General features: G+C 62.6%; 216 protein-coding genes and 4 tRNA genes (1 of these 220 cut by a window edge). 109 read left to right on the top strand and 111 right to left on the bottom strand.

The annotated features are described in order from the left end of the window. Both ACGYK9_RS01100 and ACGYK9_RS01095 read left to right on the top strand, forming a co-directional pair. Window positions 1-873 carry the 3' portion of an MBL fold metallo-hydrolase gene (locus ACGYK9_RS01100; protein ID WP_394407688.1) on the top strand. 45 nt of this gene lie to the left of the window's left edge, so 873 of the gene's 918 nt are visible here — the last part of the coding sequence; its start codon lies beyond the left edge, outside the window; its stop codon occupies window positions 871-873. Beyond that, the gene (locus ACGYK9_RS01095; RefSeq protein ID WP_394407686.1) at window positions 870-1817 is read left to right on the top strand and encodes an MBL fold metallo-hydrolase; all 948 of its coding nucleotides are present in this window, start codon (window positions 870-872) and stop codon (window positions 1815-1817) included. Before ACGYK9_RS01100 ends, ACGYK9_RS01095 begins: the two co-directional genes overlap by 4 nt. Window positions 1818-1826: 9 nt before the next feature. Here ACGYK9_RS01095 and ACGYK9_RS01090 read toward each other — a convergent pair whose 3' ends face one another. Next, the gene (locus ACGYK9_RS01090; RefSeq protein WP_394407684.1) at window positions 1827-3086 is read right to left on the bottom strand and encodes a urate hydroxylase PuuD; all 1260 of its coding nucleotides are present in this window, start codon (window positions 3084-3086) and stop codon (window positions 1827-1829) included. Window positions 3087-3182: 96 nt separating this feature from the next. Here ACGYK9_RS01090 and ACGYK9_RS01085 point away from each other — a divergent pair, with 96 nt between their 5' ends. After that, window positions 3183-4088 (top strand): LysR family transcriptional regulator, encoded by a 906-nt coding sequence (locus ACGYK9_RS01085; RefSeq protein WP_394407682.1) that lies wholly within the window; start codon window positions 3183-3185, stop codon window positions 4086-4088. On the opposite strand, the gene uraH is transcribed toward ACGYK9_RS01085, so the two are convergent. Further along, entirely contained in the window at window positions 4085-4438 is a 354-nt protein-coding gene (uraH, locus tag ACGYK9_RS01080) for a hydroxyisourate hydrolase (RefSeq protein ID WP_394407680.1), read from the bottom strand. The genes ACGYK9_RS01085 and uraH overlap by 4 nt on opposite strands. 139 nt (window positions 4439-4577) lie before the next feature. Between uraH and puuE the strand changes: the two genes are divergently transcribed. Genes puuE through ACGYK9_RS01065 form a run of 3 tightly spaced genes read left to right on the top strand, consistent with a single transcriptional unit; the run spans window position 4578 to window position 7969 of the window. Continuing rightward, a complete protein-coding gene (gene puuE / locus ACGYK9_RS01075; protein ID WP_394407678.1) occupies window positions 4578-5987 on the top strand; it encodes an allantoinase PuuE in 1410 nt (469 codons plus the stop codon). Beyond that, entirely contained in the window at window positions 5984-6478 is a 495-nt protein-coding gene (locus ACGYK9_RS01070; protein ID WP_271687321.1) for an ureidoglycolate lyase, read from the top strand. Before puuE ends, ACGYK9_RS01070 begins: the two co-directional genes overlap by 4 nt. A gap of 54 nt (window positions 6479-6532) precedes the next feature. After that, window positions 6533-7969, top strand: coding sequence for a nucleobase:cation symporter-2 family protein (locus tag ACGYK9_RS01065; protein ID WP_394407676.1), 1437 nt, complete (start codon window positions 6533-6535; stop codon window positions 7967-7969). Window positions 7970-8266: 297 nt separating this feature from the next. Here ACGYK9_RS01065 and ACGYK9_RS01060 read toward each other — a convergent pair whose 3' ends face one another. The 4 genes from ACGYK9_RS01060 to ACGYK9_RS01045 form a co-directional block, all read right to left on the bottom strand. After that, on the bottom strand, window positions 8267-9088 hold the full coding sequence (locus ACGYK9_RS01060) for a bifunctional allantoicase/(S)-ureidoglycine aminohydrolase (RefSeq protein ID WP_394407674.1): 822 nt from the start codon (window positions 9086-9088) through the stop codon (window positions 8267-8269). Window positions 9089-9254: 166 nt separating this feature from the next. Further along, the gene (locus ACGYK9_RS01055) at window positions 9255-9812 is read right to left on the bottom strand and encodes a hypothetical protein (RefSeq protein ID WP_394407672.1); all 558 of its coding nucleotides are present in this window, start codon (window positions 9810-9812) and stop codon (window positions 9255-9257) included. A gap of 66 nt (window positions 9813-9878) precedes the next feature. Then, on the bottom strand, window positions 9879-10631 hold the full coding sequence (locus tag ACGYK9_RS01050) for an RlmE family RNA methyltransferase (protein WP_394407670.1): 753 nt from the start codon (window positions 10629-10631) through the stop codon (window positions 9879-9881). Then, the gene (locus ACGYK9_RS01045; RefSeq protein WP_067266266.1) at window positions 10631-11749 is read right to left on the bottom strand and encodes a Ppx/GppA phosphatase family protein; all 1119 of its coding nucleotides are present in this window, start codon (window positions 11747-11749) and stop codon (window positions 10631-10633) included. Before ACGYK9_RS01045 ends, ACGYK9_RS01050 begins: the two co-directional genes overlap by 1 nt. A gap of 292 nt (window positions 11750-12041) precedes the next feature. On the opposite strand from ACGYK9_RS01045, the gene ACGYK9_RS01040 reads away from it, so the two are divergent. Genes ACGYK9_RS01040 through ACGYK9_RS01030 form a run of 3 tightly spaced genes read left to right on the top strand, consistent with a single transcriptional unit; the run spans window position 12042 to window position 14388 of the window. Further along, window positions 12042-12338 (top strand): virulence factor, encoded by a 297-nt coding sequence (locus tag ACGYK9_RS01040; protein WP_168613014.1) that lies wholly within the window; start codon window positions 12042-12044, stop codon window positions 12336-12338. A gap of 30 nt (window positions 12339-12368) precedes the next feature. Continuing rightward, complete coding sequence (locus ACGYK9_RS01035) at window positions 12369-13298, top strand: methylenetetrahydrofolate reductase (RefSeq protein WP_394422358.1); 930 nt, start codon at window positions 12369-12371, stop codon at window positions 13296-13298. 10 nt (window positions 13299-13308) lie between these two features. Further along, window positions 13309-14388 carry a methyltetrahydrofolate cobalamin methyltransferase gene (locus tag ACGYK9_RS01030; protein WP_394407666.1) on the top strand — a complete coding sequence of 360 codons (1080 nt, stop codon included), beginning with the start codon at window positions 13309-13311 and terminating at the stop codon, window positions 14386-14388. A 94-nt stretch (window positions 14389-14482) separates the two neighbouring features. On the opposite strand, the gene ACGYK9_RS01025 is transcribed toward ACGYK9_RS01030, so the two are convergent. The 12 genes from ACGYK9_RS01025 to ACGYK9_RS00970 all read right to left on the bottom strand — a co-directional run bounded on the left by ACGYK9_RS01025 (window position 14483) and on the right by ACGYK9_RS00970 (window position 25115). After that, window positions 14483-15277, bottom strand: a complete 795-nt coding sequence (locus ACGYK9_RS01025) for an SDR family NAD(P)-dependent oxidoreductase (RefSeq protein ID WP_394407664.1) — start codon at window positions 15275-15277, stop codon at window positions 14483-14485. Between the two features lie 52 nt (window positions 15278-15329). After that, window positions 15330-16325 carry a zinc-binding alcohol dehydrogenase family protein gene (locus ACGYK9_RS01020; protein WP_394407662.1) on the bottom strand — a complete coding sequence of 332 codons (996 nt, stop codon included), beginning with the start codon at window positions 16323-16325 and terminating at the stop codon, window positions 15330-15332. A 195-nt stretch (window positions 16326-16520) separates the two neighbouring features. Then, window positions 16521-16597 (bottom strand) — tRNA-Arg (locus ACGYK9_RS01015). Between the two features lie 74 nt (window positions 16598-16671). Further along, on the bottom strand, window positions 16672-17892 hold the full coding sequence (locus ACGYK9_RS01010) for a cysteine desulfurase (protein WP_394407660.1): 1221 nt from the start codon (window positions 17890-17892) through the stop codon (window positions 16672-16674). Between the two features lie 3 nt (window positions 17893-17895). Then, window positions 17896-18471 (bottom strand): YIP1 family protein, encoded by a 576-nt coding sequence (locus tag ACGYK9_RS01005; protein ID WP_394407658.1) that lies wholly within the window; start codon window positions 18469-18471, stop codon window positions 17896-17898. 1 nt (window position 18472) lies between these two features. Next, entirely contained in the window at window positions 18473-18955 is a 483-nt protein-coding gene (locus tag ACGYK9_RS01000) for a YIP1 family protein (RefSeq protein ID WP_394407656.1), read from the bottom strand. Further along, complete coding sequence (gene sufD / locus ACGYK9_RS00995) at window positions 18955-20235, bottom strand: Fe-S cluster assembly protein SufD (RefSeq protein WP_394407654.1); 1281 nt, start codon at window positions 20233-20235, stop codon at window positions 18955-18957. Before sufD ends, ACGYK9_RS01000 begins: the two co-directional genes overlap by 1 nt. Next, window positions 20235-20990 carry a Fe-S cluster assembly ATPase SufC gene (gene sufC, locus ACGYK9_RS00990; RefSeq protein WP_394407652.1) on the bottom strand — a complete coding sequence of 252 codons (756 nt, stop codon included), beginning with the start codon at window positions 20988-20990 and terminating at the stop codon, window positions 20235-20237. The genes sufD and sufC overlap by 1 nt, the downstream gene beginning before the upstream one ends. A gap of 83 nt (window positions 20991-21073) precedes the next feature. Continuing rightward, window positions 21074-21880 carry a polysaccharide pyruvyl transferase family protein gene (locus ACGYK9_RS00985; protein WP_394407650.1) on the bottom strand — a complete coding sequence of 269 codons (807 nt, stop codon included), beginning with the start codon at window positions 21878-21880 and terminating at the stop codon, window positions 21074-21076. Continuing rightward, entirely contained in the window at window positions 21880-23403 is a 1524-nt protein-coding gene (gene sufB, locus ACGYK9_RS00980) for a Fe-S cluster assembly protein SufB (protein WP_394408940.1), read from the bottom strand. The genes ACGYK9_RS00985 and sufB overlap by 1 nt, the downstream gene beginning before the upstream one ends. 36 nt (window positions 23404-23439) lie before the next feature. Then, a complete protein-coding gene (locus ACGYK9_RS00975; protein WP_394407648.1) occupies window positions 23440-24540 on the bottom strand; it encodes a cysteine desulfurase family protein in 1101 nt (366 codons plus the stop codon). Window positions 24541-24653: 113 nt separating this feature from the next. Continuing rightward, on the bottom strand, window positions 24654-25115 hold the full coding sequence (locus ACGYK9_RS00970; RefSeq protein WP_067262959.1) for an Rrf2 family transcriptional regulator: 462 nt from the start codon (window positions 25113-25115) through the stop codon (window positions 24654-24656). Window positions 25116-25287: 172 nt separating this feature from the next. Here ACGYK9_RS00970 and ACGYK9_RS00965 point away from each other — a divergent pair, with 172 nt between their 5' ends. The 4 genes from ACGYK9_RS00965 to ACGYK9_RS00950 all read left to right on the top strand — a co-directional run bounded on the left by ACGYK9_RS00965 (window position 25288) and on the right by ACGYK9_RS00950 (window position 28069). Next, on the top strand, window positions 25288-25941 hold the full coding sequence (locus ACGYK9_RS00965; RefSeq protein ID WP_067262961.1) for an alpha/beta hydrolase: 654 nt from the start codon (window positions 25288-25290) through the stop codon (window positions 25939-25941). Then, the gene (locus ACGYK9_RS00960) at window positions 25941-26177 is read left to right on the top strand and encodes a hypothetical protein (protein WP_394407646.1); all 237 of its coding nucleotides are present in this window, start codon (window positions 25941-25943) and stop codon (window positions 26175-26177) included. Before ACGYK9_RS00965 ends, ACGYK9_RS00960 begins: the two co-directional genes overlap by 1 nt. Next, entirely contained in the window at window positions 26174-26758 is a 585-nt protein-coding gene (locus ACGYK9_RS00955; protein ID WP_394407644.1) for an HD family hydrolase, read from the top strand. Before ACGYK9_RS00960 ends, ACGYK9_RS00955 begins: the two co-directional genes overlap by 4 nt. A 96-nt stretch (window positions 26759-26854) precedes the next feature. Continuing rightward, entirely contained in the window at window positions 26855-28069 is a 1215-nt protein-coding gene (locus tag ACGYK9_RS00950; RefSeq protein ID WP_271693722.1) for an NADP-dependent isocitrate dehydrogenase, read from the top strand. Between the two features lie 169 nt (window positions 28070-28238). Here ACGYK9_RS00950 and ACGYK9_RS00945 read toward each other — a convergent pair whose 3' ends face one another. After that, entirely contained in the window at window positions 28239-28445 is a 207-nt protein-coding gene (locus ACGYK9_RS00945) for a DUF6356 family protein (protein ID WP_394407642.1), read from the bottom strand. A 115-nt stretch (window positions 28446-28560) separates the two neighbouring features. Between ACGYK9_RS00945 and ACGYK9_RS00940 the strand changes: the two genes are divergently transcribed. The 3 genes from ACGYK9_RS00940 (at window position 28561) to typA (ending at window position 31324) form a co-directional block, all read left to right on the top strand. Beyond that, window positions 28561-29019, top strand: coding sequence for an Lrp/AsnC family transcriptional regulator (locus tag ACGYK9_RS00940; RefSeq protein WP_394407640.1), 459 nt, complete (start codon window positions 28561-28563; stop codon window positions 29017-29019). Window positions 29020-29030: 11 nt separating this feature from the next. Next, window positions 29031-29360 (top strand): multidrug efflux SMR transporter, encoded by a 330-nt coding sequence (locus tag ACGYK9_RS00935; RefSeq protein WP_067262978.1) that lies wholly within the window; start codon window positions 29031-29033, stop codon window positions 29358-29360. 146 nt (window positions 29361-29506) lie between these two features. Next, the gene (typA, locus tag ACGYK9_RS00930) at window positions 29507-31324 is read left to right on the top strand and encodes a translational GTPase TypA (RefSeq protein ID WP_209218798.1); all 1818 of its coding nucleotides are present in this window, start codon (window positions 29507-29509) and stop codon (window positions 31322-31324) included. An 83-nt stretch (window positions 31325-31407) separates the two neighbouring features. Here typA and ACGYK9_RS00925 read toward each other — a convergent pair whose 3' ends face one another. The 4 genes from ACGYK9_RS00925 to recA form a co-directional block, all read right to left on the bottom strand. Continuing rightward, the gene (locus tag ACGYK9_RS00925; protein WP_394407638.1) at window positions 31408-32133 is read right to left on the bottom strand and encodes a phosphatase PAP2 family protein; all 726 of its coding nucleotides are present in this window, start codon (window positions 32131-32133) and stop codon (window positions 31408-31410) included. An 85-nt stretch (window positions 32134-32218) separates the two neighbouring features. After that, complete coding sequence (locus ACGYK9_RS00920) at window positions 32219-32506, bottom strand: DUF1330 domain-containing protein (RefSeq protein ID WP_093741992.1); 288 nt, start codon at window positions 32504-32506, stop codon at window positions 32219-32221. A gap of 5 nt (window positions 32507-32511) precedes the next feature. Next, entirely contained in the window at window positions 32512-35169 is a 2658-nt protein-coding gene (gene alaS / locus ACGYK9_RS00915) for an alanine--tRNA ligase (RefSeq protein ID WP_394407636.1), read from the bottom strand. A 135-nt stretch (window positions 35170-35304) separates the two neighbouring features. After that, window positions 35305-36375 (bottom strand): recombinase RecA, encoded by a 1071-nt coding sequence (recA, locus tag ACGYK9_RS00910; protein ID WP_067261794.1) that lies wholly within the window; start codon window positions 36373-36375, stop codon window positions 35305-35307. A 203-nt stretch (window positions 36376-36578) separates the two neighbouring features. Between recA and ACGYK9_RS00905 the strand changes: the two genes are divergently transcribed. Then, window positions 36579-37172 (top strand): gamma-glutamyl kinase, encoded by a 594-nt coding sequence (locus tag ACGYK9_RS00905; protein WP_394408938.1) that lies wholly within the window; start codon window positions 36579-36581, stop codon window positions 37170-37172. Between the two features lie 18 nt (window positions 37173-37190). Here ACGYK9_RS00905 and ACGYK9_RS00900 read toward each other — a convergent pair whose 3' ends face one another. The 3 genes from ACGYK9_RS00900 to guaB form a co-directional block, all read right to left on the bottom strand. Then, complete coding sequence (locus ACGYK9_RS00900; protein WP_394407634.1) at window positions 37191-39425, bottom strand: ATP-binding protein; 2235 nt, start codon at window positions 39423-39425, stop codon at window positions 37191-37193. A gap of 175 nt (window positions 39426-39600) precedes the next feature. After that, a complete protein-coding gene (locus tag ACGYK9_RS00895; RefSeq protein ID WP_394407632.1) occupies window positions 39601-40761 on the bottom strand; it encodes an RsmB/NOP family class I SAM-dependent RNA methyltransferase in 1161 nt (386 codons plus the stop codon). Between the two features lie 48 nt (window positions 40762-40809). Further along, entirely contained in the window at window positions 40810-42258 is a 1449-nt protein-coding gene (gene guaB, locus ACGYK9_RS00890; RefSeq protein WP_394407630.1) for an IMP dehydrogenase, read from the bottom strand. A 191-nt stretch (window positions 42259-42449) separates the two neighbouring features. On the opposite strand from guaB, the gene ACGYK9_RS00885 reads away from it, so the two are divergent. From ACGYK9_RS00885 to ACGYK9_RS00870, 4 genes are all read left to right on the top strand, one after another. After that, on the top strand, window positions 42450-44498 hold the full coding sequence (locus tag ACGYK9_RS00885) for an ASKHA domain-containing protein (protein WP_394407627.1): 2049 nt from the start codon (window positions 42450-42452) through the stop codon (window positions 44496-44498). Beyond that, entirely contained in the window at window positions 44498-45343 is an 846-nt protein-coding gene (locus ACGYK9_RS00880) for a class I SAM-dependent methyltransferase (RefSeq protein ID WP_394407625.1), read from the top strand. The genes ACGYK9_RS00885 and ACGYK9_RS00880 overlap by 1 nt, the downstream gene beginning before the upstream one ends. Window positions 45344-45384: 41 nt before the next feature. Beyond that, a tRNA-Gly gene (locus tag ACGYK9_RS00875) sits at window positions 45385-45458 on the top strand. Between the two features lie 199 nt (window positions 45459-45657). Next, on the top strand, window positions 45658-47709 hold the full coding sequence (locus ACGYK9_RS00870; protein ID WP_394407623.1) for an ATP-binding protein: 2052 nt from the start codon (window positions 45658-45660) through the stop codon (window positions 47707-47709). A gap of 42 nt (window positions 47710-47751) precedes the next feature. Here the strand turns inward: ACGYK9_RS00870 and ACGYK9_RS00865 are convergent, their stop codons facing one another. The 4 genes from ACGYK9_RS00865 to zwf form a co-directional block, all read right to left on the bottom strand. After that, complete coding sequence (locus ACGYK9_RS00865) at window positions 47752-49380, bottom strand: long-chain fatty acid--CoA ligase (RefSeq protein WP_394407621.1); 1629 nt, start codon at window positions 49378-49380, stop codon at window positions 47752-47754. Between the two features lie 159 nt (window positions 49381-49539). Continuing rightward, entirely contained in the window at window positions 49540-51132 is a 1593-nt protein-coding gene (gene pgi / locus ACGYK9_RS00860) for a glucose-6-phosphate isomerase (RefSeq protein WP_394407619.1), read from the bottom strand. After that, window positions 51129-51800 (bottom strand): 6-phosphogluconolactonase, encoded by a 672-nt coding sequence (gene pgl, locus ACGYK9_RS00855; protein WP_394407617.1) that lies wholly within the window; start codon window positions 51798-51800, stop codon window positions 51129-51131. Before pgl ends, pgi begins: the two co-directional genes overlap by 4 nt. After that, on the bottom strand, window positions 51797-53260 hold the full coding sequence (gene zwf, locus ACGYK9_RS00850) for a glucose-6-phosphate dehydrogenase (RefSeq protein ID WP_394407615.1): 1464 nt from the start codon (window positions 53258-53260) through the stop codon (window positions 51797-51799). Before zwf ends, pgl begins: the two co-directional genes overlap by 4 nt. 155 nt (window positions 53261-53415) lie before the next feature. Between zwf and ACGYK9_RS00845 the strand changes: the two genes are divergently transcribed. After that, complete coding sequence (locus ACGYK9_RS00845; RefSeq protein WP_394407613.1) at window positions 53416-54363, top strand: radical SAM protein; 948 nt, start codon at window positions 53416-53418, stop codon at window positions 54361-54363. Window positions 54364-54388: 25 nt separating this feature from the next. Here ACGYK9_RS00845 and ACGYK9_RS00840 read toward each other — a convergent pair whose 3' ends face one another. Continuing rightward, on the bottom strand, window positions 54389-54658 hold the full coding sequence (locus tag ACGYK9_RS00840) for an usg protein (RefSeq protein WP_394407611.1): 270 nt from the start codon (window positions 54656-54658) through the stop codon (window positions 54389-54391). A gap of 190 nt (window positions 54659-54848) precedes the next feature. Here ACGYK9_RS00840 and gyrA point away from each other — a divergent pair, with 190 nt between their 5' ends. Then, window positions 54849-57596 carry a DNA gyrase subunit A gene (gene gyrA, locus ACGYK9_RS00835; protein ID WP_394407609.1) on the top strand — a complete coding sequence of 916 codons (2748 nt, stop codon included), beginning with the start codon at window positions 54849-54851 and terminating at the stop codon, window positions 57594-57596. Window positions 57597-57725: 129 nt separating this feature from the next. On the opposite strand, the gene ACGYK9_RS00830 is transcribed toward gyrA, so the two are convergent. From ACGYK9_RS00830 to ACGYK9_RS00815, 4 genes are all read right to left on the bottom strand, one after another. After that, window positions 57726-58061: a hypothetical protein gene (locus tag ACGYK9_RS00830; protein WP_276154009.1), complete on the bottom strand. Its 336-nt coding sequence runs from the start codon at window positions 58059-58061 to the stop codon at window positions 57726-57728. A 162-nt stretch (window positions 58062-58223) separates the two neighbouring features. Next, window positions 58224-59705, bottom strand: coding sequence for a carboxypeptidase M32 (locus ACGYK9_RS00825; protein WP_394407607.1), 1482 nt, complete (start codon window positions 59703-59705; stop codon window positions 58224-58226). A 3-nt stretch (window positions 59706-59708) separates the two neighbouring features. Then, window positions 59709-60854, bottom strand: a complete 1146-nt coding sequence (ctaA, locus tag ACGYK9_RS00820) for a heme A synthase (RefSeq protein ID WP_271687360.1) — start codon at window positions 60852-60854, stop codon at window positions 59709-59711. Between the two features lie 254 nt (window positions 60855-61108). Then, window positions 61109-61873, bottom strand: coding sequence for an RNA methyltransferase (locus ACGYK9_RS00815; protein WP_394407605.1), 765 nt, complete (start codon window positions 61871-61873; stop codon window positions 61109-61111). A 140-nt stretch (window positions 61874-62013) separates the two neighbouring features. Between ACGYK9_RS00815 and ACGYK9_RS00810 the strand changes: the two genes are divergently transcribed. After that, entirely contained in the window at window positions 62014-62637 is a 624-nt protein-coding gene (locus ACGYK9_RS00810; RefSeq protein WP_168613092.1) for a thiamine phosphate synthase, read from the top strand. Window positions 62638-62677: 40 nt separating this feature from the next. Here the strand turns inward: ACGYK9_RS00810 and ACGYK9_RS00805 are convergent, their stop codons facing one another. Then, on the bottom strand, window positions 62678-63823 hold the full coding sequence (locus tag ACGYK9_RS00805; RefSeq protein ID WP_394407602.1) for a HupE/UreJ family protein: 1146 nt from the start codon (window positions 63821-63823) through the stop codon (window positions 62678-62680). Here ACGYK9_RS00805 and ACGYK9_RS00800 point away from each other — a divergent pair. From ACGYK9_RS00800 to ACGYK9_RS00785, 4 genes are all read left to right on the top strand, one after another. After that, window positions 63807-64649, top strand: coding sequence for a DUF4198 domain-containing protein (locus tag ACGYK9_RS00800; RefSeq protein WP_394422354.1), 843 nt, complete (start codon window positions 63807-63809; stop codon window positions 64647-64649). The genes ACGYK9_RS00805 and ACGYK9_RS00800 overlap by 17 nt on opposite strands. 42 nt (window positions 64650-64691) lie before the next feature. Continuing rightward, the gene (locus ACGYK9_RS00795; RefSeq protein WP_067262050.1) at window positions 64692-65576 is read left to right on the top strand and encodes a PfkB family carbohydrate kinase; all 885 of its coding nucleotides are present in this window, start codon (window positions 64692-64694) and stop codon (window positions 65574-65576) included. Then, complete coding sequence (locus ACGYK9_RS00790; RefSeq protein ID WP_209218844.1) at window positions 65573-66505, top strand: pseudouridine-5'-phosphate glycosidase; 933 nt, start codon at window positions 65573-65575, stop codon at window positions 66503-66505. The genes ACGYK9_RS00795 and ACGYK9_RS00790 overlap by 4 nt, the downstream gene beginning before the upstream one ends. A gap of 84 nt (window positions 66506-66589) precedes the next feature. Continuing rightward, a complete protein-coding gene (locus tag ACGYK9_RS00785; protein WP_067262054.1) occupies window positions 66590-67342 on the top strand; it encodes a DUF502 domain-containing protein in 753 nt (250 codons plus the stop codon). Here the strand turns inward: ACGYK9_RS00785 and ACGYK9_RS00780 are convergent. Continuing rightward, window positions 67322-68356, bottom strand: coding sequence for a patatin-like phospholipase family protein (locus ACGYK9_RS00780; protein ID WP_394407598.1), 1035 nt, complete (start codon window positions 68354-68356; stop codon window positions 67322-67324). The genes ACGYK9_RS00785 and ACGYK9_RS00780 overlap by 21 nt on opposite strands. A 5-nt stretch (window positions 68357-68361) precedes the next feature. Further along, window positions 68362-69147 carry a 3-hydroxybutyrate dehydrogenase gene (locus ACGYK9_RS00775; RefSeq protein ID WP_394407596.1) on the bottom strand — a complete coding sequence of 262 codons (786 nt, stop codon included), beginning with the start codon at window positions 69145-69147 and terminating at the stop codon, window positions 68362-68364. A gap of 393 nt (window positions 69148-69540) precedes the next feature. Between ACGYK9_RS00775 and ACGYK9_RS00770 the strand changes: the two genes are divergently transcribed. After that, window positions 69541-71271, top strand: a complete 1731-nt coding sequence (locus tag ACGYK9_RS00770; RefSeq protein WP_394407594.1) for an extracellular solute-binding protein — start codon at window positions 69541-69543, stop codon at window positions 71269-71271. On the opposite strand, the gene ACGYK9_RS00765 is transcribed toward ACGYK9_RS00770, so the two are convergent. After that, window positions 71260-71883, bottom strand: a complete 624-nt coding sequence (locus ACGYK9_RS00765; RefSeq protein ID WP_394402008.1) for a helix-turn-helix domain-containing protein — start codon at window positions 71881-71883, stop codon at window positions 71260-71262. The two genes, ACGYK9_RS00770 and ACGYK9_RS00765, sit on opposite strands and share 12 nt — an antisense overlap. A gap of 102 nt (window positions 71884-71985) precedes the next feature. On the opposite strand from ACGYK9_RS00765, the gene ACGYK9_RS00760 reads away from it, so the two are divergent. Then, window positions 71986-72630 carry a DsbA family oxidoreductase gene (locus ACGYK9_RS00760; protein WP_394407592.1) on the top strand — a complete coding sequence of 215 codons (645 nt, stop codon included), beginning with the start codon at window positions 71986-71988 and terminating at the stop codon, window positions 72628-72630. Between the two features lie 148 nt (window positions 72631-72778). Continuing rightward, the gene (locus tag ACGYK9_RS00755) at window positions 72779-73984 is read left to right on the top strand and encodes a multidrug effflux MFS transporter (protein WP_394408935.1); all 1206 of its coding nucleotides are present in this window, start codon (window positions 72779-72781) and stop codon (window positions 73982-73984) included. A gap of 19 nt (window positions 73985-74003) precedes the next feature. Here the strand turns inward: ACGYK9_RS00755 and mfd are convergent, their stop codons facing one another. Next, a complete protein-coding gene (mfd, locus tag ACGYK9_RS00750; RefSeq protein WP_394407590.1) occupies window positions 74004-77474 on the bottom strand; it encodes a transcription-repair coupling factor in 3471 nt (1156 codons plus the stop codon). Between the two features lie 31 nt (window positions 77475-77505). Further along, window positions 77506-78033: a component of SufBCD complex gene (locus ACGYK9_RS00745; RefSeq protein ID WP_136720314.1), complete on the bottom strand. Its 528-nt coding sequence runs from the start codon at window positions 78031-78033 to the stop codon at window positions 77506-77508. A 119-nt stretch (window positions 78034-78152) separates the two neighbouring features. On the opposite strand from ACGYK9_RS00745, the gene hemB reads away from it, so the two are divergent. Together hemB and ACGYK9_RS00735 are read left to right on the top strand one after the other, a co-directional pair. After that, window positions 78153-79157: a porphobilinogen synthase gene (gene hemB / locus ACGYK9_RS00740; RefSeq protein ID WP_394407588.1), complete on the top strand. Its 1005-nt coding sequence runs from the start codon at window positions 78153-78155 to the stop codon at window positions 79155-79157. Between the two features lie 126 nt (window positions 79158-79283). Then, on the top strand, window positions 79284-79850 hold the full coding sequence (locus ACGYK9_RS00735) for a YSC84-related protein (RefSeq protein ID WP_271693665.1): 567 nt from the start codon (window positions 79284-79286) through the stop codon (window positions 79848-79850). Window positions 79851-79936: 86 nt separating this feature from the next. Here ACGYK9_RS00735 and ACGYK9_RS00730 read toward each other — a convergent pair whose 3' ends face one another. After that, window positions 79937-80809 (bottom strand): NAD(P)-dependent oxidoreductase, encoded by an 873-nt coding sequence (locus tag ACGYK9_RS00730; protein WP_394407586.1) that lies wholly within the window; start codon window positions 80807-80809, stop codon window positions 79937-79939. Window positions 80810-80905: 96 nt separating this feature from the next. Between ACGYK9_RS00730 and ACGYK9_RS00725 the strand changes: the two genes are divergently transcribed. Together ACGYK9_RS00725 and ACGYK9_RS00720 are read left to right on the top strand one after the other, a co-directional pair. Then, window positions 80906-83374: a penicillin acylase family protein gene (locus tag ACGYK9_RS00725; protein ID WP_394407584.1), complete on the top strand. Its 2469-nt coding sequence runs from the start codon at window positions 80906-80908 to the stop codon at window positions 83372-83374. Then, a complete protein-coding gene (locus ACGYK9_RS00720) occupies window positions 83371-83937 on the top strand; it encodes a pseudouridine synthase (protein ID WP_271687376.1) in 567 nt (188 codons plus the stop codon). Before ACGYK9_RS00725 ends, ACGYK9_RS00720 begins: the two co-directional genes overlap by 4 nt. Here the strand turns inward: ACGYK9_RS00720 and ACGYK9_RS00715 are convergent. The 6 genes from ACGYK9_RS00715 to trkA all read right to left on the bottom strand — a co-directional run bounded on the left by ACGYK9_RS00715 (window position 83934) and on the right by trkA (window position 89583). Continuing rightward, a complete protein-coding gene (locus ACGYK9_RS00715; RefSeq protein WP_394407582.1) occupies window positions 83934-84335 on the bottom strand; it encodes a DUF2177 family protein in 402 nt (133 codons plus the stop codon). The two genes, ACGYK9_RS00720 and ACGYK9_RS00715, sit on opposite strands and share 4 nt — an antisense overlap. 104 nt (window positions 84336-84439) lie before the next feature. Further along, window positions 84440-84931, bottom strand: coding sequence for a GNAT family N-acetyltransferase (locus ACGYK9_RS00710; RefSeq protein ID WP_394408932.1), 492 nt, complete (start codon window positions 84929-84931; stop codon window positions 84440-84442). Window positions 84932-84974: 43 nt separating this feature from the next. After that, window positions 84975-86273, bottom strand: coding sequence for a GTPase HflX (hflX, locus tag ACGYK9_RS00705; protein ID WP_394407580.1), 1299 nt, complete (start codon window positions 86271-86273; stop codon window positions 84975-84977). Then, window positions 86270-86509: an RNA chaperone Hfq gene (hfq, locus tag ACGYK9_RS00700; RefSeq protein WP_007119530.1), complete on the bottom strand. Its 240-nt coding sequence runs from the start codon at window positions 86507-86509 to the stop codon at window positions 86270-86272. Before hfq ends, hflX begins: the two co-directional genes overlap by 4 nt. Window positions 86510-86639: 130 nt before the next feature. Beyond that, window positions 86640-88190: a TrkH family potassium uptake protein gene (locus tag ACGYK9_RS00695; protein WP_394376091.1), complete on the bottom strand. Its 1551-nt coding sequence runs from the start codon at window positions 88188-88190 to the stop codon at window positions 86640-86642. Between the two features lie 16 nt (window positions 88191-88206). Continuing rightward, window positions 88207-89583: a Trk system potassium transporter TrkA gene (gene trkA / locus ACGYK9_RS00690; protein ID WP_394407577.1), complete on the bottom strand. Its 1377-nt coding sequence runs from the start codon at window positions 89581-89583 to the stop codon at window positions 88207-88209. Between the two features lie 126 nt (window positions 89584-89709). Between trkA and ACGYK9_RS00685 the strand changes: the two genes are divergently transcribed. Next, window positions 89710-90204 carry a hypothetical protein gene (locus tag ACGYK9_RS00685; protein WP_394407575.1) on the top strand — a complete coding sequence of 165 codons (495 nt, stop codon included), beginning with the start codon at window positions 89710-89712 and terminating at the stop codon, window positions 90202-90204. Window positions 90205-90247: 43 nt separating this feature from the next. On the opposite strand, the gene ACGYK9_RS00680 is transcribed toward ACGYK9_RS00685, so the two are convergent. The 5 genes from ACGYK9_RS00680 to dusB all read right to left on the bottom strand — a co-directional run bounded on the left by ACGYK9_RS00680 (window position 90248) and on the right by dusB (window position 97459). Continuing rightward, complete coding sequence (locus tag ACGYK9_RS00680) at window positions 90248-91660, bottom strand: sigma-54-dependent transcriptional regulator (RefSeq protein WP_394407573.1); 1413 nt, start codon at window positions 91658-91660, stop codon at window positions 90248-90250. Next, the gene (locus ACGYK9_RS00675) at window positions 91653-93908 is read right to left on the bottom strand and encodes a PAS domain-containing sensor histidine kinase (RefSeq protein ID WP_067264061.1); all 2256 of its coding nucleotides are present in this window, start codon (window positions 93906-93908) and stop codon (window positions 91653-91655) included. Before ACGYK9_RS00675 ends, ACGYK9_RS00680 begins: the two co-directional genes overlap by 8 nt. 95 nt (window positions 93909-94003) lie before the next feature. Next, window positions 94004-95383 (bottom strand): response regulator, encoded by a 1380-nt coding sequence (locus ACGYK9_RS00670; protein WP_394407571.1) that lies wholly within the window; start codon window positions 95381-95383, stop codon window positions 94004-94006. 1 nt (window position 95384) lies between these two features. Then, window positions 95385-96470, bottom strand: coding sequence for a nitrogen regulation protein NR(II) (locus ACGYK9_RS00665; protein WP_394407569.1), 1086 nt, complete (start codon window positions 96468-96470; stop codon window positions 95385-95387). After that, entirely contained in the window at window positions 96467-97459 is a 993-nt protein-coding gene (gene dusB, locus ACGYK9_RS00660; protein ID WP_394407567.1) for a tRNA dihydrouridine synthase DusB, read from the bottom strand. The genes ACGYK9_RS00665 and dusB overlap by 4 nt, the downstream gene beginning before the upstream one ends. Before the next feature lie 184 nt (window positions 97460-97643). Between dusB and ACGYK9_RS00655 the strand changes: the two genes are divergently transcribed. From ACGYK9_RS00655 to ACGYK9_RS00645, 3 genes are read left to right on the top strand one after another with little or no spacing between them, the layout of a single operon-like run. Beyond that, the gene (locus ACGYK9_RS00655; protein WP_394407565.1) at window positions 97644-98774 is read left to right on the top strand and encodes a bifunctional 2-C-methyl-D-erythritol 4-phosphate cytidylyltransferase/2-C-methyl-D-erythritol 2,4-cyclodiphosphate synthase; all 1131 of its coding nucleotides are present in this window, start codon (window positions 97644-97646) and stop codon (window positions 98772-98774) included. After that, window positions 98771-99262, top strand: a complete 492-nt coding sequence (locus ACGYK9_RS00650; RefSeq protein ID WP_271693649.1) for a phosphatidylglycerophosphatase A — start codon at window positions 98771-98773, stop codon at window positions 99260-99262. The genes ACGYK9_RS00655 and ACGYK9_RS00650 overlap by 4 nt, the downstream gene beginning before the upstream one ends. Next, window positions 99263-99736: a CinA family protein gene (locus ACGYK9_RS00645; protein ID WP_394407563.1), complete on the top strand. Its 474-nt coding sequence runs from the start codon at window positions 99263-99265 to the stop codon at window positions 99734-99736. Here ACGYK9_RS00645 and ACGYK9_RS00640 read toward each other — a convergent pair. Then, a complete protein-coding gene (locus ACGYK9_RS00640) occupies window positions 99733-100185 on the bottom strand; it encodes a type II toxin-antitoxin system RatA family toxin (RefSeq protein ID WP_168613460.1) in 453 nt (150 codons plus the stop codon). The genes ACGYK9_RS00645 and ACGYK9_RS00640 overlap by 4 nt on opposite strands. Before the next feature lie 69 nt (window positions 100186-100254). On the opposite strand from ACGYK9_RS00640, the gene hpt reads away from it, so the two are divergent. From hpt to ACGYK9_RS00620, 4 genes are all read left to right on the top strand, one after another. Beyond that, a complete protein-coding gene (gene hpt, locus ACGYK9_RS00635) occupies window positions 100255-100791 on the top strand; it encodes a hypoxanthine phosphoribosyltransferase (protein WP_259944499.1) in 537 nt (178 codons plus the stop codon). After that, a complete protein-coding gene (locus tag ACGYK9_RS00630) occupies window positions 100788-100964 on the top strand; it encodes a hypothetical protein (protein WP_394422399.1) in 177 nt (58 codons plus the stop codon). Before hpt ends, ACGYK9_RS00630 begins: the two co-directional genes overlap by 4 nt. A 92-nt stretch (window positions 100965-101056) precedes the next feature. Further along, a complete protein-coding gene (locus ACGYK9_RS00625) occupies window positions 101057-101536 on the top strand; it encodes a c-type cytochrome (RefSeq protein ID WP_394407559.1) in 480 nt (159 codons plus the stop codon). 3 nt (window positions 101537-101539) lie between these two features. After that, a complete protein-coding gene (locus ACGYK9_RS00620) occupies window positions 101540-102427 on the top strand; it encodes a c-type cytochrome (RefSeq protein WP_394407557.1) in 888 nt (295 codons plus the stop codon). Window positions 102428-102448: 21 nt separating this feature from the next. On the opposite strand, the gene lipA is transcribed toward ACGYK9_RS00620, so the two are convergent. Further along, a complete protein-coding gene (gene lipA / locus ACGYK9_RS00615) occupies window positions 102449-103402 on the bottom strand; it encodes a lipoyl synthase (protein WP_271687409.1) in 954 nt (317 codons plus the stop codon). 242 nt (window positions 103403-103644) lie between these two features. Here lipA and ACGYK9_RS00610 point away from each other — a divergent pair, with 242 nt between their 5' ends. Beyond that, complete coding sequence (locus tag ACGYK9_RS00610) at window positions 103645-104193, top strand: peroxiredoxin (RefSeq protein ID WP_394407555.1); 549 nt, start codon at window positions 103645-103647, stop codon at window positions 104191-104193. A 94-nt stretch (window positions 104194-104287) separates the two neighbouring features. Here the strand turns inward: ACGYK9_RS00610 and ACGYK9_RS00605 are convergent, their stop codons facing one another. Further along, entirely contained in the window at window positions 104288-105205 is a 918-nt protein-coding gene (locus tag ACGYK9_RS00605; RefSeq protein WP_394407553.1) for a LysR substrate-binding domain-containing protein, read from the bottom strand. Window positions 105206-105300: 95 nt separating this feature from the next. Between ACGYK9_RS00605 and ACGYK9_RS00600 the strand changes: the two genes are divergently transcribed. After that, on the top strand, window positions 105301-106797 hold the full coding sequence (locus tag ACGYK9_RS00600; RefSeq protein WP_394407551.1) for a catalase: 1497 nt from the start codon (window positions 105301-105303) through the stop codon (window positions 106795-106797). 56 nt (window positions 106798-106853) lie between these two features. Here ACGYK9_RS00600 and ACGYK9_RS00595 read toward each other — a convergent pair whose 3' ends face one another. Beyond that, window positions 106854-107942, bottom strand: a complete 1089-nt coding sequence (locus tag ACGYK9_RS00595) for a DUF6456 domain-containing protein (protein WP_394408929.1) — start codon at window positions 107940-107942, stop codon at window positions 106854-106856. Window positions 107943-108221: 279 nt separating this feature from the next. Between ACGYK9_RS00595 and ACGYK9_RS00590 the strand changes: the two genes are divergently transcribed. Then, window positions 108222-108518: a DUF6477 family protein gene (locus ACGYK9_RS00590; RefSeq protein WP_271687411.1), complete on the top strand. Its 297-nt coding sequence runs from the start codon at window positions 108222-108224 to the stop codon at window positions 108516-108518. A gap of 36 nt (window positions 108519-108554) precedes the next feature. Here the strand turns inward: ACGYK9_RS00590 and ACGYK9_RS00585 are convergent, their stop codons facing one another. Then, the gene (locus ACGYK9_RS00585) at window positions 108555-110093 is read right to left on the bottom strand and encodes a trimethylamine methyltransferase family protein (RefSeq protein ID WP_067266857.1); all 1539 of its coding nucleotides are present in this window, start codon (window positions 110091-110093) and stop codon (window positions 108555-108557) included. Between the two features lie 199 nt (window positions 110094-110292). Between ACGYK9_RS00585 and guaA the strand changes: the two genes are divergently transcribed. The 10 genes from guaA (at window position 110293) to ACGYK9_RS00535 (ending at window position 119606) form a co-directional block, all read left to right on the top strand. Further along, complete coding sequence (gene guaA, locus ACGYK9_RS00580; protein WP_067266859.1) at window positions 110293-111855, top strand: glutamine-hydrolyzing GMP synthase; 1563 nt, start codon at window positions 110293-110295, stop codon at window positions 111853-111855. Window position 111856: 1 nt separating this feature from the next. After that, on the top strand, window positions 111857-112135 hold the full coding sequence (locus ACGYK9_RS00575; RefSeq protein ID WP_394407548.1) for a putative quinol monooxygenase: 279 nt from the start codon (window positions 111857-111859) through the stop codon (window positions 112133-112135). Further along, the gene (locus tag ACGYK9_RS00570; RefSeq protein WP_394407546.1) at window positions 112132-113001 is read left to right on the top strand and encodes a DMT family transporter; all 870 of its coding nucleotides are present in this window, start codon (window positions 112132-112134) and stop codon (window positions 112999-113001) included. Before ACGYK9_RS00575 ends, ACGYK9_RS00570 begins: the two co-directional genes overlap by 4 nt. 121 nt (window positions 113002-113122) lie before the next feature. After that, window positions 113123-114223 carry an OmpP1/FadL family transporter gene (locus tag ACGYK9_RS00565; RefSeq protein WP_394407544.1) on the top strand — a complete coding sequence of 367 codons (1101 nt, stop codon included), beginning with the start codon at window positions 113123-113125 and terminating at the stop codon, window positions 114221-114223. 110 nt (window positions 114224-114333) lie between these two features. Next, a complete protein-coding gene (locus tag ACGYK9_RS00560) occupies window positions 114334-115266 on the top strand; it encodes a DMT family transporter (RefSeq protein ID WP_394407542.1) in 933 nt (310 codons plus the stop codon). Window positions 115267-115278: 12 nt separating this feature from the next. Continuing rightward, on the top strand, window positions 115279-116139 hold the full coding sequence (locus ACGYK9_RS00555; RefSeq protein ID WP_394407540.1) for an ATPase: 861 nt from the start codon (window positions 115279-115281) through the stop codon (window positions 116137-116139). 56 nt (window positions 116140-116195) lie between these two features. Further along, a complete protein-coding gene (metA, locus tag ACGYK9_RS00550) occupies window positions 116196-117113 on the top strand; it encodes a homoserine O-succinyltransferase (RefSeq protein ID WP_394407538.1) in 918 nt (305 codons plus the stop codon). After that, window positions 117097-118086 carry an alpha/beta fold hydrolase gene (locus ACGYK9_RS00545; RefSeq protein ID WP_394407536.1) on the top strand — a complete coding sequence of 330 codons (990 nt, stop codon included), beginning with the start codon at window positions 117097-117099 and terminating at the stop codon, window positions 118084-118086. Before metA ends, ACGYK9_RS00545 begins: the two co-directional genes overlap by 17 nt. Window positions 118087-118126: 40 nt before the next feature. Next, entirely contained in the window at window positions 118127-118996 is an 870-nt protein-coding gene (gene ppk2 / locus ACGYK9_RS00540) for a polyphosphate kinase 2 (RefSeq protein WP_394407534.1), read from the top strand. Beyond that, the gene (locus tag ACGYK9_RS00535) at window positions 118989-119606 is read left to right on the top strand and encodes a TetR/AcrR family transcriptional regulator (protein WP_067266873.1); all 618 of its coding nucleotides are present in this window, start codon (window positions 118989-118991) and stop codon (window positions 119604-119606) included. Before ppk2 ends, ACGYK9_RS00535 begins: the two co-directional genes overlap by 8 nt. A gap of 12 nt (window positions 119607-119618) precedes the next feature. On the opposite strand, the gene ACGYK9_RS00530 is transcribed toward ACGYK9_RS00535, so the two are convergent. After that, on the bottom strand, window positions 119619-120614 hold the full coding sequence (locus tag ACGYK9_RS00530) for an LLM class flavin-dependent oxidoreductase (RefSeq protein ID WP_394407532.1): 996 nt from the start codon (window positions 120612-120614) through the stop codon (window positions 119619-119621). A gap of 238 nt (window positions 120615-120852) precedes the next feature. Here ACGYK9_RS00530 and ACGYK9_RS00525 point away from each other — a divergent pair, with 238 nt between their 5' ends. Then, the gene (locus tag ACGYK9_RS00525) at window positions 120853-121542 is read left to right on the top strand and encodes a hypothetical protein (protein WP_394407530.1); all 690 of its coding nucleotides are present in this window, start codon (window positions 120853-120855) and stop codon (window positions 121540-121542) included. A gap of 148 nt (window positions 121543-121690) precedes the next feature. Here the strand turns inward: ACGYK9_RS00525 and rpsI are convergent, their stop codons facing one another. From rpsI to ACGYK9_RS00510, 3 genes are all read right to left on the bottom strand, one after another. Further along, window positions 121691-122191, bottom strand: a complete 501-nt coding sequence (gene rpsI, locus ACGYK9_RS00520) for a 30S ribosomal protein S9 (RefSeq protein ID WP_067266905.1) — start codon at window positions 122189-122191, stop codon at window positions 121691-121693. A 2-nt stretch (window positions 122192-122193) separates the two neighbouring features. Beyond that, window positions 122194-122655: a 50S ribosomal protein L13 gene (rplM, locus tag ACGYK9_RS00515; RefSeq protein WP_067266879.1), complete on the bottom strand. Its 462-nt coding sequence runs from the start codon at window positions 122653-122655 to the stop codon at window positions 122194-122196. Between the two features lie 160 nt (window positions 122656-122815). After that, on the bottom strand, window positions 122816-124231 hold the full coding sequence (locus ACGYK9_RS00510) for a PLP-dependent aminotransferase family protein (RefSeq protein ID WP_394407528.1): 1416 nt from the start codon (window positions 124229-124231) through the stop codon (window positions 122816-122818). A gap of 96 nt (window positions 124232-124327) precedes the next feature. Here ACGYK9_RS00510 and ACGYK9_RS00505 point away from each other — a divergent pair, with 96 nt between their 5' ends. After that, complete coding sequence (locus tag ACGYK9_RS00505; protein WP_067266882.1) at window positions 124328-124558, top strand: DUF1127 domain-containing protein; 231 nt, start codon at window positions 124328-124330, stop codon at window positions 124556-124558. Between the two features lie 156 nt (window positions 124559-124714). Here ACGYK9_RS00505 and ACGYK9_RS00500 read toward each other — a convergent pair whose 3' ends face one another. Then, window positions 124715-125143 carry a PaaI family thioesterase gene (locus tag ACGYK9_RS00500; RefSeq protein WP_209218884.1) on the bottom strand — a complete coding sequence of 143 codons (429 nt, stop codon included), beginning with the start codon at window positions 125141-125143 and terminating at the stop codon, window positions 124715-124717. A 58-nt stretch (window positions 125144-125201) separates the two neighbouring features. Between ACGYK9_RS00500 and ACGYK9_RS00495 the strand changes: the two genes are divergently transcribed. The 4 genes from ACGYK9_RS00495 (at window position 125202) to gluQRS (ending at window position 129100) form a co-directional block, all read left to right on the top strand. Beyond that, window positions 125202-125987 carry an enoyl-CoA hydratase gene (locus ACGYK9_RS00495; RefSeq protein ID WP_394407526.1) on the top strand — a complete coding sequence of 262 codons (786 nt, stop codon included), beginning with the start codon at window positions 125202-125204 and terminating at the stop codon, window positions 125985-125987. A gap of 250 nt (window positions 125988-126237) precedes the next feature. Further along, window positions 126238-127578 carry a methylenetetrahydrofolate--tRNA-(uracil(54)-C(5))-methyltransferase (FADH(2)-oxidizing) TrmFO gene (trmFO, locus tag ACGYK9_RS00490; RefSeq protein ID WP_394407524.1) on the top strand — a complete coding sequence of 447 codons (1341 nt, stop codon included), beginning with the start codon at window positions 126238-126240 and terminating at the stop codon, window positions 127576-127578. Between the two features lie 53 nt (window positions 127579-127631). Further along, window positions 127632-128246: a class I SAM-dependent DNA methyltransferase gene (locus ACGYK9_RS00485; RefSeq protein WP_394407522.1), complete on the top strand. Its 615-nt coding sequence runs from the start codon at window positions 127632-127634 to the stop codon at window positions 128244-128246. Further along, complete coding sequence (gluQRS, locus tag ACGYK9_RS00480) at window positions 128243-129100, top strand: tRNA glutamyl-Q(34) synthetase GluQRS (RefSeq protein ID WP_394407520.1); 858 nt, start codon at window positions 128243-128245, stop codon at window positions 129098-129100. The genes ACGYK9_RS00485 and gluQRS overlap by 4 nt, the downstream gene beginning before the upstream one ends. A gap of 9 nt (window positions 129101-129109) precedes the next feature. Here the strand turns inward: gluQRS and hisI are convergent, their stop codons facing one another. Next, window positions 129110-129469 carry a phosphoribosyl-AMP cyclohydrolase gene (gene hisI, locus ACGYK9_RS00475; RefSeq protein ID WP_209218889.1) on the bottom strand — a complete coding sequence of 120 codons (360 nt, stop codon included), beginning with the start codon at window positions 129467-129469 and terminating at the stop codon, window positions 129110-129112. A 75-nt stretch (window positions 129470-129544) separates the two neighbouring features. Between hisI and ACGYK9_RS00470 the strand changes: the two genes are divergently transcribed. After that, complete coding sequence (locus tag ACGYK9_RS00470) at window positions 129545-130006, top strand: iron-sulfur cluster assembly scaffold protein (protein WP_394407517.1); 462 nt, start codon at window positions 129545-129547, stop codon at window positions 130004-130006. A 192-nt stretch (window positions 130007-130198) separates the two neighbouring features. Here the strand turns inward: ACGYK9_RS00470 and ACGYK9_RS00465 are convergent, their stop codons facing one another. From ACGYK9_RS00465 to ACGYK9_RS00445, 5 genes are all read right to left on the bottom strand, one after another. Continuing rightward, complete coding sequence (locus tag ACGYK9_RS00465) at window positions 130199-130327, bottom strand: hypothetical protein (RefSeq protein ID WP_269451604.1); 129 nt, start codon at window positions 130325-130327, stop codon at window positions 130199-130201. 99 nt (window positions 130328-130426) lie between these two features. Continuing rightward, a complete protein-coding gene (gene recG / locus ACGYK9_RS00460) occupies window positions 130427-132517 on the bottom strand; it encodes an ATP-dependent DNA helicase RecG (protein ID WP_394407515.1) in 2091 nt (696 codons plus the stop codon). Beyond that, on the bottom strand, window positions 132514-134634 hold the full coding sequence (gene ligA, locus ACGYK9_RS00455; protein WP_394407513.1) for an NAD-dependent DNA ligase LigA: 2121 nt from the start codon (window positions 134632-134634) through the stop codon (window positions 132514-132516). Before ligA ends, recG begins: the two co-directional genes overlap by 4 nt. A 101-nt stretch (window positions 134635-134735) precedes the next feature. Continuing rightward, a complete protein-coding gene (ctrA, locus tag ACGYK9_RS00450) occupies window positions 134736-135443 on the bottom strand; it encodes a response regulator transcription factor CtrA (RefSeq protein WP_271687449.1) in 708 nt (235 codons plus the stop codon). A 94-nt stretch (window positions 135444-135537) separates the two neighbouring features. Further along, window positions 135538-135816: a DUF1153 domain-containing protein gene (locus ACGYK9_RS00445; RefSeq protein ID WP_394408926.1), complete on the bottom strand. Its 279-nt coding sequence runs from the start codon at window positions 135814-135816 to the stop codon at window positions 135538-135540. 120 nt (window positions 135817-135936) lie between these two features. On the opposite strand from ACGYK9_RS00445, the gene mnmA reads away from it, so the two are divergent. Further along, complete coding sequence (mnmA, locus tag ACGYK9_RS00440) at window positions 135937-137079, top strand: tRNA 2-thiouridine(34) synthase MnmA (protein ID WP_067266051.1); 1143 nt, start codon at window positions 135937-135939, stop codon at window positions 137077-137079. A gap of 6 nt (window positions 137080-137085) precedes the next feature. On the opposite strand, the gene lpxB is transcribed toward mnmA, so the two are convergent. The 13 genes from lpxB to pyrH form a co-directional block, all read right to left on the bottom strand. Then, window positions 137086-138237, bottom strand: a complete 1152-nt coding sequence (lpxB, locus tag ACGYK9_RS00435) for a lipid-A-disaccharide synthase (protein ID WP_394407511.1) — start codon at window positions 138235-138237, stop codon at window positions 137086-137088. Next, window positions 138234-139034 carry an LpxI family protein gene (locus tag ACGYK9_RS00430; protein WP_394407509.1) on the bottom strand — a complete coding sequence of 267 codons (801 nt, stop codon included), beginning with the start codon at window positions 139032-139034 and terminating at the stop codon, window positions 138234-138236. Before ACGYK9_RS00430 ends, lpxB begins: the two co-directional genes overlap by 4 nt. Further along, window positions 139031-139813, bottom strand: a complete 783-nt coding sequence (gene lpxA / locus ACGYK9_RS00425) for an acyl-ACP--UDP-N-acetylglucosamine O-acyltransferase (RefSeq protein ID WP_394407507.1) — start codon at window positions 139811-139813, stop codon at window positions 139031-139033. Before lpxA ends, ACGYK9_RS00430 begins: the two co-directional genes overlap by 4 nt. After that, window positions 139810-140280, bottom strand: coding sequence for a 3-hydroxyacyl-ACP dehydratase FabZ (gene fabZ / locus ACGYK9_RS00420; RefSeq protein WP_067264885.1), 471 nt, complete (start codon window positions 140278-140280; stop codon window positions 139810-139812). Before fabZ ends, lpxA begins: the two co-directional genes overlap by 4 nt. Before the next feature lie 81 nt (window positions 140281-140361). Beyond that, window positions 140362-140946, bottom strand: coding sequence for an OmpH family outer membrane protein (locus ACGYK9_RS00415; protein ID WP_394407505.1), 585 nt, complete (start codon window positions 140944-140946; stop codon window positions 140362-140364). 4 nt (window positions 140947-140950) lie between these two features. Continuing rightward, window positions 140951-143284 carry an outer membrane protein assembly factor BamA gene (bamA, locus tag ACGYK9_RS00410; RefSeq protein WP_394422351.1) on the bottom strand — a complete coding sequence of 778 codons (2334 nt, stop codon included), beginning with the start codon at window positions 143282-143284 and terminating at the stop codon, window positions 140951-140953. Window positions 143285-143477: 193 nt separating this feature from the next. Beyond that, the gene (locus ACGYK9_RS00405) at window positions 143478-143603 is read right to left on the bottom strand and encodes a hypothetical protein (RefSeq protein WP_269451576.1); all 126 of its coding nucleotides are present in this window, start codon (window positions 143601-143603) and stop codon (window positions 143478-143480) included. Between the two features lie 141 nt (window positions 143604-143744). After that, window positions 143745-145088: an RIP metalloprotease RseP gene (gene rseP / locus ACGYK9_RS00400; protein ID WP_394407501.1), complete on the bottom strand. Its 1344-nt coding sequence runs from the start codon at window positions 145086-145088 to the stop codon at window positions 143745-143747. Window positions 145089-145101: 13 nt separating this feature from the next. Next, window positions 145102-146277, bottom strand: coding sequence for a 1-deoxy-D-xylulose-5-phosphate reductoisomerase (gene dxr, locus ACGYK9_RS00395; protein ID WP_394407499.1), 1176 nt, complete (start codon window positions 146275-146277; stop codon window positions 145102-145104). Window positions 146278-146283: 6 nt separating this feature from the next. Next, window positions 146284-147075 carry a phosphatidate cytidylyltransferase gene (locus tag ACGYK9_RS00390; RefSeq protein WP_067261564.1) on the bottom strand — a complete coding sequence of 264 codons (792 nt, stop codon included), beginning with the start codon at window positions 147073-147075 and terminating at the stop codon, window positions 146284-146286. An 11-nt stretch (window positions 147076-147086) separates the two neighbouring features. Continuing rightward, on the bottom strand, window positions 147087-147824 hold the full coding sequence (uppS, locus tag ACGYK9_RS00385) for a polyprenyl diphosphate synthase (protein ID WP_394407496.1): 738 nt from the start codon (window positions 147822-147824) through the stop codon (window positions 147087-147089). 48 nt (window positions 147825-147872) lie between these two features. Then, window positions 147873-148439: a ribosome recycling factor gene (gene frr / locus ACGYK9_RS00380; RefSeq protein ID WP_067261561.1), complete on the bottom strand. Its 567-nt coding sequence runs from the start codon at window positions 148437-148439 to the stop codon at window positions 147873-147875. 174 nt (window positions 148440-148613) lie between these two features. Continuing rightward, the gene (pyrH, locus tag ACGYK9_RS00375) at window positions 148614-149339 is read right to left on the bottom strand and encodes a UMP kinase (protein WP_067261559.1); all 726 of its coding nucleotides are present in this window, start codon (window positions 149337-149339) and stop codon (window positions 148614-148616) included. 130 nt (window positions 149340-149469) lie between these two features. Between pyrH and miaA the strand changes: the two genes are divergently transcribed. From miaA to ACGYK9_RS00350, 5 genes are all read left to right on the top strand, one after another. Next, complete coding sequence (gene miaA, locus ACGYK9_RS00370) at window positions 149470-150360, top strand: tRNA (adenosine(37)-N6)-dimethylallyltransferase MiaA (protein WP_394407494.1); 891 nt, start codon at window positions 149470-149472, stop codon at window positions 150358-150360. A gap of 100 nt (window positions 150361-150460) precedes the next feature. Continuing rightward, a complete protein-coding gene (locus tag ACGYK9_RS00365; RefSeq protein WP_394407492.1) occupies window positions 150461-151237 on the top strand; it encodes an AraC family transcriptional regulator in 777 nt (258 codons plus the stop codon). Between the two features lie 310 nt (window positions 151238-151547). Then, on the top strand, window positions 151548-152636 hold the full coding sequence (locus ACGYK9_RS00360) for an ABC transporter permease (protein WP_394407490.1): 1089 nt from the start codon (window positions 151548-151550) through the stop codon (window positions 152634-152636). 12 nt (window positions 152637-152648) lie between these two features. Further along, window positions 152649-154115, top strand: coding sequence for an ABC transporter permease (locus ACGYK9_RS00355; RefSeq protein ID WP_394407488.1), 1467 nt, complete (start codon window positions 152649-152651; stop codon window positions 154113-154115). Between the two features lie 61 nt (window positions 154116-154176). Next, window positions 154177-156267 carry a dipeptide ABC transporter ATP-binding protein gene (locus ACGYK9_RS00350; RefSeq protein WP_394407486.1) on the top strand — a complete coding sequence of 697 codons (2091 nt, stop codon included), beginning with the start codon at window positions 154177-154179 and terminating at the stop codon, window positions 156265-156267. A 106-nt stretch (window positions 156268-156373) separates the two neighbouring features. Here ACGYK9_RS00350 and ACGYK9_RS00345 read toward each other — a convergent pair whose 3' ends face one another. Together ACGYK9_RS00345 and ACGYK9_RS00340 are read right to left on the bottom strand one after the other, a co-directional pair. Then, window positions 156374-156901, bottom strand: a complete 528-nt coding sequence (locus ACGYK9_RS00345; protein ID WP_394407484.1) for a hypothetical protein — start codon at window positions 156899-156901, stop codon at window positions 156374-156376. 180 nt (window positions 156902-157081) lie between these two features. After that, window positions 157082-157627, bottom strand: coding sequence for a lytic transglycosylase domain-containing protein (locus ACGYK9_RS00340; RefSeq protein ID WP_394408923.1), 546 nt, complete (start codon window positions 157625-157627; stop codon window positions 157082-157084). A 280-nt stretch (window positions 157628-157907) separates the two neighbouring features. Here ACGYK9_RS00340 and ACGYK9_RS00335 point away from each other — a divergent pair, with 280 nt between their 5' ends. Continuing rightward, the gene (locus ACGYK9_RS00335; protein ID WP_304951491.1) at window positions 157908-158432 is read left to right on the top strand and encodes a single-stranded DNA-binding protein; all 525 of its coding nucleotides are present in this window, start codon (window positions 157908-157910) and stop codon (window positions 158430-158432) included. A gap of 294 nt (window positions 158433-158726) precedes the next feature. Here ACGYK9_RS00335 and aroB read toward each other — a convergent pair whose 3' ends face one another. Together aroB and ACGYK9_RS00325 are read right to left on the bottom strand one after the other, a co-directional pair. Further along, window positions 158727-159842 (bottom strand): 3-dehydroquinate synthase, encoded by a 1116-nt coding sequence (gene aroB, locus ACGYK9_RS00330; protein WP_394407482.1) that lies wholly within the window; start codon window positions 159840-159842, stop codon window positions 158727-158729. Continuing rightward, a complete protein-coding gene (locus ACGYK9_RS00325) occupies window positions 159835-160431 on the bottom strand; it encodes a shikimate kinase (protein WP_394407480.1) in 597 nt (198 codons plus the stop codon). Before ACGYK9_RS00325 ends, aroB begins: the two co-directional genes overlap by 8 nt. A gap of 80 nt (window positions 160432-160511) precedes the next feature. Between ACGYK9_RS00325 and ACGYK9_RS00320 the strand changes: the two genes are divergently transcribed. The 3 genes from ACGYK9_RS00320 to ACGYK9_RS00310 are packed head-to-tail and all read left to right on the top strand — an operon-like array spanning window position 160512 to window position 163293. Further along, window positions 160512-160661 (top strand): hypothetical protein, encoded by a 150-nt coding sequence (locus ACGYK9_RS00320; RefSeq protein ID WP_007120408.1) that lies wholly within the window; start codon window positions 160512-160514, stop codon window positions 160659-160661. Between the two features lie 5 nt (window positions 160662-160666). After that, window positions 160667-162313, top strand: a complete 1647-nt coding sequence (locus ACGYK9_RS00315) for a hypothetical protein (RefSeq protein WP_394407478.1) — start codon at window positions 160667-160669, stop codon at window positions 162311-162313. Next, entirely contained in the window at window positions 162313-163293 is a 981-nt protein-coding gene (locus ACGYK9_RS00310) for a site-specific tyrosine recombinase XerD (RefSeq protein WP_394408920.1), read from the top strand. The genes ACGYK9_RS00315 and ACGYK9_RS00310 overlap by 1 nt, the downstream gene beginning before the upstream one ends. Here the strand turns inward: ACGYK9_RS00310 and ACGYK9_RS00305 are convergent. Further along, window positions 163230-164060 carry a metallophosphoesterase family protein gene (locus tag ACGYK9_RS00305; protein WP_394407476.1) on the bottom strand — a complete coding sequence of 277 codons (831 nt, stop codon included), beginning with the start codon at window positions 164058-164060 and terminating at the stop codon, window positions 163230-163232. The two genes, ACGYK9_RS00310 and ACGYK9_RS00305, sit on opposite strands and share 64 nt — an antisense overlap. A gap of 88 nt (window positions 164061-164148) precedes the next feature. Between ACGYK9_RS00305 and ACGYK9_RS00300 the strand changes: the two genes are divergently transcribed. Next, window positions 164149-165456 (top strand): HlyC/CorC family transporter, encoded by a 1308-nt coding sequence (locus ACGYK9_RS00300; protein ID WP_394408917.1) that lies wholly within the window; start codon window positions 164149-164151, stop codon window positions 165454-165456. Window positions 165457-165462: 6 nt separating this feature from the next. On the opposite strand, the gene ACGYK9_RS00295 is transcribed toward ACGYK9_RS00300, so the two are convergent. Next, on the bottom strand, window positions 165463-166773 hold the full coding sequence (locus ACGYK9_RS00295) for a DUF2254 domain-containing protein (RefSeq protein ID WP_394407474.1): 1311 nt from the start codon (window positions 166771-166773) through the stop codon (window positions 165463-165465). A 117-nt stretch (window positions 166774-166890) separates the two neighbouring features. Between ACGYK9_RS00295 and ACGYK9_RS00290 the strand changes: the two genes are divergently transcribed. Next, window positions 166891-167493 (top strand): NTP transferase domain-containing protein, encoded by a 603-nt coding sequence (locus ACGYK9_RS00290; protein ID WP_394407472.1) that lies wholly within the window; start codon window positions 166891-166893, stop codon window positions 167491-167493. Window positions 167494-167563: 70 nt separating this feature from the next. Here ACGYK9_RS00290 and ACGYK9_RS00285 read toward each other — a convergent pair whose 3' ends face one another. Beyond that, window positions 167564-170476, bottom strand: a complete 2913-nt coding sequence (locus tag ACGYK9_RS00285) for a Hint domain-containing protein (protein WP_394407470.1) — start codon at window positions 170474-170476, stop codon at window positions 167564-167566. A gap of 1357 nt (window positions 170477-171833) precedes the next feature. Here ACGYK9_RS00285 and ACGYK9_RS00280 point away from each other — a divergent pair. From ACGYK9_RS00280 to ACGYK9_RS00235, 10 genes are all read left to right on the top strand, one after another. Then, on the top strand, window positions 171834-172106 hold the full coding sequence (locus tag ACGYK9_RS00280; RefSeq protein ID WP_169306066.1) for a DUF1127 domain-containing protein: 273 nt from the start codon (window positions 171834-171836) through the stop codon (window positions 172104-172106). Window positions 172107-172403: 297 nt separating this feature from the next. Beyond that, window positions 172404-173372: an ABC transporter substrate-binding protein gene (locus ACGYK9_RS00275; RefSeq protein ID WP_067268365.1), complete on the top strand. Its 969-nt coding sequence runs from the start codon at window positions 172404-172406 to the stop codon at window positions 173370-173372. Between the two features lie 255 nt (window positions 173373-173627). Continuing rightward, a complete protein-coding gene (locus ACGYK9_RS00270; RefSeq protein ID WP_394407468.1) occupies window positions 173628-174653 on the top strand; it encodes an ABC transporter permease in 1026 nt (341 codons plus the stop codon). A gap of 8 nt (window positions 174654-174661) precedes the next feature. Beyond that, a complete protein-coding gene (locus ACGYK9_RS00265) occupies window positions 174662-175705 on the top strand; it encodes a glycine betaine/L-proline ABC transporter ATP-binding protein (protein ID WP_394407466.1) in 1044 nt (347 codons plus the stop codon). Window positions 175706-175956: 251 nt separating this feature from the next. Continuing rightward, complete coding sequence (locus ACGYK9_RS00260; protein WP_271687490.1) at window positions 175957-176832, top strand: STAS domain-containing protein; 876 nt, start codon at window positions 175957-175959, stop codon at window positions 176830-176832. A gap of 1 nt (window position 176833) precedes the next feature. Continuing rightward, on the top strand, window positions 176834-177187 hold the full coding sequence (locus ACGYK9_RS00255; protein WP_243267276.1) for an STAS domain-containing protein: 354 nt from the start codon (window positions 176834-176836) through the stop codon (window positions 177185-177187). Further along, window positions 177159-177599, top strand: coding sequence for an ATP-binding protein (locus ACGYK9_RS00250; RefSeq protein WP_394407463.1), 441 nt, complete (start codon window positions 177159-177161; stop codon window positions 177597-177599). Before ACGYK9_RS00255 ends, ACGYK9_RS00250 begins: the two co-directional genes overlap by 29 nt. Beyond that, window positions 177596-178606 carry an ATP-binding protein gene (locus ACGYK9_RS00245; protein WP_394407461.1) on the top strand — a complete coding sequence of 337 codons (1011 nt, stop codon included), beginning with the start codon at window positions 177596-177598 and terminating at the stop codon, window positions 178604-178606. The genes ACGYK9_RS00250 and ACGYK9_RS00245 overlap by 4 nt, the downstream gene beginning before the upstream one ends. Continuing rightward, window positions 178606-179742 carry a sensor histidine kinase gene (locus tag ACGYK9_RS00240; protein ID WP_394407459.1) on the top strand — a complete coding sequence of 379 codons (1137 nt, stop codon included), beginning with the start codon at window positions 178606-178608 and terminating at the stop codon, window positions 179740-179742. Before ACGYK9_RS00245 ends, ACGYK9_RS00240 begins: the two co-directional genes overlap by 1 nt. A gap of 176 nt (window positions 179743-179918) precedes the next feature. Then, window positions 179919-181358, top strand: a complete 1440-nt coding sequence (locus tag ACGYK9_RS00235; protein WP_271693590.1) for an aldehyde dehydrogenase family protein — start codon at window positions 179919-179921, stop codon at window positions 181356-181358. A 64-nt stretch (window positions 181359-181422) separates the two neighbouring features. Here ACGYK9_RS00235 and arsH read toward each other — a convergent pair whose 3' ends face one another. The 3 genes from arsH to ACGYK9_RS00220 are packed head-to-tail and all read right to left on the bottom strand — an operon-like array spanning window position 181423 to window position 183590. After that, window positions 181423-182133, bottom strand: coding sequence for an arsenical resistance protein ArsH (gene arsH, locus ACGYK9_RS00230; RefSeq protein WP_394407456.1), 711 nt, complete (start codon window positions 182131-182133; stop codon window positions 181423-181425). 39 nt (window positions 182134-182172) lie between these two features. Continuing rightward, the gene (gene arsB / locus ACGYK9_RS00225; protein WP_394407454.1) at window positions 182173-183231 is read right to left on the bottom strand and encodes an ACR3 family arsenite efflux transporter; all 1059 of its coding nucleotides are present in this window, start codon (window positions 183229-183231) and stop codon (window positions 182173-182175) included. A 29-nt stretch (window positions 183232-183260) separates the two neighbouring features. Next, window positions 183261-183590, bottom strand: coding sequence for an ArsR/SmtB family transcription factor (locus ACGYK9_RS00220; protein ID WP_394407452.1), 330 nt, complete (start codon window positions 183588-183590; stop codon window positions 183261-183263). A 122-nt stretch (window positions 183591-183712) separates the two neighbouring features. Between ACGYK9_RS00220 and ACGYK9_RS00215 the strand changes: the two genes are divergently transcribed. Beyond that, window positions 183713-184327 (top strand): hypothetical protein, encoded by a 615-nt coding sequence (locus ACGYK9_RS00215; RefSeq protein ID WP_394407450.1) that lies wholly within the window; start codon window positions 183713-183715, stop codon window positions 184325-184327. Window positions 184328-184339: 12 nt separating this feature from the next. Here ACGYK9_RS00215 and ACGYK9_RS00210 read toward each other — a convergent pair whose 3' ends face one another. After that, window positions 184340-184912: a TetR/AcrR family transcriptional regulator gene (locus ACGYK9_RS00210; RefSeq protein ID WP_394407448.1), complete on the bottom strand. Its 573-nt coding sequence runs from the start codon at window positions 184910-184912 to the stop codon at window positions 184340-184342. A 99-nt stretch (window positions 184913-185011) separates the two neighbouring features. On the opposite strand from ACGYK9_RS00210, the gene ACGYK9_RS00205 reads away from it, so the two are divergent. Beyond that, window positions 185012-185578: a carboxymuconolactone decarboxylase family protein gene (locus ACGYK9_RS00205; protein ID WP_394407446.1), complete on the top strand. Its 567-nt coding sequence runs from the start codon at window positions 185012-185014 to the stop codon at window positions 185576-185578. A 60-nt stretch (window positions 185579-185638) separates the two neighbouring features. On the opposite strand, the gene ACGYK9_RS00200 is transcribed toward ACGYK9_RS00205, so the two are convergent. Further along, window positions 185639-186184 carry a YaeQ family protein gene (locus tag ACGYK9_RS00200; protein WP_394407444.1) on the bottom strand — a complete coding sequence of 182 codons (546 nt, stop codon included), beginning with the start codon at window positions 186182-186184 and terminating at the stop codon, window positions 185639-185641. A gap of 213 nt (window positions 186185-186397) precedes the next feature. Between ACGYK9_RS00200 and ACGYK9_RS00195 the strand changes: the two genes are divergently transcribed. Next, entirely contained in the window at window positions 186398-187396 is a 999-nt protein-coding gene (locus ACGYK9_RS00195) for a glycoside hydrolase family 113 (protein WP_394407442.1), read from the top strand. A gap of 70 nt (window positions 187397-187466) precedes the next feature. Here ACGYK9_RS00195 and ACGYK9_RS00190 read toward each other — a convergent pair. Beyond that, window positions 187467-187550: transfer RNA gene (locus ACGYK9_RS00190), tRNA-Leu, on the bottom strand. Between the two features lie 126 nt (window positions 187551-187676). Between ACGYK9_RS00190 and ACGYK9_RS00185 the strand changes: the two genes are divergently transcribed. The 4 genes from ACGYK9_RS00185 (at window position 187677) to ACGYK9_RS00170 (ending at window position 190839) form a co-directional block, all read left to right on the top strand. After that, window positions 187677-188255: a YqaA family protein gene (locus ACGYK9_RS00185; RefSeq protein ID WP_209218107.1), complete on the top strand. Its 579-nt coding sequence runs from the start codon at window positions 187677-187679 to the stop codon at window positions 188253-188255. Further along, window positions 188252-188719, top strand: coding sequence for a disulfide bond formation protein B (locus ACGYK9_RS00180; RefSeq protein ID WP_394407440.1), 468 nt, complete (start codon window positions 188252-188254; stop codon window positions 188717-188719). Before ACGYK9_RS00185 ends, ACGYK9_RS00180 begins: the two co-directional genes overlap by 4 nt. Window positions 188720-188851: 132 nt before the next feature. Further along, window positions 188852-189775, top strand: coding sequence for an arginase (gene rocF / locus ACGYK9_RS00175; RefSeq protein WP_394407438.1), 924 nt, complete (start codon window positions 188852-188854; stop codon window positions 189773-189775). A gap of 14 nt (window positions 189776-189789) precedes the next feature. Beyond that, window positions 189790-190839, top strand: a complete 1050-nt coding sequence (locus tag ACGYK9_RS00170) for an ornithine cyclodeaminase (protein ID WP_276154305.1) — start codon at window positions 189790-189792, stop codon at window positions 190837-190839. A 33-nt stretch (window positions 190840-190872) separates the two neighbouring features. On the opposite strand, the gene ACGYK9_RS00165 is transcribed toward ACGYK9_RS00170, so the two are convergent. Both ACGYK9_RS00165 and dksA read right to left on the bottom strand, forming a co-directional pair. Further along, window positions 190873-192039 carry an FAD-dependent monooxygenase gene (locus ACGYK9_RS00165; protein ID WP_394407436.1) on the bottom strand — a complete coding sequence of 389 codons (1167 nt, stop codon included), beginning with the start codon at window positions 192037-192039 and terminating at the stop codon, window positions 190873-190875. Between the two features lie 59 nt (window positions 192040-192098). Beyond that, complete coding sequence (gene dksA / locus ACGYK9_RS00160) at window positions 192099-192521, bottom strand: RNA polymerase-binding protein DksA (protein WP_067262021.1); 423 nt, start codon at window positions 192519-192521, stop codon at window positions 192099-192101. Between the two features lie 169 nt (window positions 192522-192690). Here dksA and ACGYK9_RS00155 point away from each other — a divergent pair, with 169 nt between their 5' ends. From ACGYK9_RS00155 to ACGYK9_RS00130, 6 genes are all read left to right on the top strand, one after another. Continuing rightward, window positions 192691-193530 carry a MoxR family ATPase gene (locus ACGYK9_RS00155; protein ID WP_271693512.1) on the top strand — a complete coding sequence of 280 codons (840 nt, stop codon included), beginning with the start codon at window positions 192691-192693 and terminating at the stop codon, window positions 193528-193530. A gap of 208 nt (window positions 193531-193738) precedes the next feature. Continuing rightward, on the top strand, window positions 193739-195109 hold the full coding sequence (locus ACGYK9_RS00150) for a DUF2927 domain-containing protein (RefSeq protein ID WP_394407435.1): 1371 nt from the start codon (window positions 193739-193741) through the stop codon (window positions 195107-195109). A gap of 27 nt (window positions 195110-195136) precedes the next feature. Then, window positions 195137-195307: an apolipoprotein acyltransferase gene (locus tag ACGYK9_RS00145; protein ID WP_394407434.1), complete on the top strand. Its 171-nt coding sequence runs from the start codon at window positions 195137-195139 to the stop codon at window positions 195305-195307. Continuing rightward, window positions 195307-196494, top strand: a complete 1188-nt coding sequence (locus ACGYK9_RS00140) for a VWA domain-containing protein (RefSeq protein ID WP_394407432.1) — start codon at window positions 195307-195309, stop codon at window positions 196492-196494. The genes ACGYK9_RS00145 and ACGYK9_RS00140 overlap by 1 nt, the downstream gene beginning before the upstream one ends. Window positions 196495-196565: 71 nt before the next feature. Beyond that, on the top strand, window positions 196566-196997 hold the full coding sequence (locus tag ACGYK9_RS00135; protein WP_394407430.1) for an OsmC family protein: 432 nt from the start codon (window positions 196566-196568) through the stop codon (window positions 196995-196997). A gap of 72 nt (window positions 196998-197069) precedes the next feature. Beyond that, a complete protein-coding gene (locus tag ACGYK9_RS00130) occupies window positions 197070-197753 on the top strand; it encodes a M48 family metalloprotease (RefSeq protein ID WP_271693509.1) in 684 nt (227 codons plus the stop codon). Window position 197754: 1 nt separating this feature from the next. Here the strand turns inward: ACGYK9_RS00130 and ACGYK9_RS00125 are convergent, their stop codons facing one another. From ACGYK9_RS00125 to ACGYK9_RS00110, 4 genes are all read right to left on the bottom strand, one after another. Then, window positions 197755-198306 (bottom strand): RSP_2648 family PIN domain-containing protein, encoded by a 552-nt coding sequence (locus tag ACGYK9_RS00125; RefSeq protein ID WP_394407428.1) that lies wholly within the window; start codon window positions 198304-198306, stop codon window positions 197755-197757. Then, entirely contained in the window at window positions 198306-199532 is a 1227-nt protein-coding gene (locus tag ACGYK9_RS00120) for an RSP_2647 family RNA methyltransferase (protein WP_394407426.1), read from the bottom strand. The genes ACGYK9_RS00125 and ACGYK9_RS00120 overlap by 1 nt, the downstream gene beginning before the upstream one ends. 62 nt (window positions 199533-199594) lie before the next feature. Continuing rightward, the gene (locus tag ACGYK9_RS00115; protein WP_394407424.1) at window positions 199595-199858 is read right to left on the bottom strand and encodes a hypothetical protein; all 264 of its coding nucleotides are present in this window, start codon (window positions 199856-199858) and stop codon (window positions 199595-199597) included. Beyond that, on the bottom strand, window positions 199855-202656 hold the full coding sequence (locus ACGYK9_RS00110) for a glutamine-synthetase adenylyltransferase (protein ID WP_394407422.1): 2802 nt from the start codon (window positions 202654-202656) through the stop codon (window positions 199855-199857). Before ACGYK9_RS00110 ends, ACGYK9_RS00115 begins: the two co-directional genes overlap by 4 nt. A gap of 115 nt (window positions 202657-202771) precedes the next feature. On the opposite strand from ACGYK9_RS00110, the gene ACGYK9_RS00105 reads away from it, so the two are divergent. From ACGYK9_RS00105 to ilvN, 6 genes are all read left to right on the top strand, one after another. Then, window positions 202772-203245: a YbaK/EbsC family protein gene (locus ACGYK9_RS00105; protein WP_394407420.1), complete on the top strand. Its 474-nt coding sequence runs from the start codon at window positions 202772-202774 to the stop codon at window positions 203243-203245. Between the two features lie 133 nt (window positions 203246-203378). After that, window positions 203379-203786, top strand: a complete 408-nt coding sequence (locus ACGYK9_RS00100; RefSeq protein WP_209218085.1) for a DUF2852 domain-containing protein — start codon at window positions 203379-203381, stop codon at window positions 203784-203786. A 59-nt stretch (window positions 203787-203845) separates the two neighbouring features. After that, entirely contained in the window at window positions 203846-204283 is a 438-nt protein-coding gene (locus tag ACGYK9_RS00095) for an RDD family protein (RefSeq protein WP_067268666.1), read from the top strand. A 72-nt stretch (window positions 204284-204355) separates the two neighbouring features. Next, window positions 204356-205174 (top strand): arginyltransferase, encoded by an 819-nt coding sequence (locus tag ACGYK9_RS00090; RefSeq protein ID WP_394407418.1) that lies wholly within the window; start codon window positions 204356-204358, stop codon window positions 205172-205174. Window positions 205175-205563: 389 nt separating this feature from the next. Next, entirely contained in the window at window positions 205564-207318 is a 1755-nt protein-coding gene (locus ACGYK9_RS00085) for an acetolactate synthase 3 large subunit (protein ID WP_394407416.1), read from the top strand. Window positions 207319-207389: 71 nt separating this feature from the next. Next, the gene (gene ilvN, locus ACGYK9_RS00080; RefSeq protein ID WP_067268661.1) at window positions 207390-207950 is read left to right on the top strand and encodes an acetolactate synthase small subunit; all 561 of its coding nucleotides are present in this window, start codon (window positions 207390-207392) and stop codon (window positions 207948-207950) included. 12 nt (window positions 207951-207962) lie between these two features. Here ilvN and ACGYK9_RS00075 read toward each other — a convergent pair whose 3' ends face one another. Then, window positions 207963-208223 (bottom strand): hypothetical protein, encoded by a 261-nt coding sequence (locus ACGYK9_RS00075; protein WP_394407414.1) that lies wholly within the window; start codon window positions 208221-208223, stop codon window positions 207963-207965. 317 nt (window positions 208224-208540) lie between these two features. Here ACGYK9_RS00075 and ACGYK9_RS00070 point away from each other — a divergent pair, with 317 nt between their 5' ends. Continuing rightward, window positions 208541-209338 carry a helix-turn-helix domain-containing protein gene (locus tag ACGYK9_RS00070; RefSeq protein WP_169306045.1) on the top strand — a complete coding sequence of 266 codons (798 nt, stop codon included), beginning with the start codon at window positions 208541-208543 and terminating at the stop codon, window positions 209336-209338. A gap of 6 nt (window positions 209339-209344) precedes the next feature. On the opposite strand, the gene ACGYK9_RS00065 is transcribed toward ACGYK9_RS00070, so the two are convergent. From ACGYK9_RS00065 to ACGYK9_RS00045, 5 genes are all read right to left on the bottom strand, one after another. Next, a complete protein-coding gene (locus tag ACGYK9_RS00065) occupies window positions 209345-210754 on the bottom strand; it encodes an amidase (RefSeq protein ID WP_394407412.1) in 1410 nt (469 codons plus the stop codon). Between the two features lie 49 nt (window positions 210755-210803). Continuing rightward, window positions 210804-211928: a peptide chain release factor 2 gene (gene prfB, locus ACGYK9_RS00060; RefSeq protein ID WP_394407410.1), complete on the bottom strand. Its 1125-nt coding sequence runs from the start codon at window positions 211926-211928 to the stop codon at window positions 210804-210806. Between the two features lie 125 nt (window positions 211929-212053). Beyond that, entirely contained in the window at window positions 212054-214609 is a 2556-nt protein-coding gene (locus ACGYK9_RS00055; protein WP_394407408.1) for a penicillin-binding protein 1A, read from the bottom strand. A 128-nt stretch (window positions 214610-214737) separates the two neighbouring features. Beyond that, window positions 214738-215958, bottom strand: coding sequence for an N-acetylmuramoyl-L-alanine amidase (locus ACGYK9_RS00050; protein WP_394407406.1), 1221 nt, complete (start codon window positions 215956-215958; stop codon window positions 214738-214740). 59 nt (window positions 215959-216017) lie between these two features. Further along, window positions 216018-217160, bottom strand: coding sequence for a pyridoxal phosphate-dependent aminotransferase (locus tag ACGYK9_RS00045; RefSeq protein ID WP_394407404.1), 1143 nt, complete (start codon window positions 217158-217160; stop codon window positions 216018-216020). Between the two features lie 96 nt (window positions 217161-217256). On the opposite strand from ACGYK9_RS00045, the gene ACGYK9_RS00040 reads away from it, so the two are divergent. Next, a complete protein-coding gene (locus tag ACGYK9_RS00040; protein ID WP_394407402.1) occupies window positions 217257-218006 on the top strand; it encodes a DsbA family protein in 750 nt (249 codons plus the stop codon). A 2-nt stretch (window positions 218007-218008) separates the two neighbouring features. Further along, window positions 218009-218500 (top strand): disulfide bond formation protein DsbA, encoded by a 492-nt coding sequence (locus ACGYK9_RS00035; RefSeq protein WP_394422348.1) that lies wholly within the window; start codon window positions 218009-218011, stop codon window positions 218498-218500. Between the two features lie 129 nt (window positions 218501-218629). Here the strand turns inward: ACGYK9_RS00035 and ispG are convergent, their stop codons facing one another. The 3 genes from ispG to hemA form a co-directional block, all read right to left on the bottom strand. Further along, a complete protein-coding gene (gene ispG, locus ACGYK9_RS00030) occupies window positions 218630-219754 on the bottom strand; it encodes a flavodoxin-dependent (E)-4-hydroxy-3-methylbut-2-enyl-diphosphate synthase (RefSeq protein ID WP_394407398.1) in 1125 nt (374 codons plus the stop codon). 88 nt (window positions 219755-219842) lie between these two features. Continuing rightward, on the bottom strand, window positions 219843-221144 hold the full coding sequence (locus ACGYK9_RS00025; RefSeq protein ID WP_394407396.1) for a helix-turn-helix domain-containing protein: 1302 nt from the start codon (window positions 221142-221144) through the stop codon (window positions 219843-219845). Between the two features lie 120 nt (window positions 221145-221264). Next, window positions 221265-222488 (bottom strand): 5-aminolevulinate synthase, encoded by a 1224-nt coding sequence (hemA, locus tag ACGYK9_RS00020; RefSeq protein ID WP_067265045.1) that lies wholly within the window; start codon window positions 222486-222488, stop codon window positions 221265-221267. A gap of 222 nt (window positions 222489-222710) precedes the next feature. On the opposite strand from hemA, the gene ACGYK9_RS00015 reads away from it, so the two are divergent. Together ACGYK9_RS00015 and ACGYK9_RS00010 are read left to right on the top strand one after the other, a co-directional pair. Beyond that, on the top strand, window positions 222711-223787 hold the full coding sequence (locus ACGYK9_RS00015) for a sensor histidine kinase (RefSeq protein ID WP_394407394.1): 1077 nt from the start codon (window positions 222711-222713) through the stop codon (window positions 223785-223787). A gap of 81 nt (window positions 223788-223868) precedes the next feature. Further along, the gene (locus ACGYK9_RS00010) at window positions 223869-225239 is read left to right on the top strand and encodes a M20/M25/M40 family metallo-hydrolase (protein WP_394407392.1); all 1371 of its coding nucleotides are present in this window, start codon (window positions 223869-223871) and stop codon (window positions 225237-225239) included. 127 nt (window positions 225240-225366) lie between these two features. Here the strand turns inward: ACGYK9_RS00010 and ACGYK9_RS00005 are convergent. Beyond that, window positions 225367-225443: transfer RNA gene (locus ACGYK9_RS00005), tRNA-Asp, on the bottom strand. Window positions 225444-225670: the final 227 nt, after the last annotated feature.

Raw genomic sequence — 225670 nt, 5'->3', positions numbered from 1 at the left:
GCGCTTGCCCAAACGCCGCTGCGCGCCTTCGCGATGACCTCGGCCCAGATCGGCGGCTATGAGTTCATAAGCGTGAGCGACGGCAATCTGGTACTGCCGCGCAGCTTTTTCTTCGAAGGTTTGCCGCAAGACGCACTGGCGGAGGCTTTGGCGCCCTTCGACCTGCCCCAAGACCAGTTGGAGCCGCCCTGCAACCTAACGCTTTTGCGCAATGACGAGCGTGTGATCCTCTTTGACGCGGGCGCGGGCCCTGCCTTCATGCCCTCCGCCGGGGCGCTGCTCGACAGCCTCGATGCCGCAGGCGTCGCCCCGGAGGCGGTGACCGATGTGGTCTTTACCCATGGCCATCCCGACCACCTTTGGGGCGTGCTGGACGATTTCGACGATCTGGTCTTTCCCAATGCGCGCTACCATATGGGCCAAGTCGAATGGGACTATTGGAGCGATCCGGCGACGGTGGACCGGATTGGCCCGGCCCGCGCCGCCTTTGCCGTGGGGGCCGCGCGGCGGTTGGAAGCGATTGAGGATCGGGTGAGCCATTTTGCCGACGGGGACGAAGTGCTGCCCGGCATCACGGCGCAGGCGAGTTTTGGCCATACGCCCGGGCATATGTCCTTCCTTCTGGGTACGGGCGGTGATGCGCTGCTTATCGGCGGCGATGCCATTGGCAACCACCACCTTGCCTTTGCCCGCCCGGGCTGGGCCAGCGGATCGGACCAAGACCCCGAGCAAGGCGCGAGGACCCGGCAGCGCTTGTTGGACCGGCTGGCGCAGGAGCAAATCTGGTTGATGGGCTTCCACCTGCCGCAGGGCGGATTGGGCCGCGTCGAACGGAGTGGCGAAGGCTATCGTTTTCTGGGGGCCGCACAATGAAGCACCTGATTTGCGCCGCCGCCCTCCTGCTCGGCTCGAACGCCATGGCCAGCGAGGATATCGCTGATAAATACCCCAGCTCCCTGCTCTACGACAAACCCTATGAAGTCATTCCCGGCGTCTTTTCGGCCATCGGTGCGACGGCCCCGCCCACCTATGAAAACGCAGGCCATAACAACAACCTAAGCTTCATCGTGACCGGCGAAGGCGTTGTCGTAATCAACGGCGGCGCGGCCTATGGGCTGGCCGCGGCACTACATGAAGAGATCAAGGCCGTGACCGACGAGCCGGTGAAACTGGTCTTTAACGAGAACGGTCAGGGTCACGCGGTTCTGGGCAACGGTTACTGGGCTGAGCAAGGCGTGCCGATCGTCGCGCATGCAGACGCCGCGCATGAGGTGGAGCGCTTTGGCGGCAGCATTCTGGAGGCCATGCAGCGCTACAACCGCGACCGGTCCGAGGGGACGGAGGTGCAACTGCCGACCGAGACCTTCGAGGATGAATATATCGTCGAGATGGGCGATTTCCGCATCGAGGCCCGCCACCTCGGCCCGGCCCATAGCCCCGGCGATATCGTGATCTGGCTGCCGAAGCAGAGCCTCGTGATCTCGGGCGACATGGCCTTTCATGAGCGCATGCTGCCGATCTTTCCTGACACGATGACCGCCGAATGGATCGAGACTTGGGAAACCGCGTTTGAGCCGCTGAAGGCCCGTTATGTGATCCCCGGTCACGGGCATCCGACCAATATGGCGCAGGTCCGTCGCTTCACGCGGGATTATCTGCTCTACCTCCGCGCGCAGATCGCCGCCCATCTGGAGGCGGGGGGCGGGCTGGCCGAGGCGTACTATGTGGATCAATCGCCCTATGCCGGGCTTGATACTTTCGAGGAATTGGCGACGAAAAACGCAGGCCGCGTTTTTGAGCAGATGGAGTTCGAGTAGTGCGCCCCGCTACTTCCCCGCAAGGCTGAAGGGCTGTGATGCGGCCCCGTCGCGATACCAGCGCATGATCTTGCGGCGCTCTTCTTCCTCCATGAAGGACACATTGGCGGGGGGCATGGCATTGGTCACCCCCGCTTGCAGATAGATCTGCCGCGCGGCCCGGGCAATGTCGGCGGGCGTTTCAAGGAGCAACCCCTTAGGCGCGCGGTGGATACCGTCGTAGAACGGCTCGCGCGCATGGCACATGGCGCAACGCCCCGGCACGATATTGGCCACCTCGTCAAACCCCTCGGCGCTGGCGAAAAGCTGCTCTGTCTCTGTCAGCGCGCGGGCCTCTGCCGCTTCGATATCGTCTTGCATCAGGGGCGCGGTTGAGAGCCACATGATCGCCACGAACAAAGGCGCGGTCACGCCCCATGTCCAATGCGGGCCCTTGCCGGTCGCGTGCATCGTGTTGAAGTAGTGCCGGATCGTCACTCCCATCAGGAAGACCAGCGCGGCGATTAGCCAGTTGTACTCGGTCGCGAAAGCCAGCGGGTAGTGGTTGCTAAGCATCAGGAAGATGACCGGCAGCGTCAGGTAGTTGTTGTGGGTCGAGCGCAGCTTGGCGATCTTGCCGTATTTCGCGTCCGGCGTGCGACCCTCCTGCAGGTCCTTCACCACGATGCGCTGGTTCGGCATGATGATGAAAAACACGTTCGCCGTCATGATCGTCGCTGTAAATGCCCCCAGATGCAGCAGCGCCGCGCGGCCCGTAAAGACTTGGTTGTAGCCCCAGGCCATGGCCACCAGCAGCACGAACAAGAGCAGCATCAGCACCGTGGGCCGGTTGCCGAGTTGCGATTTGCACAGGAAGTCGTAGATCAGCCAGCCCAGCGTCAGCGAACCCGCCGAGATCAGGATGCCTTGGAAGACCGAGAGGTCCGCCTTGGCCGGATCGATCAGGTAGAGCTCCGCGCCCGCCCAATAGACGACCATCAAGAGCGCGGCCCCAGACAGCCACGTCGAATAGCTCTGCCATTTGTGCCAGATCAAGTGCTCGGGCATGTTTTCCGGCGCCACGAGGTACTTCTGGATATGGTAGAAACCGCCGCCATGGACCTGCCACTCTTCGCCGAAGGCTCCGGCAGGCAGATGCGGCACCTTGCGCAGGCCGAGGTCGAGCGCGATGAAGTAGAAGGACGCGCCGATCCATGCCATGGCGGTGATGACATGCACCCAGCGGATGGCAAAGCCGATCCAATCCCAGATGATGGCTAAGTCGTGCATGAGGTCTCTCCGGATGATTCACCGGGCAGACTATTCAATCGCGGATTTTACCGCTAGATTTGGCATTCCCTAAACTCTATCAAAAGTTCCCGATAAATGTCCTATTTCGACAACATCCGCACCTTCGTGCGCGTCTACGAGCTTGGCAGCATGTCGGCGGCGGCGCGCGACCAGCGGGTCTCTCCGGCAGTGGCCTCGGCGCGGATCACCCAGCTTGAGGGGCATCTGGGCGTGCGGCTGTTCCAGCGTACAACACGCAGCCTGTCGGCCACCGAACAGGGGCGGATTTTCTACGATGGCGCCTGCAAAATCCTCGCCTCCGTGGCCGAGGCCGAGGCGGGTATCGAAGACGTCACCGACAATCCGCGCGGCACGCTGCATGTGGCGGCCCCCTTGGGGGTCGGGCGGCGGCTGATCGCGCCGCATGTGCCCGCGTTTTCAGACGCTTATCCGCTGGTCGATGTGCGGCTGCGCCTCAGCGACCGCAAGCTCGATCTCACCGCCGAAGGGTTGGACGTGGCCTTTTTTCTGGGTCGCCCGCAGGATTCTACACTACGGATCCGCAAAGTGGCCGATTGCGAGCGCGTGCTCTGCGCCAGCCCGGCTTATGTCGCGGCGCATGGGCATCCCCGCTCGGGGGCCGAGATCGACCGCGGCCAGCACAATTGCCTCAACCTGCGCTTTCCCGGCGCGACCGAGTTTCAATGGCAGCTACAAGGCCCTGAAGGCGCGGTGAAATACGACGTGCGCGGGCGGTTTGAGAGTGATGATGGCGACGTGCTGACCGATTGGGCGCTGGCCGGCGCGGGCATCGCCATGAAGCCGATCTTTGAGATCGCCGAACATTTGCAAAGCGGCGCTTTGGTGCGGGTCGTGGAAGACACGCCGCCCCTGCCCGTTCAAATGGCCTGCCTCTACACCCATCGACGCCATCAAGACCCGAAAACACGGCTCTTCATGGACTTCATGATCGCGCGGATGGAAGACGCGCTAAAGGTCTAGCTGCCCCGATAGGTGGAATAGCTGAAGGGCGAGAGCAGCAGCGGCACATGATAATGCGCGGCCTCAGACATGCCAAAACGCAGCGGGACGACATCCAGAAAACGCGGCTCTTCCGCCGGGGCGCCCTGCGCGTCGAGGTAGTCGCCGCAGTGGAACAGCAGCTCATAGGTGCCGGTTTCGAACTCCGCCGCGGGCAGGATCTGCTCATCGGTGCGGCCATCGGCATTGGTGGTGAGGCTGCGCAGATGGGTCCGCGTCTCGCCCTCCAGGCGGTAGAGGTCGACCTTCAGCCCCGCCGCCGGGCAGCCGCGCGCGGTGTCCAATACATGTGTTGTCAGATAGCCTGTCATCATACCCTCCGTGCCTAACCCTTGATCGCCCGCGCCGCGCCCGAGCAAAAGTGCCCTTTTCACGATAGTCTTTCAGGAATTAATTGAAAGCAATCTAAGACCTTCCGGTCTAGACAGAGAACGACAGAAGGAGAACGACATGACTCGCTACCCCCGCGACATGCAGGGTTACGGCCCCACCCCCCCAGATGCACAATGGCCCGGTGGCGCGAAGATCGCCGTGCAGCTGGTGCTGAACTACGAAGAAGGCGGTGAGAATAACATCCTGCATGGGGATGCGGCATCAGAAGCGTTCCTGTCCGAGATCGTCGGCGCCGCGCAATGGCCGGGTCAGCGTCATGCCAATATGGAATCGATCTATGAATACGGCGCGCGCGCCGGGTTCTGGCGGCTGCACCGTTTGATGAAAGACCTGCCCGTCACGGTCTATGGCGTCGCCACGGCGCTGGCGCGCTCGCCCGTACAGGTCGCCGCGATGATCGACGCAGGCTGGGAGATGGCGACCCACGGTCTGAAATGGATCGAACACAAGGACATGGCCGAAGACGCAGAGCGCGCAGCCATCGCCGAGGCGATCCGCCTGCATACCGAAGTGACCGGCCAAGCGCCGCGCGGCTTTTACTGTGGGCGCTCGTCCGAGAACACGCTGCGCCTTGCGGCAGAGACCGGGCAGTTCGCCTATGTGGCCGACGCCTATGCCGATGATCTGCCCTATTGGATGGAGGTCGGTGATCGCGACCAGTTGATCGTCCCCTATACGCTCGACGCCAACGATATGCGTTTCGCCACGCCGCAGGGGTTCAATGCGGGCGCGCAGTTCTTCGACTACCTCAAAGCCAGCTTTGACGCACTTTACCGTGAGGGGGCCGAGGGCGCGCCGAAGATGCTGTCGGTCGGGTTGCACTGCCGCCTGATCGGCCGCCCCGGTCGGGTCGAGGCGCTGCGGCAGTTCATCGAATACGCCCAAAGCCATGAGGGCGTCTGGTTCGCGACCCGCGAGCAGATCGCAGATCATTGGGCCGCCACCCATCCGCACCAGCGCCGCGCGCGCCCCAGCCAGATGGACCGCGAGACCTTCGCCGCCAAATACGGCAGCATTTTTGAGCATTCGCCTTGGATCGCCGAGGGCGCCCATGCGCTGGAACTGGGCGCGGGCCATGACACCGCCGTCGGCCTGCACAGTGCTCTGGCACGGATCTTCCGCTCCGCCTCAGATGCGCAGCGCCTCGGCGTGCTGCAAGCCCACCCCGATCTGGCGGGCAAACTCGCGCAGGCCAAGCGGCTGACGGCTGAGAGCACCTCGGAACAGGCCGCAGCGGGGCTGGATGCGCTGACGGATGAGGAGCGGGAAACCTTTACCCAATTGAACGACAGATATGTCGAAAAACACGGCTTCCCCTTCATCATCGCCGTGCGCGACCACGACAAGGCGGGCATCCTCGCCGCTTTCAAACGCCGCATCGACAATGACCGCGACACCGAGTTTGCCGAGGCCTGCCGCCAAGTCGAACGGATCGCGCAGCTGCGCCTGAAAGACCTGCTGCCATGAGCAGACAGATCCTGCTCCAGCCCCTCACCGCCGAGGCTTTCGCCCCCTTCGGCGAGGTGCTGGAAGTGCGCGGGGCGCCTGACAAAATCATCAACCAAGGGCTTTGCGGGCGGCATCACGATCTGGCCGATCTCGACTTTGGCGGGGGCCGCGCGGGCATCAGCGTCTTTAACGCAGAGCCGCGCGCCCTGCCCTTCACCCTTGAGATGGTCGAGCGGCATCCGCTTGGCGTGCAGGCCTTTCTGCCGATGCACCAAAACCCCTATCTGGTGGTCGTCGCCCCCGATGACGCAGGCCGCCCCGGCCCCCTGCAGGCGTTTCTCGCAGGCCCCGGTCAGGGCGTGAACTACCGCCGCAATACATGGCACGCGGTTTGCTGCCCGCTGAGCGCCCCCGGTCTTTTCGCCGTGGTCGACCGGATCGGCGAAGGCGACAATTTGGAAGAACATTGGTTCGATCAGCCGTGGGAGGTGGTCGCAGCCAAGGAATAACCGTCATGCCCTCACCAGAAGCGGCAGACGGGATCGGTCAATAGGGAGAACGACATGACTGACGCTTCACTGGGCACGCCGGCGCAACTGCGCGACCCGAATTATACCCCCGCGCTGTCCAAGGCCGTGCCCTTGGGCATTCAGCATGTCTTGGCGATGTTCGTCTCCAACGTGACGCCCGCGATCATCGTGGCGGGGGCTGCGGGCTTTGGCTTTGGCTCGGACGCCGGGGCGCAGGGGTTTCCGGACATGACCTATCTGATCCAGATGTCGATGCTCTTCGCGGGCATCGCCACGCTGTTTCAGACCATTGGCATAGGTCCGGTGGGGGCGCGGCTGCCGATTGTGCAGGGCACGAGTTTCGCGTTCCTGCCCATCATGATCCCGCTTGTCGCGGGCAAAGGGGTCGAGGCGCTGCCCGCACTCTTTGGCGGCGTTCTGGTCGGCGGGCTGTTTCATGTGCTGTTGGGCACTTTCATCGGACGCATCCGCTTTGCCCTGCCGCCACTGGTGACCGGGCTGGTGGTGACGATGATCGGCCTCGCGCTGGTCAAGGTCGGCATCCAATATGCCGCCGGGGGCGTGCCCGCGATCAACAGCCCCGAATACGGCAGCCTGTTGAACTGGTCGGCGGCGCTGGTGGTGATCGTGGCAACGCTGGGGCTGAAGTTCTTCGCCCGGGGCATGCTGTCGGTCTCCGCCGTGGTGATCGGCATTGGCGTGGGCTATCTCTATGCGCTGGCGATGGGGATGGTCACCTTCGAGGGCATCGCCACAAGTTGGAACCGCGCCGCCGCCGTGGCGCTGCCCGTGCCCTTTGCCTATGGGTTCGAGTTCAGCTTCGCCGCCATCGTCGGTTTCTGCCTGATGGCCTTCGTCTCGGCGGTTGAGACCGTCGGCGATGTCTCGGGCATCACCAAGGGCGGCGCGGGGCGTGAGGCGACGGATGCCGAGATCACGGGTGCCACCTATGCCGACGGTTTGGGCAGCGCGGTGGCCGGGGTCTTTGGTGGGTTTCCCAATACCTCTTTCAGCCAGAACGTCGGCCTCATCGCGATGACCGGCGTGATGAGCCGCCATGTGGTGACCGTGGGCGCGCTGTTCCTGATCCTTTGCGGACTGGTGCCGAAAGTAGGCGCGGTGATCCGCACCATTCCCATCGAAGTGCTGGGCGGCGGGGTGATCGTGATGTTCGGCATGGTGGTCGCGGCGGGCATCTCAATGCTGTCGGACGTGAACTGGAACCGCCGCAACATGGTGATTTTCGCGATCTCGCTCTCGATCGGTCTGGGGCTGCAACTCGACCCCAAGGCGGTGCAATACCTGCCCGACACGCTGCGCGTGCTGATGACCAGCGGGCTGCTGCCTGCCGCGCTGATCGCGATTGTGCTGAACTTGATGTTGCCCGAGCAATTGTCGGATGAGGCGACGGAGGAGGTTTCCGGCGGGCTTTCGGGGCATGGTTCGGGGTCGTTGGAGAAGCGGGTTTGATGATGAAGGGGCGCCCGATGCGGCGCCCCTTTGTTGTGACCAACTCGGCTCGATACAATGCGATAGGCAACCGGCTAGCGCATGTCGCTTAAGACCACCGATTTTGGAAACCACCTTGGCCCGGAATCAAGCCGAAGGCGCCGGGCCATCGCCTGCCCGCCCCACCGGGTAGGCGATTTGGCGAGGCTGGGCGTAACCTAGCGAGCACACATCATGACTGAACCATAAAGTGGCACGAACCAAGGTATGTTCGCCGACCCGCGGGCAGGCGCTGGCCCTCGAGTTCCGCAAAGGTCCTCAGCGCAGCTTCATATGCCGGTTCACGTCCTTATAAAGCAGATACCGGAACGGCCCCGGTCCGCCCGCGTAGCAAGCCTGCGGGCAGAAAGCGCGCAGCCACATGAAATCACCCGGTTCGACCTCAACCCAATCCTGATTAAGCCGGTAGACCGCCTTGCCCTCCAACACATAGAGCCCGTGTTCCATCACATGAGTCTCGCAAAAGGGGATCACCCCACCGGGTTGTAGCGTGACAATGGTCACATGCATGTCATGGCGCAGATCCTGCGGATCCACGAACCGCGTCGTCGCCCAGACGCCATTGGTATCGGGCATCACATTCGGCTCGATGTCCTGCTCGTTCAGCACCAGCGGATCGGGGCGGTCCAGCCCCTCCACCGCCTCATAGGCTTTGCGGATCCAGTGAAAGCGCGTCACGGCGCCGCTGTCGTTTTTCAGCGTCCAATCGGCCCCCGCGGGGACATAGGCATAGCTGCCCTCACGCATCGCGTGCTGTTGGCCCTCAACGGTCAGGGTGAAGCCACCCTCGACCACGAAAAGCACCCCCTGCGCCTGCGCATCAAGCTCAGGCCGGTCCGAGCCGCCACCGGGCTGCACTTCCATGATATATTGGGAGAATGTCTCCGCAAAGCCGGTCATCGGGCGGGCGATGACCCAAAGCCGCGTGCCCTCCCAGAACGGCAGGAATGAAGTCACGATATCGCGCATCGTGCCGCGCGGGAGAACGGCATAGGCCTCTGTAAAGACGGCGCGATCTGACAAAAGCGTTTTTTGATCCGGGTGGCCGCCGGTGGGTGCGAAATAGCTTGGGGGGGTCATCAACTCTCTCCGTCGGGATGGACTGCAGAATTGCCGCTTCCCAGGCCGAGGCCAAGGGTTTTATCGCTGAAGGATTGTTCGGGGATATTTGATAGTCCCGACCCCGCTTAGGGCTGAGTAACAGACCGGCCCCGCCTGCCGGGACCGGTCTGCGCAGAGAGCAGCCTCAGAAGAAAGCCGCCGCTTCCAGCTCAACTGTAATCACCCCGATGATTGCGCCGTTCGACGGTTCCGTGATCGGCATCGAGACGCGGCTTTGATGGGCCTTCGACCTCTCGTCAACGGCCACATGATCGATCACGAAAATCCCCGACGGCGGCGAAAAACGGTTGCTGTTCTTGGGCTTGCCGCCCTTGAAGTAGACTGAGGCGCTGCCGCTGGAGACCACGGTCAACCCATAGGCATCCAGCAAAGTCACCCCGGCGATCTGCCCCTCGGCGCGGGCGATCTGCGTTTGGAGAAAGGCCGCGGCAATCGGCGCTTTCGGCTGAGCCACCCCGGCGCCCGGCCCGGTGACTGCCGCCGGCGTGACCGCCAGCGCATTCATTTCGCGGTGCCGCGCGTTCTGCTGTGCGATTGCATCGACGATGCGGGCATCATTGACCCAAGACAGCAATTCGCGGTCGATGTAATCGTTCACCGCCCAAGGCACTTCGGAGGCGGAAACCTTGAGCCCGGAACACAGGATGAAGATGAGCGATACAAGTGGCAGGTGTCGTAGCATCGGGGAGCCCTCATGAGGTAGGCGGCACAATACCGCGGGAGAGCTACACCCTAACGTTTGACTGGTTTACGCCCCATGAACGGCAATGGCGGCTTGACCCTCTTCGCCCTTAAACCCTGTCGCCACCACGAATTTCTCCGATGAATCGGGGCGGCTGGCAGGTGGTTTGATATTGGCGACCTTGGCAAAACGGCGCTTGAGCAGCTTTTGCAACTCACCTTCCGCGCCGCCTGCCAGCACCTTGGCTACGAATGTGCCGCCCTCTTCCAACACATCGAAAGCGAAATAGGCCGCCGCCTCGCAAAGCGCAATGATGCGCAGGTGGTCGGTCTGTTTATGCCCGGATGAGGCCGCGGCCATATCCGACATCACCACATCTGCCTTGCCGCCGAGCCATTCCTTGACCTTGAGGTCGGCGTCATCCTCCATGAAGTCAAGCTGGTGCAACTCGCAGCCCGCAATCGGCTCCATCTCTTGTAGGTCAACGCCCAGAATGGTGCCCTGCGCCTTGCCCTTCTTTTCGCCCAGCACGTTGCAGCGTTTGACGGCGACCTGACACCAACCGCCCGGCGCGGCACCAAGGTCAACCACCCGCGCGCCGGGGACGAGGAACCGATATTTATCGTCCAATTCCATGATCTTATAAGCCGCCCGCCCGCGATAGCCTTCGGCCTGTGCGCGTTTGACATAAGGATCGTTCAACTGCCGCTGCAACCAACGGGTCGAACTGAGCTTGCGCCCGCGTGCGGATTTCACCTTGACCTTGAGGTCACGCTGACCGCGCCCCGAGGTGTTCTTTCCGTCCGGTGTCTTGGCCATTAAAAGACCCCTTCTTCTAATACGCCATCGGCGCTCATCTGTGCATATAGCAGGCCTTCGCGCAGACCGCGATCCGCAACTGACAGCCTGTCGGTCGGCCAGCAGCGCATCAAGGCTTGCAGGATCGCGGCCCCCGACATGATCAGCGCCGCCCGGTCTTGGCCAATACGCGGATCGGCGCGCCGCCCGCCCGGCCCCATGGCGATATAGGAATGGATCACCTTGTCGATCTGGGCGCTGGTCATGCTGAGGCCGTCGACCTTTGTCCGGTCATAGCGCTTCAGGTTCAGGTGGCTTGCCGCCACGGTGGTCACGGTGCCCGAGGTGCCGACGATCTGGAACCGCTTTTGGGACTGGATCGTCTGATAGGGCGTAAAATCGGTGAGGTTCTCTTCGAAAAACCAACTCATCAGCGCAAAGCGCGCGGCATCGTCTTCAACGTCAGAAAATTGATCCCGCAGGGTCGCCACCCCCAATGGCACGCTGATCCAATCCACCACCCGGGCGGCGGGGACATCGGATTTCGCCTGATAGAACCCGCCCTGAAGCCGCATGATCGAGCGTGCCCGGTCGGCACGTGGCACCTTGGAAATGTCGATCCAGACCAGCTCGGTTGAGCCGCCGCCGATGTCCACCACCAGCAGGTTTTCCGTCTTGCGGCTGACCAGCGGCGCGCAGGAGATCACGGCAAGCTGGGCTTCTTCCTCAGGGCGGATAATGTCGAGCTTCAGACCGGTCTCGCGCTGGATACGGCGCATGAACTCCGCCCCGTTCTGCGCGCGGCGGCAGGCTTCGGTCGCGACAAGACGCATGTTCTGCACCTTGTTGCGCCGCAACTTTTGCTGACAGATGCGCAATGCCTGAATGGTGCGCGCCATTGATCCGCGCGAAAGCCGCCCGGTCTTTTCCAAACCGGCACCCAATTGCACCGATTTAGAAAAACTGTCCACCACATGGAAACCGCTGCCCCGAGGCTGTGCGATCAACATGCGGCAGCTATTTGTACCCAGATCTAGGGCCGCATATAGCTCATTAGATCTGGGCGGAACTGGCGCGGGGCTCAGAGCCGGAATGTCTTTGTCGAGCGCACCCGCACCTTTGGGACGCTGTGGCGCCATGGTTACGCGCCTTTCATATCGAGTTGCCCCCAAGGTATTCCCTGCGCCCAGCCGGTGCAAGTGGTCGCGGTGCCTTGGGCCAATTTCCGCGGCGTCCGCGGGCCGTGCGCGCTCCGCCATCCGGGTCGCCTCACAATCATCTTGAGAATAATGGGGGCGCCGCCCCCTCGTGATGACAGGGCCAATGCGCTATCACCTCTCCCAAGTCGCGGATGGGTCGTGTTTCGTCGAAAAACGGCCCTGTCCTGACCGCGACGCTCGTTAGACAGGTTTAAACCGGAGGAATCGTCCCATGCCCGCAGTCACCATCGTTTACTGGCGCGATATCCCTGCTCAGGTGATCGTCGGCAAGGGCCGTCGCGGGTCAAAACGCCCCCTGCCCGAACGCTTTGAACAGGCGATCGACCGCGCGGCGATGAAGGTGGGGGCTGCCAATACCGACGCCTATCTCGCGGAATGGCGCAAGGCAGAGCCTTTTGAGGTTGAGGGTGATCCCGATAGCATCGCCGATGCCGAAGCCGCCCGCATCGACGCGGAATACGACCGCGACCGGATTAAGCAACTGATTGACAACGACGGCTGGGCATAGCCTGCCAGCCCTATGATCAAGGACACGCTCATGGCACTTTTGAACTTCCGCAAAAAGGAAACACCGGTCCCACAGGCGCCGGTGGCCGAAGTCGAGGCGCTGTTGAAAGATTATTCTATCGAGGTGATGCCCCGCACCGCCGAAAAGGTCGAGGATTTCCGCGCCCTGCTGCCAGAGGGCAACCGTGTCTATATCGCCCATATCGACGGCACCCCGATCGAAGATATGGTTGCCACCGCCGCGCGGTTGAACGCGGATGGCTTCAAGGTCATGCCGCATTTCCCGGCCCGCATCATCAAGGACCGCGCCACGTTGGCCGATTGGATCGCCCGTTATCAGGGCGAGGCCGATGTGCGCCAAGCGCTGCTGCTGGCGGGCGGTGTCACCACCCCGGCGGGGGATTTCAGCGACTCGATGCAGTTGATGGAAACGGGGCTGTTCGACAAGGCAGGCTTTACCCACCTGCATGTCGCCGGCCACCCCGAGGGCAACCGCGATATCGACGCTGACGGGGGCCGCCTCAACGTCGATGCGGCGCTGAAATGGAAGAATGATTTCCAGACCCGCACCGATGCTAAAATGGCCATTGCCACGCAATTCGCCTTTGACGCGCAGCCGATCATCGAATGGGCCGACAGTCTGAAGGCCGCTGGTATCACCCTGCCGATCCACATCGGCATCGCGGGCCCCGCCAAACTGCAAACGCTGATCAAATTCGCCATCGCCTGCGGTGTTGGCCCCTCGCTCAAGGTGCTGCAAAAGCGGGCGATGGATGTCACCAAGCTGCTGTTGCCCTATGAGCCGACAGATGTGATCAGCGACTTGGCCGCCCACAAAGCGGCCCACCCGGATTTCAACATCACCCATGTGCATCTTTTCCCGCTGGGCGGGATCAAGACCAGCGCCACATGGGTCCAAGAGAATGGCGGCGCCTCTGGGGTGCCCGCCGACGCAGCCTAAAGGAAGTTACATGACCAGAACCGTCATCGAATCCAAGACCAAGACCGCCGTCATCGGCTTTGACGAGCCGTTTTGCGTGATCGGAGAGCGGATCAACCCCACGGGCCGCAAGATCCTCAGCCAAGAGCTGGAGCAAGGCGATTTTTCGCGGGTCGAGGCGGATGCCATCGCGCAGGTCGCCGCCGGTGCCACCGTGCTCGACGTGAACTCCGGCGCGGTCTTCTCCAACAAAATGGCCGAAGACCCGCGCTATGCCGACAACAACTTTGTCGAGCCGATGCTGATGCCGGAGCTGATCAAGGTCGTGCAAAACGCCGTCGACGTGCCGATCTGCATCGACAGTTCAGTCCCCGGCGCGCTTGAGGCGGGGCTTGAGGCCTGCGAAGGCCGCCCGCTGCTGAACTCCGTAACCGGAGAGGAAGAGCGGCTTGAAGTCGTGCTGCCGCTGGTCAAGAAATACAACGTGCCTGTCGTGGCGATCTCCAATGACGACACAGGGATCTCCGAGGACCCGGATGTCCGCTTTGCCGTGGCGAAAAAGATCGTCGAACGCGCCGCCGATTTTGGCATTCCCGCCCATGATATCGTCGTCGACCCGCTGGTCATGCCGATTGGCGCCATGGCGACGGCGGGCCATCAGGTCTTTACCCTCGTCCGCCGGTTGCGCGAGGAGTTGGGCGTGAACACCACCTGCGGCGCCTCCAACATCTCCTTTGGGCTGCCCAACCGCCACGGCATCAACAATGCCTTCCTGCCCATGGCGATGGGAGCGGGCATGACGAGTGCGATCATGAACCCGGTGGCCGTGCCGCTGAGCGCCGCCAAAATCGCCGAAAAGCGGGCCGAGATTACCGCCGCGGGGATCATCCTCCCCGAAGATATGGATGATGAGACCTTTGCGACGCTCTTCAACCTCGGCTCGACCAAACCCCGCCCGGGCAAGGAGATGGAGGCCATCCGCGCCGCCAACTTCCTTTTCGACCGTGACCCTCACGGCAGCGCTTGGATTGAGTTCAACAAAAGCGCGCCCAAAGCGGGGCAAGAAGGCCGCGGTCGCGCGGGCCGCTCAGGTGGGCGCCGCCGCCGCTAAGGCCGCCTGACAAGATCAAAAAGCCCCGCCAGCATCGCTCGGCGGGACTTTTTCTATGCGGACAGGCGGAAGTCCGAAACGACGCTTTCCGGCGCTACTCCGCCCGGTTCCCGCTCACCAATTCTTGGATCGCGGCCATAACGGCGGCCACATGATGGGGGTCTTTTGCCGCGCTATGCGGCTCATTGAACCCGCCCATGTCATTGTCGAAATAGGCGCCGGAGGCCCCTGCAAACTCATCCGAAAGCGCGGCGCGGGCAAGGATGTCGGCCCCGATGCTCAGGTCGTTCCCGGCGACGCCAAAGCCTTCCTTCACCATCTTCGACGCTAGAAGAGAGCCGGGGTTCACCGCGATGAAAAGCGGCCCGTCCTGATGCGCGCGGGCCATCTGTTGGGTCCAGATCGTGATCGCCAATTTGCTCTGCGCATAGGCCGCCATATCGTCAAGCGTCACCTCGCCCCTAAGCGCGGCTACCTCCACCGGCGCCTGCGCGGCGGAGGAGAGGTTCACCACCCTGCCCGCTTTGGGAAGCACCGGCAGCAACAGTTGAACCAGCAGGTAGGGCGCCAGCGTGTTGACCACGAAACGCGCGTCCAACCCTGCCTCGGTGCGCGGCACGGGCAGTTTCAGGACACCGGCATTGTTGATCACCACGTCGATTTGGCTGTGATCAATGCGCAGCGCCTCTGCCAGCGTCACGACCTCTTCCAGCCGCGACAGGTCCGCGCGGTAGGTCTGGGGATTGCCCCCCACCTCCGTCGCAGCAGCGCTGAGTTTCTCCGCACTGCGCCCGTGCAGCAAAACACTATGCCCCTGCGCGCTGAGCTTTTTGGCGGTCAACAGACCGATACCGTCGGTCGCGCCGGTGATGAGGATCGTCTTGGTCATCTGTCTCTCCTTACTTGGTCTCTGCGCGGGCATGGGAGGCGGCTCTGCGCGATCACCACCCGCCCAGAACCTGCTTGCCGATCACCCGCCCGCTTTCCTGACGCTCATGGGCCGCGCGAAGGTTTTCCACATTTATCACGCCCGCATGTTCCGTCACGGTAGAGCGCAAAATGCCTGCGTCGATCATCTGCGACACCCGGTTCAACAGGTCGCGCTGCGCAGTCATGTCCTCGGTCTGGAACATCGAGCGTGTGAACATGAACTCCCAATGCACGCTTAGGGCTTTCGGTTTCGCCGCTTTCATATCCAGCGTCTCAGGGTCGTCGATCAGCGCGATCTGCCCGCGCGGCGCGATGCTTTCGATGATGGCGGGCCAATGCGTATCGGTGGCCGTCAGCGCGGCGACATAACTTGGCATGAGATCGAGCGCGGCAAGCTGCGCCACCAGATCGCCCCGGTGGTCCACCACATGATCCGCCCCCATCTTGCGCACCCAATCTTGGGTCTCTGGCCGCGAGGCGGTCGCGATCACGGTCAAACCGGTCAGGGCCTTCGCCAGTTGAACAAGGATCGACCCCACGCCCCCGGCCCCGCCGATGACCAAAATCGCATCCCCTTCGCCAGCGCCCTCGGCCAGCCGGAAGGAGTCGAACAGCATCTCCCAAGCCGTGATCGCGGTCAGCGGCAGCCCGGCGGTCTCAACGAAATCAAGGGTTTCCGGCTTTCGCCCGACGACCCGGGAATCGACCCTGTGGAAGGCGGCATTGGTCCCCGCGCGGGTCACGTCCCCGGCATAGAACACCTCATCCCCCACCGCAAAATCGCTAACCTCTGCGCCCAGTTCCACGACCACGCCCGCGGCGTCAAAGCCCAAGACCTTTGGACCACCTTCAGGCCCCGAAAGCGCGCGCAGCTTCACATCCACCGGATTGACCGAAATGCCCTTCACCTCCACCAAAAGATCATGTGGTCCGGGTGTGGGACGCTCAATTTCGAGCATCTCCAAAACCTCTGCCGGGCCGGTGCTGTTATAGCCGATGGCTTTCATTTTGTCTGTCCTTCTGCAGGGATATTGCTGTTGGGCAGAAGGTATCAGCTTGTTCGACTATATAAACCGCGACAGACGCGGATAGAGTTTTTAGATACAGAGTATAATCCGAACGCTTGGCGGGCCTACGGCCCCCCCCCCCGCAAGCAAAGGCATAGACCCCAACGCGACAAACGACATTCACATGGAGAAAAATGGCGGACCCTAGAGGATTCGAACCTCTGGCCTCTGCCTTCGGAGGGCAGCGCTCTATCCAGCTGAGCTAAGGGTCCACTGAGGGGCGGTATAGCCAGAGCGCGCCGCCCCTGCAATGGGAAATCCGGGGGCGAGGGCGGCGAAATTCACCTTAGGCGAAAAGATCATGCGCCAATTCGAGGGCATCGACCAATGTGTCGACCTCGGCCCGGGTGTTATACATGCCAAAGGACGCGCGGCAGGTGGCCGAAACGCCGAGATGCGTCATCAAGGGGGCTGCGCAATGATGCCCCGCCCGCACGGCCACGCCTTTCTTGTCGAGCACGGTCGAGATGTCATGCGCATGGGCGGCGCCGTCCAGCGTGAAGCTGAAGATCGCCGCTTTGTCCGGCGTCGTGCCTTGCAGGTTGAGCCAATTCAAACCGCCGAGCCGCGAGACCGCGTAGTCGCGCAGATCGTCCTCATGGGCGGCGATATTCTCCATCCCCAGATCCATCATGAACTCCAGCGCCACGCCCAAGCCGATGGTGCCGACGATTCCAGGGGTGCCGGCTTCGAACATCATAGGTGGATCGTTGTAGCTCACCGCGTCCTTGCTAACTTCGCGGATCATGTCACCGCCGCCAATGAAAGGGCGCATTTCGGCCATGCGCTCGGATTTGATATAGATCGCGCCCGAACCGGAGGGGCCATAGAGTTTATGCCCGGTAACGGCAAAGAAATCACAGCCGAGGTCCTGCACGTCGACCGGCATATGCACCGCCGCCTGCGAGCCATCGACCAAGACCGGAACGCCCTTCTCATGGGCGGCTTCAGTGATGGCTTTCACATCAACTTTCGTGCCCAAGACGTTGGAAAGGTGCGATATTGCAACCAGCTTGGTCTTCGGTCCGATGGCATCAATCACCGCCTGCGGGTCAAGCGCGCCGGTGGCGTCCACATCGACCCATTTCAGCACCACGCCCTGCCGTTCGCGCAGGAAATGCCACGGCACGATATTGGCGTGATGCTCCATCACCGACAGGACGATCTCATCGCCCGCCTGCATGCGCGGCATGGCCCAACCATAGGCCACGGTATTGATCCCCATCGTCGCCCCGGTGTTGAGCACGATCTCATCTTCCGACCCGGCGTTGAGGAAGCGTGCCACGGTGCCGCGCACGCTTTCGTATTTGTCGGTCGCTAGATTGGAAAGGTAGTGCAAGCCCCTGTGAACGTTGGAATATTCATTCGCATAGGCTTGGGTAATCGCATCGATCACCACCTGCGGCTTCTGGGCCGAAGCGCCATTGTCGAGATAGACCAGCGGTTTGCCGTTCACCTCGCGGCCAAGGATCGGAAACTGCGCCCGGACGGCTTCAACGTCGAACATGACTTAAACTCCCTGGGCGGTCAGCCCGATCAAAGACAGCAAAAGGCCCAACCCCAGCAAGACCCCAAGCGCGGCGCCCGCGAGCACTGCAGCGGCGTGGAACAGCCCCGGCAGATGCAAGAGTTCGGCCACGAAATTCAAAAGGATCCAAAGACCCCAAAATGTAACGACGAAAGAGGCCAGCAGCGCCACTGGCGGTAGGGCCAAAGTTAGCAGCAGGATGCCCAGTTGGGCGCAGAGGCGAAGCGCCTGAAGCCACACGACGGCAGCCAAAAGCGGCGTCAACGCGCCCTGCCCGCCCAGTGCCCGGCCAACCCAAGTCAGCGCATGCACATAGAGCACCATCAACCCGGCCAGCAGCGCGAAGAGCACCAATGGCGATTGGAAATAGCTCGGCAGCGCCATGGCGGGCGGCGCGAGCACGAAGGTGGCCGAGATGACCAGCGCGTTCAGCGCGGCGACCAAGGCAAGCGACGTCCAGATGACATCATTGCCCAAGGGCAGCTCCGCAATCTGGCGCGCTGCCGCGCGGGGGCTGCGCAGGGTGGTCTGCGCAAGCTGGATCAGGGCGCCGCTCATCTCAGCCCCGCTGCGCGGCGACAAGGCCCGCGATCCAGAACCAAAAGAACACGGCCAACCAGATCATCCCTACAATTTGCGCCTGCAGGCCCGGCCCGATGAACCCAAGCGCGAGGCCCAGCAACAAAAGGATCGGTGCAGAGGCAAGGAGCGACCAAACCAAGGTCAGACGCACCGCATAGCCGGTGAGCCGTTGCCCCGCCACGCGGCTGATTGCCCAGACCATCGCGGCCAAGCCATAGAGCAACAAGGGCATCACGAAGATCCAGAAAAACGCGCTCCAATACTGGCGCACCGCGAGCGGCCCGTCCGGATCGAGATGCGCCGCGCGGGCTTGATACGGCGACAGGGCCACGAAGATCAGCAGCCCCGCCATCAGCGCGAACATCAGCACGCGCACCTCGTTGCGTCCCTGCGCAAGCAGCCCCGACATCACTTTGCCGGGGCCGCGGTAGGTCGCAACGATATCGCTGGTAACAGCCATCAGGCGCTACGACGCTCCAACCACGAGCTGAGACGCCCGGTGATTTCCTCCCGCAGTTCCTCGGCCTCGATCTCCTCCACCGCTTCGGCAAGGAAGGCCAGCGTCAGAAGGTCGGTTGCCTCGGCATGGGACACACCGCGGGCGCGGAGGTAGAACAGCGCCTCCTCGTCGATCGCGCCGGAGGTGGAGCCATGCGAACAGGCCACGTCATCGGCGTAAATCTCAAGCTCTGGCTTGGCGAGGAACTGGCTGTCGCCGTCCAGCAGCAGCGACTGGCTGATCTGGTAGCCATCGGTCTTCTGCGCGCCTTCCTTGACGAGAATCTTGCCTTGGAACACGCCGGTGGCACCATTGCGCAGCACCTTCTTGAACACCTGACGGCTTTCGCAGTTCTCGGCATCATGGGTGATGAAGACCGTGTCGTCATGGTGGAAATCACCATCGCCAACGCAGGCGCCCGCGACATGAGCCGAGGCATCGTCGCCAGTGAGTTCGATCACGCATTCGTTGCGCGTCAGGGCGCCGTTCACGGTGACGGTAAAGCTCTTGAACAGCGACTCGGTGCCCAGACGGGTGAAGACATGGGTTGCGGCACGGCGCTCGTGGTCGCGGCCCTGTGCGCGCACATGGTGGAAACGCGCGGTGTCGGCCACCTCGACCTCCATCACGGTGTTGAAGCGCGCGGCGGCGGGGCCGTTCTCCAAAAGCGTGACTTCCGCACCTTTGTCGAGCTTCACCACATGGTGCAACATCGCGTCAGAAGTCTCTGATTTATGGGTATAAACCAGATTGACTGGCTTGCTCGGCGTGCCGGTCACATGGATCAAGACGCCATCGGTCGCAAAGGCGGTGTTCAGCGCCGCCAGCGGGCGTTGCACCGGGGTCTGGCCGTTCTTTTCCAGCGTCCCGTAGAGGTCACGCGCCCAGTGCAGGTCACTGTCCGCCGTGGCGAGCCGTTCGATGCTGACGCCTTCGAGCGTGAGGTCATCCGAGGCGTCGGGATCGAACACGCCATCGACAAAAACGATACGCAGACGCTCGGTGCGGTCGAACAGCGGCGCATCGCCGTGATCAAAGATCGCGGCAGGCTGCGCCTCGGCCTGGGTCAGCGTGTCGGGACGGGTGAACTTCCAATATTCATCCCGGCGCTGCGGCAGGCCCATGGCGCGGACCCGCGCCAGCGCATCCTCGCGCGCCGCTTGGCTCCAGCCGCCCTGCGGCATGTCGAGCGCTGCGATCATCGCCTCGGTCGGGGTTTCTTTCAGTTGTGCTTCGGCCATTATGCCACCTCGGCAAGGATGTCTGCGTAACCGTTGTTCTCGACTTCGAGCGCGAGCTCAGGACCACCGGTCTTGATGATGCGGCCATCGTGCATGATGTGCACGACGTCGGGTTTGATGTGGTCGAGAAGACGCTGGTAGTGGGTGATGACGAGGAAACCACGGCCCTCGGTGCGCAGGGCGTTCACGCCTTCGGCCACCAGTTTCATCGCGTCCACGTCGAGGCCCGAGTCGGTCTCGTCGAGGATGCACATCTTGGGCTCGAGCATCGCCATCTGCAGAATTTCGTTGCGCTTCTTCTCACCGCCGGAGAAGCCCATGTTGACGGGGCGCTTCAGCATGTCGGCGTCGATCTTCAGATCCTTCGCCTTGGCGCGGATTTCCTTAAGGAAGTCGGCAGCCGAGATTTCCTCTTCGCCGCGCGCCTTGCGCTGTGCGTTCACCGCGGTGCGCAAGAAAGTCATGTTCCCAACGCCGGGGATTTCCACCGGGTACTGGAACGCGAGAAAGAGGCCCGCCGCGGCGCGCTCTTCGGGTTCCAGCTCAAGAATGTCTTCACCTTCGAGCGTGGCGGAGCCTTCGGTAACCTCGTAGCCGTCCTTGCCCGAGAGCACGTAGCTCAGCGTGGACTTGCCCGAGCCGTTCGGCCCCATGATGGCGTGGACCTTGCCGGCCTCGACTTCCAGATCGACGCCCTTGAGGATCTGCTTGTCCTCTTCTTCCAGTTTCACCTGCAGGTTCTTGATGCTCAGCATTTCAGTCTCCTTCTGGCGCGCCTTGCGCCGCAATTCATGCTATTTCAGTGTTGTCTCAGGGGCTTGCCCCTGCGTGTTAAAGTTCATGCCGCCCCCTGACGGGCGCAGAGCGCGGCGGGAAAGCTGTCTTTCAGCGCGGCGCGGCAGGCCGTGATGCCGTCTTGGTAGCTCAGCGGCGCGTCGGGTTTGTGCGCCGCCGGGATTTCGGCCAAGGCAATCGGCGCGCGCATGTCGCGCCCCACGGAGGCGGCGTAGTCGTGAAACTTCAACCGCCCCTGCCCCTCGGGCGTCACCCAAGTATTGGCCACGCCGTAAGCGTCCGCCGTGATCAACCCGTGCAGCGACGAGGCAAAGACATGGGCGCAGGCCGCGATGGCGGCACAGACCTGCTCCACCGGATCGCGCGGGTCGATCAGCACATAGGCGCTGTCGGAGGCGACGAGGTCTAGCAGGTCGGGATCGTCCGCCAGCGTGTGATGCGGCACGATGCCGATCTTGTCGCTGCGCGGTCCCTCGCTAGGCAGAACCTCGTTCACCAAAAGCCCCGGATCGCCGAAAGTATCGGTCTCGATCCCGAGAAGCGCCGCCGTCACCGGCCCCCGCAGCAGGGCAATCTCGATATTCTTCAAGAACGCACGGCCTCCGGCGGGACGCAGCAACCCGCTGCCCCAGATCACCGGCTTGGCTCCCGCACGCGGCGTGTCGTAGTTCCGCCGCACGATCTGCAAGAGCGAGCCGAGACCAAAGACATCCGCCTCATCCACCGACGCATGCTCCACCCGCCGCCCCGAGACATGGCTCAGGACCAGCGGGCTCAGCGCATCGCCGAAGTTCGGCTGCGCCTTCCACCAATGCAGGCGGAGGGGAGTGTGCGCCGCATCAAGGCTCATCAGCCGACGGAGCCTTCCAGCGAGATCGCCACGAGCGCCTGCGCTTCCATGGCGAACTCCATCGGTAGCGCCTGCAGCACGTCCTTGCAGAAACCGTTCACCACCAGCGCCACAGCCTCTTCCTCGTCCATGCCGCGCGAGCGGCAATAGAACATCTGGTCGTCGTCCACCTTGGAGGTGGTCGCCTCGTGCTCAACGCGGCTCGAGTTGTTCTTCACCTCGATATAGGGCACTGTATGCGCCCCGCATTCCGAGCCGATCAACAGGCTGTCGCACTGGGTATAGTTGCGCGATTCCTTGGCCTTGGGGTGCATCGAGACGAGGCCCCGGTAGGTGTTCTGCGCCTTGCCGGCCGAGATGCCCTTGGAGACGATCCGCGACTTGGTGCGCTTGCCGAGGTGCACCATCTTGGTGCCGGTGTCGGCCTGCTGCATGTTGTTGGCGATGGCGATGGAGTAGAACTCGCCTTGGCTGTCGTCGCCGCGCAGGATGCAGGAAGGGTATTTCCAGGTCACGGCGGAGCCGGTCTCGACCTGCGTCCACATCACCTTCGCACGGTCGCCACGGCAATCGGCACGCTTGGTCACGAAGTTGTAGATACCGCCCTTGCCGTCCTCGTCACCGGGGTACCAGTTCTGGACGGTGGAGTATTTCACTTCCGCGTCTTCCTCGACGATGATCTCGACCACGGCGGCGTGCAACTGGCTCTCGTCGCGCTGCGGCGCGGTGCAGCCTTCGAGGTAGCTCACGTAAGAGCCCTTGTCGGCGATGATCAGCGTGCGCTCGAACTGGCCGGTGTTCTCGGCGTTGATGCGGAAATAGGTCGACAGTTCCATCGGGCAGCGCACGCCCGGCGGGACATAGACGAAGGACCCGTCAGAGAAGACCGCGGAGTTCAGCGTGGCGTAGAAGTTGTCCGAGACCGGCACGACCGAGCCGAGGTACTTCTTCACCAGATCAGGGTACTCGCGGATCGCCTCGGAGATCGAGCAGAAGATCACGCCGGCCTTCTTCAACTCTTCCTGGAAGGTTGTGCCGACGGAAACGGAATCGAACACCGCGTCCACCGCCACCTTGCGGCCTTCGGCAGGCGCATCCTCGGCGCCTTCGACGCCAGCAAGGATCATCTGCTCCTTCAGCGGGATGCCGAGCTTCTCATAGGTCGCCAGCAGCTTCGGATCGACCTCGTCGAGCGACTTGGGCTTATCGGCCATGCTCTTCGGACGGGCATAGTAATATTGTTCCTGAAAGTCGATTTCAGGATAATCCACCATCGCCCAATTCGGCTCTTCCTTGCTGAGCCAACGGTTGTAAGCCTCAAGCCGCCATTCGGTCATCCACTCAGGCTCGTCGTTCTTCTCCGAGATCAGCTTTACGATCTCCGGCGTCAGCCCTTTGGGCGCGTATTCCATCTCGATGTCGGTGGACCAGCCGTATTTATACTTGCCGCCGACTTCGCGCACGGCATCCACGGTTTCCTGGTCAACGCCTTCCTTGACGCCATCATTCTCTTTCAGGGTCATATTTTCCAAGGTTTCAGTTCCTTTCCGTGGCGGCGCTCAGGCGGCCCGCGTTTCGTGCTTTTTCAATTTGGCGGTCCAGCTTGTGGCGAACCGCAGGATATCTTCCCGGGTGGTGTCGAGGCCCAGCGACACCCGGATCGCGCTGGCGGCCTGTGTTTCATCAAAGCCCATGGCGCGCAATACGGCACTGGCGCGCACCTTGCCGCTGGAACAAGCCGACCCCGCCGAAATGGCAAAACCGGCAAGGTCCAACTGCATCACTTGGGTCTCGCCCTTCCAGCCGGGCGTGACGATACAAGAGGTGTTGGGCAGGCGCTGAGCGCCTTTCCCTACAAAAATAGTCAGACTTGCGACATTCGCAAGGGTCGCTTCCAGCAAATCACGCTGTTCTGCCACCTCTTCCCAACGCCCCGCAGCCAGATCCGCCGCCGCCGCCTCAGCCGCCGCGCCGAACCCCGCGATAGCAGGGATATTCTCGGTCCCCGAGCGGCGGCCCATCTCCTGCCCGCCGCCGCGCAGCAGCGCATGTTCGGCCAGATCAATGCCGCGTTTGACGATCAATGCGCCGATCCCCTTGGGCCCGCCCAGCTTATGCGCCGAGACAAGGATGAAATCCGCGCCCGAGGTCGCCATTTTGAACCGGGTCTTGCCGAGCGCCTGCACCGCATCGACCAGCACATAGGGCGTGCTCTCCATCGCCCAACACTGCTGCGCCAAAGGCATGGTCTGCTGCAACACACCCGTCTCGCTGTTCGCGGCCTGTAGGGCCACCACATCGGCCACCGCCGCGGCGGTCAGGTCACCGTCCCAAACACCCTGTGCGTCGACACCCAAACGCGCCGCCTGCCCCCAAGACAGAACCGCGTCATGTTCCACCGCTGAGGTCACAACCCGCGCCCCCATCGCCGCCGCAAGCGCCGCCGCTTCAGTCGCTCCGGAGGTAAAAATCACATCGACCGGATCACAGCCCACAAGCCCCGCCACCTGCACCCGCGCGCGCTCGACCACGGCCTTGGCCGCACGCCCCTCGGCATGGACCGAGGACGGGTTGCCGGGCAGGTCCATCGCCGCAATCATCGCCGCGCGCGCCTCCGCCCGCAGCGGCGTGGTCGCGTTATGGTCAAGGTAGACCCGCATCCTTCATCCTTTTCCAAATACCGCGGGGGTCCGGGGGCAGCGCCCCCGAAATTCCACATCACCACCCGCGCAGACCACAGCCGCCAAGGCGCCCCCGTTGCCCAAAACCACCCTCACGACTCATCCACCACGGCAAAGAGGGTTGGCACCGCCGGACAGGGGGCCAGCTCGTTCTCAACCACATCCGAAAGGCGCGTCTGGTGGAGGAAAACATAAACATGCGCGCTCAGCCCCTGCCACAGCCGGTTGGTCAGCGATTGCGCCCGGCTGCCCGACAGACCGCCCGAGGCGCCCGCCCCCTTGTGCATCGCATCCACCGTCTCATCCACCGCCGCCAGCACATCGACGACCCGAATATCCGCCGCCGGACGCGCCAAACGATACCCGCCGCCCGGGCCCCGAACAGAGGTCACCAATTCAGCCCGGCGGAGCTTGACGAACAACTGCTCCAGATAGGGCAAAGAGACCGACTGCCGCTCGGCAATGTCGCCCAGAGACACCAAGGTGCCCTCGGGTTGCAGGGCAATATCGGCCAAAGCGACCATCGCGTAGCGCCCTTTGGTAGATAGCTTCATCGTCTCACCCTCACCCGCCGCGCCATTTGATTGACGTGGGCGGCTTAAATGCCTAAGTCCAAAGACTGATCCACGCGACACTGCGCGGAACCAGATTAGAACCGTTCTAAGGTGGCCTAGCGAATTCGTCAACTATTCGCGGCGATCTTTGAACCCCTAGACAGGGATACCCATGCCCGAGGTTATTTTTCCCGGACCCGAAGGCCGCCTTGAAGGCCGCTACCACCCCCAAAAAGAACGTGACGCCCCGATTGCCATCGTGCTGCATCCGCATCCGCAGTTCGGCGGCACGATGAATCACAAGGTCGTCTATAACCTGCACTATGCGTTCTACAACATGGGTTTCACCGTGTTGCGCTTCAACTTCCGTGGCGTGGGCCGCAGCCAGGGCGAATACGATCAGGGCATCGGCGAATTGTCTGATGCGGCCTCGGCGCTCGATTACCTGCAATCGATGAACAACAACTCCAAGCACTGCTGGGTTGCGGGTTTCTCCTTTGGCGCATGGATCGGGATGCAGCTGCTGATGCGTCGGCCTGAGATCACGGGCTTCATCTCGGTCTCTCCGCCTGCGAATATGTACGACTTTTCCTTCCTTGCGCCCTGCCCGGCCTCGGGTCTGGTGATCAACGGCACCGCCGACCGCGTGGCGCCGCCCGCGGATACCACGAACCTCGTCAGCAAGCTGCACGAGCAAAAGGGCATCACGATCACCCATCAGGAGATCGAAGGCGCCGGGCACTTCTTTGAAGAGCCGCATATGGACACGCTGATCACCTCGACCAGCGACTATGTGAAACGCCGCCTGACGGAATCCACACGCTGATGGCGGACGCGGTTGTCACCCAACTGGCCAATAAATTGGCCGAGGAATGTCTTGCTGTGCAGGCCGAGACGGGTGAAGACCGCTTGTTCATGGAAGTCGGCGAGGTGCTGGGCGCCTCGTCGCAAACGCTGGAAGAAGCCTTCCTCACCGCCGTTCGCACCCGGATGGCCAATGACAAGGCCCGCGCCTTTCTGGCGCGCAAGCTGCGCGACCATCGCAGCAAGGGCGGCGCATGACAGAGCGGCTGGACAAGCAGATTGCCTTTCTCAATGAGGCCGACAAGCTGAAAACCGTGCTGCGCGGCACCACCCTATGCGATGCCAGCCGCGCGGAAAACTCTGCCGAACATTCGTGGCATCTGACGCTCTATGCACTGGTGCTGGCCGATCAGGCAGGGCCAGAGGTCGACATCAACCGCGTCATCAAGATGCTGATCCTGCACGACCTTGTCGAGATTGACGCGGGCGACAATCCAATCTTTGGCGATTACGACGCCGCCGAGATGGAAGCGCAGGAACAAATCGCCGCCGACCGCCTCTTTGGCCTATTGCCGGACGATCTGCGGGACGACCTGCGCAGCATCTGGGAAGAGTTCGAGGCCGCCGAAAGCCCTACGGCCCGCTTTGCCAAATCGCTTGATCGGTTCCAGCCGCCGATGCAGAACCTCGCCTCCGGCGGCGGCAGTTGGACTGACTATAACGTCTCGGAAGCGCAAATCGAAGAAAAGGTGGGCCGCAAGATCGCCATCGGCGCCCCTGCCCTTTGGTCCTATGCCCGCGCCCGCATCAGCAGCTTTTTCGCCGGGGTCGGCGCCTGACCGCAGCCTTCGGCATACCATTGTATACGATCTTTCTCTTTGGCCCCGAATAGGCTAAAGCACGGCCAAACGCACCCTGAAACAGAGGAATTCGTCATGTCGAAGATCAAGGTAGAAAACCCCATCGTCGAACTCGACGGCGATGAGATGACCCGGATCATCTGGGATTTCATTAAAAAGAAGCTAATCACGCCCTATCTTGACGTTGACCTGAAGTATTACGACCTCGGCATCGAAGTGCGGGACGAGACCGACGACCAGATCACCGTCGACGCGGCCCATGCGATCCGCGAACATGGCGTCGGTGTGAAATGTGCTACCATCACACCTGACGAGGCACGGGTCGAGGAGTTCGGCCTCAAACGCATGTACCGCAGCCCCAACGGCACCATCCGTAACATCCTCGGCGGCGTGATCTTCCGCGAACCGATCATCTGCCGCAACGTGCCGCGCCTCGTGCCGGGCTGGACGCAGCCGATCGTCGTTGGCCGCCATGCCTTCGGCGACCAGTACCGCGCCACCGACTTCCGCTTCCCCGGCAAGGGCAAGCTGACCATCAAATTCGTCGGCGATGATGGTGAGACCATCGAGAAGGAGGTCTTTGACGCGCCGTCGGCTGGCGTCACCATGGCGATGTACAACCTCGACGATTCGATCCGCGATTTCGCGCGCGCGTCTTTCAACTACGGTCTGAACCGTGGCTGGCCGGTCTATCTCTCGACCAAGAACACGATCCTGAAGGCCTATGACGGACGGTTCAAAGACCTGTTCCAAGAGATTTTCGACGCGGAATTCGCCGAGGACTTCAAGAAAAAGAACATCTGGTACGAGCACCGCCTGATCGACGATATGGTCGCCTCGGCGATGAAATGGTCGGGCGGCTATGTTTGGGCCTGCAAAAACTACGACGGCGACGTGCAGTCGGACACCGTGGCGCAGGGTTTCGGCTCGCTGGGGCTGATGACCTCGCAACTGATGACGCCCGACGGCAAGATCGTGGAGGCCGAGGCCGCCCATGGCACCGTCACGCGCCATTACCGCCAGCACCAGAAGGGCGAGGAGACGTCGACCAACTCCATCGCCTCGATCTACGCTTGGACCGGCGGGTTGAAGCACCGGGGCAAGCTGGACGAGAACACCGCGCTGATCAACTTCGCCGAGACGCTGGAGAAGGTCGTGGTGGATACGGTGGAATCAGGTTTCATGACCAAGGACCTTGCCCTGCTGGTGGGGCCGGATCAGGGCTGGCTGACGACGATGGGGTTCTTGGAGAAGGTGGATGAGAACCTGAACAAGGCGCTGGCGGGCTAAGCCTGTCGGATGTTTGGAATGACAGAGGGCCGCACGATGCGGCCCTTTTCTATTTTTCGGTCACGCCTGCCACCCGGCCCGGAATCAAGCCGTAGGCGCCGGGCCATCGCCTGCCCGCCCGGCCGGGCAGGCGCTGGCCCTCATTGCGAAACTGGAGCCGCGCTGGTCCTCACTGCCCCCGGTTGTGCGTCCGCGCGTAAAGCTTCGCGATGATCCCACTCGCCGTTTTCTCGAACAGGCACGGGATCAGCGCATGCACCAGCGCCGCGCCAGCTGCCGCAAACAGCAGCCCCGAAAACTTCAGCGCGAAGGCCATATGCTCCACAAACGTCTCATCCACCTTGGCGGGATGGTCGAGGAAGATGCGTGCGATCATGGGAAACTCCTGTCTCTGCCTTTCCCCCACCCTAGCCGAGCCTGCTTGTGACATTGTCTCAAATTACTCCCGACAACCGCTTGTGTGTGAGAAAATTTCCCGCCAAACTACCGCCATGACAACACTTGATGAGATAGACCGCCGCATATTGGTCGAACTGCAACGCGACGCTAGCCAATCCCTCGAAGCGCTTGGCGCGGCGGTCCACCTGTCGCGCAATGCCTGCTGGCGCCGCATCCGGGCGCTGGAAAAGGCCGGCGTGATCAAGAACCGGGTGACGCTCTTGGACGCGGCAAAACTCGGCCTCGGCCTCAGCGTCTTTATCCAAGTCCGCACCAACGCCCATGCGCCCGACTGGCTTGAGAAATTCTCCCGCGCCACGAAAGCCATGCCCGAGATCCTCGGCGTCTACCGAATGACCGGTGATCTGGACTATTTGATCCGGGCGCGCGTTCGGGATATGGCGGGATATGATCGCCTCTATCAGGACCTGATCCGCCGGGTGCCGCTATCGGATGTCTCGGCCAGTTTCGTGATGGAGGAGATCAAGGAAACCACCGAACTCCCGCTCTGAGGAAGACCGAGATGCATTACCTGTGGCTCATCATCGCCGTGGTGGCGGAAACCCTTGGCACGACCGCGGTGCAGGCCTCGCATCAATTCACCCGGCTCTGGCCTTCGGTGGCGGTGGTGGTCTTCTACATGATCTCTTTCTACTGCATGTCGCTGGCGCTAAAGGTCATGCCGGTTGGGATCGTCTATGCCTTTTGGGCCGGTCTGGGCATCGTGCTGATCGCGATTATCGGCTTCGTCCTCTTCGGCCAGCGGCTTGACCTGCCGGCGGTTCTGGGGCTTGTGCTGATCATCAGCGGCATTCTGGTCATCCACCTGTTTTCGAACAGCGCCACCCATTAAGGCTGCACCAGTGGCACAGCTTCGCGCAGTAAGGGGGGCGTCACGGCATTAGGGCTAGCAATTGTAGCCGGGGCGCGGTATGGGCGGCGCAATTATACGCGCAGCTTCAGGTTGGCGCGTCCCTCCCCTATCCAAAGGCTGACTTAATGGACCTGCGCAACATCGCAATCATCGCCCACGTCGACCACGGCAAGACGACGCTGGTGGACGAGCTTCTGAAACAATCCGGCACCTATCGTGAAAACCAGGCGACCACCGAGCGCGCCATGGACAGCAACGATCTGGAGCGTGAGCGCGGCATCACCATCTTCGCCAAGCCGACCTCCGTCGTCTGGAACGACACCCGCATCAACATCGTCGACACGCCGGGCCACGCCGACTTCGGCGGCGAGGTTGAGCGCATCCTGTCGATGGTCGATGGTGTGGTGCTTTTGGTGGACGCCGCCGAAGGCCCGATGCCGCAGACCAAATTCGTGACCTCCAAGGCGCTGAAACTGGGCCTGCGCCCGATCGTCGTGCTGAACAAGGTCGACAAGCCGGATGCCGAGCCTGACCGTGCGCTGGATGAGTGTTTCGACCTTTTCGCCAGCCTCGACGCCACCGACGAACAGCTCGAATTCCCGCATATGTATGCCTCGGGCCGCTCCGGCTGGGCGGATGCCGAACTTGACGGGCCGCGCAAAGACCTCTCTGCGCTGTTCGACCTGATCCTTGATCACGTCCCCGCGCCGAAGCAGATCGAAAACGCCGACAAGCCCTTCACCATGCTGGCCACCACGCTTGGCGGCGACCCGTTCCTGGGCCGCCTGCTGACCGGTCGCGTCGAAACCGGCACCCTGAAAGCGGGCCAAACCGTCAAAGCGATGTCGCGCGACGGCACCCAGATCGAGACCTTCCGCGCCACCAAAATCCTCGCCTTCCGCGGGCTGGAGCAGACCGCCATCGACGTGGCCGAAGCGGGTGACATCGTCTCTATCGCGGGCATGGCCAAGGCCACCGTGGCCGATACGCTGGCCGATCCTTCGGTGAACGAAGCGATCCCGGCGCAGCCGATCGACCCGCCCACCATCACTGTGACCTTTGGCATCAACGACAGCCCGCTCGCGGGCCGCGACGGCAAAAAGGTGCAATCCCGCGTGATCCGCGAGCGTCTGCTGAAAGAAGCGGAGAGCAACGTGGCGATCAAAATCTCCGACACGCCGGGCGGCGAGGCTTTCGAAGTCGCGGGCCGCGGCGAATTGCAGATGGGCGTGTTGATCGAGAACATGCGCCGTGAGGGGTTCGAGCTGTCGATCTCCCGCCCGCAGGTGCTGTTCCAAGAGATCGACGGCGTGCGCCATGAGCCGATCGAAGAAGCCACCATCGACGTGGATGACGAATACTCCGGCGCGGTGATCGAAAAGATCACCGGCACCCGCAAGGGCGAGCTGGTCGAGATGAAACCCGCCGGCGCCGGCAAGACCCGGATCATCGCCCATGTCCCCTCGCGCGGGCTCATCGGCTATCACGGCGAGTTCCTGACCGACACCCGCGGCACCGGCGTGTTGAACCGCGTCTTCCACGGCTGGGCACCGCACAAGGGTCCGATCCCGGGCCGCCGCGCGGGCGTGCTGATCTCGATGGAGAACGGCACCTCGGTCGCCTACGCGCTGTGGAACCTCGAAGAGCGCGGCAAGATGATGATCGGCGCGCAGGCGGACGTCTACACTGGCATGATCATCGGCGAGCACAGCCGCGACAACGATCTGGAAGTGAACCCGCTGAAGGGCAAGAAGCTGACCAACGTGCGCGCTTCGGGCACCGATGACGCAGTGCGCCTGACCCCGCCGATGACGCTGAGCCTTGAAGAGGCGATTGCCTATATCGACGACGACGAGCTGGTCGAAGTGACCCCGAACGCCGTGCGCCTGCGTAAGCGTTACCTCGACCCGCATGAGCGCAAGCGGATGGCAAAAGCCAGCTAAGCTACGGCAAATCAAAACAAAACGGCAGCGCATTTCACGATGCGCTGCCGTTTTCATATCCGCGCCTCGGAGGCCTCGCGGCGTTAAGTATCGCTTTCCTCGCGATCGATATGACCGCGTCTCGCCAAACTCAGCGCCGCAATCAGGCAAAGGATGGCCCAAGCCCCGCCGCCCAGCCAGCCCGCCGCCACATCCGTCGGCCAATGCACCCCCATATAGACCCGGCTGATCCCGACGAGCAGCGTGAGCAGGACGGCAACCGCCAGTGTATAGACCTTGAGCGCCCAGCGTTTCTGCGCCCGCGCCACCATCGCGCCAAGGGTAAGGTAAGCCACCGCCGCCATCATCGAATGCCCCGAGGGGAAGCTCGCCGTATGCACGAGTGAGCCATGCGGCACGAGGTCAGGGCGCGGACGGTCGAAAAACTCCTTGGCGATGCTGCTCAGCACGATCCCCCCGCCAACGGTGGCGAGGATGTAAAGCGCGGTCGACCACCGCCGTTCCAACAGGAAAAAGAGCGAGACGACAACAGTCGTCAGGACCAGCACCGCGACCCCGCCAAGGGCTGTCAGATCGCGGCCGATTTCCTCGACCCACCACGGGCCGATGGGATCGGAAAGGTCGCCGGGCGTGCGCAGGAACAACAGGATGTCACGGTCAAGGCTGCTGGTGCTGCCTTCGACGACCTCTTCGGTCAGTTCGGCCAAGGTCCAAACGGCTGTGATCGAAAGCCCCATCAGGGCCAGTGTCGTCACCTCCACATGGCGGCGGCACCATTGGGCGAAAGCGGATAGTCGGTCGAAGTTCATAAGAGATCAACCGCCTTCCCGTTAGAAGGTTCCGCCCCGGCAATGCAAGACGCCCCGCCTATCGTTCAGGCAGGGCGTTTTAGGGTCATTCGTCGGTTTCGACGATCATCAGTTCGCGCTCTGACGCCCCGCGCGCATGGCTCAACGCCGCTTGATAAGCATCGGAATGATAACATTTTTCGGCCGTTTCGACATCGGGGAAACGCGCCACCACATTGCGCGGACGCTCTTTACCCTCAAGCTGAACGAACCGCCCGCCGCGGGCGATGAACTTACCGCCATGTGCCGCAATGGCCTCGGTGGCGCCAGCGGCGTATTTCTTATACGCCTCCTCATCGGTGACGGTGACATGTGCAATCCAAAGTGCGCCCATGGGCCTTATCCTTTCAAGATATTCTCAGCCGCAGCAATCGCCGCCTCGGCATTCTCCGCCGAAGCGCCGCCGCCCTGCGCCATGTCGGGACGGCCACCGCCGCCCTTACCGCCCAGTTCGGCCACCGCCGCTTTCACCATGTCGACCGCCGAGAGACGATCTGTCAAATCCTTCGTCACACCGCCTGCGACTGCGGCCTTGCCGCCGGTGTCGGCGATCAACAAAACCGCGCCTGAGCCGAGCTTGGCCTTATGTTCATCCACCAGACCCGGCAGGTCTTTGCCCGTGATACCGCTCAGCACTTGGCCTACGAATTTCACGCCGTTCACCTCGCGCGCTTCGGGCGCAGCCGCGCCGCCGCCCGACATCGCCAATTCACGACGCAGCTGCGCCACTTCGTTGGACAAGCTGCGGCGTTCGTCCAACAATGCACGCACCCGTTCCGGCACGTCACTGGCCGAAGTTTTCAACTCCGCCGCGACCCGGCTCAGCACCGCTTCCTGCTCGCGCAGCCATGCCAAAGCCTCGGTCCCGGTCAGCGCTTCGATCCGGCGGACGCCCGCGCTGCTCGCGCTATCCCCTAAAAGGACGAAGGCGCCGATATCACCCGTCTGCCGCACATGGGTGCCGCCGCAAAGCTCCAGCGAATAGGTCGACTTGTCGCTGCCCTTGCCGGACCCTTCCAACTGCCCCATCGAGACGACACGCACCTCGTCGCCGTATTTCTCACCAAAGAGCGCCTGCGCCCCCATGGCGCGCGCATCGTCTGGCGTCATGATCCGTGTCTCAACCGGCGTGTTCTGGCGAATGTAATCATTCACCTCACGCTCGACCTGGCTCAACTCTTCCTGCGTCAACCCCTTGGCATGGGAGAAGTCAAACCGCAGACGATCATGCGCATTCAGCGAACCGCGCTGCGAGACATGGTCCCCAAGCGCGTTGCGCAGGGCCTCATGCAGCAAGTGCGTGGCCGAGTGGTTGGCGCGGATGGCACTGCGCCGCAAACGATCCACCTCAAGAACAGCGGTCTGCCCCGGCTTCACCTCGCCTTCGACCACATGGCCGAAATGCACGAAAACGCCCGCCGATTTCCGCGTATCGGTCACGTTCACGATACCGGTCTGCGTCCGGATCACGCCGGTATCGCCGACCTGCCCGCCGCTTTCCGCATAAAACGGTGTCTGGTTCAGCGCGACCTGCACGTCGCTGCCCACTGCGGCTGTTTCGACCTGATCACTGCCCTGCACCAAGGCGACGATCTGCCCCTCAGCACTTTCGGTGTCATAGCCCAGAAACTCTGTCACGCCGCTTTTGTCGGCCACATCGAACCAAACGGTAGCATCCGCAGCCTCGCCCGATCCGGCCCAGGCCGCACGGGCCTTGGCCTTCTGCGCCGCCATCGCCGTGTCGAACCCCTCGGTATCGACCGCACGGCCCTTCTCGCGCAGCGCATCCTGCGTCAGATCAAGCGGGAAGCCATATGTATCATAAAGTTTAAATGCCGCCTCCCCCGGAAGGGTCGCCCCCTCGGGCAAACCGCTCAACTCATCATCCAGCAGCTTCAAACCGCGATCCAACGTTTGGCGGAAACGGGTTTCCTCCAACAGCAAAGTCTCACGGATAAGCGATTGCGCCTGTCCCAACTCAGGGTAAGCCGCGCCCATCTGCTGCACCAAGGATGGTACCAGCTGATGCATTAAGGGATCCTTAACGCCGAGCAGATGTGCATGGCGCATGGCGCGCCGCATAATTCGGCGCAGCACATATCCGCGGCCTTCGTTGGAAGGCATTACCCCATCGGCAATCAGAAAGGAGGTCGATCGCAGGTGATCCGCGATCACCCGGTGATGGGTCTTGCCCGGCCCATCGGGATCGGTCGAAGAGGCATGGGCGCTGGCCTCAATCAGGTTGCGCATGAGGTCGGTGGCATAGTTGTCATTCGTGCCCTGCAACAGCGCCGCCACCCGTTCGATCCCCATCCCGGTATCGATAGACTGGTTGGGCAGCGGCTGGCGCGTGCCGTCTTCGAACTGCTCGTATTGCATGAAAACGAGGTTCCAGATCTCGACGAAACGGTCACCGTCTTCCTCGGGCGATCCCGGAGGGCCACCCCAAATGTGATCGCCGTGATCGTAGAAAATCTCTGTACAGGGTCCGCAGGGGCCGGTGGGTCCAGCGGACCAGAAGTTATCATCCGTCGCGATGCGAATGATGCGCTCATCCGGCAGTCCGGTATGCGCCTTCCAGATCTTAACCGCCTCTTCATCGGTATGGTACACTGTGACCAAAAGGCGGTTCGGGTCGATGCCGAACTCCTTGGTCAGCAGGTCCCAAGCAAAGGGGATCGCTTCGGCCTTGAAGTAATCGCCAAAGCTGAAATTTCCGAGCATCTCGAAAAACGTGTGATGCCGCGCGGTATAGCCGACATTGTCGAGGTCATTGTGCTTGCCGCCCGCCCGCACACATTTCTGCGCCGATGTGGCACGGCTGTAATCGCGCGTCTCGACCCCGGTGAAGAGGTTCTTGAACTGGACCATGCCGGCCGCTGTGAACATCAATGTCGGGTCGTTGCGCGGCACCAGCGGGCTGGAGGGCACGATCTGATGCCCCTGCGCATCGAAATAATTCAGAAAAGTTGAGCGAATTTCATTCAGCGTCTTCATGGCGAGGCCTTCCGGGGCAGATTTGATCGGTCCCAAATACCCCTCAGTCCCGGCGCTGTCCACCGTTCCTGCCCATGAAAAAGGGGCGCAGCCTTTGGCCACGCCCCTTCTTAAATTCAAATTGTCAAAGCAGGTTCAAGCTTCGAGAATATCCGCGTCGTCACCCCCGGACCCTTCAAAGTCCAATCCGTGGGCCGCGCGGATCTTGTCTTCGATCTCCGATGCCATGGCAGTGTTCTGTTTCAGGAAGTTCTTAGCGTTCTCACGCCCCTGCCCGATCCGTTCATCCCCGTAGCTGAACCATGAGCCGGATTTATCAACCACACCGGCCTTCACCCCGAGGTCCAGCAACTCCCCCATTTTGGAGATGCCTTCACCATACATGATATCGAATTCGACCTGTTTGAAAGGCGGCGCCACCTTGTTCTTGACGATCTTAACCTTCGTTGCGTTGCCCACGACTTCGTCCCGGTCCTTCAGGGCGCCGATCCGGCGGATGTCGAGACGGACGGAGGAGTAGAATTTCAGCGCGTTACCGCCGGTGGTGGTCTCCGGAGAGCCGAACATCACGCCGATCTTCATCCGGATTTGGTTGATAAAGATAACCATACAATTGGACCGGCTGATCGACCCGGTGAGCTTGCGCATTGCTTGGCTCATCAAACGGGCCTGAACGCCAACATTGCTGTCGCCCATCTCACCTTCAAGCTCGGATTTCGGCGTCAGGGCCGCGACGGAGTCGACGATCACCATATTGACCGCGCCAGAGCGTACCAGCGTATCGGTGATCTCAAGCGCCTGTTCACCCGTGTCGGGCTGGGAAATCAACAGCTCGTCAATGTCCACGCCAAGCTTTTTCGCATATTGCGGATCAAGGGCATGTTCCGCGTCGACAAAGGCGCAAACGCCCCCTGCTTTCTGCTGCTCTGCCACGCAATGCAGGGTCAGCGTTGTCTTACCCGAGGATTCCGGGCCATAAATCTCAATGATACGCCCCATCGGCAAGCCACCGATACCAAGCGCAATATCAAGGCCAAGCGAGCCTGTGGAGCTGGCTTTGATATCCTGGATCGCCCCTTCGGCCCCCAGTTTCATGATCGACCCTTTGCCGAACTGACGTTCGATCTGGGCCAGCGCGCTGTCGAGCGCCTTTTGCTTTTCTGCGGTTTTCTTGCTGTCCATCGTCAAAAGATCTGCCGTTGCCATTAGGTTCATTCCTTAGTGTCACAGTGGCGCCCCGGCGGCAATCGCCTGCGCGCTGCGTCGCTTATGTTCCTCTAATGTTCCATATGAGGGTAAATGCGGAACATTTCAATGACTTTGTTTGTCCTTTATGTTTTGGCGAGAATGGTAAAGAAATGGTTTACCCAAACCAGAAAGGGCCGCCTGCAGCCCAAGGTAAGACGCAATTGATTGTTTTTTTTAAAGAACGGCTGGCTTTTCTGTCGGTCCCAAAGACCGGAACCACGGCCTATGAGAAAGCACTGGCGCCGCGGGCGGACATGGTGATTTCCGATCCGCCCATGCTGAAGCATGCGCCTGTTTATCGCTATAATCGTTTTATTCGACCAATGTTTCTAAAAGTTTGCGATGCCGAGCTTGAGCTGATGGCAGTGATGCGCGAACCGATCTCTTGGCTGGGCAGTTGGTATCGCTATCGGCAGCGCCCCTTCATGAAGGGCAAGCCGAACAACACTTTCGGGATCACTTTCGACGAATTCGTCCTCGCCTATATGAAGGGCGACAAGCCGGGGTTCGCCGATGTGGGGAGCCAGCTGAAGTTCATGGAGACCCAACCGAACGGCACCGGGATCACCCACCATTTCCGCTATGAAGATCAGACGCGGCTTCGTCGCTTTTTGGAAGAGCGGCTCGACGTGATGCTGACCCTTGGGCAAGAGAATGTCTCTCCCAAAATGGAGCTGACGCTATCCCCAAACGTGAAAAAGCGCTTTCGCCGTAAGTTCGCGGCGGAGTTTGAGCTCTACGAGTCGATCACATAACCCTGCCCCGCGTGATGCTCAGTGCAGCTGATTGTGGACCGTTGTGGTCAGGTCAGTGAGAGAGAAGGGTTTCGGTAGGAAGACAGAATTCGGAATTTTCGACTGTTCTTGGCCGAAGTTATCCTCCGCATAGCCCGAGACGAAAACCACCCGCACATCCGGGCGTTGTTTGAGCGCTTGGCGCACCCAACTTGGGCCATCCATGCCGGGCATAACGACGTCTGTTACGAATACATCGATATCCAACTCCTTATCTTCGAGCATCTTTAACGCGGCTTCGGCGGATTCGGCTTCGAGCACTGTGTAGCCGCGCAGCCGCAAGGCGCGGCTTGCGAAGGCGCGCACGGGTGCTTCATCCTCCACCAGTAAGATCACCCCGTCGGACCGCTGAAGCGGGCTTTGATCTGGCGATGCCGGGGGCTTTTTCGCGACGGCAGTGGGCTGGCCCTCCAGCACGGGGAAGTAGAGGGTGAAACATGTGCCCCGCCCCAACTCACTGTCGATAAAGATGAATCCTCCCGTTTGTTTGACGATGCCATAGGCAGTGGAGAGACCCAGGCCGGTGCCCTCGCCGGTTCGTTTGGTGGTGAAAAATGGCTCGAAGACTTTTTGCAGCTTATCCTTCGGAATGCCCGTGCCATCGTCATGCACCTGCACCGTGACGTAGCGGCCTGCTGGCACGCTGACCCGATCTCTTTCAAGCGGTTGGTCGAGGCTCGTCACCTCGGTCACGATACGGATCTCGCCCCCGGCGGGCATGGCATCGCGGGCGTTGACGACGAGGTTCATCAAAACCTGCTCCAACTGGCGTTTATCCGCGCGGATCGGCGCAAGTACCGTGTCATGGCTAAGGGTCAGCGTTACTTTTTCGCCCACCAGACGGTTCAGCAAATGCGTGAGATCGGCGAGGGTATCGCGCATGTCGAGCGTCTCTGGCCGGAGGGTTTGTTTGCGCGAGAAGGCGAGGAGTTGCCCCACAAGGGCGGCCGCCCGGTTGGCGTTCTGGTTGATCTGGACCAGATCGCTGAAATCCGGGTCGCCCTGATCGTGCCGCAGCAAGAGGAGGTCACAATGCCCGGAAATCGCAGTCAAAAGGTTGTTGAAATCATGCGCGACGCCCCCGGCAAGCTGTCCAATGGCCTGCATCTTCTGGCTCTGCACGAATTGTGCCTCAAGCGATTTGAGTTCGGTCGCGTCCTGCAGCACCGCGATGAGGGCCGCCTCGCCGGCTTCGGATATGCGGTTGAGCGAAACCTGAACGAAGACCTCCTGATCCGTTCGGGTGAGCCTGAGAAATTCGGACTTTTGAACCAACCGCCCTGCAAGACTGTCTTGCAGCCAGTCCGAGATCGAGCGGCCGAGCCCCTCCATCAGATGCGAAAGATGACTGTCGCGCCGCAGCGATACGCCGAGCAATTTCCCCGCCATACGGTTGAAGGCCAGTACCGTTCCGTCGGGGCGCAGTTTGATCATCGGGACGGGGAGGTCTTGAAAGGTTTCCCAGCCCAATTCATTGGGAGAGGCAGCCCCTTCGGGCGGCGGCAGAAGATAGAGCGCGCGGCGGTTCGCGCCAGCCTCAACCTCGGCCACCAGTACCTGCCGGTTTCCTTCTGCAGTGGCGATTTCGGTCACGGTTCCGGGGGTTAAGGGTAGGGAATTGAACAATCGGTCCAGTGACTTCACCCGCTCCCCGACCAGTATGCGCGCCGCTTCATTCATGAAAAGGATCGTGCCGCCGCGGCCCTGCATGACCATTGGCAAGGCCATGCTTTCGTGCGTACTGCGGGGGCCCTCGCGGGTTGCAACGCTTTCAATCCGCCAAAGCAGGCGGTCGGCTGATAACTGGTGCACCGATAGGCGCATCGGGCCGGACCGGGTAATCACCTCTTCCCGGGCGTTGCCGCTGGCGGTGGCGCGTGATTGCAGGCGGTAGAGAAGGCCCACGGGATTGGCGAAATGCGCTCGTAAGGCCTCCGCGAGGGTTTCTTCGCCGACCTCGCCGAACTGCTTGAGAGCCGCCTCGTTGCGGTAAATGACTTGCCGATCGGAGGTAGCGATGAAACTGGGTGCGGCGTCTTTTGCGATGAAGTCCGCGACTCCATCCGCGCTGACCCGAATCCGGCCTCTATCCCATAGAAGAAAGACGATGTAACCAGTTGAAATAAAACCCAATGTGGCCGCCGAGGCAGCAAGGGCAAGCTGCAACGTCGCATCAGTGCTGCGCAGCGCAAGCGCGCCAGCGGCAAGAGCCATCACCACAAGCAGCCAAAGCCGCCTGAGGCCCGCCTGCCCCCCAATCCCTGAATGCCCAACGCCCTGCTGCACGCACATCCCCTAACAACCGAATCATACGACTATTACGTGCGACAGAGGTTAAGCAGGCTTTAACCGAAATCGGTTTGCACGCATTGGTTGATTATGGGTAAATTTACTCGCGCGTCAACTGTGCTGAGAAGAAACCGTCGCCATCGGGGGTTACGTCATAGCGATCCATGCGGGCGACTCGCCACTCGGGATGGCGGGCCAAGAAGGCTTCGACCCGCGCCTCGTTCTCCTCTCGAAACAGGGAGCAGGTGGCATAGGCCAAGACTCCGTCGCGTGCGGTAAGTCCTGCTGCCGTATCGAGAATTTGGTCCTGAATGGTGGTCAACTCGGTCAAGCGCTCGGGGGTCAGGGTCCATTTCCCCTCCGCCGCGCGGCGCCATGCGCCCGAGCCGGAACAGGGGGCATCGGAGAGGACGAGATCATAGGGGGCGCCCGCTTTGGCTTCTTCGGTATCGACTAGGGAAATCGCGACGCCCGCGCGATCGGCGCGGGGGGACAGGTCGCTCATTCTGCGGGGGTCTATGTCGTGAGCCGTGATCTCGCGCGCGGGGTCCATGGCCAGAGCAAGCGCTTTGCCGCCGCCGCCGGCGCAGTAGTCGAGCACCCGACCCCCCGAAGGCAGAGCGGCGACGACAGCTTGGCTCGCTGCGTCTTGCAATTCGACGTAACCGTCGGTGAAGGCGGCGGAATTTCGGATGCGGCGCGCACCTTCGGTCACGGTCAGCGCGGCTTTGGCAAGCGGGTTTGCGCGGGTTTGGACGCCCTCTTCGGCCAGCAGTTCTTGCGCGGCGGGCACGGCGATCCGCGCGGTGTTGACCCGCAGGCAGATCGGCCCGCGCTCTTGAAGCGCGAGCGCCGCGGCATCCGCATTCTCCCCAAGCGCCGTATCGAACAGGGGGAGCAACCAGTCGGGCAGGTTCAGCCGCGTCGCGCGATCCTCGGGCGCTGGCGGGAAAGCCCGTTCGGCCTCGGACAGCGGCGCGGGCGCATGGCCCACCCCTGAAAAGAGCGCGTCAAGGTCGGCCCCCTGCCCGTGCAGCACACCGATCAATAGCGCACGGCCCGTCTCCCCTCTGCCGTAATATGCCGCGCTGCGTTTCTGGCGCAGCACGTCGAACACATGATCGCGCACGGCGGCACGGTCTTTGGAGCCCGCGAAACGGCTCTGACGCGCCCATCGGGTCAGCGCTTGTTCGGCGGCCAGCCCCCCGGCAATTGCGTCCAGAACTTCTATCGCAGCGGATACGCGCGCGCCGGGGGTCATGGCATTTTCCTTTTGCAAAGAACGGCCCGCGGGCCGTTGCTTTATGGGTTAACCGATACGGTAGTTCGGGCTTTCGCGGGTGATCTGCACGTCATGCACATGGCTTTCCTTCAGCCCCGCGCCGGTGATCTTCACGAAGTTGCAATTGCGGCGCATCTCATCGACCGTGGCGCAACCGGTATAGCCCATGGCCGCGCGCAGACCGCCGACCAATTGGTGCAACACATTGCCCGCGCTGCCCTTGTAAGGCACCTGACCTTCGATCCCCTCGGGCACCAGTTTGTCAGAGGCGGCGTCTTTCTGGAAATACCGGTCTGCCGAGCCGCGCGCCATGGCGCCCATGCTGCCCATTCCACGGTAGCTTTTGAAGCTACGGCCTTGATAAAGAACGACTTCGCCGGGGCTTTCGTCGGTGCCGGCGATCATGCTGCCGACCATGGCGCAGGAGGCACCTGCGGCAATCGCCTTGGCGAAATCGCCGGAGAACTTGATGCCGCCATCGGCGATGATCGGCACGTCGCCCGCAGCGGCCACGCAGTCCATAATTGCGGTCAGTTGCGGCACGCCCACGCCCGCCACCATCCGCGTGGTGCAGATGGAGCCCGGGCCGATGCCGACCTTGACCGCATCGGCGCCCGCGTCGATCAGCGCGCGGGTAGCGTCGCCGGTGGCCACATTGCCCGCGACGACCTGCACATCGCCGAACTGTTTCTTGGCCCGGGTCACCGCATGGGCCACGCCTTCGGAATGGCCATGGGCAGTGTCGATCACGATCATATCGACGCCCGCATCGACCAGCGCTTCGGAGCGTTCGAAGCCCGCGTCGCCCACTGTCGTCGCCGCAGCGACACGCAAGCGGCCCAGATCATCTTTGCAGGCGGAGGGGTTCAACACGGCCTGTTCGGTGTCGCGCAGAGTCAGCAGCCCGGTGAGCTTGCCTTCGGCGTCCGTGACCAGCAACTTCTCGATCCGGCGCGATTTCATCAGGCTGATCGCCTCGTCCCGGTCCGCAGGCTCTTGCAGGATCGCCAGCCGATCAGAAGTCATCATCACCGAGACCGGCGTGCGGTCGTCGGAGGCGAAACGCATGTCGCGGTTGGTCACGATGCCCAGCACGCGGCCATTTTCGTCTACAACCGGGAAGCCGGTCACGCGGTAGCGTTCTTGCAGGTCCTTGGCATCCGCCAGCGTCTGGTCGGGGCGCAGGGTGATCGGGTTGTAAACGATTCCGGATTCAAAGCGTTTCACCCGACGCACTTCGCGGGCCTGTTCTTCGATCGTGAGGTTGCGGTGCACCACCCCCATGCCCCCGGCCTGCGCCAATGCGATGGCCATGCGGCTTTCGGTCACCGTATCCATGGCCGAGCTGAGCAGCGGGATATTGAGCGCGATGCTCTGCGTGACGCGGGTTCGCGTGTCTGCGGTGGACGGCAACACAGAAGACGCTGCGGGAACCAGCAGGACGTCATCAAAGGTCAGGGCCTCACGAATCTCCATTTAACACCTCGGGTCTGGATGGGTTCATTTGGCGGTTTCCTATTTCACGGATGGCCGGGATTGGAAAGGCCTATTCCCCCGCGTAAGCCACAGACGGCGAATGACGCGGGCGCGGCATGAATTGCCGCCCCGCATCTTTCCCCCGCCGCGCGGCACGCTATGCTGTCGCAAAGAAACAAAGGACGGCCCCGATGAGCAGTGACCCCCTCGTGATTTTCACGCCCTCCGGCAAGAGAGGGCGCTTTCCCAAAGGCACCCCGGTGCTGACCGCCGCGCGGCAGTTGGGTGTCGATCTGGACTCGGTCTGCGGCGGGCGCGGCATCTGTTCGAAATGTCAGGTCTCGCCGGGCTATGGGCAGTTTTCGAAACATGGGGTGACCGTCGCGCCCGATGCGCTGAGCCCATGGAACGCGGTCGAAGAACGCTATGACGAGAAGCGCGGCTTGAAGGAGGGCCGACGTCTGGGCTGTCAGGCGACGGTGCAAGGCGATGTGGTGATCGACGTGCCGCCAGAGAGCCAAGTGCACAAACAGGTCGTGCGCAAACGCGCCGAGGCGCGAGAGATTGTGCTGAACCCGTCGGTCAAACTCTTCTACGTCGAGGTGACGGAGCCCGACATGCACGAACCCTCGGGCGATCTGGAACGTCTCAGGGCCGCGCTGGCCCAGCAGTGGGAGCTGGAGAAAGTCACCGCCGATCTGCACATCCTGCAAATGATGCAGCCGGTCCTGCGCAAGGGCGATTGGAAAGTCACCGTCGCCGTCCACCTGGGCGATCAGGAAAACGCCGCGCGGATCATGAACATTTGGCCGGGGTATTACGAGGGCACGGTCTATGGTCTGGCGGTCGATCTCGGCTCTACCACCATCGCGGCGCATCTGTGCGATCTGCAAACCGGTGAGGTCATGGCCTCTTCCGGTGTGATGAACCCGCAGATCCGTTTCGGCGAAGACCTGATGAGCCGCGTCAGCTATTCCATGATGAACCCCGACGGCGCGCAGGAGATGACCCGCGCGGTGCGCGAAGGGATGGCGACGCTTTTCACCCAGATCGCCGCCGAAGGGAATGTCGCGCCCGATCTGATCGTCGACGCGGTCTTCGTCTGCAACCCTGTGATGCACCACCTGCTGCTGGGCATCGACCCCTTCGAGTTGGGTCAAGCGCCCTTCGCGCTTGCAATCTCCGGCGCGCTGCGTCTGCGGGCCGAGGATTTGGACCTGAACATCCACCCCTCCGCCCGTGTCTATCTGCTGCCCTGCATCGCGGGCCATGTCGGCGCGGATGCCGCCGCCGTCGCCCTGTCGGAGGCGCCTGAGAAGTCCGACGAATTGATGCTTGTGGTCGATGTGGGCACCAATGCGGAGATCTTGCTGGGCAACAAGGAAAAGGTGCTGGCCTGTTCCTCTCCCACCGGGCCCGCGTTTGAGGGGGCGCAGATCAGCTCGGGCCAACGGGCGGCACCGGGGGCGATCGAACGGGTCGAGATTGACCCGGAAACCAAGGTGGCCCGGTTCAAGGTGATCGGCTGTGATCTCTGGTCTGACGAGGACGGCTTTGAAGAGGCGGTGGCGAGCACCGGCGTCACGGGCATCTGCGGCTCCGGCATCATCGAAATGGTCGCCGAGATGCGTATTCACGGCATCGTCGACGCGCCGGGTCTGATTGGCAGTGCTGCGCAGACGGGCTCCGCCTCGGTCTTTGCCGATGGGCGCACCAACAGCTATCTGGTCTATGACGGCACCGAAAAGGGCGGGCCCAAGATCACGGTGACCAACCGCGACATTCGCGAAATCCAGATGGCCAAGGCCGCGCTCTATTCCGGCGCGCGGCTGCTGATGGACAAATTCGGCGTCGACAAGGTCGACCGCGTGGTGTTGGCGGGGGCCTTTGGCGCGCATATCAGCCCCAAACACGCAATGGTGCTAGGCATGATCCCCGACGCGCCGCTCGACAAAGTCACCAGCGCGGGCAATGCGGCGGGCACCGGCGCCCGGATCGCCCTGCTCAATACCGAGGCCCGGGCCGAGATCGAGGCGACCGTGGGCGCGATCCACAAGATCGAAACCGCCGTCGAGCCGCGCTTTCAGGAGCATTTTGTCAACGCCTCAGCTATCCCCAATGCGGTAGAGCCTTTTCCCATCCTCAACAGCCTCGTCGCCCTGCCGGAGATGACCTTCAACACCGGCGGCAGCGGCGAAAGCGAACGCGGCGGGCGTCGGCGCAGAAGAAAGGCGACGTGATGACTGCCTCGGACAACAGCGATCAGGTCGAATTCTGGAGCGCCTCTGCGGGGCAGAGATGGGCCGCGCGGCAGGCTGAGCTGGACATACTGATGCAGCCGGTGCTCGACGGCGTGCTGGCGCGCGCCGAACTGGCACCGGGGCTGCGGGTGCTCGACATCGGCTGCGGCGCGGGGGCGGGCTGTCTCGCCGCCGCCGAGGCGGTGGGCGCTGCGGGCGCGGTGCTGGGCGTCGATGTCTCTGCCCCGCTGCTCGACCTCGCGCGGCAACGGGCCGCCGCCCTGCCCCATGTTGCCTTTCACCACGGTGATGCAACGACGCTAGCGCTTTCCCCTTCCTATGACCGGCTGATCTCGCGCTTTGGCGTGATGTTCTTTGCCGATCCGGTGCTCAGCTTCACGCGCATGGCCGCGCAACTCAGCCCCGGCGCGAAAATCAGCTTTGCCGCTTGGGGCCAAATCCCCGAGAACCCTTTCTTTACCCTGCCCAACCGCGCGGCCCGGGCCACCATCGGCGCCATGCCGAAAAGCGATCCCGACGGCCCCGGCCCCTTCGCCTTTCGCGACCCTGAACGCGTGGTGTCGATCCTCGCCGAGGCGGGCTTTGTCGATATCGCCTGCAATGTGACACGGCTTGACCTCACCCCCGCGGGCACGGTCGATGACCTTGCCCAGCAGATGTGCGACATCGGCCCGGCCAGCGGCGCGATCAATCATTTCGAGGCGGGCCCGGCACAGGTCGAGGAACTTCGGCAAACCATCGCCGAAGCTCTGCGCCCCTATGCGGAAGACGGCCCCCTGCGCCTGCCTGCCGAGATCAATTTCCTCACCGCGACGAAACCCTGACTTGACCTTCCCCCGCGCGCCGATTATCTCATCCTCAGCGCGCGGGTATGGTGAAAAGGTATCACGGCAGCTTCCCAAGCTTTAGTTACGAGTTCGATTCTCGTTACCCGCTCCACGCTCCCCCTCCGCCTTTGTGATCCCGCCGCATGGCCCCACACAGGCCCCGCAGGGTTCCCCGAGGTCACCCCCATGAAAAGCCTATTCTGGTCCGAATTTCGCCATGATTGCCCGCAAAAGTAGCAATCAACAGGGAAGTAACTTACGCGCGGATGGCCCAACGATGTCGGATGCGCATTGAGGCAAAGGAAAAAAGCGTGGCAAACGCGTTTCGGGACTACGCGACATCCAAGGCGTATATCATCGTCAATTTCATCGTACTGTGCTGTGTCGCCGGCATCAGCTATTCGATCGTCAAACTGGATTACGAGCAGCATATCGCCAGCATCCGTCAGGATGCCCGGCAAACGCTGCATGAAGTCAGCAATCAGGTGCAGCACCAGTTCCAGGAAACCATTCTGGTCACCAAGAACATCGAGAATATCCTGCTGTCCGGTGAGGCGTTCAGAGACAAGAAGATCGAACTGCTGGTCAAGGAACTGCGCGACCGGAACCCCGGCATTCAAGCCTTCGCCCTCGCCCCCGACCTCAAGATCACCCATAGCTATCCCAAGACCCAGAATGGTGAGACCATCGGTCTGGAATACAAGAACATTCCGGCGCAGCTTTCGGGCGTGGCCAATGCCTATCGCCGCCAAAGCCCGACCATCGAAGGGCCGCTGAACCTTGTTCAAGGCGGCAAGGGCTATATCATGCACTATCCGGTGTTCGAGCGCCCCATCGGCCTGGGCGCGCCGCGCTTTTGGGGGGTGATGTCCATCGTCTTTCAGCCCGACCGGCTGTTCGAGCCGCATCAAAACCCGCATCAGGCCGCCGACTACATCTATAGCCTCCGCGCCTTTCCCACAGGCGTCATGCCGCCTGAGATTGAGCCTGCGGCGGTCGACCCCACAGCCCCCGTGCGCACCCGGTTCGAGCTTTTAGGCAAGACATGGGAGGCGACGGCCAGCCCCGCCAACGGTCTGCCCCCCTATGCCCCGCAAAGCCCCTACCTCGTAGCCTTCGCCCTGATCGCGACCATCGCGCTGATGGCAGGCCTCTGGGCCTTCCGCCGGGTCACGCTGAAAAAGCAGGAAGCCCATGCGCTTTTGGCTGAGGGGATTGGATCGATCCAAGAGGGGTTCATCGCCTTTGACGAGAAAGAACGCCTTGTCACCGTCAACAGCAAGTTTCTGGAGTATCACCCTGAAATCGCTGACCTTTTGATTCCCGGCAAAACCATCGAAGAGCTGTTGCGCCATTGGGTCGCCCGCCATCAGCACCCAGAGCAGGTCGAGGAGCGTGGGGCATGGATCGCCAAACGTCTCGCCCGGTTCCGCAACCCGACCGGCGCCTTCATTCTTGAGGTCTCGGATAACTTCTGGCTCAAAGTCACGGAATCGCGCACGCCGCATGGTTATACCGTGGGCATCTGGACCGATGTGACGGCCGAGAAACGCGCGCTCGACGCGGCCAAGGCGGCGGACCGCGAAAAGACCGAATTCCTGAACAACGTCAGCCATGAATTGCGCACGCCGCTGACCGTGATCTCGGGCCGGGCGACCTTCTTGCAACATGCCGAGAAGCTGCCCCAAGCCCGGCGTTTGCAGACCGCGCTGAACAACAGCGCCAATGCCACGCCCGACATTCGGCACAGCGTCGATGAGTTCCAAAACTTCGTCTCTGACCAAGCGGGCGGCATCGCGGGGTCGTCCAAACATATGCTGCGCCTTGTCGAAGACCTGTTGGATTGGACCAAGGTCGCGCGCGGCAAGATGGAGCTTGATCTTCAAGAGATCGAAACCAGCGAGATCGCCCGCTCCGTCGCCGATGACCTGCGCCCGGATGCCGAGGCCAAGGGGCTGACCCTGACCTATGAGGACAATGGCACGGCCCTCGCCAATGCCGATCCGGTGCGCCTGCGGCAGATCCTTTACAACCTGATTTCAAACGCGATCAAATTCACCCGCAGCGGCAATATTCATCTGCAGATGCAGCAGGATGCCGAAGAGATCACCTTCTCGGTCTCCGACACGGGCTGCGGTATTTCCGAGGACAATCTCGAGCGGGTTTTCCTGCGGTTTCAGCAGGTTGACGGCTCAATGTCGCGTGAGAACGGCGGCTTGGGATTGGGACTTGCGATTGCCGAGCAACTGGCCAGCCTGCATGGCGGCAGCCTGTCGCTGGAAAGCAAAGTCGACGTGGGCAGCACTTTCCGGCTGACCCTGCCCCGCCCCGTGGCCGATAGCGAGATGCGCCGCTCGGCCTGATGGCAAAACGCCCCGGCCCAAAGCGGACCGGGGCCTATTGCCTCAACTCTCGCCCTGCATCAGCACATCGCCAAAGCGGTCCCGCAGATCGCGTTTCAGCACTTTGCCCGTCGCGTTGCGCGGCAGTGCCTCGGCGAAGACCACCCTGTCGGGCACCTGCCATTTGGCGATCTGATCCTCGAAAACCTTGAGAATATCCGCCTCTGACGGATCGGCCCCTTCGGCCTTCACCGCGACCAGAACCGGGCGCTCGTCCCATTTGGGATGGGTGGCCCCGATGACGGCGGCGTCGGCCAGATCGGGGTGGGCGATGGCGATATTCTCTAACTCGACCGAACTGATCCATTCGCCGCCCGACTTGATGATATCCTTGGCGCGGTCACGGATGGTGATATAGCCGTCGGCGTCCATCGTCGCGATATCGCCGGTGTCGAACCAGCCATCGCGCAGGGTGCTGTCGCGGTCGGATTGGTAGTAGGCATCCAAAATCCAATGCCCCCGGGTGACCAGAGCGCCTTGGGTTTCGCCGTCATGGGGCAACGGCTTGCCTGCGTCGTCCCAGATCTCAAGCTCAACACCAAAGACCGGGCGGCCTTGGTTCTCGCGCAGCTTGTGCTGGGCATCCTCGGGCAATTCACCGTGTTTCGCCAAGGGTTTGTTGACGCTACCCACCGGCGACATCTCGGTCATGCCCCAAGCGTGGATGGTCTCCACCCCATAGTCTTCGCGGAAGGTCTTGATCATCGACGGCGGACAGGCCGAACCGCCGACCACGGTACGCTCTAAGCTGGGCAGTTCGCTGCCGGATTTCTTTGCTGCCGCCAAGAGCCCTTGCCAGATCGTCGGCACGCCAAGCGCCAAGGAAACGCGGTAGCTGTCGATCAGCCCCACGAGCGAGGCACCATCAAGGTTCGGCCCCGGCAACACCATTCGCGCACCGGTCATCGCGCTGGCATAGGGGCAGCCCCAAGCGTTGACATGGAACATCGGCACCACGGCCATCACGATGTCCCGCGCGGAGATCGCGATGCTGTCGGCCATGTTGATGCCAAAGGAATGCAACACGGTCGAGCGGTGGGAATAAAGCACGCCCTTGGGATTGCCTGTGGTGCCAGAGGTGTAGCAAAGGCTCGACGCCGTGTTCTCATCCAGATCGGGCCAGTCGAACCCGGCATCGCCCGAAGCCACCAATTCGTCGTAGAAAATCAGCCCCGGTAGTGTCTCGGCGGCCTCGGCATCGGGGCCGGACAACAGGACGAGGTGCTTGAGATGCTCAAGCTTATCGCGGATCGCGGCGACGAGGGGGACGAAGGTCTTGTCGATGAATAGCACCTCATCCGCGGCATGGTTGAGGATATAGACAAGCTGATCGGCAAAGAGCCGCGGGTTGATCGTATGGCAGACAAAGCCCGCGCCGGAGGTGCCGAAGTAGATCTCCAGATGCCGCCGATTGTTCCATGCGATGGTCCCGCAACGCGCCTGCGGCGACAGCCCCAGATCGGTCAAGGCCGCGCCCAAACGCCGCGCATTCTCGGCCACCTGCCCCCAGTTCGTCTCTTCAACCCCGCCGGTGGTCGAGACCGAGATGATCTCGCCCTCGGGGTGATAGCGTTCGGCATGGGAAATCAGGCTTGAGATCAGCAGCGGCTGCGTCATCATCTGGCCAAGCATAGGGGGTCCTCCAATCATTTGCTTTGAGACTGTCCAAAGGTCAGGGCAGTTGCAAGCCTTCCCCTCCGGCAAGTCGTAAGAGCGCTGACGGACAGGACGACGGCACCGCGCAGGCGGCTATCGCCCGCGCGGTGCCTCGTTCCGGTCTAAGGGCAGCCCCTAGCCGCGATGCTGGTGGATATAGCCGATCAGCCCTGCGGTGGAGCCGTCTTTCCCTTCGGCAGAGACCTCACCTTCGACCAGCGGTTGGAGCGATTTGGCCAGTTCCTTGCCCAGTTCCACGCCCCATTGATCGAAAGAGTTGATGCCGAGGATCACCCCTTCGACGAAAACGCGATGCTCGTAAAGCGCGATGATCTGGCCCAGCGTGAAGGGATCAAGCGTTTCATAGGCGAGTGTGGTCGAGGGCCGGTTGCCGGGGAAGACACGGTGGCGCGCTTGGCGTTCAAGCGCGTCGCCCGAAAGCCCCGCGTCGCGCATGATGGCGCGCGCTTCGTCCAAAGACCGCCCGCGCATCAGCGCCTCGGATTGGGCGAGGCAATTGGCGATGAGCAGATCGTGGTGATGCTGCAACTCCGGCTCATGCCCCTTGGCCGCCACCAGAAACTCGCAAGGGATCACCCGGGTGCCTTGGTGGATCAACTGATAGAAAGCGTGCTGGCCATTGGTGCCCGCCGCGCCCCAGACCACCGGGCCGGTGTGGCGCGGGCTGTCGGCGCCGTCCATCTGCACGCCTTTGCCGTTCGATTCCATCTCAAGCTGTTGCAGGTAATCGGGCAGCATCTCAAGCCGTTGGTCATAGGGCAGCACCGCGCGGGTGGCATGGCCGCAGATTTGGTTGTGCCAGATGCCCACCAGCGCCAGAAGGATCGGCATATTCTCAGCCGGATCAGCGGCGCAGAAATGGCGGTCCATCTCCTGCGCGCCGCGCAGGAAGCTGTCGAAAGCCTTGGGCCCAATGGCGATCATCAGCGAGAGCCCAATCGGCCCCCAGACGGAATAGCGCCCGCCGACCCAATCCTCGAAACCGAAGACCCGAGCCGGGTCGATCCCGAACTCAGCGGTCTTGTCATCAGCGGTGCTGAGCGCGGCGAATTGCGTCGCCGGATCGCCGCCATGGTCCTGCATCCATGCCCGCGCCGTGCGCGCGTTGGTCATGGTCTCAATGGTGGTGAAAGTCTTGGACGCGACGATCACCAGCGTTTTCTTGGCATCCAGCCCCCGCAGCGTATCCGCGATATGCGCCCCATCGACGTTTGAGACGAAGTGGCAGCGCGGCCCATCGTGATAGGGTGTCAGCGCGCGGGTCGCCATGGCCGGGCCAAGGTCGGAGCCGCCGATGCCGATGTTAACCACATCCGTAATGTCGCCGCTGCGCACCTGATCGGCAAAGCTGCGCATCCGCGCCAGCGTGTCGCGGACCTGCGGCATGACATCTTCGCCCGCGACCTCTACCGGCCCGCCATCGAGATTGCGCAGCGCAGTGTGCAGCACCGCGCGGCCCTCAGTCTCATTGATCGGCGCGCCCGCGAACATCGCATCGCGCCGCTCGGTGACTTTGGCGTTTTCGACCAGTTGCAGCAGTGCCGCGCGGGTCTCGGTGTCGATATTCGTCTTGGCGTAGTCGAACAGCATATGCTGCGTCCGCAGCGAGAAGTCCTCGGCCCGGTTCGGGTCATAGAACAGTGCCGTGATCTTGCGGTCCGCCACGGCGCTCTGCCGCTCTTGAAGGTCTTGCCAAATGTTCATCATGCCGCCCAGTAAACTTCGATTTCATCCAGCACCGATGCAATCGGCGCCTCTTCGGGGGAAAGCCCCTGCGCGCGCTCAAGGGCCGCGCGTTTCTCATCCCCGAAAATCACGAGATGCTTGTTCAGCGCCCCGTCGAGCACATGCGCCGGCAGCGTGACCCGCGCAGTGGGCTGGCCCTCGGGATAGACCGGGCACAAAAGCGGGGCATCGGCGGCCAAAGCGTCAGGCAGGCTCCGGTCGCCGGGGAAAAGCGAGGCGGTGTGCATGTCGTCGCCCATGCCAAGCAACAGGACAGAGATCGGCACATGATCCGTCAGACTGGGGGCCACCACCTCTGCCCCCTCGCCCGGAGAAAGCCCGGGGCGGAAAAAGGGGATGAACTGCGCCGCCGCGGCACGGTCGTTCAAAAGATGCTCGCGCACCAGACGCGCGTTCGACAGCGGGTCATCCGCGTCCACCCAACGCTCATCGGTCAGCATCACATCCACCCGACTCCAATCCAGATCGGTCGCGCTGAGCATCTCAAAGATCGGCCCGGGGGTAGAGCCGCCTGGCACCGCGAAAGACACGCGGTCATTGCCCGAAAGCGCCGATTTCAACTTGCCCGCCAGTTTGTTGGCGACATTCATCACCAGCATTTCGCGGTCCGCATATTCGATGATGTTCATGGGGATACCTTTCGCCATTCACGGCCATCGCGCCGCATCATTTCTGTCGCATCCGTCGGCCCCGCCGAGCCGCTGTCATAGGGTTTGGGCACGTCGTGACGCGCCTCCCAGCCTTGGATGATCGGATCGGTCCAGGCCCAGGCGGCCTCGACCTCGTCGTCGCGCATGAACAATGTCTGGTTGCCCCGGATCACGTCCATGATAAGCCGCTCATAGGCATCGACCTGATCGCCCCCATCGGGGCCAAGCGCTTCGGCAAAGGTCATGTCGAGCGGCACATCGACCAGACGCATGCCCCCCGGCCCCGGTTCCTTGATTGTCACGCCAAGAGTGATGCCCTCGTTGGGTTGCAAGCGGATCGACAGCACGTTGCGATGACGGCCCGCGTCTTCGGCAAAGATGGAATGCGGCGTGTCTTTGAAAACCACCGTGATCTCGCTCGACCGGGCCACCATCCGCTTGCCGGTGCGCAGATAGAACGGTGTGCCATGCCAACGCCAGTTGCTGATATGGGCCTTCAACGCCACGAAACTCTCGGTCCGCGACCGTGGGTTGCCGACGGCATCGCGGTAGCTGGGGGCATCTTCTTCATTGCCCTCTTCAGCCTCATACTGTCCGCGCACGAGGTGATGCGGCAGCACCGGATCAATCGCGCGGATCACTTTCAGCTTTTCGTCGCGCACCGCATCGGGGTCGAAACGCGCGGGCGGCTCCATCGCGATCAGGCACAAGAGTTGCATCAAGTGGTTCTGCACCATGTCCCGCATCGCGCCGGATTTGTCGTAATACTCCCCACGCCCGCCGACGCCCACCGTCTCGGCCACGGTGATCTGGATGTGGTCGACGTATTGGCGGTTCCACAACGGCTCGAACAGCATATTGCCAAAGCGCACCGCCATGAGGTTCTGCACCGTCTCTTTGCCGAGGTAGTGATCGATCCGGTAGATCTGTTGTTCTTTGAAATAGGTGGCCAGCGTCGCGTTGAGGGCGCGCGCACTCTCCAGATCGCGGCCAAAGGGTTTTTCCACGACAATGCGACATTCTTCGCCCGCCATGCCCCATTGCTGCAACCGTTCCGCCAGATCGCCGAAAAGCCCCGGCGCGACAGAGAAATAATAGACCTCGATCCGGTCCTTGCCGGACATCAGGTCTTGCAGTTCGGCCCAGCCGGTCTCTCCGCGTGCGTCGATGGCGACATAGTCAAGCTTGGCGAGAAAGGCGTCGAGGTTGTCGCAGGCGTCTTTCCCGCCGAACTCTTCAATCGCTTCGGCCACCATCTCGCGGTAGCCTGCGGCGTCCATCTCGGTGCGCGCAGCGCCGATGATCCGCGCCTCTTCGGGCATTTGGCCCGCACAATATCGCCGGTAAAGACCCGGCAAAATCTTGCGCCGGGCCAGATCGCCGGTGCCGCCAAAGATGACAAGATCGAAGGGGTCGACAGGGATAACACGCGAAACCATTGACTAATCCTTGTCCGGGCAGAGTGGCAGAGTTAGCGCAAACATACTTATTTTTCCCTACATCACAAGACTGTGCGCCCCGGTGCTTGGACTTTTAGGGTGCGCCGCAATAGCTTACCACAACAGGAACACACGGGATCACGCAAGGAACAATCATGAAAGATATTGCGCAAGCAAACGAGGGCAAGTTCCAGAACCCGGCGGTCACTGCCAAGGGGGAACCCCGCGCCACCGTGGCCCTGCGCGGGGCGGAAACGCTTTGGTTCAACACAGGCACCCTGTGCAACATCGAATGCGTGAACTGCTACATCGCCTCTAGCCCCAAGAACGACGCGCTGGTCTATATCACCGCGGATGAGGTGCGCGACTATCTCGACCAGATCGAGGAGCGTAGCTGGCCGGTGCGCGAGATCGCCTTCACCGGCGGTGAGCCCTTCATGAACCCTCAGATGATCGAGATCACCGAAGCCTCGCTAGAGCGCGGATACGAGGTGTTGATCCTGACCAACGCCATGCGTCCGATGATGCGCAAATCGGTGCAAAAGGGGCTTTTGCGGCTGCGCGATGCCTATCCCGGCAAGATGACCTTCCGCATCTCCGTCGACCATTATCGCCGCGATCTGCACGACGCGGAACGCGGCGAGGGTGCCTTCGACAAGACCCTGACTGGCATGGAATGGCTCCGCGACAACGGCTTTCGCATGGCCGTGGCGGGGCGGTCGATCTTTGCCGATAGCGACGTCGACAGCCGCGCGGGTTATGCCGCCTTCTACGCCGAACACGGCTTTGACATCGACGCACAAGACCCCGCCATGACCGTTCTCTTCCCCGAGATGGACGAGGCCGTGGAGGTGCCCGAAATCACCACCGCCTGCTGGGGCATCTTGGACAAGTCCCCTGACGCGGTGATGTGCGCCTCCTCCCGTATGGTGGTCAAACGCAAGGGGGCCGAGAAACCCGCCGTGCTGGCCTGCACGCTCTTGCCCTACGACCCTGAGTTTGAACTCGGCACCACATTGGCCGAGGCGGAGCGCGACGTGGCGCTGAACCACCCGCATTGCGCAAAGTTCTGCGTGTTGGGCGGGGCGAGCTGTTCGGCCTAACGCCCCTGCCCTTCGGCCTGCTGGCTCAATGCAGCGTGAATTCGCCCACTTGGTGCTGCCACTCACCGGGACCAATTAGCTTGCGATGCGTGAAGCGGACCGAATGCAGCGGGCCGTCCAGTTCCGCGCGCCAGAATTCGACGAATTCAAACAGCCGCGGATGGTCCGGTGCGATGTCGTAATCCTGCCAGATATAGGTGTTCAGCACATGGCTATAGTCGGGCATGTGGTAGAAGAACTCTGCCGTGGTCAGCCCGTAACCTTTCAGCATCAATTCGGTTTCACTGCGGGGCATGTTGCGCCTCCCTTGCTGCCTCTGTAGAGCAAGTTTGCGCGGTCAGAATTACTTTTCAATGAAAACAGTGTGTTGGCACTTCGCCCCGAGTGCTGCCAGTGCGTTTCGGCCACAGCCATTGCACCTGATATGCCCCGTCTGCTATAGAAAACCCCAAGATATAGAACCATAAAAATGGTGGGCAAGATACGTGACCGATACGCCGGATACCCCTGAAAACGCAGACGAAAAGCCCATCTTTCACGGGCCGTCGGTGACCATCGAACACGAGATGCGTACGTCCTATCTGGACTACGCGATGAGCGTGATCGTCAGCCGCGCGATTCCCGATCTGCGCGACGGTCTGAAACCGGTGCACCGCCGCATCCTCTACGCGATGCATGAGACCGGCAACACGCATGATAAACCCTACCGTAAATCCGCCCGTCCCGTGGGCGATGTGATGGGCCAGTACCACCCGCATGGCGACAGCGCGATTTACGACGCGCTGGTGCGGATGGCGCAGGATTTCTCCATGTCGCTGCCGCTTCTGGACGGTCAGGGCAACTTCGGCTCGATGGACGGCGATAACCCGGCGGCCATGCGCTATACCGAGGTGCGGATGGACAAGCCCACCGCCTATCTTCTGGCCGATATCGACAAGGAAACCGTCGATTTTCAGGACAACTATGACGGCAAGCAGCAGGAACCCACGGTTCTGCCCGCGCGCTTCCCGAACATGTTGGTCAACGGTGCGGGCGGCATTGCCGTCGGCATGGCGACGAACATCCCGCCGCATAACCTTGGCGAGGTGGTGGATGCCTGCCTTGCGCTGATCGACGATCCGGACCTGACCTCCGAACAGCTCATCGAATACGTCCCCGGCCCTGACTTTCCCACGGGCGGCATCATGCTGGGCCGATCCGGCGCGCGCAAAGCCTACCTTGAGGGCCGCGGCAGCGTGGTGATCCGCGCCAAGACCCGGGTCGAGGAAATCCGCAAAGACCGCTGGGCCATCGTCATCGACGAGATTCCCTATCAGGTCAACAAAGCCACGATGATCGAAAAGATCGCCGAACAGGTTCGCGAGAAGAAGATCGAGGGCATCGCCCACGTTCAGGATGAGAGCGACCGCAACGGCGTGCGCGTGGTGATCGAACTCAAACGCGAGGCCACCGCCGAAGTGGTGATGAACCAGCTTTACCGCTTCACCCCGATGCAGACATATTTTGGCTGCAACATGCTGGCGCTGAATGGCGGCCGGCCTGAGCAGCTCACTTTGCGCAAATTCCTCAGCTACTTCATCGACTTCCGCGAAGATGTCGTGGCGCGGCGCACGGCCTACTTGCTGCGCAAGGCGCGCGAGCGCAGCCATATCCTTTGCGGTCTCGCGGTCGCTGTCACCAATATCGACGAAGTAGTCGCCACCATCCGCTCCTCCGCCGATGCCGCCGAGGCGCGCGAGAAGCTGATGACCCGCCGCTGGCCCGCCGAGGACATCCTGCCCTACATCGCGCTCATCGACGACCCGACCCATACGGCGAACGAAGACGGCACCTACAACCTCTCCGAAGCTCAGGCCCGCGCCATTCTGGAACTGCGCCTGCAGCGCCTCACCCAGATCGGCGTTAAGGAAGTGACCGACGAGCTGGAAGAGCTGGCGGGCAAGATCAAGGAATACCTCGAGATTCTGGGTTCCCGCGAGCGCATCCTCGGCATCATCTCGGACGAGTTGCGCGAGGTGCGCGAGCAATTCGCCGTGCCGCGCCGGACCGAGATCGTCGACTGGTCGGGCGACATGGACGACGAAGACCTGATCGCCCGCGAGGAAATGGTCGTGACTGTGACTTCCGGCGGCTACATCAAGCGCACGCCCCTGGCCGACTTCCGCGCGCAGCGCCGCGGCGGCAAGGGTGTCTCGGGCATGCAGACCAAGGAAGAGGATGTCGTCACCAACCTCTTCGTCGCCAACACCCATACGCAACTTCTTTTCTTCACGACCGACGGCATGGTCTACAAGCTGAAGACATGGCGCCTGCCGCAGGGCGCGCGCACCGCCAAGGGCAAGGCCATCGTGAATATCCTGCCCATCCCCACCGGTGTCTCCATCGCGGCGATCATGCCGGTGGACCGGGATGAAAAGGAATGGGACGACCTGCAGGTGATCTTCGCCACCTCTGCCGGGACCGTGCGGCGCAACAAACTGTCGGATTTCACCAATGTGAAGGCCAACGGCAAGATCGCCATGAAGTTCGAAGGCGAGCATGAGGGCACCACGCTGATCAACGCGCGCATCGCCTCGAACGACGATGACGTCATGCTGGTCACCGACGCGGGCCGTGCGATCCGCTTCCCGGCGACCGAAGTGCGGGTGTTCAACTCGCGCAACTCAGTTGGCGTGCGCGGCATCCGTCTGGGCGAAGGCGACAACCTCGTCTCCATGTCCGTGATCCGCCACTTCGAAGCGAGTTCGGAAGAGCGTGTCGCCTATCTCAAACAGCGCCGTCTGATGGCGGGGCTGACCGATGAGGACAGCAGCGATGACGAGGAAGAGCAGGTTCAAGCCGGACAGCTGAGCACCGAACGCTATGCCGAAATGTCCGCCGCCGAGGATCTGATCCTGACGATCACCGCCAAGGGTGCGGGCAAGGTCTCCTCGGCCCATGACTACCCTGTGCGGGGCCGCGGCGGCATGGGCGTGACCGCTTGGACCAAGGCCATGGCCCACGGCCCCATCGTCGCCTGCTTCCCGGTGGAAATGTCCGATCAGGTGATGCTGGCGACCTCCAAGGGCCAGTCGATCCGCGTGCCGGTCGAAGGCATCTCCTTCCGCTCGCGCAGCGCAGGTGGTGTCAAAGTGTTCAGCACCGGCAAGAATGAGGAAGTTGTCAGCGTGGCTTGGATCGCCGACCAGGGCAACGAAGAGGATGAAGTCGACGGTGACAGCGCCGCCGAGTGATCGACGGCCACCCCGCCCCATGCATGTGCTTTGGGGCGGGAGCTTTTTACCAAAACAGCATCGAACAACAAAAAATCCCCCGCGCCATCAGCGCGGGGGATTTTCTAATCTTAAACTTCCGTTAGGAAATTAGTTGGTAGTAGTGGTCGAAGAAGAGGAACCGGATGCCGCGACTGCAACCAGAACCAGAGCAGCACCAGCTGCCGCCGCGCCGCCACCAAGACCAGCACCAGCAGCAAAGAGCCCTGCACCATCTGCAGCGGCAGGCACGCAAACGCGCGCAGTGTTGCCGTCTACGGTGACCGGATCAGGCTTACAGTTATAGACCACACCATTGGCACCTTGAACCTGAAGCGAATAGACCGCATCGTCAGACGCCCCAAGAACAGCCGCTTGAGAAGTGGTTTGGGCGAAAGCAGCACCCGAAAGAGCGATAGTTGCCGCCACCGTTGCAAGAATTTTCATGTCTAGGTACTCCTATATCTCGTCAAAAATGAAACTCACCGCAGCATCGCATATAATCTTATCCGGCGCAAAGGCGAAATATTAAGCTATGGTTAGGATTTATAGCGATGCCCGTTGTTTAAGCAACATCCAAAATGGCGAATTGTTCCCCATCTCGGATGCCTAAATTCCATACAGTTCCGTGAACTTGTTTTCTAGGTAGGTCAGCAACGGTGCCTCGGTCGGCGGCTTTCCGCAAGCGCGGGTGATTACCTCACGCGGCTCGTAAAGGCCCCCATGCTTTTGCACGTTCTCACGCAGCCAACCGGTAGCAGCACTCGTATCCCCCCTTGCCAAGGCTTCGTCGAGATCGGGTACGGCCTCCCGCAAAGCCTCATGAAGGCATCCCGCATAGACATTGCCGAGGCTGTAAGTCGGGAAATAGCCCAAAAGTCCGACGGACCAGTGCACATCCTGCAAGACGCCGTTTGACGGGCGGTCGACCGGATAACCGAAATCAGCCTCGAAAAGATCGTTCCATGACGCTTCCAGCCCGTCGACCTGCAAGTCGCCCGACATCAGCGCCCGTTCAAGATCGAAACGCAGCAGAACATGGAGGTTGTACTGAAGCTCATCCGCCTCGGTCCGAATGAAACCATCGGACACGCGGTTGACGATCCGGTAGAAGGTCTCGGCATCCGGTACGCCGAAATCGCCATAGACCGCCGTCATCTCACCAAAGAGCCACCCGGTGAAGGCGCGGCTGCGGCCGATTTGATTTTCGTAGATGCGGCTTTGGCTTTCATGCACCCCCATCGACGCGCCCCGGCCCAAAGGCGTCAGCAGATAGGCGCTGTCGATCCCCTGCTCATAGGCCGCATGGCCAACCTCATGCACGGTGGAATAAAAGCAATTGAACGGGTCGAGGGCATTGGTTCGCGTGGTGATCCGCACGTCCAGCCCCGACCCGGAGGAGAAGGGATGCACCGCCTTGTCGATGCGCCCGGTGGCCAGATCATAGCCAAAGCGCCGCGCCAGTTTGGCGGTGAGGGTCATCTGCGCCGCTTCGTCAAAGACACCCTCCAACACCGGCGGCGCTTCGGCTTCGCGGACGGCGGCGCGCAGTTCGGAGAGTTTTGGCCGCAGCGCGCCGAACATGGCTTCGAGGTCCGCCGCCGTGGTGCCGGGCTCGTAATCCTCCAGCATCGCGTCGTAAATCCCGATCCCGCGCCCTTCGGCCAGCGCGGCCCCCTCTTCGCGTTTGAGCGCGATCACTTCTTTCAGAGTGGGGGCGAAGGCCGCGAAGTCATCGGCGGCGCGGGCCTCGGCCCAAGTGCCTTGGGCGGCGGAGGTGACGCGGGCGATACGCGCCGCCAAATCGGCGGGCACGCGGGTGGCGCGGTCAAAATCGCGTTTGATGTGGCGCAGGTTCGCCTGCCCGACCGCGTCCAACGCCGCGGGCTCGATCTGGGCCAGCCAATCCGCGATGCGCGGCTCGATGCGGCGGGCGTGGAGGACGCTTTCCATCGCCGCCATCTCCTCGGCCCGCTGCGGGGCCGCGCCCCGAGGCATGACCGTTTCCTGATCCCAGCCCAAACGGCCTGCGACCTGCGCCAGCGCCTCGGTGTCGCGCTGGAAAGCCATCAAATCATCATATGCAGTCATGTCTCAGCCTCTCAGCGATGTGGCGACGGGATAGGCCGCAAGGAAACGCGCGCGCAGGATCAGCACCCAAAGCAGCACGGCCAGCGCCTGATGCGCGAGCGCCAGATGCACGGGCGCGGCATAGAGCACGGTGGTGATGCCCAGAACCACTTGCAAAGACAGCGCCGCCATCACGGCGTTGAAAGCAAAACGCGTCCGGGCATGGGCCGAGCGGCGACCGCGCAGCCAGACGACAACCCCGAAAGCGAAAAGAAGATAGCCCGCCATCCGGTGCATGAATTGCACCAACCCCGGGTTCTCAAAGAAATTCCGCCATGTCGGCGTGATGTCGAATGCCTCCGGTGGGAAGAACTGCCCCTGCATCAGCGGCCAGTCGACAAAGTAGCGCCCCGCGTCAATCCCTGCGACCAAGGCGCCCAGCAGGATCTGCAATGCGGCGAAATGCAACAGGCCCGTTGCCATGCCGAATTGCTTGGCTTCCTTGGCCCGGCGGGCCTGAATCAGATCGCGTTCGCTGCGACCCAGCAAGAGCACATACCAAGTGATGAAACCGAGGATGACAAAGGCCAGCCCCAGATGCGTCGCCAAACGGTAGGAGGCCACATCCGTCACCCCCTGCCCGCTGGTCACGCCGGAGGCGACCATCCACCAGCCAATCGCCCCCTGCGCGCCGCCCAATGCGCCGATAAAGAGCAGCCGTTTGGTCCAGCCGACAGGGATTTGCCGGCGCAGGAGGAAGTAGAGAAAGCCCAAGACCCAGACGAGGCCGATCACCCGGCCAAGCTGCCGATGCCCCCATTCCCACCAGTAGATGCTTTTGAAATCAGAGAGTTCCATCCAAGAGTTCTGAACCTGAAACTCGTCGATCTGCTTGTATTTCTCGAATTCTGACTGCCAATCGGCCTCGTTCATCGGCGGCAATGCACCGGTCACCGGGCGCCATTCCGTGATGCTGAGGCCGGAGTCAGTGAGCCGCGTCAGCCCGCCCACGGCGATCATGACAAAGACCAGCGCAAAGAGGATCATCAGCCAGACCCGGATCGGCCCGCGCGCGCCGCCCCGGCCCTTGTCGATCGTGCCGGTTTGCACCGGTGCACGGCTGGGTTGGTCGGTGCCGACCTCTTCGAACAGTTTGCGTTTCTCCGCCATGGCGCGCCTCTTTTTCCGTTTGGATAGAGTGGTATGACATGGGCAGAGAAAGGTCTAGCGGGGTGGGGTCGCCAGACAGGTGAGGGCCATCGCCTGCCCGGGGGTGGCGATCCGGCGGGGCCGTCATGCCACTTTATGGCTCAGCGATGGTGCAACATGCGTAAGGCGTTGCATTGCTTTGCAAAATCGCCTCCCCGTGGGGCGGGCAGGCGATGGCCCGGCGCCTGCGGCTTGATTCCGGGCCGGGCTTCGGCTCAGCCCTTCTCCTTCCAGCGGACCATTTGCCGCAGGATGCCATGCAACATCTGTACATCCGCCCGCGTCAGCGGCATCCGCGACCACATGTTGCGAAGGTTGAGCTTCATCGAGGCGACCTTATGCTCGGGGAAGAAGAACCCGGCCTCAGTCAACTGCTCCTCATAATGCCGCGCCAAATGGTCAACTTCGGCGCCCTTGGCCCAATCGGTGCCCGCCATCTCGACCACCTCATGGGTCACCTCGCCCTGCGCCCGCATCCATTCGTAAGACATCAACAGCACGCATTGCGCGAGATTGAGAGAGGCGAACTTCGGGTTCACCGGGACCGAGACGATGGCATTGGCCTGCGCGATATCCTCATTCTCAAGCCCTGCCCGCTCGGGTCCGAACAGCACCGCAACCCGTTGACCCGCCGCGATTTTCTCCGCCGCCAGCCGCATCGCGGCTTCGGGGCTGTAGATCGGCTTGGTCAGGTCTCGGCTACGCGCCGTAGTGGCGAAGGTGAAATCGCAATCGCCAAGCGCTTCGGGCAGATCGGCGCAATGCTGTGCCTCGTCCAACAGCCGTCCCGCCCCCGAGGCCATGGCCACGGCGGATTGGCTCGGCCAGCCGTCGCGCGGGGCCACGACCCGCATGTGATCGAGGCCGAAGTTCCACATGGCACGCGCCGCGGCGCCGATGTTCTCGCCCATCTGGGGGCGGACGAGCACGATGGCCGGGATCGGCGCGGGCTGAACGGGGGAGGAGGATGTCTCTATCATGCGCGCCTCATAGCCCCTGCGCCGCAGCACCGCAAGAAAGCCAGCGCGACGCACGCATATCCGTTTTCTTTTGCAACGCCCTGCGCTAGTCAGGCTCCCAGACCCGATTAAGGCCCCAGACTCGATTAAGGACAGTGACCATGGACGCGCCAGAACAGCCGCAGATTTACCTTATCACCCCGCCCGAAGTTGAGCTGAGCCAATTCCCCGCGCAACTCGCCGCCGTGCTCGACGCCCATCCGGTGGCCTGTGTGCGCATGGCGCTTTCGACCCGCGACGAAGACCGCCTTGCCCGCGCCGGTGACGCCCTGCGCGAGGTGACCCATGCGCGCGACGTGGCCTTGGTGATCTCGGATCATCTGTTGCTGGTCGAAAAGCTCGGCCTTGACGGCGTGCACCTGAGCGATGCGGCCCGCACCGTGCGCCATGCCCGCAAAGAGCTGGGCGATGATGCCATCGTCGGTGCCTTCTGCGGCACATCGCGGCATGAGGGGATGGCGGCAGGCGAAGCCGGGGCAGACTACATCAGCTTCGGCCCGACCCAAGCCAGCGCCCTTGGCGATGGAAGCTTTGCCGAGGCCGATCTGTTCCAGTGGTGGTCCGAAGTCATCGAAGTACCCGTCGTCGCCGAAGGCGCGCTTGACATCAACATGATCCGCGACCTCGCCCCCCGGACCGACTTTTTCGGCATCGGGACCGAGATTTGGGACAAAGACGATCCGGTGGCCGAACTCGCCACCTTGATCGCTGCCATGCAGGGCTAAGCGGCCCTTGGGGCAGCCCGGTTAAGGGCTGCCCGCTCGCTTACAGAAACACCCGTTCGATGAACCAATAGGCCCCGACCGCCGCGATGACGCAAGAGGCGGGGACCGCGATGGCGCGGCGATACCAGTCGCGATTCATCGCCCAGCCGACCAATACGAAGGCGATGGCGATCACGGCAAGCTGGCCCAGTTCCACCCCGATGTTAAAGCCGATGAGCGCCGGGACGAATTGCCCCGCAGGCAGGCCGAAGTCGCCCAGCACCGAAGCAAACCCAAGGCCGTGCAGCAGGCCAAAGCCAAAGATCACCAAGGGCCGCCAGCGGTTCAGGGCGGAGTGAAAGATATTCTCGACCGCGACATAGGTGATCGAAGCAGCGATCAGCGGCTCGACGATGGCCCCCGGCACGTTAACCCAGCCCAAAGCGCCAAGCGCCAGCGTGACCGTATGGGCCAGCGTGAAGGCGGTGACCTGCCAGATCAAAGGCCGCAGACGGGTCGACAGAAAGAACAGGCCCAAGACGAATAGAATGTGATCCAACCCTTTGGGCAGGATGTGATCGAACCCAACCGGGATGTAGCTGACGAAAGCCTGCCAGCCGCTTTCAGCATCACCGCCCCCAAGGGCGATTTCGGGGCTGGTCTCACCGCCCGACAGATAGCCTGTATAGGGCGCCTCCACCCCTTGCTGGCGCAGCACCAGCGCGCCCGCGCCATCCGGCCATGTCACCTGTACCTCTTCGGCGCCTGCCGGCACCGCGCCCTCTAGTCGCCATTGACTGTCGCGCGGCAGTTCGGCGTCGACCCCTTCGGGCACCTCGAGTGTCACACTCTCCAACGGCACGGCGGCGCCATCGACGCTGAGCAGCGGCAGGCTGTTCCACTTCGGCAAAAGCTCGGGCGCGCGGTCGGCGATGCGCGCGGCGGGCAGGCTGCGCAGCGCATCGTAATCGCCCGCATTCTCGGCATTGTCGGTGTCTTCGACGGTATCAAGGTCGATGCCCGCCAAGAGCGCTTCGAGGTTGACCTCCAGCGCCAGCACCGCCCGCCCGTCGGCCACGGTCAGATCCGCGATCGTGGGTTTGACCTCATGCGCCTGTGCGCCCGCGCCCGCCGAAAGCAGCGCCGCGCTTGACAACAGCCACAGCAACGCCAGCTTGGTTCTTAACAAAATGAAAGTTCGCTTCATGAAACTATCCCAGTTGTCCGCTATTATTTTCAGTATCTTATCGGCAGTGCCTGCCTTTGCACATGAATACTGGCTGTCGCCGGTGAACTATCAAGTGGAAAGCGGTGAAAAGATCGCGGCGCATTTTCGCAATGGTGAGGAATTTACCGGCGCGGCCTTCCCATATCTGCCCAACCGGCTCACGCGTTTCGAGGTCAAGATCGGCGGGAAAGAGGTCCCGCTATCGCCGCGCGCGGGCGACAGCCCTGCCCTGACGCTCCCCGCGCCCGAGGGTGACGCGCTGGTCGTGGCGCTGGCCGAAACGACGCCCTCCAAAGTCACCTATGAGGACTTCGACAAGTTCCTCCGGTTCGCCGCGCATAAGGATTTCCCCAAGGCCGAAAGCGATCACCGCGCGAACGGCTGGTCGACCGAGAAGGTCGTCGAGAGCTACACCCGCCACGTTAAAACCCTGATCGCCCTCGGAGCGGGCACGGGACAAGATGCGCCCACCGGCATGGCGACGGAGTTCGTGGCGCTGACGAATCCCTATGACGCAGAATTCGCGGGTGAGATGAAGGTGGCCCTCCTCTATCAAGGCGCACCTCGCGTCAACGCGCAGATCGAAGTGTTCGACCGCGCTCCGGATGACAGCGTCGCCATCTCCCTCCACCGCACCGATGCGGCGGGCGAAGCACTGGTTCCGGTCACGGCGGGCCATGAATACCTCTTTGATGCGGTGGTGCTGCGCCCGGCGGCAGAGGTGCAAAGAGGCGCGGGCTACGACCCCGATCAACCGGTCTGGGAAACGCTCTGGGCGGCGCTGACATTCGCGGTGCCACAATAACGCCGCTTGCGCGTGGGGAGATTTGGCGGCTAGAAGCGCCGCATGACCAAGACAGCTGACATCCTTTGCATCGGCTCCGTCCTTTGGGACGTGATCGGCCGTTCTGAAAACGCCATGCGCCAAGGCTCTGACATGCCGGGGCGGATCACCCGCCTGCCCGGCGGCGTGGCGCTGAACATCGGCATGGCGCTGGCGCGCTTTGGGCTGACGCCTGCGTTGCTTTCCGCCGTGGGGCGCGATGCCGAAGGGGATGAGTTGATCGCCGCCTGCGCCCTGCGCGGGCTGATTACCGATCACGTCTATCGCTCGGACGATCTGCCGACCGACCGTTACATGGCCGTCGAAGGATCCAACGGGTTGATCGCCGCGATTGCCGATGCCCATTCGCTGGAGGCTGCGGGCGACAAGATCTTGCGCCCGCTGGAGGATGGCAGCCTGCCCAGCCCCTATGAAGGGGCCGTAGCGCTTGATGGCAACCTGACCGTCGAACTGCTGGCCCGCATGGCGCAAAGCCCGCTGTTGGCAAAGGCCGATCTGCGCGTCGCGCCCGCCTCACCCGGCAAGGCGCTGCGGCTGACACCCTTCCTCAAGGCCGGGCGCGGCACGCTTTACGTGAACCTTGAAGAAGCCGGACTGCTCTGCCAGTCGAGTTTTGACGATTCCCCCACCGCCGCCCGCGCCCTGCTGGCCCGTGGCGCACGCCGCGCCGTGGTGACCGACGGCGGCAACCCCGCCACCGTGGGCCAAGGCGACGAGATCATCACCCTCACCCCGCCGCAGGTGCATGTCGCCCGGGTCACGGGTGCAGGCGATACATTCATGGCGGCCCATGTGGCCGCTGAACTTGGCGGTGCCGTTGCGCAATCCGCCCTCAAGGCAGCACTTGATGCCGCCGCCCTTTACGTTTCCGGAGAGACCAAGATATGACCACCGCCACATCCGCCCTGCCCCTGACCTTCAGCGCCGAGGTGGCCAAGGCCCGCGAGAACGCCGCGCCGATCGTGGCCTTGGAAAGCACCATCATCACCCATGGCATGCCCTATCCGCAAAACCTCGAAGTGGCGCGGCAGGTCGAACAGGACATCCGCGACGCTGGCGCCGTGCCTGCCACCATCGCCGTGATCCGTGGCGCGCTGCACATCGGTCTGGACGATGACCAGTTGAGCGATCTGGCCCAGGCCAAGGATGTGGCCAAACTGTCGCGCGCCGATATGGCCGTCTGCATCGCCTCGGGCGGGACAGGTGCCACCACCGTCGCCGCCACCATGATCGCCGCCAATCTTGCGGGCATCGAAGTTTTCGCCACCGGTGGCATCGGCGGCGTGCATAAGGGCGCGGAAGACAGCTTTGACATCTCCGCCGACCTCATGGAACTGGCCCAAACCCCCGTCACCGTCATCGCGGCCGGCGCCAAGGCGATCCTCGACGTGCCGAAAACGCTGGAAGTGCTGGAAACCCAAGGCGTGCCGGTCATCACGGTGGGCCAAGACAGCTTCCCCGCCTTCTGGAGCGCAGGCTCGGACCTGCAATCGCCGCTGCGCCTTGATGATGCCGCAGCCCTTGCCAAAGCCCACCGTACCCGCGCCGCCATGGGCCTGCCCGGTGGCCAGTTGGTGGCCAACCCGATCCCCGCGGCAGAGGAAATCCCCGCCGCCGAACTCGCCCCGATCATCGCGCAGGCCCAGGCCGAGGCCGATGCCCAAGGGGTCCACGGCAAGGGCGTGACCCCCTTCTTGCTGCAACGCATCTTTGAACTGACCGAGGGCCGTTCGCTCACCGCCAATATCGCACTGGTGCGCAACAATGCCCGGCTGGGGGCCAAGATCGCCGCAAACCTCGTCAACCTGCCGCGTTAAAGGCGAAAAACACCGCGGAGCCATTGCCGGGCCGGGGCATACGCCTTAGCTATGTTGCGATTAACTCTTCGGAAAACGGCGCAGATGAACACACCTTTTGATCCCGACCCAACGCAGGTTCGGCGCAGCCTTGTCGCAAGGCTGCGCGCGTCTTTCCTGACCGGTCTGGTCGTGATTGCGCCTGTCGGGCTGACCATCTGGCTGATCTGGAGCGTGGTCGGCTGGATCGACGGTTTCGTGCTGCCGCTGGTGCCCAAAGCCTACCATCCCGACCGGCTGCTCCAAGATTTCTTGGGCCTCGACCCGTCGATGCAGTTCAACGTGCGCGGCCTTGGAGTGGTGATCTTTCTGATCTTCACCGTCATGGTGGGCTGGGCCGCGAAAGGGCTGATTGGCCGTTCGATGATCCGCTTCGCCGAAAGTCTGGTGGAACGCACCCCCGTCGTGCGGACGATCTATTCCGGCATCAAACAGATTTCCGAGACGATCTTCGCCCAGTCCGAGCGGAGCTTTGAGACCGCCTGCCTGATCGAATACCCTCGGCGCGGCATCTGGGCGCTTGGCTTCATCTCGACCGAGGCGAAGGGAGAGGTCTTGGCCCGCACCAACGCGGGCGGCGAGATGCTCTCGGTCTTTCTGCCAACCACGCCGAACCCAACCTCGGGCTTCTTACTGTTCCTGCCGCGGGAGGATGTGATCGAACTCGACATGAGCGTCGAAGACGCGGCGAAGCTGGTGATCTCTGCCGGACTGGTCTATCCGCCGCGCCCCGGTGCCGATCTGCCCGAGGCGCTGGCGCTTTCAGACCCTGAAAACTCAGCCGAACATCGCGGGTAGATCGACGCTGCTGAGCTGGTTCAGGTCGTCGAAGTGCTCAACAAGGAACTGATCCGCCGCTGCGACACCGGCCTCATGCAGCGCACGTATCACCGCCGGGTTGGGCATCAGCTTTGTCGCCACTGATAGCTGCGCCATCAGCGCGTCGTCGGCGATCATATGCATGTGCACCCGCTTCATCCGACCCTCTGGCAAGGTGCCATCCGCGATCAGCCGCTGGACGAATTCAATCGCCCGCATCTCGCGCAAGAGGCTGGAGTTAAAGCTGATCTCATTAATGCGGTTCTGGATTTGCTGCGGCGTGACCGGCAGGTCTTCGCGGTCGAGCGGGTTGATGTTTACCACCACGATATCTTCTGGCAGATCATCGCGGAACAGCGGAAACAACGCCGGGTTGCCGGTATAGCCCCCGTCCCAAAACGCCTCGCGCTGGCCGGTCTGGGCATCGTCAATCTCAACCGCCTTAAAGATCGTCGGCAGACAGGCTGAGGCGAGCAAAGCATCAGGTCCGATCTCATCCCCCTCAAACACCCTGATCTTGCCGTTGCGGACCCGTGTGGCGCAGACGAAGAAGAACGGCGGCTCATGCGCGCCCACTTTACCGTAGTCGAACCGGGCCACAACATCTTCGAGCGGATTGCGATAGAACGGGCCGTAAGCATAGGGCGACACGACCCGCGTCAGCGAATCCGAGATCGCCATGGGCAGCGAATATTCCATCGCCTGACTGAGCTTGTCCAAACCGAAAGGCGCCAGCCAATGCGACAGCCGCAGGTCCGAAATGCCAGAAACCTGCGACCAAAGCCAATCAAGGTTCTCCCGCGCGCCCTCGCGACCGCCCGAGATCATCCCCGATTTCAGCGCCGCCCCGTTCAGCGCCCCCGCCGAGGTGCCCGAGATCCCGCAGATTTCCAGATCGTCCTGCTGCAACAGCCGGTCGAGCACCCCCCAAGTGAAAGCGCCATGGGCGCCGCCCCCTTGGAGGGCAAGGTTAATGCGTTTCTTGTCCGCCACGGCGCTTACAACGCCGTCCAGCCGCCATCGACACTGATCGTCGTGCCGGTGATCTGCGCCGCTGCATCCGAGCATAGGAAGGTCGCCGTGCCGCCCATCTGCTCAACAGTGGCGAATTCACGCGACGGTTGCCGGGTGAGCATGACCTGTTCGATCACCTCTTTGCGGCTCATGTCGTATTCCTTCATCGTGTCGGGGATCTGCTTCTCAACAATCGGGGTCAGCACATAGCCGGGGCAGATCGCGTTGCAGGTGATCGGGTCTTTCGCCGTCTCTAGCGCTGTGGTCTTGCTGAGGCCGACGATCCCATGTTTCGCGGCGATATAGGCGGATTTATAGGGCGATGCCGTCAGACCATGGGCCGAGGCGATGTTGATCACCCGACCCCACCCCGCCTTGCGCATCATCGGCAAAGCCTCGGCGGTGGTGTGAAAGGCCGACGACAGGTTGATCGCGATGATCGCGTCCCATTTCTCGGCCGGAAACTCAGGGATTGGCGCGACATGCTGGATGCCAGCGTTGTTCACCAGAATGTCACAGGCCCCCGCTTCGGCAATCAAACGCCGACACTCCGCCCCCTTGGACATGTCAGCCTTGATGTAGCGGGCCGTTACGTTGCATGTCTGCGCAATCTTCTGCGCCAGCGCATGATCCGCCTCGTCATCGGTAAAAGAGTTCAACACGATATCGGCCCCGGCCCGCGCCAATTCCCAGGCGATGCCCAGTCCGATTCCAGAGTTCGATCCCGTGATGACGGCTGTCTTGCCGGACAGGTCGATGGTGAAAGCCATGGCGCGTCTCCTTGTTCATGCTGCGCCTGCATCATGTACTGCGCGCGCGCCAAAGGGAAAGGGTTTGCGCGAAGGAGCTTAAGGGTCGGTGAAAATTGGCCAAAAAAAACGCCCGCGCGAGGCGGGCGTAAGTTATTGAGGCAGGTTTCATACAGGCAAGAAACCTATCGAGCAGTGACCTCTGTATACGCCTTTCACGCTCACAATCCAAGCTAAAAGTTTGATAAGGCGAGAATCCGCGGGTATGGAATAACTCCAACAAAATAAGGGCAGAACGTGATTGTTTCAAAAATGAGCTGGGAATTTTTCTCGAAAGCACGGGGCGTTGCGGCCCTTTCTTCACTGATTCTGCTCTCGGGCGCGGCATCGGCTGCCCCGCAACATGGAATCGCCATGTATGGCGAACCTGCTTTGCCGGCCGATTTTGACGCCCTTCCTTATGTGAACCCCGAAGCCCCCAAGGGGGGTGAGATCGTTCTGGCCAATACCGGGGGATTCGACAGCCTCAACCCCTTCGTCCGCAAGGGCACCGCGCCTTGGCAGTTGCCGCATTTTACGCATGAGACCTTGATGGGGCGGTCCTGGGATGAACCCTTCGCGCTTTACGGCCTGTTGGCCGAGACGATCGAAGTGCCCGAGGACCGCTCTTGGGTGGAATTCACCCTGCGCGAGGAGGCGCGGTTTTCAGATGGCACGCCGGTCACGGTCGAGGATGTGATCTTTTCCTTCGATCTACTCGGCACCGAAGGCCACCCGCGCTACCACGGGCTGCGCCAACAGATCGACAGCATCGAACAGACCGGCCCACGCAGTCTGCGCATGACTTTCAACAGCGACAACCGCGAGCTTGCCCTGCTCGCCGGGATGCGCCCCATCCTCAGCAAGGCGCAATGGGAGGGGCAGGACTTTGCCAATGCCCCCCTGTCCGAAATCCCCTTGGGCAGTGGCCCCTATACCATCACCGACTATCAAGCGGGCCGCCATGTCACGCTGACGCGCAACCCAGATTACTGGGGTGCAGAAGTGCCCTTTCGCCAAGGCACGCATAACTACGATGAGGTAAAGATCGACTTTTACGGCGATGCCAATGTGCTTTTCGAAGCCTTCAAGGCCGGTCAAATCTCAGCCGTGCGCGAATTCAACGCCGAGACTTGGGCCACGCAATACGACTTCCCCGCGATCACCCGCGGCGACGTGGTGAAATCGACCTTCCCGCATAGCAAACCGTCGGGCATGACCGGTTTTGTCATGAACGCCCGCCGCGCGCCTTTCGACGATTGGCGGGTGCGCGACGCGCTGATTTCGGCCTTCAACTTCGAGTATATCAACGAGACGTTGACCGGCGGCACCCTGCCCCGGATCACCTCTTATTTCTCGAACTCCGACCTTGCCATGCGCGACGGTCCGGCCACGGGGCGGGTTTTCGATCTGCTGGCCGATTACGCCGACACATTGCCGCCGGGCACAGTGGATGGCTATCGGCTGCCGGTGGCCGATGGCTCGGCCCGCAACCGCGCAGGCATCCGCGCCGCGATGCAGCAGCTGAATGCCGCAGGTTATGAGGCCGAAGGCGGCGTGATGCGCCGTGGCGATGGCACGCCGCTGACCTTCACCATCCTGCTGTCCAAGGGCAGCCGGGAAAACCTCGCGATTGCAGAGCTTTACACGCAGGCCCTCAAGCGGCTTGGCATCACCGCCGAGATCGAAACCGTGGATGATGCGCAATTCGTCGCACGGCAGAACAGCTATGATTTCGACATGACAACCTTCCGCCGCGCCCTGTCGCTCAGCCCCGGTACGGAGCAGCGTTTCTACTGGGGGTCGGAGGCCGCCGATCTGCCCGGCACACGCAACCTCATGGGCGTGCGCTCTCCGGCGGTGGATGCGATGATCGACAGGATGTTGCAGGCCCGCGAAACGGCGGATTTCGTCGCCGCGACCCGCGCGCTTGACCGGATCCTGACGGCGGGGCGCTATGTGATCCCTTTCTGGCAGTTCGACGAAGGGCTGATCGCCCATGACGCGCGCATGGCCTACCCCGAGACGATCCCGCTTTACGGCGATGGGCCGAACTTCATGCCCGAGGTCTGGTGGTGGCAACCGGCGGAGGGGTCAGACCAGTGAGGTCACCCAGAGGATCGTCGCATCCTCATCGCTGAGCGAGACGACGTTATGCCCCATGGTGGCGTCGTAATAGGCGCTATCGCCCCGGCGCATGTCGACGGGCTCGTAAAACTCGGTGAAGAGCCGCACCATGCCGGTCAGCACATAGAGGAACTCCTCCCCGTCGTGGCGCACCCAGCCGTCGAACTCCTCCATCCGGCGGGCGCGGATGCGGGCGCGGTAGGGCAGCATCTGCTTCTTGCGCAACGCATCGGCCAGCAGGACATGCTCATAGGTGCCGGTGGCCTTGGGCGCGCCTTCCTCGGCGCGGGTCACGGCCATGCGGCCCGTGATCTTCTCGCCTGCGGGCGGGGTGAAAAGCTGCGGCACGGTGATCTCTAGTCCCACGGCGAGCTTTTTCAGCGCGTCATAGGTGGGGGACATCAGCCCGTTTTCAATCTTGCTCAGGGTCGAACGCGCCAATCCTGCCTGCCGCGCCGCTTGCTCAAGCGTCCAGTTGCGCGCCTTGCGCAACTCACGCACCCTTGCACCAAGGTCGACCGGTGGGGCGGTCTCGCTCGCGCCGCTTTCGCGGGCGATCTGGATCATGGAACGGGGCGGCGTATCTGTCATGGACCTGCTATAGCCGCGCCCCGGGGCGCTTGCAACGTTGCCCGCTTGCGATACCGGCCCTGGCCCGCTATGCCCATTGCGCAACAATAGATGGGGCGCATCATGGCCGAAGCGATCAAACTCGATATCATGTCAGACCCGATCTGCCCGTGGTGCTATATCGGCAAGGCGCATCTGGACCGCGCTTTGCAGGACCATCCCGACCATCCCTTTGCCATCGAATGGCACCCGTTCCAGCTAAACCCCGACATGCCGCGCGAAGGCATGGACCGGCGCAGCTATCTCGAGCGTAAGTTCGGCGGCAAGGAAGGCGCCGTGCGCGCCTATGCACCGGTTGTGGAACATGCCGAGAAGGCCGGGCTGAATATCAACTTCGAGGCCATGCAGCGCACGCCTAACACGCTGGACGCGCACCGTCTGATCCATTGGGCCGGGATCGAAGGCCGCCAGACCGCCGCCGTCTCTGCCCTTTTCAAAGCCTATTTCGTCGATGCCCGCGATATCGGTGACGCCGAAGTGCTGGCCGATATCGCCGACAGTATCGAGATGGACGCCGCCGTGGTCACCCGCCTGCTGAAATCCGATGTCGACGCGCAGGACATCCGCGACCGCGATGCCCATAGCCGCAAGATGGGCGTGAACTCGGTGCCGACCTTCATCGTTGCCAACACCCATGCCGTCCCCGGCGCGCAGCCGCCCGAGCTATGGGCGCAGGTCATTGCCGATCTGACCAATCAACAGAGCTGAACAGGGCGGCAATCATTGCCAAGTTAAGCGTTCTCGACTATCGAGACCGCAACCACAAGTTATTCCCTGAAGCCTGCCCAAGCGGATCCGCCGTTCGGGACAATCGCCGGAGTGCGCCTTCGTGACCACCGAAAAACCAGAATTCTCCATGAGGCGGATCGAATTCGTCGGCCTTATCGCGATGATGATCGCCACCATCGCCTTTTCCATCGACGCGATGCTGCCCGCCCTGCCCGAGATCGCGGCGGAACTCTCGCCCGAGATGGCCCACCGTGCCCCGCTGATCCTGACAGCCTTCGTGCTGGGCATGGGGCTGGGCACATTCTTTAGCGGCGCGCTGTCGGATGCATTCGGCCGCCGCAACGTGGTCTTCGGCGGGGCGGCGCTCTATTGTCTTTCGGCCTTCGTCGCTTGGATGAGCAACTCACTCGAAGTCATGCTGGTGGCACGCATCTTCCAAGGGCTTGGCGCTTCTGGCCCGCGTGTGGTGGCCGTGGCGATCATTCGTGACCTCTATGCGGGGCGCGAGATGGCGCGGATCATGTCGGTAGTGATGATGGTCTTCGCGCTGGTGCCCGCCTTGGCCCCGATGCTGGGCGCGGGCATCATCCTGACGGCGGGCTGGCGCGCGATTTTCATCGCCTTCATGGCCTTCTCGCTCATCTCGGTCATCTGGATGGCCCTGCGTCTGCCCGAAACCCTCGCCCCCGAAGACCGCCGCCCGTTGCGGGCACGGCTGATCATTGGCGCGGTGCGCGAGTTGGTGGGTCATCCCACGGTGCGCCTGTCGATCCTCGTGCAGTCGCTTGCCATGGCGATGCTCTTTTCGATGCTGATGCTGGTGCAGCCGATCTATGACACCGTCTATGGCCGGGCCGAAAGCTTCCCACTGTGGTTCGGCGGCATCGCCGTGGTGGCGGCCAGCGCCAGCCTGATCAACGCGCTGCTGGTCGTGCGCTACGGCATGCGGCGGCTGGTGACCATCGCCTTGGGCGTGCAAATCCTGCTGTCGGGCGCCATGTATTTCCTCAACCTCGGCGCCCTGCCCGACCCTTATGGCTTTGCCGCTTTCGTATTCTTCCAGACCTGCCTGTTCTTCCAAGCGGGGCTGACATTGGGCAACCTCAACGCCATCGCGATGGAGCCGATGGGCCATATCGCGGGCATGGCGGCTTCGGTCGTGGGGGCAATTTCCACCGTATTGGCGGCGCTGATCGCCTCCCCGGTGGGGTTGATGTTCGACGGCACGACCAAGCCGCTGGCGCTGGCCATGCTGCTGATGGCAATCGCGGCCTATGCGCTGATGCTCTACATGGGGCGGGTGGAAAACCGGCAGCCGGCGGCGGCGGAATAACCGCCGCCTTTCGAAGGGTTTAGCCCTTCGCCTTGGCCTTTTTCGCGGTCTTTTCCTTGGCGATCACATGTTCGGCCAAATCGCGTGCGATGGCAAAGGCGCCTTTGATCTTATCGGCATCCGTCTTCCAATCCCGGCGCACGACGATCTTGTTGTCCTTCACTTTGGCCAGCCCGCGCTGGTCCTGAATGAACTTCACCAACCCCTCGGGCGAGGCGAACTTGTCATTGTGGAACTGGATCGTCGCCCCCTTCGGCCCGCCATCAAGCTTGGCGATCCCGGCGCGCTTGCACATCGCCTTGATCCGCACCACCAGCATCAGCGTGTTGACCTCCTTCGGCAGCTTGCCGAAACGGTCGATCAACTCGGCGGCGAAGCCTTCCAGTTCGACCTTGGTCGATAGCTCGCTCAGGCGGCGGTAGAGGCCAAGCCGCACGTCGAGATCGGGCACATAGTCTTCGGGGATCAGCACCGGCACGCCAAGGTTGATCTGCGGCGCCCATTGCTCGTCGGCCTCCGACAGCCCCTCAAGTTCGCCCGCCTTGATCTTGGCGATCGCCTCTTCCAGCATGGACTGATAAAGCTCGAAACCCACGTCGCGCATCTGGCCGGACTGTTCTTCGCCCAGCAGGTTGCCCGCGCCGCGAATGTCGAGGTCTTGGGAGGCCAGCGTGAAGCCCGCGCCGAGCGTGTCGAGGCTGCCCAGTACCCGCAGACGTTTCTGCGCGGTATCGGTGAGCTTCGCGCGTGGCTTGGTCGTGAGATAGGCATAGGCGCGCGTTTTCGAACGCCCCACCCGGCCCCGGATCTGATAGAGCTGCGCCAGCCCGAACATATCCGCACGGTGCACGATCATCGTGTTGGCGGTGGGAATGTCGAGGCCGGATTCCACGATGGTCGTCGCCAACAGGATGTCGAACCTGCCATCGTAGAAGGCGTTCATCCGGTCATCCAACTCCCCCGGCGCCATCTGGCCATGGGCCACGACGTAGGTCAGTTCCGGCAGTTGCGACTTCAGGAACTCTTCGATCTCGCGCAGGTCGCTAACGCGCGGCACGACGTAAAAGCTCTGCCCGCCGCGGTAATGCTCGCGCAGGAGCGCCTCGCGGATGGTTACCGCGTCGAACTCGCTGACATAGGTGCGGATCGACAGGCGGTCGACGGGCGGCGTGCCGATGATCGACAAATCGCGCACGCCGGTCAGCGACAGTTGCAGGGTGCGCGGGATCGGCGTGGCGGTCAGGGTCAGCACATGGATATCCGTGCGCAGGGCCTTCAACCGCTCCTTATGGGTGACGCCAAAGTGTTGTTCTTCATCAATAATCAAAAGGCCGAGGTCGTTGAAACGAATCCCCTTTGCCAGCAGCGCATGGGTGCCGATCACGATATCGACCGTGCCCTCGGCCATCCCTTCACGCGTCGCCGCCGCCTCTTTGGCCGAGACGAAACGGCTGAGTTGCCGCACGTTGATCGGGAAGCCGCGAAAGCGTTCCGCGAAGCTCTTGTAGTGCTGCCGAGCCAGCAATGTCGTCGGCGCGATCACCGCGACCTGCACGCCCGACATGGCCGCGACGAAAGCCGCGCGCATCGCCACCTCGGTCTTGCCGAACCCCACATCGCCGCAGACCAGACGGTCCATCGGGTTGCCGGAGGTCAGATCGTCGATCACATCACCGATGGCGCGAAGCTGGTCGTCGGTTTCCGTGTAAGGGAAGCGGGCCGAGAAGGCGTCCCACATGCCCGGCGGCGGGTCGAGCACGGGCGCTTTACGCAGGCTGCGTTCGGCGGCGATGCGGATGAGCTTGTCCGCCGTCTCGCGAATGCGCTCTTTGAGCTTGGCCTTTTTGGATTGCCATGCGCCGCCGCCGAGCTTGTCCAAAAGCCCTTCCTCATGGCCGTAGCGCGACAGCAGTTCGATATTCTCCACCGGCAGGTAAAGCCTTGACTGTTCGGCGTATTCCAGCACGAGGCACTCATGCGCGGCGCCTGCGGCGGCGACGACCTCCATCCCGTGATAGCGCCCGATGCCGTGGTCGACATGAACCACCAGATCGCCGGGGCTGAGGCTTTGGGCCTCGGTCAGGAAGTTCTCGGCCCGGCGCTTGCGTTTCGGCGCACGGATCAGCCGGTCGCCCAGCACGTCCTGTTCTGAGATCACCGTCATCCCCGGCGCCTCGAACCCATGCTCCAGCGCCCAAACCGCCAGATGCAGCCCGCGCTTGCCGATGCGGGTGGCATCCATCACCGGGATCGCCTCGGCCAGACCTTCGTCTTCGATCAGCCCGGTCAGGCGCTCCCGCGCGCCTTCGGAGTAGCTGGCGATCAGCACCGGCCCAGCTTCAAGCTTTGCTTTAATATGCGCGGCCAAAGCACCGAAAAGACTAACGGATTCCTGCTGACGCTCAGGGGCGAAATTGCGCCCGAGCCGCGCGCCTGCATCCAGCACTCCCGGCCCCGTGGGCTGCGGCAGCGGGTTGAACTGGATGACGCGGTGATCAAGCAACGCTTGGGTCCAGGCCTCATCGGTCAGGTATAGCCCCTCCGGCGGGGCGGGTTTGTACACGCTGTCCATCTTCGAGCGCGTCTTCATCGCCAGTTTGCGGGTCTCATACTGGTCTTCGATGGTTTCCCACCGCGCAATCCGCATCGGGGTCAGTTGATCGTCCAGAGTGACCGTCGCCTTGGGCAGATAGTCGAAAAGCGTTTCCAGATCATCGTGGAAAAACGCGAGCCAATGCTCCGCACCCTGATGTTTGCGGCCCGCGCTGATCGCCTCGTAAAGCGGATCGTCGGTGCCCGCGGCGCCGAATTCGATGCGGTAGTTCTGCCGGAACCGGGTGATCGCTGCCTCGTCGAGGATGACCTCGCTCACCGGGGCAAGTTCCACCAGATCAAGCTTTTCGGTCGTCCGCTGCGTCGCCGGATCAAACCGCCGCGCACCATCCAGCACGTCGCCGAAGAGATCAAGCCGTACCGGGCCAAGATCACCGGGCGGGTAAATGTCGATGATCCCGCCGCGCACGGCGTAGTCGCCCGGCTCCATCACCGTGGGGCTTTGCACAAAGCCCATGCGCACCAGAAACGCGCGCAGCGCCTTTTCGTCGATCCGGCTACCGACGCGGGCGGCAAAGGCCGCGTCGCGCAGGGTGTCGCGGGCGGGGATGCGTTGGCTGGCCGCGTTCAAGGTCGTCAGCAGGACGAACTGATCGGGCATCCCATGCACCAGCGCCGCCAGCGTCGCCATCCGCCGGGCCGAGATATCGGCATTAGGTGACACCCGGTCATAGGGCAGACAATCCCACCCCGGGAAGGTGACGACCGGCATGTCGGGGGCGTAGAACCGCAAGGCGGCCTGCATCGCCGCCATGCGTTTGTCATCGCGCGCCACATGGACCACCGGCTGGCCGCCCTTGGCGATTTCATCGAGGATGGCGCGGGCATCATAGCCTTCGGGAACGCCGGAGAGGGTGATATTGCGCGGATCGTTCATCGGGTCTCAATTGGCCCTCGGAGGGGGGCTGTCAACCCGCCAGCGGGCCGATGCTTAGATTTTGATACATTCCCCAAAGCGCGGTCACGAAGATCGAGACCATGCCGATGATCTGGGTGTAAAGCCGGTGCCGCATCAAGCGCCGCCGCAACACCTCGCCGGTTGAACCTTCGATGCGAATGAGCCGCGCCGTCGACAGGCTCAAAAGCCCCACCAGCGACATGGGAAAACCCAAGAGCAGCAAGGCTTGGGCGAATTCGATCCCATAGACGAACCCCAGGAGCACCAGAGAGGTCAGCGCGAAGAACCCCAGCCCCAAAAGCCACAGCCCCGAGACCTGCGAGATATAGAGCATTCGGTTCACGTTGATCCGCACGATGTCTTCCAGATCGGCCTCGGCCTCTCCGCCATAGCGGCGGGCGCGCAGGACCATGTCGAAGGGCACGCCGAGCACCCAGTGGCTTGCCGTTGACCACATCACAGCCAGCGCGATCCAGAACCAAAGGTTCGAGAAAGAGCGCATGTCGATCATTTCGAAAAGGGTTTGATACCAGTCCAAGGCGTGCTCGTCCGAATATTGAGTTCGGATCTCTTAGCGGTCCGGCGCGACAATTCATAGGGTTGAGGCGTTCAAAAATACATGGCAAGCCCGTGCCGAGCCATTCTGAGGTATAATTGATGCAACCCGTCCACGCCCCCTTCCCCGCCACACGCCTGCGCCGCACCCGTGCCAATGCCGGTATCCGCGCGTTGGTGCGCGAGAATGACCTGCAATTGGGCGATCTGATCTGGCCGGTTTTCGTGCGCGAAGGCGAAGGCGTGGAAGAGCCGATCCCCTCGATGCCCGGTGTCATGCGCCGCTCGGTCGACATGCTGGTCCCGGCGGTGCGCGCGGCGGCGGATCTGGGCATCGGCACGGTCTGCGTCTTCCCCTATACCGGACCTGAGGACCGGACCGAGGATTGCGCCCGCGCATGGGATCCGCAGAACGCCACCAACCGCGCCATCGCCACGATCAAAGAGGCGGTGCCGGAGATGGTGGTGATGACCGATGTGGCGCTCGATACCTATAACATCAACGGCCATGACGGTTTCGTCGAAGACGGCATCATCGTGAATGACCGCACGGTCGAGGCGCTGGTCAAGATGGCGCTGGCGCAGGCCGAAGCAGGGGCGGATATCATCGGCCCTTCGGATATGATGGACGGGCGCATCGGCGCGATCCGCGCAGGTCTCGAAGAGGCCCGGCATCAAGATGTGATGATCCTGAGCTACGCCGCCAAATACGCCAGCGCCTTCTACGGCCCCTTCCGCGACGCGGTTGGTGCCTCTGCGGCCCTGACCGGCGACAAGAAGACCTATCAGATGGATCCCGCCAACAGCGATGAGGCTCTGCGGCTGGTGGCACGCGACCTCTCGGAAGGGGCGGATATGGTCATGGTGAAGCCGGGGATGCCCTACCTTGATATCTGCCGTCGGGTCAAAGACGCCTTTGGCGCGCCAACCTTCGCCTATCAGGTCTCGGGCGAATACAGCATGATCAAGGGCGCGGCAGACCAAGGTTGGATCGACGGCGAACGCGCGATGATGGAGAGCCTTCTGGCCTTCAAACGCGCGGGCTGCGACGGCGTGCTGACCTATTTTGCCCCCGAGGTCGCCCGGCTTTTGCTCAAAAGCGCGTGACCTAAGGGCGTAAATCTGCGCAAAGGGGCCAATCAACATGACAAGCCGCGTGATTATGCGTAATCTCGCGCATAAGTCGGGAAAACCGGCAGCAGGCAACCGATCTTGAATATACAGGCAGAAAAGATGACCAATCAGACATATAACCGGCGCTTCGTGACATTGGGCGCCCTCTCGGCGCTCGGCGCGACCGCAGCCTGCGGCAATGGCGTGGGCGGACGCGGCAGCGCGATGATCGACGCACGCGTGGACGCGACATTGGCCGAGATGTACCGCGGCTATCCCAACACCCGGCAATTGGCCGAAAAGGCCAATGGCATGTTGGTCATGCCGCTGGTGACGGAAGCGGGCCTCGGCTTTGGCGGTGCCTATGGGCGCGGCGCGCTGCGCGTGAACGACGTGACGGTGGACTATTATTCGGTGACCAAAGCCTCGGGCGGCTTGCAGATCGGCGCGCAGCAATATGCGCATGTGCTGTTCTTCATGACCGAGCCTGCATTGCGCGAATTCCGCAGCTCGCCCGGTTGGGCGGCTGGGGCCGGTCTGGAATATGTGATCTCCGACAAGGGCGACAGCGTCAGCGCCGACACCACCACTGTCATGGCCCCCGTTCTGGCGGCGGTCTTTGGCCGCGCGGGCCTGCGCATCGGCGCGACGCTGGAAGGCACGAAATACACGCGGATCATTCCCTAAGGGCACCCGCGCCTGCGGAAAGCGAACGCCCGGCTTTAAGCCGGGCGTTTTTGTCTGGGGCAATGGGCAAAGCTGCCCGTCGCGGGTCACCCGAGGTTCTGCAACCGCTTAAACAGGCTCGACGTATCCCAACGCCCGCCGCCCATCTTCTGCACGTCCTTGTAGAACTGATCGACCAGCGCGGTCACCGGCAGGCTCGCCCCCGTCTCATCCGCCGCATCGAGACAGATGCCCAAATCCTTGCGCATCCAATCCACTGCAAAGCCGTGATCGAACTTGTCGTCGAGCATGGTCTCATAGCGGTTTTCCATCTGCCATGAGCCTGCCGCGCCTTGGCTAATCACCTCGACCACCGCGCGGCCATCAAGCCCCGCCTTCTCGGCGAAATGCAGCGCCTCAGACAGGCCCTGCACCAGACCGGCGATGGCGATCTGGTTGCACATCTTGGTCATCTGGCCCGCGCCGCTGTCGCCAATGCGGCGGCAAATTTTCGCGTAGACTTCCATGATCGGCAGCGCCCGGTCAAAAGCGCCTTCGTCGCCGCCACACATGATCGACAATTGACCGTTTTCCGCGCCCGCCTGACCGCCTGAGATCGGCGCGTCGACAAAGCTCACCTGCGCCTCATCGGCGGCGGCATAAAGCTCACGCGTCACGGCCGCCGAAACGGTGGTGTGATCAACAAAGATCGCCCCTGCCGTCATGCCGCCAAAGGCCCCGTCTTCCCCCAAACAGACTGAGCGCAGATCGTCGTCATTGCCCACGCAGGCGATCACGAAATCCGCATCCTTTGCCGCCGCACGCGGGGTCTTGGCCATGGCGCCGCCATAGGTTTTCACCCAGTCGTCTGCCTTGGCTTCGGTGCGGTTGTAGACGGTCACATCGTGGCCCGCCTTTTGCAGATGCCCCGCCATCGGAGCCCCCATGACCCCCAGTCCCAAAAACGCGAGCTTTGCCATGTGCTTTTCCTTGTCATTCAGTTGCGTTATTCCCTGTCATTACACCTACCACCCTGCGCGCTCCGGTCAATCTGCGCGCCAGTCGAGGATCCCCCGATGGCATTGATGTTTCGCTGGCTTATCCGATTGGCGGTGTTTCTCGTCGCGCTGAGCGTCGTGGTTTTGGTGCTGGTCTATTGGTTCGCCGCGCGGTCTCTGCCCGACTATGACGATACGGTCGAGGTCGCGGGCGTCAGCGCCCCGGTCGAGATCGTGCGCGACAATGCCAACGTGCCGCATATCTTCGGGCAGAGCGATGAGGATGTCTTTTTCGGCCTCGGTTTCGCCCATGCCCAAGACCGGCTGTGGCAATTGATCACCCTGCGCCGCACCGCGCAGGGGCGGCTGTCCGAGGTCTTCGGCACCGCCACGATCACCACCGACAAGCTGATGCGGCGCTATGACATCTACCGCCTTGCCGTGGCGGCGGCGGATAAGCTCGACCCCGAAACCGAAGCGGCGCTTGAGGCTTATTCCGCCGGGATCAACGCGCGTCTCGACCAGATCAACACCGAAGCCTTGGGCCGCGGTGCGCCTGAGATGTGGCTTTTCAATGCGCCCATGGCCCCGTGGCGGCCGGCAGATTCACTCGCGATCACCAAGCTCATGGGCCTGCAAATGTCGGGCCATCTGGAGGCCGAGGTGCTGCGCGCGCGCGTATCCTTGGAGTTGAGCGATCCGGACCGTCTGCGCGATATCCTGCCCGAAGCGCCGGGCAGCGGGGTCGCCGCCCTGCCCGAATATGCCGCCCTCTTCCCCGAGGTCAGCCGCCGCCACGCTGCCGCAGCGCCGATGGCGCGCCACCCGCTGTCGCCCTTCAAACGACAAGCCTTCGCCGGGGCTTCCAACGCTTGGGCCGCGGCGCCCTCGCGCTCTGCCGCGGGGGGCACGCTTTTGGCCAATGACCCGCATTTGGGCTTCACCGCCCCCGCGATCTGGTATCTCGCACGGTTGGAGCTTGAGACCGGCGGCGTAATCGGTGGCACCATTCCGGGGATGCCGGTGGTGCTTACGGGCCGCAGCGCCGATCTGGGCTGGGGGCTGACCACCGCCTATGTCGACGATCAAGACGTCTATATCGAAGAGCTGAACCCCGACAACGCCGAGGAATACCGCACCCCGGACGGGTTCAAGAAGTTCCGCAAACGCGCGTCGATCATCAATATCGCCGATGCCGACCCGATCACCGTCACCCTGCGCTGGACCGACAATGGCCCGGTGCTGCCCGGCAGCCACTACAACCTTGGCAGCATCACCCCGCCGGGGCATGTGGCCTCTGTCGCCTCAACGCTCTTTACCGAAGAGGACACCTCACTTGCCGCCGCGATGAAAGTGATGCGCGCGAAATCGGTGCAGCAGGCGATCAATGCGGCGACCGACTATGTGGCGCCTGCGCAGAACCTGACGCTAGTCGACCGCGACACCATCGCGATGAAGACCATTGGCGCCATGCCGCGCCGTGATGCCAATCACCAAAGCGAAGGGCGCATGCCCAGCCCCGGTTGGATCGCCGCCAACCGCTGGGACGGGATGCTGCCCTATACCGCGAACCCTGAGTTCATCGCCCCCGCAGGCGGCATCCTTGGCAATACCAACAACAAGACGGTCGACCGCCCCTTCCCCAACCATGTCTCCTTTGTCTGGGGCGACACGCAGCGGGTGCAGCGCTGGCAACGGCTGATGCAGAACCGCGAGGTGCACACACGCGACAGTTTCATCGAAGCGCAGCTTGATACCGTCAGCCCCACGGCCCGATCGCTGCTGCCGCTCATCGGCGCCGAGCTGTGGTTCACCGGAGAGGCCGCCCCCGACGGCACGCCGGAGCGCCAGCGCCAGCGCGCGCTCGACCTGCTCGCCGGTTGGTCGGGTGAGATGAACGAACACCTGCCCGAGCCGTTGATCTATGCCGCGTGGATCCGCGCCTTGCAGGACCGGCTGATCCGCGACGAATTGGGACCGCTGGCCGAGGAGTTCACCCATATCCAGCCGCTCTTCATCGAACGCGCCTTTCGCGATGTGCAGGGCGCCGCGAAATGGTGCGACGTGCGCCAATCCGCCCCGGTGGAGACCTGCCACGACATGGCGCGGCTGGCGCTCGACGACGCGCTGTTGTGGATCAACGAGACATGGGGCACGCAGCTTGAATCGCTCCGCTGGGGCGACGCGCATCAGGCGACTCATGACCACCCCGTGCTGGGCGACGTGCCGCTTTTGCGCTACTTCGTGAACATCCGCCAGTCGACCTCGGGCGGGGACAACACCCTGCAACGCGGGCTGACACGCGGCACGGGCAAAGACCCGTTTTATAACGTGCACGGCGCGGGCTATCGCGGCGTTTACGATTTTGCCGATCCCGACAGTTCGGTCTTTGTCACCTCCACCGGCCAATCGGGGCATTTCCTGTCGCGGCATTACGATGATATGGCGCAACTCTGGCGGCGGGGCGAATATATCCCGATGTCGCTGGACGCCGAATTGGCCCGCGCCGCCGCCGTGGGCGTGACCCGATTGGAGCCTGCCCAATGACCGCCCGCGTGATCCTCTTGAACAAACCCTATGGCGTGCTGTCGCAATTCACCGACAAAGGCACCGAAGGCAGCACACGGCCCACCCTCTCGGCCTATGTCGATGAAAAGGGTTTTTATCCCGCAGGGCGGCTCGACCGTGACAGCGAAGGGCTTTTGGTGCTGACAGACCACGGCCCGCTTCAGGCCCGCATCGCGCATCCCAAATACAAACGGCCCAAGAGCTATCTGGTGCAGGTCGAAGGCACGCCGGATGCCGCGGCGCTCGACGCGCTGCGCAAAGGTGTCGAACTGAAGGACGGTCTGACGAAACCCGCCCAAGTGGATCAGATCGACGCGCCCGATCCGCTTTGGCCCCGCGACCCGCCGGTGCGCTTTCGCAAGACGGTGCCCGATGCTTGGCTGCGCATCACCATCCGCGAGGGGCGCAACCGGCAAGTGCGGCGCATGACAGCCCATGTCGGCTTGCCCACGCTGCGGCTGATCCGCGAAAGCGTGGGTGACTGGACGCTTGCCGGGCTGCAACCCGGCGCATGGCGCTGGTCGACCGAGACAGGCCGTTAGGTAAAGGCGCGGGTGATCGCCACACCCGCCGTCGCCGCCGTCCCGGTCAGGACCGAGCCCCAAGTGAAGTCGCGCGCGACCATGGCCCATGTCCAATCCTTGAGCGTCGCCAAATTGGTGAACTCATAGGTGCCATAGCCCATCGCCCCGATCAGCAACGCATTGCCAAAGACCCAGAGCAGCGAATGATCCTCCACCATCGCGGGCCAAGAGACGAACCACAGCACCACCGCCACGAAGAAGGCGTAGAAGATCAGCGCCGGGGCCATGCGGAATTCATCCAACAGCCAATTGCCGATATCACGCTCGAACGCAGGTTTGATGAGATAGGTCAGCCCGAGATAATCCAGCCCGAGGAAGATGACGACGGTTGAGAGGTAGAGGATAACGAGGGTCATGTGGCGCGCTCCGTTTCTGGTCATAGGACCATATGCGGCGCGGGGCGCGGAATTCGAGCGATTAGCGGCGAATATCGCAAATGCGCCGCACCTTTCGGCGATGTTTAGGGGCGCGACCGCCGCATCAAAATCTCGTCATAGTAACCGCCATCCACTAAAAGCGCTTCTCTATCTACGGCCCAAGGGGTGAACCCCATCCGCTTGTAGAGACACAGCGCGGCTTGGTTCGTGGAAACAACAGAGAGGCGGATCGAGGTGCAGGTGCCATCAGCCTCCGCCATAGCCGCCTCCATCAATGCCCCCGCCAGCCCGCCTCCGCGCGCTTCAGGTCGAACATACATACCCCAGATTGTCGCGATATGCCGGGTCTTCGATGTCTGAGACTGCGCAAGACCAACGACGCCCTCAAGACGGCCGGCATCACTGAAGGCTCCGAAAACGCAACCTGCCGCTAGCCGCTTTGCCACATCGGCAACTGACAGGCGGGATTCCTCCTCAAAGGACGCGCCAAAGGCTTCGGGGCATGCGCGTAGTCCTTCGAGCCTGAGCGCATGAAACCCCGCGGCATCACTGGCGTGGAGTTTTCGAATCTGCATCTTCACTGGTCCACCCGGCCCTGCAGCACCTGCGCTCAACCCGTCAAATTTGCTGGAATTCCGCCTCTTGCCGCGCGGACCAGCGCACGGTGATCTCGAACCCGTCGTCGGTCTGACGCTCGCCCTCGACCACGTCCTGCGCGAACAGCCAGGCGCGTTTCTTGCCGTCGGCGAAACCGAGGGTCAGCACAGCCTCGCGCACCGCACCTTGCAGCGCCTCGGCGATGGTTTCTTGCAGCGTCTCCAGCCCCTCGCCGGTGATGGCCGAGATCGCCAGCACATCATCGTTGCGCGCGGCACGGGCGCGCATGGCCTCGGCCCGGTCTTCGGGCAGCAGGTCGAGCTTGTTCCATACCTCGAAACTGCGGGTCTCTTTCGGGACGCCGAGAGAGGCGAGAATATCGCGCACGTTCTGCGCCTGCTCCTCGGTCTCGGCGTGGGAGACATCGCGCACATGGCAGATGATATCGGCGGCCAAAACCTCTTCCAGCGTGGCGCGGAAGGCGGCGACGAGTTCCGTGGGCAGATCGCTGATGAAACCCACCGTATCGCTGAGAATGATCTCTGGCCCGTCGGACAGCACGAGGCTGCGCATGGTCGGGTCGAGCGTGGCAAAGAGCATGTCTTTGGCCATAACCTCGGCCCCGGTCAAACGGTTGAAAAGCGTGGATTTCCCGGCGTTGGTATAGCCCACAAGCGCCACGATCGGGAACGGCACCTTGGCCCGTGCGGCACGGTGCAATGCGCGGGTTTTCACGACCTTTTCCAACTGGCGGCGCAGGCGCACCAATTGGTCGTCGATGGCACGGCGGTCCGCTTCGATCTGGGTCTCGCCCGGACCACCGACAAAGCCCAAACCGCCGCGCTGCCGCTCAAGGTGGGTCCATGCGCGGACAAGCCGCGTACGCTGATAGTTCAGCGCGGCCATCTCAACCTGAAGCACCCCCTCGCGGGTCGCCGCACGGTCGCTGAAGATTTCGAGAATCAGCCCGGTCCGGTCGAGCAATTTGACCCCCCAAGCCTTCTCAAGATTGCGCTGCTGCACCGGGGTCACGGGGCCATCCACTAGCACGAGGTCGACCTCTGCCCCCTTCATGCGCTGCTCGAGCTCTTCGATCTTGCCCTTGCCGAACAGCATACCCGCATGGACCGTGCGCAGAGGCACGACTTCGGAGCCGACGACCTGCAACTCGGGCAGCGCCTCGGCCAATGCCACGGCTTCGGCCAGCGCGGGCTCGGGCGCGCGCCGGTCGTTGTCGGACTTGATATCAGGATGCAACACCCAAGCGCGCGTCACGCGGGGCCCGTCGCTGTTGTCGATCTGAAATGCTGGACGGCTCAAGAAGCGTCTTCGCCCTCATATAGGCTGATCGGCTGGCTCGGCATGATGGTCGAAATCGCGTGTTTGTACACAAGTTGCGATTGACCGTCGCGGCGCAGCAGAACGCAGAAGTTGTCAAACCAGGTGATCACACCCTGCAATTTGACGCCATTGATCAGGAAAATTGTCACCGGTACTTTGGTCTTGCGAACGTGGTTAAGGAACGCATCCTGAAGGTTCTGTCTGTCTGACGCCATCGTAGTCTCGCCTTTTGTTCTTGCTGGCGTCCGCGTACCGGACCCCCCCATTGCCTCAAGTATGGAGTGCGAAAGCGTGAGTTTCCAGCCCCAATATCAGAGGACTAGGACGGTTCTAGCGCTAAACGTGTCAAGCGCGCCACAAATTCGGAGTCATCAGCGCAATAATCGCTAAGGTTTCCAGCCGCCCCAGCACCATGGCACCGCTCAGGATGACTTTGGCCGCCAATCCCAGTTCGATCAGGTGGATGGGCTTGTCGGCGGCATGTTCGATCAGCGGCCCCGTGGTGGAGAGCGTGGCCACCGACATGACCACCGCCGCATCGAAGGACGCGCCGGTCAGGGTCAGCAGCAGGGTCACCCCCGCCAGCGACATGGCGAAGAGCATGAAGAAAATCCAAGCGATGAAAGCCCCGTTGCTTTGCAAGCGCCGCCCGGCTGCCCCCGCGCCGCTGACAGAATTGGGATAGACCAGCCGGTCCATCTCGCGCACGCCGTTTTGGTAAAGCGCGAAGACCCGCAGCAGTTTCACCCCGCCCGCCGTGGTGGCCACCCCGCCGCCGATCAGCGCAAGCCCCATGAGCACCAGCCCCGGCGTGCGCAGCCCCGACCAATTCTGCGCATCGGCCCAATGCTCAGAGACGAAACCGGTGGTCGACAGGAAGGACAGCACCGTGAACAGCCCGCCCCAAAGCGCGTGCAAGGCCCGGGTGCCGTCGACCTCAACCTCAACCTCAAAAGCGCCGATCCAATGGCGCGCGAACAGCAGCAGCGGCACGCCGATCACCACCAAAAGACCGATGCGAAACTCAGGGTCGGTCATCAGCCCGCCTTGGGTCGCGGTGACGGTATCCTTGGAAAAGGTCAGCCGCGACAGGGCGAAGAGCATGAAGAGCATCATCACCGCCTCGCCCGTCACGCCGACCTGCGCTTCGGCCACCCCGCCGATGGGCGAGATGCCCGAGGTCGCCATGACCGACATGGCATGGCAAAGCGCCACCAAGGCCGTCTCCCCGCCGATGACCAGCAAGAGCCACAGCAGGAGCGTCAGCCCGAAGTAGATCGGCAACAGCGCTTGGGTGGTGCGCAGCAGCCGTTGGCGCGGGGTGATCCGGCCCATCCGCGTGTTGATCCGGTCGTCGGGCCGCCCCGGCTCGGCCTGCGCCGTGACCTCGAAGCCCCCCAAATGCAGCGGGGCCAGAATGGCCGAGGCCGTGACCCACATCAGCAGCCCGCCCATCCAGCCGACCTGCGCGCGCCACAGGTGCAGCGTGTCGCTCAGCCGTTCGGGGTTGAACATGGTGGCCCCGGTGGTGGTCAGGGCGCTGACCATCTCGAAATAAACATTCACGAAACGCGTCGTCGGCAGCGCCTCAAGAAAAGGCACCGCAAAGAAGACCGGCAGCAACACAAAGGCCGAGAGCAGCGACAAAAGCGGCCCAAGCGCCCCGTCCAAAGGTTTGCGCCCGGCATGGGCGATGGCGATGAGCGTGAAGGCCACAAGCCCCAAAAGCCCCGCATAGAGAAAGGCGCGGCTGGCCAGATGATCGTTCATCACCAGCCCGTGGATCGACGGCAGGATCATCGACAGGGCCGAGACGCCGAACAGCTGCAAGAACAGCGGCAGCTGCACGATCTCCCGGCGGATGCCGGTCGGGCCTATGCGGGTCGGTTGCGTCACAAAGGCGCTCCTGCGCTTAGAAAAAGTCGATCGAGACCTGCAAAAGCTGTTCGACCCGCGGCACATCCTCTGCCAGAGCGAAGAGGGCGACCACATCGCCTTCGTCGATCCGCGTGCTGCCCAAGGGGCGAATGACCTTGCCTTCTTTGCGCAGCATGCCGATCAAAACCCCTTCGGGGAAGTCGATTTCCGAGACTTTCTTGCCCGCAAGGGGCGAGGTTGACAGCACTTCGGCCTCAATCACCTCGGCCTCGGCATCGCCGATGGAATAGACCGCCCGCACCCGCCCATGGCGGATGTGGCGCAGGATCGAACTGACCGTCGTGGCGCGCGGATTGATATAGGCGTCGATGCCAAGGTGGGTCATCAGCGGCACCAGCGTCGGATCGTTGATCAGCGCGATGACATAGGGGCAGCCCTCGGCCTTGGCACGCACACAAGACAACATGTTGGTTTTGTCGTCATCCGTCACCGCCAGCATCGCATCGGCGCGGCTGATCCCGGCTTCGGCCAACAGCGCCGCATCAAGCCCGTCGCCGTTCAACACGATCGTTCGCTCAAGCCCTTCGGCGGCGCGTTCGGCGCATTTGCGGTTTTTCTCAATCATCTTGGTGCGCACGCGCAGCGGCCCGACCTCAAGGTGCTGCGCCACGGTCAGGCCGACATTGCCACCGCCCACCAGGACGACGCGCTCTTGCTTGGTGGTTTGTTTGCCGAAAATCTCCATCGTGCGGGCGATGTCGTCGTGATGCGAAAAGACGTAGCAGTCATCGCCGACGAAAAGCTGATCCTTCGCCTCGGGCGCGAACAGCGTGCCATCGCGGCGCACGCCCACGACGACTGCGCGCAGGGTCGAGAAGAGATCGGTGAGCTGCCGCAACGGCGTGTTCACCACCGGACAATCGCTGTCGATCGAAATGCCCAAAAGCTGGGCCTGCCCCTCCATGAAGATCTCGGTATCGAAAGCGGCGGGCGCGCTGAGCCGTTGGAGCGCGGCGGTCGCGACCTCCTTCTCGGGGGAAATCACCACGTCGATCGGCATGTGATCGCGGCGGTAAAGGTCGGAGTAAATCGCATCGAGATAGGATTGGCTGCGCAGCCGCGCGATTTTGCGATTGATGCCAAAGACCGAATGCGCGACCTGACAGGTCACCATATTGACCTCGTCCGAATGGGTCGCGGCGATGATCATCTCGGCGTCCCGCGCGCCTGCACGGTCCAGCACGTCAGGGTAGCTCGCGAAACCGGCGATGCCCTGCACATCCAGCGTATCGGTGGCGCGGCGGATCAATTCGGCATTGCTGTCGACCACGGTCACATCGTTGCGCTCTCCGCTGAGGTGACGGGCAATCTGCCACCCCACCTGCCCTGCGCCGCAAATGATGATTTTCATGAAGGCTTCCTTACCCTGAGCAAAGATCGTGTGAGGGTTGTCTTGGGTCGGTTAGAGGGCATGACAGATGGGTTGGCAAGGGTCAAATCAATTGTCTTTGCCCCGCAACGGCGGCATGATGGGGCCATGAAACCGATATCTCCCCGCCCCTCCCGCGCCGCTGTCGCCCTGACCTTTGTCGGCTTGGCCGCGGCGGCCTGTGCGCCGCTCAACACCTATTACAAACCGGGCGCGAGTGTCGCGCAGGTCAACCGCGCCACCACCGCTTGCGAGGTTCAGGCCCTGCGCGACGTGCCGATCTCAACGCAAATCCGCCGCGAACCGCCACGCTATGTGCCTGCGCGCCGCCACTGCGATGCCGACAACAATTGCACCACACGGGGCGGTTTTTATGTACCGGGGGAATTGGTGACCTTTGACCCGAACGAAGACCTGCGCAACCGGGTCGAGGCGCAATGTATGGCCGACAAAGGTTTCGCGCCCGTGTCGATCCCCGCCTGCCCCCGCAATGTGGCCCGCGCCGCACCGACACGCGCGACGACCACGCTGCCCGCGCTCAACCCCAAGTCCTGCGTGATCCGCAACAGCGATGGGTCATTCCAGATCGTCACCCAAGGGTGACGCAAGCGCGGGCGGGGCAGCCCCCGCGCGCAACCGGCGGGGTTTAACCCGCCGCTTCGACTTCCTCGTCCACATGGGCCACGCGCACGCCCGCTTTGGCCGAGGTCACGACGCCAAGCGATTTCAGCTTGCGGTGCAGGGCGCTGCGCTCCATCCCCACGAAATTCGCGGTGCGGCTGATGTTGCCGCCGAAACGGTTGATCTGGGTCAGCAGATACTCCCGCTCAAACGCCTCGCGCGCTTCGCGCAGCGGCAGCGTCGCCAAGGCGCCTGAGAGAACCACGCGTCCCTCATCGCCGCCGTTCTCTTCCTCGCCCGGCAGTTCCCGCGCTTCGATCGGGCCGGTGCCATCGCCAAGGATCAGCACCCGTTCGACAAGGTTCTTCAGCTGGCGCACGTTGCCGGGCCAAACCATCGTCTGCATCAGCGCCACGGCGTCTTCGGTCAGCGCGCGCTGCGGCAGCCCTTGGGAGGCGTTGAATTCCGCGATGAAATGTTCGGCCAGCAGCGGGATATCCTCGCGGCGCTCTTCAAGCGAGGGCACGGCGATCGGCACGACGTTCAGACGGTGATAGAGTTCCTGCCGGAAGGTATCAGCCTTGATCGCCTGATCCAGATCGCGGTTCGTCGAAGAGATCACCCGCAAATCAACGCGGACCTTGTCCGTGCCGCCGACGCGGGTGAACTGTTGATCCACCAGCACCCGCAGGATCTTGGATTGGGTGCCAAGCGGCATGTCCGCCACCTCATCGAAATAGATCACCCCGCCGTGGGCCTGCTCCAACAACCCCGGCTCGACCCCGCGGTCCGGCGTCTCGCGGCCAAAGAGCACCTCTTCCATCCGATCCGGCGCCACCCCGGCACAGTTGACGGTGACGAAGGGCGCCGAGGCGCGGGCCGAATGGGCATGAATATAGCGCGCGGCCACTTCTTTACCCGACCCTGCGGGGCCGGTCAGCATCACCCGGCCATTGGATTTGGTCACCTTGTCAAGCTGCCCCAGCAGAGCGCGATAAGGCGCGGAGGTGCCGATCATCTCGGAGGTCGCCACATCGCGGCGCTTTAGGTTCTGGTTCTCCCGGCGCAGGCGCGAGGTTTCCATCGCGCGGCGGATTACCACCAGCAGTTGATCAATATTGAACGGCTTTTCAATAAAATCGTAAGCCCCCTGTTTGATCGCGGCCACGGCAATCTCGATATTGCCATGGCCCGAGATGATCACCACCGGCACATCCGGGTTGTCGCGCTTGACCGTCTTGAGGATGTCGATCCCGTCCATGCGGCTGTCTTTCAACCAGATGTCGAGGATGATCAGGGCCGGTGCCTCGGTGTTGATCTCGGCCATCGTCTCATCCGAATTGCTGGCCAATCGCGTAGCAAAGCCCTCATCCTCAAGGATGTCCGAGATCAACTCACGGATGTCGCGTTCGTCGTCTACAATCAGAATGTCACTCATCTGCCTTATCCCCTTGGTCTGTCGTTGCGTCGATGGCCAAGGGCAGCGAAATGACTGCCATGGCACCGTGATGGTCTTGCCCGTCGAATGCGGGCGCGGTTTCGAGCGTCAGGCTGCCGCCGTGTTCCTCGATAATCTTTTTGACGATCGGCAGGCCAAGCCCCGTGCCTTCGCTGCGCGTGGTCACATAGGGCTCGAACAGCCGGGCGCGGTCTTCGGGCAGGCCGATGCCATTGTCGGCAATGGTCAGCCGCAAAAGCCGGTTCTCGGGCGTGAGCGTCACGCGGATCTGCGGCGCGTGCCCTTCGGGCGCACCCTCTTTCTTCAGGCTTTCAATGGCTTCGCCCGCGTTCTTGATCAAATTGGTCAGCGCCTGCGAAATCATCGTGCCGTCGATATTGGCCATCACCGGCTCTGCGGGCAGGTCGAGTTTGATCGCCACCTCTTCCTGACGGCTTTGCTGAAGCAGCACCGCGTCGCGCAGCAACTGCCGGATGTCCTGACGGCTGGTTTCCGGCTCCGGCATCCGCGCGAATTTCGAGAATTCATCCACGATGCGCCGCAGGTCACCCGTCTGGCGAATAATCACGCCGGTCATCTGCTCCAGCGCGTCATCATCGCCCTCGGCCATCTTGGGGCCGAACTTGCGGCGAATGCGCTCGGCACTCAGCTGGATGGGCGTCAGCGGGTTCTTAATCTCATGCGCGATGCGGCGTGCGACGTCACCCCATGCGGCCATGCGCTGCGCCGAGACCAGATCGGTCACATCGTCAAAGGCCACCACATAGCCCTCAAGATCGCCATCCTTGGACCGGCGGGTCGCCATGCGGACCAAGAGGTTCTCCATCGCCCCTTGGCGCGAGACCTTAACCTCGGCCTGCGCCACCTCGTCCGAGGCGGCCTTGACCGTCTCGAACAGCGGGCCGAACTCCGGCACCGCAAGGGTTAGCGGCAGGCTTTGCTGATCTTCGGACCAATCCAGCAACCGCATGGCCGAGCGGTTCACGAAGGTCACGCGCCCCTCGGGGTCCAGCCCCACCACGCCCGAGGTCACCGAACTTAGCACGGAATCGAACAGGCGGCGGCGGCGTTCGATCTGGTCGGTATTCTCCAACAGCGTCTCACGCTGGCCCTTCAACTGCCGGGTCATCTGGTTGAAGTAACGGCCCAGCATGGCGATCTCGTCATCACCTTCTTCTTCGCGGACCTGCACGTTCAAATCGCCCGCGCCCACCTGCTGCGCGGCCCCCGTGAGCCGCCCAACCGGGCCGGAAAGCCGTTCGGCGAACCACAGGCCCAGCCAAACGGCGGCCAAAATCAGGATCACCGCGAAGCCCAGATAGACAAGGGCGAATTCAAACAGCAGCCGCCCGCGTTCGGATTCAAGCTGTTGGTAGAGGCGCACCGTCTCCTTGGTTTCATCCAGCAGCGCCAAAATTTCACCATCCACCGCGCGGGAGACATAGAGGAAACGATCGACATAGGCGTCCATCGGCACCAGCGCGCGGAATTCATTGTTGGGCCAGTCCTCGATGACCAAAAGCCCCTCTTCGCTGGCGGTTTCCAGCTGCGCCTCGGTGGGGGCCTCGAAATCAAAGAGATAGGACCGATCCCCCCGCGCCCGGATCTGCGCGGTGCTGTCGATCAGAAAGGCTTCGCGCAGGCCCCGTTGGATCTGGCGCTGGCCCTCGCCCAAAAGCTCACTGTCGCTCAGATTGATGCCCTGTGCCCGGGCGCTGTCGATGCTACGGGCAAGGGTCTGCGCGTCCAAGATCAGCGCCTCGCGCTGCTCGGCCTCGTAAGCCTCTGCCGCCGCGAGCGACGAGCCAACCACGCCGCTGACCCGGTCAGAGAACCAGCCTTCGAGCCCAACATTCACCGTGAGCCCCGCGAAAATCGCCACTGTAACCGTAGGGATCAGCGCCATCAGTGCAAAGACACCCGTCAACCGCAGGTGCAACCGTGAGCCCGCCGATTTGGCGCGGCGCGCCGAGATCAGCCGCCCGACTTGGATAAGCACCAGCGCCGCCACCAGCAGCACATAGACGAGGTCGGACAAGAGAATGAGCCGCAGGTTGAGCGTATCCGCCCCCTGCCCTAGCGGCCCGAGCGCCAGATAGGTTGCCAGCGCCAAGACCGGCCCCAGCACCACCAGCCCGAAGGTGGACCAATTGCGCAGCCGCTTGACCCGCCTGAGACGCCCCAACCGCTCGAGCTTGAACCTGCGTGACCGGGTTGCCACCCGCATACCTCACCGATGTTGTGATGCATCGCTGCATCAACCGCCATATTATGTGGTCCTGAACGGGGGAGTTCCCCGATGGCCACTGTTATGTGGCTCTTTTACATCATCTTACGGCCCCGTGTCACCTCAATATCGAGGTCGGTGATCTTCTTGCGCAAAGTATTTCGGTTAATTCCCAGCAAAGCGGCACATTTCGCCTGATTCCCCGCCGTCGCGGCAAGGGCGATTTCGATCATCGGCAGTTCAACCTCACGCAGAATCCGCGCGTAGAGACCCGGCGGCGGCAGCATGGAGCCGTGCAAGTCAAAGTAGCGTTGCAAATGCCGCTCGACCGAGGCGCCCAGCCGTTCGGTATCGGCCTCGGTCTGCATCGGTGCCGGACCGCTTTGCGCGCCCAGCAGTTGCTCGGCCTCACTCGCCGTGATCTCGGCCGCTTGACTGGCGAGCGCGAGTTGCCGCATCGCATGTTCCAACTGGCGCACATTGCCGGGCCATGGAAATTTCAGCAGGATCTGTGCGGCCTTGTCCGACAGTTTGCGCGGCGACGCAGGGCCGGGATTGGCGCGGGCCAAGAAGTGGTCGGCCAAAAGCGGGATATCCTCGACCCGGTCCCGCAGGGCGGGCACTTCGAGGGTGGCACCCGACAGACGGTAGTAGAGATCGCGGCGCAGCTTGCCCTCTTGCATCGCGGCATCCAGATCGCTTTGGCTGGTGGCCATGAAGCGCGGCGCGTCATCGCCCGGCGCGTCCATCATCCGCACCAGACGGGCCTGAATATTCTGCGGGAAATCCGCGATCTCGTCGATCATCAGGGTGCCGCCGCCGACCCGCGCCAGCACCCGCGAGGGGCCTTCGATATCCGCAAGATCGGCGTCCCTCACGGTCACGAACGGCAGGCTGCGCCGATCAGAGAAGTCGTGTATCGCCCGCGCGATCAGTGACTTGCCCGAACCGCTCTCGCCCCAGATCAGCACCGGCAGATCGGTGTTCATCACCCGCGCTACGGTGCGGTAGAGCGCCTGCATGACCGGGGTGCGGCCAATCATCGGCAGATCGTCACGCTCTGCGTCGATCTCAGCACTGTCATCGGCGGCGGCTTTACGGCTAAGCGTGGTGCGCTGCTCCAAGGCGCGCGCCGTGCGTTTCATCAGATCCGGCAGGTCGAAGGGTTTGGGCAGATAGTCAAAGGCTTCGGCCTCTGCCGCCTTGATCGCCGTCATGATCGTGTTCTGCGCCGAGATCACGATCACCGGCAGGCCGGGCCGGTCCTGCGCGATTTTCGGGAGCATTTCCAACCCGTTGCCATCGGGCATGACCACGTCAGATATCACCGCGTCGCCCTTGCCCTCGCTGACCCATCGCATCAGGGTGGTCAGGCTTGAAGTGGCGTGCACCTTGCAGCCCGCGCGGGTCAGCGCTTGGGTCAGAACGGTGCGGATCGTGCGGTCGTCATCGGCGACGAGGATGGTGCCATCCATGTCAATTCTCCTTGAGGGCAGCGGCGCCTGCGCGCGGCAGCGAAATGCGGAATGCGGTTCGACCGGGGGCGGAACTGACGGAAATCCAGCCCCCGTGGTCTGAGATGATCTTGCTCACCAAGGCGAGGCCCAGCCCGGTGCCATTCTCCCGGCCCGAGACGAAGGGATCGAAAACATCGGCGCGGATATGATCCGGCAGGCCGGGGCCATCGTCGATCACTTCGATCTGGAGGGGCAGCGGCTGGCCATCCCCATCGGCGCGGCGCAGTTGGAAGCCGTGTTCATAGAAACTGCGCAGCCGGATGGTTCCCCCCGCCTCGCCCGCCGCCTCAGCCGCGTTGCGAATGAGGTTGAGCAAGACCTGCAAAAGCTGGTCCTTGTCGCCAAGCGCGGGCGGCAGAGAGGGGTCGTAATCCTCGGTGATTTTCATGTGCGAGCCGAAGCCCAGCAGAGCCGACCGGCGGGCGCGGTCCAACACGTCATGCAGGTTCACCGGCCTGCGCTCAGGCGCGGTCAGATTGCCGAATTGTTCGACCTGCTCCAGCAGTTTCACGATGCGCCGGCTTTCGGCGACGATCAGATCGGTCAATTCCAAATCAGCCTTGGAAAGGTTCATCGACAAGAGCTGCGCCGCGCCGGTGATCCCGGCGAGCGGGTTCTTGATCTCATGGGCCAGCATCTCGGCCATGCCGATGGCGGATTTGGCGGCGGATTTCACGCTGTGATCTTGGGTGATGCGCCCGGCCAATTCACGCGGGGTGATCATCAAGACCATCTCGCCTGCGCCGCCCACCAGCGGGGCGATCTGCAAGCCGCACTGCAAGGGCGCGCGCTGCATCGCGCCCACATCAACGTCATTGACGAAAAGCGGCGTGCCTTGCAGCCGCGCACGGGCGAATGCGGCCTCAAGCGGGTGATCCACCGCGATCAACTGCCAGATCGACTGCCCGATCGTGGCCCGGGCGGAGGCATTGAGGAAACCTTCGGCAGAGGGGTTCAGATCGACGACCTGATCATCGGCACCGACGATGAAAGCAGGCACCGGCAGAGAGGTCCAAACCTGCCGCTCCGGGGTCTCGCTTCTCATGCTGCGGCCCGGGGTTGGGCGGTGGCGGCGTCATAGTGCATGGCCTCCGCGATGAGATCGAAAGTGGTTTTCACCTCGCGCGCCGTGAGCAGCGCGCGGCGCAGATCGGCAGGGGTGGCGCAGTGATCCATGTACCAGCCCAGATGTTTCCGCGCGACCTTGGCACCCAGTTCGGCCCCGTAGAAACGCAGCATCTCGTCGTAATGTTCGGCCACCATCTCGGCCATCCCCTGACCTTGCGGGATCATCGGCTTGGGCCGTCCGTGCAGATCATGGGCGATCTGCGCCAGCAGCCATGGCCGACCTTGCGCACCGCGGCCCACCATCACACCATCCGCCCCCGACAGCCGCAGCGCCGTGCGCGCCGTGTCACTGCCGATGATGTCGCCATTGGCGATGACGGGAACATTCACGGCCTCTTTCACCGCCCGGATCGCGGCCCAATCGGCGCGGCCCTTGTAGAACTGACAGCGCGTGCGCCCGTGGATCGTGATCATCTGCACGCCCACTTCTTCGGCCCGTTTGGCGATCGGGGCGGCGTTGAGCATATTGTCGTCCCAGCCCAGCCGGGTTTTCAGCGTCACCGGTACCTTGACCGCGCCGACCACCGCCTCGATCAGCCGCAGCGCGTGATCCGGCGTCTTCATCAGCGCCGAGCCCGAGGCGCCCTGCGTCACCTTCTTGGCCGGGCAGCCCATGTTAATGTCGATGATCCGCGCGCCCATCGCCTCAACCATGCGGGCGGCTTCGGCCATCGGTTCGGCCTCGCGCCCGGCAAGCTGAACGGAGGTGCCGACAACATCCAGCCCCAGTTCCGCCTTCTCTCGTGTGCCGGGGCGGCGGCTGAGCAATTCTTGGCTGGCGACCATCTCGGACACGACCAACCCTGCCCCGAATCGTGCGACAAGGCTGCGATAGGGCAAATCGGTGATCCCGGCCATCGGGGCGAGGAATACCGGTGGGTCGAATGTCAGCGGGGCGGCGGTCACATGCTTAATCCTTGTGCGGTCCCTTGCTGTGTAGCTCTGCCACGGGGTGACCTCAATAAAACTACCCTGAAAAGCAGCTATGCGCCAAGGCGCTGCCCATTTTTTAGGCAGTCACCCCAGATTGCACCCCGCCGCCGCATTGCCTAGACAGGGCCATGTTCGCCAGCTTTTCCGGATTGCCCAAATGAGTATCGCAGCTCTGATCGTTGCCGCAGGTCGCGGCAGTCGCGCCGGCGGTCCGCAGCCGAAGCAATGGCAGGCGCTGGCGGGCGCGCGGGTGATCGACCACACGATCGCCGCCTTTCGCGCCCTGCCCCAGATCACTGAAATCGTGCTGGTGCTGAACGCGGATGACATGGATCAGGCAGGGGCATTCACGGCGGATGGCATCACCGTCACCACTGGCGGGGCGGACCGCGCGGCCTCGGTCCAACGTGGGCTTGCGGCGATCCGGCAGGCGACGAAGGTGCTGATCCATGACGCCGCGCGGCCCTGCGTTTCGGGTCAGATCATCTTAGACGTGATCGACGCGCTTAACCAACATCAAGCCGCCGCGCCGGGGCTGCCGGTGAGTGACGCGCTTTGGCAGGGGCACGAAGGCCGGGTCACCGGCACCCAAGACCGCAGCGCCCTTTTCGCCGCGCAGACACCGCAGGGCTTTGACCTCGCCGCGATCCGTGCGGCGCATGCGTCTTATGACGGCCAAGCGGCGGATGACGTCGAAGTCGCCCGCGCCGCTGGCCTGACCGTTGCCATCACCCAAGGCAGCGCCGATAACCTGAAAATCACCCGGCCCGAGGATTTCGCCCGCGCCGCCCGCATATTGGAGACCCGCATGGACATTCGCACCGGAAACGGATTTGACGTGCACGCTTTCGGCCCCGGAGATCACGTGACCCTCTGCGGCATCGACATCCCACATACCCACGGGTTGGTCGGCCATTCCGACGCCGATGTAGCGCTGCACACGGTGACCGATGCCATCTACGGCGCGCTTGCACGCGGCGACATCGGCCAGCATTTCCCGCCGAGCGATCCGCAGTGGAAAGGCGCGCGCAGCGATATCTTCCTGCGTCATGCCGCAGAACTGGCGCGCGACATGGGCTTCACCCTAACCCACGTCGATTGCACGCTCATTTGCGAGACCCCGAAGATCGGCCCGCATGTGCAGCCGATGCGCGCCGCGATGGCCGAGATGCTGGGGATTGAGATCGACCGCGTATCAGTCAAGGCCACCACGAGCGAGCGCCTCGGCTTTACCGGGCGGGGCGAAGGCATCGCCTGTATGGCAACGGCAACATTGGTGAAATCATGAGTGCAGCACATCTGATCGCGACGCTTCTGGGCGTTGGCCACATCCGCCCCGCGCCGGGCACTTGGGGGTCGCTCATCGCCCTGCCCTATGCTTGGCTCTTGCATGTGTTGGGGGGCTTTCCGCTGCTGGTGATCGGGCTTTTGGTGGCCATTCCCTTGGGCTGGTGGGCCACCGGGCGCTACACTGCGGGCGGGCCGGATCATGACCCCGGAGAGGTGGTGGTCGATGAATTGGTCGGCCAGTGGATCGCGCTTTTGCCGCTGTCCTATGCCGCATGGTCGATGCAAATCCCGATCCTTGCCATGTGGCCCGGTTGGATCGCCGCCTTCGCGCTGTTCCGGCTGTTCGACATCACCAAACCGCTGATCATCGGCTGGGCCGACCGTTTGGGCGGGCCTTGGGGGGTGATGCTCGACGATATCTTTGCCGGGGTTTTCGCGGCCCTCGGCGTCATGGCGCTGGCCGCACTTTATCACGGGGTGCTGTAAATGAGCCTCGCCGCGCAACTGTTGGAAAAGGCCCGCAACACCGGCGCGATGGTCACCTGTGCGGAGAGCTGCACCGGCGGCATGCTCGCCGCCGCGCTGACCGATCTGCCGGGGTCATCGGCGCTGCTGGACCGGGGTTTCGTCACCTATACCAATGCTGCGAAAGTGGCGATGCTGGGGGTGTCGGAGGAGACGCTGACACAATGGGGCGCGGTGTCTGAGCAGGTCGCCGAAGAAATGGGGGCGGGCGCTTTGGCGCGGTCCGAAGCGCAGATCGCCGTCTCCATCACCGGCATCGCAGGCCCCGGCGGGTCAGAGCACAAGCCCGAGGGTCGCGTCTGTTTCGGCCTTGCCACGGCAGCCGGGGTTCAGACCGAAACGGTGGAGTTCGGCGCGCAGGGCCGTGATGCCGTGCGCTTGGCCGCCCGCGACCATGCGCTCGGCCTTTTGCTGCGAGGCTACGCGGCGCTTTAACCCTTGGGGCCGTAAAGCTCTTTCGCGCGGTTCTCAAAGGCGCGCACGATACGCTGCATCGCCTCATTGAAAACCACGCCGATGACCTTTTGCAGGATGGCGTTGCGGAATTCGAAATCGACGAAGAAATGCACCTGACAGCCTTCGAGATTATCCTCGAAATGCCAGTTTGATTTCATATACTTGAAGGGCCCGTCCAGATATTCCGTATCGATCTTCTTGGCCTCGGGCCACAGCACGACGCGGCTGGTGAACCGCTCCCGAAAGACTTTGAACGAGATCACCAAATCGGCGTCCATCACCCGATGATCGCCGCGGTCCTCGTCGCTGCGAATGCGCGCGGCGGCGGTCCAGGGCAGGAATTCGGGATAGCGGCCCACATCGGCGACAAGATCATACATCTGTTGCGCGCTATAGGGCAGTTGGCGGGTCTCTGAGTGCGTAGGCATTGCGTTCCGTAGCGTTGCGGGTTAACCCCCTATTTCACGTCTCAACCCCGCAGATTCAAGGGCAAAACCATGGCACACGGGCCTTATGTCATCGACGAAATGATCTCGGCCAAGGCCATCGCGGCGCGGATCGAGGATCTCTGCCGCGAGATTCACGGTGAATTCGACGGCACCGATAAATTGGTCGTGGTCGGCCTGCTGCGCGGCTCTTTCGTCTTTATCGCCGATCTGGTGCGCGAGTTGGACCTGCCGATCGAAGTCGATTTCCTCGAAGCCTCCAGCTATGGCGACGGCATGGAGAGCAGCCGAGAGGTGCGCATTCTCAAAGACTTGCGCGGCGCCATCGAAGGGCGCGACGTGTTGGTCGTCGAAGATATCGTCGACACTGGCCACACGCTGCACCATGTCACCAACCTGCTGCGCTCGCGTGAGCCTGCGCGGTTGAAGTCCATCGCCCTGCTCGACAAACCCACTCGGCGTGAGGTCGACCTCAAGGCGGATTGGACCGGCTTTGAAATCCCCGATGAATTCGTTGTGGGCTATGGCATCGACTTTGCCCAACGCGACCGCAACCTCCCCTTCATCGGGAAAGTCCGCTTTACGTGATGGACCCGCGGTGGCTGCTGCGCATGTCCCATTGGGCGCGCAATCCACCTTCGGGCAAACGCGTGATCTTGGTTTTTGCGATCATCGCCGCGGCCTTGGCCGTGGGGCTTATCGAATGGCTGGGCTATTGGCCTGACTGGGCGACGACCGAACGTATCCCCCGCCGGTTCTGACCCTGCCCGCAGTCTTATCCCGCTGATCACATTTTTGTTTTTTGCGACCTGCCCCTGCCATGTTACGCTGCGGCAAGAAAAGGGAGATGACCATGCATTTGACCAAAAGCATTACCGCCATTGGTATCAGCGCCGCCTTGATTGCCACCGCAGGCTTCGCCGCCAGCCATAGTGAGAAAGCCGCCAGCGCCGCCGTGAACGCGCGCCATGCGCAGATGCAGTTGATTGCCTATCATACAGGCATTCTGGGCGGCATGGCCAAGGGCGAGACGGAGTATAACGCCGAGATGGCCACCGCCGCCGCGACCAATCTGAACGCCGCCGCCGGTTTCGCGCCGGGCACCCTCTGGCTTGAAGGGACCGAGCAAGGCGCCGTCGAAGGTTCCCGCGCCAAGGCCGAAATCTGGAGCGACCCCGAAGGGTTCAACGAAGCGCTGATGGCGCTGGAAACCGCCAGCGCGGATATGATCGAGGCCGCGGGCACCGATCTGGATGCGCTGAGGGCGGGCATGGGCGCAATCGGCAAGGCTTGCGGCGCTTGCCATGACGATTACCGCGGCCCCAAGAACTGATCCTTGCGACGGGTCATTCCTATACTGCTGGGCTGTGCCGCTCTCGGCGCGGCCCTTGGCTGGGCGCTCACCCGGCCCGATCCGCTTGAGCCTTCCTATGGTGCCGGGCTGACACCGGACCCGGAGGCGGGCGCGCTGGTCTTTGCCGCCGGCGGCTGCGTTTCCTGCCACGCCGCGCCCGAAAGTGAAGAGGATGAGAGGCTGGTGCTGGCCGGGGGGCTGCCCTTCGCCAGTGATTTCGGCACCTTCCACGCGCCCAATATCTCCCCCGATCCAGAGCAGGGCATCGGTGACTGGACCCTGCCGGAGTTCGCCCGTGCCGTGACGCGGGGCGTCTCGCCCGAGGGGCAGCATTATTACCCTGCCTTTCCATACACGGCCTATCAACACCTCGCCCCGCAGGATGTGGTGGACCTCTTCGCCTATATGCAGACCCTGCCCGCCTCGGATACGCCGAGCCTGCCGCATGAGGTGGGATTCCCCTTCAATATCCGCCGCGGGCTTGGCGCATGGAAGGCGCTGTTTTCACATGATGATTTCGTGATGAGAAACGCGCCTGATGCTGAGGTCGAACGCGGGCGCTATCTGGCCGAAGGGCTTGCCCATTGCGGCGAATGCCACACCCCGCGCAATGCCTTGGGCGCGCTCGACCGTGAGGCTTGGCTGACCGGCGCGCCGAACCCTTCGGGCAAGGGGCGTATTCCCGGCATCACACCGGATCAGCTTGATTGGTCCAAACCCGATCTCGTGGCCTATTTCACCTCCGGCTTCACGCCGGAGTACGACAGCGCGGGCGGTGAGATGGCCGAGGTGGTCAGCAACCTCGCGCAGCTCCCCGAAAGCGACCGCGAAGCGATTGCAGCCTACCTTAAGGCCCTACCCGGCGGTTAACGCCGGGCGCGCCTTTTTCGATCAGGCAATACCCAGTTTGCGGTTCCGCGCCTCGCGCAGACGCGCGAAATCGTCGCCCGCGTGGTAGCTCGACCGCGTCAGCGGCGTGGCCGAGACCATGAGGAAGCCCTTGCCGTAGGCCGCCTTTTCGTAAGAGGTGAACTCTTCGGGGGTGACGAAACGGTCCAGCGCATGGTGCTTGGGCGTCGGCTGTAGGTACTGGCCGATGGTCAGGAAATCGATGTCGGCGGCGCGCATGTCTTCCATGACCTGAATGACCGCTTGGCGATCTTCGCCCAAACCCACCATGATGCCCGATTTGGTGAACATCGACGGGTCCAACTCCTTGACCCGCTGAAGCAGGCGGAGGGAGTGGAAGTAGCGCGCGCCGGGGCGTACCTCGGGGTAAAGGCCCGGCACGGTTTCAAGGTTGTGGTTGAACACATCGGGCCGTGCTTCGACAACCTTTTCAAGGGCTTCGGGACCGCAGCGGATGAAATCCGGTGTCAGGATTTCGATCGTCGTGTCGGGACTGCGGTGACGCACGGCGCGGATCGTCTGGGCGAAATGCTCTGCCCCGCCGTCTTCGATATCGTCGCGGTCAACACTCGTGATGACCACATGGTTCAGCCCCAGTTTGGCGACCGCATCGGCCACGCGGCCCGGCTCAAACACGTCCAGCGCTTCAGGCGGCTTGCCAGTGGCGATGTTGCAGAAGGTACAGGCCCGGGTACAAACCTCGCCCATGATCATCATCGTCGCGTGACCCTGAGACCAGCATTCCCCGACATTGGGGCAGCCTGCCTCTTCGCAGACCGTAGTCAGCTTGTTGTCGCGCATAATGCGCGCGGTCTCGGCATAGCCTTTGCCGCCGGGCGCTTTGACCCTGATCCAACTCGGTTTTTTCGGCTGGGCGTTGTCGGGCTTGCGCGCCTTTTCGGGGTGGCGCTGTTCGGGTATCTTCAGATCGCGCATCGGGGGCCTCTGATCATTGTGTCGCGCCTTGTTTATCACAGTCCTTAACCCGATGGCCACCTACTGCATACGCCCCCGCGACAAGGCAGCCATGCGCCAGCGGCATCGCCCGACACGCCCGCATTATAGCTTTGATATGTAACAGAAAAACTACAATGCAGTTGCAGCATTGCGAGAGTTGCTCAGGCTTCCTATATGAGCTACCAAGCCACAAAGATTCCAATCCGAGAAAGAGAGACGCGATGAAACCCGGTATCAATGTCCCCAACGTCACCTTCAAGACGCGCGTGCGCGACGAAAACATCGAAGGGTCCAACCCCTTCCGCTGGGAAGACAAGACCAGCGATGATTTCTTCAAAGGCAAGCGCGTTGTGCTCTTCTCCCTCCCCGGTGCCTTCACCCCGACCTGCAGCACCTACCAGCTGCCCGGGTTCGAAAACAATTTCACCGCTTTCCAAGAACATGGCATCGACGCGATCTATTGCCTGTCGGTCAACGACAGCTTTGTCATGAACAAGTGGAAAGAGATGCAGGGCGTCCAGAACATCGACGTGATCCCTGACGGTTCGGGCGAATTCACCCGCCGCATGGGCATGTTGGTCGCCAAAGACAACCTTGGCTTCGGCCCGCGCAGCTGGCGCTATGCGGCGATCATCAACGATGGTCAGATCGAAGCATGGTTCGAAGAGCCCGGCATCCGTGACAACCACGACGAAGACCCCTACGGCGTTTCCAGCCCTGAGACCCTGCTGGAATACCTTGAGAACCAGAAGCAAACCGAAGCGGCCTAAGCGCCCTTTGCATGACCGGATCGGGCCATTTGGCCCGGTCCTTAGACACGCTCCGTTTGACCCACGCCCTTTGACCCGGCAGGCCTCACCGCGCCTAGTATTTCGCGCGAAGCTCTCCGGTCAGCCCTTCCCCCACTTCCTTCAGCGTATCGGCCAATTGCGCCGCCCAACCGCTGCCCGGCGTCCCCGCCCGGCGGACGAGCCCGATTTGCCGTGCAGGTTCCGGCGCGCCGAAACGGTGCAGGCGCAGGCCCGGTGCGGCATCAAGCTCGGTCTTGGCGGCGATCTCGGGCATCAGGGTCATGCCAAAGCCCGCCTCCACAAGCCGTGAAAGGGTGGCAAGGGATGATGCACCGGTGTGAATGCCCGCCTGCGTGCGGTCGCGCTGGCAAACCTCCAGCGCCTGATCGGTGAGGCAGTGACCGTCTTCCAACAGCATCAGCGGCGTGCGGGCCAGATCGGTCGGGCGGGCGACATCCGCCCCCGCCATACGGTCGGCGGAGCCCGCCAGCAGAAACCGATCCTCGAAAAGCGGCACCTCGGCGAGGCCCGTTTCGCCCGAGGGCACCGCCATTACCGCCGCATCCAGCGCCCCGGCGCGCAGATCGGCCAGCAATTGATCCGTCTGCGCCTCGCGTACCTCGACCCGAAGCGAGATATCCTGCGCGCGCAGCGCGGCCAGCACGCCGGGCAAAAGATAGGGCGCCACGGTCGGGATCAGCCCAAGGTTCAACGTGCCCGCAAGCCCCACCTGCTCCCGCGCCGTAGCCTCCAACAGCTTGGCGCGGCGCAGGATATCTTCGGCGCGGGTCAGCACCTCGCGGCCCAAGGGCGTGAGCACCGAAGCGCGGCTCTGCCGCTCGATCAGCCGCCCGCCGAGCGTTTCCTCCAAAGCCCGGATCTGCACCGAGAGCGCGGGCTGCGAGATATTGCTCGCCTCTGCAGCCCGCCCGAAGTTGCCCAAGGTCGCCAGCGCGCGAAAGTATTCGAGTTGTTTCAGGGTAAAATTCATAACTTTTACCTATCGCAATTTTATAAAACTGCAATTGGAAATTATGGGCAGAATCGATCATCTTCCTGTCAGACAGTAACCGAGGGGAACCCAAGATGAGCAAGCGTCTCACCACCACCGCCGGCGCACCGATGCCGACAAACGACACCAGCAAGACCGCGGGCGCCCGTGGCCCGGTGCTGCTGGACGACTACCAACTGATCGAGAAGCTCGCCCATCAGAACCGCGAGCGTATCCCTGAGCGTGCTGTTCACGCCAAGGGCTGGGGCGCCGAAGGCACCTTCACCGTCACCCATGACATCAGCCAATATAGCTGTGCTGCGATCTTCTCCGAAGTGGGCAAGACCTGCGAGATCATCTCGCGCTGGTCCACCGTGGCGGGCGAGCTTGGCGCCGCCGACAGTGAGCGTGACGTGCGCGGCTTCTCGGTGAAATTCTACACCGAAGAGGGCAACTGGGACGTTGTGGGCAACAACACCCCGATCTTCTTTGTCCGCGATGCCTATAAATTTCCGGACTTCATCCGCACCCAGAAACGCCACCCGCGCACCAACCTGCGCTCGCCCGAGGCGATGTTCGACTTCTGGGCGGCCCAGCCCGAATGTGTGCACCAGGTCACCATCCTGATGTCCGACCGGGGCATTCCGGTGAACCCGATGCATATGCACGGCTACGGCAGCCACACCTATTCGATGTGGAACGCCAAGGGCGAGCGTCACTGGGTGAAGTTCCACTTCCGCTGCCAGCAGGAAATCCGCAACCGCACCAATGAGGATGCGGAAAAGCTGATCGGCTCCACCCGTGAGAACTTCCAAGAGGATCTCTTTAACGCGATCGAAGGCGGTGACTACCCGAAATGGGAGCTGAACATCCAAGTCATGCCCGAGGAAGAGGCCGAGACCTGCGGCTTCAACCCCTTTGACCTGACCAAGGTTTGGCCGCATGCGGATTACCCGCTGATCCCCGTTGGCATGTTAGAGTTCAACCGCAACCCTGACAACTACTTCCAGAGCATTGAGAACGCTGCCTATTCGCCGTCGAACAAAATCCCCGGCATCGGCTTCTCGCCCGATAAGATGTTGCAGGCGCGGGTGTTCTCCTATGCGGATGCGCACCGCTACCGTCTTGGCACGCATTACGAGGCCCTGCCCGTGAACGCGCCCAAGGCCGCGCCGATGCATCACTACCACAAGGACGGCGCGATGCGGTTCTTCCCGCAGCAGACCGGCCACCCGGATGCCTATTACGAGCCGAACCAATACGAAGGCTCGGCCCGCCCCGATCCATCGGTGCAAGAACCACCGCTGCGCATCTCGGGCGATGCGGACCGCTATGTGCAGGAAGAGGCGGATGCCGATTACGTCCAGCCGCGCAAGCTCTATACCGAGGTGTTCGATCAGGCGCAGCGCGACCGTCTGCACGAGAACATGGCCGGTGCCATGGCGCCCTGTTCGCAATCGGTGAAAGAGCGCTGGTATGCGGTGCTTGAGAAAGTGCACCCCGACTATGCCGCCGGTGTGCGTAACGCTTGCGAGAAAGACGAAGTGGCGATTTCGGTGACCGATGAGACGCCGACGAAGGTCGCAGACTAAAACAACCGGGGCGACAGGGTTATTATCGTGCCGCCCCTTCTTTACCCGACCAGCATTTACCCGATCATTGGGCCACCCGGCCCCACGGTTTCATCGTAATGCCGTTTCAGCCGCATGAGTGCGATCCGAAGCACGATCTTGCCCGAACGCGCTGACCAACCGAGCCGTTTTTCGGTGGTCTCCAACCCCTCCAGATAGCAGCAACAGCGCAGCACCACGTCCGACAGGCCGGGGCCGAGGTCGGCCATGGCATCGGCCACCCTCTTGCGCGCCTCCGCCGCGGCCATGGCGCCTGCCCCATCTCGCCCGCCGCTGGGTTTGGCGCCGGGGGGCAGAAAGTGGTCCCAGTTCTGCGTAACCTCACCACCCATCTGCGCCAGTTCGAAATCTTCGCGCAGCCTTTCGCCCGCATGGACCAGCCCCTCGTTCAAGAAGGGCGCGCCGGATTTGTCGCGCCGCCTTGCAAGGGTCGACAGCGGGCTTTCTGACAAGCAATAGCGGCCTCGGCGCGGGGCCGTATCCGCATCTGCGCCCAGGTCTGCGGCGGGCGCGTCGGGCCCGCCCAGAAAGGCGGCCTGATCTTCGGCAAAGCCGTCTGCGGCTGCGCCCTGCTCTTCAAGCATGCGCCGCAGCGCCGCGCGCCCGGCGCTGGTGATATGATAGCGTGTCACCCGGCCTGTGCTGCCCGGCGCGATCCAGTCTTTCAACGCCATCGCCTGCGCCACGGCGCTGTCGACCACGGCAGTGCGTGCACCGGGGCCAGTGTCCGTCTCGCGCAGGACGACGGCCTTTTCCATCCCTTCGGCCACGGCGAGGATCGCGCCTGCCTCATGCAGGCGCCGCAGGACGCGCAGCGCCTCGGCGGCGAAAGTGTCTTCGTCAATAAGGGGGGCGGCGGGTTTGGTCATTGTCGCTGTCTTTCCTGCTGGGGGGCCAGCAGTACAATCCAAGGCGCGCCGCACCGCCCCGAGCCTGCGCAGGGCGGCATCCACCAGCGGATCGTCGCGCCGTGTCTCGATACGGCGAATTTGGCGCATGATGGTCGAGGCATGACAGCCAGCTTGGCGTGCCAAGGCCCGGATCGGGGCGCCGGTCTCCGTATGTGCGAGGTAATGCAGGGCTCCGTGCGGCACCCATCCCGGCAGGACGGACTGTTGAATTTGGTGATGCGCCTTCAATTGACTGCCACTTCCATTTTGGCGGGTCCCCAAGCTGGGTGAGTTATCCCCAGAGTTATTCACAACCTATGGATGTTTTGGTTACCCGTTCGTTAAAATCGTCGCATTTGGCAATGATTGTTTCCAAAAGGTAAACGCCACCAAAAGGCGCCGTTCGCCGGGAACCCGCAACACGCAACACCCGGAAAGGTTGTGCAACACTTCGCCGATCCGGGGTGATTCACCTCTCAGAAATCGGAGAATGTGATGCAAGATCTACTGACCATGTTGCAAAAACTTCACCGCCCGCGCCTGCTGATGCGGGCCGCCCGCATCGGGGCCGAGGACTACCGCCGCGGCACCCATTTGCCACGGATACTGGGCTTTGGCATATTGCCACGCCACGGCACCGCGCTGATCAAACTGATCGAGATCGAGGCCGCGTTGGACACCCAGCGCAAGACGGCGGATGCAAGCTATAGTCTGATCCGCCATGTAGATGTTCTTATTGCCATGGTTGGCGAGGCGCGGTTCTTGAAGGCCGCGATGATGCCTAGCGCCTGAATTGCAATGCGGGGGGATCGCCCCCGCCGCAAAGCTTTAGCTAAAGCTATCCGGCTCTGCCGCCTTACGGGTCGCGACAAAGGCATCGAGCGCTTCGCGAATGGCTGGATCCAGCGCAGGCTGCTGATAGTCGGCCAGCATCTTTTCGACCCGCGCGGTGGCAAGGCTCTGCGTGTCGCGCGCGCCCTCGTCCGACCAAGTCTCGAAGGGTTTGTAGTCCAACAGATCCGACTTCCAAAAGGCATCGCGGAAATTGCTCTGCGTATGGGCGCAGCCGAGGTAATGCCCCCCCGGCCCCACTTCGCGGATCGCGTCCATGGCCTGCGCGTTCACGTCGATCTCCACCCCACGGGCAAGGTGATGCAACGTGCCCAGTTGATCCGCATCCATGACGAACTTCTCGAAAGAGGATACAAGCCCCCCTTCCAGCCAGCCACAGGCGTGCAGCATGAAGTTCACCCCTGAGAGCAATCCCATGTTCAGACTGTTCGAGGTCTCGTAAGCCGCCTGCGCATCGGGCAGTTTCGAGCCAGTGAAGGACCCAGCGCTGCGGTACGGAAGGTTGAGCCGGCGGGCCAGTTGCCCAGCGCCATAGGTGATATGCGCAGCCTCGGGCGTGCCGAATGTGGGCGCGCCCGAGTTCATGTCGATGGAGGTGACGAAAGCCCCCATGATCACCGGTGCCCCGGGGCGGACAAGCTGGCTATAGGCGATGCCCGCCAGCGTCTCGGCCAAGACCTGTGTCAACGTGCCTGCCACGCTCACCGGAGCCATGGCGCCGCCCACGATGAAGGGTGAGATGATGCAGGCCTGATTGTTCTCGGCATAGACCTTGAGCGCGCCCATCATCACATCGTCAAACGTCATCGGCGAGTTGATATTGATGAGCGAGGTCATCACCGTGTTTTCCTGCACAAAGTCCTTGCCGAAGAGGATACCGCACATGTCGACGGAATCCTGTGCCCGGCTGGGTTCGGTCACCGATCCCATGAAGGGTTTGTCGCTCAGCGTCATATGGGCATGCAGCATATCAAGGTGACGTTTGTTCACCGGGATATCTGTCGGCTCGCATACCGTCCCTCCCGAGTGATGCAGCCACTTGGACATATAGCCCAGTTTCACGAACTTCTCGAAATCCGCCATCGTGGCATAGCGCCGCCCCCCGGCGGCATCGCGCACGAAGGGCGGGCCATAGACGGGGGCGAGCACAAGGTTCCTCCCCCCGATTACCACATCCCGATCTCGGTTGCGGGCCACTTGGGTGATCGTCGAAGGCGCGGTGGAACAAAGCTTGCGTGCCAGCCCCCGTGGGATGCGCACCCGCTCCCCCTGCACATCGGCCCCGGCCTCACGCCAGAGCGCCAATGCCTCGGGGTTGTCGGGGAAGTTCACGCCGATCTCTTCCAGCACCGCATCGGCGTTCTGTTCGATGATTTCCAGCGCCTCTTCGGTCAGCACTTCGAAGTTCGGGATATTCCGTTCGATATAGCGCGCTGTCTCGAAAGAGACGGCTGTGCGTGCCGCGCGTCTTGCCGCACCACCACCGCCGCGTGCCCGTCGTGCTGATTCCGCCATTGCTCTATCCTTCCCGCAAGTCTTGGCCCGTCACTACCCCATTCCCGGCAGGCGCTTCGCGCGGATAACGCCCCCTAGCGGCAAAAAGCGACATCGCGTGCCGTCCCCGCGCCACTTGCGCGAATTAAACGCGGGCGGCACCGGTCTTCGGCCTGCTAGAGACTTGCCAGAGCGCGCGCACGGGCCTAATCACAGCCCCATGACAGATATCACCCATGACCGCCTTCTCATCATCGACTTCGGCAGCCAGGTCACGCAGCTTATCGCGCGTCGCCTGCGGGAGCTGAATGTCTTTTGCGAAATCCACCCGTTCAACACGGTGGACGAAGCCTTCCTCAAGGAATTCGCGCCTAAGGCGGTGATCCTGTCGGGCGGCCCGTCCTCTGTGTTTGCCGAAGGCGCGCCGCGTCCGCCGCAGGCTGTTTTTGAACTGGGCGTGCCGATCCTTGGCATCTGCTATGGCCAGCAAGTCATGATGCATTGCCTTGGCGGCCATGTGGAGCGCGGCCATGGCACCGCTGAATTCGGTCGGGCCTTTGTCACCCCCACGGGCCAACAGCTTGATCTGCTCGAAGGCTGGTTCGCCACCGACCGTGAACAGGTCTGGATGAGCCACGGTGATCACGTCAGCAAGATCGCCCCGGGGTTCGAGGTCTATGGCACCTCCCCCAACGCGCCTTTCGCCATTACCGCGGATGTCGAGCGTCACTTCTACGCCGTGCAGTTCCACCCCGAGGTGCACCACACCCCCAACGGCCCGCGTCTCTATGAGAACTTCGTGCGTTTGGCGGGCTTCAAGGGCGACTGGACCATGAGCGCCTATCGTGAAGAAGCCATTGCCGCGATCCGCGAGCAGGTCGGCGACCAAAAGGTGATCTGCGGCCTTTCGGGTGGTGTCGACAGTTCCGTCGCCGCGGTGTTGATCCATGAGGCTATCGGCGACCAGCTGACTTGCGTCTTCGTTGACCACGGTCTGCTGCGCAAGGGTGAGGCCGAAGAGGTCGTCACCATGTTCCGCGATCATTACAACATGCCGCTGATCCATGCCGACGAGCAGGAACTGTTCTTGGGCGAGCTCGACGGTGTCTCCGACCCCGAGACCAAGCGCAAGATCATCGGCAAGCTCTTTATCGACGTATTCCAGAAACACGCCAAGGAAGTGGGCGATGCCACCTTCCTCGCCCAAGGCACGCTCTACCCGGATGTCATTGAAAGCGTCAGCTTCTCCGGTGGGCCTTCGGTGACGATCAAGAGCCACCACAACGTCGGTGGCTTGCCCGAAAAGATGGGCCTGAAACTGGTCGAACCGCTGCGTGAACTCTTCAAAGACGAGGTGCGCGAACTGGGCCGTGAACTGGGCCTGCCGCCGTCCTTCATTGGGCGCCACCCCTTCCCCGGACCGGGTCTTGCGATCCGCTGCCCCGGTGAGATCACCCGCGAGAAGCTCGACATCCTGCGCGAAGCCGATGCGGTCTATATCGACCAAATCCGCCGCCATGGGCTTTATGACGATATCTGGCAGGCCTTCGTGGCGATCTTGCCGGTGCGCACCGTGGGCGTGATGGGCGATGGCCGGACCTATGACTTCGCCTGCGCCCTGCGTGCGGTGACCTCGGTGGATGGGATGACGGCGGATTACTACCCCTTCTCGCATGATTTCCTTGGTGAGACCGCCACACGGATCATCAATGAGGTGCCGGGCATCAACCGCGTGACCTATGACATCACCTCGAAACCTCCGGGCACTATCGAGTGGGAATAAAATGCGGGTGGCCCTGACCGGCCACCTTCGCTGCGCCACCCGGGCCGAGGCGGATCGGGTGCGCGCAGGACTCGACGTGCATCTGCGTCTCACCCGGGCCGAGCCGGGCTGCCTCAGCTTCGACGTGACCCCGACCGACGATCCCCTTGTCTGGCAGGTATCGGAGCTCTTTACCGACCGGGCGGCCTTTGAGGCGCATCAGGCCCGTGCCGTAGCATCGGACTGGGCGCGGCTCACCGCCGGGATCGCCCGCGACTATCAGATCACAGAAACCACATGAGCCCCACCTTTCGCGCCGCACTCTGGATGATCGGCTCCATCGGGTCATTCTCCACCATGGCCGTGGCGGGGCGCGAACTCTCGGCGCGGTTCGACACTTTCGAAGTGATGCTCTACCGCAGCGTGATTGGCGTGATCATCGTCCTGTCGCTTGCCGGGGCCACGGGCGCATGGCGGCAGATCAACACCCGGAACTTTGGCCTGCAACTGCTGCGCAACCTTGCCCATTTCACCGGGCAGAACCTGTGGTTCCTCGCCGTGTCGCTAATCCCGCTGGCACAGGTCTTCGCGCTTGAGTTCACCTCGCCCCTCTGGGTCATCGTCCTGTCGATCTTTCTGCTGGGCGAACGGCTGACCGCGACACGGGCGCTGGCCGGGGTTATGGGCTTTATCGGCATCCTAATCGTGGCACGGCCCGATATCGGCAACCTAAACACCGGCATTCTGGCGGCGGCGGGCTGTGCCGTCTTCTTTGCCCTGACCAATGTGCTGACCAAACGGCTGACGCGGACCCAAGGGATCACCACCATCCTCTTCTACCTCACCACGCTGCAACTGCTGTTCGGCCTGATCGCGGCGGGCTACGATGGCGATATCGCCAGCCCCACGGCTGAGACGATGCCCTTTCTGCTACTGGTCGGCGCCTGCGGGCTGCTGGCGCATTACTGCCTGACCAACGCACTCAGCCTTGCCCCCGCGACCGTGGTGGTGCCGATCGATTTTGTCCGCCTTCCGGCCATCGCCGTGGTCGGGATGCTGCTCTATGCCGAAGCGTTGGATGTCTGGGTCTTCGTCGGGGCCGCGATCATCTTTGCTGGCAACTACCTCAACATCTGGTTTGAGACCCGCAAAGCACACCCAAGGTAATGTTTGCGCAGATTTCAACCTGACCCAAGGTCAGTGATTGACGCAAAAGGCAGCAATCCGCTTAGATCGTTTCTAACCTGTGCCGGGGAGGAACCGCACAGAAGTCTTGGGAGGAAAGCAAATGAAAACCTATTTCTTGGCAATTCCGGCACTGTTGGCATCTACGGCAATCGTTCAAGCTGGCGGCATCGATCGGTCGGGCCAATCCATTAACGCCCTGTTTGAAAGCGGGCGCTATGCCGAATTCAGCTTTGGGCATATCGATCCATCCACCAGCGGGACGTCGACAATGGCAGTGCCGCCGCCATCGCTGTCGAATGTAAGCTCCGGCGATATGACCTCAAGCTATCTCCAGTTTGGCGCAGCCTATAAGGCCGACATCAACGACAAGCTGTCCTATGCGATCATCTATGATCAGCCGTTCGGCGCGGATGTCGATTACCCCACGCCCACCGGCTACTATGCACAAGGTGCCCAAGCGGATCTGGAAAGCCACGCGATTACCGGCCTGCTGCGTTATCGCATGAACGAGAACTTCAGCGTTCACGGCGGTCTGCGCGTCCAAACCATCGAAGCGGTCGCAGCTGTGCCCTTCGTCGCCGGCTATACGGTGAACGGCGAGCGTGACACCGGCGTCGGCTATGTTGCGGGTGTCGCCTATGAGCGTCCCGACATCGCCATGCGTGTCGCGCTGACCTATAATTCCAGCATCGACCACGAGGTCGACACGACCGAGTTCGGCGCCGTCATGAGCACGACCGAAATCGAAACCCCGCAGTCGGTGAACCTTGATTTCCAGACCGGCATCGCTGCTGACACATTGCTCTTCGGTGGTATCCGTTGGGTCGATTGGTCCTCCTTCGACATCACGCCGGCCCAGTACCAAGGCGCGACCGGTGGCTCGCTGGTCAGCTACGATGACGACGTTTTCACCTACTCGCTCGGCGTCGGCCGCCGTCTGAACGACAACTGGTCGGTCTCGGCCTCTGTCGGCTATGAGAAGTCTAACGGCGGGTTCGCCTCCAACCTCGGGCCGACCGATGGCAACAAGAGCCTCGCTCTGGCTGCCGTCTATACCCGTGACAACATGAAAATCACCACCGGCGTGCGCTACGTCAACATCGGTGATGCAGAGACGACTTTGAACGGTGTGAATGCCTCGGGCGAGTTCGAAGACAACGATGCTCTGGCCTTTGGTGTGAAAGTGGGCTTCACGTTCTGATCCACACCAGACCCGTCGAGATTACGCCGCCCGAGGTCCTCGGGCGGCGTTTTTTATGCATGCGCATCTTTCGGGTCGTGCCGATCAACGGAACAGCCTAAACCCAAGCCATGATCACACAGAAAACCATCCCCCCGCGCGCTTGGATCGAAATGGGCTGTCTCGCCCTGCTCTGGGGCGCGTCCTTTGTCGCCGTGCGGGTGGCCTTGGATGAGATCGGGCCGCTGACCTCGGTCGCGCATCGGGTGTTCTGGGCGATGCTGGTGCTTTGGGCCGCCGTCGCCACCATGCGCCTGCCACTGCCGCGCGACCCGCGCATCTGGGCGGCCTTCCTGCTGATGGGGCTTTTGAACAATGTGATCCCCTTTTCGCTGATGGCATGGGGGCAGCTGCACATCCCCTCGGGGCTGACCTCGATCCTCAATGCCGCCACCGCGATCTTTGGCGTGCTGGCCGCCGCCATCTTTCTGGCGGATGAGCGGATCACCCCGCGCAAGGCGATTGGCGTCTGCCTTGGCTTCGCGGGTGTCAGTACCGCCATCGGTCTGGAAAATCTCACGAATTTCGACCTCGGCAGCCTTGCACAACTGGCCGTGCTGGGCGGTGCGATGTCCTATGCCATGGCCGGGGTCTGCGCGCGCAAACTGCTGCCGGGCCAGCCGCCGCAACTGGCCGCCGCCGGGATGCTCACCGGCGCCACGCTGATCATGCTGCCGCTGGCATGGGTGGCGGAGGGACCGCTGACGCTCAAGCTCGCCCCCGCCACGCTCGTCGCCATCGCCTATTACGCGCTGGCCGCGACGGCGCTGGCCTATCTGCTCTATTACCGCGTGCTTGGCATGGCGGGCAGCAGCAACCTGATGTTGGTGACACTCCTGGTCGCCCCCGTGGCGATCCTGCTGGGCGCATGGCTGCGTGATGAGACCCTGCGCCCCGCCGCCTATGGGGGTTTCGCCCTTCTCGCACTCGGGCTTCTGGTGCTCGATGGCCGCATCTGGCGTCTGGTCAAACACTGGGGTAGTCAGGGGAAACGAAGCACTTAACCTTGGTGATACATGCTCTACCCCACGGCTGACGATTGGCGCGCGGCGCCGCGGCGCAAAGTTCTGATCTTCGGCATGTCGGGCTTGGGCAAGACCCATCTCTCCAGCCTGCTGCGCGCCAGCGGGGATTGGTTTCACTACTCCATCGACTACCGCATCGGCACCCGCTACTTGGGCGAACTCATCGCCGACAACGCCAAGGCCGAGGCGATGAAAGTGCCCTTCCTGCGCGATCTGCTGCTGAGCGATAGCATCTACATCGGATCGAACATCACCTTCGACAACCTGTCACCGGTGGCCACTTGGCTCGGCAAACCCGGCGATCCGGCGCGTGGCGGTCTGCCGATGGATGAATACGCCAAACGCCAAGAAGCCTTCCGCCGGGCCGAGATCAACGCCCTGCAAGACACCGCCTATTTCGCCACCCGCGCCGAAGCGCTCTATGGCTATCCGCATTTCATCTGCGACACCGGTGGCTCGATCTGCGAATGGGTCGACCCCGAAGACCCGAACGACCCGCTCTTGCGGCAATTGGCCGACGAATGCCTGCTGGTCTGGATCAAGGGCGACGAGGCCCATACCGAGGAACTCATCCGCCGCTTTGACAAAGCCCCCAAGCCGATGGCCTATCAGCCCGAATTCCTCGCCCGGGCATGGGCCGATTATCTGGCCGAAAAGAACATTACAGAGGACGCGGTGAACCCCGACGACTTCATCCGCTGGACCTATGCCGCCGCCCTGTCGCACCGCCAACCCCGCTATGAGGCGATGTCGAAATGGGGTGTCACCATCACCCCCGCCGATATCGACGCGCTGAAAGCTCCCGAAGACTTTACCGACCTCATCGCCCGCCACCTGCCCGCGGGCGGTTGAACCCGCCCCGCCCAAGATTATCTGACTGCACTGGCCACCCCTGAAAGACCTGTCTCATGCCCATCAAGATCCCCTCCCGCCTGCCTGCCTTCGACGTTCTGCGCAACGAAGGGGTCATGGTGCTGGACGAGGAACTGGCCTCGCGGCAAGACATCCGCCCCCTGCGCATCGCTCTGCTGAACCTGATGCCCAAGAAAATCCAGACAGAGAACCAGTTTGCCCGGCTGATCGGTGCCACGCCCTTGCAGATTGAACTGAGCCTCATCCGCATGTCCGACCACCGGACCCGCAACACCGCCGCCGAACATATGGAAAGCTTCTATCGCCCCTTTGAGGAGATGAAGGCCGAAAAGTTCGACGGGCTGATCATCACCGGCGCACCGATCGAACATCTCGACTTTGACGAGGTGACCTATTGGGACGAGCTGCGCGAGGTGATGGAATGGACCCAGACCAACATCCACTCCACCTTTGGCGTCTGCTGGGGCGGCATGGCGATGATCAACCACTTCCACGGCGTCAAGAAACACATGCTGAGCGCAAAGGCTTTCGGCTGTTTCCGGCACCGAAACCTCGCGCCCGCCTCGCCCTATCTGCGCGGCTTTTCGGATGATTGCACCGTGCCCGTCTCCCGCTGGACCGAGATGCGCCAAGATGAGGTTGACGCCCATCCCGGCCTGACCACGCTTTTGGGCAGTGATGAGGTTGGCCCCTGTCTGATCGAAGACCCTGAGCATCGCGCGCTCTATGTCTTTAACCATTTTGAATACGACCGCGACACGCTCAAGCAAGAGTATGACCGCGATGTCGAGAATGGCGTGCCGATCAACGTGCCCTGCAACTACTACCCCGAGGATGACCCCGCGCGCACGCCGGTGAACCGCTGGCGCAGCCACGCGCATTTGCTTTATGGCAATTGGATCAACGAGATATACCAAACCACCCCCTTCAACATGAATGAGATTGGCCATTAAACTGCTGCTTGCCCTCCTCCTCGGGCTGGCGCTGCTCACCGCGCTCGTCCAATGGCGCGCCGCGCGGCATGAGGCGCGGGCCGAGGCAAGCCATCCGCCCGAAGGTGAGATCATCACGGTGGATGGCCTGCCGTTCCATGCCAAGATCATCGGCAGCGGGCCGGATCTGGTGTTGATCCACGGGGCCAGCGGCAACCTGCGCGATTTCACTTTGGGCTTCGCTGAGCGGCTGAGCGACCGCTATCGCGTCATTATGTTCGACCGTCCCGGCATGGGCTATACCGCCCGCCTTCCCGGCGCGCGCGGGCCTTGGAACCCGCGCGGCGAGTCACCGCAGGAACAGGCCGCACTCTTGCAGAAAGCAGCGGATCACCTGGGCGTCGAAAACCCCATCGTGCTGGGCCATTCCTTTGGCGGGGCCGTGGCGCTGGCTTGGGGGCTGCAACGCCCCGATGAGACCGCAGCGCTGGTGCTGGTCTCTGCCGTGTCGGAGCCTTGGCCCGGCGGTCTCGGCTGGCTCTATAACGTCAGCGCCTCACGGCTTGGCGGTGCGCTCTTTATCCCCGCCGTCACCGCCTTTGTGCCTGACAGCGTGGTGCAAAGCAGCATCGCGGCGATCTTTGCCCCACAGCAAGCGCCCAAAGGCTATGCCGATCACATCGGCACGGATCTCACCCTGCGCCGCAGCGCCAGCCGCGCCAATGCGCAACAGGTCCATCAACTCCGCCCGCATGTGGTTGAAATGGCAGCGCAATATGACCGCCTGACCATGCCGGTCGAGATCATTCACGGCGATGCCGATACCATTGTCCCCATGCATATCCATGCCGAGGAACTGATCAAAGACATCCCCAACGGCGCCCTGACGCGCCTGCCCGGCATGGGCCATATGCCCCATCACGCCGACCCGCAGGCAGTGGTCGATGCCATCGACCGCGCCGCCGCCCGTGCCGGTTTGCGTAAAGCGCCTTAACATCCCATATTGAAACAAGAACAACCCGCAAGGAGCGCCCATGGACCTGCCCTTTGACGGCGCGATCAGCGCCTTTTACGAAAACGACGCCCCCGAGGACATCCGCCAAGCGATCCAGCGGGCCGACAAGGACGATATCCTTTCGCCCAGCTACCCGCATGACGAACGTCTGTCACGCAAGACCTATGAGCGCGACTATGACCGGTTGCAGATCGAGATGGTCAAACTGCAATCATGGGTGCGCGAAACCGGGCAGCGGGTGGTCATGGTTTTCGAGGGCCGCGACGCCGCTGGCAAGGGCGGCACAATCCGCCGTATGCGCGAGAACCTCAGCCCCCGTTCCGCCCGTGTGGTGGCCCTGTCGAAACCCACCGAAACCGAGCAGGGAGAGTGGTATTTTCAGCGCTATATCAAACACCTGCCCACGGCGGGCGAGATGGTTTTCTATGACCGCTCTTGGTACAATCGCGGGGTGGTGGAAAAGGTCTTTGACTTTTGCACCCCCGAACAACGCGCGCATTTCTTTGAACAGGTCACCCCATTCGAGCAGATGCTCGTCGAAGACGGCATTCACCTGATTAAGTTCTGGCTCAACGTGGGCCGGGCCGAGCAGTTGCGCCGCATGTTGTCGCGCGAATCCGATCCGTTGAAACAGTGGAAACTCAGCCCCATCGACGTCAAAGGTCTCGCGAAATGGGAGGAGTATTCCGCCGCCATCGCCGAGACACTGCTGCGCAGCCACACGGATGAAACCCCGTGGACGGTGATCCGCTCTGACGACAAGCGCCGCGCCCGTCTGACCGCAATGCGCCACCTGCTACACCGTTTCGACTATCCTCAGAAAGACGCCAAGGCGATCGGCAAGATCGACGATGAAATCTGCGGCGGGCCGGACATCTGGGATGCCTAAGCGCGGTTACCATCACGGCAACCTGCGCCAAGCGCTGATCGACGCGGCGCTTGAGTTAATCGAGCAGCGCGGCCCCACGGGTTTCACCCTTTCCGAGGCGGCCAAACGCGCGGGCGTCACCCCGGCGGCGGTCTATCGCCATTTTGAGGGCCGCGAAGACCTCATCGCCGAGGCGGCGCATCAAGGCTATGATATCTTTGCCGATTTGATGGAATTCGCCTATCAATCCGGCCAGCCCTCGGCGCTCAAAGCATTTGAGGCGACGGGCCGCGCCTATCTTGCCTTCGCCCGCAAACATCCCGGCCATTACATCGCGATGTTCGAATCCGGCATCTCGGTCAACCGTACGCCGGAACTGGCCCATGCTGCCAACCGCGCCAATGCGGTGCTGGAACGCGCGGCCACAGACCTCAGCCAACATATCCCGGCAGACAAACGCCCACCCGCCTCGATGTTCTCGGCCCATATCTGGGCGATGAGCCACGGGGTGGTCGAGCTTTTCGCCCGCAACTCGCCCGGTCGCGCCTCGCCCTTCCCGCCCGATGACCTGCTGGAAACCGGGATCGGGATTTATCTGCGCGGGCTGGGGTTGGTCAGCCCGGACGAGTGAAGGCGGCGGCCCTTAGGCCGCCACTTTCATGTCCTGCAAAACATCCGCCGCAATCTCGAACGAGCGCAGGCGCGCTGAGTGGTCGTGAATCTGCCCGGTCAGGATCAACTCATCGGGGCGATGCTGCGCGATCAGCGTCTCCAATTGGCGTTTCACCGTCTCAGGGCTGCCCACGGCAGAGACGCGCAATGCGTGGTCGACCCCTTGGCGCAGGCCCGCGCCGATCTCGGCATCGATGTCGCGCACCGGGGCTGGAAGCTTGCCGGGGCGGCCAGTACGCAGACGGGCGAAAGCCTGCTGCATGGTGGTCCGCAGATAGGCGCCCTCCTCATCCGTGTCGGCGGCAAAGACGTTCACTGCCAGCATGAAACGCGGGTCGGGGCAGGCTTCGGACGGTTTGAAATCCCGGCGATAGATCGCCGTGGCCTCTTCCAAGGCATCCGGCGCGAAATGCGAGGCAAAGGCATAGGGCAGCCCAAAATGCGCCGCCAATTGCGCACCATAGAGCGAGGAGCCGAGGATCCAGATCGGCACATGCGTCCCCTCTCCCGGATGTGCGCGCACCGGTGCGCGGGGATCGGGCGCGCCCAGATAGGCCATCAACTCGGCCACGTCATCGGGGAATTGATCGCCCGCGCTCATGCCCCGGCGCATGGCGCGCATCACCGCCTGATCCCCGCCCGGCGCGCGGCCAAGCCCCAGATCGATCCGGTCGCCATGAATCGCCGCCAGCGTGCCGAACTGTTCGGCAATGGCCAAGGGCGCATGGTTGGGCAACATCACTCCGCCTGCGCCGACGCGAATCTTTTTCGTGTGATCCGCCACATGCCCGAGCAGAACCGAGGTCGCCGCCGAGGCGATGCCGGGCATGTTGTGATGCTCCGCCATCCAAAACCGGTGATAGCCCTTGGCCTCGGCCAGTTGCGCCAGAGCGACGGAATTGGCGATGGCGGTGGTGGTGTCCGACCCTTCGGGCACGGGCGCAAGATCAAGAACTGAATACTGCATGACTGTCTCCTGTGTTGGGGCTGATATAGGCAGGCACAGCCCCGCCCGGAACCACGTCGCCCCAGAAAAACCAACGGCTTGGCCGAAATTTCCGTCGATCACAATGTTATGTTCTAACGCATGCCAGATATGCGCAATCGGACCTTGCCGCCCCCCGGTGAGCGCCCTATCCGAGGGGCCTTCACAACCTGACCTCGCCAGTCGCAGACAAGCTATGGTCCAAAACTAGGCAAATGCCATGAATATCAAACATCTTATCGGGTTCGGCCTCACCGCCGGGCTGCTCTCCTCTGCTGCCTATGCGCAGGAAAACGTCACCACCGGTTTCGACCCGGTCATCGAAGACCGCAGCATGACTTCCATGGTTGGCTGGACCGCCGGCGTCTCTGCCGCGACACGGTTCAACACGTCGGATGATTTCGATCACCTCGAGAACGAAGTCGAAGGTTTTGTCGAGCTGACCTACGGCGGCTTCCACACCGGGCTGAGCGCGACATCGCTTTACCAAGACCCCACCGATGACGTCGAATTCGAAGCGAACCTCGGCTACGGCGCGGACTTCGGTCAGGGCCTGAGCTGGGACCTGACCTATGGCTACATCTGGCTGAACGATTCCAAAGACCACAGCGAAGAGATCACCGCGACGCTGGGCTTCCCCATCGGGCGTGACGCCTCGGGCGCATTCGCCGTGATCATCGACCCCGACAATGGCGAAAGCGATCAGGAAGTCGCGTTTGAAGCGCCCCTGTCCGAGCGTTGGACCGCCGTTGGCCTCATCGGCAACAGCGACCGCGACGACAACATCTATGCCGAAGTCGGTGCCGTTTATGACTTCGGTGACGGCGTCAGCTTTGAAGCGCTTTACGAAGACACCAACGATGGTGACGGCGTGCTGGGCTTCACCGTGAGCTACGAAATCGGCGGCTAAGCCGTTTCGGGATCAATCGCGATCCGGACCTAAGGCCGCTGCGGGAGACCGCGGCGGCTTTTTTCATGTCCCGCGGCCAACCCTGCCCACCGCAACGAAAAAGGGCCACCCCGGAGGGCAGCCCTTTCGCAAAATATGATCGGTAAGCTTAACGCTTGGAGAACTGGAAGCTCCGGCGCGCTTTGGCCTTACCGTATTTCTTACGCTCGACGACGCGGCTGTCGCGGGTCAGGAAGCCTGCCGCTTTCAGCGCACCGCGCAGGGAGGGATCGTAGAGCTGCAGGGCTTTGGAGATGCCGTGCTTGACCGCGCCCGCTTGACCGGACAGACCGCCACCTTTGACAGTCGCGATCACGTCGAACTGGCCTTCGGTGTTGGTGATGCCGAACGGCTGCGCGAGGATCAGCTGCTGCACGGGGCGCGCGAAGTATTCGTTCTGCGGCTTGCCGTTCACGATGACCTTGCCGGAACCGGGCTTGATCCAAACGCGGGCGACCGCGTCTTTACGCTTGCCGGTGGCATAGGCGCGGCCCAGTTCGTCACGAACCGGCTCACGGGGGGTCACTTCGGTCTCGGTGCCTTGCACGCCGCCGATGTTGTCGGTCACAGCTGCTTCGAGACCGTCGAGGGATTTGATTTCGTCAGCCATGCTCATGCACTCCGCGTGTTTTTCTTGTTCAAGGACTTAACATCCAGAACTTCGGGGCTCTGCGCCTCATGGGGGTGTTCGCTACCTGCATAGACGCGCAGGTTGGTCATGATCTGGCGGCTCAGGCGGTTGCCGGGCAGCATGCGCTTGACCGCTTGGGTCACAACACGCTCAGGATGCGCGCCTTCGAGGATCTGTGCCTTGGTCCGCGATTTGATGCCACCGGGGTGGCCGGTGTGCCAGTAGAAGTGCTCTTCGCGCTTCTTGCCGGTCATCTGCACCTTGTCGGCGTTGATGACGATCACGTTGTCGCCGCAATCCATATGCGGCGTGAAGGACGGCTTGTGTTTGCCGCGCAGGCGCATGGCAACGATCGAGGCGAGACGGCCCAGCACGACGCCTTCGGCGTCGATGATGATCCATTTCTTGTCGATATCTGCCGGTGTCGCAGAAAAGGTTTTCATGGATGAATTCCCGTTTGAGGTTGGTCGGAACGAGGAATCCCCGCCCGGTGTCTGATGGAGGCGTTATAAACACCTGCATCGCCGGGTCAAGCGCAGCAATCCCTGATTTTATCAGCCAAAACAATGCGTTGTGATTTAGGTATAATAATACCCCATATTTCTACACGCTGATCTGCTCGGGTGGATTGTCCAAAAGGCAGCGCAGCCGCTGCATCGCCGCCTCGAAGGACCGCAGGGAGACATGGGCGTTCACCGCGATGCGCACCGCATGGGGTGCGCGGCCATCGCGCAGGGCAAATTCATCGGCCGAGCGGATCTGCACGCCCTGCGCCTCTGCCGCGCGGCAGAACCCGGCGGCCCGCCACCCCGGCGGCAGTTGCAGCCAGAGGAAGGGCACATCGCGCGACCATTCCAAGGCATGGCCGCCCAGATGGTTCACCGCCACTTCGACATATTCCGCCAGTCTTTCGCGAATATCCGCGCAGATCGCCTTGAGCCGCGGGTCGGTCAGGAGGATCCGCGTCGCCTCGGCCAAGGGCCGGGCAAGGCCGAAATACCCGTATTCCGCCACCCGCCGCAGATCCGCCGAGCGCCCCGCCGGGGCCAGTGCAAAGCCGACGCGCAGGGCGGGCGTCAATTCCTTTGAGATCGAAGAGACATGCCAGACATGCTCGGGCCAAAGCGAGCGGTAGCTCGGCGCGCGGGCGTGGCCCATGCGGTAGCAATCATCCTCCAAAATCTCCAACCCATGTCGTTTGGCGACTTCCAACAGCGCACGCCGCCGTTCAAGGCTGGTGTGGCTGCCCGTGGGGTTATGCACCTCCGGCGTCGTGCAAAAGACCTGCGCCCCGCTGTCGCGCGCGGCCTTGTCCAGCGCCTCTGGCAGCACGCCCTCTGCATCCATCGCCACCCCGACCACCTCGGCGCGCAGCACTTCCGCCGCGCGGCGAAACCCGGCGTAGGAGAGGTCTTCGACCAGCATCACCGGCTTCGGCCCTGAAAGGATCGCTTGCAGTACCAATACAATTCCACTCTGCCCGCCATGCGACAGCACGACGTCACGCTCGCTCAGCGGCCCGAGGGCGAGATGCGACAGCCAGTCGACCACCGCTTGCCGCACCGGGGCATAGGCGTCGCGGGTGGGATAGTTCATCAGGTCTTCGCCCGGCACATCCGCCACCTGCCGCAGGGCGCTGCGGATCAGCGCCACCTGCCCCATGTCCGGCAGGCGCGGGCTGAAGAGGCTGACCGCATCCGTATCGGCAACCTCCAACTCTTTGATCCAACTATCTTGTTCGCGATTCCAGACATCTTCGCGGATGGCCGCCTGCGGCGGGGCGACAAAGGTGCCACGGCCCACCTCAGCCTCTAGCAGCCCCTCATCGGTGAGGATGGTATAGGCCCGCGCCACGGTGCCGGGGGTAATCCCCAATTGCCACGCCAGTTCCCGCACCGGCGGCAATTTATCCCCCACCGCCAGAGCGCCGGAGTTGATCCCCTGCCGGATGGTCAGCGCGACGAGTTTGTACTTCGGCCCCTGCCCCTCGGCCAATGTCGGTTGCCAAATTGTACCCATTACAATATTCCTGTGGTCAAATTGTATCGCGCTTTGTACCGTTGTATCTGTAGACATTCTACACTTTGTGTCAATACAATTTCAAGGAGTTCCCCCATGACACAGGCACGCCCCCTTACCGCTGATGCAATGACATTGATGACATACCGCGCCCTGCCGGTCCCTGCGGTGATTGCGCTGCGCTTTGCGGCGGTCGTGACCACATGGGCGGCCCGCCGACGCACCCGGATCGCGCTTGCCGCGCTTGAACCGTGGGAGCTTGAAGATGCGGGACTGACACCGGAACAAGCCTCGGCCGAGGCTTCCCGCGTGTTCTGGCAGGCGTAGCTTCCCTGTGGCGACTGCCAGACCTCTTCCTCGGGCCGGGTTTTCCCGGCCCTTTTTTGTGGCCTCTGAGAATTCCTCGGCCCGGAATCAAGCCGCAGGCGCCGGGCCATCGCCTGCCCGTCCCGGCGGGCTGGCGCTGGCCCTAAACTCTGCCCCTCACCCCATCGACGCTGGCGGAATCGCATAGGTCAGCCCGGCCCGCGCGACCGGCTTGTCCGACCCTTCGGAATAGATCAACACATCCGTCACCGACAGCTGCCGCCCCAGCTTCAGCAGCTTGGCATGAGCCACCAGCGGCACATCCGCCAGCGGTTTGCGCATGAAATCAATCGAGCAATTCGTCGTCACCGCCAGCGCCTTGGGCCCGATCATCGCCAGCGTCACCAGATAGGCCGAGACATCCGCCAGCGCGAACATCGATGGGCCTGAAACAGTCCCTCCGGGCCGCAGATGGCGGCGGCTGGTCAACAGGCGCATGGTGATCTCGTTCTCGGCCACATGATCCACGGCGAAATCATCCGCCACCTGATCGAACACCTCCCGCATGAAGGCCTCCAACGCCTCCGCATCCATCACCACGGCCATACTTGTCCTCCCTGCTGTCCTCGGCGTAACGTTGGCGCGATCAACCGGGGAGGGCAAGGTGGCAATTCTTGACGTTACGGCACGCGGGCCGGTGACCCATCTGCGCATGAACGCGCCCGAGCGACTGAACGCGCTGTCGGATGAAATGCTGGCAGCCCTGCACGGCAAGCTCGACCAACTTGCCAAAGACCGCACCACGCGGGTCATCGTCCTGTCCGGCGCTGGCAAAGCCTTTTGCGCGGGACACGACCTGCGCCAGATGACCGCGATGCGCCAAGCCGAAGACGGGGGTGCGGCGGCCTTCAAAGACCTCTTTGACCGCTGCGCCGCCCTGATGGCCCGCATCCAAAGCCTGCCTCAGCCCGTCATCGCCCAAGTCCACGGCATCGCCACCGCCGCTGGCTGCCAGCTTGTCGCCACCTGCGATTTGGCCATCGCCGCGGATGACTGCCGCTTTGGCGTCAACGGCGTGAACATCGGCCTCTTCTGCTCGACCCCAATGGTCGCCCTGACCCGCAACATCCCGCGCAAACAGGCGTTCGAGATGCTCACCACCGGAGAGTTCATCTCCGCGCACCGCGCTGCTGAACTGGGCCTGATCAACCGCGCCGTGCCGGGGGACCAACTGACCCAAGAAACCGAGGCACTGGCCGAGAAGATCGCCGCCAAACTCGGCACCGCCGTCGCCCATGGCAAAGGCGCCTTCTACCAACAGATGCAGATGCCCAGCTCACAAGCCTACGCCTTCACCGGCGAGGTCATGGTCCGCAACATGCTCGAGGCGGAAACACGCGAGGGCATCGACGCCTTCTTGGAAAAACGCCGCCCCGATTGGCCCCAATGATTGTTTCCAAAACCGCCAGCCTTTGTTGCCACGCGGGGGCTGGCAAATCTGGCGAAATCACGGCATAGTTATGTTAGGGCATAGAAACCCTGATGATTTTGGGTCGCCGCAGGCGGAAGGTCCCTCCGGGTCAGCCTCTCACTGACCGACCATTCCCGCCGCGGCGACCCCAAAACCATTCCTCTCCCGCAGCCTCATCGCCCCTTCTTGCCTGTTGCGTGCGGCGCTGCCCTGCCCTACATCGCCCCCCATGACAGATACATTGCACATCATCGGCGGCGGCATGGCCGGATCAGAGGCGGCTTGGCAAGCGGCGAACGCGGGCGTGAAGGTCGTGATCCACGAAATGCGCCCCAAAGTCGAAACTTTCGCCCACCAAACCGGGCTTCTGGGCGAGATGGTCTGCTCCAACTCCTTCCGCTCGGATGATGACGAACAGAACGCCGTCGGCCTGCTGCATTGGGAAATGCGTGCCGCCAACGGGCTGATCATGGCCTGCGCCGACAAGAACCGCCTGCCCGCAGGCGGCGCATTGGCGGTAGACCGCGACCCCTTCGCGCAGAGCGTCACCGACACGCTGCTCGCCCACCCCAATATCACCGTGGAATATGGCGAGATCACCGAACTGCCGCGCGAGGGCAAATGGATCATCGCCACTGGTCCGCTGACCTCGGGCAAGCTCGCCGAAGCCATCGCGGCTGAAACTGGCGCTGAGGCGCTGGCCTTTTTCGACGCCATCGCGCCCATCGTCTATTTCGACAGCATCGACATGTCCAAAGCTTGGATGCAGTCGCGCTATGACAAGGGCGAGACCGAGGAAGAGCGCACCGCCTACCTCAACTGCCCGATGGACAAGGAGCAGTACGAAGATTTTATCGACGCGCTTTTGGACGCCGAAAAGACCGAGTTCCGCGAGGGCGAAACCGCGGGCTATTTCGACGGCTGCCTGCCCATCGAAGTGATGGCCGAACGGGGCCGCGAAACCCTGCGCCACGGCCCGATGAAACCCGTGGGGCTGACCAATCCGCACCAGCCCGAGGTCAAGGCCCATGCCGTGGTGCAATTGCGCCGCGACAACAAACTGGGCACGCTTTACAATATCGTCGGCTTCCAGACCAAGATGAAGTACGGCGCGCAAACAGATGTTTTCAAACGCATTCCGGGGCTGGAAAACGCGCGCTTCGCCCGTTTGGGCGGCATCCACCGGAACTCCTTCATCAACTCGCCGACACTGCTCGACGACCAGATGCGCCTGCGCAGCCGCGACAATATCCGCTTTGCGGGTCAGATCACCGGTGTCGAAGGCTATGTGGAAAGCGCCGCCATGGGCCTGCTGGCGGGCCGCATGGCCGCCGCTGAAATCAAGGGCGGCAGCCTGCCCACCCCGCCCGACAGCACCGCCATGGGCGCGCTGATCACCCATATCACGGGCGGGGCCGAGGCAAAGACCTTCCAACCGATGAACGTGAACTTCGGCCTCTTCCCTCCCGTCGAAGGGCTAAAATCGGGCCGCCGTGGCCGCAAGGACCGCTACAAAGCCTATACGGACCGCGCCAAGGCCGATTGGCAAACATGGCTTAATCAAGGTTAACGCGGCGGGGGTTAACACTGGATCCTCCCGCCCATCCCCCATATCCTAGGGGCATGACACAGCATTTTTTTGACAAGGCCTATGCGGCGCGGGACACCAATGTGATCCGCAGCCTCTATGACGAATGGGCAAGCAGCTATGACGAGGACATCAAGGCGCAGGGCTATGCCACGCCCGACCGTGCCGCTGCCACGCTCGCAGAATTCCTCGACGACAAAGAGCAGCCGATCTTCGACATCGGCTGCGGCACCGGGCTGTCCGGCGCGGCGCTGAAACAGGCGGGTTTCACCACCATCGACGGCGGCGATGTTTCCGCCGCCATGCTGGAGCAAGCGCGCAAGAAAGACATATACCGCAACCTATTAGAACTCGAAGTTGACGCGCCACTTCCCTTTGCGCCCGGGGCTTATGCGGCGATCAGCGCCATCGGTGTGATCGGCCCCGGTGCGGCCCCCATCAGCCTCTTCGATACGCTGATGCATGGGTTAGAAAAGGGCGGTAAGCTCCTATTTTCACTTAATGAAAAGGCGCTGGAAGATCGCGGTGCTTTAGGCATGATCCACGAATGGACCGATTGCGGCGCGGCGATCCTTCTCTTTGCCGAGGAAGGGCCGCACCTGCCCGGGATCGACATGAAGTCTACCGTCTATCTGATTGAAAAGAATTGACTCTTACCACCAGGTTCGCGCCATCCCCGACCGGACCACTGCACCTCGGCCACGCCTATTCCGCACTCTTGGCCCATGATCTGGCAACGGCGGCAGGGGGCGATTTTCTGCTGCGGATCGAAGACATAGACCAATCCCGCGCGCGTGCGCATTGGGAGGCGCAAATCTACGAAGACCTCGCATGGCTGGGCATCGACTGGCCGCAACCCGTCATGCGGCAATCGGATCGAATGGCAGCCTATCAAGCCGCCCTAGATGTCCTCTGGTCGCGCGGCCTGCTCTATGCCTGCACCTGCAACCGCCGCGATATTGCCGCTGCCACCAGCGCGCCGCAAGAGGGGGCAGAACCCGTCTACGGCCCCGATGGCCTCATCTACCCCGGCACCTGCCGCGCAGCAGGCCACCCCAAGAGCTCCGGCGCGCTGCGCCTTGATATGCGTAAGGCACTGGAAACCCTTGGCAATACCAAGCTAAGCTTCACCGAAAACGGCCAGGGGCCGAATGCCAAAACTGGGAAGATCACCCTCTCCCCTGATGAGTTGATCGGCACGGTCGGGGATGTGGTCTTGGCCCGCCGCGGCATGGGCACGTCCTATCACCTTTCGGTCGTGCTCGACGACGCCGCGCAGGGGGTGACGCTGGTCCCGCGCGGGGCCGATTTGTTTGAAGCAACCTATATTCATGTGGTGCTACAGGCATTGCTCGATCTGCCCACGCCGCTGTATCACCACCACCGGCTGATCCGCGATGACAGCGGCAAACGACTGGCCAAACGTGATGACGCCCGCGCCATCGCACTCTATCGCGAGAACGGCGCCACGCCCGGCGAAATTCGTAAAATCGTCGGGCTTTAGCGCACGTTCTTAATCCATCGGCTTCATCAGTTCGACTTCTTCACCGTCCTGAATGCCGGTGTAAAAGCAACTCCGCCGCCCGGTATGACAAGCCGGCCCGGTCTGATCCACCATCACCAACAGGCAATCCCGGTCACAATCGACGCGCATCTCGACCAGCTTTTGCACATTGCCGCTGGTTTCGCCCTTCACCCAGAACGCCTGCCGCGAACGGCTCCAATAGGTGACCTTGCCGGTCTCGAGGCTGCGCGCGATGCTCTCAGCATTCATCCACGCCAGCATGAGCACCTCATGGGTCTCGGCGTCCTGCGCGATGGCCGGGATCAACCCCGCTTCGTTGAACTGAAGGCTTGCAGGATCAAATGTCATCGGGCACCTCGTGGAAATATTTGCATCTGTCTCTGCGGCGCTTATGTAGGGTTTCAGCACGAAAAGGAACAGCCCATGTCTGATGAGACGGACCTCATCAAGCTCTACTCCGCGCGCATTCTCGCGCTCGCGGCCGAGATCCCCCACTTGGGCCGCATGGAGGCCCCGCAGGCCAGCGTGAAACGCCGCTCGCCGCTCTGCGGCTCCACCGTGACGGTCGATGTGCGGGTTGAGAATGGGCATCTGGCCGAGATGAAGCAGGACGTGAAAGCCTGCGCTCTGGGGCAAGCCGCCGCCGCCGTGGTAGGCGATGCCGCCCCCGGCAGATCGCTTGCGCAGATCACAACCGCACGCGATCAACTGCGCGCCATGCTTAAAGGCGAAGGCCCGGTGCCGGATGCCCCTTTCGACGGTTTCGAGGTGCTGACCCCCGCCACCGCCTATAAAAACCGCCATGCCTCCATCATGCTCAGCATCGAAGCATTGACGGAGGCGATGCAAGAGGCCGAGGCACCTGCCGAAGCGGGCGAACGCTGATCGCGGCCAACCTCAGCCTGCCTTCCCCCCTGAAAAGCTAAAAAAACGCCGCACATCCTGCGAAGGATGGCGGCGTCAGTCGGCATGCCTCATGTGGGACCCACTTTGCCGAAACCCGACGCGGACAGGCAAGTCGGAGCATCAAATTGGGACGGATGCAGCGGCAAAGCGGCATGAGAGCCTTGGCAGAACTCAGATAAAGGCGGGCAGATGCAGACCCACCACCAGCATCACGATCAAAGCGGCGGCCCCTGCTGCATCTTGCAGCAATGTGGCCTGTGATCTGACAGCGATAGATTTCAGGGCAGTGTAAGTCATCATCAATACCTCCTTATCTGTGTTGCTTCTTTGTTCTCATTTCTTCACCCGCAAGTAAAGAACTTTTTGAGAACATCCGCGAACATAATGAGGTTTCGCTCTCTAACCCACTGTTATCAAACGGATCGCCTCATCCTGCCGCATGAGCCACAAAAGCAGTCTCACAGCCTTGCCGCGCGGCCCTTCGAGGCTCGGGTCATCGACCAGAAGCTTGCGGGCATCCGATTGCGCCACCGCCATCAGGCCCGCCTGACGCTCCAAATCCGCCACGCGGAAACGCGGCACGCCGGACTGCGCCGTGCCAATCAGATCCCCCGTGCCGCGCATCTTCAGGTCGGTTTCGGCGATGACAAACCCGTCCTCGGATTCGCGCAGCACCTCAAGCCGCTGGCGGCCCGTCTCACTCAGCGGCGCTTGATACATCAAAAGGCAGGTCGAGGCGCCTGAGCCCCGCCCGACGCGACCCCGCAACTGGTGCAGCTGCGCGAGGCCGAAAATTTCGGCCCGTTCGACCACCATGATCGTGGCATTGGGCACGTCGACGCCCACTTCGATCACCGTTGTGGCCACCAGCACCTTGGTCTCCCCCGCTTGGAAGGCGCGCATGGCGGCGTCCTTCTCGGCGGGCGGCATTTGGCCGTGGACCAGCCCGACGACGCCCTCGCCCAGGGCGGCGCGCAGGCGTTTGAAACGGTCCTCCGCCGCCGTGAGATCACTGACCTCGCTTTCCTCGACCAGCGGACACACCCAGTAGCATTGCCGCCCCTCGCTGATCGCATGGCGCATCCGGTCGATGACCTCATCCATCCGTGAGGTCGAGACGAGCGCTGTGCGAATGGGCTGCCGCCCGGGGGGCTTTTCATCCAAAATCGAGACATCCATATCGCCGTATTGCGCCAGCGCCAGACTGCGCGGAATCGGCGTAGCGGTCATCACAAGCACATCGGCAAGCTTCCCCTTACGGCCCAGTTCCAGTCGCTGCCGCACGCCGAAACGGTGCTGTTCGTCAACCACGGCGAGGCGCAGATCGGCAAAGCTGACATCCGCCTGAAAGACCGCGTGGGTGCCGACGAGGATCTGGATATCGCCGCGTTCCAGCGCCGCGAGCTTGGCCCGACGCTCGCCCCCCTTGTCGCGCCCGGTGAGCAGTTCCAGCACAACGCCCGCCTGCTCCGCCAGCGGTTGAAGCCCCATAAGGTGCTGACGGGCAAGGATTTCCGTCGGCGCCATCAGCACCGCTTGTCCCCCCGCCTCAACCGCGCGCAAGAGCGCCATGAAAGCCACCAGCGTCTTGCCCGCCCCCACATCGCCCTGCAACAGCCGGTTCATCCGGGTCTCGCGGCCCATGTCGGCGGTGATCTCTTCGATCGCGCGCTGCTGCGCGCCGGTGGGGCGATAGGGCAAGGAGGACAGCACCCTTTGTTGCAGCCGCCCGTCGCCCCGATTTGCCCGCCCCATCTTGCCCCGCTCATTCTGTCGCGCCAGCGCCAAGGTCACCTGATGGGCGAAAAGCTCGTCATAGGCCAACCGCTCGCGCGCGGGCGCGGTGGCGGTTAGGTCTTCGGCCTTCTGCGGATCATGCGCGGCCTCTGCAGCGGCGGCGAAATCGGGCCAGCCGGCCTGCGCCACCTGCCACGGATCGGCCCATTCGGCGACCACGGGGAGCCGTTTCAACGCGCCGCGGGTGGCCTTGTACATCAGCTTTTGTGTCAACCCGGAGGTCAGCGGGTAAACCGGCTCAAAATCGGGAATGCTGCTGGCCTGATCCTCCGGCACCGCGAAATCGGGGTGGGCCATCTGCGCCATCCCATCGAAAAACTCCACCCGGCCCGAGACGATGCGACGGCTGCCTTCGGGCAATTGGCGCTGCCAGTAATCGCCCCGCGCGTGGAAATAGACCAGTTGAAAACTGGTCTGCGCGTCCTCAACCATGATGCGATAGGCGCCCCCCTTGTTGCGGGCCGGGCGATGCGCGCCGATCGTGACCGCGACGGTCAATGTCGCGGGCAGATGCGCCTCCTTCACGCTGTCGCGCAGACGGCGGTCGATGCCGGAATGCGGCAGGGTAAAAATCAGATCGCGCGGCGCTTGTATGCCCAATTGCCCCAGCAATTGCGCGGTCTTAGGCCCCACCCCTTCGAGCGTTTCCAGCCCGGCGAAAAGCGGGAAAAGCTGTTCCGGTCTGCCGCTCATTGGCCGTCGATCAGGGCCAGCCAGCCGTCTTCATCCAAGGTCTCGATCCCCAGTTCGGCGGCCTTTTTGGCCTTGGACCCCGCCCCCGGCCCCGCGACCAGAATGTCGGTCTTGCCGCTGACCGAGCCCGAAACCTTGGCCCCTAAACGCTCCGCCCGGGCCTTGGCCTCGGCACGGCTCATCTTCTCCAAGGTGCCAGTGAAGACGACCGTCTTGCCCGCAACGGGGCTGCCTTCGGTGTCGGGCCGCTCGGCAGGAATCACGCTCAGATGCGCCACCAATCGGTCGATGGAGGCGCGCTCCGCCTCTTGCGCGAAGGCCGAGACGAGCGAGCCTGCCATGACGCTGCCCACCCCATCGACGCCGATCAGATCGTCCCACGCCGGGCCGTCCAGCCCGCGGGCCTCGGCCATGGCGGCCTCGAAACTCTGCCAATCGCCGTAGTGGAGCGCGATCAGGTTCGACGCCGCCTCGCCCACATGGCGGATCCCTAGGGCAAAGATCAGCCGAGCCATCGGGATTTCACGGCGATCTTCAATGGCTTGGAACAGGTTTTCTGCCGATTTCGGCCCCCAGCCTTCGCGGTTCTTCAACTGCTGTACGCCGCTGCCGTAACGCTCTTTCAGGGTGAAAATATCCGCAGGCTCTGCGATCCAGCCGTCGTGGTAGAACTGTTCGACCTGTTTGGCCCCCAGACCGTCGATGTCAAAGGCTTTGCGGCTGACGAAATGGATCAGCTTTTCAACGGCTTGGGCCGGACAGATCAGCCCGCCCGTGCAGCGGCGCACCGCATCGCCCGGCTCGCGGATCGCATCCGATCCGCATTCCGGGCAGGTGGTCGGAAAGACGAAAGGCGCCGCATCCTCGGGGCGTTTCGACAGGTCAACATCGGCCACTTTGGGGATCACATCGCCCGCGCGGTAAATCTGCACCCAGTCACCAACGCGCACATCCTTGCCACCGCGGATTTCGGCGCCCTTGCTGTCGAGCCCTTTGATGTAATCCTCATTGTGCAGCGTGGCGTTGGAGACGACGACACCGCCCACCGTCACCGGCTGCAACCGCGCCACGGGGGACAATGCGCCGGTGCGGCCGACCTGAATGTCGATACTTTCAAGCCGGGTCCATGCCAGTTCGGCGGCGAATTTATGTGCCACGGCCCAACGTGGGGTGGTCGAGCGAAAGCCGAGCCGGTCCTGCAGGGCAAGGTCATCGACCTTGTAGACCACGCCGTCGATATCATAGCCAAGCGTGGCGCGCTGCGCCTCGATCGTCTCATAATGGGCGACCATATCGCCCGGCCCCTCGCAAAGCGCGGTCAAAGGGTTGGTCGAGAACCCCAGTTCCGCCAAACGGTCGATGGCGCTTTTCTGAGTGTCGGCCAAGGGGGCCGAAAGCGCGCCCCAAGCATAGGCGAAGAACCGCAAAGGCCGCACGCGGGTGATTTCGGGGTCCAATTGGCGCAGCGATCCGGCAGCGGCATTGCGCGGGTTGGCGAAAGTCTTGCCGCCCCTTTCCGCCTGCCGCGCGTTCAGGGCCGCGAAATCGGCGTGGCTCATATAGACCTCGCCGCGCACCTCCAGCAGATCGGGCGCGTTCTTGAGCTCTTGCGGGATGTCTTTGATCGTGCGAGCGTTCGCGGTGACATTCTCACCCACAGCACCATCGCCGCGCGTGGCGGCTTGGACCAGCACGCCGTTCTCGTAGCGCAGAGAAAGCGACAGCCCGTCGATCTTAGGCTCGGCCGTATAGGCCAGCGGCGCATCGGCGCCGAGGCCGAGGTATTTGCGGATTCGTGCGTCGAATTCGGTGACTTCTTCGGCGTCGAAAGCATTGGCGAGCGAGAGCATCGGCACCGCATGGCGTATCTTCCCAAAACCTTCGGCGACCGGCGCGCCGACCTGTTCGGAGGGGCTATCGGCGCGCTTGAGGTCCGGGAAACGCGCTTCGATCTCGGCATTGCGGCGCTTGAGCGCGTCATATTCCGCATCGGAAATTTCCGGTTCATCTTCCGTATGATAGGCGGTGTTCGCCGTGCTCAACACATCGGCCAGCCGGGCCAATTCCGTCTCTGCCTGCGCTTTGGTCAGCGCTTCAACCTCGATCTGGGATGTCACGATCTGCCCCCGATATTGTCATCTGTCGCTTAGATAGGTGGCGATCAGGGGCAGGTCTAGCGATTTCAGGGCGAATGATTTCGAGCCCGAGCCGAGGGGGATCAGGCGCTGGCGGCCAAATCCATCTCGACCGGATCAGGATCGCGCAGCACATAGCCGCGGCCCCAGACCGTCTCGATATAGCTCTCCCCGCCGGTGGCTTGGCTCAGCTTTTTGCGAAGTTTGCAAATGAATACATCGATAATCTTCAACTCAGGCTCATCCATGCCGCCATAGAGGTGGTTGAGAAACATTTCCTTGGTCAGGGTCGTGCCCTTCCGCAGACTCAGGAGTTCGAGCATCTGATATTCCTTGCCGGTCAGATGCACGGGGGCATCGTTCACGCTGACGGTCTTGGCATCAAGGTTCACCGCCACTTGGCCCGTCTTGATGATGGATTGCGAATGCCCCTTGGACCGCCGAATGATGGCATGGATCCGGGCCACCAGTTCCTCCCGATGAAAGGGTTTCGTCAAATAATCGTCGGCGCCGAAGCCGAAGCCCCTCAGCTTATTTTCCGTATCGTCGGAGCCCGAGAGGATCAGGATCGGCGTCTCGATCCGGGCGAGCCGCAACTGGCGCAGCACGTCATGGCCGTTCATATCCGGCAGATCGAGGTCGAGCAGGATCAAATCATAATCGTAAAGCTTGGCCAGATCGATTCCCTCTTCGCCCAGGTCGGTGGCGTAGACGTTGAGATTCGCATGGGTCAGCATCAGTTCGATACTGCGAGAGGTCGTTGGGTCGTCTTCAACTAACAATACACGCATTTCGGTTACTCCGGCTCATCTTGGACGATGGGCTCACCCTGAGCGAAAAAGGTTAACTACCCGTTACCGATACTCGACAGGATAGATTAACAACTTAAAGTTGTCTATATTTTTTCAAGGCCGTGGCTTTCAGCGCCGCCTCCCCATGTTCGGTAACCGCATGTAACCACTCCATAAATTCCTCATCACTGATACTGTAACGCTCCAGCGCTTCGGATTGGGTGATCAGCCCATAGACCACCCCCCGCACCACCGCCGCCTTGCGCGAGGCCACCCACCTGCGGGTATCGGCGCTTGGCAAATCAGCGCGTGACATCACGCTCCCGTCAGCGAGGGTAACAGACCGTGGCCCATCGACTTTTTTCAGGTACATCGCATCATCCGCCATTGTTTTGGCGTCCAATAACCCCCACCTGCCTTAACGCGGCGTGAAGCCCGCCCTTGTGACTAGGTAGGATTTTCCTATATTCGCGCACAAACTCCGGAGAGACCCATGGCCCTTGATCAGACCCCGCCGCTCAATTCGCTTGGCTTTGCCAAAGCGCCTGCCGATACGCGCGTCGTCGTGGCGATGTCGGGCGGCGTGGACAGTTCCGTCGTCGCGGCCATGCTCAAGGACGAGGGCTATGACGTCGTCGGCGTGACCCTACAGCTTTACGACCACGGCGCGGCGCTGGCCAAGAAAGGCGCCTGCTGCGCAGGGGTCGACATTCAGGATGCCCGCCGCGTGGCCGAGGAGATGGGCTTCCCGCATTACGTGCTGGATTATGAGAACGTCTTCAAGGACGCCGTGATCGACGAGTTTGCCGACAGCTACCTCGGCGGTGCGACGCCCGTACCCTGCATCCGCTGCAACGAGCGGGTGAAGTTCAAGGATCTGTTGGAAACCGCAAAGGACCTCGAGGCGGACTGCATGGCCACCGGCCATTATATCCAGCGCAAGATGGGTGAGAACGGACCGGAGTTGCATGCCGCTGCCGATGGCAACCGCGACCAGAGCTACTTCCTCTTCTCCACCACCGAAGAGCAGCTGTCCTACCTGCGCTTCCCGCTGGGCCATCTGCCAAGCAAGGACGACACCCGCAAGCTCGCCGCGAAATACGGGTTGGAGGTCGCCGATAAGCCCGACAGTCAGGACATCTGCTTTGTCCCGAACGGCGACTACGCCGCGGTGATCCGCAAGTTGCGCCCAGAGGCCGCTGATCCGGGCAATATCGTCGACACCGAGGGCAATGTGCTGGGCAGCCACGAGGGCGTGATCCATTACACCATCGGCCAGCGCCGGGGCCTCGGCATCGGCGGTCTGGCCGATCCGCTCTATGTCGTGAAGCTCGACCCAGAGCGCAAAGAGGTTGTCGTCGGCCCGAAATCCATGCTCGCCACCCGTAAAATCCCGGTGCGCGAGATCAACTGGCTAGGCGATGCGCCCCTGACCTCGCAGGCGGAATGGAACATCGCTGTGCGGGTGCGCTCTACCCGTCCGCCACGCGATGCGATCCTGCGCCCGATCAGTGAGACGGAGGCCGAGGTCGAGCTGCTCACCGCCGAGGAAGGCGTCTCTCCCGGGCAGGCCTGTGTTTTCTATGATCCTGAAAGTACGCGCATTTTCGGCGGCGGCTGGATTCACCGCGGCTGACAGCCCTTACAGCCGCGCCAGCACCGCCCGCGCGGCGCGCAGGCCGGGTGCCTCACCCCCCTGCCCCAAACGCGCCATCGTCAGCGCCATGGCGTCCTTCTGGGCGCCGGGCGCGCGCAGCACTTGCAAGACGCCTTCGGCAATCGGGCCGGGGCGGCAGTTCGCGCCGATGAATTCGGGCACCACGCGGGTTTCCGAGACAAGGTTAACCAGCGTCACCGTATCCACCCGCAGCATCCGCCCGATGATCTGGCGGCTGATCCAATTCATGTCATAGGCGATGACCATCGGCGTGTTCACCGCGGCAAGCTCTAGCGACACGGTGCCCGAGGCGGCCAGCGCCACATCCGCTGCGCGGAAGGCGGCGCGTTTGCTGGCGGTGAAAGCCTCGGCACTTTGGTCGCGCGGGTCCAGCACCAGCGGGCTGCCCGCCCAGTTGCGCGTGACCTGTTTGACCAAGGCCGCCACGGGGCTCGCCGCAGGCACCACGACGCGCAGAGAAGGCTCGGCCTCCACCAATCGGGCGACGACCTGCTGGAATACGGGGGCCAGCCGCGTAACCTCGCCCCGGCGCGAACCGGGCAAAGCCAACAGCAAGGGTGCGTCGGCAAGCCGGTGTTCGGCGCGGAACGACGCGGCGGCGGCGTCATCGGCCACAGGCTCGGCCACCACCGGGTGACCGACGAAATCACAGGCCATGCCCGCCGCTTCCATATAGGGCGGCTCGAAGGGGAAAAGCGCCAAGACGTGATCGACGGAACGGGCCATCTTCTCGGCCCTGCCGGGGCGCCATGCCCAGACGGTTGGGGCCACGTAATGCACTGTTCTGATGTCGGATTTCTCTTTCACCTTACGCGCCACGCGCAGTGAGAAATCGGGGCTGTCGATGGTGATGAGCACATCCGGCCTCAACTCGACCACCGCCTGCGCCGTCTCGTTGATCCGGGCCATCAGTGCGCGGTATTTCGGCAGGATTTCGGCCAGCCCCATGACGCTGAGCTCATCCATATTGAAGCGGCTTTCCAGCCCCTCAGCCATCATCTGCGGCCCACCGATGCCGTCGAATGTCACCTTGGGGCAGAGCTCTTTCAGCCCCGCCATCAGCGCGCCGCCCAGCCGGTCGCCCGAAGGCTCGCCTGCCAGAATGAAGACTTTCATCCCGCGTCCCCCTCTCGGACCCAAAGCACCAATCCCAATTCATCGGCCAGCGCCACGCAGGCGTCACGCTCCAGCAACATCACGCCGCCCGCCTTGACCACCACGCCCGCCAGCCCCGCCGCATGGGCGGCGCGCAGCGTGTCGGGACCGATGGTCGGCAGGTCGATCTCACGGATTTGGCCGGTTTTCGGGCCTTTGCAAAGCACTGCGCGCGCGCCCTGTACCGCTTCTGGCAGGGTCGCAAGCAGGTGATCCGTGCCCCCAATGGTCTCAACCCCATAGACCTGTTCGCGCCCGATCACACAGGCCTGCCCGATGTCCAAGCTTGCCAACCCATCAAGCACCGCCGCGCCGCGCGCCGCATCCCGGCTCATCTGATCGTCGGGCAGCTCGCGGGACAGCACACCGCTGTCGGCCAGCAGGTCTGGGACGAGTTCATCGGCCCCGACCACCCGCAGGCCGTGATCTTCGAAAATCGTCTTGATCACCTCGAGCGCGCCATTGTCGCCCGCCGCAAGGGCGGCTTTGAACTGCGGCACCAAGGGCGCCGTGCGCATGTCGAGCTTGGCAGGATCGAGCGTAGGCCGGTCAATCGCACCGCAGAGGCAAACCTCGCGGATGCCAAGGCCCAGAAGATGCGCAAGCAGACTGCCCAAAGTCTCCAACCGAAAGGTCAGATCGGCCTTCAGCCCATCGGGCGCGCAGCCCTCATAGGCGCAGACCAAAGGCGGCACGTCCTGCGCCGCCGCCACCCGCGCGGGCAGGCCGCCGCGCCCGGCGATCAGCGCAAGGCTCATTTCGGCGTCAGGAAATGGCGGCCCGTGTCGGCCATGACGAAATCGACGATCTGGCGGACGTAATCGCTTTGCGTCTCGTCCCCCAAACGCCGCGCCCGGTCCGAGAATGTCCCCTCGCCCTGCGCCAGCATCTGGAACGCGGCCCTGAGCGCTGTGATGTCGCTGCGCGCCACGCCCGCGCGTTTCAGCCCAACGAGGTTCAGCCCGTCAAGATCACCGCGCGGCGCTTGCACGAGGCCGTAGGGGATCACGTCATTCGTCACCATGGTCACCGCGCCGATGATCGCACCCTGCCCGATCCGCACCCATTGATGAATGCCAGACAGCCCGCCGATGATCACGTCATCTTCAAGCACGCAATGCCCGGCGACGGCGGCGTTGTTCACCACGATCACGCGATTGCCAACAACAGCGTCATGGGCGATGTGACAGCCGGCCATGAAGAGCCCGTCATCCCCCACGCGGGTCACCCCGCCGCCGCCTTCGGTGCCGCAGTTCATGGTGACATGTTCGCGGATGCGGTTCCGCTCCCCGATGACCAGACGGCTGGCTTCGCCCTTGAACTTCAGATCCTGCGGAATTTCACCGATCACCGCGAAAGAGAAGATCACTGTGCCCGCGCCCACCTCGGTCCGGCCGGTGACGACGACATGGGATTTCAGCTCCACATCCGCCTTCAACACGACCCCGGGCCCGACCACGCAGAAGGGGCCGACGCGCGCCGAAGGGTCGATCTGCGCGCCCTCTTCGATCACGGCACTGGGGTGGATATTGCTCATGCCGCGTCCTGCGGAAGATCCAACATCGCCATGAACTCGGCCTCGGCGGCCATTTCACCCTCAACGGTGGCCACGCCGCCGAACTTCCAGATCTTCGCACCCGGCTTGCCGCGCAGGGTCTTGAGGTCCATCCGCAGCACATCGCCGGGGCCAACCTTGCGGCGGAACTTACATTTGTCGATGGACATGAAATAGATCAGCATGTCGCGGTCCTGCATGCCGAGGGCCGTGCCCACCATCACACCCGCAGTCTGGGCCATTGCCTCCACAATCGTCACGCCCGGCATGATCGGCGTGCCGGGGAAATGGCCCTGAAAATGCGGCTCGTTCATGGTGACGTTCTTATAGCCGACAGCACTCTCGGTGCCCGCGATCTCTTCGACCTTGTCGACCAGCAAAAAGGGATAGCGGTGCGGCAGGATGCGCTGGATCATTTGGATATCGGCGCGCAGCAGCTCTTCGGTCATGGACTGTCCTTTGTCTCAGAAGGTTGCTGAAGGGCTACCAATTCGGGCGGCTGGGGGCAAGCATCCCGGCGGGGGCGGCGCTTACTCGGAGTCCGTCAGCCCGCTGCCGATCGTCTCGTCCAGAAGCGCAATCGCCTCATCCGTGACCTCGATCGCGGAGGACGAGACAAAGACCCGACGCCGCTCCAGAATGACCGCCGCGTCGGAATTGCGCATCAACTGCTCAAGCACCGGGGCCGCAGCGGCCAGAAACCGCTCCCGCTCAAGGTCCAGCGCCTCGCTCAGCGCCCGGTTCTTCGCCGCCTGCTCTGCCCTTGTGCGCTGCACCTTTTCGTCAAAGGCATCGGCCAGCAGCCGGAACTGGGCCGGTTTCAGCTGAGAGCGTTTTTCGGTGAGTTCGCGTTCTTCCGCCTCAAGCGCCGCTTCGATCTCACGGTTCTCCGTGGCCAATTGCTCACTCTGGGCTTCGATCTCGCGGCTGACACGCTCGCCAAAGGCGCTGTCACGGAACAGCCGTTCGGAATCGATGGTCAGCACCGGGCTGATCACACCGCCCCCTGCGGGGGCGGCTGTATTTGTCTGAGGGTCCGCCACGGGCGCCTGCTGCGCGAGGCCGGGGGTGGCCCCGGCCAGCATCATCACCAAGGGGATGAAGGCGCGGCGCATGGGCTTAGAACGTGGTCCGCAGTGTGACCTCAAAGCTTTGCTCTTTGTCAAAGCTCTCTTTCTTCAGCGCGTCGGAGACGTTGAACTGAAGCGGGCCAAGCGGCGTGTCCCAGAAGACCGAGAAGCCGATCACATGACGGAACGAACCGCTTTCGCCGACGATGGTGCCGCCGGAGGTGTCCACATCGCTCAGATCCCACAGGTTGCCCACGTCGTAGAAGACGCCGCCGGTGATGCCATATTCCTCAGGCAGACCCAGCGGGAACTCGGCCTCGAAACGGGCCACGGCAAAAAGGTTGCCACCAAGCGCGTCGTCCACCCCGTTGCTCTGATCGCGCGGGCCGATGCCGCCCGGCTCAAAGCCGCGCATGATCGACGGGCCGAGGATAAAACGGTCAACCGCACGGTTGGTACCGCTGTTCCACGACAGCGCCCCGCCTTCGAGCGTGGCACGCAGGGTGACTTCCTCGTTAAAGATACGCTTCTCGCCCGCGACTTTGGCCGTGGTCTTGATATATTCGTTGTCCCCGCCAAGCCCGGCGAAGTCCTGCCCGAACTCGAACAGAACGCCCTGCGTCGGGTCCAGCCCGCTGCGACGGGTGTCATAGGTATAGGTGTAACCGACAGAGGAGGAGAAAAGCGCGCCCTCTGCGATTTCACTCGCGATGGTGGCGCTGTTGTCTTCGTCCTCCCGCTCCAGCATCTCGATCCCTTCGAGGGTATAGCGCGTCGACAGACGGCCATTCTCGCTGACCGGGAAGGTCAGGCTGGGCTGGAAGACCAGACGTTCGGTGTCATAACTGGTGTAGGAGGAATTGGTCTCGGCGTAGTCCAGCTTGAGGCCAAGAGCCACATCGCGGCCAAGGAAGCGCGGCTCGACAAAGGTCACGCCATAGCGGGTGGCATCCTCGGCGGTGGAGATCGACAGGTTCAACCGCTGGCCGCGCCCGAGGAAGTTTTCCTCTTGGAAGCTGACCGCCACACCGAAACCGTCGTTGTTAGAGAAGGAGCCGCCGAAGTTCAGCGAGCCTGTGGGCTGTTCCTCCACATCCACGTCGATCACGACCTGCTCAGGGCTTGAGCCTTGGCGGGCGTTGACCTCTGCCGTCTCGAAATACTGCAACGCGCGGATGCGTTCCGCTGCTTGGCGGATTTCGCGTGGGTTGAAGGGGTCACCCTCCACGCTGTCGAATTCGCGCCGGATCACGCGGTCAAGCGTGGTGGTGTTGCCTTCGATGTCGATCCGCTCAACAAAGATGCGCTCCCCACGGGAGAGCCTGTAGGTCACGTTGAGCGACAGATCGCGGTCATTGCGGTCGATCACCGGCTCGACCCGCAGGAAATCGACGCCATCGCGGATCGCTTGGCGCTCGATCCGGGCGATGTCATTCTCGATCAGGGTCGGGGAATAGATCACGCCGGGGCGGATCTTGAGCAGGTCGCGGTACACGGCGGCGTTCAGCCCCGGCACTTCGGACTCGACCGACACCTCGCCGAAACGGAACTGCTGCCCCTCGGTGATGTTATAGGCCACAAAGACACCATCACGCTCTTCGGTCAACTCGGCATTCACCGCCTCGGTGCGCATGTCGACATAGCCGCGCGAGAGGTAGAAATCCCGCAGCAACTGTTTGTCGGCCTCAACGCGCCCCTCGACATAGGTGTCGCGTTTGACCAAACGGCGGAACAGACCGGCCTGTTTGGTGCCAAGCACGCGGCGCAGGCGACGGTCGGAATAGACGCGGTTGCCGACAAAGCTCAGACGCTCGATCTCGACATTGTCGCCTTCGAAAATCTCGAACACCAGATCGACGCGGTTCTGGTCGCGGCGGATGATGCGCGGCTGCACGCGGGCCGACAGGCGCCCCTCGTTGCTATAAGCCTCCGCAATGGCGGCGGCGTCTTGCTCGGCTTGGCTGGGGTTGAACACCCGGCGCTCGGTCGACCCGATGAGCTCGGCCAGCATTTCGTCCTTGATGCGGCGGTTGCCTTCAAAGCTGACGCGGTTCAGCGTCGGCAGTTCGACCACCGTGATCACCAGCGTGCCGCCCTGCGGCTCAAGCGAGACGGATTCGAACAGACCCGAGTTTTGCAGGTTCTGATAGGCGTCGTTCAATTGACCACCCGTCACCGCCTGCCCGCGTCCGATACCCGCGCGGCGCGAAATGGCGCTGTCGTTGATCCGCTCGTTGCCGTCGATGACGACCGTGTTGAACTGATATTGCTGCGCCTGCGCTTGGCTGCCGGGCACGAGCCAAGCGACGGACAACATGACACAAAGCGATGCCCCCCGAAGGGTCTTGCCGACATTGCTGCGCTGCGCCCATTCGACGGGCATTCTGCCCTCGTTCCTCAGTCCCATTACACCGACCCGTTTTTTACGACATTGTTGTCAACCTGACTACGCAGGTTAACGGGGTTTGTCAAAAACAACGGCGGGAAAAATATACCATATCATGCGGCAAGTTGGGCCGGAATGACATGATGGGACAAGATCGTGTGAAACCGCCCGATCCGGGAGCTCGCAGCGGTCAGAGAGAGGCGACAAAGGCCCCTGCGGAGAGCGCCGCCGCGATGGCCGCGCCAAAGAACGCACGGTCCCAGTTCAGGTCCAAAAGCAGGCTCAGGCCGCGGTATGTTCCTTGCAAGACGTGCATTTTCGGTTCCTTCTAGGTGAAAGCGATCCCTAGCCGGAAATTGCGGCACGATTTTGTTCAATTATGGCCATTTCAAGGCATTGCGCCCTGCCAGTGACGGCAGGGCGCAGCGTCTCTTTCGATTTCAGCGGTGCGGAGCCCTTACGGACAGAACAGATCATTGCCGAGCGCGAAGAGCATCAAGGTCAGCACCAAGGCGATGCCGATGCTCATCAAAAAGCGCAGCGCGCCGTCGCTGGGCGGTTTGCCGGTCACCGCCTCATAGGCGTAGAACACCAGATGCCCGCCGTCCAAAGCCGGGATCGGGAAGAGGTTCAGCAGGCCGACCGCCGTGCTCAGCACCGCGATGAAATAGATGAAGGACTGCGCCCCTTGGCTTGCCATCGCGCCCGAGGTCTGGGCGATGCCCACCGGGCCGCTGAGGTTGCAGGTGCTGATATTGCCCACGATCATCTCACGCAGGCCCGAGATCGACCCGGTGATGATGCGCCAGGTGTTGTCCAAACCGGTGCCAAGCGCCTCGCCCACGCCGGGGGTATCGGTCGCAGGCACGAAGGCCATGCCGCCAACGATGCCAATGCGCAGGTTCTGTTTGAAACTGCCATCGGGCTGCGGCTCATCCGTGGCTTTGGGGACAAGAGTGAAAGGCAGGGTCTCGCCATCGCGCCAGACGGTCAACTCCTGCGGGGCCCCTTCGGAGGCTTCGACCACCTCTTTCAATTCCCCAAAGGCCACGATCTCTTGCCCATTCACCGCGGTGATCACATCGCCGCTGCGCAGACCAGCCTCTTGCGCCGCCGATTGTGGGGCGACATTGCTGACCAGCGGCGGCATCAGATAGGGGCCGGGCACGGTCAGTTCTTCGCCATCGCGGGTGATGTCATAGCTCAGAACCGCTTCCTGCGGCAGGTTGGTCAGGAAATCGCCATAGCCTTCCCCGGCAGAGAGCGAGGGCACCGGGGTGCCTTCGACCGCGCGCAGAACATCGCCCGGAGCCAACTCATAGGCATCACTCGGCAGCGCGCGCAGCTCGCCCACGGTCAGCGGATCACGGGCGGTGCCCGCTGTCATCGCCACAGCGAAGAAAATGATGATCGACAGGGCAAAGTTGAACACCGGCCCCGCCGCCACGGTCAGCGCACGGGCATAGAGCGGCGCGCCGTGCATCGTGTGACGCAGCGCCTCGGGGTTGTCGGCGAGCGCTTCCATCGCGGTCTCATCCTTGCCGGATGCCGCATTGGAATCGCCTGCGAATTTCACATAGCCGCCAAAGGGCAGCAGCGCGAACTGCCAGCGCGTGCCGCGTTTGTCGACGCGCGAGAACAGCACCGGGCCGAAGCCGAGACTGAAGACATCCGCCTTGATCCCGGTCCAACGGCCAACAATGTAATGCCCGTATTCGTGGATCGCCACGATCACCGACAGCGCCACGACAAAGGCCAGTATCGTCCAGATCAGCCCGCCGAACTCCGGCAAAAACCCCATGATGTCCAACGTGCTACCCTGCCCTTTTCTGAATTGCGGCCTCTGCCGCCTTGCGTGCGAGATGGTCCGCCTGCGCCACCAGTTCAAGTGTCATGTCGTCGCGGCCCTGCGCGGCCTCTTCGGCGCGGCGCTCCAACACCTCTTCGACGATCTCGGCCATCTGCGTGAAGCGCAACCGCCCGTCGATGAACCCATCAAGCGCCACTTCTTTGGCCGCGTTGAAAACCGCGCCCGTCAGACCGCCCGCCGCCATAACGTCCCGCGCGAGGCGCAGTGCGGGCCAGCGGGCATCATCGGGGGCGGTAAAATCGAAACGCCCGATCTTGGTCAGATCCAGCCGCTCAACCGGAACATGCCCGCGCGCGGGGTGGTGCAGCGCATAGCCGATGGCATGGCGCATATCCGCGGGGCCGACATGGGCCATCAGCCCGCCGTCGCAAAAGCCTACCAGCGCATGGATCATCGACTGCGGATGCACCAGCACTTCGATCGCCTCGGGGGAGACGCCGAAAAACTCCCGCGTTTCAATGACTTCCATTGCCTTGTTGAACATCGACGCCGAGTCTATGGTGATGCGCTGCCCCATGTCCCAGTTGGGATGGCTTGAGGCTTGATCAAGCGTCGCGTTGGCGAGGTCTTCCAGCGGCCAATCGCGAAACGCGCCGCCGCTGGCAGTGATGATGACACGCTCAACCGCGGCCATGTCTTCGCCGACCAGCGCCTGAAACACGGCGGAATGTTCGCTATCGACCGGCAGGATCGTCGCGCCGTGGCGCGCGGCCTCGCCCATCATCAGCGCCCCGGCGCAGACCAGCGATTCCTTATTGGCCAGGGCCAGCGTGCCACCTTGGCGCAGCGCCGCCAGCCCCGGTGCCAGCCCCGCCGCACCGATGATCGCCGACATGGTCCAATCCGCCGGGCGCGATGCGGCCTCGGTGATCGCCTCGGCCCCTGCTGCGGCTTCGACAGCGCTGCCACTGAGCGCATCGCGCAGATCATCCAGCAGGTCTTCACGCGCGGTGACGGCCACATCGGCCTTCAGCGCAATGGCGTCCTTAGCCAATTGCGCGATATTGCCCGCGCCGGTCAGGGCCACGACCTCATAGGCGTCGGGCGCGCGGCGGATCAGGTCAATCGTGTTCTGACCGATGGACCCGGTCGCCCCCAGTATCGAAATCTTGCGCGGCATAGCGGGTCAGTTCACACCCGGCGGGAAACCGATCAGCGGCCCGACGATCAGCAAGAAGACGGCGGCGCCCAGCATCCCGTCAAAACGGTCCAACAGACCGCCATGGCCGGGGATCAGCGCCGAGCTGTCTTTGACGCCCATCTTTCGCTTCATGCCCGACTCCGCCATATCGCCCATCTGAGAGGCCATCGACAGGGCCACCGAGATGCCGACGAGTTGCAGGCCAAAGCCCGTGTTGAACGAGAAAATCAGCCCGACAACAGCCGCCCCGACCCAGCCCGAGGCGGTGCCAGACCATGTTTTCTTGGGGCTGACCTTGGGCCAGAATTTGGGCCCGCCGATGGCGCGGCCTGCGAAATAGCCCACCACATCGGTCACCACGACCACCAGCACCAGCCACATCAACCAGCCAAAACCCATGTCATCGCGCAGCTGGATCAGGCCAAAGCCCGCCAGCAGGATCAGCGCGGTAAAACTCATGTAAAGCGTGCGATTGGCGCTCAATAGTGCAAAGCCCGCCAGCGCCGGAGCCAGCAAAAGCGGCAGGCCAAAGCCCACCGGCAGATAGACCGAGGCCAGCACCGCCGCCGCGGTCACCAGCCCCAATTGCCAAGCCGCCGCTTGCCCCTGCCCGCGCAGCATGCCGACCAATTCCCAAACCATCATGCCGCAGATCAGCGCCACCAGCAGATGAAAGACGGTGCCGCCCAACCAGATGCCCAACAGACCGATCAGGATCATCGCACTGGCCGATAGCATACGGGCGCGTAGGTCGGACCATTGTTCAGGTGATTTCATCGCAGCTTTCCTCAGGTCTTGACCGCACCGAACCGCCTGTCACGCCCGCCATAGGCGACGCAGAGCCGGGCGAATTCCTCGCGGGTGAAATCCGGCCACAGCGTGTCGATGAACTCATATTCCGCATAGGCCGATTGCCACAGCAGAAAGTTCGAAATCCGCGCCTCGCCGCTGGTGCGGATCACCAAATCGGGGTCGGGCAACACATGGGTATCGAGGTAGCGCGGCAGGGTCTCTTCGTCCACCGAGTCAGGGTCGAGCTTGCCGCTGGCGACATCTTGCGCCAAGCGATGCGTGGCGCGGGCCACCTCATCGCGGCCGCCATAATTGAGCGCGATGGTCAGATTGATGCGGGTGTTATGGGCGGTATGGGCCTCAAGCTCTCCCATGAGCTTGATCAGCTTGTCATCCAGCCGGTCACGATCCCCAATGAACCGCACCCGCGCGCCATAGTCGCTAAGGCTGCGCATTTCCTTGGAAATATAGCGCCGAAACAGAGACATAAGCCCCGCCACTTCGACCTGCGTACGCTTCCAATTCTCGGTCGAGAAAGCAAAGATCGTCAGATATTCGACCCCCACATCGGGGCAGCATTCGACGATCTCGCGCACGCGTTTGGCCCCGGCGTGATGCCCAAAAAGCCGGGGCCGCCCGCGTTGGGTGGCCCAACGGCCATTGCCATCCATGATGATCGCCACATGGCGTGGCCCGCCGGGTATCGTTTGGGGCTGAATTTCGGCGGTGCTCATGTCTCGACCTTTTTCTTTCAAGTTCTGTCTCCCTGCGTCTTGGCGGGGTCAGACTTGCATGATTTCGGCCTGTTTCGTCTCAAGCTGTTCATCAATGAGCGTGATGAAACGGTTGGTCAGATCCTGCACTTCGCCTTCCCAGATTTTCTGGTCGTCCTCGGACATGGCGCCGTCGTTCTTGGCCTTCTTGATCTGGTCCATCCCGTCGCGGCGGATGTTGCGGATCGAAACGCGCGCGTGTTCTGCATACTGCCCGGCAACCTTGGTCAACTGGGTGCGGCGCTCTTCGTTCAGCTCGGGGATCGGCAGCATGATGATGGTACCATTAAGCTGCGGATTGATGCCCAGTCCGCTTTCGCGAATGGCCTTCTCAACCTTGCCGACGAGACCCTTGTCCCAGACGTTGATCGTGACCATGCGCGGCTCAGGCACATTGACGGTGCCGACTTGGTTCACCGGGGTCATCTGGCCGTAAGCCTCGACCATCACCGGCTCCAGCATGGAGGCCGAGCCACGCCCCGTGCGCAGCGATGCGAACTCGGTCCGAAGCGACGCAATCGCGCCGTTCATCCGCCGTTCAAGATCATCGGTATCGAGCATAAATTCGTCTGACATGGCGAGCCTGCTTGTTGTTTCCTTGCGTTACGGCTTTCTAACGGTGGCGCGGCGCTTTCACAACTGCCCATTGTTGCGCCACCATACGCGCCCCGCGCCCCTGTTGTGAGAGACGCGGGCGGCATCAGGTCAATCGCCCCGCCGTGGGGCGATGCCTTGGAATGCGGGTCGGAATTACCCGACGCGGGTATAGGTGCCCTGCCCCGCCAAGATACCTTGGAAGCCGCCCGGCTCATCCAGCGAGAAGACGATAATCGGCAGGTTGTTGTCCCGCGCCAGCGCGATGGCAGAGGCGTCCATCACGCCGAGCCGCTTTTGCAGCACGTCGTCATAGCTCACCAGATCATAGCGTTTCGCATCGTCGAACTTGGCCGGGTCTTTGTCATAAACACCGTCGACCTTGGTGCCCTTGAAGATCGCCTCGCAGGACATCTCATTGGCGCGCAGGGTCGCGGCGGTGTCGGTGGTGAAATAGGGGTTGCCGGTGCCCGCGGCAAAGATGCAGACCCGCTTCTTCTCAAGGTGGCGCACGGCGCGGCGGCGGATATAGGGCTCGGCCACTTCGTTCATGGTGATCGCGCTGATCACGCGGGTGTGGATGCCCAAGCCTTCGAGTGCCGATTGCATCGCCAGCGCGTTCATCACGGTGGCGAGCATCCCCATGTAATCCGCCGTGGTCCGCTCCATCCCCTGCGCCGAGCCTTGCAGCCCGCGGAAGATGTTGCCGCCGCCGATCACCATGCAGATCTCGACGCCGAGGCTGTGCACCGATTGCACCTCACGGGCGATGCGTTCGACGGTTGGCGGATGCAGACCATAGCCGAGGTCACCCATCAGCGCCTCCCCGGAAATCTTTAGCATCACGCGGTTAAAGGAGACTTGGGGGGTGTCTTGGGACATCGGGCACACCTTACTATTTCACCAACCGGGGGAGATTTAAGCCTTGCGGCGGTGAAGGGTTTTCATTTCGCGCCAAAATGTCGCAAATACGCCCAAGGTTCAATGCGGGACGTAAGGAAGACGCAAAGAAATGCCGGATATTCCCAATGCCCAGATGGACGCCCTGTTGCAAGACTTACCGCCCGAACGGCCGGTGTTGATCGCCGGGCCGACTGCCAGTGGCAAATCCGCCCTTGCCCTCGCCATTGCCGAGGCGCAGGGCGGTGTGATCGTCAATGCCGATGCCAGTCAGGTCTACGCCCCCCTGCGCATCATCAGCGCCCGCCCCTCGCCCGAGGAAGAGGCCCGCGCGCCGCATCTGCTTTATGGTCATCTGGCCGAAGATGCGCCCTATTCCACCGGCCATTGGCTGCGCGAGGTGGCCCCGCTGTTGGGCGGCGATCAGCGGGTGATCATCACCGGGGGCACCGGGCTTTACTTCTCTGCCCTGACGCAGGGGCTGGCCGAGATTCCGGCCACCCCGGTAGAGGTGCGCGCCCAAGGCGACGAGATGGCGCTCGAAGACCTGTTGGCCGGGCTGGATGCCGAGACCGCCGCAGGCCTCGACCAACGCAACCGCGCGCGGGTGCAGCGCGCTTGGGAAGTGTGGCAGGCCACCGGGCGCGGCCTGTCGGACTGGCAGCGCGACACCGGCGCACCGCTTTTGCCGCTGGCGGACTGTCTGCCGATCGTCTTCGATGTCGAGCGGGATTGGCTGAACGCCCGCATCGCACAGCGCTTTGACCTGATGCTCGAGCAAGGCGCCTTGGAAGAGGTCGCCGCCCTTCGCCCGCGCTATGACCCATCCCTGCCCGCCCATCGCGCCATCGGCGTGCCGGAACTGATCCGCCACCTCGACGGCGACTGGCCGCTGCACCGCGCCCGCGAGGCTGCCGTGGTCGCCACCCGCCGTTTCGCCAAACGGCAGCGCACTTGGATGCGCAGTAAGATGGCAGATTGGCAGCGGGTCACGCCGGAATAGCCGCCGAGCGGGCGGAATTTCTTGCGTTATCCCAACCCTCCGCTAGCCTGACGTTGAAGATTGCCCTTGTAAGGTTTCCATTTCTCAACGAAAGCGCCGCGTGCCCGAGACAGAGATTCAGACCCAGACCTTGGCCCAGGTTTCGGCGGGGCAAGACTGGCGGCTGACCCTCGCGCACGACCGCGACCACCATCTTTTGATCTGGATCACCCGGGGCCAAGGGCGGCTGCTGCTCGACGGCCAACGCCGCGGCATCAGCCCGCATAACGCGCTTTGGATACCGGCGCGGTCGCTCTTCGCGCTGGAGCTGGGCTATCAATGTCTGGGCCATGCGGTGCTGATCCCCAAAGACAGTGACGAAAGCCTGCCCGAGACCCCGCGCCAATTGCGCATCCGCGACGGGGCGGCACAATCGGAGATCGCAACCCTCATCGAACAGACCCAACGGGAGGTCCAACAGGCCCGCCCCCTGCACCAAGATGCGCTCAAAGCGCAGGTGGCGCTGATGTCGGTCTGGCTGCGCCGCCAGATCATGGCAGAGACGCATACCGCCCCCCGGCCCAAGGCAGGCGACAGGCTGAGCGCGCGGTTCTGCGCCTTGGTCACTCAAGACGCCCCCAAGGGCACCAGCATGGCCGAACACGCCGCAGCTCTTGGCGTGACCCCAACCCATCTGACCCGCGCCGTGAAAGCGGCCACCGGCAAATCCGCCGCTGACCTTCTGACCGAGCGCAGTTGCCATGCCGCCCGTCGCCTGTTGGCCGAGACCGATCACACCGCTGCCGAGATCGCCGCCACCTTGGGCTTCGGCTCTGCCGCCTATTTCACCCGTTTCATGCAACAGCACAGCGGCCTGCCCCCCAGCAAACTGCGCTGAGAGCCGGGCCGAAATGTCGCTTTCAGACCCTCAGCATGTCGCAAAAACTCCTCCAAACTCCTCAGCCGAATGTTGACGCGCGAGTGATTTCCGTGCCTCATGGCTGAACCGCTCCGCACAGGGGCGGGGCAATGGACACGCGCAGGCTGCCAGAAAGACCGCCAAAAGGTCTTCGGCACCCCAGCGCAACAAGGCAGAGAAAACCTGCCGCGAACAGAACCGGCGCCCCCAAGGCGCCGCACCAATTAAAAAGGCCAAAAGGCCGCATCGTCGGGCCAAGTCACCGCCCGACCCTGCTACAGGGGACCACATGGGACTATTCATTTTGCGCCGGCTGGGTGTGATGTTGCTGACGGCGCTTTGCCTGACGTTCATCGTGTTCTGGCTGACCAATCTCTATCCGAACCTCGAAAAACTCGCCAAGACCCAAGGCAACTTTCGCATGTCGGACGAAGCCGTGGCCAGCTACCTCGATGACCGCGGCTACCTACAGCCCACGGTCGACAAGTTCGGCGAATGGCTGGGCGTGCTGCCCGGCTGGGTCACCGAAGGCGAGACGCCCGAGGAAACCTTTGGCCGCTGTTTCGCCCCCGGCACCCCGGAGGAGGACCGCCCCACCCGCTGCGGCATCCTGCAAGGCGATTGGGGGTTCTCGACCGTCTTCAAAGAACCCGTGGGCGAAACGGTGCTGACCCGTCTGGCGCTCACTGGCAAGCTGATGCTCTGGGTGCTGGTGCTGATGGTCCCCTCGGCGCTGATCGTCGGCGTGCTGGCGGGGATGCGCGAAGGCTCCAAGCTCGACCGCTCGCTCTCCACCTTCTCCATCGCCACCACGGCGACGCCTGAATATGTCTCGGGCGTGATCTTCATCGCGGTGCTGGCGTCCTCGCGCTTTGGCCTATCGCCGCTGCTGGCCGAATGGGGCTGGATCGACAGCAAGACACTGTTTCTGGGCTCGGCCACCTCGGCCATGAAAGATGCGAACTTCTGGAACTTCTTTCTGCCGGTGCTGACCATCTCGCTCTACGGCATGGGCTATATCGCGCGGATGACGCGGGCCTCTATGACCGAGGTGATGACCGCGCAATATATCCGCACCGCGCGGCTTAAGGGCGTGAAATTCTCAGAGATCGTGCTGAAACACGCGCTGCGCAACGCGCTCATTGCGCCCTTCACCGTCATCATGCTGCAAATCCCGTGGCTCTTGAACGGCGTGGTGATCGTCGAGACCCTGTTTAACTACAAGGGCTTCGGCTGGCTTCTGGTGCAGGCGGCGGCCAATAACGACATCGAACTGCTGCTGGCGGTCTCGGTCGTGTCGGTGATCGTCGTCCTCGTGACGCAGCTGATCTCGGACATCGGCTATGTTTTCCTCAACCCGCGCATTCGCATTTCTTAACGGAGCTTGGACATGGAACCTTTGACATGGACCGGGTCGCTTGCGGGGCTCAACATCATCTTCCTCGGGCTTACGGTGCTTCTGGCCTTGGCCGTAGCGGTGCAGATCGTCGTTTCCTTCTTTCCCGCCAGTGAGGCACGCCAGATCAACCCGGATGGCACCGTCGCCCGGCAAGGCGGGCTGGCGGGCGGGGTGAACCGGGCGGTGATCCTGCTCTTTGCGCTGCTGATCCTCGTCCTGCTGATCTATATCATCGCAGGCGCCTTCATGGGGCCGCAGGCGGGCATCATCGGCGGCATGTCGCAGCAGATGCTGCCCGTGTGGATCGCGCTGATCCTGACCTTCGCGCTCTCTATCCACTTCAAGCGGCGGCTCGGCCTTTACGGCAAGCTGTTTGACAGCACCGTCGGCATGATCGGTTTCGCTATCGTCATGTTCTGGGTCTACACCGGCATCTTCGGCGGGCTGTTCGATCTGTTGGTGACGCATGACAGCCTCAGCCAGACCTCGGGGATGAAGAACAAACTGCCCGGCACGCCCCTGCGCAGCCCGGATGAAGGCGAATACCCTTGGTTCCTTTTGGGCGGTGACAACCTTGCCCGCGATGTCTTTTCCCGGCTGATCAAAGGGTCTTGGGTCGTGGTGCAGATCGCGCCGATGGCGACGCTCTTTGCCTTTATGGTGGGGATCACGCTGGGCCTGCCTGCGGGCTACTATGGCGGGCGGTTGGATACGGTGCTGAGCTTTCTGGCGAACCTGATCCTCGCCTTCCCAGTAATCCTGCTGTTCTACCTTCTGGTCACGCCCGAGATCGTGCTCACCGGCATCCCGAACTACATGGCGGTCTTCCTATTTATCTTCCCGCTGATCTTCCTCGCCGTGCTGTTGAACGCGCGCTACTACACGCAACCTTCGTTCCGCACGCCGCTTCTGATCGTGGTGCTGGGGGTGGTCGGCTGGCTCTACCTGTCGCTGGTCTCCACCGACGGGGCGATCGTGGCGACAGACAGCTACCGCATTCCGGGCCTGCCCGGCATGATCGACCTTTTCGACATCGACCCCGGCGTGCTGGTGGTCTTTGTCTCGGTGGTCTTCGTGAACTCGCCCACGGTGTTCCGCATCGTGCGCGGCTTGGCACTCGACATCAAAACCCGCGACTACGTCGCCGCCGCCCAGACCCGTGGCGAAGGCCCGTGGTATATCATGCTGTGGGAAATCCTGCCCAATGCGCGCGGGCCGCTGATCGTCGATTTCTGCCTGCGCATCGGTTATACCACGATCCTTTTGGGCACGCTGGGCTTCTTCGGCCTCGGGCTAGAGAGCGAGAGCCCCGATTGGGGCAGCACGATCAACGCGGGCCGCCGCCTGCTGTCGCTCTACCCGCATGCCGCTATCGCGCCTGCGCTGGCGCTGCTAAGCCTCGTGCTGGGTCTGAACCTCTTGGCCGATGGCCTGCGCGAAGAATCCCTGCGCGACTAAAAAACATCCTCCGGGGGGCCAGCCTCCCGGCCCCTTTTGATCCCCCGACTGGGAGAGCCAAATGCCAAAGACTGATTACGACGGTCCCATTCTTGAGATCAACAACCTGTCGATCTCCTTCTTCACCCGTTTGCGAGAGATTCCCGCCGTGATGGATTTCTCTGTCAACGTCCAACCGGGAGAGGCCGTGGGGCTGGTGGGCGAGAGCGGCTGCGGCAAATCCACCGTGGCGCTGGGCGTGATGCAGGATCTGGGTCGCAATGGCCGGATCGTCGGCGGCTCCATCAAGTTCAAAGGCCGCGACCTGAGCGAGATGAGCCCCGAAGAGCTGCGCGACATTCGCGGCAGCGAAATCGCGATGATCTACCAAGAGCCGATGGCGAGCCTGAACCCCGCCATGCGGATCGGCAAGCAGCTGATGGAAGTGCCGATGATCCACGCCGGCATGTCCGAGAAGGAAGCCTATGCACGGGCCCTGCAAGTGGTCACGGACGTGAAACTGCCCGACCCCGAGCGCATCCTGAAGGCCTATCCGCACCAGCTTTCGGGCGGGCAACAGCAACGTATCGTCATTGCCATGGCGCTGATGTCCGAACCCTCGCTGCTGATCCTCGATGAACCGACGACCGCCCTCGATGTTACCGTTGAGGCCGCGGTCGTCGAACTGGTGAAGGATTTGGGCAAGAAATACGGCACCTCGATGCTGTTCATCTCGCACAACCTCGGGCTGGTGCTGGAAACCTGCGACCGGATCTGCGTGATGTATTCGGGCGAAGCGGTCGAGAAAGGCTCGATCGAGGATGTCTTTGACGAGATGCAGCACCCCTATACGCAGGCGCTGTTCCGTTCGATCCCGCTGCCGGGGGCCGACAAGAACGCGCGGCCCCTGAAGGCCATTCCGGGCAATTTCCCCCTGCCCCACGAGCGCCCGCCGGGCTGCAACTTCGGCCCGCGCTGCGACTATTTCGTCCGTGGCCGCTGCGACGCCGCGCCGATCCCGATGGAGAGCGTGCCCGGCAACGACCGGCATGAGACCCGCTGCATCAGGTTTCAGGAAATCGACTGGCAAGCGCCCTTGGATCTGGCCGAGGTCAAGGAAAAGAGCGATGTCGGCGAGGTCGTCCTCAAGATGGACAAGCTCAAGAAATACTACCAAGTCGCGGCCAATGCCATGTTCGGCGGCGGCAATACCAAAGTGGTCAAAGCCAATGAATCCCTAAGCTTCGAGGCCCATGAAAGCGAAACCCTCGCCATCGTGGGCGAGTCGGGCTGTGGCAAGTCCACATTCGCCAAGGTGCTGATGGGGCTAGAGACGGCGACCGAGGGGCATATCTACCTCGACGGGCGGGACATCGGCGGCGTGCCGATTGATGACCGCACGACCAAGAACGTGGCCGATGTGCAGATGGTGTTTCAAAACCCCTTCGACACGCTCAACCCCTCGATGACCGTGGGGCGGCAGATCATCCGCGCCTTGGAGATTTTCCGCATCGGCAAGAATGAGAAAGAGCGCCGCCAGCGCATGCTCGAACTGCTCGATCTGGTGAAACTGCCCCGCGAATTCGCAGGCCGGATGCCGCGCCAACTCTCGGGCGGGCAAAAACAACGCGTCGGCATCGCCCGCGCCTTTGCCGGGGATGCGCGGATCGTGGTGGCGGACGAGCCGGTCTCGGCACTCGACGTGAGCGTACAGGCCGCGGTCACCGACCTGCTGATGGAGATCCAGCGCGAGCAGAAGACGACGCTTTTGTTCATCTCCCACGACCTTTCGATCGTGCGCTATCTCTCGGACCGGGTGATGGTGATGTATCTGGGCCATGTGGTTGAACTGGGCGACACCGGTCAGGTCTTTGCCCCGCCCTATCACCCCTATACCGAAGCGCTGCTGAGCGCGGTGCCGATTGCCGATACCAAGGTGAAAAAGAAACACATCGTGCTGGAAGGCGACGTGCCTTCAGCAATGAACCCGCCCCCGGGCTGCCCTTTCCAGACGCGCTGCCGGTGGAAGTCGCAGGTGCCCGGCGATCTGTGCGAACGCGAGGTGCCGCCGATGGTGACCATGGCCGACGGCCTTCAGATCAAATGCCACCTCTCCGCCCAGCAATTCGCCGAGATGGAGCCGGTGATCGAGACAGGCACGGCGGCGGAATGAGAAAAGGCGTGGTTCCGAAGAACCACGCCTCATGCCTCAGGCTATCTAAGGGGGAACGACCTGAGGTTATGACGATCCGGCTTGCACGGCCAAATCAAACCCGGATTTAGGGATCAACGGGCGAACCGGCAGTGTTCACATTGGCCAGACCTTCGGCGACAACGTCAGCGAAGGTAGAGACGAGCGCTACATAGAACTCAGTCTCGGACGGCTGCACGTTGACATAGCCTTCGGGCGCGATCTCATCGCCGCTGTAGGCAGAGATCATCACCGGGAAGCTCAGGCCCGCGTTGTCACCGGTGGGGCTTGTAATATCAACAACGCCTTCCAACTCGTTGAATTCCTTACTGTCGGGCAGCATGGTCGCGCCGTTCAGAGAGATTTTGCGGATGTCGATCTTGATCTGCGGATCGGAGCCATCGCTGCTCATCGGCACGCGCTCTGCCACTTCGGCGCGCAGGTCTTCTTCCAGATCAGGATAGAAATCCATGGCATTGCTGTCTGCCGCGGCGGAGACAGAGGATTCGACGTCGATTTTCGAGACCATGATCTTGTCATCGGCGAAGGCAGAGCCGCTCAGCGCGATAACGCTTACACCAGCGGCAAGGGCGATGTTTTTCATATTCGTCAGCATGTCGTTCTCCTTTGATCTTTCCTCTCTGCGGCGAGAATGCCCCGCTGCAAAGTTTCTGATCAGAGAACACCACGATTGCCCCGGCGGTTCCCAAGGGGGCCGATGCCAGACGGGCTTGGGGGGGTGAAAATAGGCGGACAAACGCCCAAGCGCAGCGCTCACCCCATAAATATCAGTGACTTAACTGCCCGTGATCACTTTAACGTAATTGCGGGTTTCCTTGTAGGGCGGGATGCCCCCGTATTTCTTCACCGCCCCCGGCCCCGCGTTATAGGCGGCCAGCGCCAGCTCCCAACTGCCGAAAGCGCGGTACTGCATCTTGAGGTAACGCGCCCCGCCTTCGAGGTTTTGCACCGGATCGGCGGGATCGACACGCAGCGCCCGCGCGGTCTGCGGCATCAACTGCGCCAGCCCCATCGCCCCCTTGTGCGACAACGCCTTGGGGTTCCACCCGCTTTCCTGCTGCACCAGCCGCAAAAACAGATCGACCGGGATGCCATGGCGCGTGGCCGCTGCGCGGGCATGCGTTAGAAAGGCCCCTTTGTAAGACCCGTTGTATTTCGGCACGTCCCATTTCGTCGGGGTGACGACCTTTGGCGGTTGCAGCCGCACGGAGGCGGAATATTGTTTGGATGCCCGATTATCGAGGATGCTTTTCTGCGAGGCAAAGAGCCCCGCGCGGTTCTTGCTGGCGAACATATCGGCAGCCGCTGGTACTGCCCCCATCGCGATGATTCCGGCTGCCGTCAAACTCACCGCGGCCAGACCGGCCAAAAGTCCCGTCTTTCGCATATCTGCCCCCTGCCGTTGCATTGCACGTAGTATACTTAAATGCGCCCCTTCTACCAGCCCCCGAAATCCCGGCCATTTCGCGGGCCGTGGCGATGGACTGCGGGATGGAAAGCCGGTGTCATCCGGCGAACAAGCACGATATAAACAGCCGAATTGGGCGCGCTCGGATTCGCGCCCGACGCAATGACACAGCAATGACAAACGAGGGGGCAAGATGGCCGGCTCAGTGAACAAAGTGATCCTTATCGGCAACCTCGGGCGCGACCCCGAGGTGCGGTCGTTCCAGAACGGCGGCAAAGTGTGCAACCTGCGCATCGCCACCTCGGAGACATGGAAAGACCGCAACACCGGTGAGCGCCGCGAGAAGACCGAATGGCATTCGGTGGCGATCTTTCAAGAAGGGCTCGTCCGCGTGGCCGAGCAATACCTCAAGAAGGGCTCCAAAGTGTATATCGAGGGCCAGTTGCAGACCCGCAAATGGCAGGACCAATCGGGCGCAGACCGCTATAGCACCGAAGTCGTGTTGCAAGGCTTCGGCGGCACGCTGACCATGCTCGACGGTCCCGGCGGCGGCTCCGGCGGTGGTGGTGGTGGTGGCGGCGGCTACGGTGGTGGCGGCGGTGGCGGCTACGGCGGTGGCGGCAACGACTACGGCGGCGGCTATGACAGCGGCCCGTCCTCTTCGGGCGGCGGTGGCGGCGGCGGCAGCCGTGATCTGGACGACGAGATCCCGTTCTAAACCCTATGCGACTTGGGGCGGGGCGCTGTTGCGCCCTGCCCAACCTTTGCGAACGCGGCTATGAGAAACCCTTAACCGCGCCGCAGTAGACCTTTCCCCATCGCGATACCCGCCGGGCAATCATCCGTTCGGCAACAGGATCAGAGGCGCCCCATGCGGGCGCCATGTCAAGACGTCAAGACATGCAGGGTGACGCATGTCTCAAACATCCGATTTGGCGGCGCCGCCCTTTTTATACGGCTCCACAATAGCTTAGAGAATTAAGTTAAACCGCCGGGCCCCACCCGCCGCGGGTCATTGCCTTGCGCTCAATGCATCCCGCAACAGCGCCAGCACCTGCTCGTTCTCTACCTCAGCGCCCGCAAAGGCCTGCCCGATGCCGCGCGCCAGAACAAAGCGCAAACGGCCATCGACCACCTTTTTATCCTGCCCCATCAGCCGCAGCAGTTCCTCGGCTTCAGGCAGATCACCGGGAATGTCGCGCAGGTCGGTCTTCATGCCCATCTGAACCAAATGGGCGCGCAGACGGCTTGGGTCTTCCTGCGGGCAAAGCCCCAGCCGCGCGGAAAGCTCAAAGGCGAGCGCACAGCCAATCGCCACCCCTTCGCCATGCAGCAGCCGGTCGGAATAGCCCGTCGCCGCCTCAAGCGCATGGCCGAATGTATGGCCAAGGTTCAAAAGCGCACGGTCGCCCTGCTCTGTCTCGTCGCGCTCCACAATATCGGCTTTCATCTGAACCGACCGCCGCACCGCTTCGATCCGGGCGGCCATATCGCCCGCCGCGAGGGCTGGGCCCTGCGCCTCCAGCCAATCAAAGAACGCGGCATCGCCGAGTAGCCCGTATTTTACTACTTCGCCATAGCCGGCAAGGAAATCCCGGTTGGGCATGGTGCCCAACACCTCGGTATCCGCCAGCACGAGGCTGGGCTGATGGAAGGCCCCGATCAGGTTCTTGCCTTGGCCCGCGTTGATCCCGGTCTTGCCGCCCACCGAACTGTCGACCTGCGCCAAAAGAGAGGTGGGGATCTGCACGAAACGCACCCCGCGCCGCAGCACGGCGGCGGCGAAACCCACCAGATCACCGATCACCCCGCCGCCAAAGGCCACGACGATATCGCCGCGCTCCACCTGCTCATCAAGCAGCCAGTCCACGCAGCGCTGAAGACTGGCCCAGTCCTTGGTCCCCTCGCCGGGGGCGAGTTCCAGTGCAGACATCGCGATGCCCTCGGCGGCCAATCCCTCCCGCAAGGATTGCAGATGCAATGCGGCTACACGGCTTTCGGTGATGACGGCCACCCGCTTGCGGCGCAGCAGCGGCGCGATCAGCGCGCCTGCATCCCCCAGCAAGCCCGGCCCGATAACCACGTCATACTCCCGCCCCGGCAGGGCGACGGAAACCGTCTCACGCATCCAATCTCTCCAAAACATCGGGCCTTGTCAGCAGCTTGTCGATCACCCGGTTGGCCATGGCGTCAATCGACAGGCGCGGATCGCAGCGCACTGAAAGATCAGCCAGCCGGTAAAGCGGCACCCGGTCGCGATAAAGCGCGGCCAGCGTCGCCTTGGGATCAGCCGTGCGCAGCAGCGGACGGCTGTCCTTATAGCGCACCCGGTTCCACAGCAGCTCCAAATCCGCATCGAGCCAGAGCGCCACGCCGTAGGCCGCGATATTGTCGCGGTTCACCTCGGCCAAAAACGCCCCACCGCCGGTGGATAGGATGCAACGTTCCTCCGCCAAAAGCCGCGCGATCACCTCGGTCTCGCGCTTGCGAAAGAACGGCTCCCCGTCGCGGGTAAAAATCTCGGGCACGCTGAGATTGGCCGCTGCTTCGATCTCCGCATCGCTGTCCAGGAAAGGCGCGCCCAGTTTGGCCGAGACCGCACGCCCCACCGCCGTCTTGCCCGCGCCCATCATGCCAACCAGCGCCACCGTCTTGTTCAGACGGTAGCGGGGCGGCGTTTCTTCGCCATCGGTCATGCTGTGCTTAATTCCGCTCATTTTTCTCTGAATGACGTGATCTTGCCGAAAAGGCCATATATAGTTTGGCAAAATAGCAGAATTCCGGGCAGGCATAAATCATGGGTAAACTTTTCAAGCTTTTGATATTTCTATTGATTGTCGGCTTCATCGGTCTCGTGGGCTATGCCTATGTCGGGCCTTTCTTTGGCGTGGATTTTTCGCCCGAACAGATTGAGACGCGCCAGCCTGTCACGCTGACAGCGGATTGAGCGGCGTGGCAAACGCCCTGTCCAAAGGCAAACGGGCCCTTTGCGCTGCATTGATCTGCTCGGTCAGCGCCACAGCCCTGCTGGCCGAATCGGAAGAAGACCGCAATCTGGGCCGCGAATCGCGTCAGGCGTCTGAACGGCAAGACCAGCCCCCCGCGGCCAATGATCAGCCGCTGTCGGTGATTGACTGGCTGGGCGCGCAATCGCCGCCCGAAAACCGGCCAAAACGCCCGCCCAACCCGGGCCGGGTGCCGGAACCGCCCGTGGCCGACAGCGCCCTGCCGCCGCCCGTGCAGGTCACGCCCTTGGGCGATGGCGCGCCGCGCCGCATCGGGCTGGTGCCCGGCGCGGTCACCGGGCTGCGCGGGGACATCTGGCTGGGCAGCGACACGACGGCCCTGATCGACCGCATCCGCGATTTACCGGACCTGCATCTGCCCGCCGCGCAGGCGCTGCTCTACACCGTGCTTCTGGCCGAGGCACAGGCCCCGCAGGGCGAGGCGCGCAATGGCGATCTTTTGGCGCTGGCGCGGGGCGAAAAGCTGATGGAGCTTGGCGCCCTCGACCCGGCGCTGTCGCTGATCGAACAGGCCGGGGTGACCACCTCGACCGCGCATTTCGACCTGTGGATGCAGCTTTCCCTGCTTACCGGGACCGAGCATCGCGTCTGTGAGCGATTGGTGAAATCGCCGCATCTGACCCGGGACTATGGCACCCGGATTTTCTGCAACGCCCGCGCTGGCAATTGGGAGAACGCGGCCCTGACCTTTGGCTCGGCCCAAGCGCTCGGCCTGCTGCCCGAGGCGCAGCTCGAACTCTTCGACCGTTTCCTGAACCCGGATTTCTACGAAGGGGCCGAACCGCTGCGCGTGCCCCGCCAGATGGACCCAATGACCTTCCGCCTGTTTGAGACCATTGGCGAGCCCTTGCCCTCTAACATCCTGCCGCGTGCTTATGCGGTGGCCGATCTGCGCGACATCGCCGGATGGAAGGCCCAGCTTGAGGCCGCCGAGCGGCTGACCCGCGCGGGCGCCCTGCCCGACAACCTGCTGCTGGGGCTTTATACTGATCGTCAGCCCGCCGCCTCTGGCGGGGTCTGGGACCGGGTCGCGGCGCTGCAACGGTTTGAGACGGCCCTGCGCACCGGCAGCGCCGAGGCGGTGGCCAAGACCCTGCCCCCCGCATGGGAAGCGATGCGCGAAGCCTCTCTTGAAGTGGCCTTTGCCACGCTCTTTGCCGAACCGCTCTCGACCATTCCTCTGGCGGGCCGTGCCGCGCGTCTGGCGCGGGATGTGGCGCTGCTGTCGCCCAATTACGAGGCCGCGGCGGCGCGGGTGATCGGCAAGTCCCCCGAGGACGAATTGCTGCGCGCCGTCGCCGTTGGCGATGCGCCCAAAGGCCCCGCTCCGGATGCGCCTTTGGCCGCTGCGGTTCACGATGCTTTCGCCGATCCCACCCCCCGCACCGACCTAATGGCGCTGGCGCGGGACAAGGAGCTGGGCATGGCAATTTTGCGCCTACTGTCGCTCTTGCATGACGGGGCGAGTGGTGACACATCGGCGCTCCGCGACGCCCTAGCCACCCTACGCGCCCTCGGATTGGAAGACACCGCCCGACGTGCCGCCTTGCAGATTGTATTGCTCCAGCAATGATGATGTCCCAGACCCCGACCTTCCATTGGATCTCCAGCTTTCTGGAGGCCGCCGCCGCCGAACAGGGTGCCGCCACCAACACGCAGCTGGCCTATGGCCGCGACCTGAAGGATTTCGATTCCTTCCTCGCGCAGCGCAACCATGACTTCCTGACCGCCAGCCGCGGCGAGGTCGAAGATTACCTTGTTTATTGCGACGCGCAGGGGCTGGCGAAATCCACCCGCGCACGGCGGCTCTCGGCGATCAAACAGCTTTACCGTTTCGCCTTTGAGGAAGGGCTGCGCGAAGACAACCCTGCGGTGCAAATCGCCGGGCCGGGGCAGGACAAACGCCTGCCCAAGATCCTGTCCGAGGAAGAGGTCGACCGGCTGCTCGATGCCGCGCGCAATTCTGGCCGGTCGCTGGCCGATCAGCTGCGCAACACCTGCCTGATGGAGCTGCTTTATGCCACCGGGATGCGGGTCAGTGAATTGGTCAGCCTGCCGGTCAGCGCCGCGCGGGGCGATCCACGTCTGCTGCTGATCGCAGGCAAAGGGGGCCGCGAGCGGCTGGTGCCCCTGTCAGAGCCCGCGCGCGACGCGCTGGCGGCATGGCTCGTGGTACGCGACAAGGCGGATGAGGCGGCCCAAGCCAAGGGCAAACCACCCGCGCGGCACCTCTTCCCGTCCCGCGGGGCGACGGGGCATCTGACGCGGCATCGGTTCTATCTGCTGATCAAGGAATTCGCCGTCACCGGCGGCGTGCCGCCCGAGAAAGTCACGCCCCACACCCTGCGCCATGCCTTTGCCACGCATTTGCTGGCCAATGGCGCGGACCTACGGGCGATCCAGACCATGCTGGGCCACGCCGATGTCGCCACGACCGAGATCTACACCCATGTGCTGGAAGAGCGGCTGTCGGACCTCGTGCTGGAGCGTCACCCCCTCGCCAAGGACGGCACCCGCAATTCCGGCGGCAACACGTCTTCCGAAGGCCAGTAACCGCTTTGTAGCGCGTCTGCATAGGCGCGCGGCAAACCTGCCTTGGCCATATCGGCCACGGCCCCGGCCACATCGTAGCTCAGCCGGTGAAAGCCCACCTCGCCCCCGTCGAGCAGCGCCAGCCGCGTCTGCTGGCCGCCGTCATGGGGCGGCATGCCGATCACGCCTGCGTTGATCCAACGCCCACGCGCTGTCTCGCGGATGAAGGGCAGACCGGAGTGGCCCGCGATGATGTGATCGACGGGGCCTGCAATGTCTTCCAGCGCCTGCCACTCTTCGTCAAACACCGCCGCCGCACTCTCCGACCAGACGAACCGCGCCACATCGCGCACCCCGCCGTGGATCACGCCATAGCGCTGGCCCTGATGCCGGAACACCGCCATATCCGGCAGGCGACCCATCCAGTCTTTCGCATCCGCGTCCAACTGGCCTGCCGCATGGGCGTACCAGGCGCCCGAGAGCATGTCGCAACTGCTGCCCGGCGCGAAGCCGCAGCCGCAATCTGCGGCCCCGCTGGCCAGTTGCACTTCGCAATTGCCTGCCACCACCGCGCAGCCAAGCGCCCGGATTGCCGCCACGCATTCGCGCGGCGCGCCGCAATAGGCAACAATGTCGCCGGTGCAGATCATCTGCCCCCCGTCGGTGCCCCGCGCCGCGGCAAAAGCCGCCAGCGCCTCGACCGCCTGAAGGTTGGAATAGGGCCCGCCAAAAAGCAGCAACGGCCCGTCCAAAACCCCAAGCTCCGCGCAGTTGATTTTCGCCTGCATCGCACCACCCTGCCCCGTTGCAACCCTTGAATGACGCAGCCCCTGCGCCCATAACATTCGCAACACATAATGGATGGATTTAGACCTCATGGAAACGGGCCCCGCCCTTTTTGACACCGCTTTCTGGATCAGCACCGGAATTATCCTGTTCCTCCTTGTCCTCTCGGGCTTCTTCTCAGGCTCCGAAACCGCCCTGACCGCCGCCTCGCGCGGCAAGCTGCGCGCGCAGGCCGACAAGGGCGCAAGCGGCGCGATCCGCGCGCTCAAGATCACCGAGGATAACGAGCGGCTGATCGGCTCGGTCCTGTTGGGCAACAACTTGGTCAACATCCTTGCCGCCTCCATGGCGACGGCGCTCTTCACACGGCTCTTCGGTGAAAGCGGCGTGGCGCTGGCGACGCTGGTGATGACGCTTCTGGTGCTCGTCTTTGCCGAGGTGCTGCCCAAGACCTATGCCATCACCAATGCCGAAACGGCGGCGGCGCTGGTCTCGCGCCCGATTAGCATCGTGGTGCTTATCTTCTCGCCCGTGGTGACGGCGGTGCGTTATTTCGTGCGCGGCGTGCTGCGGCTTTTCGGCGTGCAGATCGACCCCGACAGCAACATTCTGGCGGTGCGCGAGGAAATCGCCGGAGCGCTGCAATTGGGCCATTCCGAAGGCGTCGTCGAAAAGGAAGACCGCGACCGTATCTTGGGCGCGCTCGACCTGCGCGAACGCGCGGTGGAAGAGGTCATGCTGCACCGTTCGGGAATCGAGATGATCGACGCGGATTCAGACCCGACCGACATCATGGAGAAATGTCTGCAATCCAACCACACCCGCCTGCCGGTCTTCCGCGAGGACCCCGAGAACATTATCGGCGTGATCCATGCCAAAGACCTCCTGCGCGCCATGTACAAGCTGATCGGCGGCCCCAACGGCGATGCCGCGGCGCTCAAGGGGTTCAACGTGGCCGACGTGGTGATGAAACCCTATTTCGTGCCCGAAACCTCGACCCTGGACGAACAGATGCGCCAGTTCCTGCGCCGTCGCACGCATTTTGCGCTGGTGGTGGACGAATATGGCTCGCTCCAAGGGCTGATCACGCTTGAAGACATTCTCGAAGAAATCGTGGGCGAGATCACGGATGAATTCGACCCCGACGCGGATCACCCGCTGAAACAGTCGGACGACGGGCATCTGATGGTCGAAGGCGCGATGACGATCCGCGACCTCAACCGCGCGACCGATTGGTCCCTGCCCGATGATGAAGCCAATACCGTGGCCGGGCTGGTGATCCATGAGGCGCAGATGATCCCCACCGTGGGGCAAGTCTTCTCCTTCCACAACTTCCGCTTTGAGGTGATCGAGCGGGACGGCAACCGGATCACCCAACTCAAGATCCGCCCCCTCTGATCCGGCTTAGGCCGGGGTTTCCACCGCTGCCTGCACGTCTTTGCAGGCGGCGGACCAGATGCGCGCCCGGTCGGGGCCGAAAGGCACCTCTTCAAAAGCCCGGCGCAGGTGATCCTCTGCCGCGTCACGGGCGGCGGCCGAGAGGCCGGGATCGGGGTGCTGCATCAGCCCTGTCAGCACCTCTTGCAAGACCATCTGCACATCGACGACCGAGGCGCCATCCCGCGCCAGCGCACCAAACCCGTCTTCGATCAGCGCGTCCGCTGGGATCGGCGGGATATGCAGGTTCGGCAGCGCGACCTTGCCGCCCGGCTTGGCCTCATCCGAATAATAGGACAGCACGCGCCCGATGCGGGTGATCACGTCAATCGCCGTGCCGCCATCGTTGATCCCCGGCGACAGCGCCTTCGAGGCAACCTCTCCCAGCACCCGCAGGCCGAAACGGGGGTCTTGGTCAAAGGTGCGCAGATCGCCCAGTTGCACGGTCTCCAAAACCTTTTGCTCTAGACTGTCCCAATCATGTTCCGCGTCCTGCGGGCTGCCCCGCCGGGTGACCATTACCAGAGGCTCCCCAACAAAGACGAAATCACCGATGCGCCGGGGCATATAGATCGCGACCCCATGGTCCCGCGCCTGCTGGTCCAGCGCCTCGGGGTAGATATGTTGGATATAGCCGCTCTCAGGGGCAAAGATCGGGCGGGCCTCATCGGGCACCGGACCGGTCAGGGGATGGCCGCCCATGCAGGGCGTCTTCAGCCGTTCCTTGAACAATGACGTGGTCACCGCCTCGATCTGGCGGGTCGTGTCGATCAGGCTGCCGAAGCTTTGCAGATGCAGCACCCAGCGGATCAGGAAGATCACGATGATCGCCAGCACCAAGACCGTGGTCAGGAACAGCACGAAAGAGCGTTCGTCGATATAGATGCCCAACTCGCGCATGATGATCGCCACCAGCGCATAGACATAGGCGCCGATAAAGACGGCCAGCGTGTTCTGCGTGGTACGGTCCTGAATGATCAGCCGATGCGCCCGTGGCGTGAACTGCGATGACGAGGACCGGTAGACCGTGACCATGATGGTGATGGAAAAGATCGTGACCGCCAACATCGCATCCGCGATGATCTGCAACAGGCGATCCGCCGCTTCGCCGGTCAACCTCGTGGCGACTTCCTTGGGCACCAAGGGCTCAAAAAGCTGGGTCAGCCCGAGGGCGACAAAGGCCAGCAACCCCATGAAAACCACCCGCACCCAAAGTTTGCGAGAATATTCGCGGGCTTTGCGAAACAGCGTGTGCGGGATCAGGTCTTTGATGTTCATGGGCCAAGGGTAGCACGAAAAAGCGCCCTGCCAACGGCGGCTTAGCGGGAATTTGCAGTCCGGCGCGGTGTAAAAAAGCTCTTATCCTCGCCCCCCGTGCCCGGTAGGTTGGGCGGCATGACGATAGCCCCTTTGCCCGTGATCCTCCTCGCCGCCGGTGCCTCAACTCGGATGCGGGGGCGTGACAAATTGATGGAAGACATCGGCGGTGAGCCCTTGCTGCGCCGTCAGGCACGGCTGGCACAGGACATTGGCCCCGTCACCGTCGCCCTGCCGCCCCCGCCGCACCCGCGCTACACGGCGCTTAGCGGGTTGGACATCACGCCGCTCCCCATCCCCGACGCCGCAGAGGGCATGGGCGCCAGCCTGCGCCGCGCCTTTGCCGCCCTGCCGTTGGACACGCCCGCCGCCATGGTGCTGCTGGCCGATATGCCCGCGCTTGAGGCCAGCGATCTTGCCCGCCTCGCGGCTGCGGTGGACCTGACGGGCGAGACTCTGATCTGGCGCGCGAGCACGGCGGACGGCAAGCCCGGGCACCCCATCATCTTTGCCGCCGCGCTTTTCGATCAGTTGAAACAGCTGCGCGGCGATGACGGGGGCCGCGCGGTTGTGCGCGCTGCCGCAGACCGGATGCAGCTTGTGCCCCTGCCCGGCCAGCGCGCACGGCGCGACCTCGACACGCCCGAGGACTGGGCGGCGTGGCGCGCAGAGCAGGAATAGCCCGCGCATGAAAAAACGGGGCGGTCGCCCGCCCCGTTTTCAAACTGTGTCACACTCGGCTCTTGCCGGATTACTTCACCAGCAGGCTGGCCTCGTGCTTTTTCAGCGAGCGGCGCGCGGCGGTGTAGCCTTCGATCCCGTCCTTTGTCGCCAGTTCGGGGAACAGCTCGAAGATTTCCTGACGCTGCTCTTCGCCGATACCGGCCAGCGACATGTCACCGGGCTGGAAGCTCTCGGTCCATGTGCCGTCGGAGAGGATCACCTCGTGACGGTCGAACATCACATGGATGTAGCTGGTGCCCGAAACCTCGACAACGTCGATGCCTTCCATCCCGGTCAGGTGTTTCGCCGCAACGAGCACCTCACGCTCTTCGAAGTAGAGCGCGGTCTTCTCGTTGGCGACCAAGACGCGGTGGTTGGGGCTCACCATCATGTCACGCTCGGGCAGATCATTGCCAAGCGCACCTTTGCGGATCAGCACCGGCTTGAGATGAGCGGCCATTTCGAACTCGGCCCCGGTCATCTCACGCGCGCCGACCCAGCGGATCGTCTGGATGCCGTTGTCGCGGGTGATGACCCGGTCACCGACCTGAAGCGCCTCCACCGGCACCTCACCGCGCGGTGTGGCGATCTTGGTCCCCGGTGTGAAACAGGGGATCACATTCTCGATCTCGACGAAGTTCAAACGCCCGGCATCGCTGCCATCTTGGTTGAAGTAGTCAACGAAACCGTCTTCGCGATCGTCGGAGGTATAGGTGATCTCCAGACGGCCACCCTCGGGGGCAGAGCCGCGCAGGTCGAGCGTGTCGTAATCCACGCCCGCGCTGCCACCATCGACATCATCGCCTGCGTTGACGTTGACGAAGCTGTCTTGATCGGCACCGCCGGTCATCACGTCGACGCCTGCGCCACCGTCGAGCAGATCGTCACCCCGACCGCCTTGCAGTTCGTCGTCGCCTTCGCCGCCCATCAGCGTGTCATTCTCACCGCCACCGTCGAGCAGGTCATCGCCTTCACCGCCGACCAGCAGGTCGTCGTCCCGGTTGCCGCGCAGGGTGTCGTCGCCGGTGCCGCCGTCAAGCTCGTCATTGCCCTGACCGCCCGAGAGGCTGTCGTCGCCCTGACCGCCCAGCAGCGTGTCGTCGCCGGTGTTGCCCGAGATGACGTCATCGTCGATCTGACCGTCGATATAGTCATCGCCCGAGCCGCCGCGCAGCATATCCGCATCGTCGGCGCCATAGATCACGTCATTGCCCGCGCCACCGTCGACCGTGTCCATCCCGTTGTTCGGGTTGCGGTCGGGGGTGAAGGGGTTGGAGGCATCCTCTTCGTCGGGGATGTCGAGCACGTCGAGGCCCAGATCGGGGTCGTTGCCCGCATAGATCGTATCGTTGCCAGCGCCGCCGAGCAGGCTGTCGTTGCCCTCGCCGCCGACGATCCGGTCGTCGCCGTCGCCGCCATCGACGATATCGTCGTCGATGCCTGCGTTGATCACGTCATCGCCGGTGCCACCGGTGATGGTGTCGCGGTCATCGCCGGTGCTGATCGTGTCATTGCCCGCCCCACCATCGACAGAGTCGCGGTCATTCTCGGGGTCGGCGTCGGGGTCAAAGCCCAGATCGTCGCTGTCGCTTTCCGGGTAGCCCAGATCGGGGGCGAGGTCATCGTTGCCGGTGGTGATCATGTCATCACCCTCACCGCCCTCGACCACGTCGGAGCCTGCGCCAGCCTCGACGATATCATCGCCGTCGCCTGCCAGAATGGTGTCGTCACCGTCGCCAGCGCGGACATAGTCATCGTCGCCTTCGGCATCGGGCAGGATCGCGTCGTCATTGTCGATCATGTCGCCATCGGGGTCGCCGGTGTAGGCGGTGTCGATCAAGTCTGCGCCCGCTGTGCCGTCGACATAGCCGTCACGGGTCGAACCGCCGTCATCCACCGTAACGGTTACCGAGCCTTCGTCGGTCAGCCCGTCGGGGTCTGCCACGGTATAGGTGATCGTCGCGTCACCGGTGAAGCCGTCATTGGCGACAAAGGTGATGGTGCCATCGTCATTGATGGTCACGGTGCCATCATCGCTCGACGCATCTGTCACGCTCAGGGTGTCGCCGTCGACATCGGTGTCATTGTCCAGAACCGGGATCACGACCGGATCGGTGCCGGTGGTGTCGGCGGTGTCGTCATTGGCGACGGGGGCGTCGTTCACCGGGTTCACGGTGACATTCACGGTACCGGTGTCGGTGCCGCCATTGCCGTCATCCACGGTATAGGTGATTGTGGTGTCGCCGTTGAAATCCGCGTCGGGCGTGAAGGTCAGCGTGCCATCGTCATTGATGACGACCGGGCCCGCCGGGCAGGTTGCCATGGTGACGGTCAGCGTGTCGCCATCGCTGTCGCTGTCATTGCCCAGCACGTCGACGGTGCCAGAGGTGTCTTCGTCGATCTCAAGCACATCGTCTTCGGCCACGGGCGCGTCATTGCCGCCGCCCTGCGGTTGGCCATCGTCGAAAACCAGATTGTCGATCGCGCCCGAGCCTTCGAAACGCACTTCGAAACGCGACACGCCATCAATGTTGAACTGAACGAAACGCTCACCGCCATCGCCGGTGGGCTGCACATAATGGTTTTGGATCACATCGCCATTGTCATCGTAAAAGATGACACGGGTGCCTTCCCCGCCGGTCTCTTCGATGTCTTTGAAGGTCACGCCCTTCATGCGCACCATGTCATCGAAGTCAAAAAACAGGCTGCCGCCGCCGGCGTTGTCGTCCGGGTCGCTTTGGTCGCCATCTTCGGAGACGATCAACAGCCCCTCAAGCGTGTCGGAGGCCAGATCGCTGTCGCCGCCCGTGGGGTTGCTGCTGTCAAAGATCATCGCATCGCCAGAACCGCCGCTGGCCGAAACCGTAACGCCCAGATCCGCATATTCGTCGTCAATGATGGTGCCTGCGCTGAACGCATTGAAATCAAGTGTTCTAATCATTGTGAAATCTCCTGAGCGGTGTTGCACGCGGCGCGCAACGCGGCCGTCTTGGAAGTGGATGCTGTTTCAGTCTGAGGAATGGAGCGCCGAACGGCAGAGCGGTCGAAACGGGCATTTCTTGCCCCGCAGAAGGCCAGTGGCAGGGCCTGTCGCTTGTGTATCATCTCGTCTCTCCCTCCGTTCACACGCGCCCCGCTGGCAGAAATCCAGATCGAGCGGCACGCATCCTGCGCAACGAAGGGGAAGAGCCGGAACATGGCCCACAGCCGAGGCGCGGTGCGCTTCGGTATGTTGTGTTTACGGTCGCAAACTTGCGGCGTACCCACATTTCCCGCATCCCTGATGCGCTTAATGCGGCCGCCCCCGTGACCTACAGACTTCTATGCCCCCCAGTTGGGCACCTATAGGAATAGCCCTCCTATACGAATGGACAAAGCAAAAAATGTTTGAAAATTGCCGGAACCAAATGAAGTTTTGCCGCAATTCAGGTGGTTTAGCGCGACTTTTGGGCGCGATTGTTTCCGGGCCACCCCGCGCCGGAATCCCGATTCGCCATAGGATTAAGGTGAATTAACGCCTGCGCGGGACGGCGGCGTCGATCCCTCGGTCAAGACTGTTTCGCATTGCGCGACAATGCCGCCGCAAATCAGCCGCATCTGCGCCGCCTTGTTTTCGTCATTCTTTTTGATTGCTTGTTCACCGGCTGGAACCAATCGCCCGCAAACCTGCGGAACTGGTGACGAAACCACGGGCGACCCGCCTTATTCCCGCCGAATCAACTCCTCGCGGCATTGAGCGCCCGCGGCGGCAAAAGCCGCGCGCGTTACGGGTGAGTCATGGTGAGCGCTCCGCCCCTCACTCCGCGCCGAGATTGACCGCGGAAAAAATGCAATTGCCAGCCGCGAAGGCCGCTCAAACAACCGCCCCTTTCCGTTCGATCCGCCGGGCCAAAATGCGCCAAATCCGACCCTCAAAACGACATTTCAGATGCTGCAAACGACACCGCGCCGGGCGGGCGGAAACCTCAGCCATAGTAGGCTCTGCGCCCTGCACATGCGGCAGGGTGTCGCACCCCTATTTCACCCTATTGCAAAGCCCGCTCGGGTGGACCAAATGCGCGGCATGTTGATGTATGCTGTTCATAAGAGGCGCCCGCGCAAACCGGGCACGCTGCTGAACCGCCGGTAACCCCGGTCGGACAGGCCGATCCGCCTGTTTAGACCATCGGGGTTCCAACTGACTTTCCGGATCACACTCGGGATGAGACCCACACAACCGACCCGGCCCGGCCTTCTGGCACTGACCGTCGTCTCTTGCGGATCCTTCCCACTTCGACCTTTTTGATATGGAGCATGCCATGCATTTCCGCCTGCTGAAAAACACAAACCAGATCGCCGGGATGCCCGGAACCGCCTTTAACGGCAGCATCGGTCAAGTCGCCAATGCCGAAGGGCTGGCCCTTGTCGCCATGCTGCGCCGTGCGCTGCGCGACACCGCGCGTCGTTGGGAGCGTAACCGCACGCTGTCGACCTTGAACGCGATGGACGACCGTCTGCTTCAGGATATCGGCCTGAACCGCAAAGATATTCCCCAGCACATCCGCGACATGGAAAGTTTTTCCCGCCGCTGAATGCTCTGGCCCGCGCCCTGCGTGAGGGGCCGTGCCGACCCTTAAAATATGGCGTTCTGCATGGGAACGCCGCATATAGCGGCATCGCGTCAGGCCCGGCGCGGTGCCCGTTCTTGCGTCTTGCGCCCGGCAATCGTGTTGCACAGGGGCGCATGATTTGTTTTCATATCTCCAGCAAACCCACCCATCGAAAGCTGCCGCGCCTATCGCGCGACCGGCTCCTTCTTGATGGAAAGGGGCAAAGATCAGCGGTGCGCGGCTGCGCGACACTGCGGATACAATAGAGGAGATATCACTATGAAACGCTATTTGCTTGGCACGGCCTTTGCCGTTGCAACCCCGATGGCCGCCGCCGCACAGGACTGTGGCGAAGTCTCGATCGCGGAAATGAACTGGGCTTCGGCGCAGATCGTTACCGCCGTCACCGAATTCCTGCTGACCCAAGGCTATTCCTGCGACGTGACCGTGGTGCCTTCGGACACCACCCCCGCCGTGACTTCGCTGTCCGAGAACAACGAGCCGGACATCGTGCCCGAACTGTGGCCGAACTCCGCCGGTGACGCTTACAAAAAGCTGAAAGCGGATGGCAAGATTGTTGAGCTGACTTCCGTGCTCGATCCCGGTGGCGTCGAAGGCTGGTGGATCCCCACCTATCTGGCCGAAGAGCACCCCGAGCTGAAAACCATCGAAGGCATCTTGGAAAACCCCGAACTGGTCGGCGGCATGTTCAACAACTGCCCCGATGGCTGGGGCTGCCGCGTCGTCAGCGACAACCTCGCGCGGGCCTATGACCTCGAAGGCAACGGCATCGAAGTCTTCAACCACGGCTCGGGTGAGACGATGGTGACCTCGATGGCGTCGGCTTATGAGAGCCAAGAGCCTTGGTTCGGCTACTACTGGGCGCCGACCACCCCGCTTGGCAAATACGACATGACCAGCGTCGATCTGGGCGAATATGACGAAGCCGCGCATAACGCCAACCAAAACGCCGACACGCCGGACCCCAAGCCTTCGGCCTTCCCGACCGCGCCGGTGCTGACCGTCATGACCAAGGATTTCCACGACGAGAACCCCGAGATCGCGGAGTTCATCGGCAATGTGACCTTCAAGACCGACGAGATGAGCAAGCTGCTGGCATGGCAGGGTGAAAACAACGCCTCCAACGAGGAAGCGGCGGTGTATTTCCTGCAAAACAACAAGGACGTCTGGGCCGAATGGCTGAGCGATGACGCCCGTGGCAACCTGTCCAAGCTGCTAGAGCAGTAAGACAGACTGACCAAAACGACGGGCGGGGAACTCAACCGGGTTTCCCGCCCGTTCGTTTCGATGACCGGCGGCAAGACTTACGTCTTTTCATACCGACTGCGCCTTGGCCCCTTTGGCCCGAAGCGCAGTTCCTTTGTAAGGACATAGGTTTGAATTGCCGCCACTGCATGGGGCAGCCGACGCCGCGCGGCCTGCGCGGCGCCCCGGCCCCCTTCCCCAAAGCAAACGGTCTGATGCAGGCCGGGAAAGCGACAGATGGCAACCTACGACAATCTCTTTGACACGCTCGGTCTGCGGGACTGGTGCGGCGACGATCAAGGCGGCGGGCTAAGCTCTATGGCCGACCTTATGGGCCAAGCGGGCGGTGATACCGACACCACGCTTTGGGACATGCCTTTCCCCTCTCTGGATGCGCTGCACGACAGCTGCGAAGCCATCCCACAATCGCGCGACCTGACCCAAGGGCTGGAGCAAGGCTTCCTTGCCATCAAGGACAGTCTCAAAGTTGTTGTCGACCCCCTCACCCAACCGCTCAGCTGGGCGTTGGAAAACGCACTGTGGCTGATGCAGTCGGTGCCGTGGTTCGTGATGATCCCGCTTTTGATGGCGATCACCTATGCCGTGGGTCGTTCGCTCAAGCTGGTAGGTCTGGTGGCGCTGGTCTTTGGTTTCCTCGCCTTCATCGACTTTTACGAACACACCATGCAGACGCTGGCCATCATCTTTGTCTGCGCCTTCATCTGCGTGCTTTTGGGCGTGCCCATCGGCATCGCCATGTCGCGCAGTGACAAGGTGCAACGCTCAATGATCCCGGTTTTGGATATGCTGCAAACCCTGCCGCCCTTCGTCTACCTGATCCCGCTGATCTTCCTCTTCTCGGTGACCGAGCCCAAGCTCTACGGCATCGCGATCATTCTCTATGCCATCGTGCCGGTGGTGCGCCTGACGGACCTCGGCATCCGTCTCGTCGATAAGGACGTGATCGAGGCCGCCGATGCCTTTGGCATGACCAACCGCCAAAAGCTCTACAAGGTGCAGATCCCGCTGGCGCTGCCCAACATCATGGCCGGTGTGAACCAGACCATCATGATGAGCCTTGCCATGGTCGTGATCGCCTCGCTGGTATCCGCTCCCGGCCTTGGCGTGCTGGTGCTGCGCGGCATTCGCAGCCTTGAGTTGGGCGTGGGCCTCCTGTCGGGTCTGGGGATCGTGCTGCTTGCGATCATCCTTGACCGGGTCACCAAAGCCGCGCTCGCGCGGATCAACGCGGCGCAGAAGTGAGGCCAGACATGACAGACGACATCAAGATTTCCGTCCGCAACCTCTACAAGATCTTCGGCGACGATCCCAAAACCGCGCTGGAGAAGGTCCGCGGGGGGATGAGCAAAGCCGACCTTCAGGCCGAGACGGGCCATGTGCTGGGCCTTAATGACATTAACGTGGACATGCCTGCGGGCAAGACGACGGTGATCATGGGGCTCTCGGGCTCGGGCAAATCAACGCTGATCCGCCACCTCAACCGGCTGATCGACCCCACGGCGGGCGAGGTCATCGTGAACGGTGAGAACATCCTCGACTATAACGAGCGTCGCCTGCGCCAGTTGCGCAAGCACGATATGTCGATGGTGTTCCAGAAGTTCGCCCTGCTGCCGCACCGCACGGTGCTGGAAAACACCGGGCTGAGTTGGGAGATCGAAGGCAAGAACCGCAGCAAATACGCGGCTGAAGCCACCAAATGGCTCAACCGCGTCGGGCTGGAAGGTCAGGGAGAGCAATATCCCGCGCAGCTTTCGGGCGGGATGCAGCAACGTGTGGGCATTGCCCGGGCGCTGACCTCGAACTCCGACGTGATGCTGATGGATGAGGCGTTTTCCGCGCTCGACCCGCTGATCCGCACCGACATGCAGGATCTGCTGATCGAATTGCAGGAAGAACTGCATAAGACCGTGATCTTCATCACCCACGATCTGGACGAGGCGCTGAAACTGGCGGACCATCTGGTGATCCTCAAAGACGGGTTCATCGTCCAACAGGGCGAGCCGCAGCATATCCTGCTGAACCCCAACGATCCCTATATCGAAGCCTTCGTCAGCGACATCAACCGTGCCCGCGTGCTGCGCGTGCGTTCGGTCATGGAAAAGACCGATGTGCCGCCCACGGATGTGGCCGGTGAGGTTGATTTCGACGACACGCTGGAAAGCATCATTGCCGTTTCCGGCGGGGATACCACCAACAACTACCGCGTCATGCGCGAAGGCAAACAGGTCGGCGTGCTGCATATGCGCGATCTGGTGCGCGCGCTGGTGCCGCGTCACCCCGGCGAGGCGGCGTAATAACCTCGCGGCAACCTGACAGCCGCAAGACAAGACCAGGAAAGGGGCAGCACCCGGCCAGAGCGCCGTTGCTGCCCCTTTTTTGCACGCGACCCTTACGTTTCGCCGCGAGAGCCTGCTTAAAAACAGCCACTTACGCGCCATTTCATTCTGTAAAACGGCGCTTTACCGCCGATCAAACTCCCTGCGTCCTATTGACACTCACCCCCACGATTGGCCTATGGGGGGTGAAATAAATACTGGGGTTCAAGATGCCGCAATCTGCTACGGCCAATATTCTGACTGTTCTCGACACCGATTTCAAAGGTATCATCGAGGAGTGGCTGGGAACGCAGGTCAAAGAAGGCGTAAAGCGTTCTGACCTGTTCTCCGATGCGGAGAGCCGTAACCAGAACCGCGAATTGCTCAAAGCCTTCTCCAAAGGTGTGCGCGATGGGGTCACCGGCGAGGATTTCGACTTTGACGATACCCAATGGGACGATCTGCGTGCCGTTCTGACCGATGTCAGCCGCGAGCGGGTCAACCGGGGCGTGACCCCGACCGAGATGGCGACCTTTGTGCTGGCGTTGAAAACGCCGCTGTTCAAACGGCTTGAGACGATGCTGGACAGCGACCACGCGATGCTGATCCGCGACGTGATGCTGGTCACCCGTTTGGTCGATGCCTTTGCCATCTACACCAACGAAATCTTTATTCTCGAGCGTGAGCAGATCATTGATCGCCAGCGCCAAGAGATGCTGGAGCTTTCGACCCCCGTGGTCGAGCTTTGGGACCGCGTTTTGACCCTGCCGCTGATCGGCACGCTGGATTCCGCCCGCGCCCAAGAGGTGATGGAGAACCTGCTGCAGACCATTCTTGAGCGTCAGGCCGAAGTGGTCATCATGGACATCACCGGCGTCGGCACTGTCGATACGCAAGTGGCACAACACCTTTTGCGCGCCGCTGCTGCCGTGCGCTTGATGGGCGCCGAATGTATCATCAGCGGCATCAGCCCGATGATCGCCCAGACCATGGTGCAGCTTGGCATCGACGTGGGCACTGTCTCGACCCGGTCCAGCATTCGTACCGCCCTGTCGGATGCGCTGATGACCGTCGGCTATGTGATCAAGAAGACCGAGGGTCAATAAGGTGGCCGGTGTCACGTCGATTAATCTGGTCGAACATGCGCTCCTCGTTTCGATACAGGATGACATCACGGACACAGAGATTTTGGAGCTTCAGGATCGGCTGTCGAACAAGATATCCGAAAACCGCATCGATGGGGTGATCCTCGATATCTCGGCGCTTGAGATCGTGGACACTTTTGTCGGGCGGGTGATTGCGCAGTTGGCGGGCATCTCTCGCCTGCTGGCGGCGGATACCTATGTGGTCGGCATGCGCCCCACAGTGGCGGTCACGCTGGTTGAGCTTGGCATGTATCTGCCGGAAATCCGCACCGCCTTGAGCCTGACCCATGCCCTCACCCAGCTACGACGCGTTTGATGAAAAGGACCTTGGGGCGCAGGTTCTTCTCTCTCAGTTCAAGTTGAAGACCAGCGGCGATGCGGTAACGGTCCGCCAAGCCGTGGCGCGCTACATGAAAGAACACGGCGCCTCGGCGCTGAATGTCACTCGTTTCGCCACCGCCGTCAGTGAAATCGCGCGCAATGCGATCGTTCACGCTGGCGGCGGCGAATTTTCCATCTATGTCGACCCGAAGGCCAAGCGGTTGAGCGTGGTCTGTTGGGACAAGGGACCGGGGATCGAGGACGTGGCATTGGCCCTAACGGACGGCTATACCTCGGGCGGCGGGCTTGGCCGGGGTTTGGGCGGCGCACAGCGGCTTGCCCAGAAATTTGAAATCCGCACCGCCGTGGGCGGGGGCACCAGCGTGTTGATGAGTATGAACCTATGATACAGTGGGTCGAAGTGCAGGACCAAAGCGCCATCGCCGTGGTGCGCCGCGCCGCGCGTCGTCTGGCCGCTGAACACGGCTGGCCCAAACACCGGACCGACGAATTGGCCATCGTCGCCACCGAAGCCACCACCAACATCCTGCGCTACGCCGAAAAGGGCCGCGCGCTGATCAATGCCCCGGCCGAGGGCAAGGGCGATAAGATCGTGATGATCTTTACCGACCGTGGCCCCGGTATCAGCGATATGGATCACATGTTTCAGGACGGCATGAGCAGCGGCGGCTCTGCTGGGCTGGGCCTCGGGGCGATCCGCCGCCTGTCGAATGATTTCGACATTTTCAGCGGGCCGGAGGTGGGCACCACCATCGTTTGCAGCTTTGTCAAAAACAGCGCCCCCTGCCCGTCCCATGGGGTCGAGGCCGTGGGCCTGCGGGTCTGCCATCCGAACGAAGAGGAGTGTGGCGACGATTACCTGCTGCGGCAGACGCCGAAAGCCACCGACATCCTGCTGTGCGACGGGTTGGGCCATGGCCCCGAAGCCGCAGCCGCTTCGCTGGAGGTCACCGAGGCCGTCAAAGCCACGCGCAGCTTCAACAGTGAGCCGGGCGCGGTGATGTATGAGGTGACCGAGCAGTTGATCGGCAAGCGCGGCGCGGTGGCAGCGCTTGTACATATCGCGCAGCCGCAGATGGTCCTGCGCTATGCTGCCTTGGGGAATATCGCCACGCTGCGGGTCCGCGACGGTGCGGTCAAACGCCTGCCGGTGCGTGACGGGCGGATCGGTGCCCGCGCCACGCGAGGCTATGAAGACACCTTTGACCTTGAACCGGGCGATCTGATGATCCTGCACAGCGACGGGTTGAAAACCCTGCGCGACAGCTATCTCCCACAAGGCCTATTGTGGAAATCTCCGCTTTTGATCGCTGGCTACCTGCTCGACCGGGCATTTCGCGGGCGTGACGACGCCTCCATCGTGGTCATACGCATTGCACGGGACGCGGACTGATGAAAGCAACGAACCTCACATCGGTGAACCTTGAAAAGGGCGGCGATATCGCAGCCCTGCGCCAGATCGCCCTGACCCTGACCGAAGCCATGTGCTTTACCTCATTCGAGCGGACGCGCACCGTGACCGCCGCCGTGGAACTGGGCCGCAATGCGATAGAGCACGGCCAAAAAGGCCGTGCGCGCTTTTCACTGACGGATATCAACGGCAAGCCCGCCCTTGGCCTAACGGTAATCGATCAAGGCCGCGGGATCGAGGAAGACAAGCTGGACCCCACGCGCGACATCGTGTCGGAGACCGGTCTGGGCCTCGGCCTGCGCGGCGTGCAGCGTATCGCGGCGCGTTTCGATGTGGACACCGGGCAAGAAGGCACGCGGGTTCATGCGGAGTTCCTGCTGCCCGAGCCGCAAAGCGCGGTTGAGCAGATCAAGGCCGATGCCCTCGCGGCGCTGGAAGCCTATAATGCCAAAGACCCCACCGCCGCGCTGACCGAACAGAACCGCGAACTCAGCGAAGGCATCGCCGACCGCGATCTCTTGATGCAGGAGCTTCACCACCGCACGGGCAACAACCTTGCCCTGATCGTGGCGCTGATCCGGATGAGCAAGACCCAAGCCAAAGAGGATGAGACCCGCCAAGTGTTGCGCGAGTTGGAGACCCGGGTGGGTTCGCTCTCCAAGGCGCATGAGCTGATGCAACGCTCAACCGACAGCACCGACCTTGATCTGGAGGATATGCTGGATGAAGTCGCCAAAAACGCCGAACGCGCCTTTACCGGAGATCGTCAGAGCATCGCGATCAAGCTAATTTGCCCCAGTCTCAAGATGGACAACAAATTGGCCGTCGACATCGGGCTGATCGTGGGGGAGTTGATCACCAACGCCTATAAACACGCCTTCAAGGGGCGCGACAAAGGGGTGATCACCATCGAAGTCACGCAAGAGGATGACGAAAGTCTGACGCTCAAGGTCTATGACGATGGCGTCGGCCTGCCCGATGACGCCAAACGGCCCGAGAGGTCGGATTCGCTGGGCTGGCGCATGATCCGCACGCTGACCTTCCAGCACGAAGCGACGCTGAAGGTCGAAGGCCAAGACGGGCTTTGCGTCGAAATCAGCTTCCCGGCGCAGGGCTGAGCACACACCCTGCCCGCCCACCGGTTTCGGGCCACCGCGCCCGTCTTTTTGATCAAAAATCACCTCTGAACTTTTCCGCCCCGTAAAATTGTCCTAGGCATATCGGGAGCCGGCGATTCCCGGACACTTCTAGGCGGCAAGAAAGACGCGCGCCTGGCCAATAACGGAGACAGAGCATGATCGAAAAACGTGATTTCTATATCGACGGCAAATGGGTCGCCCCGCTTGAGGGCAGTGAACATAAGGTCATCAACCCCTCGACCGAAGAACCCTGCACCGTGATCTCGCTCGGCGGGCCGAAGGACGTGGACGCTGCCGTGGCTGCGGCCAAGGCCGCCCTGCCCGCATGGATGGCCACCGCCCCCGAAGAGCGTATCGCGCTGATGGAGAAACTGGCCGAGGTCTATAAATCCCGGACCGAGGACATGGCGCAGGCAATCAGCACCGAGATGGGCGCACCCATCGAGATGGCGCGCAGTTCCCAATGGGGGGCGGGCTACAGCCACCTGAAGAACTTCATCAAAGCGGCGAAAGATTTCAAATTCGTAAAGCCCTTGGGGGATCACGCGCCGAACGACCGGATCATTCACGAGGCGGTTGGCGTCGTGGCGATGATCACGCCATGGAACTGGCCGATGAACCAAGTGATGCTGAAAGTCGGCGCCGCTGTTGCCGCGGGCTGCACCATGGTTCTGAAACCGTCCGAGGAAAGCCCGCTGAGCGCGGTGATCTTTGCCGAGATGATGGATGAGGCAGGCTTCCCCGCCGGTGTCTTCAACCTTGTGAACGGCGACGGCGCGACCGTGGGCACCGCCCTGACCGGCCATGAGGATGTGGATATGGTGAGCTTCACCGGCTCCACCCGCGCCGGCATCGCGATTTCCAAGAACGCGGCGGATACGCTGAAGAAGGTCCATCTGGAGCTTGGCGGCAAGGGCGCGAACCTTGTCTTCGCCGATGCCGATGACAAGGCCGTCAAACGCGGCGTGCTGCATATGATGAACAACACCGGCCAAAGCTGCAACGCCCCCAGCCGGATGATGGTCGAGGCCAGCGTCTATGACCAAGCGGTCGAGACGGCAGCCGAAGTGGCCAATAAGGTCGAAGTCGGCCCCGCCAGCGAAGAGGGCCGCCACATCGGCCCGGTCGTGAACGAAGCGCAATGGGGCAAGATCCAAGACCTGATCCAGAAAGGCATCGACGAAGGCGCGCGTCTGGTGGCCGGTGGCACCGGTCGGCCCGAGCATCTGAACCGGGGTTTCTATGTCAAACCCACCGTTTTCGCCGATGTGACGCCCGATATGACCATCGCCCGCGAAGAGATCTTTGGCCCCGTGCTTTCGATCATGAAGTTCGAGAGCGAGGATCAAGCCGTTGAGATGGCCAATGACACGGTCTATGGCCTGACCAACTATGTTCAATCCAGCGATGGCACCCGCCGCAACCGTCTGGCGACCAAGCTGCGTTCGGGCATGGTTGAGATGAACGGCGAGAGCCGTGGCGCAGGTGCGCCCTTCGGCGGCATGAAACGTTCGGGCAACGGGCGCGAAGGCGGCGTTTGGGGGATCGAGGACTTCTGCGAAATCAAAGCGGTTTCCGGCTGGTCCAACGACTGATCGCTTTTTAGCGCGAGTATGATGCGGCAGGGCCAAGATTGGCCCTGCCGTTTGCATTTGGCGGTCAGATCGCCTTTTGGTTTACCCGTTTGGAAAGCTCCTCGGCGCTTTCCTTACGCTCGCTATAACGGTCGAGCAGATAATCCTTATTGTCGCGGGTCAGCAGGGTGAATTTCACCAACTCCTCCATCACATCGACCACGCGGTCATAGAAGGGTGAGGGTTTCATCCGGTCATCCTCGTCAAACTCCAAGAAAGCTTTGGGGGTCGAGGATTGGTTGGGGATGGTCAGCAGCCGCATCCAGCGGCCCAAAATGCGCAACTGGTTCACCGCGTTGAAACTTTGCGACCCGCCGCTGACCTGCATCACGGCCAAGGTCTTGCCTTGGGTCGGGCGCACCCCGCCGAGCGACAGGGGGATCCAGTCGATCTGGGTCTTCATGATCCCCGTCATCGCGCCGTGGCGTTCGGGCGAACACCATACCATGCCCTCGGACCATGACACCAGATCGCGCAGTTCCTGCACCTTGGGATGCTCAGGCGCGGCATCGTCAGGCAGCGGCAGGCCCGTGGGGTTGAAGGTGCGCGTCTCGGCCCCGAGACGGGTGAGGATGCGGGCGGCCTCTTCGGTCATCAGGCGGCTGAAGGACCGCGGGCGGAGCGAGCCGTAGAGCAGCAGAATGCGCGGGCCGTGGGTGGCGCGCTTTGGCGACAGGAGGCGGCTCTCGTCGATGGAATTGAAGTGGTCTTCTTGGATGTTCGGCGTATCGGTCACGGGAATTTCATTAGGCGGCAGAGTGTTATCGGGCGAGGTTCATTTGGCGGCGGGGAACCAATGCTGTGTGCGGTTGGCAAAGCCCACGAGGGAGAGCATGACCGGCACTTCGACCAAGACACCCACCACAGTGGCCAAGGCCGCGCCCGACCCCAGTCCGAAGAGGCTGATCGCCACGGCGACGGCCAGTTCAAAGAAGTTCGACGTGCCGATCAAGGCGCAGGGGGCGGCCACGTTGAAGGGAATGCCCCAAGCCCGCGCGGCGCCATAGGCGATGAAGAAGATGCCGTAGGATTGCAGCAACAGCGGCACGGCAATCAGCGCAATGACGAGCGGACGGTCGAGGATCACTTCGCCCTGAAAACCGAAAAGCAGCACGACGGTCAGCAGCAGCCCCATGATGGCGAAGGGCTGCACGCGGGCCTTGAAGGCGTCGACCGCCGCCTCGCCACCCTTGGCCACCAACCGCCCGCGCGTGAGGTAGCCCGCCAGCAGCGGCAGCATGACGTAGAGGCCGACCGAGATCAGCAGCGTGTCCCAAGGCACGGTGATGTCGGTCACGCCCAAGAGGAAAGCCACGATCGGCGCGAAGGCGAAGACCATGATCACATCGTTCACGCTGACCTGCACCAGCGTATAAGTCGCGTCGCCGCGGGTGAGGTTGGACCAGACAAAGACCATGGCGGTACAGGGCGCGGCCCCCAAGAGGATCACCCCCGCCAGATAGGCCTGCGCATCATCGGGTGGGATCAGCCCGGCGAAGACATGGTTGAAGAACAGCACCCCAAGGGCGGCCATGGTGAAAGGTTTGATCAGCCAGTTGACGACCAACGTCACCACCAGCCCTTTGGGCTTGTCCCCCACCTGCCGCAACGCGCCGAAATCGACGCCGACCATCATCGGAAAGACCATGGCCCAGATCAGCACCGCCACCGGCAGGTTGACCGAAGCAACTTCGAGCGCCGCCAGCGCGCCAAAGATGCCGGGAAAGAGATTGCCCAGCAAAAGCCCCGCCCCGATGGCCAGCGCCACCCAGAGCGAGAGCCAGCGTTCAAAAGCCCCAAGGCCAGCGGTTGCGGGATCAACGGTATCGGTCATGGCGGTCTTTCGTGTTGGGGGTTCGGGGGTTAGCAGCAGATCAGCTCATCCAGCAGCGGTTGGCACAGTTCAGGCTGGCCGCCGCAGCAGTCTTCCAAGAGAAAGCCCAGCAGCGCGCGCAGCCCGTTCATATCGGCGAAATATCGGATGCTGCGTCCTTCGCGCTTGCTGCGGATCAGCCCTGCGCGGGCCAGCACCGAGAGGTTGGCCGACATCGTATTTTGCCGCACATCAAGCGCGGTGCCGATCTCGCCCGCCGACATGCCTTTACCGCCCGCTTTGATCAGCAGGCGAAAGACATCCAGCCGGGTCGGCTGACCCAAGGCGGCGAAAGCTTGGAGGGCGTTTTCATTATCCATATATCAGGAATTATTGATATAATACCGCCCGGTCAACCCCGCCCTGCCAATCTCTGTGCAACGAAGCGCCGCCCTACGCGTTAATCTCGCGACCCCCGCAGGCTTGGTAAGGAAGAGATAGGATGCTCGATTGGATCGCAGAGAATTCCGGCACGTTGCAAGTGGCGGTGAGCCTTTTTACGGCAGTGGTCTGGCTGGCCTATCTGCATATTCTATGGCTCAACTTCAGGCGGCAGCGGCAGCCGGTGATCCTGATCAACCGCTCGATCGCGCGGGATGAGAATGCCCATTGCTTCGTGACGAATATGGGAGCCGAGCCGATTTACCTGCTTGAGGTCATGGCGCGGGTCGTGACGGATGACAAAACCTATCACGTCAAGGTCACCGAACGCGAAGAGGTGGCGTTGAACGATGTGGAGAACCCCCTGACCCGCACCAATCAGGGGCCGATCAAAAGCGGTGATTTCATCGACATCGGCAGCTTTCTGGACCTATTGCGTCGCGCCGAGACGCGGATCGGGACCGAGGGGCTGTTCGACAAAGTCCGGCAGATGGACCTCACCGTTGCTGCAGCGGATGGCCATACCACCAAGCTGATCGCCGCCCGGCATGAGTTCCGAGCGGAATGGAAAGACGGCAAACCCTATTTCGTGCCGGAGCGGATCATGGCGCATCAGATCCGCAATATTTTTCAACGGCGCAAGATCACGGCCATGCTGGAAGAGCAGATCGAATAGCGCGGCCTCAGGTTACAACCGATCCAGACCTTCGGCGATTTCGCGGGCGATGGCATGGGCGTCGATCCCCTCCCGCTCGGCCGAGACGCGCAGGCCCAGAAGGTCGCTCTGATAGCGGCGGGCTAGCGCTTTCGGGTCATGCTCCGCGCCGATTTCCCCGTCCCGCTGCATCTGCGCGAAAAGCGCCGCAAATTGCTCTTCCATCCCCATAAGATGCGCGCTGGCCCGTTTCGCCAACGGGTGGCCATGAGCCTGTAGCTCCAACAAGGTTTTGGAGAGCATGCAGGCTTTGGCCGGAGCTTCCTCGCGGCAGATCGCCAATTCGGGATAGCGTTTCAGCGCCGCCATCGGACCATGTTCCGCGACCAATTCGGCCAAGCGCCCGGCCCCATCCTCGGCATATTTGTCCAAAGCGATTTCAAACAGCGCCTCTTTTGACCCGAAGGCCGCGTAGAAACTGCCGGGCTTCATCTTTAGCACCGCTTCGAGGTCTTTCAGCGACGTGCCCGCCCAGCCCTGACGCCAGAACAGATCGCGGGCGCGGTCGATCAACTCGGCTCGGTCGTGGTTCGGTTTGCGGGGCATGAGATCACCATATGTTGAACGATCACTCAAATATATACTTGAGTGATCGCTCAAGAAAGCCTAAATGACGGATATCGACGATTTACAAAGGTAGAAATGATGACATTCCCGTCCCACGACCAAAACACCGCGCCCGAAGCCTCCAAGCCGCTGCTGGAAGAATCGCAAAAGGCCTTTGGCCGCCTGCCGGGTCTGCACAAGGTGCTGGCCGAAAGCCCGCAGGCCTATGAAGGCTATCAGGTGCTGCACAAGCTCTTCACCGAGACCGAGTTCGACGCCGAAGAGCTGACCGTTGTTTGGCAGTCGATCAACGTCGAGAACGAGTGCCATTACTGCGTGCCCGCCCACACCGGCATCGCCAAGATGATGAAGGTCTCGGACGAGATCAGCGACGCGCTGCGCAATGAAACGGCCCTGCCGACGCCCAAACTCGAAGCGCTGCGGACCTTTACCGTGCAAATGGTGCGCAACCGCGGCTTCGTTTCCGACGCACAAATGCAGGCGTTTTTCGACGCAGGCTATGGCCACCGCGCGGTGCTGGACGTGATCCTCGGCATGGCGCAGAAAACCATCTCCAACTACGTCAACCACGTTGCCGAAACCCCGGTGGATGAGGTTTTCCAGCCGCTGGCGTGGAAGCGCGGCGACAAGAAGCTCGACGTATAATTTGAAAGGCGCGCCCAGAGTGGCGCGCCTTTTTTCGACAGCGTTTAAGCGCGCCGTCCTCTACCGGCCGGTCTTCCAACGGTCGAGCGTGAGGGTCACCATCGCCTCATCAAGGTTCACCGTCACCTCGCCGTCTTGGATCATCACCTGAAGCTTCATCGCCCGGCTGGCCAGCTCCGCCAGCGCCTTGGTGTCACCCTCGGCCAGGTTCACCACGTCCAGATTGTCAAAACGGGTGGTGCCGTTCTTGACCTTATCCCACCAGACCTCCGCCGTTTTGCCGCCATAGGGGTAGACCACGACCTTCGCCGCCTTGTTGCAGGACTGGCGCAGGACCTTCTCACTCGGCAAGCCGAGCGTGATCCAAACGTCCAACTCGCCGCTCAGACTCTTCTGCCAGATGTCCGGCTCATCATCCGTAGAGAGGCCCTTGGTCATCTCCAGATGCTCATGGGCGTTAAGGGCAAAGGCCACCAGCCGCACCATCAGGCGCTCATCGGTTTCCGAGGGGTGTTTGGCGATGGTCAGCTTATGGGTCTCATAATAATGACGATCCATGTCCGAGACCGAAAGCTCGACTTTGTAGATGGTGGCATTTTGCGCCATGATATGTCTCGTTTTCCAAGGTAGGCGCTGCCTACGCGCTTGGGCCGACCGGGGAAAGGGAATTATCACTGGGCTCTGCGCGGGTCCGGCGGGTAAAAACCCGCCAATTTTGCGCGAAATTGATGTTATTTGGCCCGGGGCAGCGCCCAAAAGACCACGCGTCTTCGCCAGCGTGCCGTTGTGCGGCAGGGGAAGTCACCCTACCCTAGCCCCATGATCGACCGTCGCACGCTTCTCTGGGCCCTCGGCTCTACCGCTTTGACTGCGACAGCGGCATTTTCCCAAGAGGCGGGTGGCATCCTACGCGGGTTCAACCTGATCGAGACGCCGAACGCTCCCTTCGGCAGCCCCGCCGCCGCCCAAAGCATCGCGCGGCTGCGTGACACGGGCGCGACGGCGGCGACGGTGATCCCCTTCCTATGGCAGCCTTCGCCCAGCTCCAGCGCCATCGTCTTGGGGGATGCGCTGCCCCATGACAGGATCGCCGCCGGGATCGCGCAGCTGCACGCCGCGGGGCTCGCCGCCATCGTCAAACCGCATGTCTGGGTGCCCGAAAGTTGGGCCGGCGCGATTGCCCCCGAGCCGGACAGCGCAAACGCATGGCACGCCGCCTATGCAGAGGTTCTGCGCGCCATTGCCGTTACGGCAGAGCGCAACGGCGCCGACGTGCTCGTCCTCGGCACCGAATTGCGCGGCGTATCGGGGGCGGCGCAATGGGGCGACACCATCGCCGAGATACGCGCGCTTTTCAGCGGAAAGCTCACCTATGTCGCCCATGGCGCCGACGAGGCCGAGAAGATCGCCTTCTGGCCCGAACTGGATGCCGTGGCGGTATCCCTCTACCCCGTTCTAGGCGCCCCGGACGCGCCGACCGATTGGGACCGCGCCATTACCGCAGAATTGGACCATGTCGCCGCCGTGGCGCGCAAACACGCAAAACCCATCTGGATCGCGGAAATCGGCCTCCGCTCCGCCGAAGGCGCGACCGCCCGCCCATGGGAAAGCGCCGAAGAACGCGCCGCCCCCGCCGATATGGCGCTTCAGGCGGAGGTGCTGGATCGCTGGCTCCGCGCCCTTGAGGCCCGTGGGATTCAAGACGTCTGGATCTGGCGTTGGTTCACCGACCCCGAAGGCGGCGGTGCGGGGGATACTGATTTTACGGTGCAGAATAAGGTGGCGCAGGAGGTGATCGCAGGGTTTTGGCGCGAATAATGAACGGGCTTAGGAGGCGCAAAGCACCGGGATCGTTCATACGAATATGCGGAAGACCTTTTGGAAAAGGTGGTACCCAAGGCCGGACTCGAACCGGCACGCCTCGCGGCGGGGGATTTTGAATCCCCTGCGTCTACCATTCCGCCACTTGGGCACGTAGGGCGATGTAGCCTGCAAAAGCGGCAGGAGCAAGTGGATTTTCACCCATGCTGCGCGCCCAGTTGCTTGACCTTGGCCGCGCGACATGGTGAGGCATTCAAAACAGCCGGAGCCCCCGATAATGATCCGCCGCCTTTATGACTGGACCCTGGGCCTGGCCCAACACCGCCATGCCCTCTGGGCGCTTGCCGTTGTCGCTTTTGTCGAAAGCTCCTTCTTTCCGATCCCCCCTGACATCCTGATGATCCCGATGATAATCGCGCGGCCAAATCGCGCTTGGCTGATCGCCGGGGTGGCGCTGCTCGCGTCGGTCTTGGGCGGGCTTTTGGGCTATGCCATCGGTGCGCTGGCCTTTGAGAACCTCGGCCAGCCGATCCTTGCAAGTCTGGGCAAGACCGATGCGATGGCGGAGTTCTCGACCCGGTTCAATGACATGGGCTTTTGGGCGGTGCTGGTCGCCGGGGTCACCCCCTTCCCTTACAAGGTCATCACCATCATGTCGGGCTGGACGGGTATGCCGCTGGGCACCTTTATCATGACCTCAATCCTCGCCCGCGGGCTGCGGTTCTTTGTCGTCGCGGGGCTGCTGTGGCGCTTTGGCGCACCGATCCGAGACTTCATTGAACGACGCTTGGGTTTGATGTTCACATTGGCCGTCGCCCTGCTGATCGGCGGCTTCATGGTGGTGAAGGTTCTATGACGGGTAAGACACTGACTTTGCTCGCGACGCTCGGTTCGGCCGCGCTGTTGCTGGGGGCTTTCGGGTTTCAACATCTGGGCGGCTACGCGCCCTGTCAGATGTGCCTTTGGCAGCGCTGGCCCCATGCGGCGGCGGTGCTGATTGGGGCAATCGTATTGCTTGGCGAGCCGCGCGTGATGGCCTGGCTCGGCGCCTTAGCGGCGGCGGTGACCGCGTTGATCGGCGTCTTTCATGCCGGTGTGGAATGGGGCTGGTGGCCCGGGCCAAGTTCCTGCACCGGCGGCGGCATGGAACTGGGAAGCCTCGATGGCGGGTCACTGCTGTCGACCGAAGGCCCGAGCGGCTTGGTCATGTGCGATGAGATCGTCTGGCAGTTTCTGGGCCTGTCGATGGCCGGGTGGAACGCGATTTTCTCTTTCATCTTGGTCGGCCTTTGGGTCGCTGCCGCGCGGAAGGCGGCCTGAAGAACGAGAACCGGACAAACTGGACAGGTGACCTTCCAGTTTGTCAAAAACACCCCCGAAACGGACAGTTTGACGGCTTGTCGTTCGACAGATGCGCGGATTATCTGAGATCAAACATCTCAGGAGTCCCCCATGTCGAACCAACAGAACTGTATTTTGCTGGGCGTTCCGCTGGACAGCGGCAAGCGCCGTCGCGGCTGCCTGATGGGGCCGGACGCTTACCGTACCGCGGGGCTGGAACGCGCGCTGCGCGACCTTGGCCATAGCGTCACCGACCGCGGCAATGTCGCCCCGGCCCCCTTCCACGCCAAAGAGCATGAAAAGCTGCACGCGCTGGAAGAGACCATCGCCTGGACCGAGAGCCTTGCCGCCGCCGCCGATGCGGCGATGGACGACGGACTGCCAATCTTCATGGGCGGCGACCACGCGCTGGCCCTTGGCACCGTGCTGGGCGCGATGCGCCATGCCGAAAAGGCAGGCCGCCCGCTCTTCGTGCTCTGGCTCGATGCGCATACGGATTTCCACACGCCCCAGACCAGCGACAGCGGCAATCTGCACGGCACGCCTTTGGGCTATGTCACCGGGCGCGAGGGGTTTGACGGCTTCCCCGTGATCGACAGCCCCCTGCCCCATGACAACATCGCCATGATCGGGCTGCGCTCCGTCGATGCCGCCGAACGTGCCGCCTTGCAGGAAACCACCGTTACCTACGTCGACATGCGCGAGATCGATGAGAGCGGCATCGCCAAGCCGCTGCAACGTTTCCTCGACAAGGTGGCCGCGGCGGGCGGCATGCTGCATGTCTCGCTCGACGTCGACTTCCTCGACCCTTCCGTCGCGCCCGCCGTGGGCACCACCGTGCCGGGCGGTGCAACCGTGCGCGAGGGTCATCTGGTGATGGAGATGCTTTCGGACAGCGGTCTGATGACCTCGCTCGATCTGGTCGAGCTGAACCCCTTCCTCGATGAACGCGGGCGCACCGCGCAGCTGATGGTCGACCTCACCGCCTCGGCCTTTGGCCGCCGCGTTTTCGACCGCCCCACACGCGCATATTGATTGGAGACCCCAAGATGACCAACCTCAAACCCTCCGACAAGGCACTGGTGCCTTTTGTTTCCGTAGATCAGATGATGAAGCTGATCCACCATGTCGGCGTCGAAGAGATGCTGCGCGGGCTGGCCGACTACATCGAAGCCGATTTCAAACGTTGGGAGCTTTTCGACAAGACCCCGCGCGTGGCGAGCCATTCCGAGAAGGGCGTGATCGAGCTGATGCCGACCTCTGACGGCGATGTTTACGGTTTCAAATACGTCAACGGCCATCCCGACAACACCAAGACCGGCTTCCAGACCGTTACCGCCTTTGGCCTTTTGGCCAATGTGGCCAACGGCTACCCGGTGCTGCTGACCGAGATGACGATCCTCACCGCCCTGCGCACGGCGGCGACCTCGGCCGTGGTGGCGCGTCTGCTGGCGCCCAAGGGCAGCCGGGTCATGGCGATGATCGGCAACGGCGCGCAGTCCGAGTTCCAGAGCCTCGCCATGAAGGCGATCTGCGGCGTGGACGAGGTGCGACTTTACGACATCGACCGCGCGGCGACCGCGAAATGCGCGCGCAATCTGGCGGGCTCGGGGCTCAAGGTCGTGGAATGCGACAGTGCCGAGGAGGCGATCATGGGCGCGCAGATCATCACGACCTGCACCGCGGACAAGCAATATGCCACGATCCTGACCGACAACATGGTCGGCTCCGGCGTGCATATCAACGCGATCGGCGGCGACTGTCCGGGCAAGACGGAATTGGCGCCCGCGATCCTTCACCGCTCGGGCATCTTCGTCGAATACCCCGAGCAGACTCGCATCGAGGGCGAAATCCAGCAGCTTGAGCCTGACCATCCGGTGACCGAGATCTGGCAGGTGCTGACCGGTCAGGCCGAGGGGCGCCGCGACCAGCAGCAGATCACGCTGTTCGACTCCGTGGGCTTCGCGATCGAGGATTTCTCGGCCCTGCGCTATGTGCGCGACCAGATCGCCGAGACGGGCCTCTTCCAGCCGCTCGACCTGCTGGCCGACCCGGATGATCCGCGCGACCTGTTTGGCATGCTGCAACGCGCGGGTTGAGTGTTTGGGGCCGCCGTTCCTCCGCGGCGGCCTCTACCCTTTCGTCACGTCATGGGCATAGAGCCAATCGAAGGCCCGCAGCATGGCACCGGGGGCCAATGTTGAGGCGATGCGCAGCCCGGTATGGGCCGCAAAGCGGATCGGACCAGAGCGCAGGTGATAGCGGGTGGCGTTGCCTTCGGAGGATTTCACGATGCGCCGCGCCCGGTCGATACGCGCGGACTGATAGGCGGTGAGCGCCGCGTCGCGCGGATAGCGGGTCAGGCAATCGGCCAAAACCCATGCATCCTCCAACGCCATATTCGCGCCCTGCGCCAGAAAGGGCAGTGTCGGATGGGCCGCGTCGCCCAAAAGCGCGACGCCATGGGCCTGCCAATTGGCCGCTACGGGGTGGTGGTGCAGCCCCCAGAGGGTGACCTCCTCCACCGCATCCAACATCTGCGCGGCCTCCGCCCCGAAACCGACAAAGGCGCGGCGCAGGTTGGCGGGATCGTCGCGATGGTGCCAGCCTTCGGCGGCCCAATCGTCACGCTCTTCCACGGCCACGAGGTTGACCATGCGCCCCTCGCGCAGCGGATAGCTGACCAGATGTTTCCCCGGCCCCATGGTGACCCGCGCCTCGGGCGGATGATCGACCACGTTGGGTATGAGCGCCCGCCACGCGACCTGCCCCGAGAAACGGGCCTGATCCGCCCCGTTCAACTGCACCCGCCCGACAGAGTGGATGCCATCGGCGGCCACCACAAGCTCTGCCCGCCGCCGCCCGCCGCGGGCCATCTGCACCTGCGGCAGCGCACCGGGATGGATGGAGGCGACCTGCGCATCGGTCTCGAAGCTAACATTGGCGCGCTGTGCGGCTTCGCGCAGGAGGTCGATCAGATCGGCACGGTGGAGAAAGTAATAGCGCTGGTCCTCCGGCAGGCGGGTCAGATCCAGCCGCGCCACTTGGCTGCCTTTGGCATAGTCGCAAAGCCGTACCGCCTGCCCGCGCACCGCACCGCGTGCCGCCAACCCACGTTCAAGCCCCAACCCGCGCAGGACGGCGAGGCCATTGGGGCTGATCTGCAACCCGGCACCGATCTCGGAAAAGCGGGCGGCCCGTTCCAGCAGGGTCACGGCCACGCCACGCCGCGCCAGCGCTGTGGCCAGCGCCAGCCCGCCGATCCCGCCGCCCACGACAATCGCATTGGAAGGTTTCATTCGCGCCCCAACCACAAACGCCGAAGCATTTGCCCCGGCGTGTGGTGTTTCAGGTGATGTCAGTCGTCGCGGTGGACTTTCTCGCGCCGCTCGTGACGCTCTTGCGCCTCAAGGGTCATGGTGGCGATGGGCCGCGCGTCCAGCCGTTTGAGCGAGATCGGATCGCCGGTGACCATGCAGTAACCGAACTCTCCCTCGTCGATCCGCCGCAGCGCCGCGTCGATCTTGCCGACCAGTTTACGCGCCCGATCCCGGGTGCGCAGTTCCAAAGCGCGGTCGGTCTCTTCCGAGGCGCGGTCGGTCACGTCCGGGATGTTCCGGGTGCCGTCTTGCAGTGTTTCGATGGTGTCGCGGCTGCCTGCCAACAGTTCCGCTTTCCAGTTGATCAGCTTGCGCCGAAAGTACTCAAGCTGACGGTCATTCATGAATGGCTCGTCCTCGGCCGGACGATAGTCGTCCGGCAGGAAGATTTCCTGCTTCATTTGTTTTTCCCCGGCGTTTTTCAATTCAGACATTAAAAAGGCCTGTCTCCCGACATCGTCCCCTGCCGCAGCGTCTATCTGAGCGGGTAACAATTGTCACTACACAATCCCTTTGATTTTTGGTTAAAGGCCAAGGATCAAGCGCCCGTCACACGAGGTTGAAAACAAGATGAAATTCCAAGGCACCAAAGACTACGTCGCCACCGAGGACCTGAAAATTGCCGTCAATGCGGCGGTGACGCTGGAGCGGCCGTTACTGGTGAAGGGCGAGCCGGGCACCGGCAAGACCGAGCTTGCGCGGCAGGTGAGCGACGCTTTGGGCCTGCGCATGATCGAATGGAACATCAAATCGACCACCCGGGCGCAACAGGGACTTTACGAGTATGACGCCGTGAACCGCCTGCGCGACAGCCAGTTGGGTGACGAGCGGGTGCATGACGTGAAGAACTACATCCGCAAGGGCAAGCTTTGGCAGGCCTTCGAGGCGGACGAGAAGGTCGTGCTCTTGATCGACGAGATCGACAAGGCCGATATCGAGTTTCCCAACGACCTGTTGCAGGAACTCGATAAGATGGAGTTCTTCGTCTACGAGACGGGCGAGACGATCCGCGCGCGCCAACGCCCCATCGTCATCATCACCTCGAACAACGAAAAGGAACTGCCCGACGCCTTCCTGCGCCGCTGTTTCTTTCACTACATCCAATTCCCCGACATGGAGACGCTGAAACAGATCGTCGAAGTGCACCATCCCGGCATCAAGCAACAGCTTCTGACCACCGCGCTGACGCAGTTCTACGAGATCCGCGAACAGCAGGGGCTGAAGAAGAAACCCTCGACCTCCGAAGTGCTGGACTGGCTGAAGCTTTTGCTGGCCGAGGATATGGACGCCGAAGATCTTGCCAAGGACGGCCCCAACGCCCTGCCCAAGCTGCACGGCGCGCTGCTGAAGAACGAACAAGACGTGCATCTGTTCGAGCGGCTGGCCTTCATGGCGCGTCGCCAGCGGTAGGGCGGCAACACAAACGCGACTTTACGTCAAAAGCGGGTATTTTCCTCGCTTTTGATTTTTCGCCTGCCTAGGCTGAAGTCAATCACGGGCGCAAAGACCCGGGTTGAAACGACCGATGGGGCAGGCAGATGCAACGACAATCAGCAACCGCGCCACGCGCATATTGGGATAGACCAGTCCACGCAGGGAAGCAGAGAGGCCCCCGCGCATGAGGCGCAGCGTGAAGGCGCGGCTGATCCTGCCGCTGATGCTGCTGCTGAACGCCTGCGTGCCCGCCTCGCATTCCGAGGTGGCAACCCGTGCGGTCATCGCCGACAGCACCCTGCCCCCGATGAAGCAGTTCACCCAAGCCCGCCCCGCTCAGCCGCATGTGTCGAATGCCGCGCTGGCGGAGGATTTCCTCGACCTGTCCTTCCGGATGGAAAGTGGCCGCGCCCTGCCCGTTCTGACCCGTTTCGAGGGGCCGATCACCCTGCGCGTGCTGGGCCAGCCGCCCGCCACACTGGGGCCGGACCTTGCGCGTCTGCTGGCCCGTCTGCGCCGCGAGGCCGGGATCGAACTGCGTGAGGTCACGGGCGGAGAGGCCAGCATCACCATCCAAGCGGTGAACCGCAGCCAAATCCGGCGGCTCTTGCCGCAGGCGGCCTGTTTCGTGGTGCCAAACGTCAGCACGCTTGAGGAATACCGCCGCGCGCGCCGCTCGCCCGCCACCGATTGGACCCGCCTGACCGAGCGGCGCAAGCTGGCGATTTTTCTGCCCAATGACGTGAGCCCACAAGAAAGCCGCGACTGCCTGCATGAGGAACTGGCCCAAGCGCTTGGGCCGCTGAACGATCTCTACCGCCTGCCGGATTCGGTCTTTAACGACGACAATGTGCATACGGTGCTGACCGGTTTCGACATGCTGGTGCTGCGCATCTATTATGACCCCGCGCTGCGCTCGGGCATGAGCCGCGAAGAGGTCGCCGCCCGCCTGCCCGGCATTCTGGCCCGGGTGAACCCCGCAGGCGGCACCGTCGCCCCCCGCCCCGCCCGTGCCACGCCGCAGGTCTGGAGCCGCGCAATCCAAACCGCTCTTGGCCGCGACGTGGGCCGCAACGCCCGGCTGAAGGCCGCCCGTGACGCGCTGCGCATCGCCGAGACGCAGGGCTGGCAGGACAACCGCCACGCCTTTTCGCATTACGCCATGGGCCGGGTCATCCAGATGACCGAACCCGCCGCCGCACAGGCGCATTACCAAACCGCCGACGCCCTCTATGCCCGCACCCCCGGCACCACGCTGCACCGCGCCTATGTCGCCACCCAGCGAGCAGGCTATGCGGTGACCATCGGCGACGGCGCGGGCGCCCTGGCGCTGATCGCGCCGCATCTGCCCGTGGCCGAAGCCAGCGAAAACGCCGCCCTTCTGGCCACGCTCATGCTGCTCAAAGCCGAGGCGCTCGAGATCGAAGGCCGCGGCATTGAGGCGCGCCGCGTCAGGCTGGACAGCATCGGCTGGGCGCGATACGGCTTTGGCCCTGACTGGGCCGTGCGGGCCAAGCTGCGCGAGATCGCAAGCCTGAACCCGCGCAATGGATAGGCCCGCGAAACAAACGGGCAATAGGTTATGATAGCACTCGGATTGGCATTGATCGGCGCGATTATCGGCGGGCTGACCGCGCGCAAACGCGGCGGCAACCGCAAGGACATCGCGCAATATGCCGCGGGCTATGGCATGGCCTTTCTCATCGTCGGCATGATCGCCACGGTTCTGCTGGACCGCGCATTGAGCCTCTGATGTTTCTGCCCTTCTTCGATCAGCTGCGCCGCCACAATGTCCCGGTCTCCCTGCGGGAGTTTCTGGCCTTTCTCGAAGGTATGAAAGCGGGGCTTGCGACCTATGACGTTGAGGCGTTCTACTACCTCGCCCGCGTATCGATGGTGAAAGACGAGCGCAACATCGACAAGTTCGACCGCGCCTTCGCCGCCGCCTTCAAAGGGTTGGAGAAGATCAGCCTCGACGATGTGCTCGACGCCGTGGACCTGCCCGAAGACTGGCTGCGCAAGATGGCCGAGAAGCACCTCTCGCCCGAGGAAAAGGCCGAGATCGAAGCCATGGGCGGTTTCGACAAGCTGATGGAGACGCTGAAAAAGCGGCTTGAGGAACAGAAAGGCCGGCATCAGGGCGGCTCCAAATGGGTCGGCACGGCGGGCACATCGCCCTTCGGCGCCTATGGCTATAACCCCGAGGGCGTGCGCATCGGTCAGAAGGAAAGCCGCCACCAACGCGCGGTCAAAGTCTGGGACAAACGCGAATTCCGCAACCTCGACGACAATGTCGAGATCGGCACCCGCAACATCAAACTGGCGCTGAAGCGCCTGCGCCGTTGGGCGCGCGATGGCGCGGCAGAGGAGTTTGACCTCAACGGCACGATCCGCGCCACGGCGGAACATGGCTATCTCGACGTCAAGACCCGCCCTGAGCGGCGCAATGCGGTGAAAGTGCTGCTGTTTCTCGACATCGGCGGTTCGATGGACCCGCATGTGAAAGTGGTCGAGGAACTCTTCAGCGCCGCGAAGGGCGAATTTAAACATCTCGAACATTTCTACTTCCACAACTGCCTCTACGAAGGCGTGTGGCGCGACAACCGCCGCCGCTGGGATGCGCAGATCCCCACCCACGAGGTGCTGCGCAGCTATGGGTCTGATTACAAATGCATTTTCGTGGGCGACGCCAGCATGTCACCCTATGAGATCGCCTATCCGGGCGGCGCGAATGAACATTGGAACGCCGAGGCCGGCGCGACTTGGCTGGCTCGCGCACGCGACCAATGGCCGAACCACCTGTGGATCAACCCCGTCCCCGAACGGCAGTGGGGCTACACCCAATCCATCGCGATGATCCAAGAGATTTTCGGCCCCGAGGCCATGGTGCCCATGACGCTCGAAGGGTTGAGCCGGGGCATCAAGACCATGACGCGCTAACCCCTTCCTTGACAGCCTGCCGCCCCGCGCCACCTCAGGGGACGAAGGCAAGCAATGTGGAAGGAAATAGAATGTCCCCGATCATCAAATCCGGCAGCGCGAAATGGGAAGGCTCGCTTAAAGAGGGCAATGGCCATGTCTCGACCGAAAGCGGCGTGCTGTCCGACCAGCCCTATGGCTTCAACACCCGTTTCGAGGGCAAGCAAGGCACCAACCCCGAAGAGTTGATCGGTGCGGCCCATGCCTCTTGCTTTTCCATGGCCCTGTCGATGATCCTTGGCCAAAGCGACCTGACGCCTGACAGCATCGAGACCAAGGCCGAAGTGCATCTCGAAGAGAAAGACGGCGGCTTTCATGTGCCGAAAGTGCATCTGACGGTCGAGGCCAGCATCCCCGGCGCGAGCCAAGAGGACTTCGACAAGGCGGCGAAAACCGCCAAGGAGAACTGCCCTATCTCGAAACTGCTGACGGCTGAGATCACGATGGACGCGAAACTCGTCTGATCGCCCTCAACACCACCGGGGCGCAGGCCATGGCCGCTTGCCCCCGGTCCCCCCGCTCCCCATATTGAGCGCATGATCCGCGTTATTCCCATCCTTCTCGCCATCCTCTATGCGCTGGCGATGTACCGTTTCTCGGCTTGGCGCACGGCGCGGGAGTTGGATGCGAAATCGACGCCGCTGGTTGATCCGAAGTTGAACGAGATCAGCAACCGCATGGCCCGCGCGCTCGACCTGCCGCGCATCAAGGTGCATCTCTATGAGATCGAACCCGTCAACGGGCTGGCGGCCCCCGATGGGCGGATTTTCATCACCCGCGGCTTCTATAACAAGTTCCGTCAAGGTGCTGTAACGGCCGAAGAATTGGCAAGCGTCATTGCACATGAGTTGGGCCATGTCGCGCTTGGCCATTCCCGCCGAAGGATGATTGATTTTTCGGGCCAAAACGCCCTGCGCACCGCGCTTGCCATGGTGCTGGGGCGACTAATTCCCGGCATCGGCGTCTGGATCGCCAGCGGTTTGACCAGCCTGCTTGCCGCGCGGCTGTCGCGCAATGACGAATATGAGGCCGACGCCTATGCCGCTGCCCTGCTTACCAAGGCCGGGATCGGCATCGGCCCGCAGATTTCATTGTTCGAAAAGCTCGACGCGCTGAGCCAATCCGGCGGCAACCGTCCGCCCGCATGGCTTCTCAGCCATCCGAAAACGGAAGAGCGGATCGACAAGCTGCGTCAGATGCAACTGCGGTGGGACGGCTGACCTAGCCCAGAGCCTTGGCCAGCCGCGGCAGCCGCGCCTTTTTCAGCAGGGCACGCATTTCCCATGGCTCACCGGAGAGCCGCCGCGCCTCTTTCAAGACGGCTTCAGCCACGGGGGCGACCATCTCAGGCGTCGCCTGCCAGATGCCGTGCAGATAGCTGTCAGGATCGGCGCGGCTCAGCCCCTCTTCGGCGAGGATTTGGCGCGGGAAGTCTTTGGCATTCAGCGTCAGGATCATATCGGAGCTGCTGGCCACAGCGACGGCCAGCACATGGATGTCATTGGCATCCGGCAACCAAAGTCGGGCTTGCAGGCCGGGAGAAGCCTCGCGTTCGGCCCCGGGCCAGTTACCGCGCAGCAGCGCGATCTCGGCCCGCGCCTGCGCCTCGCCCTCGGGGCCAAGCTTGACCGCCGCGCGGGCCCATTCCTCCAAGATACGCGCCGACCAAATCGGCTCGAACGCGCCCTGTGCCGCCACGCCGAGCACCATTTCGCGCATCACCGTAGGGTAAAGCACGCAAGCGTCGATCAGCACGCGGGGGCGCGTTTCCATTACAGGCGGAAGAACAGCGATTTGAGGTAGCCGCTTTCCGCAAGCTGCGGCAGTTGCGGGTGGTCCGCCCCGGCAAAGCCGGTGTGCAGCAGCATGGCGCGGCGTCCGGCCCGGCCTATTCCGCGCACCGAGGCCGTGCGGAACTGGTTCAGGTCAGCGGCATGAGAGCAAGAGCAAAGCCCAAGAATGCCGTTCTCCGCCACCAGTTGCGCCGAGAGGCGCGCGACACGTTCATAGGCGCGCAGCCCTGCGTCGACCGCTTGGCGCGAGGGTGCAAAGGCAGGCGGGTCGCAGATCACCACGTCGAAAGTCTCGCCCTCGTCCCGCAGGGCGGTGAGCACATCGAAAGCATCCCCTTGGCGGGTGGCGAAACGGTCTTGCATGTTCATTGCGGCGGCACCCGCCTCGGCCAGTTCCAGCGCGGGGGCGGAGCCGTCCACGGCCAGTGCCGAAGACGCGCCACTCGCAAGTGCTGCGAGGGAGAAGCCGCCGACGTGAGAGAAGACATCCAACACCCGCGCGCCATTCCGCGCGAGATTGGCGGCAAAGGCGTGGTTGGGCCGTTGGTCATAGAACAGACCGGTTTTCTGGCCGCCGGTGAGATCGGCCATATAGGTGGCCCCATTCATCGGCACCGGCAGCGGCCCCTCGGGCGTGACGCCCACAAGCGTGGCCGAGGCATCGTCGAGCCCTTCGAGCTTGCGGGTCCGGCCAGAGGCGTTTTTCAGCACATTGGTCACACCGGTCACCGATTGCAGCGCGGCGACGAGCGGCCCTAGCAACGCATCGGCCCAAGCGGCGTTGGGCTGGATCACGCAGGTATCGCCAAAGCGGTCGATGATGACCCCCGGCAGGCCGTCGGCCTCGGCATGGATCAGGCGATAATAGGGCTGATCGTAGAGTTGGCTGCGCAGCGCCAGCGCACGATTGAAGCGGGCCTCGAACCACGCTTGATCAACCTGCGCCTCCGCGTCTTGGTCGATCATCCGGGCGATGATCTTGGAATTCGGATTGACCGCAACCAGCCCCATGGGCTTGCGCTCGGCGTCCTCCAGCAGCGCCAGTGTGCCGGGGGCAAGCCCGCGTGTGCGGCGGTCGGTGACCAGTTCATTTACATAGACCCAAGGAAAGCCGTGGCGGATGGCGCGAGCGTTGGCCTTGGGCAATAGGCGCACCACGGGACGTGTGGCAGGCTGCGGGGCGGAGGGGGTTTGGGGCGTTGTCATAGCGCCCCTCGTACTGCGTTCGTGCGGCTGGGGAAAGAGGTTTCGCAAGCCCCCATCGGCAGTCAGTTGCGCGCCCTGCCCCGCCAGCCGCCCCGACGGCGCGGGGTGGTCAGCGTCGTCTGCCCCTCGCGCAGCACTTGGGTCATCGGGTGATCGGCGGCGGCGCGGTGCCGTTCCAGCAATCGGGTGATGGCGGCGGCGCTGTCCTGCCCTTCGGGCAAGCTTAAAGCCCAATCAAGGAAGATGCTGCGGCATTCGGCGGGGCCGATCCCATCCATGCGGTAGGATTCGCGGATCAGGCCCTTGGGGTCATCGGGATCGCTCATGCGCCCTCCCGCCGTGGCACTGGCAGCGCTGCGTCGATGATCTCGGCAGCCGTCGCGTAATCCTCCTGCATCTTGCGCTCCAACGCCGAGAGGTCGTCGCAGGCTAGCACACGGCAAAGGAAGCTTGCCCCCGCCTGCCCCATGGCCCCAGCGTCGATAGGATTGGCCGAGAGCAGCCGCGCGGCGCAGTTCAGGGTCCAAGCGTCGGTATAGGCCGAAGAAAGCGCGACCTCTCCTTCGGCATCGATCACGCCTTCACTTTGCGCAGCTGCAAGCCCCGCATCGATCTCACGCGCGCCGGTGCCCCCGATGAGCGCGCCGGCTTGTGCGAAGAGTTCGATGTCCTGCAAACGGCCCGCGCCGGTCTTGGCGTCGAGCGGCCCGCTGGGGCTTCGGGCGGCGGCGATGCGGCGGCGCATCTTGGCGACCTCGCTCAGCACCTTGTCGCGCGGGGCGGCGCGGCCAAGGATATCTTTGCAAAGCGCTTCGACATCGTGGCCCAGATCCTCGGCCCCCGCGATCACCCGCGCGCGGGTGAGAGCCAGATGTTCCCACACCCATGCCTGCTCTTTCTGGTAGCTTTCAAAACTGGCGAGACTGGTCGCCACCGGCCCCTGATTGCCCGAAGGGCGCAGGCGCATGTCGATGTCGTAAAGCTTGCCTTGCGCCATCGGCGCGGTCATCGCGGTGATCATCGCTTGGGTCAGCCGCGCGTAATAACTGCGCGTGGCGAGGGGTTTGGGGCCATCGGAACTCTCTACCCCATCGGCGTCATAGATCACCAGCATATCAAGGTCCGAGGTCGGCGTGAGCCGCCCGGCCCCGAGCGAGCCCATGCCAAGGATCACCGCCCCGCGCCCCGGAGGCGGGCCATGGCGGGTGGCGAATTGATCGACGACCACGGGCCAAAGCGCCTGCAAGACGGCTTGGGCAAGCTCGGCATACTGCCGCCCGGCGGTGGCCGCGTCGATCAACCCGCGCAGCAGATGCACGCCGATCCGAAAATGCCATTCGCGCGCCCAACGGCGGGTGCCGTCAAGGCGCAATTCATAATCCGCCTCCCCCGCAAGGTGCTGCTCCAGCATCTCGGTCAGTTTGGTCTGGCCCGGCCAGTCCGAGAAGAAATCGCCACCGATCACCGCGTCGAAGACGCCGGAGTTGCGCGACAGATGCGTGGCAAGCGCGGGCGATGTGGCGACGATATCCACCAAGAGATCGCCCAGTTGCGGATTGGCCCGCAAAAGCGAGAAGAGCTGCACCCCGGCGGGCAGCCCCGCAAGGAAACCGTCAAAGGCCAAAAGCCCCTCATCCGGTTTCGCCGATTGCGCCAGACGGTCCAGCAGAAGCGGTTTGAGCCGACCGAAGATATCGGCCCCCCGTTCTGAGCGCAGCGCGGGGTAGCTGGGCCAGCGGTCTAGCACCGAAGTGTCGAATTGATGCGCAGGGCGCGCGGCTTCCGGCTCTTCCCTTGTGGCTGCGAAAAAGCTCTCGATCAGGTCGTGCACGGCTTGAAGTCGCTCATGAAGATCAGCCTGCAAGTCTTTGACATCCATGTCCATCATGGCGGCTAGCCGGTCGAAATCGGCATCATTGCGCGGCAGCGTGTGGGTCTGGGCGTCTTGCACCATCTGCAAGCGGTGCTCGACCGTGCGATGCGCGCGGTAGTGATCGCCAAGCGTCTCGGCCACCTCCTCGGGCACCCAGCCCTTGTCGGCCAGCACGCGCAATCCCGCCAGCGTCCCGCGGGGTCGCAGGTCCGCATCCCGGCCCCCGGCGATGAGTTGCCGGGTCTGTGTGAAGAACTCGATCTCGCGGATGCCGCCCCGGCCCAGTTTCATATCATGGCCCGGCAGGGTGATTGGACCGCCCAAGCCCTTGTGCTCACGGATCGCCAGCCGCATGTCGTGAGCGTCTTGGATCGCGGCGAAATCCAAGTGGCGGCGCCAGACGAAGGGGCGCAGGGATTGCAAAAACGACTCGCCTGCCGCGATGTCGCCCACTGCCGGGCGGGCCTTGATATAGGCCGCGCGCTCCCATGTGCGGCCAAGGCTTTCGTAATAGCGCTCCGCCGCCTCCATCGCGATGCAGACGGGCGTGACCGCCGGGTCGGGGCGCAGGCGCAGATCCGTGCGGAAGACATAGCCTTGGGCCGTATTTTCGCTCAGCGTGGCAGACATGGCGCGCGTGGCTTTGACGAAGGCGCTGCGGGCGGCGTGGAAATCATCGGGCGCGAAACGGCTTTCGTCGAAAAGGCAGATCAGGTCGATGTCGGAGGAATAGTTCAACTCCCCCGCGCCCATCTTGCCCATGGCAAAGACGACCATGCCCGCGCAATCGGAAAGATCGTCCATCGTCATGCCCGGCAGCTTGCCGCGTTTGATCTGTGCCGCCAGCCCCGCCCGCAGGGCCGCGCCGCAGGCGGCATCGGCGTATTCGGTCAGCGCGCCGGTCACCTCCTCCAGCGACCATGCCCCGCCCAGATCGGCCAGCGCGGTCAGCAGCGCCATTCGCCGCTTGCCCTGCCGCAGCCCATCGGCAAGCCGGTCGCGGGCCAGTTCCGCCGCTGCCGCGCAATTATCGGCCAGAGCCGCTTCGGGATTGGCCACCGCCGCGCTCAGCCAACCCGCCTCTTTCTCCAAAAGCGCCATCAGATAGGGCGCGGTCGAGGCCGCAGCCGAGATCATTTCGCGCAACTCCGGCGCGAGATCGGGCAGCAGCGCCGCCGCATCCTGCGCACGTTCGCGGTGGTAGACACGGGGGGAACGGGTGATCCGGGCGGCGAGAGATGGGTCTGTCATGGGGCCAGCTTTGCGGGCTGATCCAAGCGGCGTCAATGGGGGTTGCGGCAGGGCACGGGCTTGCTACGACTTTGGCGCGCGCCCTGAGGGGGCGCGATGCGACAAGGGGCAGAGAATGAGCAAGAGTTTGAAACGCGTGCGTGCCACGCTGGAGGCCGCGGGGGTGACGCCGGAAATCCGCGAGACGGCCTTGGCGCGGACGGCGGTGGATGCGGCCACAGCGCTTGATTGCGCAGTCGACCAGATCGCGAAATCGATCGTTCTGCGCGGCGAAGACAGCGGGGCGGCGCTGCTCTTCATCACCGCGGGCGCGCAGCAGGTCGATCTAGAACGGGCCGCAGCGCTTGCCGGGGAGCCTTTGGGCAAGGCCGACGCCGCGCTGATCCGGGCGCAGACCGGCTTTGCCATCGGCGGCGTCGCGCCTTTGGGGCATATCACGCCGCCGCGCGCTTGGTTTGACCGCAACCTGCTGCAATTCCCGCTGGTCTGGGCCGCTGCGGGCACGCCGCATCACGTTTTCTGTCTTGAACCGCAGAGAATGGCGCAGCTTTCGGGCGCGCAAGTTGCTGATTTCACTGTCGCCTCCTAAATAATGTAAAAAACATTCACATACCCCCTTGCGAAACGGGTTCGGCGTTCCGATCTATTCAATGTGAAAGACATTCACATTATCCGAAACGCCCGGGCCGGCGACAGGCCCGTCACGACCGAAAGGCTCAACAATGACGACAGTGACCACCGACCCGACCTACTCCCCCCGGCCCAGTTGGCTGGCCCGGACAGAAGCCTGGATGGACGCACGCGGCAAAGGCGCATGGATCGCCGCCATGGTGCTCGGCTTCATCTTCTTCTGGCCCCTCGGCCTCGCCCTTCTTGCCTATATGACTTGGAGCAAACGCATGTTCTCTTCGAAATCCTGCAGCCGTAAATCCAGCCGCGCGATGATGTCGCGCAGCACCGGCAACCGCGCCTTTGACGCCTATAAGGCCGACACGCTGCGCCGTTTGGAGGAAGAGCAGCACAACTTCGAAGCCTTCCTTGAGCGTCTGCGCGAAGCCAAGGACAAGGCCGAGTTCGACCAGTTCATGGACGAGCGTGCCAAGCGGGACGAAACGGCTACAAACGCCTGATCGCACCCTGACCCCCGCCTCCCGGCAATGCGCCCGGGGGGCCTTTCGCAGGACAAGACATGACCCAGACCCCAGACCCCGACCTACACCCGCAATTCTATGACGGCATCGCTGGCAAACGGCTGCTGGCTTGGGTCATCGATGTGACCCTTGTCCTGCTCTTTTGCGTGCTGATCCTGCCCTTCACGGCCTTTACGGGGCTGTTCTTTTTCCCCTTCCTGACGCTGGTGGTGGGCTTTGCCTACCGGGTGGCCACGTTGACCAGCGGCTCGGCCACATGGGGGATGCGCCTGATGGCGATGGAGCTGCGCGACCACCGCGACCGGCCCTTCGATTTCATGACCGCGCTTTTGCATACCATCGGCTATTCGCTGTCGATGACGGTCACCATCATTCAGGTCGTCTCGGCCGTTCTCATCTGCACCACGGCCCGCCGTCAAAGCCTTACGGACATGGCGCTTGGCACCGTGCCGGTGAACCGGCGGCTCAGCCGCTAGGGCATCACGCAAATTTGCCCTTGGCGGCGCGGGGGGTGGTTGATAGCATCCCCCGATAAATGCTGGAAGCCCATGCGACATACACTGCCTTTGACACCGCAATTCTATGTCACAGCGCCGCAACCCTGCCCCTATCTGGAGGGCCGGATGGAGCGCAAGCTGTTCACCGCCCTTCAGGGCGATAATGCCGCACGCCTGAATGACAGCTTGTCGAGCCAAGGCTTCCGCCGCTCGCAAAATGTTCTGTACCGTCCCTCCTGCGCTGATTGCGCCGCTTGTCTTTCCGCGCGGATCGACGTGGCCGCCTTTCGCCCCAGCAAAAGCCAGCGCCGCATCTTGAAGCGCAACGCAGGCCTTGAGCGACGCGCGACATCGCCTTGGGCCACGGAAGAGCAATATGACCTTTTCCGCAGCTACCTTGATAGCCGCCATGCGGATGGGGGCATGGCGGATATGGACGTATTCGAATTCGCTGCCATGATCGAGGAAACGCCGATCCGCAGCCGGGTGATCGAATATACCGACCCTGAGGCCGACAATGCCCTCGTCGGTGTCTGCCTGACCGATGTGCTGAGCGACGGGGTGAGCATGGTCTATTCCTTCTACACCCCCGACCGGCCCCGCAACGGGCTGGGCAATTACATTATCCTCGACCATATCGAAATCGCCCGCGCGGCGGGGCTGCCTTATGTCTATCTGGGCTATTGGGTGCCCGGCAGCCAGAAGATGGGGTATAAGGCCAAATTCTCGGGGCTAGAGGTCTATATGGGCGGGCAGTGGCAAAAGTTGCGCGATCCTGAGGGTTTCGTGCCCGACCAGCACCCGCTCAGCAACGATCCCATCGCCGAACAGGTGGCCAATATTACCCTGCCGGATGTCAGCCCGCGCTGAGAAAACCTATTGATTTTGGCACTGTTACCGGGCGGCCCCTTGGGCGGCCCGTTTTGCTTTGTGCGATACCGTGCCGGAAATGCAAGAAAGTACGCCGCACCGATCAAATCTTTCCAAAAATAACGCATATGAGGCGTGTTGCGAAATAAACCTACAAATAACCCCGCCCGACGCACAAGATTTTCGCCATTTCGCTGTTGACGCCCCTCTTTCCCCCTCCTAATCTCACGCCACGCTTAGAGGACCCTTAAGATGACCGACCTAGTCATTATTGTAAGACACACGCGCATGGGCCGGTAACGGTAGACCATAATCCTTCCCATGCGCCCCCGTCAGACCGGGGGTTTTTTTATGCCAATCGCAATAACCTGCCTTACGGAGCACCCAAGATGAAACGCCAGATGACCGGAGCGAAAATGATCGTCCAAGCCCTGATTGACCAGGGTGTGGACACCGTCTTTGGATATCCCGGTGGCGCGGTGCTACCGATCTATGATGAGGTCTTTCAGCAGAATTCGATCAAGCACGTTCTGGTGCGCCATGAACAAGGGGCGGTGCACGCCGCCGAAGGCTATGCCCGCTCCACCGGGAAGCCGGGTGTTGTGCTGGTCACCTCCGGCCCCGGTGCCACGAATGCGGTCACGGGCCTTACGGATGCGCTGCTCGACTCCATTCCGCTGGTGGTGCTGACCGGTCAGGTGCCGACCTTCATGATCGGCTCCGACGCCTTTCAAGAGGCCGACACCGTGGGCATCACCCGCCCCTGCACCAAGCACAACTGGCTGGTGAAAGAGACCGACACCCTTGGCGCCACCCTGCACGAAGCCTTCCATGTCGCCACCCATGGCCGTCCCGGCCCGGTGCTGATCGACATCCCGAAGGACGTGCAATTCGCCACTGGCCACTACGAGTCCCCCAAACCCTCGACCTCGCGCTATCAGCCTCAGGTTAAGGGCGACATGGCCGAGATCACCGAACTGGTCGCGGCGATGGAGACGGCGAAGCGTCCGATTTTCTACACCGGCGGCGGCGTCATCAACTCCGGCCCGGCGGCGAGCCAGTTGCTGCGCGAATTGGTTGATGCCACCGGCTTTCCCATCACCTCGACCCTGATGGGCCTCGGCGCCTACCCGGCGTCGGGTGAGAAATGGCTTGGGATGCTCGGGATGCACGGGCTCTACGAGGCCAATATGGCGATGCATGATTGTGATCTGATGATCAACATCGGCGCGCGGTTCGACGACCGGATCACCGGTGTCATCGACAGTTTCAGCCCGAAATCCACCAAGGCGCATATCGACATCGACCCATCGTCGATCAACAAGGTGATCCGCATCGACATTCCGATCGTCGGCGATGTGGCCCATGTGCTCGAAGACCTGCTGAAGGTCTGGAAATCGCGCGGCCGCAAGACCAATAGCGAGGCGGTGGCGAAATGGTGGCAGCAGATCGAAGAATGGCGCAGCATCGACTGCCTCAAGTTCAACCAATCCGGCAAGGTGATCAAACCCCAGCACGCGCTGGCACGGCTCGAAGCGCTGACCAAGGATCACGACCGCTATATCACCACCGAAGTGGGCCAACACCAGATGTGGGCCGCGCAATACCTCGGCTTTGAGGAGCCGAACCGCTGGATGACCTCGGGCGGCCTCGGCACCATGGGCTATGGTTTCCCCGCCTCCATCGGCGTGCAGATGGCCCACCCCGAGGCACTGGTGATCAATGTGGCGGGCGAAGCCTCGTGGCTGATGAACATGCAGGAAATGGGCACGGCAATGCAATTCGGCCTGCCGGTAAAACAGTTCATCCTCAACAACGAGCGGCTCGGCATGGTGCGCCAGTGGCAGGAACTGCTGCATGGTGAGCGCTATTCGCAAAGCTGGTCCGAAGCCCTGCCCGATTTCGTCAAACTGGCCGAAGCCTTTGGCGCCAAGGGGATCATCTGCGACGACCCCGATGACCTTGATGATGCGATCATGGAGATGATCAACCACGACGGGCCGGTGATCTTTGACTGTCTGGTCGAGAAGCATGAGAACTGCTTCCCGATGATCCCAAGCGGCAAGGCGCATAACGAAATGCTGTTGCCGGGCGATCATGAGACCCAAGGTGTGATCGACGCAAAAGGCTCGGTGTTGGTGTAACCCGTTTTCTTTAAAAGAAAACGTCCCGGAAATTTTTAAAATTTCTGGCGAAGATGAAGAAGGACGAAGACATGGCTGCCCTAAAAATCAAAAAAGGTGCGACCTCGCATTCCGCCTATAACCTACGGCCCAACTTCTCGGATGTGGTTGAAAAACACACGCTGGCCGTGCTGGTCGAGAACGAGCCCGGGGCGCTGGCGCGGGTGATCGGCCTGTTCTCGGGCCGCGGCTACAACATCGACAGCCTGACCGTGGCCGAGGTGGACCATACCGGCCATCTGTCGCGTATCACCATCGTCACCAGCGGCACCCCGCAGGTGATCGAGCAGATCAAGGCGCAGGTCGGTCGCATCGTGCCGGTGCATGAGGTGCATGACCTCACCGTCGAAGGACCGAGCGTGGAGCGGGAACTGGCGATTTTCAAAGTCGTCGGCAAGGGCGAGCATCGGGTCGAAGCGCTGCGGCTGGCAGATATCTTCCGCGCCAATGTGGTCGACAGCACGCTCGAAAGCTTTGTTTTCGAGATCACCGGTGCGCCCGACAAGATCGACGCTTTCGCCGAGTTGATGCGCCCGCTGGGCTTGGCCGATGTCGCCCGCACGGGCGTGGCCGCCCTCGCCCGTGGTGTCTGACACGCGAGCCGTTTAGGCTTTCAGCTGGGCCGCGCGGAATTGGCGCGGTCCGGGCTTGGTGGTAAAGGGGATGATCTGAGCACCTTGCTGCCGCTTTCCCTCTGGCTGCGGCTCTGCCGCCACGGGATTATCCTGACGCAGCGCGTCAGGCAAATACGAGGCCGCCTTCTCTTGCACCAGCCGGGGGTTGTCCGCGATACGCAGCTTGCGATGCACTGAGACGTCGAACTGCACCATATCGCCCGTGTCAAACCCCGCCCCCCTGCCCGACACGGATCGCCGGCTCTTCGTAATAGGCAAGATCGCCTTGATCTTCGCACCAGAAAACCGCTTTTCCGGCGCTATTATCGCTCCACAGAACTACACCAATCATAGTACACCCCGCTTTCGATGTTTGTTCTCCATTCTGCGACAATCGAAAGAGGTGAAACATAGGTTAAAATGCAACGTCCGCTTGCATTTTGTGTCGGTTCCAGTAGGGTCAGCTACAAATCAGCGTCAGCTTTGACGCGCCTTCGCGTCAGTCTGTTAACCATCTGGCCATAACGGCTTTTATTCTAAGGCCACGACGCAAATCAGAACGAGGCTGCATGTCCGCTCCCAACCGCTCCCCCTCTGAACTTCGTAGCATGTTCGGCGCCAATCTGCGCCAGTTGGCAGCGGATTACCCCTCGATCTCTGACCTTGCCCGGCAGCTTGGCATCAATCGCACGCAATTCAACCGCTACCTCTCGGGCGAAAGCTTCCCCCGGCCCGATGTGCTGGCCCGGATCTGCCGCTTTTTCGAGATCGACGCGCGGGTGCTGCTGGAGCCGGTGACCGAGATTTCCCTGAACCAAGATCCGATCAACAACAGCTTCTTGCGCGACTTTCTGGGCACCGGGGTACAAAATGTGCCCGAGGCGGATTTCCCAAGCGGTTTTTACCGTTTTGCGCGGCGGTCTTTTCTGGATCAGGACAGGTTCGTGACCGGCGTGGTTTTTATCACGCGCCATGGCAGCAACACCTTCCTGCGCGGCTATGAGAGCGCGCCATCGCTGCGCGCACAAGAGCTGCCGACCAACCCGATGGCGCGGGAATATCGCGGCATCGTCTCACGGCAGGAGAATGGGGTTTCCATCGTCGTCTCGCGACGTCGCACACTGACCGGGTCGTTCAACTACCTTAACCGCGTCGCCTCTTTCGAGAATAACTTTTGGGTGGGGTACGTCACCCGCACAGCGCCCGAGAGCGCCGCAGGCACGCGGGTGACCCGGCTGACCTATGAGTATATCGGCAGAGACCCCAAAACCGTTCTGCCCGCCGCGCGGCAGGCGGGGTTCACCGACATCGACGCGCTGATGCCCTACCACCGCCGCCTGCTTCAGCCCGACGCGCCCTTTAACTGAGCCCCGCTAGAGCTGGGGCGGCTGCGCCTGCGGATAGCCCGTCGCCTCATGCCAACCTTGGGCCAGTTGGAGCAGACGCGCGTCGCTGCCGCGTCTGCCGATCAGTTGCAGCCCCAAGGGCAGACCGCGCGCGTCGAAACCTGCGGGGATGTTGACCACCGGCAGGCCGATCAGGCTGGCGGGGACCACCACCTGCATCCAACGGTGATAGGTATCCAACGGCTGACCGTCGATCTCGGTCGGGTGCACCTGTTCGACTGCAAAGGGCCAGACCTGCGCCGAGGGCAGCACCAGCACATCGACTTCCTCAAAGAGAGCATCCGCCGCGCGGAACCAATCAGATCGGATGCTACTGGCACGCTGGATGTCATAGGCCGAGAACCCCTGCCCCCGCGCGACCTCCCATTGCGCGGCGGGTTTCAGCCCCTTGCGCCGAGCGGGGTCGTCATAGAGCGCCCCGAGAGAGGCCGCCACGGCAAAGGACCGGAGGGTGATCCAGCTTTCCCACATGGCCTCCGCATCAAAGGGTGCCGCCAACGGCGTGACCGTATGGCCAAGGTCGGCCAAGCGCTTCAGCGCCGCCTCGCTATGGTCGATGATCCCCGGCGCACAGGGGAAGGCACCGCCCCAGTCACCCAGCCAGCCGATCCGCTGGGGGGCCAGCGCCGCGTCGATCTGCGGTGCTGCATCGGGGGTGGTGCGGGTCAGCGGTTCACGCGGATCATAGCCCGTCATCACGTCCAGCAGGGCGGCAAGGTCGCGCGGGCTGCGCGCCATCGGCCCCAAGGTCGAAAGCTGGTGCAGAAACAGATCGCCGTCATTGCCCGAAGGTACCGTGCCCCAGCTGGGCCGCATGCCGTAGACGTTGTTCCACCCCGCCGGATTGCGCAGGGAGCCCATCATGTCGGACCCATCGGCCACGGCCACCATCCGCGCCGCCAGCGCCGCCGCCGCCCCGCCAGAGGAGCCGCCAGCCGAGCGGCCAAGGTCATAGGGGTTGCAGGTCGCCCCATGCACCGGGTTGAAGGTATGGCTGCCAAGACCGAATTCCGGGGTGTTGGTCTTGCCGATCACAATGGCCCCGGCGGCCCGTAGACGGGCCACTGCCGGGTGGTCCCGCGTGGCCGGGGTCGCCCCAAACAGCGGCGATCCTTGCGAGGTGGGCAGTCCTTCCGCATCCGCCAAATCCTTGATCGCCATGGGAATGCCGTGCAGCCAGCCCTTGCGTGGGCCCGCGTCGGCGGCCTCAGCCTCGGCCAGCAAAGCGTCGCGATCGCGGAGGGAGACGACGGCATTCACCCTGCCGTTCACCGCCTCAATCCGGGCCAATGTCGCCTGCATCAACTCGACCGCGGAAATCTCTCGCGCGGCCAGCGCCTCGGACAACTCCGTGGCGTCCCAGTTCAGCAATTCCATCATGTCCCCCTATTGGTCACTGTCATTCCATGAAGGGGACGGCATGGGCTCAGTCGCCCTGCGCCTCGGCCCGGCTTTTGCCCGAGACTGCCAACGCCAACGTCGCCCCCATCAACCCGTCGAGATCGCCGTCGAGCACGCCCTTGGTGTCCGAGGTCTCGTAACTGGTGCGCAGGTCTTTGACCATCTGGTAGGGCTGCAGAACGTAGGAGCGGATCTGGTTGCCCCAGCCCGCGTCACCTGCGTTCTCATGCGCCTCATTCACCAGCGCCGAGCGCTTGTCCAACTCCATCTGATAGAGCCGCGACTTCAGCGCTTTCATGGCGATGTCGCGGTTCTGGTGCTGCGATTTCTCCGAAGAGGTCACGACGATGCCCGTGGGGTGGTGGGTGATCCGCACCGCCGAGTCGGTAGTGTTTACGTGCTGACCGCCCGCGCCGGAGGACCGGTAGGTATCGATGCGGATATCGGAGGGGTTCACCTCGATCTCGATATTATCGTCGACCACCGGGTAGACTTTCACGGAAGTGAAAGAGGTGTGCCGCTTGGCTGCCGAGTCGAAGGGCGAAATGCGCACGAGACGGTGCACACCGCTCTCGGACTTCAGCCAGCCATAGGCGTTGTGGCCTTCGATCTTATAGGTCGCGGATTTGATGCCCGCCTCGTCGCCCGGGCTTTCGGCCTGAAGATCGACCTTATAGCCCTTTTTCTCGGCCCAGCGGACATACATCCGCGCCAGCATGCTGGCCCAGTCACAGCTTTCCGTGCCGCCCGCGCCTGCGTTGATCTCAAGGAAGGTGTCGTTGCTGTCGGCCTCACCGTTCAGCAGCGCTTCGAGTTCTTTCTGCGCGGCCTTTTCGGCCAGCGCCTTTAACGCGGCTTCGGCGTCAGAGATGACCTCTTCGTCCTCTTCCATCTCGCCCAGTTCGATCAGTTCGAGATTGTCGGCCAACTCCTGTTTGATGCCCTCATAGGTGTCGATCGCATCGACCAGCGACTGACGCTCGCGCATCAGCTTTTGCGCCGCATCGGGGTTGTCCCAAAGGTTCGGGTCTTCGACACGGGCGTTGAATTCTTCCAGCCGGTAGGGCGCGGTCTCCACATCCAGTCGCTGGGCCAGCAATTCCAGCGATTTGCTGATCTGGTCCGCGGTATTCTGTGCCTCTGCGCGCATGTGTGCCTGCCTTTGATAAGTAATGCGGCCCCGAAAACCGGAGCCGCACGAGAGATAGACCAGCCCGCCAGCGGCGGCAAGTGGGGGCGGCAAAGCGTGGCTTTGGCCCGCCGCCTTCGGCCTGATTAGTAAAGACCGCCGGAGCTCAGCGTGCCAAAGCTTGCCTTGGGGCCGACGGTGGCTTTCTTGCCGGTCGATGTCGTGACCTCACGCGAGGAGGAGCCACCCAATTCTTCGACCAGCGGCAGGTCCGCCCCCATGGCAAAACCGCCATCGAAAGAGATGCCAAAGAGCGGCTCTTCCCCATCGCGGAAACATTCCGACACGACATTGGCGCCCGTGGCGCTGTCGCTTAGCCTCGCGCCGGTGAAACGGTCGATCTTGATAAAGCGGCACTGCTCGGGGACTGCGAAGTCACCACCGCCGTATTTCTTGATCGCTTGGCTCATGAAGCGCTGGAAGACAGGCGCGCAGAGCCGCCCGCCGCCCGCGCCCCGGCCCATCGGGCGCGGGGTGTCAAAACCGATGTAGCAGCCCGCCACCACGTTGGAGGAGAAGCCCACGAACCACGCGTCTTTCTCATCGTTGGTGGTGCCTGTCTTGCCCGCGATCGGAACGGGCAGGTTCACCGCATTACGCGCCGTGCCACGCTCGACCACGCCGCGCATCATGGAGGTCAGCTGATAGGCCGTCACCGGGTCCATCACCCGCTCGCGGTTGGAAATGATCCGCGGCGCCTCACCGGGGGCGAGGTTGATCTGCTCACAATCGTAGCATTTGCGCTCATCATGTTTGTAGACCGTGCGACCATAGCGGTCTTGCACCCGGTCGACCAAAGTGGGCTGCACCCGCTCACCGCCATTGGCGAACATCGCATAGGCCGAAACCATTTGATAAAGCGTGGTTTCCTGACTCCCGAGCGCGTTCGACAGCAAGGGCGCGAGGTCGTCGTAAACGCCGAAACGCTCCGCATAGCTGCCGACCACATCCATCCCGACTTCCTGAGCCAGACGGATGGTCATCAGGTTGCGCGACTGTTCGATTCCGGTGCGTAGGGGCGTCGGACCATAGAATTTATGCGAAGCGTTCTGCGGGCGCCAGACGCCCTGCGGCGTGTTGATCTCAATGGGCGCGTCGACCACGATCGTCGCGGGGCTATAGCCGCTGTCCAGCGCGGAGGCATAGACGAAGGGCTTGAAGCTCGACCCCGGCTGGCGCTTGGCCTGTGTGGCGCGGTTGAACACGCTCGCCTGATAGGAAAAACCGCCCTGCATCGCGATCACGCGGCCCGTGTGCACGTCCATTGCGACGAAACCGCCCTGCACCTCTGGCACCTGCCGCAAAGTCCAGCGGATGAAAGATCCGTCGCTGTCCGAGGTCATGCGCCGGACCAAGACGACCTCACCCACCTCAAGCAGGTCGCCCGCCACCTGAGCCTTGCGCCCCAGAGAGCCGTCATCCAGCCGTTTGCGCGCCCATTGCACGTCTTTAGCCGGGATCCAGTGGCCGTCTTCGTCATCCTCGACGCCTTCGATGCCGATGCGGGCGTCATTGCTGCCGACTTCAAGCACCACCGCCGGATACCACTGGTTCTCCAGATCGATGTCACGCGGCACCCGCAGGTCCGCCAGCGCGGCGCGCCATTCCTCTTCGCTGTCCAGTTGATCGGCGGGGATCTCAAAACGCGTCCCGCGCCAGATGCCCCGCCCGCGGTCATATTGCTCCAGCTGACGGCGCAGGGCGTTGGCGGCGATAGGCTGCATCTCGTTGTCGATGGTCGCGCGCACGGTCAGACCGCCGGTAAAGAACTCCCCCTCGCCGAAATCTTCGCTCAACTGGCGGCGAATTTCGTCGGTGAAGTAATCCCGCGGCGGCAGTTCGGCCTTGAAGCTCTCGAAATCACCGTTCTGGACCGAGCGCAGCGGCTGCGCCACTTCGGTTTCATATACCGCTTCCGAGATATAGCCGTTCTCTTTCATCTCGCGCAGCACGAAGTTCCGCCGTGCCAGCAGCCGGTCCTTGCGGCGCACCGGGTGGTAATCCGAGGGCGCCTTGGGCAGCGAGGCGAGGAAAGCCGCCTCATGCGGGGCCAACTCACTCAGCGTCTTGTTGAAATACGTCTGGCTCGCCGCCGCCACGCCATAGGAGTTCTGGCCGAGGAAAATCTCGTTCAGATAGAGCTCGAGGATTTTCTCTTTGCTCAAGGTTTCTTCAAGGCGCGAGGCAAGGATGATCTCCTTGATCTTACGCTCGGCCCGGCGGTCGCCCGACAAGAGGAAGTTCTTCATCACCTGCTGGGTGATCGTCGAGGCCCCGCGCACATCGCGCCCGCGCGATTTGACCGCATCTACCGCCGCCGCACCGATGCCGCGCAGGTCATAGCCCTCATGGGTGTAGAAGTTTTTGTCCTCTGCCGAGATGAAGGCCTGTTTCACCAAATCCGGGATGGTATTGGCCGGGGCGAAAAGACGACGTTCCTTGGCGAATTCGTCGATCAAACGGCCTTGGCCCGAGTAAATCCGGCTGATCGTCGGCGGCGTGTATTGCGCCAGCGACTCATGGCTGGGCAAATCGCGGCCATACATCCAGAACACCGCCCCGATGGTCAAAGCCACCATGCCGACGCTCAGGGTCAGGGTGGTAAAGATCCCCCCGAAAAAGGACAGAACAAATCGAAACACGCGCGCGGACCACCATTGGCTAGGGACAGTTCCGAGCCTATACAGGATGCGCTGGCGCGGGTCAAAACACATGGCCGCCAGCGGGGGCGAATCTTCGCCCATCGCGAAAGCGGTCGCATCTTTTTATTTTACTTTCTGATCAATGGCTTGAGCGCCGCATCCTGATCACGCCACGTCACGATCGCATCCGCCATCGCGCTCACCATCGACGCGCGCCACACCGGATCGCGCAGATTGGTCAGATCCCGCTTGGAACTCAGGAACCCCACTTCGACCAAAACCGAAGGAATATCGGCTGATTTCAAGACCGAAAAACCCGCCCGCCGCAGGGGCCGGCTGTTCAACGGCCCGCCCGCCGCGCCCATGCCATCGACCAAAATCTCGGCCAGCGCATCTGAGCGCGGCTCGGTCTCTTGCCGGGCAAGATCCAGCAGGATGCCCGCCACCTGATCATCTGAGCCGGTTAAATCCGCCCCCGCGATGATGTCCGACCGGTCATGTCGCGCGGCCAGATGTTCGGTCGCCACATCGCTGGCATCATCGGAAAGGGTATAGACCGTCGCCCCGCTCGCCCCGCCCTGCGACAGGCTGTCGGCATGGAGCGAAATGAAAAGGTCCGCTTCGGCCTGATGGGCGATGGCGACCCGGTGCTCTAAGGCGACGAAAATATCCTCATCCCGGGTCAGCAAGACATCCACCCCCTTGCGCCGCAGCGCATCGCGCAGGTCGCGGGCGAAGTTGAGCATCAGGTCTTTCTCGTCCAACCCCTCGCGCTGCGCACCGGGGTCGATGCCGCCGTGGCCGGGGTCCAGAACGACGGTGAAACTGTCTTTGTCTGCCACCGCAGGTTTCGGCGGCGCGGTGAGCGCGGTGGTCCAATCAGGGTCCACCGGCGCGCCCGCGGCCTTGGCAAAAACCTCCGACTCGACGACTTCCAAGGTAATCTCAAGCCGCGCCTTGCCACTGCTTGCATCGACCGGCATGCCAATCTCGGCGGGAACCATCGGCTCGGCCAAATCCGCCACCAGACGCGACCAACCGGGCTGAAACGCACCAAACCGCAGTGCCGAGATACGGCCCGGCTTCTCCAACAGATCCCCCCGGGCGACATTCGACCAATCCGCCTCGCGGAAATCGACGATCAGTCGGGCGGGATCATCCAGCAGAAAAACCCGGAAAGGCACCCCCTGGCTCAGCGCCACGGTCAAATCGGTCTTGCCGAACCAGCGATCACTCACCGCGCTCTCAACCGGATCGACCCGCGCCAGCGCCGTCAACTCCTGCGCCGCGACGGTGACCGGCCCCGCACAGGCCAACAAGACTGCCAGTCCCCTAAAGATTGCCCGCATGATCGATCACCCTGCCCGTTTTCGCCCTTCTATCACCTGCCGCGCGGCCAAACCAGCGTTCAGCGCGCCGCCATGAAGGCTTTGAGCCGGGCGATGCCCTCCTCCATATCCGCCGTGCTACGCGCATAGGAAAAGCGCAGCGTCTTATGCCCCCGCGCCGGGTCAAAATCGAGCCCCGGGGTCACGGCGACGCCAGCCTTCTCTAGTATTTCCGCCGCAAAGGCGCGGCTGTCATCGGTAAAGCGCGAGACATCGGCATAGACGTAAAACGCCCCATCGGGCGGGGCGATGTCGGTAAACCCCGCCTCTTGCAAACCGGTGATCATCAGGTCGCGATTGCGCCGATAGACCGCGAGATTGGCCTGCAATTCGTCGTCACAGTCCATCGCCGCCAGCGCGGCGATCTGGCTGGCATGGGGTGCGCAGATGAACATGTTTTGCGCGATCCGCTCGACCACGCGCACCTGATCCTCGGGCACCACCATCCAGCCCACGCGCCAGCCAGTCATCGAAAAATACTTCGAGAAGGAGTTGATTACATAGCAGTCATCGGTGACCTCCAGCGCGGTCACGGCCTTCTTGTCATATTCGATGCCATGGTAAATCTCGTCAGAGATGAAGGACATGTCATTGGCCGCACAGGCATCCGTCAGCGCCGTCAAGGCGGGTCGGTCGAGCATCGTACCCGAAGGATTGGCAGGGGAGGCCACGAGCAAACCGTGCAGGTCTTGCCCCGCAAAATCCGCCGCGATGGGCTGATATCTGTTCTCGGGCGCGGCGGGCAGATCGACGGGCTGCATCCCCAACGCGCGCAGGATCTGACGGTAGCTGGGATAGCCCGGCGCCCCGATGCCCACCCGATCCCCTGAATCGAAGAGCGCTGTAAAAGCCAGCAAAAACCCGCCCGAGGATCCGGGGGTGATCACCACCCGCGCCGGATCGAGATCGACGTTATACCATTCGCCATACATCTGCGCGATCCGCGCGCGCAAAGCAGGCAGCCCAAGCGCCACGGTATAGCCCAAGGCCCCCTCACCCATCGCCTTGGTCAGCGCGGCCGCCGCCCCTTTCGGCGCGCCCGTGCCGGGCTGGCCAACCTCCATATGAATGATGTGACGGCCCGCCTCTTCGGCGGCGCTGGCGGCCTGCATCACGTCCATCACGATAAAGGGATCAACGGCGGACCTGGTTGAATTGCGCATGGGCTTGCTCCTACTCTCGGCATGTGCTTTCACCGCGCCTGATGCCGGGCGTCAACCCTTGGCCCCTATTTCGCAGCTCTACCGAAAGGACCGCCCATGTTCGCCCGCTTCCTCGCCCCTGCCTTTGCCAGCGCAATGGCCCTTGCCGCTCCCGCCGGGGCCATGGACTTGACCGAGTTGACCGACGCCGAGCGCGCGCAGTTCCGCGCCGAAGTCCGCGCCTATCTGATGGAAAACCCCGAAGTGATCCTGCAAGCGTGGGAGCAGATGCAAAACCGTCAGGCCCAAGCGCAGATGCAGGCGGATTTCGATCTGGTCTCCGCCAATGCCGATGAGATTTTCGACGATGGCTACTCTTGGGTCGGCGGCAACCCGGAGGGGGATATCACGCTGGTCGAATTCCTCGACTACCGCTGCGGCTACTGCAAACGCGCCCATGGCGAAGTGGCCAAACTGCTGGAAACGGACGGCAACATCAAACTGGTTGTCAAAGAGTTCCCGATCCTTGGGGAGCAATCGCTGCTGGCGTCGCGCTTTGCCGTGGCCACCAAACAGGTCGCGGGCGATGACGCTTACAAACAACTGAACGATGCGCTTATGGCCTTCAACGGAGCGGTCACCCTCCCCGCCCTCCGCCGCTTGGGCGAAAGCTTCGATCTGGATGTCGCGGCAATCGAGGCCGAGATGGAAAGCGACGCGGTCACGCAAGAGATCGCCCAAACCCGCGCGCTGGCCCAAAAGTTGCAGATCACCGGCACACCCACCTTCGTCATGCAAGACGAAATGCTGCGCGGTTACCTGCCCTACGACCAAATGATGGCGCTGGTGGAAGAAAAGCGCGGCTAAAGATGCGCGCCCCGGCAGTCTTGGCCGCGCTCGCGCTGGCCCAGCCCGCCGGGGCCGATGAACCCACCGCGCGAGATGCGTTTGAAACCGAACTCCGCGCCGCGATCCTTGCCAATGGCGATGTCATCGCCAAAGCGCTGGCCGGCCCGACGCAAATGCAACGGCATATTCAAAACGACCTGTTGCTGCTCGACCGCTTGGCCCCCGACCTTCTGGCGGGCCACCCCATCGCGCTTTTCACCGCAGAAGACTGCGAGACCTGCGCCACCGCCGTCCACGAATTGACCGCAATCACAAAGCGTTACGGCATCACCTTCATACAACACGATCTCAGCCACCCCCAGCCCGCCCGCTGGGCTACCGCCCTAGGGCTCACCGATGCCCCCTTCTACGTGCTGCCCGAAATGATCCTCAACGGCCACATGCCGCCCATAGTCCTCGAAAAACACCTTACCCCAAACAAGCTGAAGACCACTCCCCAACCCCCTGATTAATAACCCATTCCAACAACAGATAAAGCGCGCCAACCTCCCGGCGCACGCGCTTCCCCTCATCTTCATCCTTTTAAAAATACCTCTGCGCAGCCTCTCAACCAACGCAGCGCCAGCGGCCCAGCCCCCAACCTACTCAGCCGCCTTCACCGCCTCAGCCTCAATCTGCGCCGCGCGTTCCTCGACCTGCTCGACGATATGATCAATCATACCTTCATTGCCGAGCTTATGGCTCTGTTTGCCCGCCAGATAGACCATGCCAGACCCGGCCCCGCCGCCGGTAAAGCCCACGTCGGTCATCAGCGCCTCACCGGGGCCGTTCACCACGCAGCCGATGATCGACAGGCTCATCGGCGTCTTGATATGCTCCAGCCGTTTCTCCAAGGTCTCGACGGTTTTGATCACATCGAACCCCTGCCGCGCGCAAGAGGGGCAAGAAATGATGTTCACCCCACGGTGCCGCAACCCGAGGGATTTGAGAATCTCATAGCCAACCTTCACCTCTTCCACCGGATCGGCGGAGAGGGAGACGCGGATGGTATCACCGATGCCGCTCCACAAAAGGTTGCCCAGACCGATGGCAGATTTGATCGTGCCTGACATGAGCCCGCCCGCCTCGGTGATGCCGAGGTGGATGGGCGCGTCGGTCGCATCGGCGAGCTGTTGGTAGGCGGCGGCGGCCATGAAAACGTCCGAGGCCTTGCAGGAAATTTTGAACTCGTGGAAATCGTTGTCTTGTAGGATCTTGATGTGATCCAGCCCGCTTTCGACCATCGCATCGGGGCATGGCTCGCCGTATTTCTCCAGCAGATGCCGCTCCAGCGAGCCCGCGTTCACGCCGATGCGGATTGAGCAATTGTGGTCCCGCGCGGCTTTGATGACCTCACGCACGCGCTTTTCATCGCCGATGTTGCCCGGGTTGATGCGCAGACAAGCGGCACCCGCCTCGGCGGCTTCAATCCCGCGCTTGTAGTGAAAGTGGATGTCCGCAACGATGGGCACCGACACTTCGGGCACGATCTCACGCAGGGCTTTGGACGAGTCCTCATCCGGGACCGAGACGCGCACGATATCGGCGCCTGCGTCAGCGGCGGCTTGGACCTGTGCGATGGTGTCGGCGACATCGGTGGTCAGCGTATTCGTCATGGTCTGCACCGTGATCGGCGCGTCACCGCCCACCGGCACATTGCCCACCATGATCTGCCGGGACTTGCGACGCGGAATATCGCGCCAAGGGCGAATGGAATGAAGCGACATGAAGACACCTTTCGCGGGATCAGGGGCTTTGGCCCCCTACCTATTCAGCCGGGGCCTCATGTGCAATGGGAAGCGGCGGCCCGCGCGTTTAGCTGCCCTGACAGGGCATCGCGGCCAGAGCGGAGGGGTCGAGCGAGCCTTCGAGATCGGCAAACATCCGGCTGAGCGATTGCTCCGCCGTCGGATCGACCGGCTCATAAAGCTCGGCCAGCGCCTGGGCGTGGAGCGGCACGTTGGAGGTCACTGCTCCGCGCGGCCCAACGGGGCCGAAACAGCCATCCGCCATAGCGAAATAAAGCGCACCGGATTCGCCCGTCCGAAGGGAGGGCGGCTCTTCAGTGACGGGAACGTCCCATGTGTCACCCTTGTTCATCACGCCTTCGAAAATCACTGTGCCATCGGCGGCGCGAACCCGCACCCATGAAGGATAGGCCGCGACCATGCGGACTTTCTCACCCAACGGCTCAACAACCTGCGGTTTGGGCAGGTCGCTTTCAGCATTGGCAAGCATCACCGCTTCGTCAATGGCGCTGGTGATGCTGTCATCACCCTCCGCCGCCTCGGCCACCACGGTGCCTTGTGCGGCGGTATCGGGGCGGTCCGGCGTTGGGAAGTTGCTGACAGAGCGCGGGTCGATGGAAGCAATCGGCGCGTCACGCGCCACCAACACCGGCACGTCGAGCGCTTGCGGGCGATAAAGCCGGTCCAGCGCCTCGGCCCGGGGGCTTTCCACGCTTTGCGGCGCGGCGGAATCGTCTTCTGCGTCAGGCGCGCTGGCCAGTGCCCCATCCAGCGGGTCGAGATCGGAAAGCACGATCGGGGTCTGATCCACCGGGGCCACCTGCACGCGCTGCACCTCTTTCAGCACAGTCCAGCCGCCAAAACCGATGGCCGAGATCAGCGCGATCAGCACCAGCGAAGAGCCAACCGCACCCGGCTCAATCCGGCTGAGCAACCCGTCGCCCATCGGCACGAAGGGCGTGTTGGGCCGGGCGAAAAGATCGTCTTCTTTCGGGGTCTTACGGCGTTCCTCAAAGCTCGGCTTTTTGACCACAGAGGCTTCGGCGGACATGCCATGGGCCACGGCAAAACCGGATTCCTTGCAGAAGGCGGCAAAAGCCTGATCAGGGTCCATATTGAGGTAGCGCGCGTAGGAACGCACATAGCCCGCGATGAAGCCGGGCGTGTCAAATGCGCCGGGATCACAGTTTTCGATTGCGGCGATATAGGAGGCTTTGATGCGCAATTCGCGCTGCACGTCGAGCAGGGATTTACCAAGCGTGGCCCGTTCGCCGCGCATGACATCCCCCAACCGCAATTCGAATGCATCGAACCCTTTGGGTTCGACTGTTTCGTCCTCAGCGGTTCTGGAGGCCCATCGCCCGATCATCAATATGCCCTGTCCCTGTTAGCCTGTAGCTTTGATCCAAACACGCCCCAACGATTCGGATGTAGCCTTTTCTTGACAAAAGGCTACCACAAGACAACGCAAAACACGAATAGCGCTGCGTTAGCCCGCAGCTTCGGCACGATTCAGCGCACAATGCGACCAGAGCACGTCCATCCCCCGGACAAGCGCATCCATCTCTTTAGGCCCATGTACCGGCGAGGGCGTGAAGCGCAACCGCTCCGTGCCGCGCGGCACGGTGGGGAAGTTGATGGGCTGAACATAGATGCCGTGATCTTCAAGCAGCATATCCGACAGAAGCTTGGTGTGCACCGGGTTGCCCACCATGACGGGCACGATGTGGCTGCCATGGTCGATGATCGGCAGACCCAACCCCTTCAGCCGCAGCTTCAACGCCTTGGCCTGCTGCTGGTGTTTCTCACGCAACTCCGGCGCGCGTTTGAGATAGGCGACCGAGGCCGCGGCCCCCGCAGCGACGGCAGGCGGCAGCGAGGTGGTGAAGATGAACCCCGGCGCATAGGAGCGGATCGCGTCGCACATCTTGGCCGAAGCGGCGATATAGCCGCCCATCACGCCATAAGCCTTGGCCAGCGTGCCGTTGATGATGTCGAGCCGGTGCATCAGGCGGTCACGCTCGGCCACCCCTGCCCCGCGCGGGCCATACATGCCCACGGCGTGCACCTCGTCGATATAGGTGAGCGCGCCAAATTCATCTGCGAGATCGCAGATCTCTTCAATGGGGCCGAAATCGCCGTCCATCGAATAGATCGATTCAAAGGCGATCAGCTTGGGCGCGGCAGGGTCATCCGCCTCCATCAACTCGCGCAGATGGGCCACGTCATTGTGGCGGAAGATACGCTTGGCCCCGCCATTACGGCGCACGCCTTCGATCATGGAGGCATGGTTCAGCGCGTCGGAATAGATGATCAGCCCGGGAAAGAGCTTGGGCAGGGTCGAGAGCGTGGCATCATTGGCGATATAGGCCGAGGTGAACAGCAGCGCCGCTTCCTTGCCATGCAGATCGGCCAGTTCGGCCTCTAGCTGCTTGTGATAGACCGTCGTGCCCGAGATGTTGCGCGTCCCGCCAGAGCCTGCGCCGGTGGCGCGCAGCGCTTCCTCCATAGCTTCGATCACCACGGGGTTCTGCCCCATGCCCAGATAGTCGTTGCCGCACCAAACGGTGATATCCTGCTGCGACCCGTCGGGTTTGGTCCAGACGGCATGGGGGAACTGACCATTGCGACGCTCGATGTCGATGAAGGTCCGGTAGCGTCCTTCGTCATGCAGGCGCGCAATCGCCGCGTCGAGCTTCTCGTTATAGTCCATGCGCGTCTCCATCTTTTGGCGCGAACAGGAGGGGGCCCCTCCATATTCAGCTTTTAGAATGATTACAGATCCAAAGCCGAAGCTTCAATCTCTTATCCCGGCCCCTTTGCGGGGCGAACTGTCGCAGGCGCTGCGCGTTCTACGCTCGATTTAAGATTGTTCGCTTGTATTGCCAGCCGCTTTCATGCTTCCAAAGGACCAATCCAGAAAGGGCAGTTTGTTTTGCGCGCCACTCCACATCCCCAGCAGGACCAGCGCCTGCGGACGCTTTATAATTACGAGATTCTCGACACCCCGCGCGAGGAGGAGTTCGACGAGATCGTCGAACTGGCGGCTGAGATCTGTGACGCGCCGATTTCAGTGATCAACCTAATCGACAAGGACAGACAGTGGTTCAAGGCCGAAGTGGGTCTGGGTGCGCGCGAGACGCCGCTCGAAACCTCGCTCTGCTCTCACGCGATTCTGGAAGAGCGCTTCGTTGAGATTCCCGACACGCTGAAAGACCCGCGCATGGCCGACAACCCGCTGTGCACCGCAGGCGACGGGCTGCGGTTTTATGCAGGTGCGCTGCTGATTGCGTCCAACGGGCTGCCGCTTGGCACGCTGTGCATCCTCGACACCAAACCCCGCAGGCTGACCGCGCTGCAACGCAAGGCGATCTCTGTCTTGTCCCGTCAGGTGATGAAACAGCTCGACCTGCGCCTTTCCCTGCGCAGCCAAGCGACGCTGATGAGCGAGGCCGACCACCGGGTCAAGAACTCGCTTCAGACATTGTCGGCCATGGTGCGGCTGCACAGCCGCCAGTTGGACGATATGAACACGGTCAATGTGTTGAACGACATCCAGCGCCGCGTCAACGCGATGGCAACGCTCCATGGTGAACTGCAATCCGGGCACGGGCGCGATGAGGTCGATGCGGGCAAATACCTCGACAGGGTCCTGGAGCTTTTGCGAGAAACCGCACCGGGGCATGTCAAAATCAGCTACCGGTCGGACCCTGTGACCCTACGATCCAGCGCGGCTTCATCCTTGGGGCTGATCATTAGCGAGTTTGCCGCCAATTCGATCAAACACGCCTTCCCGAATGGCGCGCCCGGCCATATCGAAATCGACCTCAGCCTGCGGGACGGGCATTTCCACCTTGAGTGCAAAGACGATGGCATCGGGGCCGCGAACGAAGGCAAAGGGCGAGCCGACAGCATTGGGCAGACCTTGATGGCGGCGGCGGCGTCGCAGCTCAATGCGCAGGTCGACAGCCAGCTTACCCCCGAGGGCAGCCGCCTCTCGCTCACCTTCTGAACGCGGGCCCTGCGGCCACTGGACACGCCCTGCCCGCCTGATACCTTCGCGCCAAATTCACAAGCGCAAGGAATTATGCCCATGTCCCTCGACGATGTTCTCGCCCGGATCGACAACGATCTGCCCGCCGCCACCGACCGTCTGTTGGACCTACTGCGCATCCCGTCAATCTCGACCGATCCGGCCTATAAGGCCGATTGCGACCGCGCCGCCGATTGGCTGGTGGCCGACCTTACATCCATGGGCGTGGAAGCCGAAAAACGCGCCACGCCGGGGCATCCGATGGTCGTGGGCCATGTCGGCGAAGGTAAGCCGCATCTACTGTTCTATGGCCATTATGACGTGCAGCCGGTCGACCCCCTGAACCTTTGGGACCGCGACCCCTTCGATCCGGCGGTTGAGGAGACGAAGAAGGGCCGCGTGATCCGGGGCCGCGGGGCCGCCGATGACAAGGGCCAGTTGATGACCATCATTGAAGCCCTGCGCGCGTGGAAAGAGGTGAAAGGCGATTGGCCCTGCCGCATCACCTTCTTCCTCGAAGGCGAAGAGGAATCCGGCTCCCCCTCCCTCGTCCCATTTATGGAGGAGAACGCGGAGGAGTTGAAAGCCGATGTGGCGATGATCTGCGACACTGGATTGTTCGAAAGCAAGACCCCCGCCATCGTCACCATGCTGCGTGGGCTTTTGGGCGAAGAGCTGACCGTCACCGCGCCGTCGAAAGACCTGCATTCAGGCATGTATGGCGGTATTTCGATGAACCCGATCCGCGCGTTGAGCAAGGTGATCGCCGCGCTGCATGACGACGAAGGCCGCATCACCATCCCTGGCTTCTATGACGGCGTTCCGGACCTGCCCGAGGATCTGGAAGCGCAGTGGCAGGGCCTCGCCTTTGACCATAGCGCCTTCCTCGGCGACGTGGGGCTCAGCAAACCGGCGGGTGAGCAGGACCGCACCCCGCTTGAGATGATCTGGTCGCGCCCGACCTGTGAGGTTAACGGCATCTGGGGCGGCTATACCGGCGATGGCTTTAAAACGGTGCTGCCCTCCGAGGCGCATGCCAAGATCAGCTTCCGCCTCGTCGGCACGCAAGACCCGCTCGCCATCCGCGAGAATTTCCGCAAGATGGTGGCTGAGATGCTGCCCGAAGACTGCACGGTCGAATTCTCAGGCCATGGCGCCAGCCAAGCCTCCGGGGTGGACATCGGTCATGCGATGTTCGAACCCGCCCGCCAAGCGCTGAGCGACGAATGGCAGGTGCCCGCGGCCTATATCGGCTGTGGCGGCTCGATTCCGATTGCCGGGCATTTTCAGAAGATTCTCGGAACCGAGCCGATGCTGATCGGTTTCGGCAAGGATGACGATCAAATCCACTCCCCGAACGAGAAATACGACATGGAGAGCTTTCACAAAGGCATCCGCTCCTGGGCGCGCATCATTGATGCGCTGATCTAAGCAGATTGGCGATCGGGCCTGCCCGGTCGCCACCTATTCCATTGGTTGAGCCTCAAGAGGCAGGGCTGAATAAGCCTGCGCGAACTAGGGCTTAGCGCCTGCACGTTACGAAATAGAGGGGGGAAAGTGGCGCGGTTGACGGGGCTCGAACCCGCGACCCCCGGCGTGACAGGCCGGTACTCTAACCAACTGAGCTACAACCGCGCGATGTGGGCGGAATAGGCCACGGGGCGCGGAGCGTCAAGCGCATTCGCGCGAGAAAATGCGCTTTCTCGAAAGAAGTTTTTGCGTGGCATTTTAAGGGGATTGAAAACGAAAAAAGGGACCTCAAAGAGGTCCCTTTTTCAGACAGCGGTGGCGCGGTTGACGGGGCTCGAACCCGCGACCCCCGGCGTGACAGGCCGGTACTCTAACCAACTGAGCTACAACCG

This window comes from Sulfitobacter sp. 1A15258 (genome assembly GCF_043557045.1).
GTDB classification, from domain to species: Bacteria; Pseudomonadota; Alphaproteobacteria; order Rhodobacterales; family Rhodobacteraceae; genus Sulfitobacter; species Sulfitobacter faviae.
This window is presented reverse-complemented; position numbering and strand designations above follow the sequence as displayed.

Bases quoted from the DNA above. Each gene is read 5' to 3' on its own strand.
- ACGYK9_RS01050 (WP_394407670.1), bottom strand. From the start codon at position 10,631: ATGGCCAAGACACCGGACGGAAAGAACACCTCGGGGCGCGGTCAGCGT.
- ACGYK9_RS00590 (WP_271687411.1), top strand. From the start codon at position 108,222: ATGCAAGATCTACTGACCATGTTGCAAAAACTTCACCGCCCGCGCCTG.
- ACGYK9_RS00565 (WP_394407544.1), top strand. From the start codon at position 113,123: ATGAAAACCTATTTCTTGGCAATTCCGGCACTGTTGGCATCTACGGCA.
- ACGYK9_RS00280 (WP_169306066.1), top strand. From the start codon at position 171,834: ATGCATTTCCGCCTGCTGAAAAACACAAACCAGATCGCCGGGATGCCC.
- ACGYK9_RS00360 (WP_394407490.1), top strand. From the start codon at position 151,548: ATGGGACTATTCATTTTGCGCCGGCTGGGTGTGATGTTGCTGACGGCG.
- rocF (WP_394407438.1), top strand. From the start codon at position 188,852: ATGTCGAACCAACAGAACTGTATTTTGCTGGGCGTTCCGCTGGACAGC.
- ACGYK9_RS00090 (WP_394407418.1), top strand. From the start codon at position 204,356: ATGCGACATACACTGCCTTTGACACCGCAATTCTATGTCACAGCGCCG.
- ACGYK9_RS00830 (WP_276154009.1), bottom strand. From the start codon at position 58,061: ATGAAAATTCTTGCAACGGTGGCGGCAACTATCGCTCTTTCGGGTGCT.
- ctrA (WP_271687449.1), bottom strand. From the start codon at position 135,443: ATGCGTGTATTGTTAGTTGAAGACGACCCAACGACCTCTCGCAGTATC.
- ACGYK9_RS00465 (WP_269451604.1), bottom strand. From the start codon at position 130,327: ATGATGACTTACACTGCCCTGAAATCTATCGCTGTCAGATCACAGGCC.
- sufB (WP_394408940.1), bottom strand. From the start codon at position 23,403: ATGACCCTGAAAGAGAATGATGGCGTCAAGGAAGGCGTTGACCAGGAA.
- prfB (WP_394407410.1), bottom strand. From the start codon at position 211,928: ATGCGCGCAGAGGCACAGAATACCGCGGACCAGATCAGCAAATCGCTG.
- hfq (WP_007119530.1), bottom strand. From the start codon at position 86,509: ATGGCGTCAGACAGACAGAACCTTCAGGATGCGTTCCTTAACCACGTT.
- ACGYK9_RS00290 (WP_394407472.1), top strand. From the start codon at position 166,891: ATGACGATAGCCCCTTTGCCCGTGATCCTCCTCGCCGCCGGTGCCTCA.
- ACGYK9_RS00925 (WP_394407638.1), bottom strand. From the start codon at position 32,133: ATGAACTTCGACCGACTATCCGCTTTCGCCCAATGGTGCCGCCGCCAT.
- ACGYK9_RS00650 (WP_271693649.1), top strand. From the start codon at position 98,771: ATGAGTGCAGCACATCTGATCGCGACGCTTCTGGGCGTTGGCCACATC.
- ACGYK9_RS01035 (WP_394422358.1), top strand. From the start codon at position 12,369: ATGGCACTTTTGAACTTCCGCAAAAAGGAAACACCGGTCCCACAGGCG.
- ispG (WP_394407398.1), bottom strand. From the start codon at position 219,754: ATGTCGCTTCATTCCATTCGCCCTTGGCGCGATATTCCGCGTCGCAAG.
- ACGYK9_RS00535 (WP_067266873.1), top strand. From the start codon at position 118,989: ATGCCTAAGCGCGGTTACCATCACGGCAACCTGCGCCAAGCGCTGATC.
- ACGYK9_RS00935 (WP_067262978.1), top strand. From the start codon at position 29,031: ATGCATTACCTGTGGCTCATCATCGCCGTGGTGGCGGAAACCCTTGGC.
- ACGYK9_RS00305 (WP_394407476.1), bottom strand. From the start codon at position 164,060: ATGCAGGCGAAAATCAACTGCGCGGAGCTTGGGGTTTTGGACGGGCCG.
- trmFO (WP_394407524.1), top strand. From the start codon at position 126,238: ATGACAGATACATTGCACATCATCGGCGGCGGCATGGCCGGATCAGAG.
- ACGYK9_RS00350 (WP_394407486.1), top strand. From the start codon at position 154,177: ATGCCAAAGACTGATTACGACGGTCCCATTCTTGAGATCAACAACCTG.
- aroB (WP_394407482.1), bottom strand. From the start codon at position 159,842: ATGCGTGAGACGGTTTCCGTCGCCCTGCCGGGGCGGGAGTATGACGTG.
- dksA (WP_067262021.1), bottom strand. From the start codon at position 192,521: ATGAAGCAGGAAATCTTCCTGCCGGACGACTATCGTCCGGCCGAGGAC.
- ACGYK9_RS00755 (WP_394408935.1), top strand. From the start codon at position 72,779: ATGAGGCGGATCGAATTCGTCGGCCTTATCGCGATGATGATCGCCACC.
- ACGYK9_RS01040 (WP_168613014.1), top strand. From the start codon at position 12,042: ATGCCCGCAGTCACCATCGTTTACTGGCGCGATATCCCTGCTCAGGTG.
- ACGYK9_RS00920 (WP_093741992.1), bottom strand. From the start codon at position 32,506: ATGGGCGCACTTTGGATTGCACATGTCACCGTCACCGATGAGGAGGCG.
- ACGYK9_RS00120 (WP_394407426.1), bottom strand. From the start codon at position 199,532: ATGACAACGCCCCAAACCCCCTCCGCCCCGCAGCCTGCCACACGTCCC.
- pgi (WP_394407619.1), bottom strand. From the start codon at position 51,132: ATGATGAACATTTGGCAAGACCTTCAAGAGCGGCAGAGCGCCGTGGCG.
- zwf (WP_394407615.1), bottom strand. From the start codon at position 53,260: ATGGTTTCGCGTGTTATCCCTGTCGACCCCTTCGATCTTGTCATCTTT.
- uraH (WP_394407680.1), bottom strand. From the start codon at position 4,438: ATGACAGGCTATCTGACAACACATGTATTGGACACCGCGCGCGGCTGC.
- ACGYK9_RS00445 (WP_394408926.1), bottom strand. From the start codon at position 135,816: ATGTACCTGAAAAAAGTCGATGGGCCACGGTCTGTTACCCTCGCTGAC.
- ACGYK9_RS00680 (WP_394407573.1), bottom strand. From the start codon at position 91,660: ATGAGTGACATTCTGATTGTAGACGACGAACGCGACATCCGTGAGTTG.
- ACGYK9_RS00320 (WP_007120408.1), top strand. From the start codon at position 160,512: ATGGGTAAACTTTTCAAGCTTTTGATATTTCTATTGATTGTCGGCTTC.
- ACGYK9_RS00040 (WP_394407402.1), top strand. From the start codon at position 217,257: ATGTTCGCCCGCTTCCTCGCCCCTGCCTTTGCCAGCGCAATGGCCCTT.
- ACGYK9_RS01020 (WP_394407662.1), bottom strand. From the start codon at position 16,325: ATGAAAGCCATCGGCTATAACAGCACCGGCCCGGCAGAGGTTTTGGAG.
- ACGYK9_RS00325 (WP_394407480.1), bottom strand. From the start codon at position 160,431: ATGAGCGGAATTAAGCACAGCATGACCGATGGCGAAGAAACGCCGCCC.
- ACGYK9_RS00100 (WP_209218085.1), top strand. From the start codon at position 203,379: ATGACGACAGTGACCACCGACCCGACCTACTCCCCCCGGCCCAGTTGG.
- ACGYK9_RS00720 (WP_271687376.1), top strand. From the start codon at position 83,371: ATGACCGCCCGCGTGATCCTCTTGAACAAACCCTATGGCGTGCTGTCG.
- ACGYK9_RS00300 (WP_394408917.1), top strand. From the start codon at position 164,149: ATGGAAACGGGCCCCGCCCTTTTTGACACCGCTTTCTGGATCAGCACC.
- ACGYK9_RS01045 (WP_067266266.1), bottom strand. From the start codon at position 11,749: ATGGCGCCACAGCGTCCCAAAGGTGCGGGTGCGCTCGACAAAGACATT.
- ACGYK9_RS00685 (WP_394407575.1), top strand. From the start codon at position 89,710: ATGAAACCGATATCTCCCCGCCCCTCCCGCGCCGCTGTCGCCCTGACC.
- ACGYK9_RS00050 (WP_394407406.1), bottom strand. From the start codon at position 215,958: ATGCGGGCAATCTTTAGGGGACTGGCAGTCTTGTTGGCCTGTGCGGGG.
- ACGYK9_RS00775 (WP_394407596.1), bottom strand. From the start codon at position 69,147: ATGGCTTTCACCATCGACCTGTCCGGCAAGACAGCCGTCATCACGGGA.
- ACGYK9_RS00275 (WP_067268365.1), top strand. From the start codon at position 172,404: ATGAAACGCTATTTGCTTGGCACGGCCTTTGCCGTTGCAACCCCGATG.
- hemB (WP_394407588.1), top strand. From the start codon at position 78,153: ATGCAACCCGTCCACGCCCCCTTCCCCGCCACACGCCTGCGCCGCACC.
- ACGYK9_RS00970 (WP_067262959.1), bottom strand. From the start codon at position 25,115: ATGAAGCTATCTACCAAAGGGCGCTACGCGATGGTCGCTTTGGCCGAT.
- typA (WP_209218798.1), top strand. From the start codon at position 29,507: ATGGACCTGCGCAACATCGCAATCATCGCCCACGTCGACCACGGCAAG.
- ACGYK9_RS01055 (WP_394407672.1), bottom strand. From the start codon at position 9,812: ATGCTACGACACCTGCCACTTGTATCGCTCATCTTCATCCTGTGTTCC.
- metA (WP_394407538.1), top strand. From the start codon at position 116,196: ATGCCCATCAAGATCCCCTCCCGCCTGCCTGCCTTCGACGTTCTGCGC.
- ACGYK9_RS00240 (WP_394407459.1), top strand. From the start codon at position 178,606: ATGAAAGCAACGAACCTCACATCGGTGAACCTTGAAAAGGGCGGCGAT.
- ACGYK9_RS00975 (WP_394407648.1), bottom strand. From the start codon at position 24,540: ATGCGGGTCTACCTTGACCATAACGCGACCACGCCGCTGCGGGCGGAG.
- ACGYK9_RS00845 (WP_394407613.1), top strand. From the start codon at position 53,416: ATGAAAGATATTGCGCAAGCAAACGAGGGCAAGTTCCAGAACCCGGCG.
- ACGYK9_RS00885 (WP_394407627.1), top strand. From the start codon at position 42,450: ATGAGCAGTGACCCCCTCGTGATTTTCACGCCCTCCGGCAAGAGAGGG.
- ctaA (WP_271687360.1), bottom strand. From the start codon at position 60,854: ATGGCGGAGAAACGCAAACTGTTCGAAGAGGTCGGCACCGACCAACCC.
- ACGYK9_RS00815 (WP_394407605.1), bottom strand. From the start codon at position 61,873: ATGATAGAGACATCCTCCTCCCCCGTTCAGCCCGCGCCGATCCCGGCC.
- ACGYK9_RS00960 (WP_394407646.1), top strand. From the start codon at position 25,941: ATGGCGGACGCGGTTGTCACCCAACTGGCCAATAAATTGGCCGAGGAA.
- ACGYK9_RS00865 (WP_394407621.1), bottom strand. From the start codon at position 49,380: ATGCTTGGCCAGATGATGACGCAGCCGCTGCTGATCTCAAGCCTGATT.
- ACGYK9_RS00810 (WP_168613092.1), top strand. From the start codon at position 62,014: ATGGACGCGCCAGAACAGCCGCAGATTTACCTTATCACCCCGCCCGAA.
- pyrH (WP_067261559.1), bottom strand. From the start codon at position 149,339: ATGTCCCAAGACACCCCCCAAGTCTCCTTTAACCGCGTGATGCTAAAG.
- ACGYK9_RS00165 (WP_394407436.1), bottom strand. From the start codon at position 192,039: ATGAAACCTTCCAATGCGATTGTCGTGGGCGGCGGGATCGGCGGGCTG.
- ACGYK9_RS00340 (WP_394408923.1), bottom strand. From the start codon at position 157,627: ATGGGGGCAGTACCAGCGGCTGCCGATATGTTCGCCAGCAAGAACCGC.
- lpxB (WP_394407511.1), bottom strand. From the start codon at position 138,237: ATGAAAGTCTTCATTCTGGCAGGCGAGCCTTCGGGCGACCGGCTGGGC.
- ACGYK9_RS01070 (WP_271687321.1), top strand. From the start codon at position 5,984: ATGAGCAGACAGATCCTGCTCCAGCCCCTCACCGCCGAGGCTTTCGCC.
- ACGYK9_RS01090 (WP_394407684.1), bottom strand. From the start codon at position 3,086: ATGCACGACTTAGCCATCATCTGGGATTGGATCGGCTTTGCCATCCGC.
- ACGYK9_RS00555 (WP_394407540.1), top strand. From the start codon at position 115,279: ATGCTCTACCCCACGGCTGACGATTGGCGCGCGGCGCCGCGGCGCAAA.
- trkA (WP_394407577.1), bottom strand. From the start codon at position 89,583: ATGAAAATCATCATTTGCGGCGCAGGGCAGGTGGGGTGGCAGATTGCC.
- ACGYK9_RS00025 (WP_394407396.1), bottom strand. From the start codon at position 221,144: ATGATCGGGCGATGGGCCTCCAGAACCGCTGAGGACGAAACAGTCGAA.
- ACGYK9_RS00355 (WP_394407488.1), top strand. From the start codon at position 152,649: ATGGAACCTTTGACATGGACCGGGTCGCTTGCGGGGCTCAACATCATC.
- ACGYK9_RS00200 (WP_394407444.1), bottom strand. From the start codon at position 186,184: ATGGCGCAAAATGCCACCATCTACAAAGTCGAGCTTTCGGTCTCGGAC.
- ACGYK9_RS00195 (WP_394407442.1), top strand. From the start codon at position 186,398: ATGATCGACCGTCGCACGCTTCTCTGGGCCCTCGGCTCTACCGCTTTG.
- ACGYK9_RS00605 (WP_394407553.1), bottom strand. From the start codon at position 105,205: ATGAATTTTACCCTGAAACAACTCGAATACTTTCGCGCGCTGGCGACC.
- ACGYK9_RS00900 (WP_394407634.1), bottom strand. From the start codon at position 39,425: ATGGCTCTTGCCGCTGGCGCGCTTGCGCTGCGCAGCACTGATGCGACG.
- ACGYK9_RS00645 (WP_394407563.1), top strand. From the start codon at position 99,263: ATGAGCCTCGCCGCGCAACTGTTGGAAAAGGCCCGCAACACCGGCGCG.
- ACGYK9_RS00805 (WP_394407602.1), bottom strand. From the start codon at position 63,823: ATGAAGCGAACTTTCATTTTGTTAAGAACCAAGCTGGCGTTGCTGTGG.
- ACGYK9_RS00135 (WP_394407430.1), top strand. From the start codon at position 196,566: ATGTCCCCGATCATCAAATCCGGCAGCGCGAAATGGGAAGGCTCGCTT.
- ACGYK9_RS01095 (WP_394407686.1), top strand. From the start codon at position 870: ATGAAGCACCTGATTTGCGCCGCCGCCCTCCTGCTCGGCTCGAACGCC.
- ACGYK9_RS01065 (WP_394407676.1), top strand. From the start codon at position 6,533: ATGACTGACGCTTCACTGGGCACGCCGGCGCAACTGCGCGACCCGAAT.
- ppk2 (WP_394407534.1), top strand. From the start codon at position 118,127: ATGGACCTGCCCTTTGACGGCGCGATCAGCGCCTTTTACGAAAACGAC.
- recA (WP_067261794.1), bottom strand. From the start codon at position 36,375: ATGGCAACGGCAGATCTTTTGACGATGGACAGCAAGAAAACCGCAGAA.
- ACGYK9_RS00155 (WP_271693512.1), top strand. From the start codon at position 192,691: ATGAAATTCCAAGGCACCAAAGACTACGTCGCCACCGAGGACCTGAAA.
- ACGYK9_RS00785 (WP_067262054.1), top strand. From the start codon at position 66,590: ATGAACACACCTTTTGATCCCGACCCAACGCAGGTTCGGCGCAGCCTT.
- puuE (WP_394407678.1), top strand. From the start codon at position 4,578: ATGACTCGCTACCCCCGCGACATGCAGGGTTACGGCCCCACCCCCCCA.
- ACGYK9_RS00150 (WP_394407435.1), top strand. From the start codon at position 193,739: ATGAGGCGCAGCGTGAAGGCGCGGCTGATCCTGCCGCTGATGCTGCTG.
- ACGYK9_RS00800 (WP_394422354.1), top strand. From the start codon at position 63,807: ATGAAAGTTCGCTTCATGAAACTATCCCAGTTGTCCGCTATTATTTTC.
- mfd (WP_394407590.1), bottom strand. From the start codon at position 77,474: ATGAACGATCCGCGCAATATCACCCTCTCCGGCGTTCCCGAAGGCTAT.
- ACGYK9_RS00295 (WP_394407474.1), bottom strand. From the start codon at position 166,773: ATGAACATCAAAGACCTGATCCCGCACACGCTGTTTCGCAAAGCCCGC.
- recG (WP_394407515.1), bottom strand. From the start codon at position 132,517: ATGAGCGGCAGACCGGAACAGCTTTTCCCGCTTTTCGCCGGGCTGGAA.
- ACGYK9_RS00170 (WP_276154305.1), top strand. From the start codon at position 189,790: ATGACCAACCTCAAACCCTCCGACAAGGCACTGGTGCCTTTTGTTTCC.
- ACGYK9_RS00235 (WP_271693590.1), top strand. From the start codon at position 179,919: ATGATCGAAAAACGTGATTTCTATATCGACGGCAAATGGGTCGCCCCG.
- ACGYK9_RS00205 (WP_394407446.1), top strand. From the start codon at position 185,012: ATGACATTCCCGTCCCACGACCAAAACACCGCGCCCGAAGCCTCCAAG.
- ACGYK9_RS00500 (WP_209218884.1), bottom strand. From the start codon at position 125,143: ATGGCCGTGGTGATGGATGCGGAGGCGTTGGAGGCCTTCATGCGGGAG.
- rplM (WP_067266879.1), bottom strand. From the start codon at position 122,655: ATGAAAACCTTTTCTGCGACACCGGCAGATATCGACAAGAAATGGATC.
- ACGYK9_RS00485 (WP_394407522.1), top strand. From the start codon at position 127,632: ATGACACAGCATTTTTTTGACAAGGCCTATGCGGCGCGGGACACCAAT.
- pgl (WP_394407617.1), bottom strand. From the start codon at position 51,800: ATGAACATCATCGAATATGCGGACCGCGAAATGCTGGTGATGAATGTC.
- ACGYK9_RS00795 (WP_067262050.1), top strand. From the start codon at position 64,692: ATGACCAAGACAGCTGACATCCTTTGCATCGGCTCCGTCCTTTGGGAC.
- ACGYK9_RS00215 (WP_394407450.1), top strand. From the start codon at position 183,713: ATGCTCGATTGGATCGCAGAGAATTCCGGCACGTTGCAAGTGGCGGTG.
- ACGYK9_RS00140 (WP_394407432.1), top strand. From the start codon at position 195,307: ATGTTTCTGCCCTTCTTCGATCAGCTGCGCCGCCACAATGTCCCGGTC.
- ACGYK9_RS00095 (WP_067268666.1), top strand. From the start codon at position 203,846: ATGACCCAGACCCCAGACCCCGACCTACACCCGCAATTCTATGACGGC.
- ACGYK9_RS00730 (WP_394407586.1), bottom strand. From the start codon at position 80,809: ATGGCAAAGCTCGCGTTTTTGGGACTGGGGGTCATGGGGGCTCCGATG.
- ACGYK9_RS00765 (WP_394402008.1), bottom strand. From the start codon at position 71,883: ATGACAGATACGCCGCCCCGTTCCATGATCCAGATCGCCCGCGAAAGC.
- ACGYK9_RS00670 (WP_394407571.1), bottom strand. From the start codon at position 95,383: ATGGATGGCACCATCCTCGTCGCCGATGACGACCGCACGATCCGCACC.
- ACGYK9_RS00010 (WP_394407392.1), top strand. From the start codon at position 223,869: ATGTCCCTCGACGATGTTCTCGCCCGGATCGACAACGATCTGCCCGCC.
- rpsI (WP_067266905.1), bottom strand. From the start codon at position 122,191: ATGGCTGACGAAATCAAATCCCTCGACGGTCTCGAAGCAGCTGTGACC.
- ACGYK9_RS00270 (WP_394407468.1), top strand. From the start codon at position 173,628: ATGGCAACCTACGACAATCTCTTTGACACGCTCGGTCTGCGGGACTGG.
- ACGYK9_RS00335 (WP_304951491.1), top strand. From the start codon at position 157,908: ATGGCCGGCTCAGTGAACAAAGTGATCCTTATCGGCAACCTCGGGCGC.
- miaA (WP_394407494.1), top strand. From the start codon at position 149,470: ATGCCGGATATTCCCAATGCCCAGATGGACGCCCTGTTGCAAGACTTA.
- ACGYK9_RS00710 (WP_394408932.1), bottom strand. From the start codon at position 84,931: ATGCAGATTCGAAAACTCCACGCCAGTGATGCCGCGGGGTTTCATGCG.
- ACGYK9_RS00070 (WP_169306045.1), top strand. From the start codon at position 208,541: ATGTCCGCTCCCAACCGCTCCCCCTCTGAACTTCGTAGCATGTTCGGC.
- ACGYK9_RS00525 (WP_394407530.1), top strand. From the start codon at position 120,853: ATGAATATCAAACATCTTATCGGGTTCGGCCTCACCGCCGGGCTGCTC.
- ACGYK9_RS00770 (WP_394407594.1), top strand. From the start codon at position 69,541: ATGTATGGCGAACCTGCTTTGCCGGCCGATTTTGACGCCCTTCCTTAT.
- ACGYK9_RS00825 (WP_394407607.1), bottom strand. From the start codon at position 59,705: ATGACTGCATATGATGATTTGATGGCTTTCCAGCGCGACACCGAGGCG.
- ACGYK9_RS00130 (WP_271693509.1), top strand. From the start codon at position 197,070: ATGATCCGCGTTATTCCCATCCTTCTCGCCATCCTCTATGCGCTGGCG.
- ACGYK9_RS01085 (WP_394407682.1), top strand. From the start codon at position 3,183: ATGTCCTATTTCGACAACATCCGCACCTTCGTGCGCGTCTACGAGCTT.
- ACGYK9_RS01000 (WP_394407656.1), bottom strand. From the start codon at position 18,955: ATGGCTGTTACCAGCGATATCGTTGCGACCTACCGCGGCCCCGGCAAA.
- ACGYK9_RS00035 (WP_394422348.1), top strand. From the start codon at position 218,009: ATGCGCGCCCCGGCAGTCTTGGCCGCGCTCGCGCTGGCCCAGCCCGCC.
- ACGYK9_RS01005 (WP_394407658.1), bottom strand. From the start codon at position 18,471: ATGAGCGGCGCCCTGATCCAGCTTGCGCAGACCACCCTGCGCAGCCCC.
- ACGYK9_RS01025 (WP_394407664.1), bottom strand. From the start codon at position 15,277: ATGACCAAGACGATCCTCATCACCGGCGCGACCGACGGTATCGGTCTG.
- ACGYK9_RS00545 (WP_394407536.1), top strand. From the start codon at position 117,097: ATGAGATTGGCCATTAAACTGCTGCTTGCCCTCCTCCTCGGGCTGGCG.
- ACGYK9_RS00675 (WP_067264061.1), bottom strand. From the start codon at position 93,908: ATGCGGGTGGCAACCCGGTCACGCAGGTTCAAGCTCGAGCGGTTGGGG.
- alaS (WP_394407636.1), bottom strand. From the start codon at position 35,169: ATGAAGACGCTGAATGAAATTCGCTCAACTTTTCTGAATTATTTCGAT.
- ACGYK9_RS00665 (WP_394407569.1), bottom strand. From the start codon at position 96,470: ATGAGAAGCGAGACCCCGGAGCGGCAGGTTTGGACCTCTCTGCCGGTG.
- ACGYK9_RS00180 (WP_394407440.1), top strand. From the start codon at position 188,252: ATGACGGGTAAGACACTGACTTTGCTCGCGACGCTCGGTTCGGCCGCG.
- rseP (WP_394407501.1), bottom strand. From the start codon at position 145,088: ATGGGGTTTTTGCCGGAGTTCGGCGGGCTGATCTGGACGATACTGGCC.
- fabZ (WP_067264885.1), bottom strand. From the start codon at position 140,280: ATGACCGAAGAGCTGCTGCGCGCCGATATCCAAATGATCCAGCGCATC.
- ACGYK9_RS00735 (WP_271693665.1), top strand. From the start codon at position 79,284: ATGACCAATCAGACATATAACCGGCGCTTCGTGACATTGGGCGCCCTC.
- ACGYK9_RS00840 (WP_394407611.1), bottom strand. From the start codon at position 54,658: ATGCCCCGCAGTGAAACCGAATTGATGCTGAAAGGTTACGGGCTGACC.
- ACGYK9_RS00470 (WP_394407517.1), top strand. From the start codon at position 129,545: ATGTCTGATGAGACGGACCTCATCAAGCTCTACTCCGCGCGCATTCTC.
- ACGYK9_RS00125 (WP_394407428.1), bottom strand. From the start codon at position 198,306: ATGGAAACGCGCCCCCGCGTGCTGATCGACGCTTGCGTGCTTTACCCT.
- ACGYK9_RS00560 (WP_394407542.1), top strand. From the start codon at position 114,334: ATGATCACACAGAAAACCATCCCCCCGCGCGCTTGGATCGAAATGGGC.
- ACGYK9_RS00185 (WP_209218107.1), top strand. From the start codon at position 187,677: ATGATCCGCCGCCTTTATGACTGGACCCTGGGCCTGGCCCAACACCGC.
- ACGYK9_RS00220 (WP_394407452.1), bottom strand. From the start codon at position 183,590: ATGGATAATGAAAACGCCCTCCAAGCTTTCGCCGCCTTGGGTCAGCCG.
- ACGYK9_RS00110 (WP_394407422.1), bottom strand. From the start codon at position 202,656: ATGACAGACCCATCTCTCGCCGCCCGGATCACCCGTTCCCCCCGTGTC.
- ACGYK9_RS00600 (WP_394407551.1), top strand. From the start codon at position 105,301: ATGAGCAAGCGTCTCACCACCACCGCCGGCGCACCGATGCCGACAAAC.
- mnmA (WP_067266051.1), top strand. From the start codon at position 135,937: ATGGCCCTTGATCAGACCCCGCCGCTCAATTCGCTTGGCTTTGCCAAA.
- ACGYK9_RS00625 (WP_394407559.1), top strand. From the start codon at position 101,057: ATGCATTTGACCAAAAGCATTACCGCCATTGGTATCAGCGCCGCCTTG.
- ACGYK9_RS00880 (WP_394407625.1), top strand. From the start codon at position 44,498: ATGACTGCCTCGGACAACAGCGATCAGGTCGAATTCTGGAGCGCCTCT.
- ACGYK9_RS00285 (WP_394407470.1), bottom strand. From the start codon at position 170,476: ATGATTAGAACACTTGATTTCAATGCGTTCAGCGCAGGCACCATCATT.
- ACGYK9_RS01010 (WP_394407660.1), bottom strand. From the start codon at position 17,892: ATGTTCGACGTTGAAGCCGTCCGGGCGCAGTTTCCGATCCTTGGCCGC.
- ACGYK9_RS00250 (WP_394407463.1), top strand. From the start codon at position 177,159: ATGCCCTCACCCAGCTACGACGCGTTTGATGAAAAGGACCTTGGGGCG.
- ACGYK9_RS00430 (WP_394407509.1), bottom strand. From the start codon at position 139,034: ATGAGCCTTGCGCTGATCGCCGGGCGCGGCGGCCTGCCCGCGCGGGTG.
- uppS (WP_394407496.1), bottom strand. From the start codon at position 147,824: ATGAGCACCGCCGAAATTCAGCCCCAAACGATACCCGGCGGGCCACGC.
- ACGYK9_RS00310 (WP_394408920.1), top strand. From the start codon at position 162,313: ATGATGTCCCAGACCCCGACCTTCCATTGGATCTCCAGCTTTCTGGAG.
- ACGYK9_RS00260 (WP_271687490.1), top strand. From the start codon at position 175,957: ATGCCGCAATCTGCTACGGCCAATATTCTGACTGTTCTCGACACCGAT.
- ACGYK9_RS00265 (WP_394407466.1), top strand. From the start codon at position 174,662: ATGACAGACGACATCAAGATTTCCGTCCGCAACCTCTACAAGATCTTC.
- ACGYK9_RS00390 (WP_067261564.1), bottom strand. From the start codon at position 147,075: ATGAAATCACCTGAACAATGGTCCGACCTACGCGCCCGTATGCTATCG.
- ACGYK9_RS00725 (WP_394407584.1), top strand. From the start codon at position 80,906: ATGGCATTGATGTTTCGCTGGCTTATCCGATTGGCGGTGTTTCTCGTC.
- hemA (WP_067265045.1), bottom strand. From the start codon at position 222,488: ATGGACTATAACGAGAAGCTCGACGCGGCGATTGCGCGCCTGCATGAC.
- ACGYK9_RS00610 (WP_394407555.1), top strand. From the start codon at position 103,645: ATGAAACCCGGTATCAATGTCCCCAACGTCACCTTCAAGACGCGCGTG.
- ACGYK9_RS00640 (WP_168613460.1), bottom strand. From the start codon at position 100,185: ATGCCTACGCACTCAGAGACCCGCCAACTGCCCTATAGCGCGCAACAG.
- hisI (WP_209218889.1), bottom strand. From the start codon at position 129,469: ATGACATTTGATCCTGCAAGCCTTCAGTTCAACGAAGCGGGGTTGATC.
- sufD (WP_394407654.1), bottom strand. From the start codon at position 20,235: ATGGCCGAAGCACAACTGAAAGAAACCCCGACCGAGGCGATGATCGCA.
- hpt (WP_259944499.1), top strand. From the start codon at position 100,255: ATGGCACACGGGCCTTATGTCATCGACGAAATGATCTCGGCCAAGGCC.
- ACGYK9_RS00950 (WP_271693722.1), top strand. From the start codon at position 26,855: ATGTCGAAGATCAAGGTAGAAAACCCCATCGTCGAACTCGACGGCGAT.
- ACGYK9_RS00505 (WP_067266882.1), top strand. From the start codon at position 124,328: ATGACACAGGCACGCCCCCTTACCGCTGATGCAATGACATTGATGACA.
- ACGYK9_RS00345 (WP_394407484.1), bottom strand. From the start codon at position 156,901: ATGCTGACGAATATGAAAAACATCGCCCTTGCCGCTGGTGTAAGCGTT.
- dxr (WP_394407499.1), bottom strand. From the start codon at position 146,277: ATGCCGCGCAAGATTTCGATACTGGGGGCGACCGGGTCCATCGGTCAG.
- ACGYK9_RS00065 (WP_394407412.1), bottom strand. From the start codon at position 210,754: ATGGAATTGCTGAACTGGGACGCCACGGAGTTGTCCGAGGCGCTGGCC.
- ACGYK9_RS00530 (WP_394407532.1), bottom strand. From the start codon at position 120,614: ATGCAGTATTCAGTTCTTGATCTTGCGCCCGTGCCCGAAGGGTCGGAC.
- frr (WP_067261561.1), bottom strand. From the start codon at position 148,439: ATGTCAGACGAATTTATGCTCGATACCGATGATCTTGAACGGCGGATG.
- ACGYK9_RS00585 (WP_067266857.1), bottom strand. From the start codon at position 110,093: ATGGCGGAATCAGCACGACGGGCACGCGGCGGTGGTGGTGCGGCAAGA.
- ACGYK9_RS00655 (WP_394407565.1), top strand. From the start codon at position 97,644: ATGAGTATCGCAGCTCTGATCGTTGCCGCAGGTCGCGGCAGTCGCGCC.
- sufC (WP_394407652.1), bottom strand. From the start codon at position 20,990: ATGCTGAGCATCAAGAACCTGCAGGTGAAACTGGAAGAAGAGGACAAG.
- lipA (WP_271687409.1), bottom strand. From the start codon at position 103,402: ATGCGCGATCTGAAGATACCCGAACAGCGCCACCCCGAAAAGGCGCGC.
- ACGYK9_RS00105 (WP_394407420.1), top strand. From the start codon at position 202,772: ATGAGCAAGAGTTTGAAACGCGTGCGTGCCACGCTGGAGGCCGCGGGG.
- ACGYK9_RS00760 (WP_394407592.1), top strand. From the start codon at position 71,986: ATGGCCGAAGCGATCAAACTCGATATCATGTCAGACCCGATCTGCCCG.
- ACGYK9_RS00895 (WP_394407632.1), bottom strand. From the start codon at position 40,761: ATGACCCCCGGCGCGCGCGTATCCGCTGCGATAGAAGTTCTGGACGCA.
- ACGYK9_RS00790 (WP_209218844.1), top strand. From the start codon at position 65,573: ATGACCACCGCCACATCCGCCCTGCCCCTGACCTTCAGCGCCGAGGTG.
- ACGYK9_RS00085 (WP_394407416.1), top strand. From the start codon at position 205,564: ATGAAACGCCAGATGACCGGAGCGAAAATGATCGTCCAAGCCCTGATT.
- ACGYK9_RS00570 (WP_394407546.1), top strand. From the start codon at position 112,132: ATGAGCCCCACCTTTCGCGCCGCACTCTGGATGATCGGCTCCATCGGG.
- guaB (WP_394407630.1), bottom strand. From the start codon at position 42,258: ATGGAGATTCGTGAGGCCCTGACCTTTGATGACGTCCTGCTGGTTCCC.
- ACGYK9_RS00965 (WP_067262961.1), top strand. From the start codon at position 25,288: ATGCCCGAGGTTATTTTTCCCGGACCCGAAGGCCGCCTTGAAGGCCGC.
- ACGYK9_RS00115 (WP_394407424.1), bottom strand. From the start codon at position 199,858: ATGAGCGATCCCGATGACCCCAAGGGCCTGATCCGCGAATCCTACCGC.
- bamA (WP_394422351.1), bottom strand. From the start codon at position 143,284: ATGCCCGTCGAATGGGCGCAGCGCAGCAATGTCGGCAAGACCCTTCGG.
- ilvN (WP_067268661.1), top strand. From the start codon at position 207,390: ATGGCTGCCCTAAAAATCAAAAAAGGTGCGACCTCGCATTCCGCCTAT.
- ACGYK9_RS00715 (WP_394407582.1), bottom strand. From the start codon at position 84,335: ATGACCCTCGTTATCCTCTACCTCTCAACCGTCGTCATCTTCCTCGGG.
- ACGYK9_RS00940 (WP_394407640.1), top strand. From the start codon at position 28,561: ATGACAACACTTGATGAGATAGACCGCCGCATATTGGTCGAACTGCAA.
- ACGYK9_RS00945 (WP_394407642.1), bottom strand. From the start codon at position 28,445: ATGATCGCACGCATCTTCCTCGACCATCCCGCCAAGGTGGATGAGACG.
- ACGYK9_RS00510 (WP_394407528.1), bottom strand. From the start codon at position 124,231: ATGGGTACAATTTGGCAACCGACATTGGCCGAGGGGCAGGGGCCGAAG.
- arsB (WP_394407454.1), bottom strand. From the start codon at position 183,231: ATGACCGATACCGTTGATCCCGCAACCGCTGGCCTTGGGGCTTTTGAA.
- ACGYK9_RS00405 (WP_269451576.1), bottom strand. From the start codon at position 143,603: ATGCACGTCTTGCAAGGAACATACCGCGGCCTGAGCCTGCTTTTGGAC.
- ACGYK9_RS01060 (WP_394407674.1), bottom strand. From the start codon at position 9,088: ATGACCCCCCCAAGCTATTTCGCACCCACCGGCGGCCACCCGGATCAA.
- ACGYK9_RS01030 (WP_394407666.1), top strand. From the start codon at position 13,309: ATGACCAGAACCGTCATCGAATCCAAGACCAAGACCGCCGTCATCGGC.
- ACGYK9_RS00985 (WP_394407650.1), bottom strand. From the start codon at position 21,880: ATGAGCCTTGATGCGGCGCACACTCCCCTCCGCCTGCATTGGTGGAAG.
- ACGYK9_RS00045 (WP_394407404.1), bottom strand. From the start codon at position 217,160: ATGCGCAATTCAACCAGGTCCGCCGTTGATCCCTTTATCGTGATGGAC.
- ACGYK9_RS00575 (WP_394407548.1), top strand. From the start codon at position 111,857: ATGCGGGTGGCCCTGACCGGCCACCTTCGCTGCGCCACCCGGGCCGAG.
- ACGYK9_RS00210 (WP_394407448.1), bottom strand. From the start codon at position 184,912: ATGCCCCGCAAACCGAACCACGACCGAGCCGAGTTGATCGACCGCGCC.
- guaA (WP_067266859.1), top strand. From the start codon at position 110,293: ATGACAGATATCACCCATGACCGCCTTCTCATCATCGACTTCGGCAGC.
- lpxA (WP_394407507.1), bottom strand. From the start codon at position 139,813: ATGAGCAATATCCACCCCAGTGCCGTGATCGAAGAGGGCGCGCAGATC.
- ACGYK9_RS00955 (WP_394407644.1), top strand. From the start codon at position 26,174: ATGACAGAGCGGCTGGACAAGCAGATTGCCTTTCTCAATGAGGCCGAC.
- ACGYK9_RS00415 (WP_394407505.1), bottom strand. From the start codon at position 140,946: ATGCGCCGCGCCTTCATCCCCTTGGTGATGATGCTGGCCGGGGCCACC.
- ACGYK9_RS00145 (WP_394407434.1), top strand. From the start codon at position 195,137: ATGATAGCACTCGGATTGGCATTGATCGGCGCGATTATCGGCGGGCTG.
- ACGYK9_RS00245 (WP_394407461.1), top strand. From the start codon at position 177,596: ATGATACAGTGGGTCGAAGTGCAGGACCAAAGCGCCATCGCCGTGGTG.